The organism is Curtobacterium flaccumfaciens (assembly GCF_013359815.1).
Taxonomy (GTDB): domain Bacteria; phylum Actinomycetota; class Actinomycetes; order Actinomycetales; family Microbacteriaceae; genus Curtobacterium; species Curtobacterium flaccumfaciens.
This window is the reverse complement of sequence record NZ_JABMCF010000036.1, coordinates 1-230686: the sequence shown is the minus strand read 5'-3', so window position 1 is coordinate 230686 and position 230686 is coordinate 1. Positions and strand designations below refer to the sequence as shown.

Below are 230686 nucleotides of genomic sequence, written 5' to 3'. Positions count from 1 at the left end.
GAGCAGGGTGCCACCGTCGGCATCGTCGCGAAGGTCGGCACCGTCGACGAGGACGGCCGGCCGGAGCGCATCGACCTCACCGTGACCGCCGCCGGGCAGACCGTGCTCGGCAAGGCGCAGGTCACGGTGGTGTTCCGCTGACCGTGTCCGAGCCGGTGCTGGCCGACCTGACGACGCTCCGCGTCGGCGGGGCCGCCACCCGGCTGCTCACGGCGGAGACGACCGACGAGCTCGTCGCCCACGCGCTCGACGCCTTCGACGACCACGAGTGGCTCGTCCTCGGCGGCGGCAGCAACCTGCTGGTCGCCGACCAGGGCTTCGACGGCACCGTCGTGCTGGTCCGGACGACGGGCGTCGACGCCGACCGCGACGCCGACGGCGTCACCGTCCGCGTCGCCGCGGGGGAACCGTGGGACCCGTTCGTCGCCACGACCGTCGCGAACGGCTGGACCGGCCTGGAGGCCCTCAGCGGCATCCCGGGCACCGTCGGTGCGTCCCCGGTGCAGAACATCGGCGCCTACGGGGTCGAGCTCGCCGACGTGCTCACCCGCGTCGAGTTCCTCGATGCGGCCACGGGGGAGCGCGCGTGGGTCCCCGCAGCCGAGCTGGCGCTCGGCTACCGAACGTCGACCCTCAAGCACGGTCGGCGCGGTGTCGTGCTGACGGTCGAGTTCCGACTCGGGCTCGCGGGGGAGCGCGGTGTGCCCGTGCGGTACGCGCAGCTCGCCGGTTCGCTCGGGGTCGAGCTCGGTGCGCTCGTGCCGCCCACGACCGTCCGCGACGAGGTCCTGCGGCTGCGCGGCTCGAAGGGCATGGTGCTCGACGGGGACGACCACGACACCTGGAGCGCCGGGTCGTTCTTCACGAACCCGATCGTCTCGCCGGCGTTCGCCGAGACCCTGCCGACGGATGCGCCCCGCTGGCCCGCGGGTGACGACGTCAAGCTCAGTGCCGCGTGGCTCATCGAGCACGCCGGCGTGCACCGCGGGTACGCGGTGCCGGGCTCCCGCGCCGCGATCTCGTCCAAGCACACCCTCGCGCTCACGAACCGCGGTGGGGCGACGGCGGCGCAGGTGGCCGAGCTCGCACGGTTCGTGCAGGTGACCGTCCTGAACCGTTTCGGTGTCTCGCTCGTCCCGGAACCCGTCGTGGTGGGGGACCTGCTCGGCTGATCGTCCGCGCGACGGGACGGACGAGCACGACGCACCACGGGCCTCCCGGAACGCAGGACGGGCCACCTCGACGAGGTGGCCCGTTCTGCGTTCTGCGGGGTGTCGTGGGCGCAGCGTCTACGCGAAGAACGCCGCGAGCCGGGCGACGCCCTCGGCGATGTCCTCGTCGCCCAGGGCGTACGACAGGCGCAGGTAGCCGGAGGGGCCGAAGGCCTCGCCGGGCACGACCGCGACCTCGGCGTGCTCGAGGATCAGGTCGGCCAGCTCGAGGGTGGTCGTCGGGGTGGTGCCGGCCCACTCGCGACCGAGCAGTGCGGTGACGTCCGGGTAGACGTAGAAGGCGCCCTGCGGGGTCGGCGTGCGGAAGCCCGGGATCGCGTTGAGGCCGTCCACGATGGTCTTCCGACGGCGGTCGAAGGCCTCGCGCATGGCGGCGACGGGCTCCTGCGGACCGGTGAGGGCGGCGATCGCGGCGCGCTGCGACACGTTCGAGACGTTCGACGACAGGTGCGACTGCAGGTTCGACGCGGCCTTGACGGCGTCGGCCGGGCCGATGAACCACCCGACGCGCCAGCCGGTCATCGCGTAGGTCTTCGCGACGCCGTTCACCAGGATCGTGGTGTCGGCGAGGGCGGGGACCTCGGCCAGGATGCCGGCGAAACGGACCCCGTCGTAGACCAGGTCCTGATAGATCTCGTCGCTGATCACCCAGATGCCGTGCTCGAGCGCCCACTCGCCGATGGCCCGGGTCTGCTCGGCGGAGTACACGGCGCCCGTGGGGTTCGACGGCGAGCAGAACAGCAGCGCCTTGGTCGCCGGGGTGCGGGCGGCCTCGAGCTGCTCGACCGTCACCAGGTAGTCCTGGTCGCTGCCGGCGAAGACCTCGACGGGCTCGCCGCCGGCCAGCCGGATGGCCTCGGGGTAGGTGGTCCAGTACGGCGCGGGCAGCAGGACCTCGTCACCGGCGTCGACGATGGTCTGGAACGCCTGGTAGACCGCCTGCTTGCCACCGTTCGTGACGATGACCTGCGACGGCTCGACGGTGACGCCGGACACCCGGGCGGTCTTGTCGGCGATGGCCTGCTTGAGTTCGGGCAGGCCGGTCGCGGGCGTGTAGCGGTGGTTCTTCGGGTCCTGCGCGGCAGCGACGGCCGCGTCGACCACGTGCTGCGGGGTCGCGAAGTCCGGCTCGCCGGCGGCGAACGAGATCACCGGACGGCCGGCGGCCTTGAGTGCCTTGGCCTTCGCGTCGACCTTGAGCGTCGCGGACTCGGCGATGGCCGCGATGCGGGATGCGATGCGCGGACGATCGGCCGACGCGGTGGCGAGGGTGTCGACGGACACGTGGGCGGTGGACTCGGGGCCTGGGGCTGCGGTGCTCACGGGCCCAGCCTACCGGCGCGGCACGCCGTGGAAGGGGCCAAGTGGACACCGTGTGACGGACTCCCGTAGACTCGTCCACCGGAACGCGGATCGGTGACGAACCGTGTCCGAAGGGCGGTGGCTCAATTGGTAGAGCAGCGGTCTCCAAAACCGCAGGTTGCAGGTTCGAGTCCTGTCCGCCCTGCAACTCTGGAAGGGTAGAAGTTGGCGAGCAAAGACATGGAGACGACGGCGGACGACGTCGTCGCCAAGGCGAAGCAGGACCGGGCCGAGCGCCGCGGGCCCATCGCTGCCATCGTGCTCTTCATCCGCCAGGTGATCGGCGAACTGCGCAAGGTCATGACGCCGACCCGCAAGGAACTCTTCAGCTACACGGGCGTCGTGCTCGTGTTCGTCGTCGTCATGATGATCCTGGTGTCGATCCTCGACTTCGTGTTCGGTCTCGGCGTCGGGTACGTCTTCGGCAACGGGCCCACGGCCTGACCCCGACGTCGACTGCCGTGTGCGGTCGTTCCGAGGAGTACGGTCGCCCGAGACGGCGTCGATCGTGACGGCGTCGCTCGTGACCATGAACGAACGCCACCCCGACCCGAACCACCGAACGGAAAGAATCGACTGTGTCTGACAACTCCCGCGATGACATCGACCTCGCGACGGCTGCCGAGCAGTCCTCCGAGGTCGAGGAGAACCAGGAAGGCGACGTCGAGACCGGCGAAGGACGCTCCGTCGAGTCCGCTGAAGAGCGTGCGATCTCGATCGAGGGCGACGACGACGAGTCCCTCGGCCTCAGCTCCGAGCCCGACGACGGCACCGTCGACGCCGGCCTCGACGAAGCACTGACGGCCCTGCAGGAAGCCCGTGACCCCGAGGCCGACGCCGTCGTGGACGACGCCCTCGAGATCGACTCCACCGACGAGGCCGAGGCCGCCGTCGAGGCAGTCGAGGACGAGGAAGAAGTCGAGCTCGAGTCCGAGACCGCCGCCGAGGCGAACGAGACGCTCGCCGCGGACGAGGCACTCGACGCCGAGGACGAGGACGACGAGCCCGCCGAGGTCGACCCGTACGAGGCCTTCAAGGCCGAGCTGCGGATGAAGCCGGGCAAGTGGTACGTCATCCACTCCTACGCGGGCTTCGAGCGCCGCGTGAAGTCGAACATCGAGAACCGCATGGTCTCGATGTCGATGGAGGACTACATCTACCAGGTCGAGGTCCCGATGGAGGACGTCGTCGAGATCAAGAACGGGCAGCGCAAGCTGGTCACCCGCGTCCGGATCCCCTCGTACGTGCTCGTCCGCATGGACCTCAACGAGGACTCGTGGTCCGTCGTCCGGCACACCCCGGGCGTCACCGGCTTCGTCGGCAACGCGCACAACCCGACGCCGCTCCGTTTCGACGAGGCGTTCGGCATGCTCAAGTCCCTGGTCCAGGTCGCCGAGGCTGCCCCGACCAAGGGTGGCGCGAAGGGCAGCGGCCTGCAGGCACAGCCCGCAGCCGAGGTCGACTTCGAGATCGGCGAGACGATCACCATCAAGGAAGGCTCGTTCGCGGGCCTGCCGGGTTCGATCTCCGAGATCAAGCCGGAGAGCGGCAAGCTCACGGTCCTCGTCTCGCTGTTCGAGCGCGAGACCCCGGTCGAGCTCAGCTTCGACCAGGTCACCAAGCTCTAACGACCACCCAGCTGTAGCGATCACCGAGATCGACTACACTGAACGGGTTTGGGCCCGCGCGCCTCGTGCGAGCGGGCCTTCACCGCTGTCCGGAACGGCCGGACCAGCGGGAGAGTGCACGGATCCCCGTGTGTTCGATTCCAGGAGGAAGACAAGTCATGGCACCGAAGAAGAAGGTCACGGGCCTGATCAAGCTGCAGATCAACGCGGGAGCCGCCAACCCGGCCCCCCCGATCGGTCCGGCGCTCGGTCAGCACGGCGTCAACATCATGGAGTTCTGCAAGGCGTACAACGCGGCGACCGAGTCGCAGCGTGGCAACGTCGTGCCGGTCGAGATCACCGTCTACGAGGACCGTTCGTTCACGTTCGTCCTGAAGACCCCGCCGGCCGCCGAGCTCATCAAGAAGGCTGCTGGTGTGCAGAAGGGGTCCTCGACCCCGCACACGGTCAAGGTCGCGAAGATCTCGATGGACCAGGTCCGTCAGATCGCCGAGACCAAGCAGGCCGACCTGAACGCCAACGACATCGAGCAGGCCGCGAAGATCATCGCCGGCACCGCACGCTCGATGGGCATCACGGTCGAGGCCTAAGCACCGATCGGGCTCCGGCCCACCACCAGACACCTTTCCGTGGGAGAGCCTCGCCGGCTCGCCAACCACGTATCTCGCAAGGAGACCACCATGGCGAAGAAGTCCAAGGCCTACCAGGCCGCGGCCGCGAAGATCGAGGCCGACAAGTTCTACACCCCGACCGAGGCCGTCGCCCTGGCCAAGGAGACCGGTTCCTCGAAGACCGACTCCACGGTCGAGGTCGCGCTGAAGCTCGGCGTGGACCCCCGCAAGGCCGACCAGATGGTCCGTGGCACGGTCATCCTGCCGCACGGCACGGGCAAGACCGCCCGCGTCATCGTCTTCGCGACGGGTGCGGCTGCTGAGGCCGCCATCGCCGCCGGTGCCGACGAGGTCGGTGGCGACGAGCTCATCGCGAAGGTCGCCGAGGGCTACACCTCGTTCGACTCCGCCGTCTCGACCCCGGAGCTCATGGGCAAGGTCGGTCGTCTCGGTAAGGTGCTCGGCCCGCGTGGCCTCATGCCGAACCCGAAGACCGGCACCGTGACCCCGAACGTGGCGCAGGCCGTCAACGACATCAAGGGCGGCAAGATCGAGTTCCGCGTCGACAAGCACGCCAACGTGCACTTCGTCGTCGGCAAGGCCTCGTTCACGCCGGAGCAGCTCGACGAGAACATCTCGACCGCGCTCGAGGAGATCAACCGCCTCAAGCCGTCGTCCTCGAAGGGCCGTTACGTCATGAAGGGCGCCGTCTCGACGACCTTCGGCCCCGGCATCCCGCTGGACGTCAACAGCATCTGAGTCCACTGACTCACGGGTCTTCCGACCCATGGAAGGACCCGCACCGGCAACGGTGCGGGTCCTTTCCGCATGTGGGGCGTGTCCCGATAACGTGGAGCCGTGCGCACCCTCGTGAACTCGCTCCGACTGATCGCCGTCATCGCCATCGTCGTCGCGGTCGTGGCGCAGTGGCTCGAGAGCTCGCAGACCCCGACCTACTCGTTCTGGAACTTCTTCGGCTACTTCACGATCCAGTCGAACCTGATCATCGCCGTGGCCCTCGCGGTGACGCTCGTCGCCGCGGCACGTCGCAAGCGGGCGGACCTCGCCGTCTCGGTGCTCCGTGGCGCCGCGACGGTGTACATCGCGACGACCGGCATCGTCTACAACACGCTGCTCACGGGCGCCAACGTGTCGGCCTCGGTGCCGTGGTCGAACGACATCGTGCACAAGATCATCCCGGTGTACGCGGTGCTCGACTGGTTGCTGTTCTCGGACCGGGCACGGCTGCTGCTCCGCCACGTGTGGTGGTTCCTGCTCTACCCGGCGGTCTGGACCACCGTGGTGCTCGTCCGCGGCGCGACCGACGGGTGGGTGCCGTACCCGTTCCTCGATCCGGCGCAGGGCTACGGCGTCGTCGCGATCTACGTGGTCGGGATCGCGGTCTCGATCACCCTGCTCGGCATCCTCGTCGTGGGGATGAGCCGACTGCGGCTGGTGAAGGTCTAGCCGGTGGCGGTCCGGCAGACGCTCTAGGAGCGGAAACCGCGGAGCTTGTCGAGCACCAGGTCGGCGAGCTGCACCAGCCCGCGGATCTGGTCGTCGTCGCGGTCGACCCAGCGGCACTCGGGTTCGTCGGCGACCGGCACGAACCCGTCGTGGCGTTCCCAGACGAACAGGGTGCGGTCGGCACCGAGCACGTACTGCTGCCACCAGATCTGCCGGAGGTAGTGCCGGGGGATGCTCCGCCACGCCTTGCCGGTGGTCTTGATCTCGGCGAGCACCACGCGGGACGACTCGTCGACCCCGACACCGTCCGGGGTGGCGAGGTGGGCGCGGTTCGCAGCGGCGTGGAAGAGGTGTGCCGAGGGCTGGATGCCGTGGGTGGCGGCCACCCAGGCGGCGATGACCGGTTCGCGGTCCTTGCCGTGCTCGGTGAACGCGTTGCCGGAGAACCGGGAGCCGTAGCGCTTCTCGGTGACGACGGCCTCGACGGCGTGCAGTGAGGCGAGCCGGGCGACATCGGTGGCGGTGATGCCCATGGCGCGGGCGCGGAGCCAGGCGACGCGGTCCGAGGAGTGCGCGACGATGCGCTCGGTGTGGCCACGCAGGGCGGTGAACGCATCACGCGCAGCCGGGACCGGCGTACCGGGGGCGGGATCCGCCTCCAGACCGGGGTCCAGGTCGCCCCACAGGGTGGGCTGCACGATCGTCACCCGACGATTGTCCCCCCGACCACCGGCAAGACCGAAACCGACGCGCTCACGCGACCGCGGGTGTGCGTCAGGAGACGAGTTCGCGGCCCTCGGCGAAGGCGACCAGCTCGTCGACCCCGGCGGGGGAGAGGGCGTAGCCGATGGCGAGGGCCGCGGCGCCCTGCAGTGCGGCGAGGGACCCGGCGCGGGACTGCACGATGACGAGGTGCTCACTGGCCAGGGGCATCGAGCGGGAGTAGACGACCTCGCGGACGCCGGCGAGCAGGTGCTCACCGGCCTGCGTGATCGATCCGCCGAGTGCGATGACGGACGGGTTGATGAGCGAGATGCAGGTCGCCAGGACCTCGCCGATGTCCCGACCGGCCTGTCGCACGGCGTAGATCGCGTCGAGGTCCGACCGGTTCACCAGGTCGATCACGTCCGCACCGGTGTGCGCGTCGTGCCCCTTCGCGCGGAGGGCCCGGGCGATCGCCGGACCGGACGCCACGGCCTCCAGGCAGCCGGTGTTGCCGCAGTGGCAGGGGACGTCGCCGGCGCGGGAGACCCGCACGTGGCCGATGTCACCCGCGGTGCCCTGGGCGCCGCGCTGCAGCCGGCCCTCGGAGACGATGCCGGACCCGATGCCGGTGGCGACCTTCACGAACAGCAGGTGGTCGACGTCCGGCCAGCCGTGCTCCCGCTCACCGAGGGCCGCGATGTTGACGTCGTTGTCGAGCAGGACGTGTGCGGCGATGTGCTGACGGAGCCACGAGGGCACGTCGAAGCCGTCCCAGCCGGGCATGATCGGCGGGTTGGCCGGGCGGCCCGTGGAGAACTCGACCGGTCCGGGGACGCCGATGCCGATCGCGATGACGTCCTGTCGGCTGCGCCCGACCTCGGCGAGCAGGTCGTCGATCGTCTCGACGAGCCAGGACAGCGTCGGCACCGGACCGGCGGCGATGTCGATCCGGGCCTCGCGGGTGGCGAGTGGTGCCGCGACCAGGTCGGTGACGGCGACACGGCCGTGCGAGGCGCCGAGGTCGGCGGCGATGACGAGCCGGGCGCGGGGCTTCAGCGCCACCTGTGCGGGCGGACGGCCGCCGGTGGAGACGGCGGTGTCCACGGCGCCGACCAGCCCGATGTCGATCAGGGAGTCGAGGCGCACGCCGATGGTGGAGCGTGCGAGTCCTGTCAGTGCGGCGAGCTCGGCCCTGGTGCGCGGCACGCCGTCGCGGAGGATCTGGAAGAGCTCGCTCGTCCCGACCGGAGGCGACGCTGCCGTCCGGTTCAAGTCGACCATGTGGGGAGTGAAGCACACATCGTTCGCGCCACGCAATGAAGTCCGTCGACATTCCTCGGACTTCTGCTTGACCGCCGACAAAAGTGCTCGTAGTGTGACGATCGGTCAGTGACGACCGCACCATCTCGACGAGGAGAACCCCTGGTGACCCAACCGCTCTCGGTCCAGCTCTACACGGTCCGCGATGCCCTCAGTGCCGATCTGCCCGGCACCCTGCAGCGCATCGCCGACATCGGCTACACGAACGTCGAGGCCTTCGGCTTCGTCGACAACGCCGACGAACTCGCCGCCGCCCTCCGCGACGCCGGCCTCGCCGCCCCGAGCGGCCACGCCCGTCTGCTGGACGCCGGCGAGCAGGACCTCGAGCGCATCTTCCACGCCTCCACCACCCTCGGCTTCGGGACCCTCATCGACCCGCACATCGACGAGTCCCGCTGGACCACCCGTGAGGACGTCGAGGCGATCGCCCGCGAACTCAGCGCCCTCGCCCCGCGTGCCGCCGACCACGGTCTGGTGCTCGGTTACCACAACCACGCGTTCGAGTTCTCGAACCGCATCGACGGCGTCAGCGCCTACGAGGTCTTCGCCGACGCCCTGTCCGACGACGTCGTGCTCGAGCTCGACACCTACTGGGTGCAGGTCGGCGGGGACGACCCGGTCGCGGTCATTGGCAAGTACGGCGACAAGGTCCAGTTCCTGCACGTCAAGGACGGCGACGGCTCGCACGACGACAAGCAGCAGGTCGCCGTCGGCAACGGCATCATGCCGATCCGCGACATCATCGCCGCGGCGCCCGACGCACTGCACGTCGTCGAGCTCGACGACCACGAGGGTGACGTCTTCCAGGCCGTCGCCGACTCCTACACGTTCCTCGCGGGGGCCCGCGCATGACCGACACCACGACCGCCGCTGCGACGGCGACCGACAGCACCACCCGCACCGGCCCGGTCGGCGTCGGTGTCATCGGCGCCGGGGTCATCTCGGACCAGTACCTGTCGAACCTCACCGTCTTCCCCGACGTGACCGTCCGCTTCATCGCCGACATCGACCTGCCGCGCGCCGCCGCCCAGGCCGAGAAATGGGGCGTCCCCGGATCAGGCACCGTCGAGGAGCTCCTGGCCGACGACGACATCGAGATCGTCGTGAACCTGACGATCCCGGCCGCCCACGTCGAGGTCGCGCTGCAGGCGCTGGCCGCCGGCAAGCACGTCTGGGGCGAGAAGCCCTACGCCCTCGACCGCGCCAGCGCCGCGGAGCTCCGCGACGCCGCGGCCGCCGCGGGCAAGACCGTCAGCGTCGCCCCGGACACGTTCCTCGGCGCCGGCCTGCAGACCGCGCTCCGCACCATCCGCGACGGCCGCATCGGGACGCCCCTGAACGGCCTGACGCTCTTCCAGAGCCCCGGCCCCGAGTCGTGGCACCCGAGCCCCGAGTTCCTCTTCGCGTACGGTGCCGGTCCGCTGTTCGACATCGGCCCGTACTACATCACCACCCTCGTCCAGGCGTTCGGACCGGTGAAGAAGGTCACGGCGACGGCGTCGAAGTCCCGCGCCACCCGCACCATCGGCTCCGGGCCGAAGGCCGGCACCGAGTTCCCGGTGGACGTCCCGACGAACCACTCCGCGCTGATCGAGTTCGAGAACGGCGGGAGCGCGCAGAGCGTCTTCTCGTTCGAGTCCGACCGCGGCCGCACCGGCTTCGTCGAGATCGCGGGGGAGACCGGCACCGTCGTGTTCCCCGACCCGAACAACTTCGACGGCGACACCGAGCTGTACGTCCTCGGTTCCGAGGAGCCCGAGACGATCCCCGCGGTCGGCTCCACCTACTCGCGTGGCACCGGCGTGGTCGACCTGGCCCGCTCGCTGCGGGCCGGCGACGACAACCGCGTCCCCGGTGCGCTCGCCTTCCACGTCCTCGACGTGATGGTCTCCATCGCCGAGGCGGCAGAACGTGGCGAGGCGGTGCTCGTCGAGAGCACCGTGTCGCCCTCCCCGACCCTCCCCGAGGGCTGGGACCCCGCGGAACGCACCCTGGCCTGACCGCCGGGGCGCTGCCCGCAACCCACAGCAGCACCCGACCAGCACCATCCGCAGCACCAGCTCCACCTCTGCACCATCCCCTGCACCATCTCAACGACGAGAAAGTAGAGAGTCATGCGCACTGCCATCCGCGCACTGGCCATCACCGCGGCCGCCGCACTCACCGTGTCCGGCCTCGCAGCCTGCTCCTCCGGATCGTCCGGCGACTCCGGCGACTCCAAGACGCTCACCTACTGGGCGTCCAACCAGGGCACGTCCCTGCAGAACGACAAGGAGGTGCTGACCCCCGTCCTCAAGAAGTTCACCAAGGAGACCGGGATCAAGGTCGACCTCCAGGTCATCGGCTGGAACGACCTGCAGAACAAGATCCAGACCGCCGTCACCTCGGGCCAGGGCCCGGACGTCGTCAACATCGGCAACACCTGGGCGACCTCGCTCCAGGCCACCGGCGCCTTCCAGGAGTTCGGTGACGCCGAGATGAAGGCGATCGGCGGCGAGGACAAGTTCGGCAAGGTCGCCCTGTCCACCGGTGGCGCGCCCGACAAGACGGTCACGAGCGTCCCGCTCTACGGCCTCGCGTACGGCCTGTACTACAACAAGAAGATGCTGTCGGACGCCGGCATCACCCCGCCCACCACGTGGGAGGAGATGGTCTCGGCCGCCGAGAAGCTGACCAAGGGTGACACCTACGGCTTCAGCCTCGCGGGCGGTTCGTACACCGAGAACTCGCACTTCGCGTTCATCAACTCGGCGCAGAACGGTGGCGAGTGGTTCGACAAGGACGGCAAGCCGACCTTCACCTCGAAGGCCAACGTCGACGGCATCAAGCGCTACCTCGACCTCATGCAGGACTCCAAGGTCGCCAACCTGTCGAACGCGCAGTACGACAACGCGACGCAGTCGACCACGGACTTCGCGAAGAAGAAGGCCGCGTTCATCCTCAACCAGAACAACGCGAACGCGACCATCGAATCGCTCGGCATGAAGTCGTCCGAGTACGGCGTCGTGGCGCTGCCCGCCCCGAGCGGTGGCGAGCAGATCGCGTCGTTCCCGGCCGGCATCAACCTGTCGGTCTTCAAGAACACGAAGAACAAGGACGGCGCGCTCAAGTTCGTCAAGTACATGACGAGCATGGACACGCAGACGACGCTGGACAAGCCGTACTCGGCCCTGCCGGTGCTCGCCGAGGCTGCTGACTCCGTCACGGACGAGCAGACGAAGACGTTCCTCGACATCTACAACAACAAGGCGAAGCCGCTCCCGCTGGTGCCCGCCGAGGACCAGTTCGAGTCCACGGTCGGCAAGGCGATGAACGACATGTTCGCCAAGATCGCGACCGGTTCCAAGGTCTCCGAGGCCGACATCAAGTCGGCCCTGCAGACCGCCCAGGACCAGGTGTCCCAGGCCGCCGGTTGATCCACCCTGGAGGCCCGGGTCGCGTCCGACGGACGCGCCCGGGCCTCCACCCCTGACGTTCCAGGGCCGACCACACGTCGGCCGTGAGGCGGACGCCCCGGAGCCGACCACGCGTCGGCCGTGAGGCGCACGCCCCACGCACCCCGCGCCTCCCGGCCGCTGCCACGGCCGCGCGGACCGCACCTGCACGCCCCTCCTGCCGAAAGGCCCCACCAGATGTCCACGACGGTCCTGCCCGACTCGGAGCGCATCGACCTGACGCACACGAAGGCCCCGACGATGTCGGGCCGTCCGCCAGGTCGCAAGCGCAAGACCCACTGGCTGCCCTACGCGCTCGTCGCGCCGGCCATCCTGTTCGAGCTGCTCATCCACATCGTCCCGATGCTCACCGGCATCTGGATCTCGTTCATCCAGCTCACCAAGTACTTCATCGCGAACTGGGGTGCCGCGCCCTTCGCCGGGTTCCGGAACTACCAGGTCGTCGTCGACTTCGACCAGGCGATCGGCCGCGGAGTCCTCAATTCGTTCCTCATCACGTGTGCCTTCACGGTCCTCGTGGTCGGGCTCTCCTGGACCTTCGGCATGGCCGCAGCCGTCGCGCTGCAGAAGCCGTTCGCCGGACGCGGGCTCTTCCGCACCCTGTTCCTCGTGCCCTACGCGCTGCCGATGTACGCCGGCGTCATCACCTGGAAGTTCATGTTCCAGCGTGACTCGGGGGCCCTGAACCACCTGCTCGTCGACCAACTCGGGCTGTTCGGCGGCAACGCCCCGTTCTGGCTCATCGGCAACAACGCCTTCGTGGCCGTCGTCGTCGTGGCGATCTGGAAGACCTGGCCGTTCGCGTTCCTGATGCTCATGGCCGGCCTGCAGTCCGTCCCGAACGACGTGTACGAGGCTGCCTCGGTCGACGGTGCCAAGCCGTTCCGCCAGTGGCGCTCGATCACGCTGCCGATGGTCCGCCCCGTCAACGTGACGCTCGTGCTCGTGATGTTCCTGTGGACGTTCAACGACTTCAACACGCCGTTCGTGCTGTTCGGCTCGACCGCGCAGCCACCCGCCGCGGACCTGCTGAGCTTCCACATCTACAACGCGTCGTTCATCACCTGGAACTTCGGTTCCGGTGCCGCGATGAGCGTCCTGCTCCTGCTCTTCCTGCTCGTCGTCACCGGCATCTACCTCGCCGTGACCAACCGGAGGTCCGTCCGTGCGTGAGACAACTGGCGCCAAGTCCTTCAAGATCATCACCCTGGTCGTCCTGACGCTGTTCACGGTCGTGCCGCTCTACGTGATGATCACCACGGCCATCAAGCCCCTCGGCGACGTGCAGGACAACTTCACGTGGATCCCGTCGCGGATCACCTTCCAGCCGTTCATCGACATGTGGTCGACGGTGCCGCTCGGTCGGTACTTCATCAACTCGCTCGTGGTCTGCACGGTGGCGACGGTGTTCTCGCTGATCATCGCGACGTTCGCCGCCTACGGTGTCTCGCGCTGGAACTTCAAGGGCAAGAGCACCTTCACCACCGCGGTGCTCTCCACGCAGATGTTCCCCGGCGTGCTGTTCCTGCTGCCGCTGTTCCTGATCTTCACGAACCTCGGCAACACCCTGGGCATCCAGCTCGTCGGGTCGTGGCTCGGTCTGATCATCACGTACCTGACGTTCACGCTCCCGTTCTCGATCTGGATGCTGGCCGGGTACTTCGAGACCATCCCGCGCGAACTCGACGAGGCCGCGATGGTCGACGGTTCGGGCCCGATGGGCGCGCTGTTCCGGGTCATCCTGCCGTCGGCCCGTCCGGGTCTGGTGGCGGTCGGGATCTACTCGTTCATGACGGCCTGGGGTGAGGTCCTCTTCGCCTCGGTCATGACGAACGGCCTCGGTTCGACCCTGGCGGTCGGTCTGCAGCAGTACTCGACGCAGACGAACGTGTACTGGAACCAGGTCATGGCGGCGTCGCTCGTCGTGTCGATCCCGGTCGTGGCCGCGTTCCTCGTGGTCCAGCGCCAGTTCGTCGCCGGCCTGACCGCCGGTGCCGTGAAGTAGGCGGAGGCCCCCTCCCGCACGACCCCTTCCGCAAGACACCGGTGTTCACGCTCGACGCCCCCGCATGACGGGGTGCGCAGCGTGGACACCGGTGTTTTGCCGTTCCCCACCCGACGACCCACCGACCCCGACCACCCGACGACCGACAGGATGGAACCATGAGCGACGAGACCCGCGGGCGGCAGCTGCTGCCCGGACAGACCAGCCGCGTGCACGTGTACGACGTCGAGTCCCGCACCTCGCGGCTCGTGTTCGAGTCGGCCACGGTGCTCGTCGAGGCGCCGAACGTCTTGGACGCCGAGACCCTGGTGCTCAACGGCGACGGCGACCTCTGGCTGCTACGGCTGCCGTCGGGCGACAGCGGCACCGGCACCGTGCTCGACGAGTCGGCGCTCGTGCCGGTGCCGATGGACGGCGTCGACGAGATCAACAACGACCACGTGCTCGACCCGTCCGGCAGCTCCGTCGTGGTGAGCGCCCGCGACGGCGAGCTCTACCGCATCCCGCTGCCCGAGGGTGGTCCCGCGACCCGGATCACCGACGTCGCAGCGGCCCTGCCCACCAAGCGGAAGTTCTACCTGCACGGCATCGCCCCCGACGGCAGCGCGCTCGCCGCCATCGTGGGGGAACTGTCCGAGGACGGCGTCTGGACGACCGACGTCGCGATGGTCGACCCGGAGACCGGCGAGCCGACGTTCGTCACCCGGGACGAGCACCCCGACGACGGCTGCACCATCAGTCCGGCCGGCGGGATCCTGCTCTGGAACACCGAGCGGTTCACCCCCGGCACCGCGCAGCTGGCCGTGCGCTGGCCCGGGCACGACAGCCCCGTCCGCCTGACGAACGACGACCGGGTGAACTGGTTCCCGCACCTGTCCCCGGATGCCGCACACCTGCTCTACCTGTCGTACGAACCTGGCGTGCAGGGCCACCCAGCCGACCACCGCGTCGAGCTCCGGCTGCTGCCGGGGTCGCTCGTCCGCGGCGCTAGGATCGCGGTCCAGCCGGAGACCCTGGTGGCCCTCGACGGCGGACAGGGGACGGTCAACGTGCCGCCGTGGGCCCCGGACTCGACGTGGTTCGCGTACTGCGACTACCCGGTGGCGGGGTAGCGGCAGCGGCGGCGGGTCGGCGGCGTCTTCACGCGCTGAGCGACAACCCACGCGCCGCCAGAGGCGTGGACTGTCGCTGAGCGCGAAACGCGATCGGACGCCCGGCGCCTGCCCGCGCGCCTGCCCGCGCCTGACCCCGCCCCGCTAGACCTCGCGCACCTGCCCCTGCTTGATGTGCAGGCGCCGCTCGGCACGCTTCGCGACCCACGAGTCGTGCGTGACGATGACGACGGTCAGCCCGCGCTCCCGCCACTGCTTCTCGATGAGCGCCATGATCTCGTCGCGGGTCGACTCGTCGAGCGCACCCGTCGGCTCGTCGGCGAGCAGCACGCTCGGGTTCTTCACCAGCGCCCGGGCGATCGCCACGCGCTGCTGCTGACCGCCGGACAGCTCGGCCGGCAGGTGCTCCATCCGCTCACCCAGTCCGACCTCGCGGAGCGCGGCGACCGCACGCTCGCGGACCTCGCTCCGCGACCGGTTCGCGAGCGACCCCGCGAACGCCGTCTCGACGTTCTCGAGCGCCGTCAGCGTCGGGATCAGGTTGAAGCTCTGGAACACGAAGCCGATCTCGGTCGCCCGCAGGTCGGTCAGCGCGCCGTCGCCGAGCTTCGCCACGTCGCGGTCGCCACCGAGGTGGATCGACCCGGCACTCGGCCGGTCGAGCGCTCCGAGCATCTGCAGCAGCGTCGACTTGCCGCCGCCGGTCGGCCCCTGCACGGCCACGAGCTGCCCCTGCGGGATCGTCAGGTGGACGTTCGTCAGGGCGGTGACGGTCCGGTTCTTCTGCTGGTAGGTCTTGCTGACGTTCGTCAGCCGGTACATCGGACTGGAGGCGCGGCTCGCCTCCGCCTCGCCGGTCGCGGTGTCGGTGCTGGTCACGGTTGCTCCTGTCGTCGGTTCGGTCGTGTCGGTGCGGCCGGGCATCAGGCCACGCTCCGGAGCGCCTCGGCCGGACGGAGCCGGCTCGCACGCCAGCCGCCGAGCGCGCCGGCGATGAGGCCACCGAGGATCGCGAGGCCGATCGCCAGCAGGATGATCTCGACGGTCACCGGGGCGTGCAGGACCACGTCGGTCGTCGACGCGGTGCTCGCGCCGCCGCCGAAGCCTCCTGCCGGTGCACCGCCCGTCGTGCCGCTGCCCGCGGCCGCGGTCGCTGCGCCGCCGGGCATGCCACCACCGCCACCGGCATCCCCGCCGGTCGTGCTCGAGGCGCTCGCCGAGATCGTCGGACTGATGACGTTCACGACGAGGATGCCGATCAGGCCGGCCGCGGCGCCGAGCACGCCGCCGATCAGGCCCTGCACCAGGGACTCGCCGGCCACCTGTCGGGTGATGCGGCCGTTCGACCAGCCGATCGCCTTGAGGGTCCCGAACTCGCGGGTGCGGCGGGTCACGCCGGAGATCGTGAAGAGGATCGCGATGAGGAACGCCGCGGCGAGTACCACGATCGACAGCCACTTGCCGAGGTTCGAGACCAGGCTCGATGCGGTGCTGAGCGACCCGGACACGCTCGAGGCCAGGTCGGCCTCGGTGGAGACGGTGGCGCTCGTCAGCTTCGCCTGCAGTGCGGACTTGATCGTGCTGACGTCGGACGAGGACTCGGCCGACACGTAGATGGAGGTGACCTTGCCGTCGAGGTCGGCCAGCGCCTGCGCGGTGTCGAGCGGGATGTAGGTGTTCGAGCCCGTGGTCGAGGCCGAGCCGGTGGAGCTCACGATGCCGATGACGGTGAAGTCCGTGCCGCCGATGTCGACCGTGTCGCCGACCGCCTTCGACTCGCTCTTCGCGTACGACGCATCGAGCACGACGACGTCCTTGCCCGCGTCCTTCGCGGCGAAGGTGCGCCCCTTCGTGAGCTCGGTGCTCGTGAGCGGACCGACCGTCGCGCCGGACACCGGGATGCCGGTCACCGTGAACGAGTCGACGCTGAACGACCCACCGCCGAACCCGCCGCCACCGCCGGTGTCCCCGCTCGGCGGGCCCTGCTGGGTGGTGCTGTCGCTGCTGGAGTCGCTGCTGCTGTCCGTGCTGCTGTCGTCGGTCGACTGCTGCTGGACCTGGCCGGAGAACGTGCTGTTCTCGAGGGTCAGCACACCGGTCGCGGCCTTGACGCCGTCGGTGCTCGTGATCGTGGACAGGTTCGCGGCGTTCAGGGTGCTCGTGCCGCGGGCGACCGCGAGCCGCGACTGCGACAGGTCGGTCGAGCCGCCGTCGTCGGCGTTGTCGCCCTGGCTGCCGAAGTCGAAGCTCGGACGCCCGCCGTTCGTCGACGCCGTCGCGGTCTTGGTGACGGTGATGTCGGTGCCGACGCCGTAGACGGACTGCAGGACGCTCGACTGCGCTGCCTGCACGCCACCCGAGATCGACGACACGATCACCACGAGGGCGATGGCCAGGGCCATCCCGATCGCGATGATGACCGTCTGCTTCTTGCGGTTCGTGAGCTCGCGCCTGAGGTAGGTCAGGAACATGGTTCTCCTCGGTGGTGGCCGGCTGGGGTCACCGGCCGCGCAGAGCACGCGGCGGGGCCGACGGAGGAGAAGCTAGGCACGCTGCCGATGACCGACCCATCGCCCACCTATGAGGCGACTAAGGCCGGGTCAGCCGACGTCGCCGTACCGCTGGCGCAGGTGCTCCGCGTAGCCGCCGGGGGTCCGGCCGGCGAAACGCCCGCTCGTCACCACGGGCAGGTCGACGGTGGCATGCACCCGGAAGCCGAGCGCCCGCGCCCGGGCCACCAGCCGCGCGTCCTCGTGCTCGGGCACGGGATCGAACCCGCCGAGGCTGACGTACGCCGCGGCGAGCACCCCGAGGTTCGCGCCGTGCACGTGGCCGAGGGCAGCACCGGGCGGGTGCGCCCGCGTCCAGCGGTCGAGCACCGCGGGCGCCAGGTCGTCCGGGTCGGGGACGACGGCACCGACGAGCACCTGCGCACCGGAGGCGAGGGCGTCGGACTGCTGGACGAGCCACCGTTCGTGCACGCGCGAATCGGCGTCGGTGTGGGCGAGCCACCGGGCAGCCGGATCGCCGTCGTGGGCACGGAGCGCGTGCGTCGCCCCGATCGTGCGTGCCCGACCGACCCCGACACGGTCCGTCGTCAGGACGTCGACGGGGTACCGATCAACCACCGAAGCGGTGCCGTCCGTGCAACCGTCGAGCACCACCGTGACGGCGGCGTCGAATCCGGGTCGCTCCGCGGCGAGCCGGTCGACGGCCACCAGGAGCGCGTCGAGGCACGCGGCGATCCGGTCCGCCTCGTCGTGCGCGGGGACGACGACGTCGATGCGTGCACGCGGTTCCGGTCGGGTCACCGGATGATCCCCTCGGCCCGGGCCACCGAGGTGACCGCCGGGCCGGGCAGGACGCTCAGGACGAAGTCCTCCTCCACGTGTCGGAGCAGAGCGGGACGCGGCCACCGTTCGGTCAGCCGTGCGTCCACCGCGTCACCGCTCGACACGGCTTCGTCGTCGGGGTGCCGCCAGTGACAGGCAACGAGCACGCCGTCGTCGTCGAGTGACCCGAGCACACGGTCGATCGTCGCGTCGAGGTCGGCTGGTGACAGGTAGTACCCGACCTCGGACATCACCACCAGGTCCCAGCGCCCGTCCGGCCACTCCGCCGGAAGGGCAGCCTGCACGAACCGCGCGGTCGGGGCGCGGCGGGCAGCGCGCTCCAGCGGCGCCGCCGAGATGTCGGTGCCGAGGACGTCGTCCGCGCGGTCGGCGAGGGCAGCGGTCAGGACCCCGGTCGCGCAGCCGAGCTCGAGCGCCGACCGGAACCGCGGGCGGGGGAGCGCGGCCAGCGTCACGGCACGTTTGCGCTGCTCGTACCAGGACCCGTCGAAGTCCCACCCCTCGGGCTTCCGGTCGTAGTGGGCGTCGAACGACTCGCGCGACCGCGACGCGGCGGACCCCGGCGCGAAGAACCACTCCGTCGTCCGCAGGTGGTGGGCGGCGTGCCGGTCGTCGACGATCGCCTCGTCTCCCGGTGCAGGCGACAGGGGCCGGGTCTGCGACGGGTAGGCATCGAGGGCGGCACGCTTCCGGGTGACGAGATCGTCGGGCAGCGAGAGGGCCCGGACGTCGTCCCACGGGGCGACGGAGTGGTCCGGGTCGTCCCAGTGCCAGGCCCAGATCGGGTACGCGAGCAGGTCGACGTCGGGGGCGCTCGCCGCGGCGGCCTCGGAGACCTCGCCCACGATGCGGTGGTCACGGTGCCCGTCCCCGCGCCACGGCGCGACGAGCAGCACGGGGCGGGCGGCGTCGGCGAGCACGGTGTCGAGGCTGTCGACGACACGGTCTCGGTGTTCGCGGGTCGCGCCGTCCGGGATCCCCACAGAGGTTGACGTCACGTCGGGGTGCAGGGTGCGCAGGGCCGCCACGAACTCGTCGTCACGGGCGGCGGCGAGCGCTTCCGGGGTCGTCGTGGGGGAGTCCGGGTGGGAGCGCTCGCCGCGGGTGAGGAGCAGCACGTGCACGGGGACGCCGACCGCTGCAGCGGCCGCGATCAGCCCACCGGCGCCGAGGGTCTCGTCGTCGGGGTGGGGCGCGACGACCACCACCGACCCGGTACCGGCCAGGTCGATCGCCGGTGCGTCCAGGCCGTCGAGGAACCCCGTCCACGCCGCCGGGTCGGTGCCCGGCTCGCGGTGGTCGAAGCTCACCACGCGACACCGCCCCGCTCGAGCACCATCCGGCCGATGCGGGCGAGGTCCCGCGCGCCGTGGTCCTGCAGGACGTAGAGCTCGAGGTCGGCGACCCGCGCGGCGACTGCGGGGTCGGCGGTCAGTGGAGCCGGGCCGATCGTCGAGACCACCCGCTCGCGCACGGCGTCGACCGAACGGCGCACCCGCGACCGGACGGTCTGGGCGAGCAACCGCCAGTCGGTGTCGTCGGAGGCCGGGTCGGAGTCGTCGATCCGGGCGGCGGCGTCGGCGAGGGCGTCCTCCGCGTCGGCGAGGTCGGCCACGGTGGCGCCGAGGGCGGCCTGCAGCAGCTCGGACTCCGGGTGCGCCGACGCGGTGTCACGGAGCACGCGGGCGAGCCCGACTGCACCGCCCCACCAGCAGGCCGCGACGCCGATGCCGCCCCAGGCGAAGCCCGGGCGTCGCAGGTACCAGCCGGGCGCCCCGACGGGTCGTGCCCGGACGCCGTCGAAGTCGACCGGACCGCTCGGCACGTCCGGCATGCCTCGTGCGGCCCAGGCCTCGTCGTGCGCGGTGACCCCGGGCTGTCGCAGGTCCACGGCGACGAGGACCCGCTCGTCGCCCAGGTGCGCGGTGACCAGGGCGTGCGAGAGCGTCGAGGCGAGCGAGCACCACGGCTTCGTGCCGCGCAGCAGGACCGTGCCATCGTGCTGTGGTGCGGCGTCGAGTCGGAGGCCCGGCCCCTCGGCCGCGAAGACGCCCCAGGTCGAGCCGTCCGGGGCGTCGACCCCGGCCTGCGCGAGGATCCCGAGCGCGTCCAGGTGCGGTTCGACGGTGCGGGCGGTGGCGACGTCCGCCGCGGCGACCGCGGCGAGCGTGCCGAAGAACCCGCCGGCCGTACCGGCGGACAGGGGTGGGGTGGTGGCGGCGACCGTCCGCGCGACCGCGAGGCGGTCCGTCGGTGGCGAGCCGGCCCTCCCGGTCGTCCGTTCGATCCGCGCGGTGTCCAGGTGCCGGGCCGACGGGGGCCAGGCTGCAGATCGCAACATGCTCCCAACGTACGGAGCGGCAGACGTGGACGTGTCCTCGATCCACAGAACGCACTGGGCCGCGCCACAGACGACTCATAGGAACTTCTCGATACTCGAAGACGTGACCATCTCCCAGCCCGCAGCAGCCCCGCGCCTCACGCGTGCCGACGGAACCCCGTTGCGCATCCTGGTCGTCGACGACGAAGCCAGCCTCACCGACCTGTTGTCCATGGCGCTCCGCTACGAGGGCTGGGACGTCAAGAGCGCGAACGGCGGGCAGGACGCCCTGACGACCGCGCGGGAGTTCAAGCCCGACGCGATGGTGCTCGACGTGATGATGCCGGACCTCGACGGGTTGCAGGTGCTGAGCCGGCTGCGGCAGAACAACGACGACACCCCGGTGCTGTTCCTCACCGCGAAGGACTCCGTCGAGGACCGCGTGACCGGGCTCACCGCGGGCGGCGACGACTACGTCACCAAGCCGTTCTCCCTCGAGGAGGTCGTGGCGCGTCTGCGTGGGCTCATCCGCCGCTCGCAGATCTCGATCTCCGAGGCCGGCGACTCCCGCATCGTCGTCGGCGACCTGGTGCTCGACGAGGAGTCGTACGAGGTGCACCGCGCCGGCCGCCCGATCGAACTGACCGCCACCGAGTTCGAGCTGCTCCGCTTCCTGATGCGGAACCCCCGTCGCGTGCTCTCGAAGGCGCAGATCCTGGACCGCGTGTGGTCGTACGACTTCGGCGGCAAGTCGTCGGTCGTCGAGATCTACATCTCCTACCTGCGCAAGAAGATCGACGCCGGTGAGACCCCGATGATCCACACGGTGCGCGGCGTCGGGTACGTCATCAAGCCGACCTCGTGACCCTGCGGCGCCGGCTCGTCCTGAGCATCGTCGCCCTCGTCGTCGCCGTCAGCGCGGTGATCGGGGCGGCCAGCATCATCGCGCTCTTCTCGATCCAGACCAGCGCGATCGACAAGCAGATCACGAGCGCCACCCACCGGGCGCAGCGGTACCTGCAGCAGAACCAGTCGGGGCAGCCGAGCATCGACCTGTCCCGGCCGTCCGGGCAGGCCGCCGGCACCCTGACGGCGTACTTCGTCGACGGGCAGGTCATCATCGCGAACGTGCTCGACGACTACGGCCGTCCGAGCGGGATCCCGCAGGCCAGCGCCGAGGCACTGGGGTCCGTCCGCGTGGACGCCGACCCGGAGACGATCGACCTCGGCTCGGACGTCGGGCGGTACCGCCTCGCCGCCGTCAACGTCGGCCCGGCCGTCCTGGTCGTGGGGCTCCCGATGGCACCCGTGTACGACAGCGTCTGGAAGCTCTTCGGGGTCGTCCTCTCCGTCGTGGCGACCGCACTGGTCGCCGGTTCGGTCGTCGCCGCGTTCGTGGTCCGACAGTCGCTCCGGCCGCTCGAGCGCGTCGCCGAGACCGCGTCGACCGTGGCACGCATGCCGCTCGACCGCAGCGACGCCCTCGACGGTGTCCGCGTTCCCGACACCGACCCCCGCACCGAGGTCGGCCGGGTCGGCAGCGCGTTCAACCGCATGCTGGGGCACATCGGCAGTGCGATGCAGGCGCGGGAACGCTCGGAGCAGAAGGTGCGGCAGTTCGTCGCCGACGCCTCGCACGAGCTCCGGACCCCGCTCGCCTCGGTGCGCGGGTACGCCGAGCTCACCCGGCGCATGGGCGGCGACCTGCCGAAGGACGTCGTCTACGCCATGAGCCGCATCGAGTCCGAGTCCATCCGCATGACCTCGATGGTGGAGGACCTGCTGCTCCTCGCCCGGCTCGACGAAGGCCGCGAGATCCAGTTCGCCGAGGTCGACCTGACCGGCCTGGTGCTCGACGCGGTGAACGACGCCCACGCCGCCTCGCCCGAACACCCCATCGAGGTCGACGTCCCGCCGGAGCCGGTCACCATCACGGGCGACGCCGCACGCCTGCACCAGGTCATCGTGAACCTCGTCACGAACGCCCGGACCCACACGCCCGAGGGCACCCGCATCACGGTGGGCCTCGCCCCGGTTGACGGCGGCGTGGACCTGACCGTGCGCGACACCGGCCAGGGGATCGACCCGGAGTTCCTGCCGAAGCTGTTCGAGCGCTTCGCCCGGGCGGACAGTTCGCGCTCCCGCACGGTCGGGTCGACCGGCCTGGGGCTCGCCATCGTGGACGCGGTCGTGCAGGCGCACGGCGGCCGGGTCGAGGTCACGAGCGAGCCGGGGGACACCGTGTTCACGGTGCACCTGCCCCGCGACCCGGCTGCGGCTGCCGCCGCGGCAGGGGCTGTCGCCGGGGCCGGGGCCGGGGCCGGGGCTGTCGCGTCGTCGTCGGCTGACCCTGCCGGGTCCGCGGACTGGTCGGCGACACCCGCTGCGGTGGACCGCACCCACTGACGGACGGGAGGCGCGGTGCGGGCCCGCCCCGCGCCTCCCGATCGCTGTTTGGTGACGCCCACGGCGTCTGGTACAGTTCTCGAAGCCAAAGACCGCCGGATGTCGTGCTGCTCGCAACGTGTTTGTGAACATCGTGACCGAAGGTCCTCACTCGTGAGGCATCCCGCGCAGGTGTTCCGAACCACTCCCACCATCTGGTGAGAGCAGCTCCGAGCCTCTGCGCCGGAGCTTTTTTCGTTCGTGGACCTGGGGCTGCCGGCAAGACCCCCAAGGAGAACCATGGCGAACAAGGAAGCTGCGGTCGCCGAGCTCACGGAGTCCTTCCGTAGCTCGAACGCCGTTCTGCTCACCGAGTACCGCGGTCTCACGGTCGCGCAGCTCAAGGAGCTCCGCAACTCGATCCGTGAGCACGCCACGTACGCCGTGGTGAAGAACACGCTGACCAAGATCGCGGCGAACAACGCCGGCATCTCGTCGTTCGACGACGAGCTCGCCGGTCCGTCCGCTCTCGCCTTCGTCCACGGTGACACCGTCGCCGTCGCGAAGTCGCTGCGTGCATTCGCCAAGGCGAACCCCGAGCTCGTGGTGAAGGGTGGTTACTTCGACGGTAACCCGCTCACCGCGACCGAGGTGGACAAGCTCGCCGACCTCGAGTCCCGTGAAGTGCTGCTCGGCAAGCTCGCCGGCGCACTCAAGGCCTCGCTGTTCGGTGCTGCGTACCTGTTCCAGGCACCCCTCTCGCAGGCCGTCCGCACCGTGGACGCCCTTCGCGAGAAGCAGGAGTCCGCGGCCTGATCAGGCTCGCGTTCATCAACCACACGTACTAGCTAGTAGTAGGAGAAAATCATGGCGAAGCTTTCGCAGGACGAGCTCATCGAGGCCTTCAAGGAGCTCACGCTCATCGAGCTCTCGGACTTCGTGAAGAAGTTCGAAGAGGTCTTCGAGGTCACCGCGGCCGCCCCGGTCGCCGCTGCCGCCCCCGCCGGCGCAGCTGCTCCGGCCGAGGCCGCTGAGGAGAAGACCGAGTTCGACGTCATCCTCAAGTCCGCTGGTGACAAGAAGATCCAGGTCATCAAGGAGGTCCGTGGCCTGACGTCGCTCGGCCTCGGTGAGGCCAAGGCGCTCGTCGAGACCGCCGACGCCAAGATCCTCGAGGGTGCGAACAAGGAGACCGCCGACAAGGCGAAGGCGACCCTCGAGGCCGCTGGCGCCACGATCGAGCTCGCGTAGTCTCGACCGTTCCGGTCACGAAGGCCGCTGCCCCTCGGGGCGGCGGCCTTCGTCGTGTGCGGGGGGCGTGCGGGGCTGGCGGCGGCGCGCGGCGACGTTTCGCGCTGACCGACACTTCACGCGCGCACCAGTCCGTGAAGTGTCTGCCAGCGCGTGAGCTCGTACAGCTCAGATGAGGACGCCATGCGAACGGAAGAGCGCAACGAGGCGGTCGGGCTCGATGAGGTGCCACCACGTCACACGGATGACGGCCCGCACTGCCGGGAGCGCGCGGAGCCGATCCTCACGACGTTTCTCCGCCCAGAGGACGTCCGCGGGATCGCGCCCCTGCAGCATCGACGGGTCGACGTACTTCTGCCGGCCGTCGAACTCGACGACGACGCCGAGCGACGGGAACCAGAAGTCGACGCGGTCGACCGTGCCGTCAAGGTGTCGGAACTCGACCTGCGGCTCACACGAAGGGAGCCCGACCTGCACGAACCGGATCGCAGCGAACGATTCGCCGACGGACTCGTGCCGTGCATCGAGCGCCGAGAGGACCATCTCGGCGTGCACTGAGCCGCGTGCAGGACGGACGGGGACCACGCCGCGGAGGTCGTCCAGCGCCAGCACCCCCTGACGGATGCCAGCATCGACGGCCACGGCGGCGACGTGGGGCGACCCTGTCGTGATGAGCGCCGTCGCGGTGTCCAGGGGAGCCGTGACCGGTACGCCGTCGAAGGCCGTGGTAGCGGTCCGCGGCGTCGGACCGCTCGGATGTCGGACGAGACCGGCTCGGTGCTGGATGACCGGGACAGCCGGGTCGATCACGTGGACCCGATCGGGTGCGTCCCCGACCAGTGGCCAGCCGTGGATCAGCGCAGCGGTGACGTGGGAGAACACCGAGCCACGACGCAGCCGTGGCGCGATCGCCCGTGCACGGGCGAGGTGCTGGCCGACGGAGCTCAGCGCGTCCCACTCCTCGGTCCCGATGTACACGCCCGCGAGCAGGCGGACCATCGCCCCAGAGGCGTGCCGACGTTGCAGGAGTCGCGCGTTGGTCGGGTCCTGTGCCGTGGCACGGAGCAGGCGCGGACGGTGGGTGCTCTCGTTCATGCCGTGATGTTCGTCGTCGTCCGCCGCCGACGGTGTCGCGACGGGACATCTGTGGACGACGTGGTCTCGACGTGGCAGCTGTGGACGAGGAACCGCGTCGCGAGTACACGCGCTCAGCGACTGTTCACGGGGGACGGCGCGCGTGAAGTGTCGGTGAGCGCGCGAGGTCGGCGCGGCGCGGGCGCGGCGCGGCGCGCGCGTCAGCGCAGGGTGCTGTGGCGGCGTCCGTAGGCCAGGTAGAGCAGGGCGCCGGCGACCATCCAGATGCCGAAGGCGATCCAGGTGGTGGCGCCGAGGAACACCGCGAGCAGCACGCAGCTCAGGGTGCCGAGGATCGGCACGACGGGGAACAGCGGCACCCGGTACGAGCGCTCCAGGTCGGGCTGCGAACGGCGGAGCACGATGACGGACACGTTCACCAGGGCGAAGGCGACGAGGGTGCCGATGCTCGTGGCGTCGGCGAGCTCCCCGAGGGGCACGAGCGCGGCGACGATCGTCACGGCGATGCCGATGATGAGCGTGTTCGCGATCGGGGTGCCGGTTCGGCGGGAGACCCGCCCGAAGACCTTCGGTACCAGGCCGTCGCGGGACATCGTGAGCAGGATGCGTGTCTGGCCGTACAGGACGGTGAGCACGACGCTGGCGATGGCGACGACCGCGCCGATCGAGAACACGAGGGCGACGAGCGGCTGCCCCGTGACGTCGACGACGATGCGGACGAGCGACGCCTCGGACGACGAGAACGCGGTCCACGAGCGGGCACCGATGGCAGCGATCGCGACGAGGATGTACAGCGCGGTGATGAGCGCGATGGAGCCGATGATCGCCCGGGGCAGGTCGCGGCGGGGGTTCTTCGCCTCTTCACCTGCGGTCGAAGCGGCGTCGAAGCCGATGTACGAGAAGAACAACCGTGACGCGGCGGCGGTGACCCCGGCGGCACCCATCGGGGCCAGCGGTTCGAAGTTCTGCGCCCGGAAGGCCGTGAACGCCACGACGACGAAGAAGACGAGCAGGGCGATCTTCACGATCACCATGACCGTGTTCACCCAGGCGCTCTCGCGGGCGCCGGGCAGCAGCACGACGGTGGCGAGCAGGACCAGGACCGCCGCGGGCAGGTTGACCACGCCGCCGTCGACCGGGGGAGCGGAGAGTGCGGTGGGCAGGTGCAGGCCGAACACGCGGAGGGTCTCGTCGACGTACTCGCTGGCACCCACGGCGACCGCGGCCACCGAGACGGCGTACTCGAGCACGAGGCACCAGCCGCAGATCCAGGCGATGCCCTCGCCCATCGTGGCGTAGGTGTACGAGTAGCTGGACCCCGAGGTCGGGACGGCGCCCGCCATCTCGGCGTACGACAGCGCGGACAGCAGCGCGGCGATCCCCGCGACGACGAACGAGATCCAGACGGCGGGACCGGCGAGCGGGACCGCGGTGCCGAGGACGACCAGGATGCCGGTGCCGAGCGTGGCCCCGACGCTGATCATCGTGAGCTGCCAGACCCCGAGCGACCGACGGAGCGGTTCCCCGTTCACACCGCGGGAGGCTTCGGCCTGCAGCTGCTCGATCGGCTTGCGGCGGGCGAGCTGCGCCCCCAGGGACGTGGGACGTGACGGCGCGGACGACATGGGACCTCGGTGGTGCGGGGACGGGGACGGCACATGCTCGCACGCCCCCTGAACGGGGTCAAATACTGCGGTGCTGTGGACAGGGCGGTCGATGTCCGAGCGCGGGGCTACGGTGGCTCCATGAGCATGGGACACGGCGGGCGAGGCGGCGGTCCGCGCGGGGGTGGGCGCATCTCGAGCGGCGACTTCCGCGCGCAGAAGGCCGCCAACGCCGAGGCGCCGAGGATCCCCCACCTGGTCCGGCGCATCGCCGCGCTGTTCGAGCCGCACCGTCGGGCGATCGTGCTCACGGTCGTCCTCGTGCTGGTCGGCGCGGCCATCTCGGTCGTGCCGCCACTGCTCACCCAACAGGCGTTCGACCGTGGGTTGTTCCCGCCGTCGGGTCGCCCCGACGTCCCGGTGCTGGTCGAGCTCGTGTCCGCGATGGTCCTGCTCTGGATCGCGAGCGCCGGGGTCGGCGTCTGGCAGACGTACCTGACCGCGACGGTCGGCAACAAGGTCATGGGTGCGATGCGGATGCGCCTGTTCGCGCACCTGCAGCGGATGGAGCTCGCGTTCTTCACCCGCACCAAGACCGGCGTCATCCAGTCGCGCCTGCAGAACGACGTCGGTGGCGTGGCGAGTGTGCTGAACAACACGATCTCGTCGGTGCTCGGCAACACCGTGACCGTGATCGCCGCCGTGGTCGCGATGCTCCTGCTGAGCTGGCAGATGACGCTGGTCGCCGTGGTCCTGCTGCCGCTCCTCGTGATCGCGCAGCGCCGCGTCGGCCAGGTCCGGGCACGCATCGCCGCGCAGACGCAGGAGTCGCTGTCCGACATGACGGCCATCACGCAAGAGGCGCTGAGCGTCTCGGGCATCCTGCTCGCGAAGAGCTTCAACCAGCAGGCCAGCGAGACCCGCCGCTACGGGGACGAGAACCGCAACCAGATCACCCTGCAGGTCCGCCAGCAGATGTCCGGGCAGTGGTTCTTCGCGATCGTGCAGATCTTCCTGTCGATCATCCCGGCGATCATCTACGTCGTCGCCGCGTACCTGATCATCGGGGACGTCCCGATCACGGCCGGCACGATCGTCGCGTTCACGACGGTGCAGTCCCGGCTGCTGTTCCCGACGGTCGGGCTGCTGCGCGTGGTCCTCGACCTGCAGACCTCCGGTGCGCTCTTCGCCCGCATCTTCGAGTACTTCGACCTCAAGCCGGCCATCACGGACTCGCCGACCGCCCGGCCCGTGGACGAGTCGAAGGTCGGCCACGTCGCCTTCGACGACGTCGTCTTCACCTACCCCGACGGCGAAGCCGACAAGCCGACCCTGCGCGGGGTGTCGTTCGAGCTGCGCCCCGGGCAGTTCGCGGCCTTCGTCGGCCCCTCCGGCGCGGGCAAGACGACGGTGTCCTACCTGGTGCCCCGGCTGTACGAGGCGACCGAGGGATCGGTGCGGTTCGCCGGGCAGGACGTCCGCGACCTGGTGCACGAGGACCTGATGCGGCACGTCGGCATCGTCAGCCAGGAAACGTACCTGTTCCACGCCACGATCGGCGAGAACCTGCGGTACGCCAAGCCCGACGCCACCGACGACGAGCTCGAGCGTGCGGCTCGTGCGGCGAACATCCACGACACGATCGCGTCGTTCCCGGACGGCTACGACACCGTCGTGGGGGAGCGCGGCTACCGCCTGTCCGGTGGCGAGAAGCAGCGCATCGCCATCGCGCGGGTCATGCTGAAGGACCCGCCGGTGCTCGTCCTCGACGAGGCCACCAGTGCACTCGACTCCATCTCGGAACACGTCGTGCAGACGGCGCTCGACACTGCGGCGGCCGGTCGGACCACCATCTCGATCGCGCACCGGTTGTCGACGATCCGCGACGCCGACGTCATCTTCGTCCTGGACCACGGGCAGATCGTCGAGCAGGGCACGCACGACGAACTCCTCGCCCTCGACGGCACGTACAGCCAGCTGCACCGGCAGCAGAACACGTCGGCGGACGTCGTCCGGCCCTGACCGGTCGTGGTCGCGACCGGGCGCCGGACAGGAGGCCCGTGGCGGCGTCCGCACGGGCCTCCCGTCCGGCGCGCAGCGCGACCAGGGCCCGCCGCCCGCCGCGGGATCCCCGTGCGTTGTCCGCGCACGACACATCCCAGCGGGACGCGGGGACCGCGTCCTAGACTCGACGCCGTGCGTTACGCGAACTCCGTCGTCGACCTCGTCGGCGACACCCCGCTCGTCAAGCTCAACCGGGTGACCGAGGGGGTGCGGGCGACCATCCTGGTGAAGGTCGAGTACCTGAACCCCGGTGGGTCGTCCAAGGACCGCATCGCCACCCGGATCATCGACGCGGCCGAGGCCTCCGGCGACCTGCGCCCCGGCGGCACCATCGTCGAACCGACCTCCGGCAACACCGGCGTCGGCCTGGCCCTGGTCGCACAGCAGCGCGGCTACCGGTGCGTCTTCGTGCTGCCCGACAAGGTCGGCGAGGACAAGCGCAACGTGCTGACGGCGTACGGCGCCGAGATCGTCGTGACCCCGACCGCGGTCGCGCCGGAGCACCCCGAGTCCTACTACTCGGTGTCGGACCGGCTCGTGCAGGAGATCCCCGGCGCCTACAAGCCGAACCAGTACGCGAACCCGAACGGTCCCCGCAGCCACTACGAGACCACCGGTCCGGAGATCTGGCGCGACACCGAGGGGCAGATCACCCACTTCGTCGCGGGCGTCGGCACCGGCGGCACGATCTCGGGCACCGGACGGTACCTGAAGGAGGCGTCCGACGGCGGCGTCCGCATCGTCGGGGCCGACCCCGAGGGCTCCGTGTACTCCGGCGGCACCGGTCGCCCGTACCTGGTCGAGGGTGTCGGCGAGGACTTCTGGCCGAGCGCGTACGACGCCGGCGTGCCGGACGAGATCATCGCCGTGTCGGACGCCGACTCCTTCGCGATGACCCGGCGCCTGGCGCGCGAAGAAGGACTGCTCGTCGGCGGTTCGAGCGGCATGGCCGTCGTCGCGGCGCTCCGCGCGGCCCGTGACCTGACCGAGGACGACGTCGTCGTCGTGCTGCTGCCGGACGGCGGCCGCGGCTACCTCGGCAAGATCTTCAACGACCGGTGGATGCGCTCCTACGGCTTCGCCGAGACCGACGACGAGCGCACCGTCGGCTCGCTCATCGCCGGCAAGGACGGCCGCCTGCCCGACCTCGTGCACGCGCACCCGGCGGACACCGTGCGCGACGTCGTCGACATCATGACCAAGTACGGCGTCTCTCAGATGCCCGTGCTCAGCGCGGAGCCGCCCGTCGTCATCGGCGAGGTCGTCGGCGCCGTCGAGGAGAAGGCGCTGCTCGAGCAGGTCTTCACCGGCACCGCGAAGATGTCGGACGCGCTCACCGGCTTCGTCGGGGACCCGCTGCCGCTCATCGGCGTCGGCGAGTCGGTCTCCGCGGCGCGTCGCGCGCTCGAGTCGGCCGACGCGCTCCTCGTCGTCGCGGACGGCAAGCCCGTCACCGTGCTGACCCGGCACGACCTCCTCACCTACCTCTCCGAGTAAGGAACCACCGAGCATGACCGAGTTCAGCACCCGGGCCGTCCACGCCGGCCAGGAGCCCGACGAGACCACCGGCGCCGTCATCCCGCCGATCCACCTGACGTCGACGTACGTGCAGGACGGCGTCGGCGGCATGCGCAAGGGCTACGAGTACTCGCGCGCCGGCAACCCGACGCGCGACTCGCTGCAGGTGCTCCTGGCCGACCTCGACGGCGGCGTCGCGGCGTCGTCGTTCGCGTCCGGGCTCGCCGCCGAGGATGCCCTGCTCCGTGCCGCGCTGGTCCCCGGTGGCCGCGTCGTGATGGGCAACGACGTGTACGGCGGCACCCACCGCCTGGTGAGTCGGTTGCACGTGCCGTGGGGCGTCGAGCTCGTCGTCGTCGACATGAGCGACCTCGACCAGGTCCGCGCGGCACTGCAGGGGGCTCCGGCCACCACGGTGCTGTGGGTCGAGACGCCGACGAACCCGCTCATGAAGATCGCCGACATCGCCGCCCTCGCGACCCTCGGGCACGAGTCGGGCGCCCTGGTGGTCGTCGACAACACGTTCGCGTCGCCGTACCTGCAGCAGCCGCTGTCGCTCGGCGCCGACGTCGTCGTGTACTCGACCACGAAGTACCTCGGCGGACACTCCGACGTCGTCGGCGGAGCCGTCGTGCTGGCGGACGAGGAGCTCGCGGCGAAGGTGCAGTTCCTGCAGTTCGGCGCGGGTGCGATCTCGTCGCCGTTCGACGCCTACCTGACCACCCGCGGCATCAAGACGCTCGCGGTGCGGATGGAGCGGCACTCGCGGAACGCGCAGGCCGTCGCCGAGGCGCTCGTCGTCGCGCCCGGTGTCGAGCGTGTCTACTACCCGGGCCTGCCCGACCACCCGGGGCACGACGTCGCCGCACGCCAGATGCGCGGCTTCGGCGGGATGCTCTCGGTCGCGCTGTCCGGCGGCGCCGAGGCGGCGAAGCGGTTCGCGGAGTCGACGGAGCTGTTCGCCCTGGCCGAGTCGCTCGGCGGTGTGGAGTCGCTCATCGGGTACCCGAGCGAGATGACCCACGCGTCGGTGAAGGGCACCGAGCTGGCCGTGCCGGAGAACGTCGTCCGGCTGTCGGTGGGCATCGAGGACGCCGGCGACCTGGTGGCGGACCTGGAGCAGGCGCTGGCGCGCTGACGCAACACCGCTGACACGGGCCCTGCTGCCGCGCCAACGCGGGACGCGGGACTCGGGACGCGCCACCGTGTCGTCGGCGCCCGCCCCTACGATGATCGGGTGAGCACAACGGCGTCGCGGACCAGCCTGCTGAGCGGGCCGTACGCCCTCGCGACGATCGGCATGGTCGCGATCGTCGGCGTCGCGGCGTTCCAGAACCTGGCGATGACGACGATCATGCCGGTGATCAGCCGCGACCTCGACGGCGAGACCCTGTACGCCCTCGCCTTCGCCGCCCCGCTCGCCGCCGGGGTGCCCGGCATGGTCCTCGCCGGCAACTGGGCTGACCGCGCTGGCGGACGGATCGTGGCATGGGTGTCGGCGGTGTTCTTCGCCGTGGGGACCGCCGTGGTGATGCTCGCGCCGACCATGGAGGTGTTCCTGGCGGGGCGGCTCATCGAGGGGTTCGGCGCCGGGGCGATCGACGTGGTGCTGTACGTGCTGGTCGCCCGGATCTTCCCCGCCGAGCTGCACGGACCGGTGTTCGCCGGGTTCGCCGCAGCCTGGGTCGTCCCCGCGCTGATCGGTCCCGCCCTGGCCGGCATCGTCACCGACACCTGGAACTGGCACTGGGTCTTCGCCGGGGCCCTGGTGATCGCGCTGGCCGCGTTCGTCCTGCTCGTGCCGACCCTCGGCCGGTTGCACGCCCCGGCCGCATCACTCCGCCCGCCGTGGCAGCGGGTCCGGATCGGGTGGTCGGTGGCGGCGGCCGTGTCGATCCTGCTGCTCAACGTGGCGCCGGACCTGACCCCGTGGGGCATGGTCGCGGCCGTCGTCATCGGGCTGGTCGGCACCTGGTTCGCCCTGCGGCCGCTGCTGCCCACCGGGACGTTCCGTGCTGCGGCCGGGCTGCCGTCGGTCGTGCTGCTGCGCGGGCTCGTCGCCGCGTCGTTCTTCGGGAGCGAGGCGTACGTGCCGTTCCTGCTGCAGGCCGAACACGGGTTGTCGCCGTCGGCCGCGGGGCTCGCCCTGACGGTGGCGGCACTCAGCTGGGCCGCGTCGAGCTGGGCACACGGCCGTCTGGGGGAGCGGCGGCTCACTGCCCGGCGCACCTTCGGGGTGGGGCTCACGCTGGTGCTCGTCAGCCTGGTGACCGCGCTCGCGGTCGCGACGTTCGACCTGTCGTGGTGGGTGCTGGTCGCCGGCTGGTTCGTCGGCGGTGCGGGCATGGGCGCGATCTACCCGCGCGCCTCGATGCTGACGCTACGGTTCTCCGGCGAGGGCGACGACGGGTTCGCGAGCTCGGCCCTGACGATCGCTGATGCCGCGGGCAGCGTGATCGGCCTGGCGGTGACCGGCCTGCTCTTCACCGCGACCGGTGGAGCCGACGGCACCGTGTCGTTCCCCCTGGTGTTCGCGGCGATGATCGGGTTCGCCGCACTGGCGATCGCGGCCGTCCGACGGCTCGGCCCCGTGCCCGCGCCTGCGACGACGGTGTCGGCAGGCCCGGGCGGATCCGTCCCGTCGCGGACTCCGTCGTCGCACGGCCCGACCGCCGGGTAGCGTGGCAGACCGGACCGAAGAGGAGACCACCGTGCTGCGCATCGTCGCCGTGACCGTCGCCCTGGCGGCGGCCCTGACCCTGGCCGGGTGCCAGGGCACGACGTCGGCTGCCCCCACACCCGTGCAGAGCACCGACCTGACGAGCTCCGACGGCGGCTTCGACCAGCAGGCCGTGATCGGTGTCGTCCTGGTGCACGACGACGCCGCCCTCGCCGACCGGCTCCGCACCGACCTGACCGACGCCGGGTTCCGGCCGGACGTCCGGGTCGCTCCGGCGTCGGGGGCAGCGGCGTCCCAGCGGACCGCGGTCGCCCAGCTCGTGCGGAAGGGCGCCAAGGCCCTGCTCGTGCACGCCGCCCGGCCGTCCGCACTGACCGGCGTGATCCAGACCGCCCACGACGCCGGGGTCGTCGTGGTGTCCCTCGGTGATCCGCTGCCCGCGACCGGCACCGGTGGCGACGGGGTGTCCGCCGACTACCGCGTGCCGTCGGAGGGCGACGACGCCGACACCGCGGCGACGGCGGTCGACGTCGTGCAGTCCCTGCAGCGTGGCGAGAAGCCGGAGACCGACCCGACGGACGGCGACACGACGGACGCCGAGTAGAGCGGTCCGCTCAGCTCCACCACGCCGGGAACGACAGCGTGATCGTCTCGACCAGCGCCTTCCGCGACCGACGGGGCCCGGCGAGCCAGGCCTCGATCGCCCCGACGAAGCCCTGCGCCACGAACCCCGCGGCGACGTCGTCGAGCAGGTCGGGCCGGTGTGCGGGGTCGAGCTCGCGGATGTGCAGAGCGCTCGACACCGTGAAGTGCTCGACGAGCAGCCGGTGCAGCGAGGCGTCGTTCGGGTCCGGCAGCGCCTTGCCGTAGATGTCGCGGTGCGTCGTCACGTGCTCGACGACGGCGTTGATGCCGCGCCGGGTGATGGCCACGAGCTCGTCGGCTCCGGCGCCCCGGTCGGCGGCGGCCCGGCGCTCGTCGGCGTCGTCCTGCCGGATGCGGTCGAGTTCCGGCGTCAGGACGTCGGCGAGCAGCGACCCGGGGGAGACGGCGTGCGAGTAGAACGTGGCCCGGTTGATGCCGGCGGCACGCGTGACGTCGGCGACGGTGATCTCCGAGACCGGTCGGTCCGCGGCGAGTCGCAGGATCGCCTCGCGCAGCGCTGCAGTGGTGTGCAGGATCCGGGCATCCACCATGACGCCCACCCCCTTCTGATCCGCTTCACCCGGAAGGCCCCCGAGCAACCCGACGCTACCGCATGGTCCGCGCCGGGCCGAGGGGCAGCACGAGCCGCTTCACGCGGGCGGCCGGCACCGGCGGCGCCGAGCACGCACCGGCGACCGTAGGATGGTTCCGCGGACGAATCGATTCGATCGACCCGCGATCACCCTCCGCCCCCTCATCGTCGAAGGACTCCTGTCTCGTGACCGCGCCCGCCACCACCGGTTCGCTCCGGGTCGTCCTGCACCCGGGAGACTCGCTCTCCCGCGGGCAGCGACTCGTCTACGTCTTCGTCCTGGGCGCCCTCACGGCGCTCGGGCCGTTCACGATCGACCTGTACCTGCCGGCGTTCCCGGCGATCAAGGACCAGTTCAGCGTCACCGACGGCGCGGTCCAGCTGACGCTCACCGCGACGACGCTCGGCTTCGCCATCGGGCAGCTCCTGGTCGGCCCGTGGAGTGACAAGGTGGGCCGTCGACTGCCGCTGATCATCGCGACGACGGTGCACATCGCCGCGTCGATCGGTGCCGCGACCGCGCCGGACATCGAGCTGCTCGCGGTGTTCCGCGTGCTGCAGGGCATGGGCGCCGCAGCCGGCGGTGTCGTCGCGATGGCGACGGTGCGTGACCTGTTCGGCGGCAAGCCGCTGGTGCGCATGTTGTCCCGCCTGGCGATGGTGAACGGCCTCGCACCGATCCTCGCGCCGCTCATCGGTTCGCAGATGCTGCAGTTCACCAGCTGGCGCGGCATCTTCGTCTTCCTCGCCTGCTACGGCCTGGCGGTGGTCATCGCCTCGATCCTGCTCATCGTCGAGACCCTGCCCCCGGCCCGCCGGCACGAGGCCGGGCACTCCACCATCGGCCAGCGCTACAAGGCGCTGTTCTCCGACCGGATCTTCGTCGGCGTCGCGCTCATCGGCGCCATGGTGTTCAGCGGGCTGTTCTCGTACCTCAGCGCGTCACCGTTCCTGTTCCAGCAGGTCTACGGGCTCGACGCGCAGCAGTACGGGCTGCTCTTCGCCGTCAACTCCGTCGGGGTCGTCCTCGGCGTGCAGATCTCGTCGCGGCTCGCCCAGCGGGTCGGTCCGCAGTGGATCCTGGCGTGCTCGACCGCGACCCTGCTGCTGGCGTCGCTCGCGATCATCGTCCTCGACCAGCTCGGGGCCGGTCTGGTCGGCGTGCTCGTCCCGCTGTGGTTCTTCATCGCCGCGTGCGGGTTCTCGTTCCCGCTCGTGCAGGTCATCGGTCTCGCCGCCCACGGGAAAGAGGCGGGAACAGCCGCCTCGGTGCTCGGCGCCCTGAACTTCGGCGTCGCCGGGCTCATCTCGCCGGTGGTCGGCTGGCTCGGCATCACGACGGCCACCCCGATGGCGATGGTGATGGCGTCGACCGCCGCCGTCGCAATCCTGATGCTCTGGTTCGTGGTCCGCCCGCGGACGGTCCCCGCGCTGACGCACTGACGACCCGGGCCGCCGCGGGCTCGGGTCCCTAGGCTGTGCCCATGAGCGACGCGACGGAGCGGGCACGGGCGGCTGCCGAGGCTGCGAGACAGGCCGCCGACGAGGCACGTCGGCTCGCCGACGAAGCGGCGCGGCGAGCCGAGGAGCTCGCCGCCGCACTGGCGGCGGAGGAGCAGGCGGTCCTCACCGCGGACGCGGAACCCGCGGTCGTCGGGTCCCCGCCACCCACCGGCCTGGAGGCGCGGCTCACGCCCGACGCGGAGCCCGCCCCTGCAGCCGCACCGGCTCCGACCACCCCTGCCGCGGCGGTCGACGCGACCGTCCCGGATCCGGTGGCGACGGCGGCGACCGGCACCGTGCCTCCCGTCCGTGCCGAAGCCGGCCCGCTCGGACCGGACGCGGTCGCGGCGATCCGTGACGGCTACGCCGTCGACGGCGGCGCGATCGAACTCGGTGCCCTGGTCAACGGCGCAGCGGTGCCCGACGTGCAGGTCCGGATCCCGCTCGCGATGCTGAACCGGCACGGACTGGTGGCCGGGGCGACCGGCACCGGCAAGACCCGCACGCTGCAGGTGCTCGCCGAGCAGATCGCGGCGAACGGGGTGCCGGTGTTCGCCGCCGACATCAAGGGCGACCTGTCGGGTCTCGCCGTCGCGGGGCAGGCGGACGACAAGCTGCTCGACCGCACCGCGGGCATCGGCCAGCAGTGGCAGGGGATTGCGAGCCAGGCCGAGCTGTTCTCGTTGGGCGGGCAGGGCACCGGCGTGCCGATCCGCGCCACCGTCTCCGGGTTCGGGCCGCTGCTGCTGTCGAAGGTGCTCGGGCTGAACGACACGCAGGAGTCCTCGCTCGGTCTGGTGTTCCACTACGCCACGCAGCAGGGGCTCGCGCTGGTGGACCTCGACGACCTGCGGAGCGTGCTGACGTTCCTGGTGAGCGATCAGGGCAAGGGCGAACTCGCCGAGCTCGGGGGCCTGTCGAAGCAGACCGCCGGGGTGATCCTGCGGGAGCTCGTCACCTTCGCCGACCAGGGTGCCGACCAGTTCTTCGGCGAGCCCGAGATCGACACGCAGGTGTTCCTGCGGACGGCGGCGGACGGGCGCGGGATCGTCAGTCTGCTCGAGGTGCCCGGGGTGCAGGACCGCCCGGAGGTCTTCTCGACGTTCCTGATGTGGTTGCTGGCGGACCTGTTCAACGAGCTGCCGGAGGTCGGCGACCAGGACGAGCCGAAGCTGGTGTTCTTCCTGGACGAGGCGCACCTGCTGTTTACCGGGGCGTCGAAGGACTTCACCGAGCAGATCGTGCGGACCGTGCGGCTCATCCGGTCGAAGGGTGTCGGGGTCTTCTTCGTGACGCAGACCCCGAAGGACGTGCCGAACGACGTGCTGGCGCAGCTCGGGTCGCGCATCCAGCACCAGCTCCGCGCCCACACCCCGGACGACGCGAAGGCGCTCCGGGCGACGGTGTCGACCTACCCGACGAGCGACTACGACCTGGGCGAGGTCCTCACGTCGCTCGCGACCGGCGAGGCGATCGTCACGGTGATGAACGAGCGGGGCGCACCGAGCCCCGTCGCGTGGACCCGGCTGCGCGCACCCCAGGGGTCGATGGACCCGATGCTGGCCGACGAGATGGCCGCACGGGTGCAGGCCTCACCGCTCCTGGCGACCTACGGCACCCGCGTCGATCCGGACTCGGCCCGCGAGGTGCTCGCGCGCCGGATGGAGGCGGCGGCCGCTGCGGCCGACGCCGCCGCTGCAGCCGACGAGGCCGCTGCTGCCGCGGCGGACGCGTCGGCGGATGCCGAGCGGGAGTACGAGCGGCAGCAGCGGGAGTTCGAGCGGGCCGAGCGAGCGTCGGAGGCGCGGCGTTCCGGTCGGTCCGGTCGGTCCGGTCGGTCCGGCGGCTCCGGTCGGTCGGGCGGGACGCAGCGGTCCGGGACGCAGCGGTCCGGGACGCGGCGAACCGCGGGGGACCCGCTGTCGGACCTGCTCGGCTCCGGGCTGGGCGGGACCATCGCAAAGGAAGTGGTGCGCGGGATCTTCTCGACGCTGCGGCGTCGGCGCTGACCGGCCAGCCGGTGGGTCAGCGGGCGTCGAGGCCGGCGAACTCGACGGCGAGCAGCCCGCCGACGACCAGTACGACGAGGCCGCCGACGAGCAGGAACGCCGACCGCTGCTCGTACCAGGCGCGGCTCGTCGGGTAGCGCTTCGCGAAGGTGCGGGCGGAGACCGGTCGAGCATCCTCGACGACCTGCACGCCGAGCGCGTCGACGACCCGGTCGAGCCCGTCGTCCCCCCACACGTCGGCACGGAGCCGGAAGAGGTGGGTGCCGGTCCGGTCGAAGGCGACGAGTTCCCGGACGGTCCGGTCCACCGACGAGCCGAAGGTCGTGGCGAGCACCAGGCTGTGCACGCGCTCGCGGGGGATCCGCCGGTGCGCCGTGAGGACCCCGCGGATCGTCAGGCCGTCGTCGTCGATCCCGATGAACGCGGTGTGCAGTCGGACGAACACGATGCCGACGGCCGCGGCCATCGCGACGACGATGCCGGCGAACACGGCCCACGTGCGGAACGGGAACGAGACCCAGACCAGGGCGACGGCGAGCGGTACGGCAGAGAAGGCGATGCTCAGCGCGGTGGAACGGACGAGGGACCGGCGCGGACGGAGGACCGTGTCGAAGACGGCGGGCCGCACGGGCACTGCGGGCACGGTGGTGTCCCCCATGGCGCGTCTCCTCGTCCCCTCGGGTGTTCCGGGCACGCTGATCAGCACGCCCTCCGAGCGACGCCCCTGCCGCTCGATGCACCGCGGTCGGCTCGTCCCGGAGCCGTTCGCTCGGCCAGCATAGGCGACCGACGGGTACCGGGGACAGCCCGTTCCACCCCTGGTCGGCGTTTCCCGGCCAACCGAGGGGGAACAGGGCACGCGCTCGTCCGCAGGGTGGGGGACCACGGCGCCTTCATGAGCACAACCACGAAGGACCCGCACCGATCGGTGCGGGTCCTTCGTGGTTGTTCGGCCTTGCTCGCTGCGGAGAATGGGGGATTCGAACCCCCGAGGGCTTGCACCCAACACGCTTTCCAAGCGTGCGCCATAGGCCACTAGGCGAATTCTCCTGACACCGTCTCGCGACGGCGACACCCAATGGTACAGGTTCTGCGCGGTGCTCACGACCGCGTGTCGTCGGCGCCGGTGCTCCCAGATGTCGTGACATGTCCGGCGACTACCCTGGGCCTCGTGTCGACCCGCATCTACATCACGTCAGCAGAAGGGCACACGGGCAAGAGCACCGTCGCCCTCGGTGTCCTCGAGACCCTCGCCCGGTCCGTCGGCCGCGTCGGCGTGTTCCGGCCAGTCGCCAGATCGGTCGTCGAACCCGACTACGTGCTCGAGCTGCTGCTGCAGCACACGGCCGTCGGCATCTCGTACGACGACGCGGTCGGGGTCACCTACGACGACGTGCACGCCGACCCCGAGGCGGCCCTCGGCACCATCGTCACCCGGTTCGCCCAGGTCGAGCGGCAGTGCGACGCCGTCGTGGTGCTCGGGTCCGACTACACCGACGTGGGCAGCCCCACCGAGCTGTCCTTCAACGCGAAGGTCGCCGCGAACCTCGGCGCTCCGGTGCTCCTCGTGCTGGGTGGCCGCGACGCCGCCGAACGTGCGGCCCGCACCCCCGAGGGCATGGCGCAGGTGGCGGACGTCACGACCAGCGAGCTGCGGGCGGCACACGCGCAGCTGTTCGGCGTCGTGGTGAACCGTGCCGACCCGGACGCCCTCGCCGCCATCGTGACGAGCGTCGAGCAGGCCGTGCACGACGACCACCCCGACGTGCCGGTGTGGGCGATCCCCGAGGACCGCGTGCTCGTCGCCCCGACGGTCCGCGCCCTGCTGCAGGCCACCGGCGCCACCCTGGTCCGCGGTGACGACGCCCTGCTCGACCGCGAGGCCCTCGGTACCGTCGTCGCGGGCATGAGCATGGAGAACGTGCTGCCCCGGCTGATCGAGGGCGGCATCGTCGTCGTCCCCGGTGACCGGAGCGACGTCCTCATCGCCACACTGCTCGCCAACCAGTCCGAGACGTTCCCGAGCCTGGCCGGCGTCATCCTGAACGGCGGGTTCGAGATCGCCCCGCAGGTGTCGCGGCTGCTCGAGGGCCTGTCGAGCTCGCTGCCGATCGCGCAGAACGACCTCGGCACGTACGACACCGCCCTCCGGATCACCCAGACCCGTGGCCGCCTGGCCGCCGACTCGCCCCGGAAGGCCGACCTCGCGCTCGCCCTGTTCGAGCAGCACGTCGACGCCGAGGCCCTGCGCGACCGCCTGCAGCTCGCCCCGTCCGGGGTCGTCACCCCGCTCATGTTCGAGCACGGCCTGCTCGACCGGGCGCGCAGCTACGGCAAGCGCATCGTCCTGCCCGAGGGCGAGGACGACCGCATCCTCCGTGCCGCCTCCACCCTGCTGCAGCGCCAGGTCTGCGAGCTGACGATCCTCGGCGACCCCGCAGCGATCCGGACGCGGGCGACCGAGCTCGGCCTCGACCTCGAGGCCGCGCAGCTCGTCTCGCCGTTCGACCCCGAGCTGCGTGAGCGCTTCGCCGAGGAGTACACCCGGCTCCGCGCCCACAAGGGGATGTCGATCGAGCTCGCCCGCGACACCGTCACCGACGTCTCGTACTTCGGCACGATGATGGTGCAGCTCGGGCTCGCCGACGGCATGGTCTCCGGCGCGAAGCACACCACGGCGCACACCATCCGGCCGTCGTTCGAGATCATCAAGACCCGTCCGGACACATCGATCGTGTCGAGCGTGTTCCTGATGGCGCTCGCCGACCGCGTGCTCGTCTACGGCGACTGCGCGGTGATCCCGGACCCGACGAGCGAGCAGCTCGCCGACATCGCGATCTCGTCCGCCGAGACCGCGACCCAGTTCGGCATCGACCCCCGCGTCGCGATGCTCAGCTACTCCACCGGCGACAGCGGCTCCGGCGCCGACGTCGACAAGGTGCGCGCCGGCACCGCGTTCGTGCGGGAACGCCGACCCGACCTGCTCGTCGAGGGCCCGATCCAGTACGACGCTGCAGCCGACCCCACGGTCGCGTCGACCAAGATGCCGGACTCGCCGGTCGCGGGTCGGGCGACGGTGTTCATCTTCCCGGACCTCAACACCGGCAACAACACGTACAAGGCCGTCCAGCGCTCGGCCGGCGCCGTGGCGATCGGCCCGGTCCTGCAGGGCCTGCGCAAGCCGATCAACGACCTGTCGCGGGGCGCCCTGGTGGGCGACATCGTGAACACCGTCGCGATCACCGCGATCCAGGCCGGCACCGCGACCGACGCGGCCTGACCGCCCGACCCGCACCGCGCCTCCAGGCCCGACAGAAAGTGACCACCCCGTGACCGCAGCCCTCGTCGTCAACTCCGGCTCGAGTTCGTTCAAGTACCAGCTCATCGAACTCGAGGACGAGCGCACGCTCGCCTCCGGGCTCGTCGAGCGCATCGGCGAGTCCGCCGGGGCCTGGAAGCACACCAACGCGCTGACGGGGGAGTCCTCGTCGAACGACGCCGCGTCGGTGCCCGACCACGCGGCCGGGTTCCAGGCGATGATCGACGCGTTCGCGAAGGTCGGCCCGTCGTTCGACGAGCACCCGCCCGCCGTCGTCGGCCACCGCGTCGTGCACGGCGGCACCACCTTCGACCGTGCGACGGTCGTCACGGACCAGGTCGAGCAGCAGATCGAGGACCTCAACAGCCTCGCCCCGCTGCACAACCCCGCGAACCTCGAGGGGATCCGGGCCGCGAAGCAGGTCTTCTCGGACGTCCCGCACGTCGCCGTGTTCGACACCGCGTTCCACCAGACGATGCCGCCGCACGCGTACACGTACGCGATCCCAGCCGACCTGGCCGCCGAGTACGGGATCCGCCGCTACGGCATGCACGGCACCAGCCACAAGTACGTCTCCGAGCAGGCCGCGGAGTTCCTCGACCGGCCGCTCGGCGAGCTCAAGACGATCGTGCTGCACCTGGGCAACGGCGCCTCGGTCGCGGCGATCGACGGCGGCAAGTCCATCGAGACCTCGATGGGCCTCACCCCGCTCGAGGGGCTCGTCATGGGCACCCGCTCCGGTGACCTCGACCCCGCGGTGCTCATCCACCTGCACCGCGAGGCCGGGATGACCTTCGACGAGCTCGACACCATGCTCAACAAGCGGTCCGGTCTGCTCGGCCTGACCGGCAACGGCGACATGCGCGACGTGCAGGACGCCGCCACCAAGGGCGACGAGCAGGCGGAGGCGGCGCTCGCCGTGTACCGCCACCGCATCCGTCGCTACGTGGGCGCCTACACGGCGCAGCTCGGTGGGCTCGACGCGGTCGTGTTCACCGCGGGGGTCGGCGAGAACAACGCGCTGCTGCGGCGACGCGTGCTCGCGGGGCTCGAACACCTGGGCATCGAGATCGATCCGGACCGCAACGAGCTGGCGTCGCGGGACGCCCGCCGCATCTCCACCGACGGCTCCCGGGTCGCGGTGCTCGTGATCCCGACGAACGAGGAGCTCGAGATCGCCCGGCAGTCGGCTGCGGTCGCGCTCTGACGCGTGCCGTCGCGGTGCGGCGCGGCGTCGGGGCGTTGCGGCGGCACGGTGCGGTGTTCGTGGGCAGGTGCGGGGTTGCCTGGTGGGTGCGCGCTTGCAGCGCGGCACGGGGCGCGGAAGTCCGCACGGGGTGAGTAGGTGCGCACGGTGCGGACGGGAGGCGCGGGGCAGGCTGGCTCCGTGCCTCCCGTCCGTCCGTGGGTCGCGTCCGGCGCATGGTGCGGTGTTCGTGGGCTGGTGCGGGGTTGCCTGTTGGGTGCGCGCTTGCAGCGCGGCACGGGGCGCGGAAGTGCGCACGGGGTGAGCAGGTGCGCACGGTGCGGACGGGAGGCGCGGGGCGGGCTGGTTCCGGGCCTCCCGTCCGTCCGTGGGTCGCGTCCGGCGCATGGTGCGGGGTTGCCTGTTGGGTGCGCGCTTGTGGCGCGGCACGGGGCGTGGAAGTCCGCACGGCGTGAGCAGGTGCGCACGGTGCGCGGCCCGGCACCTTCGGCGAGGAGCTCGCACGGTGTGACGAAGCGCGCACGGTGCGGGCGGCACCGACGGGTCAGGTGAGCGCGTTCAGCGCCGCCGGTATCGGGGTGTCGCCGCTGGTGACCTCGAACTGCACGCCGACCGCGGCGTCGTCGAGCAGTGCGTGCAGGACGACGGTCGCGACGTCCGCGCGGGGGATCGAGCCGCGCGGCACCGTCCGGCCGACGTGGACCGTGCCCTGCGGCGGCGTGTCGAGCAGGCCGCCGGGACGCACGATCGTCCAGCGGAGGCGTCGGGCCCGCAAGTTCGCGTCCGCCTCGGCCTTCGCCCGCAGGTAGACCTGGAACACCGCGGCGTCGTCCTGCGCGGGCACGACGGCGAGCTCGGGGTCGTAGGTGTCGGCCGCCATCGCGGAGATCATCACGTAGCGCTCGATGCCGGCACGCTCGGCGGCGTCGGCGAGCAGGATCGCACCGTCACGGTCGACGGTGAGCTTCCGTTCGGCGCCGCTGTTCGGCCCGGCACCGGCGGCGAACACCACGGCATCGACACCGCGCAGGCGGAGCGCGAGGTCGTCGTCGCCGAGCTGCTCCAGGTCGGCGACGATCGCACGCGCGCCCTGTTGCTCGACGTCGGCCACGTGCGCGGGGTTGCGGACGATCGCGACGGCGTCGTGGCCGGCGTCGGTGATCTGGCGGGCGAGGAGCAGGGCGATCTGGCCGTGTCCTCCGGCGATGGCGATCTTCATGTGTTCGAGTCTGCCCGTTGCGTCCGGTAGACTTCTCGGCGGCTCCTCACGTGACGCCATCCAGGCCAACTCCCCCAGGGCGGAAACGCAGCAAGGGTAACCAGGCTCTGGCGGGTGCGTGAGGAGTCTTCTTCGTTCCGGGTCGAGTCGGCTCCCCGGTGTCCGCCCCCGTTCGGGAGGTCTCGCGTCCTTTTTCGTCGATGCTTGCGGACAGCTTCCTGATCATGTGTAAAGATCTGCCTCAGGAATCCCCAACCAGGATTCCAACCCTCCACCGCCTCACCAGCGGAGGAGCCTCCGCCGCCTCACCAGCGGTGGATTCCGAGGATCAGGTGGCGGGCGCGCCCGCCAGGAAAAGAGACACGCATGCGCAGGCACGCGTCGCTGCCCGGTACCCCCGTACCCTCCGCAGCGGACGAACGGACACGACGGATCACCCGCGCCGACGGCCGAGCTCGAGGACGAGCGACGGACGGTCGGCGGTTCCTCCTGCGCGGCGGCGTCGTCGCCACGGTGACGGCGCTCATCGCCGCCACCGTGGCGATCCAACCCGCTGCGGCCGCCCAGAACGACGTCGCCGAGGCCGAGGGGCTGCTGCTCAGCGGCTCGGGCATCGTCGACGCCGATGCGGTTGCCCAGCTCGGCGGCGCGTACTCCGCGCGGGGGGCGACCTCGGGCGGCGGCACCACGAACCAGCCACTCAACCTGACGGCGCTCAACGCCGTCGGGGTGGACCTCGGCAACGACGTCGACCTGCTCGGCCCGAACGGCATCCTGACCCTCGGCGTCGACGGTCAGTACGCCACGACCTCGGCCACGGGCGCGACCGCGTCGTCGGGGCTCCTGACGAACGACGGCGGCATCGGGGTCGGCACGGGGTCGGGCACCGGCGCCGCGACGCTCGACCTCAACCCGCTGTTCTCGCGCGTCGGCGCCGACACCACGGTGCTGTCGAACGCGCAGCTGGAGATCGGTGCCCTGGCTTCCCGGATCCAGGCGACGCGCGGCACCGCGGTCGAGACGACGACCGACTACCGCATCGCCGGTGCGGAGCTGGACCTGACGAGCCCCGCGGTCGCCGGACTCAGCACCGCGCTCCGGAACGACCTGCGCACCTTCTCGGGCACGGTGAACTCCGCGGTCGGCGCGGACGGGGCCCTCTCCGGCACCACGACCGCCCTGACCGCCGACATCCAGCGGCTGCTCCGTGGCACGAGCCTCGGCCTGGTGAACGTCAACGGCACGAACGTCACCGCGGCCGTGGACCTGAACCTCGACGACACCCTGACCCGGGTCCTGCAGGAACCCCTGACCGACGGCGCCGTGACGATCACACCGGCGACGGGCGCGATCACGGTCGACCTCGACCAGCTGACCACGCTGAACGGCCAGCCGGCGAACACGCCGGTGCTGACCGAGGCGGCCGTGGCCTCGATCAACCGGAGCATCACGACGATCCTCGGCACCCAGCTGCCGACCGCACTGCAGACGGCGGTCGTCAACACGATCAACTCGACCGCCGTGCGGGTGAACGTCACCGCGAACGTCAACCTCGCGGGCATCCCGCTCACCGCACTGGCCCTCCGCGCGGACACCACGCTCGGCGCCCTCGCCGGCACGTCACCCGCCACCGCCACGGTGACGGCGACCGGTGGACCCCTGGGGCTGAACGTGCTCGGCACCCTGCTCGCCCCGGCGGTCAACACCGTCGTCATCCCGGCACTGCAGACCATCGTGCGTCCCCTGGTGACGGGGACGGCCCTGACGAACCTCGGCACGACGCTCACGGCCACGACCTCGGCCGTCTCCACGCTGCTGAGCCCCGTCGTGCTGCTGCTCCGTCAGGTCGTCGACCTCACCGTGAACGCGCAGGACACCTCCGGCTTCCGCGACCCCCGCGGGTACGACACCGGATCGCGGAGCGTGCACGCCCTGCGGCTCTCCGTGCTCCCCGGGGCGAACGTCGCCACCGTGGACCTCGCCACCTCGACCGTGCGCGCCACGGCGTTCGCGGCTCCGACCATCACGGCACCCACGGCCGGACAGCAGTTCACCGTGCCGTCGGCGAACTCGACCCGCAGCGTCGTCGTGAGCGGAGCCGGCGAGCCCGGTGCCGCCGTGGCCGTCAGCCTCGGCGGGGACCTGACCGGCACCGCGACCGTCGCTGCCGACGGGACCTGGACGACGACCATCGCGGACGTCCCCACCGGTGCGTACACCGCGACCGCGACCCAGACGGTCGGCGGCACCGCAGCAGGCAGCGCGACGCAGGAGTTCTCCGTCGTCGCCCAGCGCGCACTGACGATCACCACCCCGACGGCCGGTCAGACCTTCATCACCACGGGGGAGACCGCCCCGGTCACCCTGACGGGCACCGCGACGGCGAACGCGCGCATCGACCTCGACCTCGGCGGCGGCGTGACCGCGACGGGCACGGCGGACGACGCCGGCGCCTGGAGCATCACCGTTCCCGAGGTCCCGGTCGGCGAGCAGACGGCGAGCGTCACGCAGACCGTCGGCGACACGACCTCGGCACCCGTGACTCGGTCCTTCCGGGTCGTGGCCGCAGCCGGCCTGACCGTCGACACCCCCACGGCTGACCAGGACTTCCCGCTCGCCGGCGACACCCGGTCCGTCCCGTTCTCCGGCAGCGCACAGGCCGGTGCCCGCGTCGACGTCGACCTCGGTGACGGCCTGACCGCCACCACCCGCGCGAACGCCGACGGCACCTGGTCGACGAGCGTCACGGACGTCCCGGCCGGGGAGTACTCGGCCGAGGTCACCCAGACCGTCGGCGGCACCACGAGCGCCGCGGTCACCCGGGACTTCACCGTGACGGCGGCCCCCGCGCTCACCATCGACGAGCCGGCCGACGGCAGCACCATCACCGTCGCCGACGACAGCTCGACCACCCCGGTGACGGTGTCCGGCTCGGCGGCCCCGAACGCCCGGGTCACCGTCGGCATCGGTGGTTCCTTCACCGCCGCGGTCACCGCGGACGAGGACGGCGCCTGGACGACGACCTTCGCCGACGTCCCGGTCGGGGAGCGCACCGCCACGGCGCGTCAGAGCGTCGACGGCACCACGTCCGGCCCGGTGGAGACCACCTTCACCGTCGAGGCGGGCGACCCGCTCGCGATCACCGCGCCCGCGGACGGCGACGTGGTCACGGTCCTCGACGCCGACACCACCACCGACCTCGACCTGGCCGGCACGGCCGAGGCCGGCGCCGAGGTGCGGGTCTCGCTCGGCGACGGACTGACCGCCACCACGACGGCCGACGACGACGGCACCTGGACGCTGACCGTCACCGACGTCCCGGTCGGTCGGTACACGATCTCGGCGACGCAGACCGTCGGCGGGACCACCTCGCCGGCCGTCCGCCAGGTCGTCACGGTGCAGGCGGGCGCCCCGCTCGCCGTCACCGCTCCGGCGCAGGACGCCACCGTCACGGTCGCGACCGACGACTCCGTCGTCGACGTCACCGTGCGGGGCACCGCGCAGCCCGGTGCCCGCATCGAGGTCGTCCTGGACGACGGCGACGCGGTGTCCACCACCGCGAACCCGCAGGGCGCCTGGTCGGTGGTCCTCACCGACGTCGGCACCGGCGACCACACCGCGACGGTCACCCAGACCGTCCACGGCGCGACCTCGGCACCGGTCGACCGTGACTTCGCGGTCGAGGCCGGCGACGAGCTCGTCATCGTGGCACCGGGTGACGCCCAGCAGGTGCCCGCCGGCACCGGTGGGCAGGCCAACGTGGTCGTCCGCGGCACCGCGGAGCCCGGCGCGACCGTCGCCGTCACGATCGACGAGGGCGACCCCGTCGAGGTCGTCACGGACACGGCCGGCAACTGGGAGCTCCCGACCACGCAGCTCGGCATCGGCGAGCACACCGTCGAGGCCGTGCAGACCGTGAACGGCACCGACGGCCCGGTGGTCACGCGTGACTTCACCGTGGTCCCCGGCAACGCCATCGTCATCGACACCCCGGCGAGCGGCGCACGCTTCGTCGTGGTCGACGCCGACGCCACCGCGACCGTCCGGATCACCGGCACGGCCGAGCCCGGCGCCGCGGTGACCGTCTCGGTCGGCCCCGGCACCCGGTTCACCACCACGGCTGACGACGACGGGCGGTGGGCGGTCGACGCCACCGGTCTCGCCCCGACCGGCGTGTACACGGCGTCCGCCAGCCAGGAGGTCGAGGACGTCGTGACGAGCGCCGTCCCGATCACCTTCGAGGTCGTCACGGCCAACGCGCTGACGATCACCGGTCCGGCCACGGACCCGATCACGGTCGCCGGTCCGGACGTCGAGCGCGACGTCACGGTCACCGGCACCGGCCAGCCCGGCGCCGCCGTCACGGCGACCCTCGCCGGCTCCGAGGACCAGGAGACGACGGTCGGTGCCGACGGCACGTGGTCGGTCACGTTCCCCGACCTCGGCGTCGACGAGCACCAGGTCGCGGTCACCCAGACCCTGGCCGGCGCCGTCTCCGACCCGCGCACCTCCGACCCGGTCGAGCGCACGGTCACGATCGAGGCCGCCGACGCCGTCACGATCACCGCACCGGGGACCGACGCGGTCCTGCTCGTGCCGGACGCGGACGCGACGCGCGACGTCGTCGTCACGGGTTCGGCGGAGCCGGGCGCGCCGGTGACGGTGCGACTCGGCGACGACGAGGCGACCACCACCGCGGACGCGGACGGCGACTGGACGGTCACGTTCGGTGGGGTCGGTGTCGGGACCCCGACGCTCACCGCCAGCCAGACGGTCGGCGGGACCACCGCCTCCAGTCCGGACCAGACCGTCACGGTGCGGGCCGGGACCGCGCTCGCCATCGTGACCCCGGAGGACGGCGACGTCCTGACGGTCGCCGACACGTCCGGCACCGCCGACGTCGAGGTGACCGGTCGGGCGCAGCCCGACGCCGAGGTGACGGTCCGGGTCTCGACCGGCGAGACCGAGACGGTGACCGCGGACGAGGACGGCCGGTGGGAGACCACCTTCCAGGACGTCCCGGTCGGTGACCACCGCGTCACCGCGACGCAGGTCGTCGGCGGGCAGACCTCGACGCCGGTGACTGCGGCGGTGTCGGTCCGTGCCGGAGCCCCGCTCGTCGTGTCCACCCCGCGCGGTGCCACCACCGTCACGGTGGCGGACGACGACGCCACCACCGGGGTCGACTTCGCGGGCACCGGTGAGCCGGGCGCGACCGTCACGGTCGACCTCGGCGACGGCGGGACCGCCACGGCGACCGTGGACGAGGACGGCCGCTGGGCGACCACGGTCGAGGACGTGCCGACCGGTTCGTTCACGGCCTCGGTCACGCAGGCCCTGAACGGCACCACGAGCGCGGCGGTCGAACGACCGGTGTCCGTGGTCGCCGCCGCGGACCTCACCATCCGTGAGCCCGGCGACGACCCGGTCACGGTGGCCGACGGCGACGCGACGACGACCGTGACGGTCGCCGGTGACGCCCAGCCCGGCGCCACGGTGACGGTCACCGTCGACGACCGCGACCCCGTCGAGGTCACCGCCGGTGACGACGGCTCGTGGAGCGTCGACGTGCCGGACCTCGGTGTCGGCGAGCACACCGTCGAGGTGACGCAGACCGTGGACGGCTCGACCTCGACCACGCCGGTCGAGACGACCTTCGAGATCGAGGCGGGCGCGCCCGTCGTCATCACCGAGCCGACGGCCGACCAGGAGTACACGGTCGCCGACGGGGACGGCACGACGACGGTCGACGTCGCCGGCACCGCCGAGCCGGGCGCGACCATCGTGGTCGACCTGGGCGACGGTCGCACCGAGTCGACCACCGCGGACGACGACGGCGCGTGGAGCGTCTCGGTCCCCGGTGTGCCGGCCGGCACGACGACCGTGAGCGTCACGCAGCGCATCGACGGCACCGAGTCCGCGCCGGTGACGGTGGACGTCCGCGTCCTCGTCGCCGACCCGATCACGATCGCCACCCCGGCGGACGGCACCACGATCCGGGTCGCCCAGCGTGACTCCGTCGCGACCCTCACCGCCGCGGGGGCTGCCGAGCCCGGTGCCGAGGTCCGTGTCACGATCGACGGCGGCGACGCCCGGACCGTGACCGCGACCGACGCCGGTACCTGGAGCGTCGACCTGCCGGACACCACCGTCGGCGAGCACACGATCCGGGCGACCCAGACGGTCGACGGCTCGACGTCCGCGGCGGTGCGCAGCACCTTCACCGTGGCACCCGGTGCCGCGCTGACGGTCACCGCACCGGCCGACGACACCACGTTCACCGTGCCGAGCACCGACCCCACCGCGACCGTCCCGGTCGGCGGCGAGGGCCAGCCCGGCGCGTCGGTCCGCGTCGTCCTCGACGACGCCGACCCGGTCGTGGTCCGTGTCGGCACCGACGGACGGTGGGAGACCACGCTGGCCGACGTGCCGGCGGGGGACCACACGCTCGTCGTCACCCAGGTCGTGAACGGCACGACGTCCGATGCGATCGAGCGCGACGTGACCGTCGTGGTCGCCGCCGCGGACGCGATCGTCGTGACCAGCCCAGCCGACGGCACCGACTACCGGGTGCTCGGCGGTTCGACCGACGTGCGGGTGACCGGTACCTCCGCACCGAACGCCGCTGTCTCGGTCCGCATCGACGACGGCACCGCGGTCGCCACGACCGCGGACGACGACGGTACGTGGTCCGTGACGGTGCGGGACGTCGCCGAGGGATCCCACACGGTCGCCGCCAGCCAGACGGTCGACGGTGCCAACACCGACGCTCCGCAGGTCGGCTTCACCGTGACGGCCGCGACGCCGGTCGTCATCTCGAGCCCGACCGACGGCCAGGCATTCCCGACCACGGGGTCGACGACGTCGGTCCCGGTGAGCGGCACCGCCGAGCCCGGCGCGACCGTCACGGTCGACGTCGACGGCCGGACCGCCACGACGACCGCCGGCGACGACGGTTCGTGGACGGTCACGATCGGTGGCGTCCCCCTCGGGGACCACACGGTGTCGGTGACGCAGACGGTCGGCGGTCGGACCTCCGACCCGGTGACCGCCGACGTCACGGTCGTGGCTGCGCAGGAGACGGGCATCGTCATCACGAGCCCCGACGCCGGGCAGCTCATCCAGGCGGACGGCTTCGGTGACACCGGCTCGTTCACGGTGACCGGTCAGGCCACCCCTGGCGCCGCGGTGACGGTGTCCCTGTCCACCGGGCAGGTCCGCACCACCACCGCCGACGACGAGGGGGCGTGGAGCGTTGTGTTCGAGCGCGTCCCCGAGGGGGAGTGGACGATCAGCGCCACGCAGTCGGTGAACGGCACGACCTCCGCGGCGCCCCAGGTGCCGATCGTGGTCGACACCCTGGAGCCGCTCGCGGTCACCTCGCCGACACCGGGTTCGCAGTACATGGCGGACGAGGACGGCGACCACGACCTGATGGTCACGGGCACCGCCGAGCCCGGCGCGACCGTCACCGTGCAGCCGATGGGCCGCGATGCGGTCGCCACGACGGCTGACGAGGACGGCGAGTGGTGGGTCATGGTGGGGCTGCCGGTCGGCGGCCACATGCTGCGCGTCACCCAGTCGGTCGGCGGGTTCACCTCGCAGGCGCAGATGCTCCGCGTCATGGTCATGGACGATGCCGTCGACCCGGAGGAGCCGGGCACGCCCGGCACGCCGGGGACGCCCGGAACGCCCGGGACGCCCGGAACGCCCGGGACGCCCGGGGCCCCCGGAACGCCGGGTGCGCCCGGTCTGCCCGGGACGCCGGGGACCGGCGGCGGCTCCGGCACCGGGACCGGAAACGGCTCCGGGAACGGCTCCGGCATCGGCGGTGGCTCCGGGAACGGCTCCGGCACCGGGATCGGTGGCTCCGGCAACGGCACCGGTACCCTCGCCTGGACCGGCGCGGACGTCGTCCCGATCGCCGGCACCGCGGCGGGCCTGGTGGCCCTCGGGTTCCTGCTGCTGGGGCTCTCCCGCCTCGCCGGCAGGCTCCGTCGCCGCACCCGCGGCTGAGTCCGCACCAGCGTCACACACCGCGCCTCCCGCCCGTCGACCAGACGGACGGGAGGCGCGGTGCCGTCCGGGCGCTCGGCCCACCGCCGACGGGTGGTCCGGCCCGGCAGGACGACCTGTGGACGGGCACGCGGGTTGTCGGTCGTGACGGCTACCCTTGTCGCGTGGTCACCGCCCTGTATCGCCGTTACCGGCCCGAGAACTTCGCCGAGCTGATCGGGCAGTCGCAGGTCACCGACCCGCTCCGCACGGCGCTCCGCACGAACCGCGTCAACCACGCCTACCTGTTCAGCGGGCCCCGTGGCTGCGGCAAGACGACGTCGGCCCGCATCCTGGCGCGCTGCCTGAACTGCGCCGAGGGCCCGACCGACACCCCGTGCGGCGTCTGCCCGAGCTGCGTGGAACTCGCCCGCGACGGCAGCGGTTCGCTCGACGTCATCGAGATCGACGCCGCGAGCCACAACGGCGTCGACGACGCGCGTGACCTGCGCGACCGTGCCGTGTTCGCGCCGGCTCGCGACCGCTACAAGATCTTCATCCTCGACGAAGCGCACATGGTGACGCCGCAGGGCTTCAACGCACTGCTCAAGCTGGTCGAGGAACCGCCGGAGCACGTCAAGTTCATCTTCGCGACGACCGAGCCCGAGAAGGTCATCGGCACCATCCGGTCGCGCACCCACCACTACCCGTTCCGGCTCGTCCCGCCCGCGGTGATGCTCGAGTACATCGAGCAGCTCTGCACGCAGGAGTCCGTGTCGGTGGCCCCCGGCGTCCTGCCCCTGGTGGTGCGTGCCGGCGGTGGATCCGTCCGTGACACCCTGTCGCTGCTCGACCAGCTGATGGCCGGCAGCGAAGACGGTGCGATCGCCTACGAGCGTGCCGTGGCCCTGCTCGGCTACACCGACGCCGCCCTGCTCGACGACGTCGTCGACGCCCTGGCCGTCGCCGACCCGGCGTCCGCGTTCGCCGCGATCGACCGCGTCGTGCAGACCGGACAGGACCCCCGCCGCTTCGTCGAGGACCTGCTCGAGCGCCTGCGTGACCTGATCGTCGTCGCGGCGACGAACGAGAGCGCCGCCGCCGTCCTGCGCGGGGTCTCACCGGAAGAACTCGACACCATGAGCCGCCAGGCCGGGGTCTTCGGCGCGACCGGGCTCTCCCGCTCCGCCGACATCGCGAACCGTGCCCTCACCGAGATGACCGGCGCGACCTCGCCCCGGTTGCACCTCGAGCTCATGACGGCCCGCATGCTCGTGCCCGAGGCCGACGACACCCAGCGCGGAGCCCTCGCCCGGGTCGAGCGCCTGGAACGTCGTGTCGGGGTGGGCGACGTCGGTGGACACGACGCCGGTGGACACCAGGTCGGCGCCGGCGAGCAGTCCGCTCCCGCCGTCGCCGCTGCACCGCGTCGTGAGCAGCCGGCAGCCGCGGCTCCCGCAGCGGCTGCTCCCTCCCTCGCCCCGACGCCCGCTCCGGCAGCGGCTCGTGCGACGCCCGAGCGTCCCGTCGAGCAGCCCGCCGCGCCGCAGGCCGACTCCGGAGCCGTGGCCCGCGACGCCGCAGCGTCGTGGGCAGCGGTCGCTCCGAGCACTCCTGGAGCGCCCGGACAGACCTCGGCCGAGCCCGCGAAGTCCGAGCCCTCGAAGCCGGATCCCTCGAAGTCCGAGCCCTCGAAGCCCGCGGCCGAGCCGGTCAGCCCGTCGTCCACCGGTCAGGGCACGACGATCGGTGACGAGCCCGCCGTCCGGACCGTCGGTGCCGTCGGCTTCCAGCAGATGCGCGACTCCTGGCCGCAGATCGTCGAGCACGTGCAGCACGCCAAGCGTTCGGCGTGGTCGGTGGTCGTCACGGCGCAGGTCACCGCGCTCCGCGACGACGTGCTGACGCTGACGTTCCCGAGCCAGCAGGACGTCGCCTCGTTCAAGGAGATGTCCGACCCGTCGGCCAGCGTCAGCGAACTGCTGCGCGCCGCCATCGTGGACGTCCTCGGGCTCCGGGTGAAGTTCGTCGCCCGCGGGCCCGGACAGCAGCAGCGTCCCCAGCAGCAGCAGCAGCAGTCGGCTCCGGCACCGCAGGCCGCCGCACCGGCCCAGCGTCCGGCGCCCGCTGCCCAGGCGCCCGCCGCCGCGACCCCGGCCCCGGCCCCGGCCCCGGCGCCGGCGCCGGCGCCCGCAGCACCGGAGTCCCCGGCGCCGGCTTCCGCTGGTGAGCCCACGCCGACGGCTGCCCCTGCCGCCGAGCCGAAGGCCGCGTCGGCAGCACCCGAGTCGACGGCACCTCCTGCGCCGACGGCAGCGCCCGCGCCGAAGTCCGCGCCGGCGCCGAAGTCCTCGCCGGAGCCGAAGGCAGCGCCGACCGCGTCCGCCCCGCAGCGCGACCAGGCACCGGCCGAACCGGCCCCCGCTCCATCCGGTGCGCCGGTGACGGACTGGGCGGTCGCGACGATCCCCGCCAGCGACCCCACCGCTGACGCCGTCCCGGAGTCCGTCGAGCCCAGCTGGGCAGCACCCTTCGGCACCGTGCCGGCGTCCGCGCCGGTCGCCCCCGCCGAGACGAGCACGCCCCAGCCGACCGAGCCGACACCGTCGGCCGCACCCGCGCGACGGGGCGCTGCCACGGCCGGGCAGCCCGACGGCCCGACCACCCCGGGGCCGCAGGCGGCGTCCGGAGCGGGAGCCGTGCCTCCCGGCGGTCCCGTCGTGCCGGGCGTCCCGGTCGACGACTACCCACTCGACGACGAACCGTACGACGACGGTGCCCCGTTCCCCGACCCGGGGATCGGACGCGGCGCAGCGCCCGCAGCCGCCGGGCCGGCAGCCGCGGCGCAGGCAGCCCCGGCGCAGCAGCCCGCACCGCAGCGCGCGGCCCAGCCGACCGCCGCACCCGCGCGCACCGCACCGCCCGCACGCCGCGCCCCGGTCGCCGGCCGGTACGGCGAGGCCGTCGTGCGTGAGATCCTCAACGCCCAGTTCATCGAGGAGACCGCTCTCCACCAGGACGGTGCCTGATGTACGACGGGATCGTCCAGGACCTCATCGACGAGTTCGGTCGCCTGCCCGGCATCGGCCCGAAGTCGGCGCAGCGCATCGCCTTCCACATCCTGCAGACCGAGTCGTTCGACCCGAGCCGGCTGTCCGAGCTGCTCGCCGACGTCAAGGAGCGGGTCCGCTTCTGCGAGATCTGCGGCAACGTCACCGAGAACGTCCAGTGCAGCATCTGCCGCGACCCGCGCCGCTCGCCGGCCACGATCTGCGTCGTGGAAGAGGCGAAGGACGTCGCGGCGATCGAGCGCACCCGCGAGTTCCGCGGGCTGTACCACGTGCTCGGTGGGGCGATCAGCCCGATCGACGGCATCGGACCGGACGACCTCCGCATCCAGCAGCTCATGACACGTCTGGCCGACGGCACCGTGGCCGAGGTCATCATCGCGACCGATCCCAACCTCGAGGGCGAGGCGACGGCGACCTACCTCAGCCGGCTGCTCGTCCCGATGGGCATCCGCACCACGCGGCTCGCGTCGGGGCTGCCCGTCGGCGGCGACCTGGAGTACGCCGACGAGGTCACGCTCGGTCGTGCCTTCGAAGGGCGCCGCGTCGTCGGCGGCTGACCGCCACGCAGGATCCTTGCGTCGGGGCCCGCTCGCACGCAACATCCCCGAAACACCGACTACCATTGTGAGACCGCGTGACCTCGCGGTGTCGCCGTCTCCGGGAGTACCAGCCAGTGGCCTTGATCGTGCAGAAGTTCGGTGGTTCATCCGTCGCGGACGCCGAGAGCATCAAGCGCGTGGCGAAGCGGATCGTCGAGACGAAGAAGGCCGGCAACGACGTGGTCGTGGCAGTGTCGGCGATGGGCGACACCACCGACGAACTCGTCGACCTGGCGCACTCCGTCACGCCGATCCCCGCCGGGCGTGAGCTCGACATGCTCCTGACCGCGGGGGAGCGCATCTCGATGGCGCTGCTCGCGATGGCGATCAAGAGCCTCGGGGTCGAAGCGTCGTCTTACACCGGCAGCCAGGCCGGCATGCTCACCGACGCCCAGCACGGCAAGGCGCGCATCGTCGACGTCACCCCGAAGCGCGTGCGCGAGGCGCTCGACTCCGGCCACGTCGCGATCGTCGCCGGGTTCCAGGGCTTCAACCGCACCACGGGCGAGATCACCACGCTCGGCCGCGGCGGCTCGGACACCACCGCCGTCGCCCTCGCCGCAGCACTCGACGCCGACGTCTGCGAGATCTACACCGACGTCGACGGCATCTTCACCGCCGACCCCCGCGTCGTGCCGAAGGCCCGCAAGGTCGACCGCGTCACCAGCGAGGAGATGCTCGAGCTCGCAGCCTCGGGTGCCAAGGTCCTGTACATCCGCGCCGTCGAGTACGCCCGGCGGCACGGCGTCACCCTGCACGTCCGGTCCTCGTTCAACAACAACGAGGGCACCATCGTCTACAACCCTGCCGAGGGGGAAACCGTGGAAGAACCGATCATCACCGGGATCGCCGGAGACCTCTCCGAGGGCAAGATCACCGTCGTGGGGGTCCCGGACCAGCCGGGCAAGGCCGCCGAGATCTTCACCAACGTGGCACGCGCCGGGGCGAACATCGACATGATCGTCCAGAACGTGTCGGCGGCGTCGACCGGGCGGACGGACATCTCGTTCACCCTGCCGAAGGACCAGGGCCAGACCGTGCTGACGGCGCTCGAGGTCGCGAAGGCCGACATCGGCTACGAGAGCATCCAGTACGACGACCAGATCGGCAAGCTCGCCCTGGTCGGCGCCGGCATGCGCACGAACGCCGGCGTCTCGGCGCAGCTGTTCCGCGCCCTGCACGACGCGTCGATCAACATCGAGATGATCTCCACGTCCGAGATCCGCATCTCGGTCGTCACCCGCGCCGACACCCTGAACGAGGCGATGCGCGTCGTGCACAGCGCGTTCGGCCTCGACGCCGACGCCGAGGCCGTCGTCTACGCCGGCACCGGCCGCTGACGCCCGCCGAACCGTCGATCCGCTGAACCACCAGGAGCACCGCATGAGCACCCTCACCGTCGCCGTCGTCGGCGCCACCGGCCAGGTCGGCGCCGTGATGCGTCGCCTGCTCGAAGAGCGCGCGTTCCCGGCCGACCGGGTCCGCTTCTTCGCGAGCGCCCGTTCCGCCGGCACGACGCTGCCGTTCCGGGGCGAGCAGATCGTGGTCGAGGACTCCGAGCTCGCCGACCCGTCCGGCATCGACATCGCGCTGTTCTCCGCCGGGGCCACCGCCTCGCGGGCCCTCGCGCCGAAGTTCGCCGCCGCCGGGGCACTCGTCGTCGACAACTCGAGCGCCTGGCGCATGGACCCCGACGTCCCGCTCGTCGTGAGCGAGGTGAACCCGCACGCCATCGACCAGGCGCCGAAGGGGATCATCGCGAACCCGAACTGCACGACCATGGCGATCATGCCGGTGCTCAAGGTGCTCGACACCGAGTCCGGGCTCCGCCGCCTGGTCGCGACGACCTACCAGGCGGTCTCGGGTTCCGGGCTCGCCGGGGTCGAGGAACTCCTGGGCCAGGCGAAGGCCGCGCTCGAGCAGGACACCGCTGCGCTGACGCACGACGGATCCGCCGTGACGTTCCCCGAGCCCGTCAAGTACGTCCGTCCGATCGCCTTCGACGTCGTGCCGCTCGCCGGCAGCATCGTCGAGGACGGCCTGGGTGAGACCGACGAGGAGAAGAAGCTCCGCAACGAGAGCCGGAAGATCCTCGAGCTGCCCGACCTGCTCGTCGCCGGCACCTGCGTGCGCGTCCCCGTGTTCACCGGGCACTCCATCTCGGTGCACGCCGAGTTCGAGCGTCCGCTGTCGCCCGAGCGTGCGACCGAGATCCTGTCGAGCGCGCCCGGTGTCGAGCTCTCCGACGTCCCGACCCCGCTGCAGGCCGCCGGCCAGGACCCGGCGTTCGTCGGCCGCATCCGCGCCGACCAGTCCGCGCCCGAGGGCCGCGGCCTCGTGCTGTTCGTCAGCAACGACAACCTGCGGAAGGGCGCCGCGCTCAACGCGGTGCAGATCGCCGAGACGATCGTCGCGCGCCGCTCCGTCGACGCGTAGCGCGCCCCGAGCGCGACCAGCAGACGGACAGGAGGCCCGTGGCGACACCGCCACGGGCCTCCTGTCCGTCTGTCGGATGCCGCCGGTAGGATCGACGGGTGGCAGAGCAGCAGGTGGACCCCATCGACGTCGTCCTGATCGGCGGAGGCATCATGAGTGCCACGCTCGGGGCCATCATCCACAAGCTCGAGCCGAGCTGGAAGATCCGCGTGTACGAGCGGCTCGGCACGGTGGCGCAGGAGTCCTCGAACCCGTGGAACAACGCGGGCACCGGCCACTCGGCACTGTGCGAGCTGAACTACACGCCGGAACTGCCGGACGGCCGCGTCGACATCGCGAAGGCCGTCACGGTCAACGAGCAGTTCCAGGTCTCGCGGCAGTTCTGGGCGCACCTGGTCGAGACCGGCGTGCTGCCGGAGCCCACGAACTTCATCAACCCCACGCCGCACATCTCCTTCGTGTGGGGCGAGGCCAACGTCGCCTACATGCGCGCCCGGTACGAGGCCATGCGGGACCACCCGCTCTTCGCGGGCATCGAGTTCTCGGACGACCCGGCGCAGATCCGGAAGTGGGCGCCGGCGCTCATCCCCGGCCGCAAGAAGGACCAGCCGATCGCGGCGACCTACTCGGCAGCCGGCTCGGACGTCGACTTCGGGTCGCTCACCCGCCAGCTCTTCGACCAGCTCGAGATCGACGGTGTCGAGTTCGAGCCCTCGCACCAGGTCACCAACCTGACCCGCTCGAAGGTGTCCGAGGGCTGGGTGCTCAACGTGCGCAACGAGATCGGCCGGTCGACGCAGCGCATCGCCGCGAAGTTCGTCTTCGTCGGCGCCGGTGGCGGAGCCCTGCACCTGCTGCAGAAGTCCGGCATCCCGGAGATCCGCGGCTACGGCGGCTTCCCGGTGTCGGGCGAGTTCCTGCGCACCGACGACCCCGAGGTGGTGCAGAAGCACTCCGCCAAGGTCTACGGCAAGGCCAGCGTCGGTGCCCCGCCGATGTCGGTGCCGCACCTCGACACCCGCATCGTCGACGGTGGGTCGTCGCTGATGTTCGGGCCGTACGCGGGGTTCAGCCCGAAGTTCCTGAAGCAGGGCTCGGTCCTCGACCTGTTCCGCTCGATCCGACCGCACAACCTCCGCCCGATGCTGAGCGTCGCGTTCTCGAACTTCGACCTGGTCCGCTACCTGGTCGGCCAGCTCCTCGCGTCGAAGCACACCAAGTTCGAGGCGCTCCGCGACTTCATGCCGAGCGCCGAGCCCGAGAACTGGCACCGCATCACCGCGGGGCAGCGTGTCCAGGTGATCAAGCCCGACAAGGACAAGGGCGGTGTGCTGCAGTTCGGCACCGAGGTCATCACCGCCGCCGACGGCTCGATCGCCGGCCTGCTCGGGGCGTCGCCGGGTGCCTCGACCGCCGTGCCGATCATGCTCACGATGCTGCGCCGGTGCTTCCCGGACCGGTGGGACGGCTGGCAGGACGACGTCCGCGCGATGGTGCCGACCTACGGGCAGGACCTCGGGGACGACCCGGCTCTGGCCGACGCCACGCTCAAGCGCACGGCGAAGGTGCTCGGCCTGCACCACTGAGGCCGGTCGTTGTCCGCGCCGGTTTGCGGTCTGTTCGAACGTGTGTTCGAATGACGGCATGCGGTGGAGTGGACAGGCGATCGACGCCGAGCAGAGCGACGCGCTGCCCGGGATGGAATCGAACAGCGGGTTCGTCCGGAGTGTGACGACGCCCGAGTTCGCCGGGGTGACCTTCCACGAGGTCCTGGCGAAGAGCGCTCTGAACCGGGTGCCGAGCGCGGACGGGTCGGGCACGTACGGCTGGACGATCAACCCGTACCGCGGGTGCAGCCACGCCTGCGTGTACTGCTTCGCCCGCCCGACCCACACGTACCTGGAGTTCGACGGCGGCGCCGACTTCGACCAGCAGATCGTGGTGAAGACGAACGTCGCCGACGTGCTGCGTCGTGAGCTCGGCAAGCCCTCGTGGGACCGCCACCCGGTGGCGCTCGGCACGAACACCGACCCGTACCAGCGTGCCGAGGGGCGGTACCGGTTGATGCCCGGGGTGATCGAGGCGCTGGCGGAGTCGCGCACCCCGTTCAGCATCCTCACGAAGGGCACACTGCTGCGCCGCGACCTGCCGCTGCTGGCCGAGGCGGCGAAGGTGGTGCCGGTCGACCTCGCGATGTCGATCGCCGTGTACGACGACTCGCTGCAGCAGTCGGTCGAGTCCGGCACCCCGACGACGTCGGCCCGGCTGGCGACCGTGCGGGCCATCCGCGACGCGGGGCTCGACTGCGCCGTGTTCCTGATGCCGGTGCTGCCGTACATCACCGACACCCGGGCGCACCTCGACGACGCCATCGGTCGGGCGACCGCGGCCGGCGCGACGAGCATCATGTACTCGGCGCTGCACCTGCGGCCGGGCGTCAAGCCGTGGTGGTTCGAGTGGCTCGGCCGCGAGCGACCCGACCTGGTGCAGCGGTACCGAGCGATGTACCTCGACAACACCTACGCGCCGAAGGACTACCGACGGTGGCTGTCGGAGCGCATCCGCCCGATCCTGGCGGCGCACGGGGTCGGACTGGGGCGCGTGGACCCGGCGACGGGGTCGATGGGCTTCTCGGAACCGCGAACGCTGCAGCCGGGGATGCCGCAGGGGCTGGGCACGGGCGGGCCGCAGGCGCTGCCGCAGGAGCAGTCGGTGCCGACGGTGTCGCCGCTGAAGCGCGCCGACCCCGGGTTCGACCAGCGGCTGCTCCGGCCGGCTGCGGCGCAGACGCTGTTCTGAGGGGCGTCCGTCCGGGCCGTGTCCGGTCCACGTTCGGGGGACAGCAAGACCCCGGTCCGGGCCGCTATCATCGTGCGGGTCGCCGCACGGCCCCGGATTCGGGGTACACGGCCGCTGCTCCGGTGGTTGGATCGTGGACGGCGCCCTCGCCACCCGGAAGGATCCACCTCGTGCTCGGCATCCCCACGCACCTCGCACCGCGAGTGAACGCGTGGTCGACCGTGCGCGCATTCCACGCCGGCGCCATCGGCTCGCTGTTGGCCGCGGCCATCACGCTGGTGCTCTACGGCCTGTCCGAGCCCGGGGTGCGGGTCGTCGGCACGGCGCTGGCTGTCGTCCCGATGCTCGCCATGATCGGCGTGCACGTGCAGTTCGGCACCCGGGTCTCCGCGATCGCGTTCCTGGCTGTCGGTGGCGTCTGCGCCTGGTGGTTCGCCGTCGGGGTCCAGCAGCAGGTGCCGACCGGGTGGGTGACCTCGTACCTGATGTCCCTCGTCGTGATCCCGCTCATCCTGGTCGGGGGAGCCGGCGCCGTGCCGAGCCGCGTCGTGCTGTGGTCCTTCGTGGGCTTCCTGACCGGACGAATCGCGACCTGGATCGCCATCGTGCAGGCCGACCAGTCGCCCCGTCCGCTCATCCTGGCCTGGGTCACCCTGGGCTTCGTTGTCGCGCTCGTGCTCTTCACGACCCGCAGCACGGGGCGGAGCGAACGGGTGCAGCCCGAGCTCCTGCGCTCGGCGCGCGAAGAACACGTGTCCGCCTACCGCGCCGGGGTCGAGGCCGAGGCGTCCGCGATCCTGCACGACACCGTGCTCAACCACCTCGGCGCGATCGCCCTCGCGCCGGACGGCCCGATGGACCCGCACCTCGCCGAGACGGTCGACGCCGACGTCGCGGTGCTCACCGGCAAGGGGTGGCTCGCGCCGGCCGCCCGCCCGCGTCCCGGGGCCGCGGCCGAGGCGTTCGGCACCATGGTCGACGAGCACCGGACGCTCGGACTCGACGTGACCGTCTCGGGTGACACCTCCGCGCTCGAGCGCCTGGACCAGCGTGCGCTGTCGGCGGTCGTCCGGGCCGTCGGCCAGTGCCTGGCCAACGTGCGGAAGCACGCGGGGACCGACGCCGCAGAGGTCAGCGTGTTCGACGACAGCGCGTCCTGCACCGTCATGGTCGTCGACGACGGTCGTGGGTTCGACGAGGACGCCACCGGAGCCGACCGGATGGGCCTCCGCGGTTCGGTGCGAGAGCGGATCGGCCGGGTCGGCGGTGACGTCCAGATCTGGTCGTCGCCCGGTTCCGGCACGAGCGTGATGATGACCGTGCCGTACGGACCGGTCACCGGCGCGGTCACCGTGCCGGCGGTCAGCGACGGCCGGGGGACCGAGCGATGAACGCGATCCGGCAGCGGCTCGGGTCCGGTCCGGGGCCCCGCCGCACCGCGCAGCAGTACGACCCGCTCGGCGCGATGGGGTCGCGACCCCTGGCCGTCGTGCTCGGGGCCGGCAGCGTCGTCTGGGCCCTGCTCGTGTCGATCTTCGACCGCGACGTCGTGGGCAGCCCCACGCTCAGCGCCCTCACCGTGCTGCTCGTCGCGGCCTCGGCGGTGGTGGTGCTCGCTGCCTCGAGCCCGTTCCGTGCGCCGTTCCCGCGGTCGGCGTTCGTCGCGCACGTCGGGTTGCTCGGCCTGGCGTCGGTGACGAGCGTCGCCGCGCAGTGGGGACCGGACCGCAGCGCCCTGAACGACTTCATGTCCCTGATCACGGCGACCGGCATCGTCATGGTCGCGCCGTACCGTCCGTGGACCGACCTGACGATCGGCGGGCTCGTGCTGGCCGCGGTGAACGCCGTGACCTGGGGCGCCGGTGCTGCGGAGTTCCCGCACGAGGTGCCGGTCGCCGTCGCGGCGTTCCTGGCCTCGGCGCCGACGCTCGTGCTGACCGCCGCGTCCGCGGTGTTCGCCTGGACCTTCGCGGGGCTCGCCGAACGGGTGCAGATCCGCGCCGGGTCGTACTCCGTCGCACGCGCCGAGCGGGACGGCATCGCGGCGAGCGTGCAGCAGGACCGCTCGACGATCCTGTCCCGCGACGTCGCCCCGTTCTTCGCCGAGCTCCGCACACGCGACGTCATCACCGACGCCGACCGTGCCCGTGCCCGTGCGATCGCCGACGGCATCCGCGCGTCCATGGTCGCCGACGCCGACCGCACCTGGTTCGAGCACGCCGTCCGGGTCGACGGCGGCCAGGCGCCGGTGGTCGACGATCCCGACGGCCTGATCGCGACGCTCGACACCGACCAGCGGGCGGTCGTCCGCACGTTCGTCCGTGCGGCCCTCCGAGCCTCGACCGTCGACCCGGCCGGCTTCCGCGCGACGGTGCGACGAGCGGACACCCTGGCGGACCCGGCGCCCGGGGCCCGCCCGGCGGACCACGCGGGCCCCGCTGCCCCGGCGGCCGCCGCGGCTCGGGCAGCCCCGGCGGCCCGGCCCGCGCAGGCACCCGCACCCGCTCGTGTGTCCGTCGACCTGGAGCTCGCCGTCGCGGACTCCGACATCGGCATCCACCGCACCTTCGACCCCTACTTCGCCGTCCTCCGCGTGACGTTCCCCGACCTCGACGTCGCGGTCCGCCCTTCCGCCCTCGCACTAAGGTTCTCCTATGACCAGCACTGACCCGAACAGGCTCTCGGAGGGGTCGCCGTCCCTCCCGAACCCGGGAGCACGACGTGTGCGGCTGGCCATCCTCGACGACCACGAGGTGCTGCTGGACAGCCTGTCGAGCTGGATCGCGGTGAACGCGTTCGACTTCGACCTGGCCCTGACCGCGCACACCTGGCTCGAGATGGTCCACAGCGACAGCTTCCCGACCGACCTGGTGTTCCTGGACTTCCAGCTCAAGGAACCGGTCTCGATCGAGGCCCGCGTCCGCACCTGCCGTGCCGCCGGAGCGAAGGTCATTGTGCTCTCGAGCGTCGACAGCCGTGAGTCCCGCGACCGCGCCCTGGCCGCCGGCGCCGCGGCGTTCCTGTCGAAGTCGCTGCCGATGCGCGAGGTCATGGACGTCGCCCGCGAGATCATGGGCGTCGCCCGCGAGACCCCGCAGCCCCGTGAGTGGCGTCCGCTGCCGACGGGTGCCGCCGCGCACCAGCGGCCGAAGCTCAGCGCCGGTGAGGAAGAGGCGCTGCGGCTCTACGTGTCCGGCTACTCGACGAACGAGGTCGCCGCGCAGATGAACGTGCAGTACGAGACCGCCAAGACCTACCTGCGTCGCGTGCGCGAGAAGTACAGCAAGGTGGGCCGCCCCGCCTCGAAGAAGTCCGACCTCATCCGTCGGGCCGCCGAGGACGGGTTCCTCGCGTAGTGGCGAAGCTCTACTTCCGCTACGGCGCGATGAACAGCGGCAAGAGCACGGGCTTGCTGCAGGCCGCCTACAACTACGAGGAGCGCGGGCACCGGGTGCTGCTCGCCAAGCCCGCGGTGGACACCAAGGGCGACCGTGAGATCGTCTCCCGCCTCGGCGTCACCCGGACCGTCGACATCGTGTTCTCGCCGGACGCCGACGTGCGCCAGGCCGTCTCCGCCGCAGGCGCCGTCGACCCCGAGTCGGACCGCTTGGACGGCATGGTGCGGCCCGTCAGCTGCGTGCTCGTCGACGAGGCGCAGTTCCTCACCCCGCGTCAGGTCGACGACCTGCTGCGCATCGCGGTGCTCGACGAGATCCCGGTCATCACCTACGGCATCCGCACGGACTTCCGCACCGAGGCGTTCCCCGGCAGCGCCCGCCTGCTCGAGGTCGCGCACTCCCTCGAAGAGCTGAAGACCATCTGCCGCTGCGGCCGCAAGGCGGTCTTCAACGCCCGCACGGTCGACGGCCGGTTCGTCTTCGACGGCTCCCAGGTCGCGATCGACGGCGTCGACGTCGCCTACGAGTCGCTCTGCGCCAACTGCTACCTGACGGAGTCCGGCGGCCGCCTCGACGGCGCCTGACCGCTCGTGCCGGCGTGCGTCCGGTCCGCACCCAGCAGACGGACTGGAGGCTCGTGGCGGCGCCGCCACGGGCCTCCAGTCCGTCGCGTGCACAGGAATGCACGTGCGTCGACGCGCGTTGGTGACCACATGACCGACGACACCCTGCACCTGTCCGTCCTCGACCTGGCCACCCGCGAGTACGGCCAGTCCAACACCGAGGCCCTGCAGGGGTCCATCGACATGGCCGTGCACGCCGAGCAGCTCGGGTACGAGCGGTTCTGGGTCGCCGAGCACCACGGGATGCCGGGCATCACCTCCTCGGCCCCGGCGGTGCTGCTGAGCGCCGTGGGCGCGGCCACCTCGACCATCCGCATCGGATCCGGTGGGGTCATGCTGCCCAACCACGCGCCCCTCGTCGTCGCCGAGCAGTTCGGCACCCTCCGTGCGCTGTACGGCGACCGGGTCGACCTCGGGCTGGGGCGCGCTCCCGGCACCGACGGCGCGACGGCGATGGCCCTCCGCCGCACCGACCGACTCGACGTCGACGACTTCCCGGACCGCCTGGCCGACCTGATCGGGTTCTTCACCGGCATGGGCGCGGAGAACCCGCTCGCCGGCATCCGCGCCGTTCCGGGCTACGGCGACGTGCCGGAGTTCTGGCTGCTCGGGTCCTCCGGCTACAGCGCCCAGGTCGCCGGTGCGCTCGGCATCTCGTTCGCCTTCGCCCACCACTTCGCGTCGGACAACACCGAGGCGGCACTCGCCCTGTACCGCGATTCGTTCCGTCCGTCGCGCTTCCGCCAGACGCCGAACGCGCTGATCGGTGTGCAGGTCGTCACCGACGAGGACCCCGCCGTCATCGACGAGCAGAGCGCACCGGGCATGATCTCCTTCATCCGGATGCGCTCGGGCCGGAAGCCCGAGCCGGTGTCGATGGACGAGGCGCGCGCGTACGAGTTCAACGACCTCGAGCGTCGGTTCATCGCGGCCCGCACCGAGCGTCAGGCCTACGGCAACGCCGAGCAGGTCGCGGAGAAGATCAACGCACTCGTGGCGTCGACCGGGGCGAACGGCGTGATCGTCTCGCCCGGTGCCGCGCAGGCACGGTACCGGCACCAGGCGCTCGACGTCGTGGCCGGGCTGCACGCGGCCGGCAAGCTCGTGCCCGCGGGTGCGTCGGTCTCCGTCTAGGTCGCTTCGTGAGCAGGAATGGTCGGGTGTCCACTGGGCACCCGACCATTGCTGCTCACGAAGTTCCGTGGCGCTTCAGCTGAGCAGGCCCAGGCGCGTGGCTGCAGCGACCGCCCCGACGCGGGAACCGACGTCCAGCTTGCGGAAGACGTTGTAGACGTGCCGCTTGACGGTGCCGATCGCGAGCTGCAGGTCGGCGGCGATCTCGGCGTTGGTGCGCGCGGCGGCGAGGAGTCGCAGGACCTCGAGCTCGCGGTCGCTCAACGGTGAGCCTGCTCGGGCCTCGGTCACCAGGTCGACGGGGAACGTGACGGGTGCCGCATCGGCGTGGGCTGCCCGGGCGATCCGGTCGACGAGTTCGCGGCTCGGGGTGTCCTTCGTGACGAAGTCGACCGCGCCGGCATCGAGCAGGGTCCGGCGGAGGACGGCATCCCGGTGCATCGTGAGCACCACCACCCGGATGTCCGGGCGGGTCCGGCGGACCGTGGCGATCGTCGTCCGTGCCGGCGGGCCGTCCAGCTCCACGTCGAGCAGCAGGACGTCGATCGCGGCGGCCTCGGGGGAGTCGAGCACCTCCGACGGTCGTTCGCCGTGCGCCACGACGCGGATCGTGGGGACCGCGGCCAGGATCGTGGCGAGTCCTTCGCGGAAGAGCCGGTGGTCGTCGACGATGGCGACGTGGGTGACGGTCACAGGGTGCCCCTCGGGATGGTCAGTCGGACGGTCGTGCCGGAACCGGGTGCACTCTCTACCTCAAACCGTGCTCCGATAACGCCTGCCCGCTCGCGCATGGTCTGCTGGCCGAGTCGGCCGTCGGCGTCGCTCTGCACGTCGAACCCCGGTCCGTCATCGGCGACCGTCACCACCAGTGCTGCGGGTGACCAGAGGAAGCGCACCGAAGCCGTCGAACCGGGAGCGTGCTTGCTGCGGTTCGTGAGCGCTTCGAGCAGGATCGTCAGCGCTTCCTCGGCCTGCCAGTTCGGCAGGGGACCGGCCACACCCGTCGACTCGATGGACAGGAGGTCGTCGTCGGGGAACAGATCGCGCACGTGCCGTCGGAGCGCGTCGTCGAGCAGGGCGTCCCCGACCCGGGCGTGCAGGCTCACTGCGAGGTCCTGGACGTCGCCGAGTGCGCTCCGGAGCAACCGCGCTGCGTCGTCGAGCTGACAGGCTCGTTCGTCCGCCGGTGGATCCGTCAGCAGGACGAGGTCGAGGCGCTGCAGCCCGGCGAGGATGCCGTGGGCGACGCGGTCGTGGAGGTCACGCGCGATCTGCGTCCGGGAGTCCAGGTGCGCCGTGGTGAGGCGTTGGCGTAGTGCCTCCGTGTACGCGACCGCCCCGGCCGGGAACCGGCTCCAGATGCCGGCGTGCAGGGCCCTGGTGGCGCGCAGGACCTCGGCGGTGGACGCCGCGCCGACCTCGTCGACGAAGACCGGCAGGTAGGCGTCGAACAGCATCTCCGCCGCGAGCATGGCGCCGGCCGGGTGCTGGGCGTGCTCGGCGTGCAGACTGCCGGTCGCCAGGTGCTCGGGGTCGAGGAACGCGTGGCTCACGACGCTGCCGTCGGTCCCTGCGGCGTAGCGCTCGTGGGCCTCGGCGATCATCGACGAGACGTTCTCGGTCAGGCTCTGCGCCAGGGCCGGGTCGTCCGCGATGTCGGGGAACTCGGCGGCGATCGCGACGAGCACGGCGGCGAGGGGATGGTCGTTCTGCATGGCGCTTGCGAGCGTAGCGGGAGGGGCTGCTCGCGATGGGGCGGGGACCGGCTGACTGGGTCGTGCGACCCATCGGGCGGCCGAGATGCACCCGGGGAAAGCAGAAGGCCCTGGTTCCGGAGAACCAGGGCCTTCTTCGTACTGTCTCAACACAGTGTCGGGGTGACAGGATTTGAACCTGCGACCTCCTCGTCCCGAACGAGGCGCGCTACCAAGCTGCGCCACACCCCGTGGTGTGATCACTCCGTACCGGAGCAACCAGACAATACTATCCGATGATCGGGGATGCTCACGACCATCCGGTGAACTCCCGGGCGCGTCGGCTCAGGAAGCCCGTGCGGTCAGGGTGACCACGACGGCCTCGGGCCGGCAGGCGAACCGGACGGGCGCGTAGATCGAGGTGCCGAGACCGGCCGAGACCTCGAGCCACGACCAGTGGTTGCGGTGCTCCCACTTGTGCAACCCGCTCGCGTACCGGCGGGGGAGGTCGCTGTTCGTGACGAGCGCGCCGACCCCGGGGACCGCCACCTGACCGCCGTGGGTGTGCCCGGCGAAGATGATGTCGGCACCCTGGGTCACGAAGGCATCGAGCACGCGACGGTACGGCGCGTGCGTGACACCGATCGCGACCGGAGCGGGGCCGTCCTCGTCCTCGGACCACGGCACGTCGCTGCGCATCTCGTCGACGTTGGTGGGGAGCAGGTCGAGGCGGTCCCAGTCGCGATGCGCGTCCGAGGTGCCGAACAGCTCGAACCGGGAGCCGCGGAGTTCGATCGCGTGCGCCTGGTCGTTGAGGTCGAGCCAGCCGAGCGACTCGAAGAACGCCGTCTGCCGGTCGATGTCGAGACCGACGGGCTCCGCAGCCTTGTGCATCCGGCTCGGCCCCGAGAAGTACTTGAGCGGGTTGCGCGGGGAGGGCCCGAAGAAGTCGTTCGACCCGTAGGCGAACACACCGGGCACCCCGCGGAACGGCTCGAGCGCGTACTCAACAGCAGCGTTCGCGGTCGCGTGGCCGAGGTTGTCCCCGGTGTTCACGATGAAGTCCGGTTCGACCAGGCTCAGGTCGCGCAGCCACTGCTGCTTGTCGGCCTGCCACGGGGCCATGTGGATGTCGGAGAGGTGCAGGACGGTGACGTCACGGGATCCCGGCGGGAGCACCGGGACAGTCTCCCACCGGATCCTGAAGCGACGACGCTCGACGAGCGAGCCCCACGCTGCCGAAGCAGCTCCGATGGCCGCGCCGGCAGCGAGGACACCGAGTGCGGTGCGACCGCGGGTCACTTGCAGTCCTTGGGCGCCTTGCCGTTCTTGTCGCCGTAGAGCTGGATCGTCACGTTGTCGTTCTTGTTCGCCGTGGCGTTGATCGCCGGCTCGACCGCGGCGACCTTGCAGGTCTTGCCACCGCCGCCCTTGGCGTAGCTGTCGGCGAGGTTGACGCTCGTGAACCCGGCATCGTTCAGGGCCGAGCGGGCGTCCCCGAGGGAGTCGCCGCCGATCTCCGGAACGGTCGCCTGCGTGCCGTCTGACGTGTAGACGGTGACGCTCGAGCCCGAGGACAGGAGCGCACCCGCCGCCGGGGATGTCGAGGTCACGGAGCCGGGGTTGCCCGGGCCGGGGCGCGCCCCACCGTCGACGTAGGTGAACCCGGCGCCCGAGATCGCCGCGCGGGCTTCGTCAGCCGTCTTGCCCTGCAGGTTCGGCAGTGCCTTGGCGTTGCCGCGGAGCGCCGAGCTGTTCGGGTCGGTGAACGGACCGGCGGGGTAGATCGCGTTGACCGGCGTCTGCGCCTGCCGCCACACGTCCGCACGGCTGGCGGCGTACGTGCCGCTCACCCCGTTGCTGAAGTTGCGGAGGTTGGTGAGCTTGCCGTCGGTGTTGCCCTGCCAGTAGGCGGTGGCGACGCGCGAGCTCGAGCCGACCAGCCAGATCTGGTTGCCGTCGTCGGTCGTACCCGTCTTGCCGAAGAGCTGCATGCCGTCCGGGGTCTGCGCGCCGCGAGCGGTGCCGCCAGCGATCGTGCCCTTCATGGCGTAGACGGCAGCGTGGGCGACCTCGGGATCGATCGCCTGCTTGCAGTCCTTGGTCTGGCCGCCGAGCTTCTTGCCGGAGGGCGAGGTGATCTGGTCGATGGCGATCGGCTTGCAGTAGATGCCGTTGTTCGCGACGGCGGCGTACGCGGCGGCCATCGTCATGGGCGCGATCTCGTTGATACCGAGGACCGACGACGGGTTGGAGAGGAGCTCCCCGCCGTCCGCACGGTGGACGCCGAGGGATTCGGCGACCTTCTTGATGTCGCAGAGGTCGAGCTTCTGCGCCATGTTGAGGAACGCCAGGTTGATGGACTGCGCCGTCGCCGCGGCGACGGTGTAGTTGCCGCTCTCGCCGGGACTGTCGTTCTTCGGCCGGTATCCGCCTCCGACGTAGTACGGCTGGCCGCACTGGGTCCACCCCGTCGACATGTCACGCGGCGCGCCACTGACGACCTCGTTCAGCCCGTGCCCGGCCTGCAGCCACGCGAGCAGGGTGAAGAGCTTGTACGTCGAGCCGGTCTGGAACCCCTTGGCGCTGCCGTACTTCTCGTCGACGCTGTAGTTCAGGGACGTCGATGTCGGCGCGGACTTCAACGACTCGTCGAAGTCCTTGTTCTGTGCCATCGTGACGATGCGGCCGGAGCCTGCCTCGATCGAGTTCAGCGTTGCGCCCAGGGCCAGGTTCGTCTCGGCCTTGTTGTCGTACGTGTTGACGAGACGCTTCTGCTCGGCGTTCAGGTCGATGTTCAGCGTCGTCTGGATCTTGTAGCCGCCGTTCCGCCACGCGGTGTCGCGAGCCTTCTGCGACGAGCCGAGCTGCGACATCTCGAGCACGACCTTCTTGGCGTAGTCGCAGAAGAACTGCGACCCGTCGCCGACCGAGGCGCGGCAGCCCTGCGACGGCTGCGTCAGGTGCACGTAGTCCGCCGGCTTCGACTGGCGAGCCGTTCGGTACTCGGCCTCGGTGAGGTTCTTCTGGTCGTACATCGAACGGAGCACGACGTTGCGTCGGGCGACGTTGGCGTCGTACTTCTTCGGGCTCGACAGGTTGCGCGCCTCGGGGTACTGCACGATCGCGATGAGCGACGCGGCCTCGGCCGGGGTCAGGTCGGTCGCGCTCTTGTTGTAGTAGTGCTGCGCCGCGGCCTGCACGCCGTAGGTCTGGTCGCCGAAGTAGGCGATGTTCAGGTAGGCGGTGAGGATCTCCTTCTTGGAGTACTTCTTCGCCAGCCCGATCGCGAGCTTCATCTCCTCCAGCTTGCGGGGGATGGTCTGTTCGACGGCCTCGTTGTAGGCCTTCTCCTGCTCCTTCTTGGTGGGGAGGTTCAGGGCTTCGTTCATCTTGATGTTGCGGACGAGCTGCATGGTCAGCGTCGAGCCACCGCCCGAGTCGCCGAGGCCGCCCGCGATGCTGCCCACACCGGCGCGGATGAGCGACGTCATGTCGACGCCGCCGTGGTCGTAGAAGCGCTTGTCCTCGCCGTCGATCGCCGCGTTCTTCAGCTGGTCGCTGATCTGGTCGAACTTCAGCTCTTGGCGGTTCTGGTCGTACAGGGTGGCGAAGTGCACTGACTTGCCGCCCGAGTACGCGTACAGCTCGTTGCGCTGCGGCAGGTCCCCGATCTCGATGTACTCCGGCAGGGACTCGAACACGCCGATGGTGGACGTCGTGGTGACACCGGCGACGGCGATGGCCGGGGTGACCCCGATCGTGACGAGCAGGCCGGCGAGGGCACTGAACCCGACGAATCCGATGAAGGCGCCGACTGCTGAGACGGGCTTGGTCCGCGATGCAGACGTCTTCTGGGCAGACATAGGATGCAGCCTAAACGACACCCCCGACTGAAAGGCTGGCAAGGAACCGCATGACTCGCTGGGAGTACTTCACCACGCCACTGATGATCCACAACACCACCGCGATCCTCAACAACTACGGGGACGAGGGCTGGGAGCTGGTCCAGATCGTCACCGGGCCCGAGGGCGGTCTCGTCGCCTACCTGAAGCGCCCCAAGGCCGACGCATGAGCGTCTCCGACCGGCTCGCCGAACTCGGCCTGACGATCCCCGCGGTCGCCGCGCCCGTCGCCGCCTACGTGCCCGCCGTCGTGACGGGCCAGTACGTCTACACGGCGGGGCAGCTGCCGTTCGTCGACGGCTCCCTTCCCGTGACCGGCAAGGTCGGCACCGACGTCGACGCCGAGACCGCCGCCGCGCAGGCTCGCGTGGCCGCGCTGAACGCCCTGGCCGCCGTGCAGTCGGTCGCCGGTTCGCTCGACCGCGTGGCCCGTGTCGTCAAGGTCACGGTCTTCGTCGCGTCGGACCCGTCGTTCACCGGGCAGCCCGGCGTCGCGAACGGGGCATCGACCCTGGTCGGCGAGGTCTTCGGTGACGCCGGCGTCCACGCGCGGAGCGCGGTGGGCGTCGCGGTGCTCCCGCTGGACGCACCGGTCGAGGTCGAGCTGGTGGTGGAGCTCACCGCCTGACGGACCGTCAGCCGAACGCAGAACGCGAGCAGGGCCTCCAGTCCGGATCTGACTGGAGGCCCTGCTTCCGTCTGGCGGGACTACATGAGTTCCGCGATGGTCGCCATGATCGTCGGGTCGGCGAGCGTCGTCGTGTCGCCGATGCGGCGGCCCTCGGCCGCGTCGCGGAGCAGCCGCCGCATGATCTTGCCGGAGCGTGTCTTCGGCAGCTCCGGCACGATGATGACCTGGCGCGGCTTCGCGATCGCGCCGATCCGCTTGCCGACCCAGTTGCGGAGCTCCGCGGAGGCGGTCTCGCGGTCGACGTCTGCGGCGGCCTCGGCTGTCAGGATGACGAAGGCGACGACGGCCTGCCCGGTGGTCTCGTCGGCGGCGCCGACCACGGCTGCCTCGGCGACGCCCTCGTGGCCGACCAGGGCGGACTCGATCTCGGCCGTCGACAGGCGGTGTCCCGAGACGTTCATGACGTCGTCGACGCGCCCCTGCACCCAGATGTCGCCCTGCCCGTCGAGCCGCGCGCCGTCGCCGGCGAAGTAGCGGCCGGGGAACCGCGACCAGTACGTCTCGACGAACCGGTCCGGGTCGTTCCATATTCCGCGGGCCATCGACGGCCACGGCTCGGTGATCGTGAGGTAGCCGCTCTCGCCGGGGTCGGCACGGTTGCCGTCGTCGTCGACGATCTCGGCGACGATGCCCGGCAGGGGCGTCTGCGCGGCGCCGGGCTTGAGCTTCGTGACGCCGGGCAGCGCGGAGATCATGATCGCGCCGGTCTCGGTCTGCCACCACGTGTCGACGATCGGCGTGCGGTCGTGGCCGATGACCTGGCGGTACCACTGCCACGCCTCGGGGTTGATCGGTTCGCCGACGCTGCCGAGCAAGCGGAGGGTCTCGAGGCTGCGCGCCTCCGGGATCTCGCGGCCGGCCTTCATCGCCGCACGGACCGCCGTGGGTGCGGTGTAGAGGACGGTGACGCCGTACGCGTCGACGAGGTCCCACCAGCGGCCGGGCTTCGGCTCGTCGGGGGTGCCCTCGTAGAGCACCTGGGTGACGCCGTTGGCGAGCGGGCCGTAGACGACGTAGGAGTGGCCGGTGATCCAGCCGATGTCGGCGGTGCACCAGTAGACGTCCTTCTCCGGGTGCATGTCGAACACGTTCTTGTGCGTGTACGCCGCCTGGGTCAGGTAGCCGCCGGAGGTGTGCACGATGCCCTTCGGCTTCCCGGTCGTGCCCGAGGTGTACAGGATGAACAGCGGGGTCTCGGCGGGGAACGCCTGGGCCTCGTGGGTCGGCGCCGCCTTCGCCAGCTCGTCGTGCCACCAGACGTCGCGGTCGTTCCAGGCGATGTCGTTGCCGCCGCGCTTGACGACCAGGACGTGCTCGACCGTGTCGGTGCCCTCGCCGGTCAGTGCTTCGTCGACTGCGGGCTTGAGCGGTGAGACGGCACCGCGCCGCCACCCGCCGTCCGCGGTGACGACGAGCTTCGCGCCGGCGTCCTCGATGCGGGCACGGAGGCTCTCCCCGCTGAACCCGCCGAAGACGACCGAGTGCACGGCGCCGATGCGGGCGACGGCGAGCATCGTCACGACGGCCTCGGGGATGAGTGGCAGGTACACGACCACCCGGTCGCCCTGGCCCACGCCGAGGTCGGTGAGCATGTTCGCGGCGCGCTGCACCTCGGCGGTCAGCTCGGCGTAGGTGATCCGGCGCGTGTCGCCGGGAGCGCCCTCGAAGTGGATCGCGACCCGGTCGCCGTTGCCCGCGCGGACGTGTCGGTCGAGGCAGTTCTCGGCGACGTTGAGCGTGCCGTCGGCGAACCACTTCGCGAACGGGGCGCCTGACCAGTCCAGGGTCTGCGTGAACGGGGTGCGCCAGTCGAGCAGGGAGCGGGACTGCTCGGCCCAGAACGCCTCGCGGTCGGCCGCTGCTGCGTGGTGGAGGTCCTCGCCGGCGACCGCGTCGGCCACGAACTCGGGCGGCGGTGCGAAGGTCGCTCCGTCGTCGCCTCGGGGGTCGGTCTGGGTCGGAGTGGACATCGATGTCCTTTCGCGTCGTTGCGGCCTCTGGTGGCATCCGTCGTGGATGCATGCGTGCGTCCGCCGTGGATGCGTGGGTGCATCCGCGGCGGGAGCGTGCGAGCATCCGTCGCCGGTGCCTGCGTGCATCCGGAGACTACCCCTCGGTCGGGTCGGGGCGCGGCACGCCCGGAGGTCGTGTCCGGGGTTGCCCTGGAGGGCCGATCGTGGGGTACAGTAGTTCCCGCTGGACTCGTTTCCGGCGGCATCGAATCGGATTCCCCCCAATCCCTCGATGTCAAGGCGGCACCTGTTCCCCCCAACCGGTGCCGCCTCTTCTGTTTCCCGGGGTCCGACTCGAGCGATGGTGGCTCGTCGGGCTCCGCCGTGTGCCCCGATCCGCGCAGGGACGCCGGTCGCGTGGACAGACCGGTCCATGCTCGTGCATGCATTCTGCATGTTCTTGCGTAGCAGGTGCTACGCACAGTCCGGCCGGGGGAAGCGGGGGTGGTGGGCGACCCTGAGCGCGTCGGTGTCGCATCATCGACCGGGGTACGGCTTTCCGTTTCGGGGGACAAACCGGTCCGTTGGTGGGGCACTCCGACGTTGTCCACAGAAGTGGGGACCATCCCGGCTGAGGGCTGACGTGCTCCCTACCGTCGGCGGTATGCCCCTGCACCGTGCTCCACTGCTTCCCCGCGCGTCGGCGCCTTCCGCGTCGACATCGCCTGCGTTCTCGGCACCGGCACCGGCACCGGCACCGGCACCGGCACCGGCACCGGCACCGGCACCGGCACCGGCACCGGCACCGGCACCGGCGCGGGCGCATGCTCCGTCGGCGCCGTTCCTGCCCGGGGCAGCGCCGCCGGCTCGTCGTCGGGCGTCCGTGGTCGTCGAGTTCGAGGAACTCGCCGCCCTGGTGGCCGATGCCACCGTGACGGACGTCCTGGTGGTCGGTGGCGTGGGCACGTGGGTCGACCGCGGCACCGGCCTCGAAGCCGTCCAGCCGCGACTGACCGAGGCGCGTGCCCGCGAACTCGCGACCCGACTCGTCGCGCTCGGCGGGCGCCACGTCGACGAGACCACCCCGTGCGCGGACGTCCGGCACGGGGACGGCGTCCGGGTCCACGTCGTCCTCGCCCCGGTGTCCGTCGGGGGCACCGCCGTGTCGATCCGACTGCCACAGGTCCATCGACCCTCTCTCGCCACCCTCGAACGCGGCGGGACCTTCGCGTTCGTCCCGCGGTCGGTCGTCGAGGACGCCGTCGCTGCACGCCGGAACGTCCTGGTCACCGGCGCGACCGGCAGCGGCAAGACCACCCTGCTCGCGGCGATGCTCGGGAACGTCCCCGTCGACGAGCGCATCGTGACGGTGGAGGACGTCGCCGAGCTCCGGATCGCTCATCCGCACGTCGTCGCGCTCGAGGCGCGGCAGGCGAACGCCGAGGGGGTCGGCGCGCTCGGCCTCGACCGGCTCGTGCGCGAGGCGCTGCGGATGCGCCCCGACCGGATCGTCGTGGGGGAGTGCCGCGGCGCCGAGGTCCGCGAACTCCTCTCCGCCCTGAACACCGGGCACGACGGGGGAGCCGGCACCGTGCACGCCAACGGCATCGCCGACGTGGCCGCGCGCCTCGAAGCGCTCGGGGCACTCGCCGGCCTCGGTGCCGAGGCGCTCGCCCGGCAGGCCGTCAGCGCCTTCGACCTGGTCCTGCACGTGGAGCGACGAGCAGGCCAGCGACGGCTCGGTGGTGTGGGCACGTTGTGCGTCGGCCCGGACGGGAGGCTCGAGGTGCGCCCGGTGGACGGGCTGCGGTGAGACGACCCACACCCGACGGCCCGGCGCGGGTGGCCGGGGTGCTCGACCGGGTGGCGACGCTGGTCTCGGCAGGCGTCCCGCCGCCCCGGGCCTGGCGGCTCGTCGGCGGTCTGCCCGGGGTCGGAGGACCCGCCCAGCAGGACATCGTCGTCGTCCTCCGCGTGGCGGACCGGACGGGAGCGCCCGTCGCGGAGACCCTCCGCGGGCTCGCCGGTGCGCTCCGGCGGGCCGCAGCATCGGACCGGGCGATCCGGGTCGCCCTGGCGGGACCGCGGACGAGCGCCCGGGTCGTGCTCGCGCTGCCGCTCTTCGGGTTGGGGCTCGGTGCGGCCTGGGGTGCGGGTGCCGTCGAGGTCCTGGTCGGCTCACCGGCCGGTTGGGCGTGCTCGTGCACCGCGGCGGCCCTCGTGCTGGCCGGGCGACGGTGGACCGCCCGGCTGGTCCGTTCCGCGACCCCCGACGGCCGAGTCCCCGGGGTGCTCCTCGACGCCTGGGCCGTGGCGGTCGCCGGAGGCGGGTCGTGGAGCACCGCCGGGCAGGCAGTCGCCGAGGCGTCCGCGGGAGCCGCCCCGCCCGCCGGGGACGTGCACCGGCTGCGGGAGGTACTCGACCTCACCCGGCGCGCCGGGGTGCCCGCCGCGGGGTTGCTCCGCCGCGCCGCCGAGGACGTGCGCGACGAGGCCGCTGCCGACGGGCTCGTGGCTGCGGAACGACTGGCGGTTCGACTGGTGCTGCCGCTCGGGGTCTGCGTCCTGCCGGCGTTCGTGCTCGTGGGGGTGGTGCCCGTGGTGGTCGGGGTCCTCTCCTCCACGGTGGGCGGGGCCGCGTGACCTCTCCACAGATGGCGCCGAGGCCTCGTCGGCGACACCCCGGCCAGGACACGCTGGTCCCACCGAACAGAAAGGACGGACTCCATGAGCACCACGTCATCCCCCGACCGCCGCACCCGTCGGGCCATCCGCCACCACCGTCGCCCGCGTCGCCTCGTCGCCCGGTGGTCGTCCCGGCTGCGGGACGACCGGGGATCGGCCACCGCCGAGTACGCGGTCGTCATCCTCGCCGCCGTGGCGTTCGCCGGTGTGCTCGTCGCGGTCATGCGCTCCGGCGAGGTCCAGACCATCCTCACCGACCTCGTCCGTGGCGCGCTCTCGCTGTGAGCGCGGCTCGGTGACCGTCGAGTTCGCGGTGGCGCTCCCCGTGGTGGCGATCGTGTTGACCGCCCTCGTCGCGGCCGTCCTCGTCGTTGACGCGCAGGGCCGTCTGCAACTCGCCGCAGCCACCGCCGCCCGGGCGATCGGGCGTGACGACGAGCACCAGGGCCGGTCCGCGGCCGACCGGATCGCCCCGGGGGTCTCGGTCGTCGTCCGGTCGGACGGCGACCTGGTCTGCGTCGACGCCACGCGCGGCGGGACCGGTCCCTTCGCGGCGCTCCCGCTGACCGCGACGGCGTGCGCCGCGGCCCGAGGGGGGTGACGTGACGATCCCCGACGGCCAACGCGGCTCGGCGACCGTGCTGCTCGTGGCGGTCCTCGGCGTGGGGGTCCTCGTCGGGTCGACGGCGCTCGCCGCCGCCGGTCACCGCACGCAGGCCCTCCGCGCCCAGGGCGCCGCCGACGCCGCCGCCGTGGGCACCGCGGCGGCCGCCACCGGGCTGGTACCGGGGGAGCCGTGTGCGGTCGCGACCCGGATCGCCACGGCGAACGGGGCCGCCCTCGACGCCTGCGAACTCGTCGCCACCACGGCCCGCGTCCGCGTGGTCGTGGGCACCGGACCGTTCGTCGTCGGCGCACTCGCGGTGGCCGGTCCGGCAGGCGACCCGCCCGAACACTATGTGTATGGTGTGCCTGTCGGCCCGCGGTCACCGATGTCCCGGTCGACCCGGACACGCTCGTGGCCAGGGCCGATCAGCACCATCGATCAAGGAGACACGTGCCAGGCACGAAGAAGCTCGTGATCGTCGAGAGCCCTGCGAAGGCGAAGACGATCGCGCAATACCTCGGTGACGGATACGAAGTCCAGGCCTCGGTCGGACACATCCGCGACCTCGTCGAGCCGAAGAACCTGCCGCCCGAGCTCAAGAAGGGCTCCCTCGGCAAGTTCTCGGTGGACGTCGACAACGGCTTCGAGCCGTACTACGTCGTGTCCGACGCCAAGAAGAAGACCGTCTCCGAGCTGAAACGCGCCCTCAAGGACGCCGACGAGCTCTACCTCGCAACAGATGAAGACCGCGAGGGTGAAGCGATCGCGTGGCACCTGCTGCAGGTCCTGAAGCCGAAGGTCCCCGTCAAGCGGATGGTCTTCCACGAGATCACGAAGGAGGCGATCCAGCGCGCGCAGGAAGCCACCCGTGAGCTCGACACCGCCCTCGTCGACGCGCAGGAAACCCGCCGCATCCTCGACCGTCTGTACGGGTACGAGGTCTCCCCGGTCCTGTGGCGCAAGGTCGCCCCCGGTCTGTCCGCCGGCCGTGTGCAGTCCGCCGCCACCCGTCTCGTCGTCGACCGCGAGCGCGAGCGCCTGGCCTTCGTGTCCGCCAACTACTGGGACCTCTCCGCCCGGTTCGAGAAGGCCGGCGAGTCCTCCTTCTCGGCGCGACTCGCCCGGATCCACGGCACCCGCGTCGCCTCCGGCCGTGACTTCGACGACCGCGGCACGCTCAGCGGTGACGTCGTCCGGCTCGACGAGGCCGCTGCCGCGTCGCTGACGACGGTCCTCGAGCGCGCCGGTGACGCCACCGTCCGCAGCGTCGACTCGAAGCCGTACACGCGACGCCCCGCCGCGCCGTTCACCACGTCGACGCTCCAGCAGGAAGCCGCGCGAAAGCTCCGTCTGTCCCCGCGACAGACGGCTCGCGCTGCGCAGACCCTGTACGAGAACGGCTACATCACCTACATCCGTACCGACTCGGTCTCGCTCTCGAAGCAGGCCATCGACGCGGCCCGCAAGCAGGCAGCGGACCTGTACGGCTCGGCCACCGTGCCCGACAAGCCCCGCCTGTACGCGAGCAAGAGCAAGAACGCGCAAGAGGCGCACGAGGCGATCCGTCCCGCCGGCGACTCCTTCCGCACCCCGCAGGACCTGCAGGGCACCCTCACCGGTGTCGAGTGGCGCCTCTACGACCTCATCTGGAAGCGCACCATCGCGTCCCAGATGGCGGACGCGAAGGGTTCGACCGCATCGATCGTGCTCGGCATCTCCTCCACCGAGTCGGTCGAGGGCATCGCCTCGACCGCGAACGGTACGGATGCCGAGTTCACCGCATCCGGCACCGTCATCACGTTCCGCGGCTTCCTCAGCGCCTACGAAGAAGGCCGTGACGAGGACCGCCACGAGTCGTCCGAGCGTGCGGGCCAGGACGTCGCCCTGCCGAACGTGGCCCAGGGCGAGCACCTCGCGGTCACCGACGTCGAGGCGAAGGGGCACGACACCACCCCGCCGCCGCGCTTCACCGAGGCGAGCCTCATCAAGACGCTGGAAGAGCTGGGGATCGGGCGTCCGTCGACCTACCCCACGATCAGCCCGACGATCATCGACCGCGGCTACGTCTCGCTCCGCGGCACGCAGCTGGTGCCGAACTGGATCGCGTTCAGCGTGGTGCGCCTGCTCGAGGAGTACTTCGGCGAGCTCGTGGAGTACGACTTCACCGCCGAGATGGAAGAAGACCTCGACCGCATCGCTCGCGGCGACGCCGACCGGGTGGACTGGCTCAAGGGCTTCTACTTCGGTGGCGGCGACGACGACCAGCGCGGCCTGCGGACGGTCATCGACAACCTCGGTGAGATCGACGCCCGCGAGATCAACTCGGTCGAGCTCGCTCCGGGCCTCACGCTCCGGATCGGACGGTACGGCCCCTACATCGAGGTGCCGAGCGACGACCCCGAGAAGCCACGGCGCGTCAACGTGCCCGAGGACCTCGCTCCCGACGAACTGACCGTCGAGAAGGCGAAGGAACTCGTCGACGCCCCGGTGATCGGCGACCGTGTCGTCGGGATCAACCCGGAGACCGGCAAGGAGGTCCTGGCGAAGGACGGCCGCTTCGGCCCCTACGTCACGGAGCGCACCCCGGAGCCCGAACCCACCGTGGACCCGAAGACCGGCGAGGTCGTCGAAGCGCCCGCAGCGGCAGAGGCCCCCGTGGCCGACGCGGCTGCTGCGACCGCGACGAGCGAGACGGCGTCGGCGACCGCGAAGAAGGCCCCCGCCAAGAAGGCGCCTGCGAAGAAGACGACGAAGAAGGCCGCGGCGCCGAAGGAACGCACCGCTTCGCTCTTCAAGTCGATGGACCCGCAGACCGTCGACCTCGAGACCGCGCTGAAGCTCCTCGACCTGCCCCGCGTCGTCGGCCAGGACCCGGAGACGGGCAACGACATCACGGCGCAGAACGGCCGGTACGGGCCGTACCTGAAGAAGGGGACCGACACCCGGACCCTGCCCGGCGAGGACGCGATCTTCGACATCGACCTGCCCGGCGCACTCGAGCTGTTCGCGCAGCCGAAGTACGGCGGCAACCGCATCGCGAGCGCCGCGCTCAAGGAGTTCGACGCTGACCCGGTGTCCGGCAAGCCGATCAAGATGAAGGACGGCCGGTTCGGCCCGTACGTCACCGACGGCGAGACGAACGCGACCATCCCGAAGGGCGAGGACGTCGAGGCCGTCGACCACGCCCGCGCGGTCCAGCTCATCGCCGACAAGCGTGCCAAGGGGCCGGTCAAGAAGAAGACCCCGGCTCGTCGGACGGCGGCCAAGAAGAAGTGACCGGTTGCTTCATCACGCTCGAGGGCGGCGACGGCGCGGGCAAGACGACCCAGGCGGAGCAGCTCTCGGCGTGGCTCGGTGCGCACGGTCGGACCGTGGTCCGCACCCGCGAGCCCGGCGGCACCGACCTCGGCGTCCAGATCCGGCAGATGGTCCTGCACGAGCGGGGCCACGTCGCGCCCCGGGCCGAGGCGCTGCTGTACGCGGCCGACCGAGCCCAGCACGTCGAGACGGTCGTCCGTCCGGCGATCGCACGCGGTGAGGTCGTCCTGCAGGACCGCTACATCGACTCGTCCGTCGCCTACCAGGGCGTCGCGCGCGGCCTCGGTCCCGAGCAGGTCCGGTCCGTCTCGGAGTGGGCAGCGGACGGTCTGGCACCGGACCTCACCATCCTGCTCGACCTCGACGTCACCGTCGGACGCGCCCGGGTGGCCGCGGCGCGGGGCGACACCTTCGACCGTCTCGAGTCCGAGGCTGCGGCGTTCCACGAGTCCGTCCGTCAGGCCTTCCTCGCGATGGCCGAGGCCGAGCCGGCGCGCTTCCTGGTGGTCGACGCCTCAGCCCCGACCGACACCGTGCAGGACGCGGTCCGTCGAGCGGTCGCCCCGCTCGTCGGGATCGACCCGGCATGACGGTGGTCACTGACAGGATGGTCCCGTGAGCGTGTGGGACGGCCTGACCGGGCAGGAAGAAGCGGTCGCGTCGCTGCGCAACGCAGCCGAGTCCACCGACGGCACCGGCGGAATGACGCACTCGTGGCTCATCACCGGCCCGCCCGGATCGGGTCGGTCGAACGTGGCGACCGCCTTCGCCGCGGCGCTCGTGGGCAACGGCCCCGACGACGACCACACCCTGCGGCAGATCACCGCGAAGACCCACCCCGACGTCTCGGTGCTCACGACCCAACGCGTGATCATCACGATCGACGAGATCCGGCAGCTCGTCACGTCGTCGTACTACTCGCCATCGGTCGGGCGGTACCGCGTCGTCATCATCGAAGACGCCGACCGCATGACCGAGCGCACCTCGAACCTGCTGCTCAAGGCGCTCGAGGAACCCCCGGAGCGCACGGTGTGGATCCTCTGTGCTCCGAGTGAGGCCGACCTGCTGCCGACGATCCGGTCGCGCGTCCGCTCTGTCCGCCTGCGCGTGCCCGGCATCGAGTCCGTCGCCGACCTGCTCGTCGCCCGGACCGGTGTCGACCGTGCCCTCGCGATGGATGCTGCTCGCCAGGCGCAGAGCCACATCGGCATGGCGCAGCGTCTCGCCACGAGCGAGCCGGCCCGTGACCGTCGCCGCCGGACCCTGACGACCGTGCTCGGTGTGCGGAGCGTTGGTGACGCCGTCATGGCGGCCGCCGAGCTCCTCGCCGTCGCCGACGAAGACGCGAAGTCCATCACCGAGCAGCGCGACTCCGAAGAGCGCGACGCGGCCCTGCGCTCGCTCGGGGTCGAACCCGGCGGGACGATCCCGCCGGCGCTCCGGTCGCAGCTCCGCGCCCTCGAGGACGACCAGAAGCGCCGGGCGACCCGGAGCCTGCGCGACGGGCTCGACCGGATCCTGGTCGACGTCTCGTCCCTGTACCGCGACCTGCTCCTGCTGGGGCTCGGAGCCCCCGCGGAACCGGTCAACCTGGCCATGCAGGACCAGCTCGAACACGCGCTGCCGACGACACCGCCCGCTGCCGCGCTCGAGGTCCTCGACGCCGTGGCCCTGGCGCGCCAGCGCATCGCGGCGAACGTGGCGGCACTCCTGGCGCTCGAAGCACTGCTCGTCACCATCGCCCGCGCCCGCCGCTGAGGCACGGCGTGCGACAATCACGGCATGCCCGACGCTGAACCCGGCCTGCGCGAACGGAAGCGCCGCGCCACCCGGCGCGCCATCCAGCAGGCTGCGCTCCGGATCGCCATCGAGGACGGCCTCGGCGCGGTCACGGTGGACGAGATCTCCCGGCGGGCCGACGTCTCGCCCCGGACGTTCTTCAACTACTTCCCGAGCAAGGAGCAGGCGATCCTCGGGGACGACCCGCAGCTGCCCGACGACGCCGCGTTGCAGGCGTTCGTCGACGGTGGTCCGAGCGGAGACCTGCTCGCCGACATCGGCACGCTGCTCGTGCACTCCACGCGGGAACTGATCGAGGAGCGCGGGCTCATCGAGGAGCGGCAGCAGGTGCTCCGCGCGAACCCGGAGTTGTTCAGCCGTCGCATGGCGTCGATGAAGGAGTTCCAGTCGGAGCTGCAGGCGGCCGTCGCGCGCCGGCTCGAACACGCCGACCCGGAGCTCGCCGCCGACGCCGAGGCGCTCCGCCGGCGCGCGGGTCTCGCGGCCATCGTCGCCCTCGCCGCCCTGCGCCACGCGTGGTGGGAGTGGTCGGGTTCCGAGGCCGGAACACACCTGGTCGACGAGCTCGAACGGTCCTTCTCCGAGCTCGGCGTGCTGGTTTCGCGTTCACTCGTCTGAACCTGTATAGTCATTGCTCGTGCCACTCCGGACATGGAGTGTGCGCCGCCTTAGCTCAGTCGGTAGAGCGATTCACTCGTAATGAATAGGTCGTCGGTTCGATTCCGACAGGCGGCTCCGTGAACACCCCGGTCAGGCCCACTCGAAGTGGCTCTGACCGGGGTTTTCGTATTCCGGACGAAACCCGTGTCCCTCGCCCGAGGGACAGACGTCGGGCGCGTCCGCGGGCTAGCCTTGTCCGCGATACGGGGGACACGATGACCGACCACCAGCCCAGCGCTCCACCGGCGGTGACGCCGTGCTGAAGCGTGTCCTGGTCATCGTCGTGGTCGCTGCCACCGCCGGGGCCCTCGCGGTCACCGCGGCAGCCGTGCCCGAGTCCCGGGCCACGTCCGCATCGACCTCGTCGCCGAGCACCGGTCCGTCCGCGACCCCGACGGCGTCCGCGACCGGTCCCGCGTACCTCGCGGACCGCGAGCTGACCTTCTCCGAGGACTTCGACACCCCCGCCGCAGCGGGCGGCCCCTTCGCCGAGACGTACCGGAACTCGTGGCAGCCGTACCCCGACGGTACGGGCGGCAAGTACTACTCGGACAAGCTCATCAGCGCCCACGACGGCTACCTCGACGTCGCGATGGACGGAGAGCACGGCGCTGCCGGAACGTTCGGCACGCCCACCGGCGCCTGGTCACACGTCGGCGGCACCTTCAGCATCCGTGCGCGGGCGACCGGTGGCGACGGCAACGGGATCGCGGTCATGCTCTGGCCGACGTCGAACGCCTGGGCGGACGGCGAGCTGAACTACCCGGAGGGGCAGTTCAACGGCTCACCGCGCGTCTTCCACCACTCGATGCTCCAGGGGCTCGAGAAGCGGACCGAGCACTACAACACCCGGGTGTCCTGGAACGACTGGCACACCTACACGACCGAGTGGGTGCCGGGGAAGATCATCCGGTACTACCTCGACGGCAAGCTCGTGTTCACGGTGCCGCGCAACGTGCCCACCACGCCGCATCGCTACATGTTCCAGATCGGCAACTGGGGCGACCCGGGGCACGTGCAGATCGACTGGGTCCGCACCTACGACACGGAGTGACCAAACCCCCCGGACGGGGGCTCCGAATCAGTCCGGTCGTACGACCCGACACCCGTGTGCTCGCGTCGATGACCCGAACCTCGACGCGGGTGCGCGGGCGGGAACGATCCCCGTTCTGGGGATTCCCCTGCCGGGCCACTCGGACAACGATGGGACACGAACCCGTTCCGTCGTCACCGAGAGGTCGTCATGCTGCTGTCCCTGGTCTACATGAGCGCAGCGAACGAGGTGTTCGACCAGGAGCGGCTCGACGCACTGCTCGAGCACGCACGGGTCCGCAACACCGCGTCCGGCCTGTCCGGTCTGCTCGTCTACAAGGACGGCCGGTTCATGCAGCTGCTCGAGGGCCCCGAGGCGGCCGTGCTCGAGACGTACCAGCGCATCATCGACGACCCGCGGCACACCGACGTCGGCCTGCTCGTCGAGGAGCGCATCCACACCCGGCGTTTCGGCGAGTGGAAGATGGCGTTCCACCGGGAGGCCGAAGCCGACCTGCCCGACGGCTTCGACTCGTTCCTCGCCGAGGGCGATGCGAGCGCCGACACGAGCCGTGCCCGTGAGCTCCTGCGCTGGTTCCGGAACCACCCGATGGCCGCCCCGGACGCCGCGCTCGGCAAGCACCGCCGCTGACGACCCGAAGCGGGCACCGCCGCTGACCGCCCGACGCGGACCCCGCTGACGACCGCGGCGGGCCGCGCCACACCCCACCCCACGCTGGTAGACAGGACCCATGACGGTTCGCTGGGGAGTCATCGGCACAGGCGGCATCGCACGGTCCTTCGTGGGTGACTGCACCGCGGCCGGCATCGTGTTCACGGCCGTGGGCAGCCGCACCCGGGAACACGCCGAGGCCTTCGCCGCCGAGTTCGGCATCGAGCGGGCCCACGGTTCCTACGAGGACCTGGTGGCGGACGACGACGTCGACGCGGTCTACGTCGCGACCCCGCACGTCCGGCACGCCGAGGACGCCCTGCTCGCGATCCGGGCGGGCAAGCACGTCCTGGTCGAGAAGGCCTTCACGATGACCGCGGCCGAGGCCAGGACGGTCGTCGACGCGGCTCGGCAGGCGGGCGTCGCGGTGATGGAGGCGATGTGGACCCGGTTCCTGCCCCAGATGGCGATGATCCGCGAGATCGTCGCCGAGGGACGGATCGGCCGCCCGATGGTGGTCGAGGCGACCCACCACCAGGCCCTCCCGACGGACCCCGGCCACCGGTTGCGCGACCCGGCACTCGGCGGGGGAGCGATGCTCGACCTCGGGATCTACCCGGTGTCCTTCGCGGTGGACGTGCTCGGGGTGCCGACCGCGCTGGTCGCAGCCGGGACGCTGAGCGAGCAGGGCGTCGACGAGCAGATGGGCCTGGTGATGACGCACGAGGGCGGTGCGCAGTCGATGATCCACTTCGGGATGGACCTGCGGAGCCCGAACACCGCGTCGATCATCGGCGAGACCGGCCGCATCGACCTCGACTCCACCTGGTACACGCCGACCACCTGGCGGATCCGCGATCGCGACGGAGCCGTCGTCGAGGAGTTCGACGGCCGCGAGGAGCTCGCCGGGTACGCGCACGAGGCCCGCGCCTTCGAGACGATGATCACGTCGGGCCGCCACGACGGCGGCCCGATGGACCCGGACGAGACCGTCGCGATCATGGCGGTGCTGGACGAGGCACGACGCCAGGTCGGGGTCCGGTACCCGGCCGACGGTCCCGTCACGGCTCCCTGATCCGGCTCCCGTCCGCCACGGATCCCGGATCCGGCCTGGAGGCTCCTGCCGCAGTTCCGTAGGATCGGTCGCGATGTCCGAGCAGCAGCCCACCCCGCGTTCCGTCCCGGAGCGGTTCCACGCCGCCGTCACCGCGGTGCGCGCCTCCGCCGCGCGACGCCCGGTCCCGTGGATCGCCGGTGGTCTCGCGGCGCTGCTCGTGGTCGGTTCCGGTGGGGCCGTCGCCGTTGCGGCGGCCACGACCCCGGACTCCCGGACCGCTGCGGCGCCGAGCCCGACCCGGACCGCGTCCTCGGCTCCGGACCGGACGACCACCACGAAGCGCCCGACCACGAAGCCGTCCCCCACCCCGACCCCCGAAGCCCGCGCGGTGCCGGACGACCTCGCCGGTCCGTCCGCGCTCCGGGCCTGCTCGATCGCGACGGCTGCGTCGGCGAGCGGCCTCGGCGACTTCGAGGGGTACGTGATGGACGCGAAGACGGGCAAGGTCCTGTTCTCGAAGCACGGCGAGCGGGCCGCCCAGACCGGCAGCGTCATGAAGACCCTGACCTCGGCGACCGCGCTGTCGGTGCTCGGGGGCGACCACCGCATCCCGACGACCGTCGCACGGGAGTCCGCGAACACCGTCGCCCTGGTCGGCCACGGCGACGCGACACTGTCCGCCGGCGGCGGCACGGTGTACCCGGGCGCCCCGACCCTCGCCCAGCTCGCGCAGCAGGTGAAGGCGAAGGTCGGCGACACCCCGGTCACCACGATCGTCACCGACGACTCGTACTGGAGCGACGCCGACGCCTGGGACCCTACGTGGCCGGTGTCCGAACGCACCATCGGGTACCAGCCGAAGGTCACGGCGCTCATGGTCGACGGTGACCGGGCGAACCCCGCAGCGGCGACCTCGCCCCGGTCCGAGGACCCGGTCGGACGCGCCGGCATCGCCTTCCGGACGGCACTGGCGAACGCTGGTGTCGCCGGCGCCGGGTCCGCGCAGATCGTCAAGCGGGCGACCACCGGCACCGAGACGATCGCCACGGTGTCGTCGCAGCCGGTGTCGACGCTCATCGGGCAGATGATCCCGAACTCGGACAACACCCTGGCCGAGATGCTCGCCCGGGTGTCCTCGAAGGAGTCAGGCTCGAACGGTTCGGCGGCGTCGCTGTCGTCCGTGTACCAGTCGGCACTGCGCTCCTACGGCCTCGACCCGGCCGGCATCGTGATCAAGGACGGCTCGGGCGAGAGCGCCTCGAACGCCGTGTCGCCGGAGTTCGTCGCACACCTCATGGTGCAGGTCGCCTCCGGCGCGAAGGGCCTCGGCACGCTCGCGAACGCCCTGCCGGTGTCCGGCCAGTCCGGCACCCTGGCCAGCCGGTTCACCGGCGCGAACGCGGTCGCTCGCGGCAAGGTGCACGCCAAGACGGGCTGGATCGACAGCGCCAACACCCTCGGCGGCTACATCGACGCCGCCGACGGGTCGCGGCTGACCTTCGCCTTCTACGCCATCGGATCGCCGCGTACAGCGGCACTGCCGGCACTCGACGCGGTGACCGCCGCGACCTACTCGTGCGGGAGCAAGCTCACCGGCTCCTGAGCCGACGGGTGTTGGATGGACCCATGGCAAGAGCACTGCTCGTCGTGGACGTCCAGAACGACTTCGCCGAGGGCGGTGCGCTCGCGGTCACCGGGGGAGCGGCGCTCGCGAAGCGCATCACCGCGTTCCTCGGTCGGCACGGGGACGAGTACGACCTGATCGTGGCGTCCCGCGACTGGCACCACGGCGACGACGACAACGGCGGACACTTCGCCGGACCCGACGGACCCGACTTCGTCGACACGTGGCCGGTGCACTGCGTCGCCGGCACGCCCGGCGCCGATTACCACCCCGATCTCGACACCGCACTGATCGACGTCGACGTCCGCAAGGGGCAGGGCACGCCGGACTACTCGGCGTTCCAGGCCCGGACCGAGGCGGGCGTCCCGCTGGCCGAGGTGCTCGCCGAGCGCCGCGTGCACACGATCGACGTCGTCGGCATCGCCACCGACCACTGCGTCCGTGCCTCGGCGCTCGACGCCCGTGCCGCGGGCCTCGACGTCGCCGTGTACGAGGACCTGGTGGCCGGCGTCGACGTCGAGCGCAGCGCCCGGGCGCTCGACGAGATCCGGGCGGCCGGCGGACACGTCGACCGCAGCGACATGGACGAGGGCCTCGCGAACCCAGGAGGAGCACGACTGTGACCGACACCACCACGAACGAAACCACCACCACCACCACCGTCGCCGACGAGCACGTCCGCGTCGAGAACGTCCCCACCGGACTCTTCATCGGCGGCACCTGGCGCGCCTCGTCGAGCGGGTCCACCTTCGCCGTGCACGACCCGTCGACCGGTGCCGTCCTGGCCGAGGTCGCCGACGCCACCCCCGAGGACGGCATCGCCGCCCTCGACGCAGCCGCCGCGGCGCAGGAGTCGTGGGCAGCGACGGCCCCGCGCACGCGCTCGGACATCCTGCGCCGGGCCTTCGACCTGGTGCACGAGCACGCCGACGACCTCGCTGCCCTGATGTCGCTCGAGATGGGCAAGCCCCTGGTCGAGGCCCGCGGTGAGGTCGTCTACGGCGGCGAGTTCCTGCGGTGGTTCTCGGAGGAAGCGGTCCGCATCACCGGCGACTACCGCACGAACCCCGAGGGCACCGGCCGCGCGATCGTGCTGAAGCGTCCGGTCGGCCCCGTGTACGCGATCACCCCGTGGAACTTCCCGCTCGCGATGGCGACGCGGAAGATCGGCCCGGCCCTGGCCGCCGGCTGCACGGTGGTCGCGAAGCCGGCCGACCTCACCCCGCTGACGACCCTGTTCCTGGTCGAGCTGTTCCGCCGTGCCGGGCTGCCGGACGGCGTGCTCAACGTGATCCCGTCGAGTGACGCCAAGGGACTGTCGGAGCCGATCATCGCCGACCCGCGCCTGCGCAAGCTGACGTTCACCGGTTCGACCCCGGTCGGTTCGGCGCTCCTCAAGCAGGCGGCGGACAACGTGCTCAAGACGAGCATGGAGCTCGGCGGCAACGCTCCGCTGCTCGTGTTCGACGACGCCGATCTCGACGAGGCGGTGGACGCGGCGATGCTCGCGAAGTTCCGCAACACGGGCGAGGCCTGCACCGCCGCGAACCGGTTCTTCGTGCAGGACGGCATCGCCGACGCGTTCGTCGCGGCCCTCACCGCGAAGGTGGACGCCCTGCGCGTCGGCCGGGGCACCGAGGACGGCACGACGCTCGGACCGCTCATCGACGACCGCGCCGTGGACAAGGCCGCCTCGCTCGTCGACGACGCCCTCGGCCGCGGTGCCCGGCTCGTCACCGGCGGCCACCGGATCGACCGCCCGGGCACCTTCTACGAGGCGACCGTGATCGACGACGTGCAACCCGGCTCGGAGATCATGACGACGGAGATCTTCGGACCGGTCGCCTCGGTCACGCGCTTCAACACCGAGGACGAGGGGATCCGGCTCGCCAACGACACCGAGTACGGGCTCATCGCCTACGCCTTCACGACCGACTTCCGGCGTGGTCAGCGGCTCGCCGAGCGCCTGGAGACGGGCATGCTCGGGCTGAACACGGGCGTCGTCTCGAACGCGGCGTTCCCGTTCGGCGGGGTGAAGTCCTCGGGCCTCGGCCGCGAGGGGTCGCACGAGGGCATCGAGGAGTACCTCGAGACCGTCTACGTGCTGACGCCGGACCCCTTCGCCGCCTGAGCCAGAGCCAGAGCCAGAGCCTGACCCCGAGCCCGGATCGACGGTACGGCCGCGGTACTCGCGGCCGTACCGGCACTCACACCAGCAGCTGGTGCTTCGCCAGGTCGCGGTAGAGCGGCGTCGACTCGACGAGCTCGGAGTGCGTGCCGCTGCCGACGACGCGGCCGTGCTCGAGCACGACGATCACGTCGGAGTCGACCACCGTCGACAACCGGTGGGCGATCACGAGCAGGGTGCGGTCCTCGGCGACGGCGTCGATCGCGAGCCGCATCTTCTGCTCGTTGACCCCGTCGAGTGACGACGTCGACTCGTCGAGCAGCAGGATCGGGGGAGCGGCGAGCAGCGCGCGGGCGATGGCCAGGCGCTGCCGTTCCCCACCGGAGAGCATCACGCCGTCCTCACCGACCTGCGCGTCGAGACCGCGGGGATCGCGGTGCAGGACCTCGCCGAGGTTGACCGCCTCGAGCACCCGGACGCAGTCGTCCTCGGTGGCGTTCGGCGACCCGAGCAGCAGGTTGGCGCGGATCGTGCCGGCGAGCACCGGCGCGTCCTGCTCGACGTAGCCGATCTGGGCACGGAGCTCGTCGCGGTCCATGCCGCGGACGTCGATGCCACCCAGGCGGATGACGCCGTCGGTGGGGTCGTAGAACCGCTCGATGAGCGCCAGGGTCGTCGACTTGCCGGCTCCGGACGGACCCACGAGTGCGACGCGCGACCCACGCGGCACCCGGAACGACACGTCGTGGAGCACCACGTCGTCAGCTGGGCGCTCGTCGTCGACGCGATCCGGGCCTCCTGGGCGGTCCGCGGGGTCGGACGCGACCGCACCGTCGGCACCCGAGGCGTCCGCCTGGGCGCGGTACCGGAACGAGACGTGCTCGAACGCGATGGCGTCGTCGGTGGCGACCGCTGCGGCGGGCCGGACCGACTCGTCGTCCTGGGACTCGGTCGGCAGGTGCAGGATCTCCTCGATCCGGCCGAGCGCGCCGAGCGCCTGGGCGACCGCCACGGCCGCGCCCATCGCCTGGCCGAGCGGCATGATCATCATGAAGAGCAGCAGGATGAACGTGATGAGCGTCGCGATGGTGATGGTGCCGGCCGCGACCTGTGCCCCGCCGACGCCCAGGACGGCGATGAACGCGACCTGCATGACGATGCTCGCGACGGGGACGACGAACGCGGACATCTTGGCGATGTCGAGGCCCCGCTTGTAGGCCTCGGTCGCGTGGCCGTCGACCTCGCGCACCTCGCGTGCGGTGGCGCCGGCCGCACGGATCGTGCGGACCGCACCGATGCCGCGTTCGACCGCGGCGGTGAGGTCTCCGACCTTCTCCTGCGCACGCTTCGAGGCGACCCGGATGCGACGGCTCAGCCCGCCGACGACGACGATCGCGATCAGGACGATCACGATCACGATGCCGAGCAGCAGCGGGTCGATGATCGCCATCGCGATGATGGCGCCGATGAACGTGAGCGCGCCGCCGATCGACTCGATCAGCCCCTGGGTCAGGACGGCCCGCAGGAGCGTGGTGTCGCTGCCGACGCGGGACACCAGGTCGCCGGTGCGCCGCGTGTCGAACTCCGAGATCGGCAGGTTGAGGATGCGGGCGATGAGCTTGCGGCGGGTGGAGAGCACGACGCCCTCGCCCGCACGCTGCAGCAGGAAGTGCTGCACGCCGTTCAGCACCCCCGCGACGATGACGAGCCCGACCAGCAGCCACACGAGCGTGCTGAGGGTGTTGCCCTGCTGCACCGCGGTGATGACCTGGTTGACCAGGAGCGGCTGCGCGAGCGAGGCCCCCGCCCCGAGGACGCTCAGCACGATGATCACGACCATCGCGGGCTTGTTCTCGAACAGGTAGGACAGCAGGCGACCGAACGTGGCGCGGGGGCCGTCGGAGGTCTTCGGGCGTGCGAAGGGGAAGCTCATCGTGTTCCTAGTTTCTGCCGTACTTCTTGTGCACTGCCTGTCGGCTGACACCGAGCAGCGTCGCGATCTCCTGCCACGAGGCGCCGGCGGTGCGGGCACGCCGCGCGGCGAGCTCTTCGGTCCGGTCGAGCTCACGGCGCAGCTCCCGCACGTTGGCGAGGGCGGAGAACGGGTCGTCCCCTGACGCTCCGGCCGCGAGGCTCGTGATGGTCGGTCGGTCCATGCCTGTCAACCTACATTGACGCACCGACATCCGTCAACCTGCGTTGACGTCGTCTCGCCGCGCTGCATCGGGTGCGCAGACGCCGGCGTCCTCGTTCGACGCCGCCACGCGCGCGAGACGCCGCCGAATTCGGCGGAGTCTCGGCGGCCAGGCGGCGTCCCGCTGACACGACGGCGTGTTGCGCGGGGAGCGAGGCGCGCGCACGACGAACGGGAGGCCCGGTGCCAGCTGGCACCGGGCCTCCCGTCCGTCAGGTGGTCGCCGATCAGGCGTCGGCGATGTCCTTCGACTTCGTCTCGCGCACGAAGAGCAGCGCGACCAGCGTCACGACCGCGGCGATCGTCAGGTACAGGCCGACCAGGAAGATGTCGCCGTCCGGCTTCCAGAGCGCCAGCGCGATGGTCGGGGCGAGTGACGCACCGAGGATCGACGCGACGTTGTACGCGATGGCCGAGCCGGTGTACCGGACGTTCGTCGGGAACAGCTCGGGCAGCAGCGCCCCCATCGGACCGAACGTCAGCCCCATCAGCGAGAGCCCGACGATGAGGAACGTCACCACCGTGATCGGGCCGCTCGACGCCGCGAACCAGAACTGGAACGTCAGACCGAACAGCGCGATGCCGATCGTGGTCGGGATGAGGGTCTTTCGGCGACCGAACTTGTCGGCGAGCAGCCCCGCGATCGGCGTGAAGATGCCGAAGAACACGACGCCGATCATGAGCAGGGTCAGGAACTCGCCACGGGTGTAGCCGAGGCCGACCTTCGGGACGAGTGCGCTGGCCTCGGAGCCGGTCGTGCCGTACGACAGGGTGAACGTCGTCATGAAGTAGAAGAGCACGTACGTGGCGACCATGCCGAACGTGCCGACGATGACGGCCCGCCACGAGGTGCGGAACACGCGACCGAGCGGGACCTTCGCGACCGTGCCCGACTCCTGCACGCCGCGGAACACCGGCGACTCGACGAGCTTGAAGCGCACGTACAGACCGATGATGACGAGCACGGCGGAGAGCAGGAACGGGATGCGCCAGCCCCACGCCTGGAAGTCGGCGTTCGGGGTGCCGTCGGCGCCGGCGGGCATCGCCGCGTTGATCGCGATGAACAGGCCGTTGGCGAGCAGGAAGCCGATCGGGGCACCGAGCTGCGGCATCGAGCCGAACACGCCGCGCTTGCCCTTCGGCGCGTTCTCGGTCGCGAGCAGGGCGGCACCGGACCACTCGCCGCCGAGCCCGACGCCCTGGGCGAAGCGCATCACGGCGAGCAGGACCGGGGCCCAGACCCCGATGGTGTCGAACGTCGGCAGGCAGCCGATCAGGAACGTGGCGGTGCCCATCACGAGCAGCGACGCGACGAGGGTGGTCTTGCGGCCGATCCGGTCACCGAAGTGCCCGAAGATGATCGACCCGACCGGCCGGGCGAAGAACGCCAGGGCGAAGGTGACGAAGGACGACAGCTGCGAGGCCGTCGGGTCCTCGTTCGGGAAGAACAGCGTCGGGAAGACGAGCACCGCAGCGGTCGCGTAGACGTAGAAGTCGTAGAACTCGATCGACGTGCCGACGAGGCTCGCGATGACGACGCGGGAGCGCGGGTTGCCGGCGGGTGCCGGAGCGGAGGTGGGGGTTGCGGGTGCCGGGGCGGCGGTCATGACAGGGCGAGGTCTTCCGTGCTGCGTGCTCCCGGCGGAGAGCACGAGGATCCGAAACGGCGGACACCGATCGGTTCGCGCGGGGTGGCGCGGGCACCGATCGGGTGCGTTCGGTTGAGGGGGGACCGCTTGTGACGGAAGCCCGATCATACGACAGATGTCGTCTGCCTGCGAATCAGCCCAGAGTCAGCTGGCCGCAGCGTCCGTCTCCTGCGCGCGCTCAGGCGCCCGCGCCGGCACCCGCTTCGAGGTGCTCGGGCAGCTGGTGGCCCATCCGGTCGCGCTTGGTGTCGAGGTACCCGGCGTTCTGCGCCGAGATGCCGACGACGAGCGGCACGAGGGAGTCGACGGTGATGCCGTGCTCCTCGAGCTGGCGGCGCTTCTCCGGGTTGTTCGACAGCAGCCGGACCCGGGTGATGCCGAGGTCGGCGAGGATGCCCGCGGCGCCGCCGTAGGCACGGGAGTCGGCGGGCAGGCCGAGCGCGAGGTTGGCGTCGAGGGTGTCGAGACCGTCCTCCTGCAGGCGGTAGGCCTTGAGCTTGTTGATGAGGCCGATGCCGCGGCCCTCTTGCCCGCGCAGGTAGATGACCACGCCGCCCTCGGCCGCGATCGTGTCGAGCGCGGCGTCGAGCTGGGGGCCGCACTCGCACTTCAGCGAGCCGAAGGCCTCACCGGTCAGGCACTCGGAGTGCACCCGGACGAGTGCGCCGTCGGTGGGCATCGAGCCGTCGGGCAGGGTGCCGATGATCGCGACGTGCTCCGCGCTCGTCACGAGGTCGCGGTAGGCGCGCATCTGGAAGGTGCCGTGCGTGGTCGGCACGTTCGTCGACACCTCGAACTTGACCGGGCTCCCCGGCGTGGGGGAGGTCAGCGCATCGGTCATGGGGTGCTCCGGTCGTTCGTGGGCCCGTCGTTCCCGAGCCCGGGTGTCGCGTCGTGCTGCTGCTGGCGGTCGTGCTGGTGCTGGTTCTGGTGATGCGGATGCTGCGGTCGGGCTCGGACCAGCAGGTCGGGGCCGAGGCTGGTGGTCGATAGTACGTCCAACCGCCGACGGTCGGAGATGCTTCCCACCCCCAGGTCGTCGAGGGCGACACGGGGGCCGCCGAGCAGCACCGGGGCGATGTACACCAGGTACTCGTCGACGAGTCCGGCGGCGATGAGCGCCGAGGCGACCGTGGGGCCACCCTCGACGAACACCGAGTGCACCCCGTGCCCGCGCAGGGCACCGAGCGAGGTGGCCAGGTCGTGTCCGGGCAGGGTGACGAGCCCCCGCGGGTGCCGCCGGACGGCGGCGTCGGCCGGCACCGGGCGGTCGCCGAGCACCACGGCGAGCGGCTGGTCGGCGAGCAGTTCGCCGGCGTCCCCGCGCGCGGTCAGGCTCGGGTCGTCGGCCAGGACGGTGCCGGTGCCGACGAGGATCGCGTCGTGGGCTGCGCGCTGTTCGTGCACGTGCTGGCGTGCGGCGGCGCCCGTGATCCACTTGCTCGTGCCGTCGGCAGCGGCGGCGCGCCCGTCGAGGCTGGACGCCCACTTCACGGTGACCCACGGTCGGCCGAGCCGGACCGAGAGCAGCCACCGTTCGAGGAACGCCTCGGCCTGGTCGGCCAGGACCCCGGAGACGACCTGGACCCCGGCGGCACGGAGTCGATCGGCGCCGCCGTGCACGTCGGCTCCGGGGTCGTCGATCGCGTACACGACCCGGGCGATCCCGGCGTCGAGCAGGGCCACGGCGCACGGCCCCGTGCGGCCGACGTGGTTGCAGGGTTCGAGGGTGACGACCGCCGTCGCGCCGCGCAGCAGTGCCGGGTCGACCTTGGCCATCGCGTCGACCTCGGCGTGCGGGGTGCCGGCGCCCTTGTGCCACCCCTCGGCGAGGACCTCGCCGGTGGGGGAGAGGATCACGGCGCCGACGCGGGCGTGGTCGCCGACGACGGGCCCGAGGGCCGCGAGTTCGAGCCCGCGGCGCATCGCCCGGACCTCGGTGGGTCGTGCCGTGTCGCTCACGGGCCGAGCCTACCGGCGGTGGTTGGGTGACACGTCACCACGGTTGTGAACGCGTTCAGGCGACGGGCCAGGGGAGCTCGGAGGCTGGGGTGCCGTCGGCGCGTCGCAGTGCGGTCCACGCCGCGGTCGGGCCGCCGTCCCGGTCCGGCACCCGGGCTGCGCCGAGGCCCGTGAACGAGAACCCGGCCGCACGGGCGACCGCTGCCGACGCTGCGTTGCCCTCGTAGCACTCCCAGTAGACGTCCGGCGCGCCCTGCTCGAACGCCCAGTCGACCACGAGCCGGACGGCGTCGTGCATGAGTCCGGCACCGCGCGCGGACGGTGCGAGCCAGAACCCGAGGTCACGACCGGCGGTGCGGTAGCTGATGATGCCCGCGAGCCACGTCGAACCGGCCGGTCGGATCGCCCACGTGTACTCGCGGTCCGATGCCCACCCCGGTCCGACCAGGGCGTCGACGAAGGTCCGGGCGTCCTGCTCGCGGTACGGCGTCGGCACCGTCGTCCACCGGACGATCTCCGGGTCCTGGCAGGCCTCGGTGATCGCCGCGGTGTCGGCGCGCGTGGGCAGGTCGAGCCGGACCCGCGCGGACTCGAGCGTGACGGGCTGCACGGTCAGCCGCGCGACCGCGGGACGAACCCGATGCGGTCGTAGACACGGGCCAGGGTCTCCTGCGCGATCGACTCGGCGCGGTCGGCACCGACGGCGAGCAGCCGGTCGAGCTCCGCCGGGTCGTCGAGCAGTTCGAGCGTGCGGGCGCGGACCGGTTCGAGCTCGGCCACGACGGCGTCGGCGACCTCGCCCTTCAGGTCGCCGTAGCCCTTGCCAGCGAACGACTCCTCGAGCGCGGCGATCGAGGTGCCGGTGAACGCCGACAGGATCGACAGCAGGTTCGTCACGCCGGGCTTCGTCTGGCGGTCGGCCCGGATCTCGCGCTCGGCGTCGGTGACGGCCGACTTGATCTTCTTCGCGGTGCGCTTCGGGTCGTCGAGCAGGCGGATGAGGCCGTTGTCCGACGCTGCGGACTTGCTCATCTTGCTGGTCGGGTCCTGCAGGTCGTAGATGCGCGCGGTCTCGGTCAGGATGCGTGCCTCGGGCGTGACGAAGGTGTCACCGAACCGCGAGTTGAAGCGTCCGGCCAGGTCGCGCGTGAGTTCGACGTGCTGGCGCTGGTCGTCCCCGACCGGCACGACCTTCGTGTCGTAGAGCAGGATGTCCGCGGCCATCAGGATCGGGTAGGTGAAGAGCCCGACCGACGCAGCCTCGGCGCCCTGGCGTGCCGACTTGTCCTTGAACTGGGTCATCCGGCTCGCCTCGCCGAAGCCGGTCAGGGTGTTCAGTACCCAGGCGAGTTCAGCGTGCGCGGGCACGTGCGACTGCACGAACAGCGTCGCCTTGGACGGGTCGATGCCCGACGCGATGTACTGCGCAGCGGTGGCCCGGGTGTTCGCGCGGAGTTCGGCCGGGTCCTGGGGCGAGGTGATGGCGTGCATGTCGACGACGCAGTAGATGGCGTCGTAGTCGTCGAGCAGGGTCCTCCACTGCATGAGCGCCCCGACGTAGTTGCCGAGGTGCAGCGATCCGGCGGACGGCTGGATGCCCGAGAAGATGCGGGTCTTGGTCATGGTGGTGCTCCGGTGCGTCAGGTGAAGCGAGAGAAGAGGGGTCAGAGTTCGTAGTCGACGACCACGGGGGCGTGGTCGGACCATCGCTGGTCGTACGCCGCGGCGCGGTCGACCGTGTACTCCGTGACCTTGGCAGCCAGGTCGGGCGTCGCCATCTGGTAGTCGATGCGCCAACCGGTGTCGTTGTCGAACGCCTGCCCGCGCCACGACCACCACGTGAACGGGCCGTCGACGTCGCCGGCCTGGGCGCGACCCACGTCGACCCATCCGAGGCCGGGGCCCGTGGAGCCGTCGGCACCCTGGACCGGTTCGCCGTCGGCGCCGAAGAACCGCGAGAAGTAGGCGCGCTCGCGCGGCAGGAAGCCGGCTCGCTTGACGTTGCCCTTCCAGTTCTTGATGTCGCGCTCGTCGTGCCCGACGTTCAGGTCACCGACGACGACCGCGAGCGGGTTGTGCGCCCGGAGTGCCGGCAGCCGCTCGGTCATGGCGTCGAGGAACTTCCACTTCTCGTCCTGCTTCGGGGTGTCGACCTCGCCCGAGTGCACGTAGGTGGAGACGACGGTGACGGTCGTGCCACCGATCTCGTAGTCGGCCTCGAGCCAGCGGCCTGCCGAGTCGAAGTCGTCCGGGCCGAGCGCGACGCGGTGGATCTGAGCGGAGTGTCGGGATGCGATCGCGACACCGGCCCGGCCCTTCGCGGTCGCCGGGTCGTGCACGATGTCCCACTCGTCGCCGAGCAGCGCCGCCAGGTCGTCGCTCGACGCGCGCACCTCCTGCAGGGCCAGCACGTCGACGTCGCGGGTGGCGAGCCAGTCGCCCATGCCCTTGCGGAAGGCGGCGCGGACGCCGTTCACGTTGACGGATGCGAGGCGCAGGCGTGTCATGCAGAACACCTTATCGGCGGGCGCCGACAGCCCCCGGCCGTACGATCTGCCCATGACCGTCGTGATGACCGTCGGCGAGCTGCTCGCCGCGTTCCGACCCGTGGCAGCGCAGATGCTCCGTCCGGACGAGTTCCGCTCAGCCCGCTTCTGGGTGAGCCCGCACGGGGACTGGGAACTCGACCACGAGGAGGACGAACTCATCGACGGCTCGATGAGCGTCGTCTGGGAGATCGGGGGCGAGACCCAGGGGACGAGGAGCCTCGTCGAGGACGTCGACGACCTGCCCGGACTCCTCCAGGACCTCGCCGACGACCTGCAGGACTTCATCGCCGAGAGCTCCTTCGCCTGGGGCGAGCTGCGCGCGATCCCGCCCATCGCGCCGTAGCGGCGACCGGACGACGCACGGGAGGCACGGTGCCAGCTGGCACCGTGCCTCCCGTCCGTCTGGTGGTCGCGTGCAGGACGCGACCTGCGCGATCAGGCCGCGTCGTGGTCCGTCTTCAGGAACTCGACCAGGCTGTCCGCGGTGGTCTCGGCGTCGTCGCCCGAGACGGTGAGGGTGACCTCGTCGCCGTTCTCGATGCCGAGCCCGAGCAGGGCGAGGATGCTGCCGGCGTTCCCGGACTTGTCGCCCTTGGCGATCGTGACCTGGTGCCCCGACGCCGTCACGGTCTGGACGAAGAGGGATGCGGGGCGAGCGTGCAGGCCGGATGCGCTGGCGACGGTCACGGTGCGGGTGGCTTCGGACATCGATGTACTCCTGTCGATGGGTGGTTGGCTCATGCTAGCGAGCACTGGGTGGGCGGGGACGGGGCGCGGTCAGGGTCGGCCGGGCCAGAAGACCTCGGTGCCGGCGGCCTCGACCTCGCGGACCAGGTCGAGGTTGACGGCGGGGTCGGTGATGATCGTGTCGATCGCGGCGAGCGGGGCGACGCGACCGAACTCCTCACGGCCGAACTTGGTGTGGTCGGCGAGCAGGATGCTCCGTCGTGCGGACTTGATCATCGCGCTCTTCACGGCGGCCTCGGCCATGTTGTGGGTCGTCAGGCCGCGCTCCGGCGTGATGCCGTTGATGCTGATGAAGGCGACGTCGACGCTGACCATGCCGATGAGCTGGTGCGTCCAGGTGCCGACGCCGGCCAGGGAGTCGCTGCGGATGTTGCCGCCGAGCAGGTGCAGGTCGATGCCCGGGCGGTTCGCGACGGCGGTGGCGACGGGGAGCGAGTGCGTGACGACGGTCAGCCCGCGGTCGGTCGGCAGCAGCTCGGCCAGGCAGATGGTCGAGGTGCCGGCGTCGATCATGATCGAGCCGTTCTCGGGTAGTTCGGCCAGGGCGGCCTCGGCGATGACCATCTTCTCGGTCTGGTTGATGCCGCCACGGTCGCCGACGCCGGGGTGCAGGGTGATGCGCTCGACGGGGATCGCACCGCCGTGCGCGCGACGGACGAGACCGCGGCGTTCCAGGCTCGTCAGGTCGCGGCGGATGGTCTCGGGCGTGACGGCGAGCGACTCGGCCAGGTCCTTGACGTCCACCCGGCCCTGCGCGCGCGCCTGCTCGACGATGCGCTGGTGGCGTTCTGGTGCGTACATCGGACCTCGTCGTCTCGGGTCGGAACGGAACGGACATGCTCGGGCACGACATCCGCGATGTCGTCCCGTGCGTTCGATCCGCCAGACGCAAACGGGCATCTGTTTCTGCATTTTTATCCCCGGATGTGTTTGTTTGTCAACGCGAAGCGGGGTAGTGTGCTGATCAGCCGCACGGGCGTGGTCTGTTCCCGTGTCGTGTGCACCGAACGATCCACCCCACCGCAAGCGCGTGTGAGATGAAGGAGTCTCGAATGTCCGAACTGCTCGGCACCGGCGTCGGCCGTGGCGTTGCCCACGGCCCCGTGCTCCGGATGGCTGACCCGCTCGGCGAACCGTCGAAGGACGCCCTGGTGGGCTCGGCGGACGACGCGAAGCAGGCCGTGCACGACGCACTGGCCGCCGTGGCGGACGACCTCAACAAGCGCGGACAGCTCGCCGGTGGCGACGCCCAGGCCGTGCTCGAGGCCCAGGCGCTCATGGCGCAGGACCCGACGCTCCTCGACGACGTGCACACCCGCATCGACGGCGGCACCAACGCCGAGCGTGCCGTGTACGAGGCGTTCGCCCAGTTCCGCGACCTGCTCGTCGGCATGGGCGGCTACATGGGGGAGCGCGCGGCCGACCTCGACGACGTCGCCCAGCGCATCATCGCCAAGCTCCGCGGCGTGCACGCCCCCGGCGTCCCCGAGTCGGACACCCCCTTCGTCCTCGTCGCCCGCGACCTCGCCCCGGCGGACACCGCGTTGCTCGACCTCGAGAAGGTCCTGGCGCTCGTCACCCGTGACGGCGGCCCGACCTCGCACACCGCGATCCTCGCCCGTGCCAAGGGCATCACCGCCATCGTCGGCGTGACCGGTGCCGACGACCTGGCCGACGGTCAGTCCGTCGTCGTGGACGCCATCGCCGGCACGGTCGTCACCGACCCCGACGCCGCACTGGTCGCGGACGTCGAGCGCCGCATCGCCGAGCGTCTCGCCGCCGCAGCGGCACCGCTCACCGCCGGTGCCCTCGCCGACGGCCACGTCGTGCCCCTGCTCGCGAACCTCGGCAGCCCCGCCGACGCCGCCGGCGCCGTTGCTCTCGGTGCGGAGGGCGTGGGGCTCTTCCGCACCGAGTTCCTCTTCCTCGACTCGCCGAAGGCCCCCACGGTCGACGAGCAGACCGAGTCGTACCGCCAGCTGCTCGCCGCGTTCCCCGGCAAGAAGGTCGTCGTGCGCGCGCTCGACGCCGGCGCCGACAAGCCCCTGCCGTTCCTCACCGACAAGGACGAGGAGAACCCGGCCCTCGGGCGCCGCGGCCTGCGTGCCCTGCGGAACCACCCCGAGGTCCTGCGCGACCAGCTGACCGCGCTCGCCCAGGCCGACGCCGCGACCGAGGCCGACCTGTGGGTCATGGCCCCGATGGTCGCCGACGCCGAGGAGACCGAGTACTTCGTCACCCTGGCCCGCGAACTCGGCATCCGCACCGCGGGTGTCATGGCCGAGGTGCCGTCGCTCGCGCTGATGGCCGAGCAGGTGTTCCAGAACGCCGACTTCGTGTCGATCGGCACGAACGACCTGACCCAGTACACGATGGCCGCCGACCGCATGCTCGGCACCGTCGCGTCGTACCAGGACCCGTGGCACCCCGCCGTCCTGCGCCTCGTCGCGCAGCTCGGCACCGCCGGAGCCACGGCCGGCAAGGCCGTCGGGATCTGCGGCGAGGCAGCAGCCGACCCGCTGCTCGCCGTCGTCCTGGTCGGCCTCGGCGCCACGACCCTCTCCATGACCCCCGCGGCCCTGGCCGACGTGCGCGCCGAACTCGGTCGCTACACGCTCGAACAGGCCCGCGAGATGGCGACGGCGGCACTCGCCGCGAGCACGGCGGCGGCCGCGAAGTCCGCTGCCGCGTCCGCGGTGCACGCCGCCTGACCCACCACCCCCAGCACCACCCCTCCCAGCACCACGCAGCAGCTCCACCACACAGAAAGTCACCGCACATGACAACGTCGTCCGTTGCAGCGCCCGACGCACCCGCGAAGTCGCGGGGCGGCGGACGCGTCGCCGTTCAGAAGTTCGGCACGTTCCTCTCCGGCATGGTCATGCCCAACATCGCGATCTTCATCGCGTGGGGCATCATCACCGCCTTCTTCATCGAGACCGGCTGGACGCCCGTCGGCGTCCTCGGCGGGTTCGGTGAGACGGCCGGCGTCGCCAACCCCGGCCTCGTCGGCCCGATCCTGACCTACCTGATCCCGCTCGCGATCGCCATCCAGGGCGGCCGGATGGTCTACGACACCCGCGGTGCGGTCGTCGGTTCGATCATGACCATGGGCGTCATCATCGGCGCCAACGGCACCACGATGATCCTCGGCGCGATGATCTGCGGGCCGCTCGGTGCCTACCTGATCAAGCAGATCGACAAGATCTGGGACGGCAAGATCAAGCCCGGCTTCGAGATGCTCGTCAACAACTACGCGGCCGGGATCCTGGGCTTCGCCCTCGCGATGGTCGGCTTCTTCTGGCTCGCGCCGCTGTTCAAGCTCATCGCCGAAGGCCTCGGCGACATGGTGGACTTCCTCGTGCAGCACTCGCTCCTGCCGATCGCCAGTGTCATCATCGAGCCGGCCAAGGTGTTCTTCCTGAACAACGCCATCAACCACGGTGTGCTCGACCAGCTCGGGGCCGACCAGGTGAAGGAGTCGGGCAAGAGCATCCTCTTCCTGCTCGAGGCGAACCCCGGCCCCGGCCTCGGTCTGCTGCTCGCCTTCACCTTCTTCGGTGTCGGCATCGCCCGCTCGACCGCTCCCGGCGCGATCATCATCCAGTTCTTCGGTGGCATCCACGAGATCTACTTCCCGTACGTGCTGCAGAAGCCGGTCCTGTTCATCGCCGTCATCCTCGGTGGTGCCACGGGTGTCGCCACGAACGTCGCGTTCCAGTCCGGCCTCGTCGCCCCGGCGTCGCCCGGCTCGATCTTCGCGGTGCTCGGCGCCACGGAGCGCAACAGCTTCCTCGGCGTGATCCTGTCGGTCATCCTGTCCGCCGCGGTGTCGTTCGCGGTCTCGTCCTTCTTCCTCCTCGCCAGCCGCAAGCGCGACCTGGCGAACGGTGGCGGTGACATGAGCGCCGCCATGGCGAAGCTCCAGGCGAACAAGGGCCGCGACGTCAACTCGGCGACCGCCGGCCTGCTCGGCAACAACTCCCCGGCCAACGAGGAAGAGGCCGAGGCCTCCCTCGGCGGCGTCGGCTCGGCGAGCACGGCGACGGCGACGAAGGTCCAGAACCTGGTCTTCGCCTGCGACGCCGGCATGGGCTCGAGTGCGATGGGCGCCAGCGTCCTGCGCAACAAGATCAAGAAGGCGGGCATCGAAGGGGTCACGGTCTCCAACAAGGCGATCGCGAACCTGTCCGGTGACGAGGACCTGATCATCACGCAGGAAGAACTGACGGACCGCGCGAAGCAGAAGAACCCGAACGCGCAGCACGTGTCGGTCGGCAACTTCATGAACGCTCCGCAGTACGACCAGGTCGTCGAGCAGCTGAAGAACCAGTAACGCCACAACCAGTAACGAAGTGCAGTATCGGAGGGGACGGGGCTGACCCGTCCCCTCCATCTCGTCCTCAACACAAGGAGAACCCCCGATGCCCGTCCTGCAGGAGAGCCAGATCCGCATCCACACCGAGGACACCGCGCCGACCAAGTCGGAAGCGATGAAGGAGGCGGCCGAGATCCTCGAGGCTGCGGGCGCGGTCACGGCCGACTACTACCCGGCCATGCTCGAGCGTGAGAAGAGCGTGTCCACCTACATGGGCAACTTCCTCGCCATCCCGCACGGCACCAACGACGCGAAGGACGCGATCAAGTCGTCCGCCCTGTCGTTCATCCGCTACGCCAGCCCGATCGACTGGGACGGCAACCCCGTGCGCTTCGTCGTCGGCATCGCCGGCGTGAACAACGAGCACCTCGACATCCTGTCGAAGATCGCGATCGTGTTCTCCGACGAGGACGAGGTCCAGAAGCTCACCGACGCGGCCGACACCGCTGCGATCCTCTCGATCCTCGGCGAGGTCAACGAGTGAGCACCAGCACCGCCGTCCACTTCGGCGCCGGCAACATCGGCCGTGGCTTCGTCGGGCTCCTGCTCCACGAGGCCGGGTACGAGGTCGTCTTCGCCGACGTCGCCGCACCGCTCATCGACGCCCTGGCCGCAGCCGACTCGTACACCGTGCACGAGGTCGGGGCAGGCGCCCAGGACCACGAGGTCACGAACTTCCGCGCGCTGAACAGCGCCCAGGACGAGGACGGCGTGGTCGCCGAGATCGCGAAGGCCGCGATCGTCACGTGCGCCGTCGGCCCGAACGTCCTGAAGTTCATCGCCCCGGTCATCGCCCGTGCGCTCGTCGCCCGCGACGCGGACGCCGCACCGATCGCCGTCATGGCGTGCGAGAACGCCCTCAACGCCACCGACCGCCTGCGCGAGTTCATCGTCGCGGCCCTGCCCGAGGACGGCCGCGACGCAGCCCTGGCCAAGGCCGTCTTCGCGAACACCGCCGTCGACCGCATCGTGCCCGCGCAGCCCGAGGGCGGCGGACTCGACGTGACCGTCGAGACCTACTTCGAGTGGGCCATCGACCGCACGCCGTTCGGTGGGAACGAGCCGGAGATCCCCGGCGCGCACTACGTCGACGGCCTCGCGGCGTCGATCGAGCGCAAGCTCTTCACCGTCAACACCGGGCACGCCACCGTCGCGTACCACGGCTTCGTCGCCGGGGCCGACAAGATCTCGGACGCCATCGCCATCCCCGCCGTGCGCTCCGAGCTCGAGTCCGTGCTCGCCGAGACGAGCGACCTGCTCATCCGCCGGCACGAGCTCGACCCCGAGGTGCACCGCGCGTACGTGCAGGCGATCATCGGCCGGTTCGAGAACCCGCACCTGCCCGACACGGTGACCCGCGTCGGCCGTCAGCCGCTCCGCAAGCTGTCGCGCGACGAGCGGTTTGTCTCGCCCGCCGCCGCACTGGCCGAGGACGGCACCGAGCCGACCGCGCTCCTCGACGCGATGGCCGCGGCGCTCCGCTTCGACGTCGCGGACGACGAGCAGAGCGTCGAGCTGCAGGCGCTGTTGGCATCGGACGCGTCCGACGCGGACGTGGCCACGCAGATCACCGGTCTCGCCGCGGAGCACCCGCTCCACGCCGCGTTCACCGAGCGGATCCGGTCCGCGCGCGCCTGAGGACGTCCGCAAGGACGGCTTGACGACGTCCGCACGGACGAACGGGAGGCCCGTCACCAGCTGGTGACGGGCCTCCCGTCCGTTCCGGGGTCGCGACGCGTACCGTCGCCCGCATGACGAAGCACTGGGTGGCCCCACGGTTCGGCGGCAGCGAAGTCCTGGAGTACGTCGACACCGAGGTGCCGGCACCCAGCACCGGCGAGGTCACGATCGCCGTCCGCGCCGCCGGCATGAACCCCGCAGACACCAAGCACACCCGCCAGGGCGACGCCGCGGACCTGCCGATCGCCGTCGGGTACGAGGTCGCCGGCTTCCTGTCCGCCGTCGGCCCCGACACCGAGATCGCGTCCGGTGGGGGAGCGGTCGGCGACGAGGTCCTCGCCTTCCGCGTCAGCGGCGGCTGGGCCGAGTCGGTCACGGTGCCCGCGGCCGACGTCTTCGCGAAGCCCGCTTCGCTCGGCTTCCCGGAGGCCGCCAACCTGCTCCTCGCCGGCTCGACCGCCGCCGACATGCTCCGCGTCACCCGCGCCGAGGGGCGTGACACCGTCCTGGTGCACGGCGCCTCGGGCGCGGTCGGCGTCAGCCTGCTCCAGCAGCTGCGGCTGCTCGGCACCCGCGTCATCGGCACCGCGTCGGAGCGTGGTGCGGACGTCGTGCGACGCTTCGGTGGCGAGTGGGTCGCGTACGGCGACGGCCTGGAGGCGCGTGTCCGTGATCTCGCACCCTCCGGCATCGACGTGGCACTGGACTGCGTCGGTACCGACGAGGCCGTCGACGTCTCGCTCGCGTTGGTCGCGGACCGGTCACGGATCGTGACGATCGCCGCGCAGGCGCGGGCCGCATCGGACGGGATCGCCGCGGTGGGCGGCGCGCAGCCGGCCAGCAAGGCGTTCCGGGACTCGGTGCGGCAGCGGCTCATCGACCTCGCCGGTGCCGGACAGCTCGAGGTCCCGGTGGCGCGGACCTTCCCGCTGGCCGAGGCGAAGGCGGCGGCGGAGCTGCTGGAGTCCGGGCACCCCGGGGGCAAGCTCGCGCTCCTGCCCTGACAGCATCGTCGGGCCAGGTCCTCGGTCGGGTCAGGTGTCGTCCGGGCGGATGACGCTCACCGGGGCGGGGGAGTGCCACACTCTGTGTGGACCGACAGCCGCGCCGGAAGGAACCCACCGATGAGCGACCAGTACCCGCCCCGTGACCCGTACGGCCAGCAGCAGGGCCCGTACGGACAGCAACCGTGGGGGCAGCAGCCTCCGGGGCAGTACGGGCAGCCCGGTCCGGGTCGAGCGAGTGGTGGGAGGTCCGAGCCACCGCTCTGGGCACCCTGGTACGGCATCCCCTTCCCCCAGGCGTTCTTGCGCTTCTGGAAGAAGTACGTGCGCTTCGACGGTCGGGCCAGTCAGTCGGAGTACTGGTTCTGGGCGCTCTGGTACCTGATCGGTTCGGCTGCCGCCGGCATCATCGGGAGCGGGTTCGACGTGCTGCCGTTCGTCGACGACGGTTCGGACGGACTCGGCAGCCTCTGGAGCCTGGCCTGCGCGCTCGGCTTCATCGCGCTGACCGTGCGACGGCTGCACGACGTCAACCTCAGTGGCCTGCTCGCCCTGTTGTTCATCATCCCGCCGATCGGCATCCTGTTCTCGCTGATCATCGGCCTGATGTCGTCGAACCCGCAGGGGCAGCAGTACGACCGTCCGCTGCAGGGGTGACGCGCGGTACCGGTCCTGACCGCCGTTCGGCAGTTCTGGTTGACTCAGACGCGACCATCAGCCAACACTCGAGGGGGACCACGTGAGCGACCAGTACCCGCAGGATCCGAACAACCAGCCGAACGCCCAGTTCGGTGGCGCACCGCAGTACGGCGGCGCACCGCAGTACGGCCAGCAGCCGCCGACCGGACCGAACGGTGAACCGCCGCTCTGGGCGCCGTGGTACGGGATCTCGTTCGGCAAGGCCGTCGGCCGCTTCTTCAAGAAGTACGCCACGTTCAGCGGTCGTGCCAGCCGGAGCGAGTTCTGGTGGTGGTACCTCGCCAACGCGATCGTGGTCATCGTCCTCAGCATCCTGTACGGCATCGGTATCGGCACCTCGGAGCGCTCGACCGTGTCGATGTCGACCGCGACGTCCACCAGCGTCCAGTCGACCGTCACCGAGCCGTCGGCGCTGTTCGTCATCTCGGGCATCCTGTTCCTGCTCTGGGGCCTCGCGATCATCGTTCCGACGCTCGCCCTCGGCTGGCGCCGGCTGCACGATGCGAACCTCCCCGGTGCGCTGTGGATCATCGCCCTCTTCGTCGGCATCGTCGGAATCGTCTTCGGCCTGCTGCCCTCGAACCCGCAGGGCGCGCGGTACGACCGCCCCGTCTCGAGCCGATGAGCAACGACGGGACGCCCCAGTGGGGCCAGCCCGGCGGCGATCAGCAGCAGGGACAGCCGGGGGACGGCGCGCAGCCCGGGTACGGGCAGCAGCCTGGGTACGGGCAGCAGCCTGGGTACGGGCAGCAGCCTGGGTACGGGCAGCAGCCTGGGTACGGGCAGCAGCCTGGGTACGGACAGCAGCCCGGGTACGGACAGCAGCCCGGCTACGGGCAGCAGCCCGGCTACGGGCAGCAGCCCGGCTACGGGCAGCAGCCGTACCAGCAGTACGCCCAGCCGTACGTTCGTGGGTACCCGCAGCTGGCGGAGCCGATACCGGTCGGCCCGGACGGCGTTCCGCCGCTGTGGGCCCCCTGGTACGGCATCGGGTTCCTCGACGCCTTCCTCCGGTTCTTCAAGAAGTACGCCCGCTTCGACGGCCGTGCCGGTCGCAGTGAGTACTGGTACTGGTTCCTGGCCAACGCCATCGTCACGATCGTGCTCTACGGGGGCTTCATCGCCCTGCTGATCGCCACCAGCCCGTCGACCACCGTCGTGGACGACTACGGGTACTCGCGCGACGTGTCGGGGGCGCCTTCGCCGTTCGCCTTCGTGCTGCTCGGGCTCTTCGGGCTGTGGTGTCTCGCCACCCTCGTGCCGAACCTGGCACTCGCGTGGCGCCGGCTCCACGACGCGAACCTGCCGGGCCCGCTCTGGCTCGTGTCGCTCATCGCGAGCCCCGCAGCCATCGTGTTCGGCTGCCTGCCGTCGAACCCGGCCGGTGCGCGGTACGACCGCCCCGACCTGCGGTAGCTCCACGAACGAGAACAGCCCGCCCCACGCGTCGAGCGCGGGGCGGGCTGTTCGTGTATCGGTGCGCTCAGACGACCCGGAGGCGGACGAGCGCGCCGTCGACCACCAGGTCACGCACGGTGGCCGACGGGTCGGCGATCTGGAAGCGCAGGGCGCCGCCCGGCTGCTCGAACCACGGCTGGACGAAGCGGACGTTCACCAGGAACGGCCGGTCAACGACGTACCGGTGGGTTTCCGGCGAGGAGGTCACGTGCGGGGGCAGTGACCGGCTGGGCAGTGGGGTGTCGAGCGGGTGCAGCAGGTAGCCGTCCGGGCCACCGATGCGGTCGACGGGGACACCGGCCGGGATCTGGATGGTCAGCCCCTGCTCGCCGGCCTGCGCGACCTGCTGCGCGAGCTGCGGGTAGGTCGACGCCGCGCGGTCGCGGAGCCCCTCGAGCTCGTGGCGGGGGATGTCGCGCGGCTCCGGGAACGGACGGTTCAGGAACCGGCGCAGCATCTCGACCGCGTCGTCCTCGCCTGTGGCCTGCGCGAGACGACGAGCCGTGCCGTAGTCGACGACCTCGAGCGCGTAGCCGGAAGCGTCGGTCTGGACGATGCGGAGCGCCCCCTCGACCGGCGGTTCGTGCAGGGTCTCGCCGGGGAGCTGCACGTACCGGGTCGTGTAGCCGAGCTGGTCGAGGATGGGGCGGGTGTCCGCGAACGTCATGGTCGGGAGCCTATCGGTCGACGTGGTGCTGGGCCTTGGACGGAGCCGGGACTACGCCCGGCCGCGCATGATCGCCTGTTTGACCTCGGAGATCGCCTTCGTCACCTGGATGCCGCGGGGGCACGCGTCGGTGCAGTTGAAGGTCGTGCGGCAGCGCCAGACGCCTTCCTTGTCGTTGAGGATGTCGAGACGGACGTTCGCGGCGTCGTCGCGGGAGTCGAAGATGAAGCGGTGTGCGTTCACGATCGCGGCGGGGCCGAAGTACTGCCCGTCGGTCCAGAACACCGGGCAGGACGACGTGCACGCGGCGCAGAGGATGCACTTCGTGGTGTCGTCGAAGCGGGCGCGGTCGGCGACGGACTGCACACGCTCCTTGCCGGGCGTCGGGGCTGACGAGGACTGCAGGAACGGCTGCACCTCGCGGTAGCTCTGGAAGAAGGGCTCCATGTCGACGACGAGGTCCTTCTCGAGCGGCAGGCCCTTGATCGCCTCGACGTAGATCGGCTTCGAGACGTCGAGGTCCTTGATCAGGGTCTTGCACGCCAGGCGGTTGCGACCGTTGATGCGCATGGCGTCGGACCCGCAGACGCCGTGTGCGCACGAGCGGCGGAAGGTCAGGGACCCGTCCTGCTCCCACTTGATCTTGTGCAGGGCGTCGAGGATGCGGTCGGTCGGCAGCATCATGACGTCGAAGTCCTGCCAGCGCGGCTCGTCGTCGACGTCGGGGTCGAAGCGACGGACGATGACCGTGACGGAGAAGGATCCGGGAGGGGCGTCCTGCACGGTGTCGGTGCGGGGTGCCTCGGAGACCAGGGTGTCGGTCATCTCAGTACTTCCTCTCCATCGGCTGGTACCGCGTGATGACGACGGGCTTCCAGTCGAGCGTGATGTGGTCGTCGGCGAGTGACGAGTGCGGGTCGCCCGTCAGGTACGCCATGGTGTGCTGCATGTAGTTCTCGTCGTCGCGCTTCGGGTAGTCGTCGCGCATGTGGCCGCCGCGGCTCTCCTTGCGGTTGCGCGCGGAGTAGACGACGACCTCGGCCAGGTCGAGCAGGAACCCGAGCTCGACGGCCTCGAGCAGGTCGGTGTTGAACCGCTTGCCCTTGTCCTGCACGGAGACCTGCATGAAGCGGTTGCGGAGCGTGTGCAGGGTCTCGGTGACACGGGCGAGCGACTCGTCCGTGCGGAACACCTGCGCGTTCTTGTCCATCTCCTCCTGCAGTTCCTTGCGGAGGGCGGAGACGCGCTCGGTGCCGGTCGAGGCACGGAGCTGGTCGAGCATGCCGCGGACGCCGGCCGCCGGGTCTTCCGGCAGGGGGAGGAACTCGGCGGTCTGGACCCACTCGGCGGCGTTGTTGCCCGAGCGCTTGCCGAAGACGTTGATGTCGAGCAGCGAGTTGGTGCCGAGGCGGTTGGAGCCGTGCACGGAGACGCAGGCGCACTCGCCGGCGGCGTACAGGCCGGGGACGACGGTGGTGTTGTCGTACAGGACCTCGGCCTTGACGTTCGTCGGGATCCCGCCCATCGCGTAGTGCGCGGTCGGCATGACGGGCACCGGCTCGACGACCGGGTCGACGCCGAGGTACGTGCGGGCGAACTCGGTGATGTCCGGCAGCTTCGTCTCGAGGACCTCGGCCCCCAGGTGCGTGCAGTCGAGCAGCACGTAGTCCTTGTTCGGTCCGGCACCCCGACCCTCGGCCACTTCCTGCACCATGCAGCGCGCGACGATGTCACGCGGTGCGAGGTCCTTGATGGTGGGGGCGTACCGCTCCATGAAGCGCTCGCCCGAGGCGTTCCGGAGGATCGCGCCCTCGCCACGGGCACCCTCGGTCAGCAGGATGCCGAGCCCGGCGAGTCCGGTCGGGTGGAACTGGAAGAACTCCATGTCCTCGAGCGGCAGGCCCTTGCGCCACACGATGCCGACGCCGTCGCCGGTCAGGGTGTGCGCGTTCGAGGTGGTCTTGTACATCTTGCCGAAGCCGCCGGTCGCGAAGATCATCGCCTTGGCGTGGAAGACGTGCAGCTCACCGGTCGCGAGCTCGAACGCGACGACGCCGGCCGGCTGCTGGCGGGTGACACCGTCGTCACCGACGACGTCGACCATGATGAGGTCGAGCGCGTAGAACTCGTTGTAGAACTCGACGCCGAGCTTCACGCAGTTCTGGAACAGCGTCTGCAGGATCATGTGCCCGGTGCGGTCGGCGGCGTAGCAGGCCCGGCGGACCGGGGACTTGCCGTGGTCGCGGGTGTGCCCACCGAAACGGCGCTGGTCGATCTTGCCCTCGGGCGTGCGGTTGAACGGCAGGCCCATGTTCTCGAGGTCGATGACGGCGTCGATCGCCTCTTTCGCGAGGATCTCGGCGGCGTCCTGGTCGACCAGGTAGTCGCCGCCCTTGATCGTGTCGAAGGTGTGCCACTCCCACGAGTCCTCTTCGACGTTCGCGAGGGCCGCGGCCATCCCGCCCTGCGCCGCACCGGTGTGCGACCGGGTGGGGTAGAGCTTCGAGATGACGGCCGTCTTCGCCTTCGGGCCGGCTTCGATCGCGGCTCGCATACCCGCGCCTCCGGCGCCGATGATGACGATGTCGAACTGGTGGTGGTGGACGGTGGTCTCGGTCACAGGGGTCTTTCCGTAGACGGTGGGAACGCGGGCAGCAACGGTGGTGGTGCTACTGCGCCGGGCAGAAGGACGGCAGGTCGGCGGCAGCGGCGCCGGCGGGGCACGGGTCGAACGTCCAGCAGACGAGGAGCCCGAGGACGATCAGCACGACGCAGGCGGCCAGGATCGCGACGAGGAGCGTCTTGCGGATGCCGGGCTTCGACACGTAGTCGTTGACGATCGTGCGCATGCCGTTCGAGCCGTGGATGAGGGCGAGGACCAGCATGAGCGAGTCCCAGACCTGCCAGAAGGGGTTGGCCCACTTGCCGGCGACGAAGGCGAAGTCGATCTGCTTGACGCCCTCGCCGGCCACCATGTTGACGAAGAGGTGGCCGAAGATCAGCACGACGAGCAGCACGCCCGAGGCGCGCATGTAGATCCAGCCCCACTTCTCCCAGTTGGTGGTGCTGCGGGCGGCTGCGGCCGAGCGGGGAGGTTCGACGATCTGCGTGGTCATGTTCGTGCCCCTCAGTTGAAGTCCGCGACGAGGTTCATGAGCTGGCGGGGCAGGAAGCCCGCGATCGCCACCGCCCACAGGACCATGACGATCCAGAACATGGCCCGCTGGTACTTCGGGCCCTTCGACCAGAAGTCGATCAGGATGATCCGCAGGCCGTTGAAGGCGTGGAACACGATGGCCATGACGAGGGCGATTTCGCCGAGGTTCATGATCGGGGTCTTGTACGTGCCGATGACCGCGTTGTACGCCTCTGGGGAGAGCCGCACGAGCGCCGTGTCGAGGATGTGCACGAGCAGGAAGAAGTAGATCGCGACGCCGGTGATGCGGTGGAGGACCCACGACCACATCCCGATCGAACCGCGGTAGAGCGTGCCCTGTGGCGTCCGAGAAGCCCGCGGGGCTTCGATCGAGACGTCGGGCACCGCGGTCGCCGTACCCCCGCCGGTGTGCTCAGCCATGAGCTCGTCCTTCCATAGGACGGGCTCGCCCGATCGGCGAGCCCTTGCCGTTCGTGTTCGTGTGGAACACGACCCATCCTATGCGCGGGCGCTGACCTTCTCGTCCCGACCTGCCCGGAGGCCCCGTCCGACGGGCGGCGCGCCGATGGTGCGGGCCGTGTCGTGGTGGTCGAGGAGCTGGTCACCGACGGCCTCCCAGGTGGTGCCCTCGACGCGGAGCCGACCGGCGGAACCCATCCGCTCCGCCAGCGCGCGGTCGTGGTGCAGTCGCAGGACCGCGTGCCGCAGGGCCTGCGGGGCATCGGCGTCGTAGAGCTCGCCGTCGAGCCCCGGGGCGACCAGGTCGAGCGGGCCGCCTGAAGCCGGTGCGATCACCGGCAGGCCGGAGGCGTGGGCCTCCTGCAGGGTCTGCCCGAAGGTCTCGGCCGGACCGGTGTGCACGAACAGGTCGAGCGACGCGTACGCGTCGGCGAGTGCGTCGCCGCGCAGGGGGCCCGTGAAGGTGACGTCGAGGTGCCGGAGCCGCCGTTCGAGCATGGCCCGCGACGGACCCCCTCCGGCCACGACGACCCGGATGCCGGGGACGCCGCCGAGTTCGGCGAGCCGCTCGACCTCCTTCTCCGGGGCCAGGCGTCCGACGTACCCGACGATGGTCTCGCCGTTCGGGGCCAGGCGGCGGCGGAGTGCCCGCACGTGCCCGGTCGACCGGCGCGCGGGGTGGAACAGCTCGGTGTCGACGCCGCGACCCCAGCGGGCGACGCGGGGCACGCCCTCCTCGGCGAGCATCGTGGTCGTCGCGCTCGACGGGGCGAGCGTCAGCGAGGCGCCGGCGTGGATGCGTCCGAGGATCTTCCGCACCAACGGGACGGTCGCGGTCAGGCCGTTGCGGCGGGCGAACCCGGCCACGTCGGTCTGGAAGACGGCGACGGAGGGGATGCCGAGCCTCCCGGCTGCCGTGATCGCGCGCCCACCCAGCAGGAACGGACTGGCGGCGTGGAGCACGTCGGCGCCGGAGGCGGCGAGGATCGTGTCGAGCACCGGGTGGGGGAGTGCCACCGGGAACTGGCGGTAGGCGACGGCGGGGATGCGGTGGACGTCGAAGGAGCGGTAGCGCTCGACGGCGCTGCGCGACCGGAACTGCGCCAGGCCGGGGGTGTCCGGGGCGATCACGACCGCGCGGTGACCCCGTCGTTCCAGGTGGTCGAGGACCGCCAGGACACTGGTGGTCACGCCGTTGAGGGTGGGCAGGAAGCTCTCGGTCACGACGGCGACGGTCCGGGGGGACGTGCCGCGCTCCACGCTGCGTGCGCTCATGGTGCTGCCCATGCTCCGGGCGTGACGTGACCCGGCGGGGCCGACGACGTGAACGGGACGCGCGCGCCGGGTGAACAACGCGACGCCCTCCGGTGCGGACGCCGGACGGAGCCCTGCGGGAGGCCGCATGCGGGAATCGTGCGGAGACCACCCAGGATCCGCCCGGCGGGGGCGGTACGGTGAGCGCGTGGCTGACGCTCTCGAAGACTTCTACGCGATCATCCCCGCAGGGGGCATCGGATCGCGCCTGTGGCCGTTGTCGCGCGCGGACGCACCCAAGTTCCTGCACGACCTGACGGGATCCGGCACCTCGCTGCTGCGGCAGACCTGGGACCGTCTGGCGCCGCTCGCCGGCGACCAGCGGATCATGGTCGTCACCGGCCGTGCGCACCGGGTCGCGGTGGAGTCGCAGCTGCCCGGCGTCGAGGACCACAACGTGGTGCTCGAGAGCGAGCCGAAGGACTCCACGGCGGCCATCGGCCTGGCCGCGGCGATCCTGGTGCGCCGCGAGCCCGACGTCGTCATCGGCTCGTTCGCCGCCGACCACGTCATCGGTGACGCCCGCGGCTTCCGTCGTTCGGTGCGCGAGGCCGTCGCCGTCGCCCGTGCCGGCTACGTCACCACCATCGGCATCACCCCGACGGAACCCGCGATCGGCTTCGGGTACATCAACGCCGACACCGCGGCGCTCGACATCGAGGGTGCCCCGACCGCACACGCGGTGAAGTCCTTCGTCGAGAAGCCGGACCTCGACACCGCCCGCTCGTACGTCGAGCAGGGCAACTACCTCTGGAACGCCGGCATGTTCATCGCGCGCGCCGACGTGCTGCTCGCCGAGATCGGCCGGACGAAGCCCGAGCTGCTGGCGGGCATCAACGAACTCGCCGACGCCTGGGACACCTCGGCGCGCGGCGCCGTCGTCGACGCCGTGTGGCCGATGCTCGAGAAGATCGCCATCGACTACACGGTCGCCGAGCCGGCTGCAGCCGCCGGACGCATGGCGGTCGTCCCCGGCGACTTCGACTGGGACGACGTGGGCGACTTCGCCTCGCTCGCCAAGCTGCAGTCCGGCGGCCGGCCGAACAACCTCGCGGTGCTCGGGGACGGTGCGCGCATCCTGGCGGACTCGTCGAGCGGCATCGTGATCTCGCACAGCCAGCGGCTCATCTCGCTCATCGGCGTCGAGGACATCGTCGTCGTGGACACCCCGGACGCGCTGCTCGTCACCACGAGCGCGAACGCACAGCGGGTCAAGGGCGTCGTGGATGCCCTGAAGATCAGCGGCCGCGGCGACGTCCTGTAGCGCTCCACCGACAAACCCCTCGAACTGGGGGTGAGCGGGCGGCCCCGCGTTACGGGCGCGTTTCGGCGGGGTCGCGATCCCGTAACCGATCCGCAGGACCCCCGCAACGGGTCCTGTACCGACCCGACGGTCGTGTACTGTCGCCACGATCGCCCGGAACGCACGTGGTCCGGGCACGCTCCCCGGAGGAACCAACCCGTGACATCTCGTACCCGACAGGTCGTCCTCAGCGGCCTCGCGCTCGCCGGCACCGTCGCCGTCCTGGCCGGCTGCGCCTCGGCGCCGTCCACCACCGACACGGCGAAGAAGACCGACTTCCGCCCCTGCATGGTCTCCGACGCCGGTGGGTTCGACGACAAGTCGTTCAACCAGCTCGGCTACGAGGGCATGAAGGACGCCGCCAAGGAACTCGGCGCCACCTACAAGGAGGCCGAGTCGAAGGACGCCACCGTCTACGACTCGAACATCGAGCAGCTCATCGGCCAGAACTGCAACCTCGTCGTGACCGTCGGCTTCAACCTGGCCGACGCCACGAAGAAGCAGGCCGCTGCGAACCCCGACACCGACTTCGCGATCATCGACGACAACTCGATCGACGCGAAGAACGTCAAGCCGATCACGTTCGACACCTCGCAGGCGGCGTTCCTCGCCGGCTACGCGGCGGCGTCCTACTCGAAGACCGGCGTCGTCGGCACCTTCGGTGGCATGCAGATCCCGACCGTCACCATCTTCATGGACGGCTTCGCGGACGGCGTGAAGTACTACAACGAGCAGAAGGACAAGGACGTCAAGGTCGTCGGCTGGAACGTCGACACCGGCAAGGGCTCCTTCACCGGTGGCTTCGAGGCCGGCACGCAGGCCAAGTCGGTCGCGCAGACGCTCCTCGACCAGGACGCCGACGTGATCCTCCCCGTCGGTGGCCCGATCTACCAGTCCGCTGCCGAGGCCATCAAGGACGCCGACAACGGCTCCGTCCTGATCGGTGCGGACAGCGACCTCTACGAGGCCGACCCCCGCTACAAGGACATCGCCTTCACCTCGGTCGAGAAGGGCATGCGCCCGGCCGTGAAGGACGTCGTCGAGCAGGCGGCTGACGACAAGTTCTCGAAGGACCCGTACGTGGGCACCCTCGAGAACGACGGCGTCGGCATCGCGCCGTTCCACGACTTCGAGTCCAAGGTCGACAAGGGCCTGCAGGGCGAGCTCGACGACGTGAAGGCCGGCATCATCGACGGCTCGATCAAGGTCAAGACCCAGTCCTGACCCGGTGAACGCGGGCGGGGGAGCATCCCTCGCCCGCGTTCTCGTGCGCCCGGGTGGCGCACACCACATCGTGCGCCCGGCGGCGCACACCACATCGTGCATCCGCGGGCTGCACGCGACACCGTGCGCCCGTGTGGCGCGCGCGAGACAGAAATAGACTCCCGAACATGAAGCTCGAACTCCGCGGCATCACCAAGCGGTTCGGCGCCCTGGTCGCCAACGACCACATCTCGCTCACCGTCGAGCCGGGTGAGGTCCACTGCCTCCTGGGTGAGAACGGCGCCGGCAAGTCCACCCTGATGAACGTCCTGTACGGCCTGTACGACGCCGACGAGGGCGAGATCCTGCTCGACGACGTGGTGCAGGACTTCGACGGCCCCGGTGACGCCATGCGCGCCGGGATCGGCATGGTGCACCAGCACTTCATGCTCGTGCCCGTGTTCACCGTCGCCGAGAACGTCATGCTGGGGCAGGAGCAGACCACCTTCGGCGGGCGGCTCGACCTGGCCGGTGCCCGCAAGCGCGTGCAGGAGATCTCCGACCGCTTCGGGTTCGACGTCGACCCCGACGCCAAGGTCGAGGACCTGCCCGTCGGTGTGCAGCAGCGCGTCGAGATCATCAAGGCGCTGTCCCGCGACGCCTCCGTGCTGGTGTTCGACGAGCCGACGGCCGTCCTCACCCCGCAGGAGACCGACGAGCTGATGGGCATCATGCGCCAGCTCCGCGAGGCCGGCACCGCGATCGTCTTCATCACCCACAAGCTCCGCGAGGTGCGCGAGGTCGCCGACCGCATCACGGTCATCCGTCTCGGCAAGGTCGTCGGCGAGGCATCGCCGACCGCCACGAACAACGAGCTGGCCGCGCTGATGGTCGGCCGTGCCGTCTCGCTCGTGGTCGACAAGGCTCCTGCGTCCGGTGGCGCCGACGCCCTGGTCGTCGAGAACCTGACCGTGACCGACCCGTCCGGCATCGTGCTCGTCGACGACGTCTCCTTCACGGTGCGCCGCGGCGAGGTCCTGGCGATCGCCGGGGTGCAGGGCAACGGGCAGACCGAGCTCACCGAGGCGATCATCGGCCTCGAGCCCGCCCACGCCGGCCGCATCACCCTCGACGGCAAGGAACTCACCGGGCGGAGCGTCAAGCAGGTGCTCGACGCCGGCGTCGGCTTCGTCCCCGAGGACCGCAAGGAGGACGGCCTGGTCGGCGAGTTCACCATCGCCGAGAACCTGATGCTCGATCGGGCCGACCACGCCGAGTTCGTCCGCGCCGGCACGATCCGCTCGGCCGAGCGCGACGCCTTCGCCGACGAGAAGATCGCCGAGTTCGACATCCGGACGCCGGGTCGCACCACCGCGGCCGGTCGGCTCTCCGGTGGCAACCAGCAGAAAATCGTCCTGGCGCGCGAACTGAGCCGTGAGCTGCGGCTCTTCGTCGCCGCGCAGCCCACCCGTGGCATCGACGTCGGCTCGATCGAGTTCGTCCACAAGCGCATCGTCGCCACCCGCGACACCGGTGTGCCGGTCATCGTCGTCTCCACCGAGCTCGACGAGGTCGTGGCCCTGGCCGACCGGATCGCCGTGATGTACCGCGGCGGCATCGTCGGCATCGTCCCCGCGACCACCCCCCGTGACGTCCTCGGCCTCATGATGGCCGGGGAACTCCCTGAAGGAACGGAGCTGGCCGCGTGACCGCGCAGGAACCAGACAACACGCAGCAGCCGACCCCGGCTGCGCACGGCACCGCGGACGCCCCGCTCACCGACGACCGTCTGCAGGAGGTCGAGGCGACCCCGCACCTGATGACGGACTCGGCAGAGGACACCGAGCGCCGCAACGGCGCCGGTGGCGACCGCTGGCAGGCCGCCCTGCAGGGGATCCTGAACGGCTCCGTGCTCGTCACGGTGCTCGCCGTCGTCCTCGCGCTGGTCGCGTGCGGCATCCTCATCGCGGTGACGGACGAGAACGTCCGGGCCACAGCCGGCTACTTCTTCGCCCGCCCGACCGACATGCTCCAGGCGATCGGCACCGCGGTCGGCGGCGCCTACGCCTCGCTGTTCCAGGGCTCGGTGTTCAACTTCGGCGCGGACTCGTTCCAGCAGGCGATCGGGCCGCTCACGCGCTCCGTCGACTACTCGGTGCCGCTCATCGCCGCCGGGCTCGGGATCGCGCTGTCCTTCCGCGCCGGACTGTTCAACATCGGCGGCCAGGGGCAGATCCTGATGGGCGCCGCTGCCGCCGGCTGGGTCGGGTTCTCGTTCGACGGGCCCGCCGCGATCCACATCCCGCTCACGATCCTCGCCGGCATCGTCGGCGGCGCGGTCTGGGGCGGCATCGTCGGGGTGCTCAAGGCCCGGACGGGTGCGAACGAGGTGGTCGTCACGATCATGCTCAACTACGTCGCGCTCTACCTGGTCAGCTACCTGCTCCGCACCCCGGGCCTGCTGCAGGCCCCGGGCAGCAGCAACCCGATCTCGCCCGCCACGAAGGACAGCGCGCTCCTGCCGCAGCTCTTCGGTGTGCGGTACGGCGTGGACCTCGGGTTCATCGTCGCGATCATCGCGGTCGTCGTCGTCTGGTGGCTCGTCAACAAGTCGTCGCTCGGCTTCCGGTTCCGCACCATCGGTGAGAACCCCCGTGCCGCCCGTGTGGCCGGCATGAGCGTCCCGGCGCTGACCATCTGGGTGATGCTGATCTCCGGTGCCCTGGTCGGCATCGCCGGCGCCTACCAGGTGCAGGGTGCCGTCACCTCGGGCTTCACCTCGGGCATCGACGCCGGTATCGGCTTCGACGCCATCACCGTGGCCCTGCTCGGCCGCTCCAAGCCGTGGGGCGTCTTCTGGGCGGCCATCCTGTTCGGCGTGCTGAAGAACGGTGGCTACGCCATGCAGGCCGCCAACGGCATCCCGATCGACATCGTCGGGGTCATCCAGGCCCTCATCGTCCTCTTCATCGCGGCGCCGCCGCTCGTCCGCGCGATCTTCCGGATCCCGCAGCCGGGTGCACGCAAGCGCACGAAGACGAGCAAGACCAGCAAGAAGGCGGTCGCCGCATGAGCACCATCAGCCCCACCGCGGCCCCCGCGTCGCCGCTCGCGGACCGTCCGGTCGAGACCACCAGGAGCTGGAAGCTCCCGATCGGGTACGGCGTGTTCACGCTCATCGCGATCGTGCTGTTCGGCCTGCTGCCGCGCTCCGGCACCACCACGTTCCGCCTCGCGAACGCCGGTGACTTCTTCGCGCTGCCGAACGTCCCGCTGCCCGCGCTCGGGACGGGCATCGTCGTCATCGTCCTGCTCGCGATCCTGACCGTGTACGCGTTCATCGAGACGCGGGCACTCCGCCGGGTCCCGCTGTGGGTCACGTCGGTGTTCGCGGTCGTCTTCGTCATCGGGTTCCTGACCTGGGCCGCGGCCGGTTCGTCCCTGCCGATCCCCGGCCTGCTGCTCGGCGCGCTGAGCCTGAGCGTCCCGCTCGTGTTCGGTGCCCTCGGCGGCGTCATCTCCGAGCGGGTCGGCGTGGTGAACATCGCGATCGAGGGCCAGTTCCTCGCCGGTGCGTTCAGCTCCGCGATGGTCGCGTCGATCACCGGGTCGCCCTGGGTCGGCCTCGTCGCCGCGCTCGTCGCCGGCATGCTCGTGTCGTTCGTCCTCGCGGCGTTCAGCATCAAGTACCTGGTCGACCAGGTCATCGTCGGTGTCGTCATCAACGCGTTCATCTCCGGCCTGACCGGCTTCCTGTACTCGCAGGTGCTCTCCCCGAACGAGGAGACCCTGAACATCGGCATCCGGTTCCCGAAGGTCGAGATCCCGCTGCTGCACCAGATCCCGGTCATCGGTCCGGTGTTCTTCGAGCAGACGGTCGTCGTCTACCTGGCCTACATCGCCGTGGCGGTCGTCACCTTCGGCCTGTTCAAGACCCGCTGGGGCCTGCGCCTCCGCGCGGTCGGTGAGCACCCGCAGGCCGCCGACACGGTGGGCATCAACGTCACGAGCACCCGGTTCTGGAACGTCTCCCTCGCCGGTGCGATCGCCGGTCTCGGTGGGGCGTACTTCACGCTCGACGCGGTCGGGCCCTTCACGAAGGACATGACCGCGGGCGCCGGCTACATCGCGCTGGCCGCCGTCATCTTCGGCCGGTGGGACCCCATCAAGGCGACGCTCGCGGCGCTGCTGTTCGGCTTCGCGTCGAACCTGCAGAACACGCTCGGAGCGATCGACTCACCCGTGCCCAGCGAGTTCCTGCTGATGCTGCCGTACGTGGTGACGATCTTCGCCGTGGCCGGCCTGGTCGGGCAGTCGCGCGGCCCCGCCGCGTCCGGCAAGCCCTACATCAAGAGCTGACGGCCTGGAGGCACGACACATGACCGACACGCAGCAACCAGGTGACCAGGCGGTCACCGCCACCGACCCGGCGGACGCCGCCACGGGCCTCCCGGTCGACGACGTGGACTGGGGCGTCCTGCGGGACGCCGCCACGGCCGCGATGCGGCGCGCCTACGCGCCGTACTCGTCGTTCCCGGTGGGTGCCGCGGCGCTCACCGACGACGGCCGGATCGTCTCCGGCTGCAACATCGAGAACGCGAGCTACGGGGTGACGCTCTGCGCGGAGTGCTCGCTCGTGTCGCAGCTGCACATGACCGGCGGCGGCAAGCTCGTCGCGTTCACGTGCGTCGACGGCGACGGGGCGACCCTGATGCCGTGCGGCCGCTGCCGCCAGCTGCTGTTCGAGCACTCGACCGAGGGCATGCTCCTCGAGACGCTCTCCGGCATCCGCACCATCGACGAGGTCCTGCCGGACGCCTTCGGGCCGCGCACCCTCGCCACCTACCAGCAGGAGCACTGATCCACATGGCCGTCGAGCCGTTCGACACCGTCGACCTCATCCGTACGAAGCGCTCCGGCGGGGCCCTGAGCACCGCCGAGGTGGACTGGCTCGTCGACGCGTACACCCGCGGCTACGTCGAGGACCCGCAGATGGCCGCGATGGCGATGGCGATCTTCCTGAACGGGATGGAGCGGCGTGAGATCAAGGACCTCACGCTCGCGATGATCGCGTCGGGGGAGCGGATGTCGTTCTCGTCGCTCGGCAAGACGACGGTCGACAAGCACTCCACGGGCGGGGTCGGCGACAAGATCACCCTGCCGCTGGCACCCCTGGTGGCGTCGTTCGGCGTCGCGGTGCCTCAGCTGTCCGGTCGCGGACTCGGGCACACCGGCGGCACGCTCGACAAGCTCGAGTCGATTCCCGGGTGGCAGGCGTCCATCTCGAACGACCGCATGATGCAGGTGCTGCAGGACGTCGGCGCGGTCATCTGCGCCGCCGGGTCCGGCCTGGCACCCGCGGACAAGAAGCTCTACGCGCTCCGCGACATCACCGGCACCGTCGAGTGCATCCCGCTCATCGCGTCGAGCATCATGTCGAAGAAGATCGCCGAGGGCACCGGGGCGCTCGTGCTCGACGTCAAGTTCGGGTCCGGCGCGTTCATGCCGACGTACGAGGCGTCCCGGGAGCTCGCGCAGACCATGGTCGACCTCGGCAACGACGCCGGGGTCGCGACCTCGGCGCTGCTGACCGACATGGAGGTCCCGCTCGGGCTGACGATCGGCAACGCGCTCGAGGTGCGGGAGTCGGTCGAGGTGCTCGCCGGCGGCGGCCCCGCCGACGTCGTCGAGTTGACGGTTGCGCTCGCGACCGAGATGCTCACGCTGGCCGGACTGCCCGACGCCGACCCGGCCGCGGCGCTCGCGGACGGCCGCGCCATGGACACCTGGCGTCGGATGATCGAGGCGCAGGGCGGGGACCCGTCCGCCGCGTTGCCCGTGGCCCGCGAACAGCACGTCGTCACCGCTCCGACGTCGGGGGTCCTCACGCAGCAGGACGCGCTGCCGTTCGGCGTCTCGGCCTGGCGGCTCGGGGCCGGTCGTGCCCGCGCGCAGGACCCGGTGCAGGCCGGTGCGGGCATCGAGCTCCACGTCAAGCCGGGGGACACCGTGACCGAGGGCCAGCCGCTATGGACGCTGCACTCCGACGACGCGTCGCGGATCCCGCGTGCGCTGGAGTCGCTCGAGGGCGCGTGGACCATCGGCCCGGCGGGCTCCGCTGCCGCGGCACGTGGGTCGATCGTGCGCGAGCGCATCGGGTCCTGAACCCGGCCACCCGACGAACCGGAGGCTCCCTGCACACCTGTGGGGAGCCTCCAGTGTCTTCCGTCGTGGGTTGTGCACAGCTGCCTGCGCGGCGGCGGTGACCACCGATAGCCTGGGGGCATGAGCGCCGACGCCCCGACCTACCGCCTGCCCGACGCCGGGGCGGTCATCAACGACCTGCCGAAGGTCTCGCTGCACGACCACCTCGACGGCGGCCTGCGTCCCGCGACCATCATCGAGCTCGCGGCCTCGGCGGGTGTGTCGCTCCCCACCACCGACCCGGCCGAGCTCGGGCAGTGGTTCGCCGACCAGTCGAACTCCGGCTCCCTGGTCGAGTACCTGAAGACGTTCGACGTCACCACGTCGGTGATGCAGACCGCACCGCAGCTCACCCGGATCGCCCGCGAGTTCGTCGAGGACCTGGTCGCCGACGGCGTCGTCTACGGCGAGGTCCGCTGGGCGCCGGAGCAGCACCTGCAGGGCGGGCTGACCCTCGACCAGACGGTGGAGGCCGTGCAGGCCGGCATCGAGGAAGCCGTCGACGCCGCCGGTGGGCGCATCCGCGTCGGCCAGCTCGTCACCGCGATGCGGCACGCCGACCGGTCGCTCGAGATCGCGGAGCTCGCCGTCCGACATCGTGACGCCGGAGTCGTCGGCTTCGACATCGCCGGTGCCGAAGCCGGGTTCCCCGCCTCGAACCACCGCGCCGCCTTCGACTACCTGGCGTCCGAACTGTTCCCCGTCACCGTCCACGCGGGCGAGGCCGACGGGCTCGCCTCCATCCGGTCAGCCCTCGTCGACGGCCGGGCGCTCCGCCTCGGGCACGGCGTCCGCATCTTCGAGGACGTCGCCCTGTCCGACGCCGGGGACGGCTCGACGCTGGCCTCCCTGGGCGAGGTCGCCTCGTGGGTCCGCGACCGCGAGATCCCGCTCGAGGTCTCGCCGTCGTCCAACCTGCAGACCGGGGCGATCGCCGCGTGGGGCGACGAGCTCGCCGACCACCCGTTCGACGTGCTCTACCAGCTCGGCTTCCGCGTCACGGTGAACACCGACAACCGCCTGATGAGCGGGACCTCGCTGTCGAAGGAGCTCGCACTGCTCGCCGGCACGTTCGGGTACGACCTCGACGACCTGGCGGCGTTCCAGATCAACGCCGCGCTCGGGTCGTTCCTGCCGCTCGAGGACCGCGAGGAGATCATCGCCACCATCACGGCCGGGTACCAGGAGGCCTGACGCATGGGACTGCCACCGCTGCCGGACACCGCCGTCCTCCTCGGTGCGGACGCGCCCGCGTGGCGTGACGCGATGCGCCTGGTCGGCGGTGCGCTCGTCGCCTCGGGCGCCACCACCGACGAGTACACCGACGCCATGATCGGCATGGTCGAGGAGCACGGTCCGTACATCGTCATCTCGCCGGGGCTCGCGTTCGCGCACGCCCGGCCGGGTGGTGCCGTCGTGCGGGACGGACTCGCGATCGTGACGCTCGCGACGCCGGTGGCGTTCGGCCACCCGCACAACGACCCCGTCCGCGTGGTGCTCGGGCTCGCGGTGGCCGAGGTCGGCACCCACCTGGAGTCGATCGGTGAGATCGCGAACCTGTTCAACGACGCCACCGTGACCGGGCGGATCGCGGCGGCGACCACCGCGGACGAGGTCCGCACGATCATGGGGGTCTCCGCGTGAAGATCGTGACCATCTGCGGCGCCGGCATCGGCTCGAGCGGCATCCTCAAGGTGAACGCCGAGAAGGCGCTCGACGCCCTCGGGCTGTCGGCGTCGGTCGTCGCGGCGGACGTCGCGTCCGTGCGGGACGTCTCCGACGACGCCAACGTGATCCTGACGAGTCAGGAGTTCGTCGAGGCGATCGGCGACACCTACGCCGAGGTCATCGTCATCGCGAACCACTTCGACCAGGGTGAGATCACGGCAGCGGTGGACCGGGCGCTCGGCGAGCACTGAGGCGGGTGCAGCGGCGGCCGCTGCGGCGGCCGCTGCGGCGGCCGCTGCGGCGGGCGTCCGCCCTTTAGAGTTGGGGCATGAGCACCGAGAACCCGCTGAACGACCCCGCTGCCGACCCGTTCGAGGTCGCGCGGGCCGCCGCAGTCGCCATCGCCGAACAGTCCGGCATCGAGCGGCACGACATCGCCCTGACCCTCGGGTCGGGCTGGGGCAAGGCCGCCGACATCATCGGTGAGACCGTGTCCGAGATCCCGGCCGAGCAGGTCCCCGGGTTCAGCGCCTCGGCCGTCCCCGGACACTCCGGCACGATCCGGTCGATCCGCCTCGCCGACGGCCGCCACGCGCTCGTCATCGGTGCCCGCACCCACTACTACGAGGGTCACGGGGTCCGTCGGGTCGTGCACAGCGTCCGCACGGCGGCTGCGACCGGTGCCTCGATCATGGTGCTGACCAACGGCGCCGGCGGCATCAAGGAGCACTGGACCCCGGGCACCCCGGTGCTCATCAGCGACCACATCAACCTGACCGCGGACAGCCCGCTCGAGGGCGCGACGTTCATCGACCTGACCGACCTGTATTCGGCGCGTCTGCGCGAGCTGGCCCGGACGGTCGACCCGTCGCTCGACGAGGGCGTGTACACGCAGTTCCGCGGCCCGCACTACGAGACCCCGGCCGAGGTCCAGATGGCGAAGACCATCGGCGGACACATCGTCGGCATGTCGACCGCGCTCGAGGCCATCGCGGCCCGTCAGGCCGGCATGGAGGTCCTCGGGTTCTCGCTCATCACGAACCTCGCCGCGGGCATCCAGAAGACCCCGTTGTCGCACACCGAGGTGCTCGAGGCCGGCAAGCAGGCCGAGCCGGTGATCGCCGACCTGCTCGCACGCGTGGTCGCCGCACTCGGGCAGCCGGCGTCGTGAAGCTCGACCTCGACCAGGTGCTCGGCACCGCGCGGGCGTGGCTGGCGCAGGACCCCGACCCCGAGACCCGCGACGAGCTGGCCGCGGCGATCGACGCGGCGGCCGACGGTGACGGTCCCGCTGTCCGGGCGCTCGCCGAGCGGTTCGACGGCCGGCTCCAGTTCGGCACCGCCGGCCTTCGTGCCGAGCTCGGCTGGGGCCCGCTGCGGATGAACCGGGTCGTCGTGACCCAGGCCGCTGCAGGGCTCGCACGGTTCCTCATCGACACCGGGCGCTCGCGCAGCGTCGTGATCGGGTACGACGGCCGGGTGAACTCGGACGTCTTCGCACGTGACTCGGCCGAGGTCATGCGCGGCCTCGGGCTCGAGGTCACCCTGCTGCCCTCGGCCCTGCCGACGCCGGTGCTCGCGTTCGCCGTCCGGCACCTCGACGTCGGCGCCGGCGTCATGGTCACCGCGAGCCACAACCCGCCGCGGGACAACGGGTACAAGGTCTACCTCGGTCAGGACGACGACGGCTCGCAGATCGTGCCGCCCGTCGACGGCGAGATCGCGGACGCCATCGACGCCGTCGCCGCGGGGTCCGTCACCGACCTGCCGCGTGGCACGGACTACACCGTCGCGACGTCGGCTCTGGTCGACGCCTACGTGGCCGCCACGGCCGCGATCGTGCCCGCTCCGGTACTCGGGGTCGACGAGCAGCCGAAGGTCGTCTACACGGCCATGCACGGCGTCGGGTGGGAGACCGCTCGCGCGGTGTTCGTCGCCGCCGGGTTCGCGTCACCGACCGTGGTGCCGGAGCAGATCGAGCCGGACGGAGCATTCCCGACGGTCTCCTTCCCGAACCCGGAAGAGCCCGGCGCGATGGACCTGGCGATCGCCCGTGGTCTCGCCGTCGGCGCCGACCTGGTGATCGCGAACGACCCCGACGCCGACCGGCTCGCACTCGCGATCCCGACGGCCGCGGACGCCGGTGCGCCGTCCTACCGCCGGCTGTCGGGCAACGAGGTCGGCTGGCTGCTCGGGTGGCGTGCCGCTGCACGGGCGTCCGAGTCGGGCGCGACCGGCACGCTCGCCGCGTCGATCGTCTCGTCGCCGGCGTTGGCCCGGGTGGCTGCGCGCCACGGGCTGGAGTACCGCGACACCCTGACCGGCTTCAAGTGGGTCTCGCGGGTGCCCGAGCTGCTGTTCGGCTACGAAGAGGCCCTGGGCTACCTGGTCGACCCGTCGGTCGTGCGCGACAAGGACGGCATCTCGGCTGCGCTCGAACTGCTGTCCCTCGCCGACGAGCTCGCCGCGTCCGGCTCGACCATCGCCGATCACCTCGAGGCCTTCGCCGCCGAGTTCGGCGCGTTCGCGTCGGGGCAGGTGGCGACCCGCGTCGACGACCTGTCACGCATCGGCGAGATCATGGCGTCGCTCCGGTCCACGCCGCCGTCGACGCTCGGCGGGCTCGACGTGCACACGGTGACGGACTACGCCGACGGGGTGGCGGGCTTCCCGCCCTCGGACATCCTGCGCTACGACCTGTCCGGCGACGCCCGGGTGATCGTCCGCCCGAGCGGGACCGAGCCCAAGGTGAAGGTCTACATCGACACCGTCGCGGACACCCCCGCCGAGGCCCAGCGCCTGGTCGACGCCCTCGCCGAGTCGGTGCGCCCCTTGGTGTCGTAGGGCGCGGTCCGCAAAACACCGGTGTTCGCGCTCTGGACACCCGCACAACGCGGTGCAGAGCGCGAACACCGGTGTTTTGCTGTTCCTCCACAGGGGGTGGGGGAGCGAGGGCTCCTCACAAGGAGCGTGTTGCCGTCGTGTGGGCCGCGCGGGAGCCGTGACCGTTGGGCCATGGCTCACATCACGGTGTTCGGCGCGGCTCCGGGCGATCCCGATCCGAGAGCGCACCGACGGCTCGCGGATGCCGCTCGCCGCGGGACCCTCATCCGCCTGACGGCGGGTCGGTACGTCGAACGTGGCGCGTTCGAAGCAGCGAGCGCAGCGGAGCGCCATCGAGCACGGGTCGAAGCGGTCGCGCCGAACATCCACACCGCCCTCGTGATCTCCCACGAGTCGGCTGTGGCGATGCTCGGACTCCCGTGGCTCGGGGAGTTCCCCGAGCACGTCGTCGCCACCGATCCGCGTCGAGCCACCGGGCAACGTCGCGCACACCTGCAGAAGGTCGGAGGGGCGGGTCGCACCATCGCCTGTGCGAGCGTCGGCGGCCTGCCCGTCACGACCCTCGTGGTCACCGGGGTCGACGTCGCGCTCCGAGCATCGTTCCGCACGGCGGTGGTCGTGTTGGACGCGGTGCTGGCCCGAGGAGTGTCGCAGGACGCGCTGCTCGCCGAACTGCGCAGCCGGGAGCCGCGTCCGCGCGCGTCCACCCGCGCGCGACGGGCGATCGAGTTCGCGGACGCGGCTGCTGACTCGCCGGGTGAGTCAGTGGCGCGGCTGTGCTGGGCAGAAGCGGGGTTCCCGGCGCCGGTGCTGCAGCAGGAGTTCCGTGATGCGGCAGGCCTGATCGGCCGGGTGGACTTCTGGTTCGAGGACGCCGGCGTCGTGGTGGAGTTCGACGGGCTGGTCAAGTACCGCGACCGGACGACGCGCGCTGGTCGCTCGCCCGAGCGCGTCGTCATCGACGAGAAGCTCCGGGAGGACCGGCTCCGTGCCCACCGCCACGTCCGGAGGGTCGTCCGCGTGACGTGGCCGGACGTGCAGCCGGGCGGCAACGGCCCCTTGGCACTCGAGGCGGCCGGAGTGCGCCGTGTTCGATGAAGCAAAACACCGGTGTTCACGAGTCGAACCGCGGGTTGCGCGTGTTCAACCGGCGAACACCGGTGTTTTGCGAGACGGAACCTCCGCGCTACGCGAGCTCGAGCAGCACGTGACCGGACGAGACCGTCTGGCCGACCGGGGCGTTCAGCCCGGTGACGACGCCGTCCTTGTGGGCCTGCACGGGCTGCTCCATCTTCATGGCCTCGAGCACGACGAGCAGGTCGCCCTTCACCACGGTGTCGCCCTCGGCGACCGCGAGCTTCACCACGGTGGCCTGCATCGGCGACGCGACGGACGACCCGGACTTCGCCAGACCCCCGCGGACGGCCGACGAGCGGCGCTTCGGGGGAGCGGTGGGGCCGGCCGGACGACGACCGGCGACACCACCGGCAGCACCGCCACCGACGATCGACGGCATGGTGACCTCGATGCGCTTGCCCTGCACCTCGACCACGACGCTGTCGCGCGCAGCCGGGGCCGGCAGTTCCTCGGGGGAGCCGCTCCACGCCGGGATGTCGTTCACGAAGTCGGTCTCGATCCACTGCGTGTAGATGCTGAACGGCTCGTCGTCGGCCGTCGCGAACGCCGGGTCGGACACCACGGCACGGTGGAAGGGGAGCACGGTCGGCAGGCCGGTGACCTCGAACTCGGCGAGTGCACGACGCGAACGCTCCAGCGCCTCGGCACGGGTGGCGCCGGTGACGATCAGCTTCGCGAGCATCGAGTCGAACGAGCCGGACACGACGTCACCGGAGACGACACCCGAGTCGACACGGACGCCGGGGCCGGACGGTGCGTTGAAGGCGTGCACCGGGCCGGGCGCGGGGAAGAAGTTGCGACCCGGGTCCTCGCCGTTGATCCGGAACTCGAACGAGTGTCCCCGCGGCGTGGGGTCCGAGTAGTCGAGCACGCCACCCTCGGCGATGCGGAACTGCTCGCGCACCAGGTCGATGCCGGTGACCTCTTCGGAGACGCAGTGCTCGACCTGCAGGCGGGTGTTGACCTCGAGGAACGACACGGTGCCGTCGGCGCCGATGAGGAACTCGCAGGTGCCGGCGCCGACGTAGCCGACCTCGCGCAGGATCGCCTTCGACGACTCGTACAGTGCGGTCTGCTGCTCGGGCGTCAGGTAGGGCGCCGGGGCTTCCTCGACGAGCTTCTGGTGGCGTCGCTGCAGCGAGCAGTCGCGGGTGGAGACCACGACGACGTTGCCGTGCTCGTCCGCCAGGCACTGGGTCTCGACGTGGCGCGGCTTGTCCAGGTACTTCTCGACGAAGCACTCGCCCCGACCGAACGCGGCGATCGCCTCACGCGTGGCGGACTCGAAGAGCTCCTCGACCGAGGCACGGTCGCGGACGACCTTCAGACCACGACCGCCACCGCCGAACGCCGCCTTGATCGCGACGGGCAGACCGACCTGGTCGACGAAGTCGAAGACCTCGGAGACGTCCTGCACGGGCTCGATGGTGCCGGGGGCGAGCGGCGCGCCCACCTTCTCGGCGACGTGGCGCGCGGAGACCTTGTCGCCGAGGCGCTCGATCGACTCCGGCGACGGGCCGATCCAGACGAGCCCGGCATCGATGACGGCGCGGGCGAAGTCGGCGTTCTCGGCGAGGAACCCGTAGCCCGGGTGCACGGCGTCCGCACCGGAACGGCGGGCGACCGAGATGATCTTGTCGATGACGAGGTACGTGTCGGCGCTCGTGGTGCCGTTCAGCGCGTAGGCCTCGTCGGCGAGGCGGGCGTGCAGGGCATCGCGGTCCTGGTCGGCGTAGACCGCGACCGATGCCTTGCCCGCGTCGCGGGCCGCGCGGATGATGCGGACGGCGATCTCGCCGCGGTTCGCGATGAGGACCTTGCTGATACGGGGCATGACACAGCAGCGTATTCGTGCGGCGGGAGTGCGTTTTGACTGGCACCCACAAAGAACCACCCGGAACAGGTGCGGATGTCTACAGTGCCCACAGGTCGTGCCAGGCGATGCCGAAGCCCCGGAGGAGCATCGACCGCAGCACCGGCAGCGACATCCCGATCACGGCGGACGGTGCCCCGTCGATCCGCGTGATGTACGCCGCGGCCCGACCGTCGATGGTGAAGGCACCCGCCACCTCGAGCGGCTCGCCCGTCGCGACGTACGCGTCGATCTCGTCGACGGACACGTCGTCGGCGAAGGTCAGCACCGCGCTGTCGACCGCGACCACGCGGTCGCCGGCGGCGGCCAGCGCCGACCCGCCGGGCGCGACGTCACCGAGCTGCGGGACGCCGGCGGTGGACGTGACCAGGGACCGGACGGGAGGCACGGTGCGGGCCGGTGCCGCGCCTCCAGGCCGTCCCGTGGCCGGTTCCGGGTCCCGGTGCCGGTCGTCGCGCCGTCGATCGATCACGCAGTGTCCGCTCCACAGGGTCCCGCCGCCGGCGGCGAGCATCTGCCGCCAGCGCTCCCGGGCGACCGCGGGGTCGTGCGGCTTGCCGTACAGCTGTCCGTCGACCTCGAACGCGGAGTCGCCGCCGAACACCACCCCGTCGACCGGTGACCCGGCGACCGCGGAGTCGGCGACCGCGGACGCCTTGGCGACGGCGAGGAGCGAGACGAGCTCCGGACCGGTCAGGTCACGGCCGAGCGATGCCGCGGCGGCGGCGCCGACGGCGTCCTCGTCGACCCCGGGGGACACGAGCACGGGTTCGATCCCGGACTGGGCGAGCAGTGCTCGGCGGGCGGGGGATGTACTCGCGAGGTACAGACGCATGGGACCATCTCACCATGGGTGAATCCGTCGGCACGCTGCTCGAACTCGACGTCACCGGGATCGCCCACGGCGGCATCTCGGTGGCACGGCACGAAGGACGGGTGGTCTTCGTCTCGGACGCGATCCCCGGGGAGCGCGTCGTCGCCCGGGTGACCGAGGACCGCAAGAAGTCGTTCTGGCGCGCCGACACGGTGAGCGTCATCACGCCGAGCGAGCACCGCGTCGACCACGTCTGGCCCGAGGCCGCGCTCGAGCGTGACCCCGAGACGCGCCCGGGTGGTGCCGAGTTCGGTCACATCGCCCTCGCACACCAGCGCACGCTCAAGCACGACGTCCTCGTCGACTCGTTCGCACGGTTCGCACGGATGGACCTCGCCGAGGTGCTCGGCCACGACGTCGTCGTCGAGGCAGCGCCCGGTGACGACGCGGCGAACGGCCTCGGCTGGCGCACCCGCGTCCGGCTGCACGTCGACGAGCAGGGCACCGCAGGCCCGTTCGCGGCGCGCTCCCACTCCGTCATCCCGGTGACCGGCCTGCCGCTCGCGACCGCCGTCGTGCAGCAGAGCGCCCCGCTCGGCCGTGGTGCGCTGCCGGGCTCGTCGGTCATCGACGTCCTCGCACCGAGCGGCTCCGAGGGCGCGCGGCTCGTCATCGACGACCAGAAGCCCACCGTGGTGACCGAGGTCGTGGGGGAGCGCACGTTCCAGGTCGACGACAACGGGTTCTGGCAGGTGCACCGCGCCGCGGCGACCGTGCTCACCGAGGCCGTCCAGGACCTGGTCGACCGCGACCGCCTCGACCCCGAGGGCACCCACCTGGACCTGTACGGCGGCGTCGGCCTGCTCGCCGCCGCCCTCGGCGACCTGGTCGGCCCGAAGGCGCGCATCACGAGCGTCGAGAGTGCCGCCCGTGCCACCGAGCACGCGCAGGAGAACCTGTCCGAGTGGCTCGGCGCCCGCGCCGAGACCGGCCGCGTCGACCGCTGGCTGACGAACACGGTGGCGAACGCCTCGCGCGCCGAGAAGGACCGCTTCCGCGCCGGCACGATCGTGCTCGACCCGCCCCGCGCCGGTGCCGGTCGTGACGTGGTCGTGCAGATCGCCGCGCTCCAGCCGGAGCAGGTCGTCTACGTGGCGTGCGACCCGGTGGCGCTGGCCCGCGACGTCGCGACGTTCGCCGACCTCGGCTACCGACTCGAAGCACTGCGGGCCTTCGACCTGTTCCCGCACACCCACCACCTGGAAGCCGTCGCACGCCTGGTCCCCGCGCGCTGAGGTCCGGGGGTCGCTCGACCGCGGGTCCTTGCGTGTCGGGGTGTCCACCAATCGGCGGACCGGCCAGCGTGGCGCAGCGGAGAAGCCCCGCACCTGAGTCCGGGCTGGGTATCCTGGGTCGTTGATGGCACTCCGGTTTCAGGGGCCGGCGTCGCGCATCGGAACGAGAGGCCACTGTGGCAGCAGGAACGACAACCACCAGCACCGAGACGTCAGGGGCGGCCACCAGGCCGGTCCGGGTCGCGATCGTCGACGACCACGAGTCCGTCCGACTCGGGATCCAGGCGGCGTGCCAGAACGAGGGGTTCGAGGTGGTGCTCACCGCCGCCAGCGTCCCCGAGTACGTCCAGAACCTCGACGGGCGAGAGGTCGACGTCGTCGTCCTCGACCTGTCCCTCGGTGACGGTTCGACCGTGACCGAGAACGTCAAGGGCGTGCAGGGGACGGGATCGGCGGTGCTCGTGCACTCCATCGCGGACCGTGTCGCCAACGTGCGTGAGGCGCTCGCAGCAGGGGCTGCCGGCGTCATCCCGAAGTCCTCGGCCACCAAGACGGTGATGGCCGCGGTCGCCACCGTCGCACGCGGTGACGTGCTCAACAACCTCGAGTGGGCGAGCGCCATCGACGCCGACCGTGACTTCGCGAAGGCGCAGCTCGGCCGCCGCGAGCGCGAGATCCTGCACCTCTACGCCTCGGGTCTCCCGCTCAAGCTCGCCGCCCAGCAGCTCGGCATCGGGTACTCGACGGCCCGTGAGTACCTCGACCGGATCCGTGTGAAGTACGTCGAGGTCGGTCGCCCGGCCCCGACGAAGGTCGACCTGCTGCGTCGAGCCGTCGAGGACGGGATCCTCCCTGGGCTCGACTCGGGCATCGACCCCGACGGCGACGGTCGCTGACACGGATGGCGACCGCGGCTGAGTCGGCGCGGACGGTCGTCGAACCGGCGCCCTTCGGCGCCGATCCGGCGCGCAGCGTCCGCGCCTCGATCACGCAGGCGTCGGTGGAGCGCGCGTTCGCGATCCTCCTCGCGATGGCGGCGATCGGCCTCGGCATCGTCGACGCGCCCGCGGTCCTGCAGCAGCTGCCGTACCTCGACCCGTTCTGGGGTCCGACGCTGATGCTCGCCCTCGCGGCGTCGTTCGTGTTCATCGGTGTCTCGGCCTTCGTGCAGCGGGTCGCCCAGCTGGCGCAGATCGTCTGCGCGCTGCTGTTCCTCGTCGTGCTCGTGACGTGGACGGCCACTGTGCAGGAGCCCATCCCGTCGGCGCAGCAGCCGTGGCCGTGGTGGTTCTGCACGGTCGGCTGCACGGCGGCGGCGATGGGTTTCGCCACGTGGCGTGCGACGGTCTACACGGCGCTCGTGCCGGCGGTGTACGTCGTCATCCGGCTCAGCCCGCTCGGCGGCGACGTCGGGGTCCTCGCGGTCCTGCTCGACGGCGTGTACACGGCGCTGCTCAGCGGTGCGGTGCTCGTCATCGCCGTGGTGCTGCGGCGTGCGGCCACGTCGGTCGACACGGCGCAGTCCACGGCCGTGCGGCGGTACTCGCTCGCCATCCGGGAACACGCGACCGAGGTCGAACGGGTGCAGGTGGACGCCATCGTGCACGACAGCGTGCTCACGACGCTGCTCTCCGCCGCACGTGCCGACACGCTCGAGGCCAAGACCCTCGCCGCGCGGATGGCCCGGAACGCGATCGACCACCTCGAGGCCGCCGCCACCGACGGTCCCGGTGACGTCGCGCCGGTCGCCCTCGGGGAACTCCGGGCGCGCATCCGCGAGGGGGTCGGTGCGTTGCCCGCTCCGGTCCGCCTCGTCCCGACGCCGACCGGGTCGGTCCGCCTGCCCGCGTCGGTCGCCGATGCGCTGGCCTCGGCGGCGCTGCAGGCCGCGGTGAACAGCGTGCAGCACGCCGGCGACGGCGACGTCTCCCGCTGGGTCCGCGTCGAGCAGCAGGGCCAGGGGGTGCTCGTCGAGGTCGGTGACGAGGGCCGCGGGTTCGACGTCGCGGCCATCCCCGCCGAACGGCTCGGTGTCCGCCGCTCCATCGTCGAGCGCGTCGCGACCGTCGACGGCCGCGCCGAGGTGCACACCGCCCCGGGCGAGGGCACCCGCATCGTGCTGACGTGGTCGCCGGCCGCGAGGACGACCGCATGAAGGTCTCCCTGCCGGCGAGCATCGCCCTCGGACTCGCGTCGCTGTTCTCCCTGTACCACCTGGTCCTCGCCGCGGCCACACTCCCGCGCGTCGACCAGGTCGCCCCGATCATCGCCTGCATGGTCCTGTACGCCGCGGCAACCGGCCTCGCACTGTTCGTCCCCGGCAGGGTCCTGCCGGTCTGGACGGCCTGCTTCTCCCTCGCCACCGCGATCGTGATGCCGGTGATCGCCGCCCCCGTCCTCGTCGATGGTCGTGGTCCCGGCTCCGCCACCTGGTGGATCGCGGCCATCGGCACGCTCATGGTGGTGCTCGTCGTGCGCGGCCGGGGCCCCTTCGCGTGGGCTGGCGTGCTGTTCCTGACCGTGTACACCGTCGCCTGGGCCGGTCTCGGCTCGCTCGGTGGGCTCGGCGTGGTCGGCAGCGTCGCCTGGGTCGCGATCGCCACGGTCTTCGCCGCCGCGATGAGCCGCGCCATCCGGAACACCCGTGAGCTCGTCCTCGCCGAGCAGGAGACCGCCGATTGGCAGGCCGCGCAGGACGCCCACGTGTTCGAGCGGCAGTTCCGGCTGAGCCAGACCACCCGGATGGCCCTGCCGATGCTGCAGCGCATCATCGACTCCTGCGGCGACCTCGACGACGCCGACCGCGCCGAGTGCCTGCACCTCGAGCAGGCCATCCGCGACGAGATCCGCGGCCGGTCCCTGTTGTCCGACGACGTCCGCGACGAGGTGATGCGCCTGCGCCGCCGCGGAGCGACCGTCCAGCTGCACGACGACGGCGGGCTCGACGACCTGGACGCCCCGGACATCCGGCGCATCCACGCCCGTGTCGCCGAGGCGCTCCGGCAGGCCCGTGATGCCGACAACGTCATCGTGCGGACGGTCGGCGAGGGCTCCGACTCCGCGGTGACCGTCGTCGGACTCCGCCTCGACGGCGCGGCCAGTGAGTCCGCGGCGCTCGGAGCGGGGATGGACGACGACGACGGGGACGAGGACGACTCCGTCGCACTCTGGCTGGAGATCCCGCGGCACGAGCCCGCGTAGCGCGCGGCGCGCGCGGTACAGCGCGCGGCACGCGTGTTGCGACGATGCGCCACGTGATCGACGCGTGGATCGTCGCGGACGTGGTGCGGACGGCGCTGCGGACGCGCGTGGTGCGCCGGGCGTGCGGGCGGCGGTGGACGCGATGGGGGACAGCCGGGAGGCCCGTGGCGGCCCCGCCACGGGCCTCCCGGCAGTCACGTGGGTGCGCCGGGCTGGCGCGCGCACGGAAGCGACCATGTCGCTGTCGTACGACGTCGACGGTGTCGTTCCGGATCGGCCTCGCCAGCCGCCCCGCCAACCGCACCGACGCCCGCCCGCACCCGCAACAGACCCCCGGAAACGGGGAACGGGCCGGTCGGATACCGACCGGCCCGTTCACGACCCGAGGCTGAGCGACAACCCGAATGTCGCCCTGCCTCGCAGCGGGCGGTGGCTTCGTACCCTAGTCGGCCACCGTCCTGCGATGTCTTTCGTTGAAGGACACCGAACACCAACTACTATGCCCACGCACGAGCCGCATGTCAGTCGTCATTATGGGGGACAATTCCGGCATTTCCGGTCCGTATCCGCTGAACGTGTCCCCCGAGTGAGGGGATACCGACCGGGAAGTGCGCCCTGCAACCGTTCCGGTCGCCAGCGCACCAGGGGTACATCAGCGGAGCGATCGGCCCCAGGCGCCCGGTCCGTGGTCGAGCGGGCGGCGGAGTCCGCGGGCCGCGGCGTCCCACCCGGTGCGGGGTTCGACGACCACGGCGGCGCGTCCGGCGGCAGCGGCTTCATCGGCCTGGCGCTGCAGGACGGCCACGACGGCGGCGAGTTCCTCGGGCGTGGGGTCGCCGGAGACCACCCGGACGTCCGCCACCGAGGCGGGTTCGTCCGAGGGCACGGCTGCTGCGTGGCGACCCATCAGAGGGGGATGTTCCCGTGCTTCTTCGGGGGCAGCGTGGCGCGCTTGCCCCGCAGCGACCGGAGGGCCTTGATGACCGACACGCGCGTGGCGTGCGGCTGGATGATGCCGTCGAGCTCACCGCGCTCGGCCGCCAGGTACGGCGACGCGACGTTGTACGTGTACTCGTTCGCGAGCTTCGTGCGGACAGCGGCGACGTCCTCGCCGGACTCCTCGGCGCGCTTGATCTCGGCGCGGTACAGGATGTTCACGGCGCCCTGACCGCCCATGACGGCGATCTCGGCGGTCGGCCACGCCAGGTTGATGTCGGCACCGAGCTGCTTCGAGCCCATCACGATGTACGCGCCGCCGTAGGCCTTGCGGGTGATGACGGTGACGAGCGGGACGGTGGCCTCGGCGTAGGCGTACAGCAGCTTCGCGCCGCGGCGGATGACGCCGGTCCACTCCTGGTCGGTGCCGGGCAGGTAGCCGGGCACGTCCACCAGGGTCAGGATCGGGATGCCGAACGCGTCGCAGAACCGCACGAAGCGGGCGGCCTTCTCGCCGGCGTCGATGTTGAGCGTGCCGGCCATCGCCTGCGGCTGGTTCGCGATGATGCCGACCGTGCGGCCCTCGACCCGGCCGAAGCCGATCAGGATGTTCGGCGCGAAGAGCGGCTGGACCTCGAGGAACTCACCGTCGTCGACGATGTGCTCGATGATCGTGGTGACGTCGTACGGCTGGTTCGTCGAGTCCGGGATCACGAGGTCGAGCTCGTGGTCGGCGTCGGTGGTCTCGAGCTCCGGGGCGACGTCGTAGGCCGGCGGGTCGGACAGGTTGTTGTCCGGCAGGAACCCGATGAGCGAGCGCGCGTAGTCGAGCGCGTCGGTCTCGTCCTCGGCCAGGTAGTGGGCCACGCCGGAGACCGCGTTGTGCGTCTGGGCGCCGCCGAGCTCCTCGAAGCCGACGTCCTCGCCCGTGACGGTCTTGATGACGTCGGGGCCGGTGACGAACATGTGGCTGGTCTTGTCGACCATGATGACGAAGTCGGTCAGGGCGGGGGAGTACACCGCACCGCCGGCCGCCGGACCCATCACGATCGACAGCTGCGGGATGACGCCCGAGGCCTGGGTGTTCAGGCGGAAGATCTCGCCGTACTTGCCGAGCGCGACGACGCCTTCCTGGATGCGGGCGCCGCCGGAGTCGAGGATGCCGATGATCGGCACGCCCGTCTTGAGCGCGTGCTGCATGACCTTGATGATCTTCTCGCCGGCGACCTCGCCGAGCGACCCGCCGAAGACCGTGAAGTCCTGCGCGTAGACGGCGACGTTGCGGCCGTGGATCGTGCCGACGCCGGTGACGACCGCGTCACCGTAGGGGCGCTTGGCGTCCATGCCGAACGACGTGGTGCGGTGCCGCACGAACTCGTCGAACTCCACGAAGGAGTTCTCGTCGAGCAGCTGCTCGATGCGTTCGCGCGCGGTGCCCTTGCCCTTCGCGTGCTGCTTGGCGATGGCGGATTCGCCCGCGGCGGTCACGGCCTCGTGGTACCGGTCGCGGAGGTCGGCCAGTCGGCCGGCCGTCGTCGACAGATCGGGGGTGTCTCCTGAAGTCACCCGCTCACCCTACCGGCGGGTGCCACGCTGCCGGTTGGAGGACCCCCACGGTTCCTGCCCGTACATTTGCGTGCATGTCCACATCCCCGTCGCCGTCGTTCCCCGCCACCAGCGAGGCTGTCCGGTCGGCGGGCGCGACGATCACCACTCCCGCCGAGACCGGGTCCACCAACGCGGACCTGCTCGCCGCCGCCCCCGGGCAGCAGCACGGCAGCGTCGTCGCGACCCTGCACCAGACCGCGGGTCGGGGCCGGCTCGACCGGACCTGGACCGCTCCGGCCGGTGAGACGCTCGCCGCCAGCGTGCTCGTCCGTGCGGACCTGGACGACCATGACCGCGGCTGGTTGCCGCTGGTCGCCGGGGCGGCGATGCGCGATGCGATCGCATCGGTGCTCCCCGCCGGCGCGGACGTCGTCGTGAAGTGGCCGAACGACGTGCAGGTCGCCGGGGACAAGGTGTGCGGGATCCTCTGCCAGGTCGCCGCCGACGGCAGCGTCGTGGTCGGGGCCGGCGTGAACCTGACGATCCCGGCTGATCGGCTGCCCACCCCGACGTCCACCTCGCTCCTGCTCGCCGGCGCGGTCGACGACGCACCCGCCCTGGCCGACGCGGTCCTGTCCGCCTTCGTACGGTCCGTCCTGGAGGCGGTGGCCGGCCTGGTGACGGGGGGTCCCGCCGCCGAGACGGTCCGGTCCCACGTCCGCGCCGCGTGCGGCACGATCGGTCGCCGCATCCGCCTCGAACTGCCGGACGGCACCGTCGAGGAGGCCGACGCGACGGGCATCGACGACGCCGGCCGCATCACGATCCGGGACCAGGCGGGCGTCACCAGGGGCGTCGCGGTGGGGGACGTCACCCACCTGCGGTATGCATGACGGCATGACCGCCGAGCCCCCGCCCGAACGTGTCGTCGCACGCCTGCGACCACACGCCCGTCGGCTGGTGCGCCCGGCGGTGTTCGTCGTGCTCGTCACCGCGGCCGGGGGGTTCGGCTTCGGCGTGTTCCAGGCGCAGCTGGCGTGGCTGAACGCCGTCGTCGCGCTCGTCGTCGTGGTGCTCGTCGTGTTCGGCGGCGCCGTCCCGCTGTTCCGCTGGATGTCGGAGCGGTACGTCGTCACCACGCGTCGCCTGGTCGTGGTCAACGGACTCGGCACCCGGACCCGACGGGAACTCCTGCACTCCCGCGGCTACGACGTGACCGTACGGCGCCGCGGGCTGCAGGGGCTGTTCCGCTCCGGCGACGTGCTCGTGTTCCCCGGCGACGACCCCGCGGTGGTCCTCGCCGACGTGCCGCACGCCGACCTCGTCGTCGCCGTCCTGCACGACCTGGTGGAGGCCTACGAGGCCAGACGCCGGCACCGTGAGCCGGACTGGGACGAGATCGTCGGCGGTCCGGACCGTCCGCCGTGGGGCGACGTGCGGGCCTGACCCGGCCGCTGCGAGCCTCGCCGCGGGCGCCGTGATGAGACTTCGGCGAGAAACCGGTACCTTCTTCGACGTGCGTATCTCTGTGATCGGCTGCGGCTACCTCGGTGCCGTGCACGCCGCCTCCATGGCCAAACTCGGACACGAGGTCGTCGCCGTGGACGTCGACCCCACCAAGATCGAGCGGCTCGCCGCGGGCGAGGCCCCCTTCTTCGAGCCCGGCCTGCCCGAGATCCTGACCGAGGCCCTCGAGTCCGGTCGGATCCGCTTCACCACCGACATGGCCGAGGTGGCCGGTGCCCGCGTGCACTTCCTCGCCGTCGGCACCCCGCAGGGGCCCACCGGTGCCGCGGACCTGACCTACGTCAACGCCGCCGTCGCCGCGCTCACCCCGCACCTGTCCGCCGGCGAGTTCGTCGTCGGCAAGTCGACCGTGCCCGTCGGCACCGCCGCACGGCTGGCCGCCGAGGTCAGCGAGGCCGTGCCCGGTGCCACGCTCGTCTGGAACCCCGAGTTCCTGCGTGAGGGCTTCGCCGTGCAGGACACCATCGCGCCGGACCGCTTCGTCTACGGCGTGCCGGACGGCGAGGCCGGCGAGCAGGCCGTCGCCGCCCTCGACGAGGTCTACGCCGAGGCGCTGTCCACGGGCACGCCCCGACTCGTCGTCAACCTCCCCACCGCCGAGCTCGTGAAGATCAGCGCGAACGCGTTCCTCGCCACGAAGATCTCGTTCATCAACTCGATGGCCGAGATCGCCGAGGTCGCCGGTGCCGACGTCACGGCGCTCGCCGACGCGATCGGCCACGACGCCCGCATCGGCCGGAAGTTCCTGAACGCCGGCCTCGGCTTCGGTGGCGGGTGCCTGCCGAAGGACATCCGTGCGTTCCAGGCGCGGGCGAACGAGCTGGGTGTCGGGGAGTCCCTGGCGTTCCTGGCCGACGTCGACGCCACGAACCTGCGCCGTCGCGCGCACGTCGTCGAGCTGGCGCAGGAGCTGCTCGGCGGGGTCGTCAGCGGCAAGCGCGTCGCGGTGCTCGGCCTGGCGTTCAAGCCGAACTCCGACGACGTGCGCGACTCGCCGGCCCTCGACATCGCAGCCCGCCTGCAGGAACTCGGCGCCGTCGTCTCGGCGTACGACCCCGAGGCCGTCGTCACCGCGCGCCGCGTGCACCCCGAGCTCGACTACGTCGAGAGCGCCGCCGAGGCGCTGGGCGGGGCGGAGCTCGTGCTCGTGCTGACCGAGTGGACCGAGTTCCGGGAGCTCGACGCGACCGCCGCCGCCGCACTCGTGGCGTCGCCGGTCGTCATCGACGGCCGCAACTGCCTCGATCGCGATGCCTGGACCGCCGCCGGCTTCACGTACCGCGGCATGGGACGCTAGCGCGACCGACAGGAGGCCCGGTGCCGGTCCGTGGGACCGGCACCGGGCCTCCGGTGTGTTCGCCGCGTCGTCAGCCGATGGCTGCGCGCAGCACCGCCCGGTAGCGCTCGCCGATCCGTTCGGTGGAGAACTCCGCTGCCGAGACGACGGCCTGCTCCTGGTAGCGCGAGCGCGCTGCGTCGTCGGTGAGCACGCGCTGCAGTGCTGCGCGGAGCGCCGGGACCTCGCCCGGGGGCACGAGCACGCCGGACACGTCGTCCTGCACGACGTCCCGGATGCCCGGCAGGTCGCTCGCCACGATCGCGGCCCCGACCGCCGCGGCCTCGAGCAGGGTGACCGGCAGGCCCTCCTGGTCGCCGTTCGCCGCGGGGATCGACGGCACCGCGACGACGGTGGCCGACGCGAGGGTCTCGAGCACCTCGGTGCGGCCCCGCTGGCCCAGGAACGTCACCGGCAGACCCGCCGCCTGCTGCCCGAGCTGGGCGCGGTAGGGCCCGTCGCCGACGACGGTGAGCCGCCATGGCACGTCGTCGCCCAGGCCGCGGAGTGCCTCGATCAGGTTGCCGAAGCCCTTCTTCTCGACCAGACGACCGACCGCGACCACGTGGTGCTCCTGCGGCGCGACGCGGGCACGGGTGTCGCGCGCCGGGCCGAGGTCGACGCCCATCGGGATCACGGTCGAGCGCGACTCGGGGACGCCCCACTCGGTCAGGCGCTCGCGCATCTCGGAGTTCACCGTGGTGACGTGCGCCGACCGTCCGAAGATCCAGCGCTTGAGCCGGACCAGGGGAGCCGCACGGAGCGCGTAGATGTCCCCGCCGTGGGTCGTGACGACGACGGGCACACCCGGGGCGGCCAGCGTCGCGACGAGGGCCTGCGGGATGGCCCAGTGCGCGTGGATGACGTCGGGCCGCGCGGAGCGCACCACGCGCCGCACGGCCAGGTACTGCGCGAGCACCAGTGCGGGCACCTGCACGATGCGGGAGCGCCGCTCCTTGAGGTTGTCGAGGATCGCGCCGTCGGCCAGGTCCTCGAAGCGACGCGGGAAGTACGGGTAGCGGCGCACCGCAACGTCGCCGATGCGCTCCTTCGCGGCACCACCCGGCACGCGGGGGGTGAGCACGAGGGTGTCGAACTCGGTGGCCTCCTGGTGGGCGAGGTCGAGCACGAACGCCGGCACGCCGTCGTCCGGACGGGCCGGGAACGTCGAGCCCAGGACGAGCAGGCGGGGGCGGTCCTGGCGGGAGCGGGCGGAGCGAGTGGTGCGGGACATCGTGCCTTTCCGGGGCTGGCGGGGGACGGTCCGGTAGGCTCTCACCCCGTGCGCGTACTGATCCACAATAGCGATTCGCCCCACAACCGCGGCGACCGGGCGATCCTCGCCGGCAACGTCGAGCTCGTCCGTCGCCGGTGGCCGGACGCCGAGATCGTGTCCCTGTCCCAGTACCCCGAGCGGGACGCCGCGTGGTTCGGGATCCGGTTCCTGCCGGTCTCCCCGTACAGCACCGGCATCGGCGACCTGTTCGCGCTGCTCCGTGCCGCCCGCGGCGCCGACGTGGTGCTCTGGGGTGGCGGTGAGATCCTGAAGGACTACACGAACAAGCTCGGCCTCGTGTACTGGTTCGGCAAGATGCTGCTCGTCCGTGCGGTCAACAAGAAACTCGTCGGGGCGTTCCAGGGCATCGGCCCGACCACCGCCGGGGTCAGCAAGCGCCTGATCCGCGCCACCGTCGACCTGTGCAGCGCCTTCGCCGTCCGCGACGACGAGTCCCGCGAGAAGCTCCTGTCCTGGGGCGTGAAGACGCCGATCGTCTCGTCCTTCGACCCCGCGGTCGTCGGGACGGTCACCCCGCCCGACGCCGAGGTGCTCGAGCGGCTCGAGCGCACCACCGGCCTGACCGCCGAGCAGCTCGAGGGCTCGATCGGCTTCGGCGTCCGTCGCTGGTTCCACTACAAGCGCAGCGGCTGGATCCCGTTCCGGTTCCTGCCGAAGCGCTTCCGCCAGACCGGTGTCGACAGCGACAAGCTCGTGACCTACCGGCAGGCCGTCGCCGATCTCGCCGACCGTGTGATCGACCGCTGGGACGCCGACGTCGTGTTCTACCCGATGCACATGGAGGCGTCCGAGGGTGACGCCGCCTTCGCCCGCGAGGTCATCGCGCTGATGCGGCACGCCGACCGCACCCACGTGGTCGAGGCCGACGAGTTCTCGCCGTCCGAGTACGCCGGGCTGATGTCGCGCAGCCGCCTGTTCCTGGCGAGCCGCCTGCACTCGGCGATCGTCGCGACCATCGCCGGGGTCCCCGCCGCGGTGCTCTACTACGTCGACAAGGGCCGGCTGTTCTTCGAGCAGATGGGCCAGCAGGCCTACTCGAAGCCGATCGAGGCCGCACTCGAGCCCACGTTCGTCGACGACGTCACGGCGCAGCTCGAGGCGCTCGACGCGGACCGCGACGCGGTCCGCGCGCAGCTCGCGCAGGGCGTGGCACGCATGGCGACCGCCCTCGACGCCGACTTCGCCGAGGCGACGCGCGACGTCCGCTGACACCGTGCGCTGACACGGCGGGTGCGAACGCGCGCCCGCGACGGACAGGAGGCCCGTGGCGACACCGCCACGGGCCTCCTGTCCGTTCGTGGTGGCCGAGCGCCGGGGGCGCGCGCCCCTAGGCTGACGACATGACCGAGCGTCGATCCCTCACCGTCGCCGGCGGCGTCACCGCCGCCATCGGCGGAGCCGTCTCCGGAACCGGGGCGCTGATCCTCACCGTGTCCGCCGCGACCGGCGGGAGCTTCCCGTTCGGTGCGGCGTTCCTCGTCTTCGCGGGTGGGCCGTTCCTGCTCGTCGGCGCGGTGCTGTTCGCCGTCGGCTGGTGGCAGGGCCGTCGATCGCAGCGACGTCCCTGACGGGCGTCAGCTCGTCCGGGACGCGAAGCGCTTCAGGTACGTGATGTCGTTGCGGTAGACGTCCTGGTCGCCGGGGAGCGTGCCGCTGGCCGCCCACTGCCAGAAGGTCCACTTCGACCAGCTGCGTCCGAGGGTGCCGGGGGTGGTGAAGTTCTTGACCGGGTAGATCGCGACGAACAGCGGGTTCTTCGAGAACTGGTTGCTGTTGTTCGTGCAGCGCTTCCACCAGTCGGTCGTGGTGTAGATCGCGGGGTACCGACCCGTCTTGGCGACGACGGTCCGGTTGAAGTCCTTGATCCAGGTGCGCATCGCGCCCCACGACTTGCCGTAGCAGGTGCCCTGGGAGGCGCTGCCGTACTCGATGTCGAGCAGCGGCGGCAGGGTCTTGCCGTCCTTGCTCCACTGGCCGCCGTGGGCGAAGAAGTAGTTCGCGGTCGCGGCGCCGCTCGCCTGGCTCGGCTGTGCGTAGACGTAGCCGCCGCGGTACAGGTTGCGCTGCTTGGCGGTGGCGTACTGCTGCTTGTAGGTGGAGCTGACGTACGAGGTGCCCTCGGTCGCCTTCACGTACACGAACCGGGCGCCGTTGCGGTACGCCTGCAGGAAGTTGACGCTCGGCTGCCACGCGCTGATGTCGAAGCCCTGCACCCGGCCGGGGGGAGGCCCGCCGGCGGTGGCGGCAGCGGCCGACGAGCTGAGGGACTGTGCGCTCACGCCGCCGCCCGAGGTCGCGTCGGGGGATGTCGTCACGTGGGTCTCACCGGCGTGGGCGGCGATGCCGGCACCCATGGTGTGGTTGCCGGTGCGGTCCATCTCGGCGATGGAGAGCTGCTGACCGGTGTCGGTGCCGGCGGGTTCGGTGGCGGTCGCGCCGACCGCCGGGCCACTGCCGAAGGTGATGACCCCGGCGACGGCGGCAGCGGTGCCGAGCCCGAGGATCCTGCTGATGGGTGCGCGCATGTGGTCTCGTCTTCCCTGTCGAGATGCCGTGGGCCTGATCTCCCACGCCGCGGTCCGAGCGATGCTACCCGGACTCTGCGACACCTGTCCGTGAGGCGCACACGGGCGGCGTCCGCTGCAGCGTCAGATGCGGTGTCCGCTGCCGGGGCTAGCGGACGGTGCGGGTGCCCTCGTCGTCCGTCTCGACCTCGGGCAGGCGCCCGCGCGAGGAGACCTCGCGGGTGGCGTGCTTCTGCCGGCGGTTCAGGAAGTTGCGCTCCACGAGCCACCACATCCCGACGCAGATCGCCAGGGTGATCGGGATCACCACGAAGACCATCATCAGGAACTGCCACTTCGGGTACAGGCCCATCGGCAGGAGCAGCAGGTTGCCGAGTCCGAGCAACGGGCTGTGGAAGAGGTAGACCGTGTACGACACGAGGCCGGCGAGCACGAACGGCTTCCACGCGAAGAACCGTGCGAGCCAGGTGTGCTGCCCGGTGACCGCCTTGCGGCCCATCCAGGTCAGCAGGATGCCGGCGAAGATGCCGAGGACGACCTCGGACGGCCAGGTCTGGTGCTGCCAGTAGTCGCGGTTTCGGAAGAAGACGAGGAGCATGCCCACGAACATCGCGGCCACGAACGTGCCGCTCTGCCACCGCGGCCCGCCGAGCTTCGAGGTGTTCAGCTTGCCGGTCAGGTGCTCGTCACGGGCCTTCACGGTGAGCTCGGCGGCGAGCATGCCGACCGCGAAGAGGCCGACGAACCACGGGTGCATCCACGAGTAGCGGCTCTCGGCGCCCATCCACATGCCGATGAGGACGAGCGAGGACGCGGTCGCCCACCCGCCGAAGACCTTCCAGAGCGGCAGGATCAGCAGCGGCATGAGGAAGTAGATCTGCCACTCGACGGCGACCGTCCACATCGGGCCGTTGATCTTGCCGATGTACTGCGGGAAGAAGTCGTGCACCAGGAAGAAGTGCGTGAGGAACGTGCCCCAGCCCATCGGCAGCTTCGTGTCCCACTGGGTGCCGCCGGGCTGCCCCATCACCGGGACGAACAGGATGATGAGCGCGAAGACGACGAGCGACGCCCAGTACGGCGGGATGATCCGTCGGGCGCGGCGCCAGATGAACTTCCAGAAGCCGCCGGGCAACCGGTAGCGGTCGAACCGGGTCACGACGGGCAGCATCAGCACGTAGCCGGACAGGACGATGAACAGCGGGACGCCGAGGTAGCCCCAGCCGATGAACGGTCGGAGCCACGGCAGTTCGGTCGGCCCGGTGCCGGTCGTCCCGGTGAAGAGGTACGCGTGGTAGAACACCACGGCCAGGGCGGCGAGACCGCGGAGCCCGTCCAGGTACGGGAACTCGAGCCGGCCCCCTGCGCGGGGAGCGGCCGCCGTCGGTTCGGCTGCGGATTCGGCTGCGCGGGTTTCGGTGGCCAACGAACGTCCTCGAGGTGGTCGGAGCGGGGTCCCCGGCAGTCTCCCACACGCCGAGCGGGGCCCGCGATCCGCCTCGGTGCGGTCCGGCAAGCGAACGGATGTCATGATGAAGCACGTGACCGTGACGACGACCGCAGCACCGCAGAGCACCCACGAGCCCGCACGACGGCGTTCGGGGGCGGGTGCGCGACGGTACCGGCACGTCGTCGCACCCCTGATCCTGGGCGTCCTCGTGGTGATCGGGGTCGCCCTGAGCGCCGCCGTGGCGTACCACAACCGCCTCGGCGTGACGAACGTCGACGGCATCTCCTACATGGGCATCGCGCGCGAGTACGCGAACGGCTGGCTGCCCGACGCGATCAACGCGTACTGGTCGCCGCTGGTCTCGTGGATGATGGCGCCGTTCATCGCCCTCGGGCTCGGCATGCAGACGGCCTTCGCGATCGTGAACTGCTTCGCCGTGGCCGTCGTGCTCGGCATCGGCGGGTGGCTGGTCTGGTCGCAGAACCACCGCATCGTCCCGGCCGTGCTCTTCATGGTCACCGCGATCCCCGCCCTGATGAGCGCCGTGTCGGTGCAGACCCCGGACCTGCTCGTCGTCGCGTGGATCGTCGGGTTCCTCTGGGCGCTCCGGTGGGCCGACCAGGCGCTGCACGGTTCGACGCGTGCGCGGGTCGCCTCGGGCGCGGTGCTCGGCGTCGTGGCCGCGCTCGGGTACTTCACCAAGCTCTTCCTGCTGCCCGTGGCCGTCGGTGCGGTGATCCTCTGGCTGCTGCTGCGCGTCTGGTCCGCCCGTCGCCGCCGCGAGCCCGTCCGGCACTGGTGGACGGCCCCGGTCGCCACGATCGTCGTGTTCGCCGTCGTCATCGCCCCGTGGGTCGGCGCACTGACCCTCAAGTACGGCACGGTGACGCTCGGGTCGTCGCTGTCGGTCAACATCGGTTCGAAGTTCGACGACGGCGGCCGTGCCACGGACTGGCCGTTCCTGCCGGTCCCGCCCAACGACCACGCCTTCTCGCCCAACGAGGACTTCACCCCGTCGGTCTACAAGCAGGGCCCGATGGACAACCCGGACCCCGCCGTGGTGCCGCCGCCCACGCAGTCGACCACCGAGGACACCGCGCCGAAGGTCACGAAGGAGTCCGGCATCGCGGCCCGTGCCGGGTACTACCTGCACGAGCGCATGCTCGCCCTGCCGTACTACCTGCAGAAGATCAGCACCTTCGCCCCGTTCGCGGCGCCGATCGCCCTGCTCTTCGCGGCGGCACTCGTCATCGGTGTCGTGCGGTTCCGCCGCTACGCGTTCACCTGCATCGTCGCGGCGACGACCCTGGTGTACTTCGTCGGCTACGGCATGATCACGTCGTCGTCGAGCGGCGGCGGCAACGCCCGGTACTACTGGCCGCTGTTCTACCTGACGGCGATGATCGGGGCGCTCATGCTGCCGGCGGTCTGGCGGCTGGTGCGCCGTCGGGGTGTGGTCCGGACGATCGTGGCGTGCGTCGCGATCGCGGTCGTGCCGGTCGCCTCGTACACGCAGAACTGGTTCGGGTCCCCGGCGCCGTTCTACCCGTCGGTCAACCGCACCGAGGCGCTGCGGGTGTTCGGGCCGACGGACGTGCCGGAGATCGTCCGGCTCGCCGACCAGATCCGGGCGAGCGGCGCGCTGCCCGAGGACGCCACCGTCATCGGCTCGAACTACCGCTCGCTCTCCTCGCTCGCGTTCCTGACCGACACGCGTGTGTACGGTCGCTCAGGTCAGGGCTACACGTACCACTCGGACGCGATGCGCAAGCTGTTCATCGACGAGGGCGTGCAGTACTTCGTGCAGTTCGACCCGGCGACCGCCCCGGCCCGCGACTACTCGGTGGCCGGCAAGCTGGTCGGCACGTACAACGCGACGATCTCGTGCAGCGCCGACCGCTCCACCGACCCGGAGATCCCCTGCCGCGTGCAGATCGTCAAGCTCGCCCGGTGACGCTCGATCGTTGACGTCCCCGGTACCCGCTCCCTGCGGCAGCACCGCAGGGAGCGGCCCGCCCCAGCGTCTACCATGACCTGAGCCCGTGACCTGAGCAGGAGACCCGTTTGTCCGCAAGCACCAGCGACACCCCCGCGCCCGAGGGGAAGCGTCCGTCGAAGCGACGACGGTTCCTCGGCAAGGCGATCCCCATCGCCTTCTACGTCCTGCTCGCGGTGTTCCTCGTGCTGTACGTCCGGAGCGTCGACTGGGGACAGCTCGCCGGGCTCGACTGGCAGTGGTCGTGGGTGATCCTCGCGACGGTGATCAGCCTCGGCTTCCGGTACTGGGGCGTCGGCATCTGGTTCTACCTGCTGCGACGGCTCGGCGCGACCGGGCTCAAGGGCAGCGGCGTCACCCTGACCTACGTGTACGCGAAGTCCTGGATGGGCCGCTACATCCCCGGTGCCGCGACCTGGATCATCGGCAAGGTCTACTTCGCCTCGAAGCACGGCGTCTCGAAGGCCCGCCTCGGCGTCAGCGGCCTGCTGGAAGGTGCGCTGCAGATCGCCGCCACCCTGGCCCTGGCGCTCGTGCTGCTGCTCATCGACCCGCGGACGCACAACCTCGACCCGTGGCTCATCGTCCTGATGATCGCGGCGTTCGTGGGCTGCGTCGTCTGCCTGATCCCGCGCGTGTTCGTGTTCCTGATCGGGATCGCGCTGAAGATCCTGCGTCGCAAGCCGCTCGAGGCCGACGTCCGTCCGAACCTCGGCACGGTCCTCGGCGGAGCCGGGCTCTACGTCGCGGGTGCGGTGCTGTCCGGCACGGCGTACTACTTCATCACCCTCGGCGTGTACCCGTCGCTGAAGCTCACCGACGCGGCGTTCGTGATCGGTGCCGCGAGCATGGCCTCGGCGATCAGCATGCTGGCCGTCTTCGCCCCCGGCGGGCTCGGCGTCCGCGAGGGCGTGCAGGCCCTCCTGCTCGCGCTCGTCATGCCGGCGCCCATCGCACTGGTCGTGGTCGTCGTCACCCGTGTCTGGAGCCTCGCGGTCGACGGACTCTTCCTGCTCTGCGCCGCGGCCCCGACGTGGTTCCGGCGCAACCGCCCGACCGACGACCCCTCCGCGGTCGAGGGCGGCGTCCCCGCCGCCTGACGCGCGTCGCGCGCGTCGCTTCGTGAGCAGCAATGGTCGGGTCCGGATGACGGACCCGACCATTCCTGCTCACGGAGTGGGGCACCGGTCGCGCGTGACGACGGACGGGAGGCCCGTGCCAGCTGGCACCGGGCCTCCCGTCCGTCTGTGGGTGCGCCCACCGCCCACCGCGCGCCGTCCGCCGAGGGGTCACGAAGTGTCGCCTGCGGCCGCGCCTGCCGACAGTTCGCGACCCCTCGGCGCCGGGCCTGCGGCACGTCGTGCCACCGCGGCGCTCCGCGGCCGGGCGTGTCAGCGGACGGGAACCGTCGTCGGCAGGGCGCGACGGTCGGCGCGCGCGACCTGCACGACCGACGCGACGAGCCCCACCGCGACCAGGGCCACGACGACCACGAGCACCGCGGGTGGCACCGGCCCGATCTCGGAGTACCGCAGCAGCCCGCGGCCGGTCACCGGGAACAGCGCCGCGTTCCAGAACCAGGCCGACGCCACCGCGAAGCCGTACACGCCCACCGCGGGCAGCACGACGGCCAGCGCCACCGCGGCCCAGGTGCGTGCCCGGCCGGCCGGCACCAGGCGTCGCCACGCGAGCGCGCTCAGCACGATCAGGCAGACGATCGCGGGGAAGTAGTACCGGCCCTGGGTGGCGGCGACCTCGGTGGTGGTGAGGTACGAGTGCGCGCTCGTGCGGTTCTGGATGCCGATCAGGAGCGCCGGGAACACCGCGAGGCACAGGGCCACCCGCAGGTCCGGGCCGCGGCGGAACGCCCAGCCGACCAGCACCACGAGGGCGACGAGGGTCAGGACGGCGGTGAGCAGGTCGCCGATGGTCACCTGGGCGCGACCGCCGAAGCTGCCCCAGAACGTGCGCGACAGGGTGCCCCAGCTGACGTCGAGGAAGTGTCCGAGCGTGGGGCTCTCGCCCGGCGGGAAGTCCTTCGGGGGCCGCATCGCCGTGTAGCCGTTCGGCTGGATCCGGCCGTACGACACGAGGTTGTGCAGCCACCACCAGGCACCGATGCCGCCGGAGACCGCCATCGTGACGACCGTGCGGACGATCCGTTGCCGCAGGGAGAGCACCCCCGCACCGGCGAACAGCACCACCACCGCGACGAACGGCACCGCCGGCAACCCGGTGCCCTTGATCCAGACCAGGGCCCCGAGGGCCACCGCCAGTGCGATCGTGGTGCGCCAGCGGGTGTCACCGGTGAGCAGACGGGTGGCGAGCCAGACGACGATCCCGGCGACGAGCAGCACCGGGGCGTCGTTCGAGAACGACGAGCCGATGGACGCGAGCTCGGGCGTCGCGAACACGGCGAGGGCCCCGATCAACGCGGCACGGGGGCTGCGGGTCACCCGGCGGACCGACGCCCAGGCGAGCAGCGGGAGCGCGGTGACGGCCAGCACGTCGGCCAGCCGGAGAGCGACGAACGCGTGGTCCCAGCGGAGCTCGCCGAAGTCGACGGCCCGGAGCACGGCGGCTCCGGCCAGGTAGGCGGTCGGCGGGTGCTGGGTCATCTGGTTGACCGTCGCCGAGGGTCCTGGTGCGTTCTGCAGCAGCTCGCTCACCGTCGACCACTCGTCGGACGGCTTCGTCGCCTGTTCGACCTTCGCGGCCTGCACGGCGTTGGTGACGTGCAGCTCGCCGGGGGCCGCCCAGGCGTCACCGAGGGCGACGTGCACGGCGGCGTCGATGTGCGCGGTCTCGTCGGGGGCCTCGAACACCGGGACGAGCAACGCCCACGCCACCAGCCAGAGCCCGAAGGTCGCCGTGATCACCGCGATCGCGACACGTTCCCAGCGCGCGGTGCGGGGTGGGGCGGGGGTGGTGGTCGTCTCGGCCGTCACCCCACCGATCCTAGGTCAGACGTCGTGGGGGACCCGCGGGCCGTCGGACACCGACTCGTCCGCGGCGGCCGGCTGCGTGGCCGTGCGCTCGGGGTGGTAGACCCAGACCTTGTAGAGCCAGAACCGGAAGACCGTGCCGAGCACGAGCCCGATGATGTTCGCGACGTTGTCGGCGAGCACCGAGGTGAGCCCCATCGCGTAGTGGGACACCCCGAGGCAGGCGAGTGCGATGACCATGCCGCCGAGCGACACGACGACGAACTCGATGCCCTCGCGGGTGGCCACGGCGCGACGCTGCTCGCGGAACGTCCAGTACCGGTTGCCCATCCAGTTCACGAAGATCGCCACGACGGTGGAGATGACCTTCGCCCAGAACGGCCCCGAGTGGACGTCCTCGGGGTTCAGGACGGTGATGCGCAGCACGTTGAACACCGTGGTGTCCACGACGAAGCCGACGGCACCGACGACGCCGAAGCGTGCCAGCTGGGCGATGAGGCGCCGCACGAGCCCTCCAGGATCCGTAGAGTTGTGACCGGTCGTGCAGAGCGCGACCCGAACAGCGATTGTAGACAACGCGTTCCCACCGCACGGTGGGAGCGCCGGAAGGATCACACAGCATGGCGTTGCGCGTCGGGGTCATCGGTGGGGGACAGCTGGCACGGATGATGGTGCCGGCCGCGGTCGAACTGGGGATCGACATCCGGGTGCTCGCCGAGGGGCCGGGCATGTCCGCCGCGATCGCCGCCACCGCCGAGGGCGACTACCACGACGCCGCCACGGTGCTCGAGTTCGCCCGACAGGTCGACGTCGTGACCTTCGACCACGAGCACGTGCCGCAGGACGTCCTGCGCAGCCTGGTCGACGCGGGCGTGTCGGTCCACCCCGGACCGGACGCGCTGGCCGTCGCCCAGGACAAGATCACCATGCGTCGCCGGCTGAGCGAACTCGGGCTGCCGGTGCCCGACTGGGCGGCCGTGCAGGGGCACGACGACCTCCGAGCGTTCCTGGCGGACCACGGTGGCCGTGCCGTCGTCAAGACGCCGCGGGGCGGGTACGACGGCAAGGGCGTCCGGGTCGTCTCCGACGCGTCCGACGTCGACGACTGGTTCATCGCCGTGGCCGAGGCCGGCGGCGACCAGGCGCTCCTGGTCGAGGAGCTCGTCCCCTTCACCCGCGAGCTCGCGCAGTCCGTGGCACGCCGTCCCTCCGGGCAGGTCGTCGCCTGGCCGCTCGTCGAGACCGTGCAGCGCGACGGGGTCTGCGCCGAGGTCATCGCACCGGCCCCGGACAGCGCCGGCCGGATCGCCGACCTGACCGAGTCGATCGCCGTCCGCATCGCGGAGGAACTCGGTGTGACCGGTGTGCTGGCGGTCGAGCTGTTCCAGACCGACGACGAGCGCATCCTCATCAACGAGCTCGCGATGCGTCCGCACAACACCGGGCACTGGACCATCGACGGCGCCACCACGAGCCAGTTCGAACAGCACCTGCGCGCCGTCCTCGACCTGCCGCTCGGGGCCACCGGCTCGTTCGCCCCCGCGTCCGTCATGGTCAACGTGCTCGGCGGACCCGCGGACGGCGACCTCGCCGCCCGGTACCCCGCAGCGCTCGAGGCCTTCCCCGAGGCGAAGTACCACTTCTACGGCAAGGCGCCCCGGCCCGGCCGGAAGATCGGGCACGTCACGGTGCTCGGCGACGACGTCGACGACGTCGTCTACCGTGCCCGCGCGGCCGCGGCGCACTTCGACGACTGAGACGGTGTCCGCGACACCGGGTCGCGTCCTCGACGTGACCGGCTGACGGACGGGAGGCCCGTGGCGACGCCGCCACGGGCCTCCCGTCCGTCACGGGTGCGGGACACACTTGTCGGTCGCTCTGCGGACACCCCCTCGGGTGGCACCCGCTCGGGAGGCTGGCGGGGGCCGGGAGCGCATGTTCCCCTGGTACAGTCCGTGCCCACCGTCCAGGGAGTCCCCATGCGCCGCCGTCCGCGTCGTGCCGCCGTCTGCGGCGCAGCCATCGCCCTCGTCGCAGCCGTCGCCGGCCTGCTGCCGACCGCGACCGCGTCCGCAGCGACCTCGGCCTCGACCATCCGCTCGGCCACGTCCGCGTCGCTCTACGGCGCCGGGCCGTACCGGTCGCCGACGAGCGAGGCCGCGAAGGCGCAGGCCGCCCTGGCCGCCACCGACCCGGCCGGGGCCGCTGCGGCGGCGAAGATCGCCGGGTACCCCGTCGCGACCTGGCTCGGCGACTGGAGCCAGGGGACGCAGCTGACCAAGACCATCAGCACCGCCCTCACCCGTGCCGAACAGTCCGGCACCACCCCCGTGTTCGTGCTCTACGCGATCCCCGACCGTGACTGCGGCGGGTACTCCGCCGGCGGCTTCGACGAGGGGTCCTACGACGCCTGGGTCGACCAGGTCACCGCGGCGCTCGCCGGGCACCGTGCAGCCGTCATCGTCGAACCGGACTCGCTCGCGATGCTCAGCAACGCCAAGTGCAGCACCGCGCTCGACGAGCAGCGCTACCGGATCCTGTCCCGCACCGTCGCCGGGCTGACCGCCGCCGGGGTCCCCGCCTACCTGGACGCCGGCAACTCGAACTGGGTGCAGCCCGCGCTGATGGCGTCGCGGCTGAACAGCGCGGGCGTGCAGCAGGCCCGCGGGTTCTTCACGAACGTCGCGAACTACTACCCGACCGCCCAGGAGCAGGCGTACGCGCAGAAGGTGTCCGCCGCCACCGGGGGCTCGCACTACGTCATCGACACCTCGCGCAACGGGCAGGGCTGGCGTGGCACCTGGTGCAACGGGCCGGGGGCCGGGCTCGGCACCTCGCCCCGGGTGGTCTCCGACGGCACGGCGCTCGACGCCCTGCTGTGGGTCAAGACCCCCGGCGCGAGCGACGGCACCTGCAACGGGGCCCCGGCCGCCGGCAAGTGGTTCTCGACGTACGCGCAGGCCCTCGTCGCGAACGCTCGCCTGGGTGTGCCCGCCGCCGACCTGACCCCCCGTGGCACGCTCGAGGCCGTCGCCGGAGCCGGCGGCGGCGTCCGCGTGTCCGGGTGGGCCTACGACGAGGACGACCCCACGCAGCCCGTGCGGGTCCGTGCCACCGTCGACGGCGTCTCGGCCGGCGTCACCACCGCCGGGCTCGACCGGCCGGACGTCGACGCGCGCTTCGGGGTCGGCGCGACCCACGGCTTCGACGTCGTGGTGCCCACCGCGGCCGGCGCTCGCCGCGTCTGCGTCACCGCGGTGAACATCGGCGCGGGGTCGGACACCCCGCTCGGCTGCTCGACCGTCCGCGCCTACCGGCACGACCCGTACGCCGAACTGGAGTCCGCCAAGGCCGCGACCCGGGGCATCGCGGTGCGTGGCTGGGCGTTCGACGGCGACGCGGTGGCCTCGGTGAGCCGGGTGGCGATCACCGTCGACGGCAAGCGGGTGACGTCGCTGGACGCCGGTCGGAAGCGCGCCGACGTGGACGCGACCTGGGGCTCCGGTGGCTCGCACGGCTTCGCGGGCACCGTCCGGGCTGCGGCCGGCAAGCACACCGTCTGCGCGATCGTCCACAACACCGGGAGCGGAGCGGACCGCAGGGCGTCGCCGTGCCGGACGGTGACCGTGCGCTGAGGGGGCGTCCGCCGCGCGGCGTTCTCCGTGCGGCGTCCGTCGCACGGTGCGCGGCGTGCGAGAGGATGGGCGCATGCAGCGTGATCTCGTCCGCCGGGCCGCCGGACGCCTGCGCCGCGCCGTCGCGGGTGCCCCGCCACAGCCGGCGCCCCTGCCCGTCCTCGGGTACGTCGTCGCGGGCGGTGGCGGCGCCCACCCGGCCTCGGCACACGTCCGTGTCGTCCGCCGCACCGAGCACCTGGCTGCGAGCGGCACCGCCGAGGTACGCCAGGTGGATCCGGCGGCGTTCGTCGACGGCTCCGACCAGGCGCCCTACGCCGCACTCCTGGTGCAGCGGGACATCCTTCCCCGTGCCGACGTGCAGCCCTTCCTGGCAGCAGCCGCCTCCCGGGGCATCCGCGTCGTGGCCGAGGTCGACGACGACTTCTTCACCGAGTCCGGACGCGCCCGCTTGGCCCGCGCCGAGTACGACCCCGACCGGCTCGCCTCGATCGACGCCCTGGTGCGCGGTGCCGACACCGTCGTCGTGAGCACGCCCGAACTCGCCGACGTGGTCCGTCCGGTGGCGCGGGACGTCGTCGTCGTGCCGAACGCCCTCGACCCGACGATCTGGACTGCCGGCCCCACCGCGGACGACGACGAACGGCCCGCGGGGGAGCACCGCGTGCTGTACATGGGCACGCTCACCCACGCCGCGGACCTCGAGCTCCTGCGTGACGTCTTCGCCGACCTCACCACCGCCGACGGCACCCCGATCCGGCTCGAGGTCATCGGGGTGACCGACGAGGGCGGTGCCGACTGGTTCCGCCGGGTCGAGGTCCCTGACGGGCACTATCCGGCGTTCTCCCGATGGCTCGTGGCGCACCGGGAGCGCTGGCGGGCGGGCGTCGCACCGCTCCGTGACGAGGAGTTCAACCGCGCGAAGAGCGACCTGAAGTTCCTCGAGTACACCGCGCTCGGGCTGCCCGCCGTGGTGTCCGACCGTCCCTCCTACGCCGTCGCACGGGCCCACGGGGCCGTGGCCGTGCCGGACGACGTCCATGCGTGGCGGGACGCCGTCCGGACCGCCGTCGACCGTGGCCGGGCGGACGAGGGGGCGGCCCGCTGGGTCGCCGAGGACCGCACGATCGGCCGAGACGGCGACACCTGGCGACGCGTGCTGCTCGGCTAGGCTCGTCGCGTGACCGACACCGCCGCACCCGCACAGCCGCTCGTCTCGATCATCATGGGGTCGGACTCCGACTGGCCGACCATGCGGGCCGCGGCGGACATCCTCACCGAACTCGGCATCCCGTTCGAGGCGGACGTCGTGTCGGCGCACCGCACGCCGGACAAGATGACCCGTTTCGCCCGCGGCGCCGCAGCTCGTGGCATCCGGGTCGTCATCGCCGGGGCCGGCGGAGCGGCACACCTGCCGGGCATGGTGGCCTCGATGACGACGCTCCCGGTGATCGGTGTCCCGGTGCAGCTCGCGCGTCTCGACGGCCTCGACTCGCTGCTCTCGATCGTGCAGATGCCGGCGGGGATCCCGGTCGCGACGATGGCGATCAACGGTGCTGCCAACGCCGGTCTGCTGGCCGCGCGCATCATCGGTTCCTCGGAGCCGGCCGTCGCCGCTCGCCTGACCGAGTACGCCGACGGGCTCGAGCGCCTGGTCGAGGAGAAGGCGGCGCGCCTCCGCGACTCGCTCTGAGGCCGCCGCTGCGGGGTCCGAGCCGCGCTACGGTAGCGGGATGCGCCATGCCGTCCTCGTCCTCGTCCTCTCCGCGGTCGCCGTGGTCGCCGCGGTGGTCTGCGTGGTCGCTGCGGGCGCGGCCGGTCCGGTGAACCCCGTGGCGGGGTGGTTCCGCGGCGCGGGCCCGGACGTCGTGGCGACGAAGTCGCAGTTCGATGCGTGGTTCGCGGCGCTCCACGTCGCCGAGGCCGCAGCGGTCGTCGCCGTCCTCGCCGTGGTGGCCGCCGTCGTGGTCGCCGTCGTCGCTCGACGCCGTCGCGCACGGCCCTGACCCCACCACCCGACGTCGGCGCGCAGCTGATCCGACCGATGCCGACGCCACGCCACGCGCACTGACCAGGACTTCTTGCCCGACGGCTGATCCTCGCGCAAGCCCCGTGTACTGGGGGTGCGCTGAAGTGTCAACCCCCAGGCGCAGATTGTGGACAGCAACTACCGTGAACGCCGGGCAGTCGAGATCCGATGGCCCGGCACCCACGGGAACGGGTGCGAACAGTCACGTCAGGGAGTGACCGACCTCATGCAGAAGCGCACCACCAGGAGGGCCGCACTCGCCGTCGTGCTCCTCGGAGCAGCACTCGTCGCCGGACCGCTCGGTCAGGGGACCGCAGCGACCGCCAGCTCGGCACCGCTCGGCGACGTCGGGAACTTCAAGCAGACCTTCCGCGAGCAGTTCAGCACCGCGGCCAGTGCGAAGGGCGCCTTCGCCAAGAAGTACGCCAACTCGTGGCAGCCGTACCCGGACGGGACCGGCGGCATGTACTACTCGGGTTCGCAGATCAGCTCGCACAACGGGTACATGGACGTCAAGCTCGACGGCAAGCACGGCGCCGCCGGCACCTTCGGCACGCCGACGGGAGCCTGGGGCCACAAGGGCGGCAAGTTCATCGTCCGCGCCAAGGCCACGGGCGGTGCCGGCAACGGCGCGGCCTTCATGCTCTGGCCGTCGTCCGACCGCTGGGCCGACGGGGAGATCGACTACCCCGAGGCCAACTTCGACCAGCAGCCGATGCTGCACCACCACTCGATGATCGCGGGCCAGGAGGCCAACGCGACGAGCCTGAGCACCGGCGTCTCGTGGCGCTCGTGGCACACGTACTCGATCGAGTGGATCCCCGGGAAGTCCGTGCGCTACCGCCTCGACGGCAAGGTGATCAAGACGATCACCTACGACGTGCCGAAGACCGCGCACCGCTACATGTTCCAGGTGGGCGACTGGGGCGACGCGGGGCACCTGTACATCGACTGGGTCAGCACCTACACGTACAAGGGCTGACGCGCTCCGACCGTCAGAGGTCGGCGTGCAGCTGCCAGGTCTCCGCGGCGGAGTCGGACCAGTCGTACATGCGTGCGCGGTCCGGCCCCGCCACGGCCAGCCGGCTGGACAGCTGCGGGTCGTTCACGACCTGGTAGACGGCCTGTGCGAGCCGTGCGGGGTAGGACTCCCGCGGTGACCGGGCGACGGTGACGCCGGCGTCCGACGCGACCTCCGCCACGGCGGGGTCGTCGGAGTGGATCACCGGGGTGCCGAAGCTCATCGCTTCGATCACGGGCAGGCCGAAGCCCTCGGCGAGGCTGGGGAACACGAACACCGTCGCACGGTCGTAGACCACCGCGAGGTCCGCGTCGTCGATGCGGCCGAGGACCTTCACCCGGTCGCGCGACAGTCCCGCGCGCTCCGCGGTGCCGTACACGTCGACGTCGCCCCAGCCGTCCGGACCGGAGATGACGAGGGGCACGTCGCTGGGGGCGTCCGGGTGGGCCATCGCCTCGATCAGGGACGCGAGGGCCTTGCGCGGCTCGAGCGTGCCGACCGCGAGCACGTAGCGGTCCGGCAGGCCGAGGCGCTCGGCGCGCAGGTCGGCGTCGACGGGCAGGCGGAGGCGTCCGCTCGGGGCGCCGCCGATCACGCGGAGCCGGTCGTCGAACCGGTGGATCTCGTTCAGCGCGCCCGCCACGGCGTGGGTCGGCACCACGACGGCGTCGGCGTGCTTCCACGCCCGCTTCACCATCGCCTTGTGGAAGTGGACGCCGCGCGGCGTGAGGGTCTCGGGGTTGGTCCACGGCACCACGTCGTGCACGGTCACCACGGTCTGCCGGCCCGGGTCCTGGAAACGGTCGTGCTTGACCAGTGGTGCGAGCACGCTCGGCGCGTGCACCATGCCCTTCGCGATGCCGCCCACGAACCCGCCCTGCCAGGCGAGCGACAGCTCACGACGTGGCAGCGGCAGTCGCTGCAGGTCGGACAGTCCGGGCAGGAGCGTGCGCAGGTGCGCCATCTCGTCGGACCCGACGGCGGAGACCACACCCGCGACCTCGCAGCCGCTCGGCGCGTGCTCGACGAGGTGTCGCGCGAGCTCCTCGGCGTAGCGCCCGATGCCGCCCGGCACGGGCGCGACGATCTGGTCGACGATGACGTGGAGGGTGGTCATGGTGCTGTGCTCCTCGTCGTGGTTCGTGGACCCGTGGTCAGGGGGCCGAGGGCCGGCCCCGCGCTCGGCTGCCCGACACTACCAGGGTGGTCCCGGTGCCCCCTGGGCGCGGTCGGTGGTCGGACAGGAGGCGCGGGTCGGGTCCGCGGTGTGCGGAACCCGACCCGCGCCTCCCGGTCGAGAGCCGTGCCTACGCGGTCAGCGCACCCGCCGCGACCGCAGCGTGCAACGCGTCCCGCCAGTCGCGCATCGGCGCGAGTCCGGCACGCGACCAGCCGTCGTGGCCGAGCACGCTGTACGCCGGGCGCGGCGCCGGCCGGACGAAGGCGGCGCTGTCGGTGGGCAGCACGCGCTCCGGGTCGAGCCCGAGTTCGCGGTAGATGGCCTGCGTGAAGTCGAACCAGGAACCCTGGCCGGCGTTCGTCCCGTGGTAGATGCCCGCGGGGGCGTCCCCGTCGACGAGCTCGACGATCCGCGCGGCGAGGTCGCCCGTCCACGTCGGCTGGCCGACCTGGTCGGTGACGACGCTGACGGTGTCGTGCGATCCCGCGAGCCGGAGCATCGTCGCGGCGAAGTTCGGCCCGTGCGCGCCGTAGATCCACGCGGTGCGGACGACGTACGAGGTGTCCGGGGCGATCGCGCGCACGAACGCTTCGCCGGCGGCCTTGGTGCGGCCGTAGGCGTTGATCGGGTCGGTCGGGGCGTCCTCGGCGTAGGGCGCGGTGCCGTTGCCGTCGAAGACGTAGTCGGTCGACACGGTGACGAGCTTCGCGCCGTGGCGGACCGCGGCCTCGGCCAGGAGCTTCGGCCCCGTCGCGTTGACCGCGTGGGCGTCGTCCTCGTGGTCTTCCGCGTCGTCGACCTTCGTGTAGGCGGCGGAGTTGATCACGACGTCGTGCCCGGCGACGGCGGCGTCCACCGCGGCCGGGTCGGTGATGTCGAGGTCCGCCCGCGACAGCGCGGTGACGTCGCGGCCGGCGAGTGCGGCCTGGAGGTCCTGGCCGAGCATGCCGGCGGCGCCGGTGATGAGGTACCTGGTCACGGTGTGCCGGTTCAGCTCAGGGCCGCACGCTGCTTGAGCGGCTCCCACCAGGCGCGGTTGTCGCGGTACCACTGCACGACGTCGGCCAGACCCTGCTCGAACGGCACGAGTGGCTCGTAGCCGAGCTCGGCCTGGATCTTCGAGATGTCGACCGAGTAGCGCAGGTCGTGGCCGAGACGGTCGGCGACGCGGTCGACGTACGACCAGTCCTTGCCGGTCGCGTCGAGCAGCAGCTGCGTGAGCTCCTTGTTGGTCAGCTCGGTGCCGCCGCCGATGTTGTAGATCTCGCCGGCGCGGCCACGGGTCAGGACCATCGCGATGCCACGGGTGTGGTCGTCGACGTGCAGCCAGTCGCGGATGTTGTTGCCCTCGCCGTACAGCGGCACGTGCACGTCGTCGATGAGGTTGGTGACGAAGAGCGGGATGACCTTCTCGGGGAAGTGGTACGGCCCGTAGTTGTTCGAGCAGCGCGTGATCGAGAGGTTCAGCCCGTGCGTGCGGTGGTAGCTGCGGGCGAGCAGGTCGCTGCCGGCCTTCGACGCCGAGTACGGCGAGTTCGGCTCGAGCGGGCGCTCCTCGTCCCACGAGCCCTCGCTGATGGAGCCGTAGACCTCGTCGGTGGAGACGTGCACGAAGCGCTCGGTGCCGTGGCGGAGGGCGGCGTCGAGCAGACGCTGGGTGCCCACGACGTTGGTCTCGACGAAGATGCCGGAGTCACGGACCGAGCGGTCGACGTGGGACTCGGCGGCGAAGTGCACGATGGCGTCGACGGTCGGGACGACCTCGTCGAGCTTCGCGGCGTCGCGGATGTCGCCGTGCACGAAGGTGTAGCGGGGGGAGTCGGCGACCGGGGCGAGGTTCGCTTCGTTGCCGGAGTAGGTCAGTGCGTCGTAGACGACGACCTCGGCGCCCTCGAGGCCGGGGTACGCGTCCTCCAGCGTGCGGCGGACGAAGTTCGAGCCGATGAAGCCGGCTCCTCCGGTGACGAGGATCTTCACGAGTTCTCTTTCCTGACGGTCGGTTCGTGGGTCGGCGGCGATTCTAGCGGGCCGCTGGTGGGGTCGGCGGGCTCGGCGGCGTCGGCGTCGGCGGGCTCGGCGGTGGTGGCGGGTGCTCCCGGCTCGGCGACGGTGCGCCACACCAGGACGACGGTCGCGACGGCGGCGGCCGCGAACACGATGGCGACCAGCAGGATCGCGAACGGCCCGGTGACCGCGCCGCCGGCCATCGCGGAGATGCCGCCGGGCGTGATGCGGAACTGCGTGTTCTCCCACCCGCCGCGGTAGGTCAGGCCGATGCCGTACGCGCCGATCGCGAGCGAACCGACGACCGCCAGCCGGGCCAGGCGTCGGCGGAGCTCCGGACGGACGACGAGGGCGTGCCACGCGACCGCCTGTGCGAGCACGAGCGCGACGACCGCGACGAACAGGAACCGGCCCTGCAGCCCGTTGCCCTGGTGCGTGCCGAGGTAGTTCCGCCAGTTGTAGGCGAGGGTGGCGACGAGGACGACCGTCGGCCAGACGAGCAGGATCGTGGTCACCCGGCGACCCGGAGCCCGGCGGGCGTACGACCACGCGATGACGGCCAGTCCGACGACGGCGAGCGTGTCGATGACCATCGCCGGCAACGGCCACTGGTTCGCACCGAGTGCGCCGAAGAACGAGGCGGTCAGTCCGTCCCACTGGCGCCCGGCGAACGCCCCGGGGTTCGCACCGCCCGCCGGGTACGGCTGCACGGTCGTGACGGCGCGCAGGGCGTCGGGCAGGAGCGTCCCGCTCACGAGCAGCGTCCGCACCCACCACCAGCCGGACACGGCGACGGCAGCGAGGACGACCACGCCGGCGTGCAGGCCCCGGCGGCCCCACGTCCGGCCCGGTGCCAGGGCGGACACGAGGACGACGAACGGGATCGCCAGGAGCCCCAGCGCGCTCAGGGCCGCCAGTCCGGTGACGGCGACGGCGAGCCCGGCGGTGGTCCACCACGAACGGTCGCCGGTCAGCACGCGTGCGCTCAGCCAGACGAGCACGGCGCCGAGCAGGACGACCGGTGCCCACACCGTGACGCCGGAGGTGACCTGCGCCAGCTGCGGGACGGCGAAGAGCAGGACCGGGGCGACGAGTGCCGTGCGGGGCGAGCGGGTCACCCGACGGACCGTCGCCCAGACCAGGACCGGCAGCGCGGTGACGAGCAGCACGTCGAACACGCGGAGCACGAGCACCGACGTCGCCCAGTCGTGGGAGCCGAACCGGATGACGCGCAGGATCCCGGCGGCCACCAACCAGTACGTCGGCGGGTTCTGGGACATCGGGTCGATCGCGGGGGAGTCCCCGGGCACGGCCGCCAGCAGCGCGTCGACCGTGGGGCGGTCGACGGCCGGCGCCGGGTGCTCGACGATCTGGCGCACGGCGGCGAGGTAGTGCATCTCGCCGCCGTGCGGCCAGCCGAGTCCGAGCGCGAGGCGGAACGCGGCGTCGACGTGCGCGGGCTCGTCGGGTGTCCCGAAGGCCGGGGTGACCAGGGCGAAGGTCAGCAGGAACGCGAGCCAGGCCAGCGTCACGGTGCCGAGCAGGACCCACTCGTGCCGGCCGACGAGCGGTCGCGGGGCGCTCACGCGGGCACCTCCGGACGGCGCATGAACCGGACGAGCAGCACGGCGGTGACGGTCAGTGCGACCGCGGCGACGGCGACGAGGGTGAAGTTCGTGCCGGCGGGGACCATGCCGTAGCGGTCGAACCGGCCGACCGCGAACTCGTCGACCCAGAAGGCGGCGTCGCGCCCGAAGGCCCGCAGCGCGTAGACGACGCCGTACAGCGCGATGGCCATCGCCGCGATCGACATCCCGACGGCGAGCCGGGTGGTGCCGGCTGCCGTCACGGTGACCCGGCGCCAGGCGAGGGCGCTCAGGGCGATCAGGGCGATGAGCGTCGGGTAGTAGTAGCGCCCCTGGGTGCCGGCGACGATGGTGCTCCGGACGTACCCGCCCCACCCGCTCTGCAGGTGCAGGGCGATGAGGATCACGGGGAACGACGCCAGCACGATCGCCGGGCGGAGCGACGGACCGCGGCGGAAGCCCCAGACGACGATGCCGACGAGCGACGCGATGGTCAGCCCGTCGATCAGGACCTGGGCGAGCTGGAACTGGGTGAGACCACCGACGCTGCCCCAGAAGGTCCGGGTGACGCCGTTCCAGTAGTCGCGGAGGAACACCTCGGGGCTGGCCGCGGTGCCGGCCGGGAACGGCATCGGCGGACGTGCGCCGGCCATGCCGTCCGGCTGGATGTCGCGGTACACGAGGATGTTCCGGAGCCACCACCAGCCGCCGACGACGGCGGCGAGCCCCAGGGTCCACAGCGTCCGGAGCGCGTTCCGCCAGACGGTCGCCCGGGTGCAGCCGGCGGCCATCACGGCGATGCCCACGAACGGGATCGCGGGGAGCGCGGTGCCCTTGACGAGCAGCATCGCGCCGAGCAGCAGCCCGATCCAGATGGTCGTGCGGACCCGCAGGTCGCCGGTGAGCAGTCGCACCACGAAGTACACGAGCGCCCCGGCCAAGGGCAGCATGAGCGCGTCGTTCGTGACCGAGGTGCCGATCGAGGCGACCTCGGGCAGGGCGAACACCGCGGCACCGCCGACCAGGGCGGCCCGTGGTGACCGCGTCAGCCGACGCACGGTCGCCCACGCCAGGAACGGCAGCGGCAGGACGAGCAGGGCGTCGAACAGTCGCAGCACCATGACGGCGAGGTCCCAGCGGAGGTCCTCGAAGTGCACCAGCTGCAGGACCCCGGCGGCCAGGGCGTAGTACGTGGCGGGATGCTGCGACATCTGGTCGATGCTCGTCGGGTGCACGCCCGGGAACTCGCGGAGCAGCTCGCCCCACGTCTGGTTCACGTCGGTCGACTGCCGCATGTTGCTGATCTGGGTGTCGTGCACCGCGTTGAGGTAGTGCATCGCGCCGGGCGCTGGCCAGCCGTCACCGATCGCCAGGTGCAGCACGGCGTCGACGTGGGTCGGCTCGTCCGGGGCCTTGTACGTCGTGGTGACGACGGCCCAGACCGCGAGGACGGCGGCGAAGGCCACCGTCAATGCGATCACGAGGATGCGCTCGCGCCGCCCGACCGTGGGTCGGACGTCGGAGCGCGACACGGCCGGGGCCGTCTCAGTCGCCATACCGCTGCAGTTTCTGCAGGTCGAGCTGCTCCTCGGCCAGCGTGCGGTTGAGGCGGGTGAGGTCGGCCACGACGCCGATGACTATGGAGAGGAGCGCCGTGATGAGCAGGACGACACCGAGGATGATCGACTGCAGGTGGTTGCCGCCGGTCTGCATCGCCAGGAGCACCAGGTAGCGGATGAGCGGCCAGAGTCCGAGCGCACCGAGCACCGCGGCGACCCAGAGGAACAGGGCCATCGGCCGGTACATCAGGTAGACGCGGGCGATCGCCGAGCCGGACTCGAACATGTGCTGGAAGATGTTGTTGAAGAGCCGCGACTCGCGGGTCTTCGGGTTCGTCGTGATCGGCACCGACGCGATCGCCAGGCGCTTGTAGCCGGCCTGCACGATGGTCTCCATGCAGTAGCTGAAGCGCGTCACGATGTTCAGGCGGATGAGCGAGTACTTCGAGTACGCGCGGAACCCGCTGGCCGCGTCGGGCAGGTCGAGCCCGGCAGCGCGGCTGGCGACCCACGAGCCGAAGCGCTGCATGACCTTCTTGAAGCCGGAGAAGTGCTCGATGGTGCGCGTCTGCCGGTCGCCGATGACGATCTCGGCTTCCTTCCGGAGGATCGGCTGCACGAGCTCGGCGATCTGTGCCTGCGGGTACTGGTTGTCCCCGTCGGTGTTCACGACGATGTCCGCACCGTGCAGCAGCGCGTAGTCGACGCCGTCACGGAACGAGCGGGCGAGGCCCATGTTCGTCGTGTGGTGCACGAAGTGCTTGACGCCGTGCTCCTTGGCGACCTCGACGGTGCGGTCGGTGCTGCCGTCGTTGATCACCAGGATCTCGATCTCGTCGATGCCGTCGATCTCCCGCGGGATGGAGTCGATGACGCTGGCGAGGGTGTTCTCCTCGTTGAGGCAGGGGATCTGGACGAATAGCTTCACGGGCTCGCTTGGTCTCGTTTCGGGAGTCGCAGCGCGCGGGGCGCGGGGCACAGAACCAGGACAGCCTATGCGAACTCACGGCTTGCTAGGCTTCCCCGGTGCAGATCCGCGAACTGAAGATCCCTGGCGCGTGGGAGTTCACGCCCGTCCAGCACGGCGACGCACGAGGAGCATTCCTCGAGGCGTACCGCGCCGACGTGGTCGAGGAGACCGTCGGTCACCCGCTCGACCTCCGCCAGGTGAACATGTCGATCTCCGCGGCCGGTGTCGCCCGCGGGATCCACTACGCCCTCGTGGCACCGAGCCAGGCCAAGTACGTCACCGCCGTGCGCGGGGCGTTCATCGACTACATCGTCGACATCCGCGTCGGGTCCCCGACGTTCGGCCAGTGGGACTCCGTCCGGATCGACGACGTCGACCGCAAGGCCGTCTACCTGTCCGAGGGGCTCGGCCACGCGATCGTCGCGCTCGAGGACCAGTCGACCGTGAACTACCTGGTCAGCGCGCACTACAACCCCGAGCGCGAGAAGGGGATCACGATCCTCGACCCGACGGTCGGGCTCGACCTGCCCGAGGGCCTCGGCGAGCTGGTGCTCTCCGAGAAGGACACCAGCGCCCCCACCCTCGAGGAAGCCGCGGCACAGGGCCTGCTGCCGACGTACGAGGAGTGCGTCGCGTACACCGAGTCGCTCCGGACGAAGAAGTAAGGGACGGGACACCGATGAAGGGCATCATCCTCGCCGGCGGTTCCGGCACGCGCCTCTGGCCGATCACCAAGGGCATCAGCAAGCAGCTCATGCCGATCTACGACAAGCCGATGGTCTACTACCCCCTGTCGACCCTGATGATGGCGGGCGTCCGCGAGGTCCTCGTCATCACGACGCCGGAGTACAACGACCAGTTCCGGGCCCTGCTCGGTGACGGCTCGGCGCTCGGCATGGAGATCCAGTACGCCGTGCAGCCGTCCCCGGACGGTCTGGCGCAGGCCTTCGTCATCGGCGAGGAGTTCATCGGCGACGACAGCGTCGCCCTCGTCCTCGGCGACAACATCTTCCACGGCACCGGCCTCGGCACGAACCTCCGGAAGAACACCGACGTCCAGGGTGCGACGATCTTCGCGTACCACGTGGCCGACCCGAAGGCGTACGGCGTCGTGGAGTTCGACGACGACTTCACCGCCGTCTCCATCGAGGAGAAGCCGGCCGAGCCGAAGTCGAACTACGCCGTCCCCGGCCTGTACTTCTACGACAACAAGGTCATCGAGATCGCGAAGACGATCGAGCCGAGCGCCCGTGGCGAGCTCGAGATCTCCACGGTCAACGAGCGCTACCTCGAGGCCGGCGAGCTCGGCGTCCAGGTCCTCGACCGCGGCACCGCGTGGCTCGACACCGGCACGTTCGAGTCGATGATGCAGGCGTCGGAGTACGTGAAGGTCATCGAGGACCGTCAGGGCTTCAAGATCGGCTGCATCGAGGAGATCGCCTGGCGGAACGGCTGGATCGACGACGCGCAGCTCGCCGAGCTCGCCGCGCCGCTGGTCAAGGGCGGCTACGGCGTCTACCTGCAGCGACTCCTCGGCGTCTAGCTCCGCACGTGACCCCCACCCCCGGTTGGTTCGGTCGACGCCGCCGTCCGGATGCGACGGCCTCCGGCCACCCCGGCCAGGAGGCCCGTCCCGCGTCCGCGACGGCGGCGTCCGTCGTTCCCGTGACCGGGTTCCCGGACCCGCTGCCGTGGCTTGACCACGACGTCACGGTGCTCGTCACGACCCGTTCGGACCGGCACGCCGAGGTCGCCCGACTCCTGTCGGTCGCCCGTGACGCCTTCGGCCGCGGGGTCGACGTCCGCGCCGTGAGCTACGTCGCGGATGCCTCGCCGGTCGACCCGTTCGGCCGTCGCCTGCCGTGGGTCCGACCGGAACCCGTCGACGGCCTCGGCTCGGCGATCAACGCCGGTGTCGCAGCTGGTGTGGGCCGGACGCTCGTGGTGGTCGACACCTCGGTGTCGGTCGACGTGCCGGCGCTGCATGCCCTCGCAGCGGCGGGCTCGGTCGCGCAGGCCCGGGTCCGGATGCCGGACGGCACGCTCCGCTCCGGTGCCCGGCTGCTGCGCCCCGGCGCCCTGCCGTGGTCGGACGACCGCGCCGACACCGTGACCAGCGTCGACACCGTCTTCGCGGCGGACCAGCCGGTGCTCTCGGTGCCGGGGGCGGCGCTGGTGCCGGCACCGTGCCTCCCGGACGAACGCATGACCCTGACGGCCTGGAGCCGCGCAGTCGCCGATGCCCACGGCGGACCGGTGCGCGTCGTCGGCGAGGCGACCCGCTCGGTCGAGGCCGGCCGCACGGTCGACGCCGCGACCGTCGACGCGTTCGCCACCTGGCGCGACCGCGCGTCCGACGGTGACGGTGTCGTCGCCGGACCGCCGCTGCCGCCCTGGGGTGCCCGGCCGGTGGCCCCGGCCGCGCGGGTGACCGGCGGTGACGCCGAACACCTCGTCTGGTCGCTCAAGATCGCTGCGCCCGCCGGGCCGGAGGGCGACGGCTGGGGCGACGTGCACTTCGCCGCCGAGCTCGCCGGGGCACTCGAGCGGCTGGGGCAGCGCGTCCGCGTCGACCGACGCGACGCCCACGTGCGGGACGACGATGCCTCGGACGACGTCACGCTGGTGATCCGGGGCCTCGACCGGGTGCCGCCGAACCCGGCGTCGGTGAACCTGCTCTGGGTGATCAGCCACCCCGACGACGTCGCCGACACCGAACTGCGGTCGTTCGACGCGGCCTTCGCGGCCGGACCGGTGTGGGCAGCCGCAGCCGCTGCGCGTGCGGGCGTGCCGGTCCGGACCCTGCTGCAGGCGACCGAGCCGGCGGTGTTCCGCCCGGGCGCGCGCACGGCGACGAGCCCCGATGCCGACCGCGTGGTGTTCGTCGGCTCGACTCGCGGTGCCGCGCGACCCATCGTGTCCGACGCGGTCGCGCTCGGTGCCGATCTGCGCGTGCACGGTCCGGGCTGGGACGAGGTCGTCCCCGCGGAGTCGCTCGGCGAACCTTCGCTGACCCGGGCCGAGGTCGCGGCGGCCTACGCCTCGGCGCGTGTGGTGCTCAACGACCACTGGCCCGACATGGCCGCCGGGGGCTTCGTGTCGAACCGGGTGTTCGACGTGCTGGCGTCCGGGGGAGTCGTCGTGACCGACCCGGTGGCCGGGCTGTCCGACGTGCTGGACGTCCCAACGCTCGCGGTCGCGGGCTCCCGTGACGGGCTGGCCGACCTGCTCGAACAGGCGCACGCGTGGCCGTCGGCTGCCGAGCGGGCCGCCGTGGCCGAGCGCATCGCCGCCGAGCACTCCTTCGACGCCCGCGCTGCCGTGCTGCTGGCGGCGGCCCGCGCCGAGCGCACGCGCCGACGCCGCCGGAACCAGGTTTCGGACACCGCACCGTGAAGATCCGTGGTGCTGTGTCCGGAACCTGGTTCCCGCGAGCGGGAGCTACTTCCGCGTGACCCAGCGTGCGCGGAGCGAGAGGCCCGCGTGCAGCACGACGCGCAGGGGCCAGAGCCACCACGCCCGGTACTTCCGCGACAGGAACCGGTAGGCGCTCCGGTGGTGCTCGATCTCCATCCGGCGCCGGTTGGACGACGTCGAGTGGGCTCCGGTGTGGGTGACGACCGCCGAGGGGACGTACACGTTCGCCCGACCCGACCGACCGACGCGCTGCCCGAGGTCGACGTCCTCGAAGTACATGAAGTACGACTCGTCGAACCCGTCGAGTTCGCGGAAGAGCGACGTCCGGATGAGGAAGCACGCGCCGGAGAGCCAGCCGGCCTCGCGCTCGACGACCTTCGTGGTGGACCAGTACCGCTGGCTCCACGGGTTCGCCGGCCAGAACCGCGAGAACGCCGCGTGGCCGAGGCCGGTCCGGAGCGAGGGGAGCTGCCGGGCGGACGGGTAGGTCTCGCCCTGGTCGTCGAGGATCCGGGGCCCGAACGACCCACCGGACGGCAACCGGTCCGCGGCGGCCACGAGTTCGTCGATCGAGCCCTCACCGAGCACGACGTCGGGGTTCGTGACGAGCAGGAACTCCGGGCGGACGTCCGGCAGCACGTCGTCGAGGGCGCTCAGGGCCGCGTCGATCCCACCGCCGTAGCCGCGGTTGCCGCCGGAGGACACCACGACGGCGCCGTAGGACTCACCGATCGCCCGGAGTGCGTCGATGTCGGCCGAACCGTTGTCCGCGATGATGACGGCGACCGGGTCCTTCGAGGCACCGGCGACGCTCGCCAGGAACGGCCGGATGGTCTCGCCGGTGTTGTAGGTGACCGTCAGCACCGCGACCCGGATCACCGGGCACCTCCGGCGACGGACTCGTAGGCCTCGACGTGCACGGCGGCGGTGGCGTCCCAGGTGAACGCGGAGGCCCGCGTCAGCGCCGCCGCACGGTGCGAGGCCACGAGCGCGGGATCGTCCAGCAGTGCCGTCATCGCGGACGCCAGCGCGGTCGCGTCGGGCTCGCTGTAGACGGCCGCGTCACCGCCGACCTCGGGCAGCGACAGCCGCCGGGTGGTCAGGACGCACGCGCCGGAGGCCATGGCCTCGACCACGGGCAGCCCGAAGCCCTCGCCGAGGGACGGGTAGACGACGAACTCGGCACCGCCGAGGAACCCGGCGAGGTCCTCGAGCGGCAGGTAGCCGGCCTCGATGACGTGGTCGGTGGGCTGCAGGGCGTCGAGCCGCGCGACGGCCGACTCGTCCCAGCCGCGGGCCCCGGACAGCACGAGCCACGGGGTCTCCGCACCCGGGTGACCGTCCGACCCGGCAACCGCACGCGCGGCGCGCACCGAGGCGTACGCGTCGAGCAGCGCCGTGACGTTCTTCCGCGGTTCGATGGTGCCGAGGAACGCGATCCACGGGGCGCCCTCGGGCAGGGTGGCGGCGATCCGGGCGTCCTCGACCGCGGCGACGTCGGGCTCGTGGAACACCGTGCGGTCGACGCCGAGCGGTGCGACCCGGACGTCAGCGCGGATGCCCCGCACGACCCGGGCGGCCTCGGTCGCGGTCGCGGCGCTCGGCACGATGACGACGGGTCGGGTGCGCAGGGACCGGCGGCTCCACCAGGTGAAGAAGGTGCGCTTCAGGCGCGAGTGCCACTCGGGGTTCGAGAAGAACGTGGCGTCGTGCAGCGTGACGACGGACCCGCCGCGCCAGCCGAACGGGAACGTGTAGTGCGGGGAGTGCAGCACCTGCGCCCCGAGCCGACGGCCGAGCGCCGGCAGCCCGGTCTGCTCCCACAGGAACCGCAGCGGCACCGAGTCGGTCCAGCCCGGCGCGGTGTGCACGGTCGCGTGCGGCGCGACGGCGGCGAAGTGCGGAGCGTGCACGGGGCGGACGACCAGGTGGACGTCGAGCGACGGGTCGGTCAGGTGCGACACGACCCCCTCGACGTAGCGTCCGACGCCGCCGAGCGCCTGCGGTACCGCGGTCCCGTCGACGAGGACGGTGAGCTGCGGCACGCGTGGTTCCTTCCGGGCGGGGACGTCGTGGCCGGGGCCGTCGACGGGGGAGTGTCCAGGATAGCCCGCTGCACTCATGCGCCCGGGTCCACGCTGCGGCGCGGGACGGACGCGCGCCGGGTCTCGCGCAGCCGGCGCGCGAGGTGGACCGGCAGGGTCCCCGCGACGTCCGCGAACGCCGTCAGGACGAGCCGCGCCTCCCGGCGGGTGCGACCGGAGGCCAGCCCGCGCAGGCCGCGCACCAGGGTGCGGACGCTCGCCCGCACGACGGTCGGCCACGGGGCGTGCCAGAGCGCGACGACGATGCGGTTGCGCGCGTTCCGGAAGACGAACAGGTCGCTCTGCACGCCGGACGACGCCGAGTGGTCGTGCTCGACGACCGCGTCCGCCGCGTGCTCGACGCGCCATCCGCGGCGGCGCAGCCGCCAGGCGAGCTCGGTGTCCTCGTAGTACATGAACAGGGACTCGTCGAGCAGGCCGACGTCGTCCAGCGCCGATCGGCGGAGCGCGGACGCGCCGCCGGAGAACCCGAAGACGTCGACGTCGGCGACCCGGTCGACGGGCGCGAACCAGTCGCGGTCCATCCCGTTGCCGTCGCGGTCGACACGGACGCCGGTCGAGTTGAGCCGGACCTCGCCGTCCGCCGACGGCGTCCAGCGACGGCCGTCGTGGTCGCGCAGCACGCGCTGGCCGGGGGCGGGCTCCACCCCGGCCGGGAGGCCCGTCCAGCGTCCGGCGAGCACGATCCGGCCCGTCACGGCGGCGACCTCGGGCCCGGCGTGCGCCAGGTGGTCGCGGAGCGCCGCGACGAAGCCCGGTGCGGGCACGGCGTCGTTGTTCAGGAGCACGACGACGTCGGCGTCCGTGTGCCGGATGCCGGTGTTGGCACCGGCCGCGAAGCCGCCGTTGTCGTCGCGTGCGATGACGGTGGCGTCCGGCAGGGCACGGCGGAGCACCGCGACGGAGTCGTCGGACGACCCGTTGTCGACGACGATGACGTCGTCGGCCGTGCCCTCGTCGAGCACGGCGCGGACGGCCGCGGTGGTCAGGTCGGCGCGGTTCCAGTTGACGACGACGACCGCGGTGCGGAGCGTGCCGTCGGTCCGGGGCGCGGAGTCACCACGGGGCATGCCGTCGGCGCGGGTCCCGGTGTCGCCGTCGTCCGGGGTCAGTCGAGCTCCTCGATCGAGGGTTCGGCGTAGACCGTGCCCACGGCGTGCTCGAACCCGGGGACCTCGAACGAGTCGCACTCCGGCATGTCGTGCAGGTGGCGCCCGGCCGAGTCCATCATCGACACGTTGATGAAGTACTTGCCGGTGCCGAACGCGGTGTCGGCGATCCGCAGGCGGAGCTTCCGGCGACCGTGCAGCGGCTGCAGTTCGAGGCCCATGATGCCGGTGGTGGTGCCGTAGACGACCTGGCCACCGGCGTTGTTGATCTGGACCGCGGCCTCCCAGTCGGCGATGCCGTCCAGGTGCTCGAACTCCATGTCCACGACGAGGTCGTCGCCCGGCATGACGTCCGCGCGGGGCTCCTTGCCGTCGACGCGCACGCTCGCGCCGATGACCTTGCCCCGGCCGACGGCGACGTCGGTGCTGAGCTCGCCCTGCCGGCGTTCCTCGAGCACCTCGCGGAACATGCTCACGGCCTGGACGGGGTCACCGTCGTGCAGCACCTTGCCCTTGTTGAGCAGGACGACGCGGTCGCACATCTCCTGCACCTGGCTGAGGGAGTGCGTGACGATGATGATCGTCTTGCCGGCCTCCTGGAAGGTGCGGATGCGGTCGAGGCACTTGCGCTGGAAGGCCTCGTCACCGACGGCCAGCACCTCGTCGACGAGCAGGACGTCGGGGTCGGTGTGCACGGCGACGGCGAACGCGAGCCGCACGTACATGCCCGATGAGTAGAACTTCACCTGGGTGTCGATGAAGTCCCCGATGCCCGAGAACGCCAGGATGTCGTCGAACTTCTCGTCGGTCTGCTTGCGGCTGAGGCCGAGCAGGCTCGCGTTGAGGTAGACGTTCTCGCGGCCGGACAGGTCGGGGTGGAACCCCGCGCCGAGCTCGAGCAGGGCGGCGAGGCGACCGCGGCGGGACACCGTGCCGGAGGTCGGCTGGATGATGCCGCCGATGGCCTTGAGCAGGGTCGACTTGCCGGAGCCGTTCTGGCCGATGAGCCCGACGGTCGAGCCGGCCTGGATCGACACCGTGACGTCGTCGAGGGCCCAGAAGTCCTGGCGGTGCTTCCGCCCGGCGCGGCCGAGGGTGACGATGCGCTCGCGCAGGGTGTTGTCCTTGCGGACCGTGAAGCGCTTGCGGACGTGGTCGATGACGATGACGTCGGGACGCTCGGCGGTCTCGCCGGCGGTCGTCGGGGCGACGGGGGTGCTGATGGCCATGGTCTAGAGCTCCTGCGCGAAGTTGCCCTGCAGGCGGGAGAAGATCCGCTGCGCACCGATGAGGCAGAGGAGACCGATCACGAACGCGATCCCCAGCCGCAGCATCAGGTGGTCGGGGTACGTGACGTCGGCCGGGTCGTGCAGCCAGATCGCGTTCTGCAGGCCGAGCACCGACAGGGTCAGCGGGTTGTTCGTGTAGAGGGTGAGGAGCCAGTCGGCGTTCACGGTGGCGACCACCCGCGAGTACGAGTAGACGATCGGCGAGGCCCAGAGCAGGACCATCAGGCCGACGTCGATGACGAACTGCACGTCGCGCAGGTACACGTTGAGCGCGGACAGCACCAGGCCGATGGCGGCGCCGTAGACCAGGATCACCGCGAGCGAGGGGATCAGGTAGACCAGACCCTCGTGCCACGGGAAGACGCCGATGACGACCGTCGCGGCCAGCAGGATCGCGAACTGGATGGTGAAGTTCACCAGGGCCGCGCCCACGCTGGCGAGCGGGAAGACCTCGCGCGGGACGTAGACCTTCTTGATCAGCCCGGAGTTGCCGACGATCGAGCCGGTCGACCCGGCGACGATCTCGCTGAAGAGCGTGTAGGCGGTCAGGCCGGTGAAGACGTAGATCGCGAAGTTGTCGATGCCGTTGGCGGCGCCGAGGACCTTGCCGATGACGAAGTAGTAGATGAGCAGCTGTGTCAGCGGGCGCACGAGCGTCCACACGAACCCGAGTGCCGAGTCCTTGTACCGGGCCTTCAGGTCACGTCGGACGAGCATGCCGAGCATCTCGCGCTGCCGGAAGACGTCGCGCAGCTCACGGAAGGTCCCGCGGAAGGCGCTCGTCGGAGCGCCGATCACGACGAGGGGTTCCTTCGCGAGCGCGGTCATGCGGGCTTGGTCGACCATACGTCTCTTCGTTCGTGGGGGCAGGACCGGAACAGCATACTCACCGGGCCCGCGGGACGGGGTTGGGCGACGGTCGTCGTGCACCCCGAGTGGGGGTGATTCCGGCCGATCCAACCCTCAACCTTCACTTTCGAGTTACCGTTGTTGCAACCCGGACCCTTGTCAACATCCACAGGACGGCCCGTCAGCATGCTCCTCGCATCCAGGCCGATCGCTGCGTTCGCGGTGGTCGGTGCACTCAGTCTCCTCTTGGCCGGTTGTTCCGGTGGTGGCGACGACGCCACCCCGTCGCCGTCCGCGTCCGTCTCGCGCACCCCGAGTGCGACCCCGACCGACGACGACTCGGCGACCTCGGCCCCCACCGACGCGGCCTCGACGCCGACCGACGGTGGGTCCGACGACGGTGACGGCGACGATGTCGGCGCCTCCGACGACGACACCCCCGGTGCGTTCCCGGGCAGCGGCGCGACGAACCAGCCGGACACCGACCCGTCGGAGTACCCGGCCACGTCCGTCGTCACGTTCGCCGGCTGGGACACCGGCTCGAAGACCCTCCAGGCCGGTGGCTTGGTCTCCGGTACGACCGACACGAGCGGGAAGTGCACCTTCACCGCGACGAAGGACGGCGTCACGCGCACCGCCACGAGCACCGCGCAGGCGAGTGCCTCGTCGGTGAACTGCGCGCAGGTGTCGTTCCCCGCGGCGAAGGTGTCGAGCGGCACCTGGTCCGTCACCCTGACCTACGCCGTCGGCTCCGCGTCGACGACGTCCGACCCCCTGACCGCCGAGGTCCCGTGATGCGCACCCCCCGCACCCCCCGCACCCCCCGCACCACCCGTTCCGCCCGAGCAGCCCGCTCCCGTCGTTCCCTCCGGAGCTCCCTCGCCCTGGTGGCGGCCTTCGCCGTCGCGGTGAGCGGCCTGACCTTCGGCACGGTGCTCGCGGAGCAGACCACGACCCAGTCGGCCTCGGCCGCGGTCGCCTCGGACTTCGACCCGGGCAACATCATCAGCGACGCGAACTTCTACAACGGCTCGGCGATGAACGCCGCCGCCGTGCAGTCGTTCCTGACGAGCGTCGCGCCGAACTGCCGGAAGTCGTCGAGCGGCCCCGCCTGCCTCAAGGACTTCTCGCAGAAGATGAGCTCGATCGGCGCCGTCTCCGGCCGGTGCGCGGCCATCGCGGGTGGCACCAAGTCGGCCGCGACGATGATCGCCCAGGTCGGTGCCGCGTGCGGCATCAGCCAGAAGGTGCTCCTCGTGCTCCTGCAGAAGGAGCAGGGCATCGTCACGACGTCCTCGCCGACGTCCTACATGTACCTGCACGCCACCGGCTTCGCGTGCCCGGACACCGCCCCGTGCGACCCGGCGTACTTCGGCTTCGGCCAGCAGGTCTACGCAGCGGCCCTGCAGTTCAAGCGGTACCAGGCGTCGCCGACCTCGTGGGCGTACCAGGCGGGCCGGACGAACTCGATCCTGCTCAACCCGAACGCGGCCTGCGGTCGGAAGTCCGTCTACATCCAGAACCAGGCCACCGCGAGCCTGTACATCTACACCCCGTACACCCCGAACGCCGCGGCCATGTCGAACCTCTACGGTTCCGGTGACAGCTGCTCCGCCTACGGCAACCGCAACTTCTGGCGCATGTACACCGACTGGTTCGGTGCTGCGGCCGGCGGCGGCAACCCCTACGGCGACGTCGACTCCGTGACCGCGACCTCCACCTCGTCGATCACGGTCACCGGCTGGGCGGCCGACCCGGACACCACCAACGCCCTGCGCGTCGCGTTCTACGTCGACGGCACCGGCGCGAAGACCGTCACGGCGGACACGACCCGGAGCGACCTCGCCGGCACCCTCGGCGCGAACAACACCCGGCACGGGTTCTCGGCCGAACTGACCGGGCTGAGCCTCGGCAAGCACTCCGTCTGCAGCTACGCCATCAACCAGGGTCGCGGGGCGAACACCCTGCTCGGCTGCTACACCCGCACCATCACGAGCGCGGCGCCCAAGGGCGTCCTCGACTCGGTGACCGGCGGCGTCGGCACGATCTCGGCCACCGGGTGGGTCCTCGACCCCGACTCGTCCAAGCCCGGCTCGTGGAAGATCCTCGTCGACGGCGTGAGCAAGGCGACCGGCACGGCGGACAAGACCCGCACCGACGTGGCGAAGGTCTACCCGGGCGTCGGCAGCACCCTCGGCTTCTCGAAGACGATCGGCGGCATCAGCGCGGGCTCGCGCGCGGTGACGCTGTACGTGATGGACAAGCCCGGCACGAAGTACGTGAAGGTCGCGTCGAAGTCGGTCGTCGTGGACGCCCCGACCACCGGCAAGACCGGCAAGACCGGTGCCGTGCGCGGGTCGTACGACTCCGTCACCGGCGGCGTCGGCACGGCCACCGTGCGCGGCTGGGCGATCGACCCGGACGTGTGGGACCCGGTCAAGTACAAGATCCACGTCGACGGCGTGAGCACGAACAGCGGGGTCGCGGACGCCACCCGCACCGACGTCGAGGCGACGCACCCCACGTGGGGCTCCGACGTCGGCCTGACGCTCCGGCTCACCGGCCTGAAGGCGGGCAAGCACACCGTGCGCGTCTACTTCCAGGACCTGCAGGGCGGCAAGTACGTCAGCTTCGGCACCAAGTCCGTGACCGTGACCGCCGCGTCGACCGCCGAACCCGATGCGTCGGGGACGACCGGCAAGACGGGCAAGACCGGCTCGGTCAAGGGTGCGTTCGAGTCCGTGGTCGGTGGCGTGAACAGCGCCACGGTGCGCGGCTGGGCGATCGACCCCGACGTCTGGGACCCCGTCGCCTACAAGATCCACGTCGACGGTGTCGCCATCGCCCCCGGGACCGCGAACGCGAAGCGGACCGACGTCGAGGCCGTGCACCCCGCGTGGGGCTCCGACGTCGGCCTCTCGCTGAAGATCCCCGGGCTGACCGCCGGCACGCACACCGTGCGCGTGTACTTCCGGGAGCTGCCGAGCGGCACGTACAAGAGCTTCGGCACGAAGAGCGTGACGGTCACCGACCCGCCGACCACCGGCAAGACGGGCAAGACCGGCTCGGTCAAGGGCCTGTACGAGTCCGTCACCGGCGGCACGGGCACCATCACCGTGGCCGGCTGGGCGATCGACCCGGACGTCTGGGACCCGGTCAAGTACAAGATCCACCTGGACGGCGTCGCCGTCTCGCCGGGCACCGTCAACGCGACCCGCACCGACGTGCAGGCCGTGCACCCGGACTGGGGTCCGGACGTCGGGCTGTCGCGGAAGCTCACCGGGGTGAAGAAGGGCACGCACACCGTGCGCGTCTACTTCCAGGACCTGCCGAGCGGCACCTACAAGAGCTTCGGCACGAAGACCGTCACCGTGCAGTAGACGGTCACCGTGCAGTAGACGGTCACCACACGACGGACGGGAGGCCCGGTACCAGCTGGTACCGGGCCTCCCGTCCGTCGTGGGTCGCGTCGACCGCCGTCAGCGGCGCGCGCGCCGCGCCATCAGGCCCACGCCGTGCAGCAGCCGGTACTCGGGGGAGCGCGTGAGGCCCTCGAAGCGGGCCGCGATCTGGTCGCGCTCCGCCTCGGCCAGGCGGCGGGCGGTGTCGTACGCGCCGACCTTCTGCTCCGACGCGACCAGGCGAGCGTTGATGTCGTGCACGCCGGCCAGGTGCACGTCGCGGTCGTGCTCGGTCTGCCGGAGCGTCTCGCGCTGGGCGGTGGCCCACCGCAGGAACGCGCCACGCTCGCCGCTCCGGCCCGAGGCGGCGGCGACGGCGGCGTCGAGCGACGGACCGACCTGTTCGGCGCGGCTGCGGAACGAGTGCCGCTCGACCACGACGGCGCGGAGCCGGGCGACCAGGGCGGTGCGCTCGTCGCGGGGCATCGCGAGCACGCGCTCGAGCGAGTCGGCGTCGTCGAACACCGGCACGTCGGACAGGCCGAGCTCGTCGAGCCCGAGCGCGCAGTCGGTGACGGGCAGTGCACCGGACGCGAGCGACTCGTACAGGCGGGAGTTCAGGGTGCCGTACTCGGCGGCCGGCTCGATGACGTCGTCGACCACGAAACCGGCGGCGCGGTAGACCTCGGGCAGGGCGAAGTAGGACACGGCCGGGCGGAGCTCGACGCCCGCGGAGGCCTCGACGTGGTCGACGTTCGCGGCGAACCAGACGATCGGTTCGGCCGGGGCGACCTCGGCGAGGACGTCCTGCACCCGGCGGCGGACGCCCCAGAAGTTGACGGTGGTCACGGCGCGGTCCGTGCGCTCGCGCGGTGCGGGGGCGTCGGTCGTGAACAGCTCGGTGTCGACGCCGATCGGCACCACCTCGACGGGGCCGGAGTAGGCCGCGGCGATCGCGTCGCGGGCGGTCCCGGACGAGGTCCAGACCGCGTCGAACTCGTCGAGGTACGGCAGGGCGGCCCACTTGGCGGTCCAGTTCCGCACCCACGCCACCAGGGCGGTGCCGGCGGGGACGTACCCGGGCACGAAGGACTCGATCATGCTGACCACGACGGCGGTGTCGGCGGGGAGCTCCTCGCCCCAGCGCTCGAGCGGCCACATCGCGACGCCCCAGCCCTCGGCCCGGAGCGCCCGCGCCAGCCCGAGCGCGACGAACAGGTCGCCCTTGCCCTCGGACGGATCGGCGGTCGACACCGCGAAGCGGATCGTGCCGCGGGGGCCCTCGGCGTGCTCGTCAGCCGCGAGGGCCGCGTAGTCCTCGCGGAGGGGAGAGGACATGGGGGTGCTCGGGATCACTGCGGTCACGCACGCCATTCTGCACGAATCCGCAGCGGCAGCAGGGAGTCCCTGGGCGCGCCTTGTAGGGTGTCATCGGCCCGCGGCACCCCGTCGGCCGACCCATCGACCCGCGCCCGGTGCGCGGCAGCTGCTGGAGGAACTCGCGTGACAGAGCGCAAGCCGGGAGTCGTGTCCGTCATCCTCGTGAACTACAAGGGCACGGACGACACCCTGACGAGCATCGCGGAACTCCGCAAGCAGGACTGGCCGCAGGACAAGCTCGAGGTGATCGTCGTCGAGAACGGTTCGGGCCCCGAGCACCTCGGGCGTCTCAAGGCCTCGAGCCTCGACTTCACCCTGATCGACGCGGGCGCGAACCTCGGGTTCACCGGTGGGTGCAACCTCGGCGTCGAGAAGTCCTCCGGCGAGGTCGTGGCGTTCCTCAACAACGACGCCCGCCCGGACACCGGCTGGGTGCGCGAGGCGATGGCCACCTTCGCCTCCGGTGCCGACATCGGCGCCGTCGCCTCGAAGGTCCTCGACTGGGAAGGCGTCAACGTCGACTTCACCGAGGCCGCGATGACCTGGTACGGCATGGGCTACAAGCCCTTCGCCGGGTCGCCGGACACCGGCCGGTGGGAGAGCGAGACCGACGTCCTGTTCGGCACCGGCGCCGCGATGTTCATCCGCGCCGAGCTCTTCGAGCAGCTCGACGGCTTCGACGACCGCTACTTCATGTTCTACGAGGACGTCGACCTCGGCTGGCGGCTCAACCTGCTCGGCTGGCGCTTCCGGTACCAGCCGAAGTCGGTCGCGTTCCACAAGCACCACGCGTCGATGAACAAGTTCGGCGACTTCCGCGAGACCTACCTGCTCGAGCGGAACGCACTGTTCACGCTCTACAAGAACCTCGGTGACGAGCAGCTCGCCGCGGCACTGCCCGGTTCCCTGGCACTCGCCGTCCGCCGTGCCGTGGGCCGCGGGGAGCTCGACTCCACCGAGCTCGACCTGCGCAACCCCGGCGACGACAGCGTCCCGACGATCCCGGTGCCGAAGACGAGCATGGCGGGCATCTACGGCGTCGACCAGTTCGTCGAGCAGCTGCCGTCGATGACCGAGTCCCGCCGCCAGATCCAGGCGACCCGCGTCCGGTCGGACCGTGAACTCCTCCGCCTGTTCGGCAACCGCGACGAGCCCGCGTACCCGATCGAGAACTACCTGGCCGGCTACGACAAGATCGTGCACTCCCTCGGCGTGCTCGAGGTCGGTACCCGTCGCCGCGTCCTCATCATCACGGGCGACTCGATCGGCGCCAAGATGGCCGGTCCGGCGATCCGTGCCACGCAGATGGCCAAGCAGCTGGCGTCCGAGCACGACGTCCGCGTGGTCAGCCTGACCCGCTCGTCGCCGATCGACCCGTCGTACGAGGTCGTCACGGTCCCGCACCGGCACCCGCGCCAGATGGTCGAGCACGAGGGCTGGGCCGACGTCATCATCGTGCAGGGTCACGCGCTCCGGCTGTTCCCGGTGCTCGAGTCGACCAGCAAGATCCTGGTCGTCGACGTCTACGACCCGCTGCACCTCGAGCAGCTGGAACAGGGCCGCAGCGACGACGTCGACAAGTGGAACCGCCAGATCCTCGACGCCTCGGACACGCTGAACCACCAGCTCGAGCTCGGTGACTACTTCATCTGCGCCTCCGAGCGCCAGCGGATGTTCTGGCTCGGGCAGCTCGCCGGCTCCGGCCGCGTGAACGCCCGCACCTACTCGCGCGACGCCGACCTGCGCTCGCTCATCGGCGTCGTGCCGTTCGGCCTGTCCTCGACGCCGCCGGTCCACGACCAGCAGCGCGTCAAGGGCGTCGTGCCGGGCATCGGCAAGACCGACAAGCTCGTCGTCTGGGGTGGTGGGATCTACGACTGGTTCGACCCGATCACCCTGGTCCGCTCGATCGCCCAGCTCGCCGAGCGCCGCCCGTCGGTGAAGCTCTTCTTCATGGGCGTGCAGCACCCGAACCCCGACGTCCCCGAGATGGACATCGTCGCGAAGGTCCGCGCTGAGGCCGACGCCCTCGGTCTCACCGGCAAGCACGTGTTCTTCAACGACCAGTGGATCCCGTACGAGGAGCGCGGCGCCTACCTGCTCGAGGCCGACGCCGGCGTCTCGACGCACTACGAGCACCTCGAGACCACCTTCTCGTTCCGGACCCGCATCCTCGACTACCTGTGGGCACGCCTGCCGATCGTCACGACGGCCGGCGACTCGTTCGGTGACCTCGTCGCAGAAGAGAAGCTCGGCATCGCGGTGCACGAGCAGGACATCGACGGCCTGGCCACCGCGCTCGAGACGGCGCTCTTCGACAAGAAGGCCCGCACGGAGTTCATCGGCAACGTCGACCGCGTGCGCGAGCAGTTCACGTGGGAGAACGTCCTCGCCCCGCTCGTCGAGTTCTGCCGGAACCCGATCCGCGCTGCGGACAAGTCGGTGCGCGACACCGCGTCATCGATCGAGCCGCACAAGATGCGCGTCCGCGTCCCGGAGCGCAAGAAGCTCTCCGGCGTCCGCTACGACCTCGGCCGTGCCGTGCACTACCTGCGCACCGAGGGCCCCCGGAGCGTCGCCGGCAAGGTGAAGCGGCGCCTGAACCGGTGACCCCGGGGGAGACCACCGCCCTCGTCATCGTCCCGACGTACGACGAGGCGGAGAACATCCGTGCGATCACCGCCGCCGTGCTGGCGGCGGTGCCCGGTGCCCACGTGCTCGTCGTCGACGACGGCAGCCCGGACGGCACCGGGGACATCGTGCGGTCCCTGGCGGCCGCGGACGACCGTGTGCACCTGCTGCAGCGCTCCGGCAAGCTCGGGCTCGGCACGGCGTACGTCGCCGGGTTCCGGTGGGGTCTGGAGCGCGGGTACCCGCTGCTGGTCGAGATGGACGCCGACGGCTCGCACCCGGCCGACCGGTTGCCGGCCCTGGTCGACGCCGTGACCGCGTCCGACGACGTCCTGCTCGCCATCGGGTCCCGCTGGGTCCCCGGTGGGTCGGTCGTCGACTGGCCGCTCCGGCGCCAGGCGCTCAGCCGCGGGGCCAACACCTACGCCCGCCTGGTGCTCGGGCTCGACGTGCGGGACATCACCGCCGGCTACCGCGTGTACCGCTCGTCGGCGATCGCGCGGATGGACCTCGGGTCGGTGGACTCGAAGGGGTACTGCTTCCAGGTGGACATGACGCTGCGCGTGGACGCCCTCGGCGGCCGCATCGTCGAGGTGCCCATCCGCTTCCGTGACCGCGTGCACGGCGTCTCCAAGATGAGCCGGTCCATCGTCCTCGAGGCGATGCTCCGCGTCACCCAGTGGGGCGTGCAGCGCCGCCTCGGTCGCCGCACGCGCCCGTAGGGCGCTCGCTCGCTCGCTTCGTGAGCAGCAACGGTCGGGTCGCCTCCGCGGAGGCGACCGTTCCTGCTCACGAAGCGCGCGCCCGGAACGCTGGGCGCGACGGCCTGGAGGCGCGGTGCGGGGCCGCCACGGGCCTCCCGTCCGGAGGCGGGTCGCGCCGTACCGCCGCTTCGTGAGCAGCAACGGTCGGGTCGCCTCCGCGGAGGCGACCATTCCTGCTCACGAAGCGCCACGGCGCACGGCGCGAAACGCCCGCGCTACACGCGCGGCAGGTGTCGGCGCCACGAGCGGCGCCGCGCGGCGATCACGAGGACCGTCACGAAGAACATCAGCCCCGCGCCGTGCAGCAGGTAGCTCTCCGCCGTGCTGGTGACGGCGAGCAGCACGAGCACGGCGGCCGGCCACACGTACGCCACCCCGGGGAACGTCGTCGCCGTCACCCAGGCGCGCGCGAAGGCGAGCAACGCGGTGATGCCGAGGATGAGCGTGCCCGCGAACCCGATCTGCAGCCAGGCGTCCACGAAGGCGTTCAGGCCCGAGGTGAACCGGACGCCGGCAGGGTCGATGAGCGTGACGTAGGGCACGACGGGCTCGGTCGGCCACGTGCCCACCCAGCCCCAGCCCTGGATCGGGTAGCGCTCCACCAGGACCCGGATCTGCGACCACAGGTCCGTCCGGGTGGCCGTGCCGCCGGCCGCCCCGATCTCGGCGAGCAGACGGTGCCGGGCGAGCACCCCGACGGCGAGCGTCAGCAGGACGACCGCGCCGAGGACGCCGTTGACCACCGGTCTGGTCGCCGGTCGTGCGTGCCGGAGTGACCAGAGCGCCAGTGCGGTGACGGCGAGCGCGATCATCGCGAGCCCGGTGATGGGGGACTGCACGAGCATCAGGGCGATCACGGCGAGTGAGGTCGAGGCGATCGCGCGCCAGACCGTGACCGACCGGGTGAGGAACTCGACCACGAAGGTGACCAGGGCCATCGCGGCGATGAAGCCCATGAAGTTGCGGGTGCCGCCGATGCCCTGGATCGGGCCGCCGTACGCGATGTCGCCGCGGATGCCGAACGCCGGGAACGGGACGTCGAGGACCAGGCCGGACAGGACCTCGAGTCCGAGGGCCGTCACGAGCAGGATCCGGAAGGCGTCGCCCGAGGCCCGGATCACCTGCACCAGGTCGCGGCCGAGGGCCAGGTACAGCCCGAGGCCGATGAAGCACACGGTCTGCACCAGTCCGCGGAGCGCCACCCAGGAGTACTCGCTCCAGAGCACGCTCAACGCGCAGTAGCCGACGAAGGCCAGCAGCGAGAGGGGGAGGACCCCGTGCCACTCGATCCGGTAGCGCTGGCCGAGCAGGCTCAGCCCCGCGAGCACGAACAGCGTCACGAGCACCGCCCAGGTCCCCGCCCGGCCGACCAGGGCCTCGACGGTGGGCTGGCCGAACCCGAACAGCACGATGACCGTCGCGAGCGCCTGGCTGAACCGTCCACCGGCCGAGAAGCCGATCCAGGCGGAGAGGTACCGGCGCCCGAGCACCTGTCTGCTCACCCGGCCGTCCGTCACGCGTCCATCTTGGCGCACGACCTTGTGACGAGCACACCGCATCGCGGTGTGGCTGTATCGACGATGCGTGATGACCGAACTATCCTCACCGGATGGACCTCGCGCGCAGGGTCGCCGGCGTCCCCCTCGTCGCGGTCGTCGTCGGCCTGCTCACGACCGCCCTGGCCTGGTACCGGCTCGGCCCGGTGCCGCGGAACACCGTCTGGGCCGAGGACGGCGGCGTGTTCCTGCGCGAACGGATCGCGATGGGTCCCGTCGACACCCTGCTGCACCCCTACGCCGGGTACGTGCACCTGCTGCCGCGCCTCATCGTCGACCTCGGGTACGCGCTGCCGCCCGAGCGGTACGCGCAGGTGGTGGCGCTCGCCGCGTGCACGGCCGTCGGCGGGGTCTGCGCCCTGGTGTTCGTGCTGTCCCGTGACGTCGTCCGCCCCTGGCCGTTGCGGCTGGTGCTCGCCGCCGTCCCCGTCGTCCTGCCGCTCGCCCCGTACGAGATCAGCGGCAACGCGGCGAACCTGCACTGGTTCCTGCTCGTCCTGGTGCCGTGGGTCTTCGCGTGGCGTGCTCGGTCGTGGTGGGCGGCCGGAGCACTCGCCGTGGTCGCGGGTGCAGCGGTCCTCACCGAACCGCTCACCGCCCTGTTCGCGCCCCTGCTGCTCCTCGCCTGGACGCCGCGTGGCCGTGCGCCCGGACCGGCCGGCCGGTGGACCGCGCTGCCGGTCACGCTCGTCGTGGTCGTCGCCCTGGCGGTGCAGGGCATCACGACCCTGACGAGCCCGCGGGCCCTCGCCACGGGGTCGCCAGCGGTGCGCGACGTGCTCGCGGGGTACCTGCTGCGTCCCGTGGCGGGCGCCTGGGACCCGGACCTCGGCGCGGTCCTGACGGCGGTGGTCGAGCACGGCTGGGCGGTGGTCGTGGTGCCCGCAGCCCTGCTGCTCGTCGTCCTGGTGGCGGCCGTCGTGGTCGGGCCGGCGCGCACCCGGTGGATGGTCGCAGCCCTCGCCGTCGGCTCCGTCGCGGTGTGGTGGGTGGCCCTGCTCGCCAACGGCGGCGACGGCATCCACTGGTCGGCGCCGGTCGCCGCGATGGCCGCCGTGCCGCCGCAGCGCTACGCCGCGGCCGCCGGCCTGCTGCTGGTGAGCGCCGCGGTGGTCGCCGCCGCCACGCTCGTGGACGCCCGCAGCTGGTCGCGTGCTGCCGGACGGACGGGAGGCCCTGGTCGCCTCGTCGGCGCGCTGGCCGGTTGGTGCGTGGTCACCGCCGTCGTCGCGTCGGCGGTCCTGCACGTCGCGCCGACCGACACGCGGCGGAGCGGCGGCCCGGTGTGGGCAGGGCAGCTGCCGGCGGCGGTGGCGGCGTGCGACGCGGACCCGACGCTCGAGGTCGCCCGGGTGAAGTCGAACCCGTGGTCGTCCCCGGTGTCGTGCTCGTGGCTGTCGCGCTGAGGGAGCGTCGGGTCAGCGCGTGCCCGCCCACCGGAACTCGCGCTTGGCGGGGGGCGTGCGCGGGCCGTCGCCGGTCGAGACCGGTTCCTCGCCGGTCAGCACGATGCGCGTCTTGATCGCGAGCAGGGCGAAGAGCACCCAGTTCCCCTGGTAGAGCAGGCGGGACTCGGCGACGGACTGCACGAGCAGGGCGACGACGACCAGGAGCGGCAGGAGCGACACCGGGTCGAAGGCCCGCGGACGCAGCGCGGCGTCGTACCCGATGCGGGTCGCGCACGCCCACGAGCGGGACAGCGTCGTGACCACGTAGATCGCGAAGAGCACCAGGCCGATGATGCCGGTCTGCATCCAGACGTCCAGGTAGGCGTCGTGGGCCTGCAGGTACGTGACGCCCTTGCGCTGCGCCAGGTCGGCGAGCGTCGGGATGCCCGGCCACCAGTACCCGATCCAGCCCCAGCCTCCCACGGGGTGCTGGTCGATCAGGCCGAGGACCTTGGCCCAGATCTCCCCGCGTCCGGTGGCGTCCGAGCCCTTGCCGAGCAGTTCGGACACCGGGCCGCGCAGCACGAACGCGGCGACGGCGACCACGACGGCACCCACCGCCAGCAGCAGGTAGCGCGGGGTGCGGCGCTCGGTCGGGACACGGCGCATCCAGACGGCGGCCAGTGCGACCACGGCGACCACGAGTGCGGCGGCGATGACCGTCGACGAGCGGGTGAGGACGAAGCCGAGTGCCGCGACGACGAGCCAGCCGATCGCCTGGTTCCGGCGGATCCGGCCCTCGGCGAACTGCACGGCGACCACGATCGCGACCAGCAGGGCCACCATCGCGAGCAGGTTGGCGTTGCCGGGCAGCCCCTGGATCCGACCCCCGGTGAAGAGCTCGGCGCGCGAGAAGTAGAAGGCGTCGGGGACGTCGCGGTCGCCGTAGTCCGTCCAGATCGGGGCGATCGGGTGCCGGACGAACACCGCGACGGCGGCCTCGAACAGGAGCGAGAGCATGAGGACCCAGCGGAGCGCGAGGCTCAGGGCATCGGTGATCCGGCGCCACGTCAGGGTCGAGGCGATCGTGAACGCCACGGCCGCGCAGATCACCTGCACGGTCAGGCTCGAGATCGTCGCGAAGCGCCAGTGCGACCAGACGAGGGTCACCAGGCACCAGCCGAGGAACGCCCAGAGCGCCCAGGGGGTGCGGACGAGCGGTGGCTTCGCCCGGACCAGGATCGTGATGCCCCACGCCGCGACGAGGGCCCAGAGGACACCGGCCCCGACCCAGGTCAGGGTGTTCGGCACGGCGTCGCCCGCGAACAGCACGAACAGGGTCGTCGCCCCGAAGGCGAACGCCTCGCGCTCCGGTACGGTCCCGCGCGCCAGCGGCCAGGTGTTCGTCACGACGCCAGGCTACCGGCCGGTCGCCGTCCGCAGGACTCCACCGGCAGCGCCGGTAGGCTCTGGCCCATGTTCCTCGGCATCACGAACACCCCCCGCGACTACGCCTGGGGCTCGGTCACCGCGATCCCGGAGCTCCTCGGCCGCACCGTCACGGGTGCCCCGCAGGCGGAGCTCTGGCTCGGCGCCCACGCCGGCAGCCCCAGTGTCGTCGTCAACCCGGCCATGGTCGGCGGGGCCGACACGCTCCGCGACTGGATCGCCGACGAGCCGGAGACCGCACTCGGTCCGGACCGCACCGGCCTGCCCTTCCTGCTCAAGGTGCTCGCGGCGGCGGCACCGCTCTCGCTGCAGGCGCACCCGACCCCGGAGCAGGCAGAAGAGGGTTTCGCCCGCGAGGAGCGCGAGGGGATCCCGCTCGACGACCCGGCCCGCAACTACAAGGACCCGTTCCCGAAGCCCGAGCTCGTCGTCGCGCTGAGCGAGCGGTTCGAGGCGCTGAGCGGCTTCCGCCCGGTCGAGGAGACCCTGGCCGAGGTCCGCGTGCTCGACGCCGGCACCGGACGCCTCGGTCCGCTCGAGGTACACCTGCTGCACGGGCTCGAGGACACCGTCCGCTGGCTCGAGACCGCCGACGAGTCCGCGCTCGCCGTGGTGCAGGCCGCGAGCGACCTGGCCGTCTCGCTCGACGACGACCTGCTCACCCCGAACACCGCGACCGTCCGCGACCTGGCGACCAGCTGGCCCGCTGACCCCGGCATCGTCGTCTCCCTGCTCATGCACCGGGTGACGCTCACCGCGGGGCAGGCCATGTACCTGCCCGCCGGCAACATCCACGCGTACCTGGACGGGCTCGGCATCGAGCTGATGGCGCCGTCGGACAACGTGCTGCGCGGCGGGCTCACGCCGAAGCACGTCGACGTGCCGGAGCTCCTGCGGGTGCTCGACTTCACCGCGTACCCGGCACCGGTCCTCGAGCCCGAGCGCATCGCCCAGGGCGTCGACCGGTTCGCGCCGGACGGCGTCGGCTTCGCGCTGCTGCGGGTGGACGGTGACGGTCGCCCGGTGGGACTGAGCACCGGCGGGGTCGCCCCGCTCGTGGGGCCGTCGATCGCGATCTGCACCGAGGGCGTCGTCACGCTCGTCGGCGCGCAGTCGGCGACCCTGCTCCGCAAGGGCGAGTCGTGCTTCATCACCCCGGACGAGGGCGACGTGACGGTCGAGGCGGACTCCTCCGACGGCATCACGTCGACCGTGTTCATCGCCACCGGCGCCTAGGGGCGCGGACCGGCACCGGGACCGGCGCGGGGCCGCACGCCGTGGCGTGGACCCGCACACCGCCACCGGGGCGTCGCCGACGTCCGCTAGCGTGGCGAGCATGAGTTGGCTGGTCACCGGCGGTGCCGGGTACATCGGGTCCCACGTCGTCCGAGCGCTGCGCTCGGCCGGCATCGACACGGTCGCGTTCGACGATCTGTCGAGCGGCTTCCGCGCGTTCGTCCCGGACGACGTGCCGTTCGTCGAGGGCACGATCCTCGACGGCGAGCTCGTCGCACGCACGCTGCGCGAGCACGCGGTCACCGGCGTGGTCCACGTCGCGGGGTTCAAGTACGCCGGCGTCTCGGTCGAGCGCCCGCTGCACACCTACGAGCAGAACGTCACCGGCATGGCGACCCTGCTGCGCGCGATGGCGGAGACCGGCGTCACCAAGGCGGTCTTCTCGTCCAGCGCGGCGGTCTACGGCACTCCGGACGTCGAGACCGTGGTCGAGTCCACCCCGAAGAACCCGGAGTCGCCGTACGGCGAGTCGAAGCTCATCGGCGAGTGGCTGCTGCGCGACATGGAGGTCGCCGCGGGCTTCACCACCACGTCGCTCCGGTACTTCAACGTCGTCGGTTCGGGGGAGCCCGACCTGTACGACGCCAGCCCGCACAACCTGTTCCCGCTGGTCTTCGACGCGCTGCTCGCCGGCCGGACCCCGCGGATCAACGGCGACGACTACGCCACCCCGGACGGCACCTGCGTCCGCGACTACGTGCACGTGGCCGACCTGGCGCACTCGCACGCGGTGGCCGCGCGGAAGCTCGAGGCGGGGGAGCCGCTCGAGCGTGCCTACAACCTCGGCAGCGGCGACGGTGTGAGCGTCCGGCAGATCATGGACGCGATGGCGGCGGGCACCGGGATCGCCTTCGACCCCGAGATCGCACCGCGGCGCCCCGGTGACCCGGCCCGCATCGTCGCGACCGGCGAAGCCGCCGCCCGTGACCTCGAGTGGGCCATGCGGCACTCCCTGGACGAGATGGTGTCGAGCGCCTGGGAGGCCCGTCGCAGCGCCTCCTGAGCGCCTGAGGACGAGTCAGTTGTCCCCCGGAAGGCCCACCCGAGGGGTGCGACACGCCCAAACGGGGGACATGACACGCTGGAGCGGTCAGTGCCTTCTATGATCCGCGACTTGACTCAGGCGAATGACACCGCTGTAATTACAGGCAACGGCCGCAAGAGTTGGGGTTCGTTGTCGAGGCGGCAGGGGTGATCAGGGTGAACGGTTCCGAGTTCCACGCCGGAGTTCCGGAGGACTGGCACGTCGATCCCGTGGCGCTCGGCGTCCCGGGTGTCCGACGTCCGGAGACCGACGACGAGGAGAACCCGCTCGCCTGGCAGGTCGACTCGCTCTGCGCGCAGACCGACCCCGAGGCGTTCTTCCCCGAGAAGGGCGGCTCCACGCGCGAGGCGAAGAAGATCTGCACCTCGTGCGAGGTCCGGGCGCAGTGCCTCGAGTACGCGCTCGAGAACGACGAACGCTTCGGCATCTGGGGTGGCCTCTCCGAGCGTGAACGCCGCAAGTTGCGGAAAAGGGCGTAGGAGCGTTCACGGCGCGCCAGCGCCGTGCGACTGCGCCCCTGAGGAGCCTGCGACGAAGGCGCCGGAAGGCGACCACCTCCGCCCGCCCCGCACCGTGCAGTGAGCGCATCCAAAGGTTCACGGCGCGCCGCCGTCCGCAGCCGACACCGCGCCTCCAGACCGTAGAGTGACGCCCGTCATGCAGCCCAGAGTCACCGCGATCCTCGTCGCCGCCAACGGGGCGGCCCACCTCGACCGGACCCTGGACGCGCTCGCCGCCCAGACCCGCCACCCCGAGAACCTGGTGGTCGTCGACGTCGGCACGACCGACGGATCGACCGCCGAACTGTCCTTCGGCGGGTCCGCGCAGCTCGTCCGGCTGCCCGCCGGCACCGCGTTCGGTGACGCCGTCCGCCAGGGCGAGCGCAGCGCGCCGCCCGTGGCGACCGACGAGCCGGTCGACGAGTGGCTGTGGGTCCTCGGCCACGACAACGCGCCGGCACCGACCGCGCTCGCCGACCTGCTGTCCGCCGTCGAGATCGCGCCCTCGGTCGTCGTCGCCGGTCCGAAGCTCGTCGCCGACGACGACCCCTCGCTCATCCGCGCCTTCGGCGAGAGCATGACCCGCTTCGGCCGGTCGATCGTGCTGGTGCAGGACGAGCTCGACCAGGGCCAGCACGACCGCAACACCGACGTGCTCGGTGTCGCCGCGGGCGGCATGCTCGTGCGCCGCTCGGTCTGGAACGAACTCGGCGGCTTCGACCCGGCGCTGCCGGACGTCGACGCGGCCCTCGACTTCTCGGTGCGGGTCCGTCTCGCCGGGCACCGCGTCGCCCTCGTGCCGGAGGCCAAGGTCACCAGCGCCGGACCGATCGAGGAATTCGGCCGCAAGCGCGTGTCCGAGGCGCGGCGCGTCCGGATGCACCGGCAGGCGCAGCTGCACCGCCGGATGACGTACGCGCCCGCCGCGCTGGTCTGGCTGCACTGGCTCACGCTCGTGCCGTTCGCGATCGGCCGCGCGCTCGGTCACCTGGTCGCGAAGCACCCCGCCGCCGTGGTCCCCGAGCTCTCCGCCGCGTTCGCCGTCGCGTTCGGCGGCGGCACGGGACGTGCGCGCAAGAACCTCGCCCGCACGAAGAAGCTCGGCTGGGCCGCCGTCGAACCGCTCCGCGTGAGCTGGCGTCGGGTGCACGAGCACCGCACCACCTCGCGGGACGTCGAACTCGCCCGGGCCGAGGACGCCCCGATCGCCCGGGCGTCGTTCCTCAGTGACGGCGGCATCTGGGTGGTCCTGGCCGCGGCGGTCCTCAGCGTCGTGACGCTCTACCCCCTGCTCGGGTCGCCGGCCCTGACCGGCGGGGGACTCCTACCCCTCTCCGCGACGCCCGGACAGCTCTGGCAGAACGTCGGGTACGGCTTCCACTCGCTCGGCACGGGCTTCACCGGCCCGTCGGACCCCTTCGCCGCGGTGCTCGCCGTGCTCGGCTCGATCGTGTTCTGGTCGCCGTCCACCGCGGTCGTGCTCGTCATGCTCGTCGCGTTCCCGCTGTCCGCGCTCGGCGCCTGGTTCGCGGTCCGCAAGGTCACGACCCGCACCTGGGTGCCGGTCATCGGTGCGTCGCTCTACGCGATCGCCCCGTCGCTCGTCGGAGCCGTGACGACCGGTCACCTCGGCGCCGTGATCGCGCACCTGGTGCTGCCGTGGCTGTTCGTCGCCGTGCTCGAGGCGCACCGCTCGTGGGCCTGGGCCTCGGGAGCGTCGCTCCTGTTCGCCGTCGTCGCCGCCTCGGCGCCGTCGCTGCTGCCGGTCCTGCTGGTCGGCTGGCTCGTGGCGCTCCTGGTCGGCTGGCGCCGGGCCCACCGTCGTCTGTTCATCCCGGTGCCGACCGCGGTGCTCTTCCTGCCGCTGATCCTGGCGCAGGCCGCACGCGGCAACCTGCTCGCGGTGTTCGCCGACCCGGGTGCGCCGTCCGCGACCCGGGCGCCGTCCGCACTCCAGCTGGCCATCGGACAGCCCCTGCCCGACTGGAGCGGCTGGCTCCCCGCGACCTCCGGACTCGCACTGGTCGCCACGGTCCTGCCGATCGTGATGGCCGTCCTCGCGCTCCCCGTGGCCGTCGCCGCGATCGGGGCGATGCTCGGCCACCGCTGGGCGGTCGCGGGCTCGGCGCTCGTCATCGCGCTCCTCGGCTTCGCCACGGCCTTCGCCGCCACCCACGTCACGGTCACCGGTGTCGGTTCGACCACCACCATCGTCTGGCCCGGCAGCGGTCTGTCCGTGTACTGGCTCGCCCTCGTGGTCGCGGCCTGCATCGGCATCGACGTGCTGCCGAAGGCCGCCCCGGTCACCGGGCTCGTCGCGACCGTGCTCGCCGGTGTGGCCGTGGCTCCGGCCTTCGCGGCGTTCTACCTCGGCACCGCCACGATCGAGCCGACCACCGGCCGGGTGCTCAGCGCGTACGTGAACGCCGAGGCCCAGGCGAACCCGGACGTCGGCACGCTCGTGGTCGTCCCGCAGGACGACGGTTCGCTCGCCGTCACGCTCGAGCGCGGGCAGGGTTCCACCCTCGACGACCAGTCGACGCTCGACGCCACCGCGCTCCGGCTGAGCGAGTCCGGCGCACGGCTGACGACGCTCGCCGGCAACCTGGCGAGCCGCAGCGGGTACGACCCCCGGCCGGCGCTCCGCGAGCTCGGCGTGAGCTTCGTGCTCATCGACGACGCCGGTGACGACCCCGAGGCGCAGACGGTGCACGACCGGGCCGCCGGTGCGATCGGTCAGAACGCGCTCTTCACGAGCATCGGCGAGACCACGAACGGCCAGCTGTTCCACTACGAGGGCGAGGTCGACCGCACCCGCTCCGGCTCCGCGGCGACCCAGGCCACCCACGTGCTGTACCTCGTCGTGCTCGGCGTGGTCTTCGGCGCCGCAGCACTCCTCGCGGTCCCGACGGCCCCGCGCCGCCGCCGCGCCACCTCGAACGTCATCGAGGCCGAGGAACCCGCCACCACCTTCGACGAGGAGCGCGACGAATGAGCACCAACCCCTCCTCGGTCCGGCGCTGGATCGTCCGCGGCACCGCCACGGCCGTCGCCGTCGTCGTCGCCGCGGGTGCCGTCACCGCGGCCCACGCCATCGGCACCGAGTCCGAACCCGGTCGACCGGCCGGGCGCACCGTCACGCCGGTCCCCGCTGCGGCCGAGCGTGTCTGCGCCGGCAGTGCGCTGCGACTGTCCGACGACGCCGGCAACGACGCGACGCAGGCGAGCACCGTCGGCACCGCGACCGTCGCGACGGCGACGACCGGTTCGACGGTCGAGCGGTCCTCGCTCGACTCCTCGACCACCGGCGGCAGCGACCCCCGGCTCCTGACGGCCCCCGCTGGCGAGACGACGCCGCAGGTCGCGGGCAGCAGCTTCCAGAGCGTCTCGAGCGGCGACCTGGTGGGCGCTGGCGCTGCCTCGTGCGACGACCCGACCCAGTCCACGTGGCTCGTCGGCGGCTCGACGGAGACCGGTCGGACGAGCCTCGTCACGCTCTCGAACCCGACCGACGTGAACGCCACGGTCGACCTGTCGATCTTCGACGGCTCGGGGACGGTCAGCGCGCCCGGGACCACCGGCATCGTCGTCGCGCCGAACACGCAGAAGGTCGTCCCGCTGTCGGGCTTCGTGTCCGACGCCGCCTCGACCGTCGTGCACGTCACGTCGTCCGGCGGCCAGATCGTCGCGCACATGCAGGAGTCCGTCGTCCGCACCCTCACCCCGGGCGGCTACGACATCGTCTCCGGTGGGGCCGCGCCGTCACGCTCGCAGGTCATCCCCGCCGTCGCCCTCGCCGACGCGCAGGCCGCCCAGCGCGGCGACGACACGGCCGACGCGGCGCCGATCGTCCGGCTGTTCGTCCCCGGCACGAAGTCGGCCCGCGTCACCCTCGGCATCAGCACGGCCGACGGCGGCGGCACGACCGTCAACGCCACCGCCGAGCCCGGGGTCGTCACCGACGTCGCGCTCGACGACTTCCCGGACGGCCGGTACTCGTTCACCGTCACCTCGACCGAGCCGGTCGTCACCGGTGCACGCACCACGACGCCGACCGACGGTGCCAGCAGCGGCACCGACCTCGGGTGGTTCGCCTCGGCCGAGCCGCTGGGCGACCGGACGATCACCGCCATCGCCCCGGGCGAGGGGGTGCGGCTGAACTTCGTGAACCCCACCCGCCAGGACCGCTCCGTCACGGTGCGGTCGGGCGACGAGCGGCGCACGCTGAAGATCCTGTCCGGTGCGACCGTGACGCTCCCGGTGCAGACCGCGAAGCAGCTCACGCTGACCGGGACGGAGGGCATCGTCGCGGGCGTGACCTACCGCGGGGCCGACGGCATCGCCGGGTTCCCGGTGCGTCCGGCGACCGACGTCTCCACCCCGGTCCGCGTCTACCCCTGACGCCCGGCGCGGTCCGCCCGGCTCACCAGTGTCGGTAACGGTCCGGTGCCAGGTCCCAGGGGTCCTTGCCGATCAGCTCGCCGACCGCGCGGAACACCGCGGTCTCGATGATGATGCGGCGGTCCGAGTCGTCCTTCTCGGGACTCCGGTTCACCCGCTCGACGGGGATCCGGAAGACGGTCACGCGGCGGGTGTCGCGGTCGATCCGCCAGCGCGGCATCTCGTCCGGCAGGGTCGTGTCGCTCGGCATGTCCGCCACCTGGAACACGACGCCGGAGAGCTCCTCGGGCCAGAGACCGAGCAGGTAGTGCGCGCTGTCGCCGACGATCCGGTCGAACGCCTCGGCGCGGGTGATGATCGGCGCGAGCTCGGGCCCGGCGACGCTCGAGCGCCCACCGCGGCCGTGCCGGGAGCGCCCTCGACCGCGGTCGACCGGGGTGACGAGGCGAGGCTTCCGACGCATCCCCACATCGTACGCGGGGACGGGTGCGCGCCGGACGCTCCGCTAGGCTCCCTGTCGAGATGGACGTGCGGATCTGCAGCAAGGTGGCGTGTGCCAACAGCGCTTCGTCGACCCTGACGTACGACTACGGCGACTCCATGGTGGTCGTCGGTCCGCTGTCGACCCGGGTCGAGCCGCACGGCTACGACCTCTGCGCCCGGCACGCTGCCTCCCTGCGCGTCCCGCGCGGCTGGCAGGTGGTGCGGCGCGAGCCGCTCCCGCGCGACGCCGACTGACGGCTCACGTCCGCGACGTGGGTGCGGGGGTCGATCTGGAGGCCCGGGGAACGTGACCGGGATCGGCTGGTGATCCGCGCCTCCCGGCATGGAAGACTGGTGGGCATGCCCACCGAAACCCGCACCGCTGCTGCGTTCCGCGTCGCCGACCTGTCCCTCGCCGAGGCCGGCCGGCACCAGATCCGCCTCGCCGAGAACGAGATGCCGGGCCTGATGTCCCTGCGTGACGAGTTCGCCGCGGCGCAGCCGCTCGCCGGCGCGCGCATCGCCGGGTCCCTGCACATGACGGTGCAGACCGCGGTGCTCATCGAGACGCTCGTCGCCCTCGGCGCGCAGGTGCGCTGGGCCAGCTGCAACATCTTCTCCACCCAGGACGAAGCCGCGGCCGCCGTCGCCGTCGGACCCACCGGCACCCCGGACGCCCCCGCCGGCGTCCCGGTGTTCGCGTGGAAGGGCGAGACGCTCGAGGAGTACTGGTGGTGCACCAGCCGCATCTTCGACTGGAGCGACGAGGCCGCCGCGGCGGGTGCCGACTGGACCGGGCCGAACCTGATCCTCGACGACGGCGGCGACGCCACGATGCTCGTGCACACCGGCGCGGACGCCGAGGCGGCCGGTGCCGCTCCGGTCGCCGAGCCGGACGCGAGCACCGAGTGGAAGATCGTGCTCGACACCGTCGCGCGGTCGCTCGAGACGTCGTCGGACCGCTGGACCCGCATCGCGGCCGACATCCAGGGCGTCACCGAGGAGACCACCACGGGCGTGCACCGCCTGTACGAGCTGTTCCGGAACGGCGAGCTGAAGTTCCCGGCGATCAACGTCAACGACTCGGTGACGAAGTCGAAGTTCGACAACAAGTACGGCATCCGGCACTCGCTGCCCGACGGCCTGAACCGGGCCACCGACGTGCTCATCGGCGGCAAGGTCGCCTTCGTCGTCGGCTACGGCGACGTCGGCAAGGGTGCGGCCGAGGCGCTCCGCGGGCAGGGTGCCCGTGTCATCGTCAGCGAGGTCGACCCGATCTGCGCGCTGCAGGCGGCGATGGACGGCTACCAGGTCGCGCGCCTGGCGGAGGTCGTCGACACCGTCGACATGGTCATCACGTGCACCGGCAACCTGGGCGTCGTCGGGGTCGACGAGATGCTCGGGCTGAAGCACCTGGCGATCGTGGCGAACGTGGGGCACTTCGACAACGAGATCGACATGGCGGGGCTCGAGGCGCTGCCCGGCGTCTCGAAGGTCGAGATCAAGCCGCAGGTGCACGAGTGGCGGCTGCCGACCGGGCGGTCGATCCTGGTGCTGTCCGAGGGACGGCTCATGAACCTCGGCAACGCGACCGGGCACCCGTCGTTCGTGATGAGCAACTCGTTCACGAACCAGGTGCTCGCGCAGATCGAGCTGCACACCCGGCGCGAGGAGTACCCGACCGGCGTGTACGTGCTGCCGAAGCACCTGGACGAGAAGGTCGCGCGCCTGCACCTCGACGCACTCGGGGTGCAGCTGACGTCGCTGCGTCCGGAGCAGGCGGCGTACATCGGTGTCCCCGTCGAGGGGCCCTTCAAGCCGGACCACTACCGCTACTGAGCGCGGCGGAGCGGCCTGGGGCCCGCGGAACCTGGTTCCGGACACAGCACCGTGGATCTCCGCGGTGCTGTGTCCGTTCCGCGGTGTTGCGCGGGGGCAGTCAGCGCCGCTCCGCGCGTCAGCGCGGGAAGCCCGGCGGGGGCGCGGCCGCCGTCGCCCCCGCGGCGGTCAGCAGCTCCGCGCGGGCACTCAGCGCCCGGACGTCCCGACGACGCCGCAGCACGACGACCCCGGCCAGGAAGACCTCGGGCGGGACCGACGGCACCGGGTGTGCGAACGCGGACACCTCGGCCGCCAGGGTCTGCGCCGCCGCCTCGCGCAGTTCGGGGCGCATCAGTGCGGCCCCGCGGAAGAACGCACCGAGGCGGTTCTCCAACCGCTGCGGCAGCGCCGAGACGTCCGCGACGCCGGCCCAGGCCGTCAGCTCCGGGGGCAGCAGCACCTCGGGGTCCCGCTGCTTCGGCAGTCGCTCGTGCTGCACGATCGTGCCCGCCAGCAGGTCCCCGAGGCGCCGCGGCCGACTGCCGAACAGCGCGACGAGCAGGGCGACCGAGCCGAACGTCATCCAGAGCTCGAACAGGCCGACGAGCGACCGGGTGAAGGCGTGCCGGAACCCGATCGCGCCGCCGTCGAGCCGGACGACGCGGGTGCCGGTGGCGAACCGTCCGACGCTCCGCCCCTTCGTCACGGTCTCGACCGCCGCGGGCACCAGCACGAGCACGACGACGAGCAGCACGATGTTGAGGGCAGCACCCCAGGCCGGCTCGAGCCCCCTCGGCCAGAGCCGCCAGACGCCGAACAGCGCCAGCACGAACAGGACGAGGACGCACAGGCCGTCCAGCAGCGCGGCCGCGAGTCGCAGCACGAGTCCGGCGGGCTGGACGTCGAGCGCGACGCCCTCGCCCACCACCAGCTCGTCGGCGGTCTCGTCGAGGTCGCGCGAGAACCGGGCGTCGGCGAGGTCACGCGGCGTGCGGGGCTTCGGCATGGGATCATTCTGTCGGAGATCGCGCGACCTGAGGGGGAACACGTGGACCTGGATGCCTACACCGAGGTGCACCGTGACCGGTGGCAGGAGCTCGACCGTCTGGCGCGTGCCCGGCACCGGTCCGGTGCGGACGTCGACCGGCTCGTCGCCGGCTACCAGGAGGCCGCGACCGACCTCGCCCGCATCCGGGGCGCAGCACCGCGCACCGTGACCGGCGACCGGCTCTCGCTCACGCTGTTCCGCGCCCGCCTGCGCTTCACCGGCACGCCCGTCGACCCGTTGACCGCCGTCGCCCTGTTCTTCACGCGGCAGCTGCCCGCGGCGCTCTACCGGATCCGCTGGGTGACGATCTGGGTCGCGCTCGCGACGGTGGCGATCGGGGCGATCGTCGCCGTCTGGATCACCACCACCCCGGGTGCGACGGCGACGTTCGGCAGCGACGAGGCCCTGCGCCGGTACGCCACGCAGGACTTCGTCGACTACTACTCCGACCGTGGCCTCGGGGCCTTCACCGCGCAGGTCTGGACGAACAACGCCTACATCGCCGCGACGATGGTGGCGTTCGGCATCACCGGGGTCTTCGTGCCGTTCTCGATCATGCAGAACGCCGTCAGCCTCGGGGTCTCCGCGGCGATCATGCACTCCCAGGGGCGCCTGGCCGACTTCTTCCTCTACATCTCCCCGCACGGGCAGCTCGAGCTCTACTCGGTGTTCCTCGCTGGCGGTGCGGGGCTGATGATCTTCTGGTCGTGGGTGGCACCGGGGCCCGGACGCACGCGCGCCCAGGCCCTCGCCGAGGACGGCCGCGCACTCATCACCATCGCGATCGGCCTGACCCTGACCCTGCTGCTGTCCGGCATCGTCGAGGGCGTGGTGACGCGGCAGGACTGGCCGTGGCCGATCAAGATCGGCATCGGCACCCTCGCCCTGGTCGCGGTGCTCGCCTACCAGTGGGTGCTCGGCGGCCGCGCGTACCGAGCGGGGGAGCGCGGCGACCTCGAGGAGTTCGAGCGCGGCTCCACCGCCCTGGTGGCCGGCTAGCGTCCGTCCCGGTTCAGAGCCGGCCGGTGGCCTTCGCCCGGATGTAGGCGTCCGCGACGAGCGGCGGGACGTCCGCCGCTGCGCCGCGCACGACCTCGGCGCCGGAGCGCCGTGCGACGTCGGCCGCACCGTCCGCGTCGAGCAGGGTGCGTTCGGCGGCCGCGCGTCGGTAGACGTCGCGCTCCGCGCCGGTCGGGAGGCCCGGCACCTTTCCGCCCCGCGCCGTGCGGATTGCCGTGGTCGGGTCCACCCCGCCGCGCGCCATCCGCTGGACGGCCGGGTCCTCGATGCTCGTCACGACGACGGCGTGCCGTCGGGACAGCCGGGGGAGCACGGCGAGCAGGTCGCCCGAGGCGCCGACGGAGTCGAGGCTCGAGGCGAGGACGACCATGGCGCGCGAGGTCGTGATCGAGTCGACGAGTGCGGGCACGGATGCCCAGTCGGTCGCGGCGAGCCCGGCTTCGGCCATCGCGAGTGCCTCGCCGAAGCGCTGCACGACGTCGGTGCGGGTGGCGCCGTGCACGCGGTCGTGTGCCGTGTCGTCGAGGACCACCAGGTCGACGCGGTCACCGGCGGCTGCCGCGAGGGCACCGAGGAGCAGCGCCGACTCGATGAACGTGTCGAGTCGGGGTTCGTCGGCGACGCGGCCGGCACCCGCCCGGCCCGCGTCGACCACGACGACCACGCGTCGGTCGCGTTCCGGACGCCAGGTGCGGACGACGAGGTCCTGCCGCCGCGCGGTGGCACGCCAGTCGATCGACCGCACGTCGTCGCCGCGCACGTAGTCGCGCAGCGAGTCGAACTCGGTGCCGTGCCCGCGGAGCTGCAGCGTGGTCTCGCCGTCGAGCTCGCGGAGCCGTGCCAACCGTGACGGCAGGTGCCGCCGGGAGCGGAACGGCGGCGTCACGACGAGTTCGCCCGGTGCCGCGACGACCCGCTGCCGTGCGGCGAGGCCCAGGGGACCGAAGGACCGCACGGCGACCCCGGTGGTGCGGCGTCGACCACGACGGAACGGTGTGAAGCGCATCCGGGCCGTCCGTCGCTCCCCGGCGGGGACCGTCATCCGGATCCGACGGGGACGGTGGCCGGCCGACGGCTCCCACATGTCACGGACCACACCGCGGACCGTCCGGGAGCCGTCGTTGGCGAGCACGAGGGTGCCGTCCGCGGTGCTGTCGCGTCGAGCGAGCCTGGGCATCCGCCGCTCCACGCGGACCCGTCGCAGGTCGGCGGCGAGCACGACGTCGAGCGCCGCGGCGAGCAGCACCACCCCGACCCACGCCAGACCGGCCCACCCGCTGCCGAGCAGCACGGTGGGCACGAGGGCGACGGCGAGGAGCGCGACGAACCGGCCGGAGACCGCCACTAGATCGGCACCCGCACCTGCTCGAGCACCTGCTGGAGCACGCCGTCGGCGCCGACGCCCTCGAGCTCGGCGTCCGCGGCGACCCGCAGGCGGTGCCGCCAGACCGGCAGGGCCATGGCCTGCACGTGGTCCGGGGTGATCGCGTCGTAGCCGGTGAGCCAGGCCCAGGCCTTGGCGGCCGCGAGCAGTGCCGTCGCTCCGCGGGGGCTCACCCCGACGCGGACGGACGGTGCCTGCCGGGTGGCCCGGGCGAGGTCGACGATGTACGCGAGCACGTCGTCGCGGGCCCCGACGCCGCGGACGGCACGCTGCGCACGGACGACCTCGTCGACGCCGACCACCGGGGTGATGCCGGCCGACCGGACGTCGCGCGGGACGAACCCGTCGGCGTGGCGCCGGAGCACCTGCCACTCGACGTCGCGCGGCGGGATGTCGAGCGTCAGCTTCATCAGGAACCGGTCGAGCTGCGCCTCGGGCAGCGTGTACGTGCCCTCGAACTCGATCGGGTTCATCGTCGCGGCGACGAAGAAGGGGTCCGGCAGCGCCCGGGCGTCGCCGTCGACGCTCACCTGGCGTTCCTCCATCGCCTCGAGCAGGGCCGACTGGGTCTTCGGCGGCGTGCGGTTGACCTCGTCGGCGAGCAGGACGTTCGTGAAGACGGGGCCCTCGCGGAACGGGAACGTGCCGGTCGAGGCGTCGTAGACGAGCGACCCGGTGACGTCGCCGGGCATCAGGTCCGGTGTGAACTGGATGCGCTTCGTGTCGAGCGTCATCGCGGCGGCGAGGCTGCGGACGAGCAGGGTCTTCGCGACACCGGGGACACCCTCGAGCAGCACGTGCCCCTGTGCGAGGAGTCCGACGATCATGCCGGAGACCGCGCCCTCCTGGCCGACGACGGCCTTGGCGACCTCGGTGCGGACCCGGCCGAACGCGTCGCGCAGGTCGGTGCCGGCCGCGATCGTCGGGTCGTGCTCCGGTGCGGTGTGCTCGGTGGTGGCAGGGGGCAGGTCGGTCACGGTCGTGCTCCTGGTCGGTCGGGGTCGGAGGTCGGTCTGTCACCGGAGGTCGCCCGGCGGACGGCGCGTTCGAGGTCGTCGAGCGCGGCGGTGCCGTCGACGAGCGCACGGTCGTCGTCGGTGGTCCCACCGACGAGCACGGCGCCGACACGGGTGTGCGGGATGCCGGTGGCCTGGGCCGCGGTCCGGACGACCTCGTCGACGTGTGCCGATCGGGGAAGTCCGAGCATCCGGCCGATGCGGCGGACGGCGGCGACGCGCAGGGTGTCGAGGGCGTGGGTGCGGTCACGGGTGCGGGCGTACATCCGGGCGCGCCCCTCGGTGGTCTCCGCAGCACGGACGACGACGGGCAACCGCTCGACGACGAGCGGGCCGAGCCGTCGGCCGCGCCAGACGCCGGCCGCGACGGCGACGAGGGCGAGCAGTGCGAGGGCGCTCGGGACCCACGGCGGTGCGAGCTCGCCGAGGGTCGGTGCGGCGTCGGGGGTGCCGACGGCCGGGGTGTACCAGACGAGTCGCTCGTCGGCGCCGAGCAGCCCGAGGGCGAGCGCGGCGTTCCCGGCGGTGGCGATCGTGTCGTTCCGGAACGCCGAGGTCGTGCCGAGCAGGGTGACGTCACCGCCCGGGGTCGTGGTGCGCACGAGGCCCCAGACCCGGGAGGCGCCCTCGCCGGTCGGCGCACACCGCTCGGCGGTCGCGTCCTGCACGGTGTACCCGGAGCCGGCGGTCGTCACCCGCGCTGCCGAGGCCGCCGCCGGGATCCCGCACGAGGCCGTCGAGACGGTGGCGTCACCGTCGATCTCGGCGGGCGGGTCGACCGGGAACCCGAGCAGCGCGTCGAGGCCTGCGCCGCTCGTCCCGACGACCACGACGTGCCGGGCCGTGCGGGCGATGCGTTCCGCGACAGCGGGGTCGAGCGCCCCGTCGGAGTCGTCGATGAACACCGTGCCGCCGTCGATCCCGCCGACGCCGTCGACGGTGTCGGTGACGGCGACCGCGGTGCCCCGCTGCTCGAGCACCCGGACGAGCGCGGCCGAACCACTGGCCGTCGTCGAGGTCGGGTCGAGTGCGCGCGGTGCGTCCGGGTCGGTGCCCTGCACGACGGCGGTCAGCGCGGCGAGCAGGACGCCGACCAGGACGATCGCGACCCAGAACCCGATGCGGAACCGGCGTCCCTCGGCCGGAGCAGGAGCCGGAGCCCGAGCAGGAGTCGGTCCGGCGCTCGTCCGTGTGGCGGTGTCGGTCGTCATGCCGGCACCACCGGTCCCTCGGCCCGGGCGGGCCGGGCCTGCCGGACGGTCCGCTCGGTGTCGAGCACGCGCAGGGCCGCGGCTTCGTCGGCCTCGGCACCGAGGTACCGGACCGCGTCGAAGGTGGTCGCTGCCGCGTCGAGTGCTCCGGCCGACGCGGGGAACGGCACGGCACCCCGCGTGGCGATCGTCCGCGCGGTGGCTCCGGGCACGTCGGGCACCAGGTCGCGTTCGCCGAGCCCCCTGGCGATCGCGCGGAACCCGTCGAGCACCGCTGCCGACCAGTCGGCGCGACGGACGGCGGCCTGGGCCGCTTCGAGGAGTTCCCGGGCGGAGCGCAGGTCGTCGGCGTCGAACACCCCGCCGGTGTCACCGTCACCGGCCCGGGCGCGCCGACGGGGGAGTCCCCGGGCGACGACGACGAGCACGACGACCGCGACGAGCACCACGATCGCGATCACCAGCGCGATGCGGGCCGCAGCGGGGGAGTCGATGCCGTCGGCGCGGAGCGACCCGAGCCAGTCGAGGAAGGAGCGCGAGGCACGGTCCCACCACGTCGGCCGGGCACCGTCGTAGGCGGACCGTTCGAGCTCGCGCTCGAGCAGGCGACGTGCCTCGTCCGGGTCGACCGCCGTCACGCGGAGCCGTTCGGCGGCGCCTGGCCCGGACCCTGCTGCCACGGTTGCTGCTGCGGCTGTTGCTGCTGGCCGGGCTGCCACGGTTGCTGCTGCGGCTGTTGCTGCTGGCCGGGCTGCCACGGTTGCTGCTGCTGACCGGGCTGCCACTGCTGCTGCCCCGGCCACTGCTGCTGCTGCTGCGCCTGCCACTGCTGGCCACCCCACTGCTGCTGCGGCGGCCACGGCGGGCGTGCGACGGGCTCGGACGGGGCGAACGGGTCGGTCGGCTGCCCGGAGTCCAGGTGCGACGCGATCCGCTGGTCGAGGGCCTCGGTGCGGATCCGCCGGTCGATGGCGAGGAACGTGGTGATCGAGGCGCTCAGCACGTCGGTGATGCACTGCACCGCGATCGCGAGCAGGCTGCCGACGACGATGGCGATGACCGCACCGGTGCCGGCTCCTGACGTGCCACCCGTCTGCCCGAGCGGGTCGAACGTGCCCCCGACGAGCACGGCGCCGATGGTGAGCGGGATCGACGCGATGGACGCCGCGAACCCGAACATGAGCTGGACGAGCAGCAGGATGCCGAAGGTCCGCCAGAAGGCCCCGCGGGTCAGGCGCCACGACTGTGCGGCTGCGGCGAAGACCGGCCGGCCCTCGAGCGCGATGGTCGGGACGGTGAGCACGAAGCGCGTGGCGAGCCACACGACGACGACACCGATGCCGAGCACGAACAGCACGAGCACCAGCACGAACCACCCGGTGCCGGAGTCGGCGGCGCCCATGGCCGCGAACACCCCGAAGAACACGAGTCCGGCCAGGATCGCGAGGACCACGCCGGCCCCGATCTGCACGAGCATCCACGCGACGACGGACCACCGGCGGCCGGCGAGCAGCGCCCACAGCCCCCGGAACGTGGCGCGACGGCCGAGCACCCGCTGCCCGGTGTCCGCGGCGACCGGCGCCACCAGGAACCCGCGACCGAGGTAGGCGAGGAACGGCAGCACGACCGAGAGCAGTGCCGTGAGCGTCAGCGTGCCCGCGACCACCGAGTCGGCACCGCTGCCGCCGTCGAGGGCCGAGAACATCCGCGACTGCAACGCCTGCTGCCCGAAGGTGCTGGCAAGCGTCGAGAGCAGGCCGAGCACACCGCTCAGCAGCACGCTCCAGAGCAGCAGCACGCGGGCGTTCCGGCGGAAGACCGTGAACGCCCCGGCCAGGATGTCACCGAGACCGAGCGGGCGCAGCGGGATCACCGGACGTGAGCCACCGGACGGACCGCCCGGTCGCCCCGGACCCGGCCCCGGGGCGGGCTGCGGCGGCACGGAGAAGCGGGACGGGCCTCCAGGCCGGGGTCCTGGTCCCTGCGCCGGTCCGGACGCCGGCGGCGTCGGCGTCGGCGCACCCTGCTGCCCACCGCCCGGTGTGTGCCAATCGGACATGACTCCAGCCCCCTCGTCGTGTCGGACCGAGCCAGCGATGCACGGTCCACCCCCATCCTGGCGGAAAACCCGGCGCGGCGGGGCCTCGGCTATCGTGTGGGGACACGTGCCGACCACGGCACCCGCACGCCACCCGGAGTCCAGATCACATGACACCGCGCATCCTCGTCGTCGACGACGACCAGGCCCTCTCCGAGATGATCGGCATCGTGCTCCGCTCCGAGGGGTACGAACCCGAGTTCAGCGCCGACGGCAACGACGCCGTCGACGCGTTCCACGCCACCAAGCCGGACCTCGTCCTGCTCGACGTCATGCTGCCCGGCATCGACGGCATCGAGGTGTGCAAGCGCATCCGTGCCGAGAGCGGCACGCCGATCATCATGCTCACGGCGAAGAGCGACACCGCCGACGTCGTCCTCGGGCTCGAGAACGGTGCCGACGACTACGTCGTGAAGCCCTTCAACCCGAAGGAGCTCGTCGCGCGCATCCGGACCCGCCTGCGGCCGAGCGCGTCCGACGCCACCGTGCTGCACGTCGGCGACGTCACGGTCGACGTCGCCGGGCACGAGGTGCGCCGCGGTGACACCGTGATCGCGCTCACGCCGCTCGAGTTCGACCTGCTCCGGGCGCTCGCCGAGAAGCCGAACCAGGTGTTCACCCGCGAGATGCTGCTCGAGCAGGTCTGGGGCTACCACTACAAGGCGGACACCCGCCTGGTGAACGTGCACGTGCAGCGGCTCCGCGCGAAGATCGAGCACGACCCGGACAACCCGAAGACCGTCACCACGGTCCGCGGCGTCGGGTACCGCGCCGGAGGAGCCTGAGCACCGTGCCGCCCTCGACGCGCCCGCCGGGCTCGGCACGCTCCGGCCGGGTCGGCGGCGCCGGCCGGGCCACCGGCGCCGGTGCCGGTGGGTCCGACAGCACCACCGTCTCGATCGGCGTCGTCGACCGCAGCCGTCGCCGGATGCGGCGCTGGCTCCGACGCGCCTGGCGTCCGATCGCCTACCTGTGGCGGCGCTCGCTCATGTTCCGCTCGGTCGCCATCACCGTGATGACGACCGGGCTCGCGGTGGGGATCATCGGCACCGCGGTCATGGTGAGCATCTCGACGAACGTCTACTCGCAGCGCCGCGACCAGATCGAGTCCGAGTCCGCACGGGCCACCATCGTCGCCCAGGGGATCTTCGACGCGGCGACGGCGGCCGAGGACAACAACCAGTCCGAGCTCGAGACCCTGCAGAACGAGGCGCAGCAGGCGATCCTGTCGAACACGACGAGTCCGGGCGGCACGAGCATCGCCATCGAGCGGAGCCCGGACCAGTCCACCCCGCAGACGCTGCAGACCATCGCCAGCCAGGACTTCCCGGACGCGGTGATCACCGACGCCCTGCGCAAGGAGGTCGCGCAGAACACCGGTCGGCTCAGCCTGCAGCCCGTCGAACTCGACGACGACGGGCGCCGGGTGCCGGGCCTCGCCGTCGGCTCCACGCTGCAGATCCCGAGCGCCGGCCAGTACGAGCTGTACCTGGTCTACGACCTCTCCGACGCGCAGCAGACCCTGGACTTCGTCTCCCAGACACTCTCGATCGGCGGTGTGGCGCTCATGGTGCTCATCGCCCTGGTCACCTCGCTCGTCGTCCGGCTCGTCGTCGTGCCGATCCGCGGTGCCGCCGAGACGAGCCGGAAGATCGCCGCGGGTCGCCTCGACGAGCGCATCCCGGTGCGCGGCCAGGACGACCTGGCGACCCTGGCACGGAGCTTCAACGGGATGGCCGAGGCGGTCAGCCGCCAGATCACCCAGCTCGCCGAGCTCTCCCGCGTGCAGCAGCGGTTCGTCTCCGACGTGTCGCACGAGCTCCGGACCCCGCTCACCACGATCCGGCTCGCCGGCGACATGCTCTACGACTCCCGGCACGCGTTCGAACCGTCGGTCGGCCGGTCCGCCGAGCTCCTGCACGCCCAGGTGGAGCGCTTCGAGATGCTCCTCGCCGACCTGCTCGAGATCTCCCGGTACGACGCCCAGGCCGTGCAGCTCGACACCGCACCCGTCGTGCCGGCCTCCCTCGCCGCGGACATCGTCGAGGAGTTCCGCCCGCTGGCCGAACGCGCCGGCATCGACCTGCAGCTCGCGACCCCCGGCGGCCACACCACGATGCGGCTCGACGCCAAGCGGGTCCGACGGATCCTGCGCAACCTCGTCGGCAACGCCATCGAGCACGGCGACGCGAAGCCCGTGCAGGTCGTCGTCGACAGCGACGCACGCACCGTCGCCATCGCCGTCCGCGACCAGGGCGTCGGCATGCCGCCGGAGGACGCCGCACGGGTGTTCGACCGCTTCTGGCGGGCCGACCCGAGCCGCAAGCGCACCATCGGCGGCACCGGCCTCGGCCTCGCGATCAGCCTCGGCGACGCGAAGCTCCACGGCGGGCGCATCGACGTGTGGTCCCGACCGGGCGCGGGATCGACGTTCGTGCTCACCCTGCCCCGCAACGAGCAGGGCACCACCGCCACCTCGGCCATCCCGCTGCCCGAGCTCGACGAGTCGTACGACGGCCCCCGCGCCGTGCGAGAGGAGTCCTGATGCGCCACCGGATCCGCCACGTCCTCGCCGTCGCGCTCGCCGCGGTCAGCCTGCTCGCGGTCACCGCCTGCGCGGCCATCCCGACCGACGGTGCCGTGCGCACCGGGCAGACGATCAAGGACGAGTCGCTCTCGGGCGTCGACTTCCGGCCGGACAAGCCGATCACCGGGTCCGACCAGACGGCGATCCTCCGTGGGTTCATCGCCGCCGCCACCGGCGCCCAGGACAACTACGCGATCGCCCGGCAGTTCCTGGCCGCCGACTTCGCCCAGCGGTGGAACCCCCGGCAGGGCGTCACGATCCGGGACGGCAGCGGCACCGTCGAGCGCGCCGACGACCGCGAGCTCACCTACACGATGACGGCCAGTGCCACGGTCGACTCCGACGGGGAGTACACCCAGGCGGTCCGCCCGACCTCGTCGACGCTGACGTTCCAGTTCGTCCGCGAAGACGGCGAGTGGCGCATCGCCTACGCCCCGGACGGCATCATCCTGTCGCCGGTCAGCTTCGAGTCGGTGTTCCAGGCGCACGCCCTGTACTTCTACGACCCGACCTACCGCTTCCTGGTGCCCGACCAGCGCTGGTTCCTCGCTCGGTCCTCCACCAGCACCCGCATCGCCAGCGCCCTGCTCGCCGGCCCCGCCGACTGGTTGAAGGGCGCCGTCGTCTCGTCGTTCCCGGAGGGCACACAGCTGTCCCTCAACGCGGTGACGATCGACAGCGGCACCGCCCTGGTCGACCTGTCGAGCGACGCCCTGCGTGCGAGCACGGTCGACAAGGTCCGGATGCGCGAACAGCTCAGCAAGTCCCTCGCCTCGGTCGCCACCATCTCGTCGGTGTCGATGACGATCGAGGGCGCGACGCTGTCGGTGCCGGACTCCGGGGGAGCGGACGCCCAGCAGAACCCCGACGTCGACCCCCGACCCCTGGTCGACGAGGACGGCGTCGTCGGCTACGCCGCCTCGGGCACCGGCAAGGTCGCCGAACTCGGCAGCGGCGTCGGGGCCGCGATCGCCGGCCTCGACCCGACCTCGATCGCCCTGTCGGCGTCCGGCACCACCGCCGCCGTCGGCAACCGGGACGGCGTCGTCGTCGTGCGTGGTAAGGACCGCCTGCGCGTCGACGCCCGCGAGGGCCTCGTCGCCCCCGCCGTCGACGACCTCGGCTTCGTCTGGGTGGGGCAGCAGTCCGACACCCGTCACATCACCGCGTACGGCCTCGGCGGCGACCCCCACCAGGTGCGCACCACCCTGCCGCGCGGCGACCTCGTGTCGTTCCAGGTGTCCCGCGACTCCACCAGGGCCCTCGCGCTCATCGAGACCGCGGACGGCCCCGGCCTGTACGTGATGGCGATCATCCGCGGTTCCGACCGGTCACCGACCTCGTTCGGTGCCCCGGTCCGGGTGCAGGCCGCCAGCGGCACCGCGGTCGACGCCACGTGGGTGAACGACACCGACGTCGCCTCGGTCGGGCAGACGCCGACCGGTCCGAACATCGTCCGCACCACCATCGGCGGCAAGTCGAGCACCCTGCCGAAGCCCGACGGGCGCGCCACCGCGATCAGCGGCGGCAGCGGCGGCGCGCTGCTGCTCCGGATGTCGAGCGGCGACGTCCTGCAGTCCACCGGGGGCGGCTGGGACTCGACGGGCGTCACCGCCGACGTGCTCGGCGTCCAGCGCTGACGCCACTGTCCTCCACACCCCAGCCGGCCTGGAGGCCCGTCCACCGTCCGGCACACCGGCCCACCGCCGTCGTCCGGTCACCACCACAGTCGTGGGCATGCCCCCTGACGACGCCCCCACCCCGTGGCGTGACGCCCTGCTCGCCGTGCTCGGGATCTTCCTGCCCGTCGCCTGCCTGGGTTGCGGCCGCCCGGACCGCGCGCTCTGCCCACCGTGCCGCGCGGCGCTCGACGCACGGCCCCGGCGGGTCCGGCTGGTCGCCGGCGTCCGGCTCGACGCGGCCTTCGAGTACGAGGGGCTGGTCCGCACCCTGGTGCTCGAACTCAAGCTCCGGGGCCGGGTCGACGTCGCCCCTCCGCTCGGCGTCCGCTTCGGTGCCCTCGTCCGCGCGGCGCTCGCCGCGGCCCCGGACGGCACCGTGGTGCTCCGGGTGCCGCCGTCCCGCGCGGGTGCCCGACGCCGTGGGTTCGACCCGGTGGTGCTGCTGCTCGCCCGCGGCGGTGTCCGGTACGCGGGGTGCCTCGGTCGGACCCCTGCCGGACGACGGCGATCCGGACCGGGGCAGAAGGAGCGGTCGGCGGTGGAACGCGTCGCCGCGACCGTCGGGACCCTGCGGGCGACCGGTGTCGACGGCCGCGACGTCGTGCTCGTCGACGACGTCGTGACGACGGGCGTCACGATGGCCGAGGGCGTGCGCGCGGTGCGGGCGGCGGGCGGCCGGGTGGTGCGCTGCGTCGCTGTGGCGAGCGTCGACGACTGATGATCGGTGAACACCCGGTGGCCGCTGTGTGTCCGGTGAGTGTCCGACGGACTCGCCGCCTCCCCGTGACGCCGAGGGTGCGCCGGGTCTAGCCTCGCGACAAGGCGTTCGGGTCGCCGGACGGAGGCGACGCGCCGACACTGGATGGGAGCCGCCACATGGACGTGACGATCACGGGCCGGAACGTCGGGGTCACCGACCGTTTCCGCACCTACGTCGAACAGAAGTCCGAGAAGATCGACGTGCTCGCCGACCGCGCCCTCGCCTTCGAGGTGCGCATCAGCCGCCACCACGAGAAGTCGAGCGGCAGCCAGGGCGAGGACCGCGTGGAGCTCACGCTGATCGGACCGGGGCCGCTCGTACGGGCCGAGTCCGCGGCGTCGGACAAGTACGCCGCCTTCGACCTCGCCTTCGCGCGGATCATGGAACGCCTCCGTCGGGCGCGTGACCGCCGCAAGGTGCACCACGGCCGGCACCGACCCACCTCGGTCGCCGAGGCCGCCGGCAGCGGGTTCGACGGCATGGGCGTCGTCCCGGCCGACGGCAAGCTCATCGAGGACGTCGCGACCGGTGCCGTCCCGGTCGTCGACCAAGAGGCCGCCGAGGACGAGAACGAGGTCTACAGCCCGGTCGTCATCCGGCACAAGGTCTTCGAGGCCGCCCCGATGACGGTCGACGACGCCCTGTACTACATGGAACTCGTCGGGCACGACTTCTACCTGTTCCTCGACGCCGAGACCCGCCGTCCGAGTGTCGTGTACCGACGCAAGGGCTGGGACTACGGCGTGATCGGCATCGACGAGGTGCCCGCAGGCCAGGCGCCGGCCGCGGTCGACACCGACGCCGAAGCGGAGCGCGCAGCCGCGATCGCCTGATCCGACTCGGGACCTCCGGTCCCGCACCGTGTGCGCGGTCCGTTCGCGGGCCGCGCACACCCGTGTCCGCGACAGCCGCGCCGCTCACAGCGCCGTGCGTTCGCGGGTTGCTAGCATGACTGGTCGATCGGGCGTGCAGGTCGCGCGCGACGACCTCGTAAGGAGTTCACGTGGCAAACGTGCTGGAGAAGGTCCTCCGCATCGGCGAAGGACGAACCCTCCGCCGGCTGAAGGCGTACGCCTCGGCAATCAACGACCTCGAGGACGACTTCTCGAGCCTCACCGACGAGGAACTCCACGACGAGACCAAGGAGCTGCGCGAGCGGTACGCCAACGGCGAGACCCTCGACGACCTCCTGCCCGAGGCGTTCGCCGCCGTGCGTGAAGCCGCGAAGCGGACCCTGGGCATGCGGCACTTCGACGTGCAGCTCATGGGTGGCGCGGCACTGCACCTCGGCAACATCGCCGAGATGAAGACCGGTGAGGGCAAGACCCTCGTCGCGACGACCGCCGCGTACCTCAACGCGATCCCGTCGCGCGGCGTGCACGTCATCACGGTCAACGACTACCTGGCGTCGTACCAGTCCGAGATCATGGGCCGCGTCTTCCGCGCGCTGGGCATGACCACCGGCTGCATCATCGCGAACCAGACCCCGGCCGAGCGCCGCGAGCAGTACGCCGCCGACATCACGTACGGCACGAACAACGAGTTCGGCTTCGACTACCTGCGCGACAACATGGCGTGGCAGGCCTCCGACATGGTGCAGCGCGGCCACTTCTTCGCCGTCGTGGACGAGGTCGACTCGATCCTCATCGACGAGGCCCGCACGCCGCTCATCATCTCCGGTCCGTCCTCGGGCGAGGCCAACCGCTGGTTCACCGAGTTCGCCTCGATCGCCAAGCGCCTCACCCCGGGCGAGGACTACGAGGTCGACGAGAAGAAGCGCACCGTCGGTGTCCTCGAGCCCGGCATCGAGAAGGTCGAGGACTACCTCGGCATCGAGAACCTGTACGAGTCGGCGAACACCCCGCTCATCTCGTTCCTCAACAACTCCATCAAGGCCGTCGCCCTGTTCAAGAAGGACAAGGACTACGTCGTGATGAACGGCGAGGTGCTCATCGTCGACGAGCACACCGGCCGCATCCTGATGGGCCGCCGCTACAACGAGGGCATCCACCAGGCGATCGAGGCGAAGGAAGGTGTGGAGGTCAAGGCCGAGAACCAGACCCTCGCCACCGTCACGCTGCAGAACTACTTCCGCCTCTACCAGAAGCTCTCCGGCATGACCGGTACCGCCGAGACCGAGGCGGCCGAGTTCATGTCGACCTACAAGCTCGGCGTCGTCCCCATCCCGACGAACAAGCCGATGCAGCGCATCGACCAGACCGACCTCGTCTACAAGAACGAGAAGGCGAAGTTCGAGCAGGTCGCCGAGGACATCGCGGAGCGCCACGAGAAGGGCCAGCCCGTCCTCGTCGGCACCACGAGCGTCGAGAAGTCCGAGTACCTGTCGAAGCTCCTCGCCAAGCAGGGCGTCAAGCACGAGGTCCTCAACGCGAAGAACCACGCCCGTGAAGCCGCGATCGTCGCTCAGGCCGGTCGCTTCGGCGCCGTGACCGTCGCGACGAACATGGCCGGTCGTGGTACCGACATCATGCTCGGCGGCAACGCGGAGTTCCTCGCCGTGCAGGAGATGCACGCCAAGGGCCTGTCGCCGACCGAGACCCCCGACGAGTACGAGGCCGAGTGGGACGACGTGTTCGCCCGCGTCAAGGCCGAGGTCGAGGAAGAGGGCGACAAGGTCCGCGCCGTCGGCGGCCTGTACGTGCTCGGCACCGAGCGCCACGAGTCGCGCCGCATCGACAACCAGCTGCGTGGTCGTTCCGGCCGCCAGGGTGACCCGGGCGAGAGCCGCTTCTACCTGTCGCTGACCGACGACCTGATGCGCCTGTTCAACTCCGGTGCCGCCGAGAGCCTGATGGGCCGCTCGAACGTGCCGGACGACCTGGCGATCGAGAACAAGCTCGTCGGCCGTGCGATCCGGTCCGCCCAGGCGCAGGTCGAGGGCCGCAACGCCGAGATCCGCAAGAACGTCCTGAAGTACGACGACGTCCTGAACCGCCAGCGCGAGGCGATCTACAGCGACCGCCGCCACATCCTCGAGGGCGACGATCTGCACGACCGCGCGCAGTCGTTCCTCAAGGCCGTCATCGACGACGTGATCGACAGCCACACCGGCGAAGGCTCCCCGGACGACTGGGACCTCGACGCCATGTGGACCGAGCTCGGCACGCTCTACCCGATCTCGATCTCCATCGACGAGGTGATCACCGAGGCCGGCTCGAAGGGCAAGGCGTCGCGTGACTTCCTGGCCCGCGAGATCCTCTCCGACGCCAAGCTGGCCTACCAGCAGCGCGAGGAGCTCCTCGGCGACGAGGCGATGCGTGAGCTCGAGCGTCGCGTGGTGCTCTCGGTGATCGACCGCCGCTGGCGCGACCACCTGTACGAGATGGACTACCTGAAGGACGGCATCGGCCTCCGCGCGATGGCGCAGCGCGACCCGCTGGTCGAGTACCAGCGCGAGGGCTACGCCCTGTTCCAGACGATGATGGGGCAGATCCGCGAAGAGTCCGTGGGCTACCTGTTCAACCTCGAGGTCCAGGTGCAGTCCGACGGCGAGAACGCGGTGATCGAGGCCAAGGGTCTCGGCGAGGACGAGGTCTCCGGCCTCGAGTACTCGGCACCGTCGATCGACGGCGAGGTCGAGGTCCGCGACGAGAAGGGTCGCCTCGAGCAGGCCGCGACCGCTCGTGCGCAGCGCGCCCAGGCCGAGGCCGAAGCGGCCGCCGAGCCGGAGCAGGGTTCCGCGTTCGGCAACGCGGCCACCGCCTCCGGTCAGGCCGCGGCGAGCAACCGCGCCGAGCGTCGCCAGGCGGCCAAGAAGAACTAGCGTCCGCGCGCGAGCGCATCGTGAGCAGGAATGGTCGGGTCCCACGTCGGGACCCGACCATTCCTGCTCACCATGCGTGACCGCCGACGGACGGGAGGCCCGGTGCCAGCTGGCACCGGGCCTCCCGTCCGTCGGCCACCCGGCTACAGGACGCCGATCGCGGTCGCCTGCCACCGTCCGTGTCGCTCTTCGAGCCGCATGGCGACCGCTCGCGCATGACTGCGCGTGTGCACGACCACCGTCGCCTCGGCGACGCCCGCCGCGGGGCGGCAGACGAGGACGCTACCGACCCGGAGCACCGGTCGTCCGCGTGCCCGCCGACCGGAGCCCCGGGCGTGCGCGGCCACCGCGGCCCGCTGCTGCAGGTGGCGCTGCACGTCGTCGCTGATCCACCGGGCGATGCTGTCGACCTCCCGCGCGCCGGTGAGCACCTCGGCGACGCAGAGCCCGAGCGCCCGTGCGGTCGTCGCCGGGTCCGGGGGACCGGTCGCCACGGAGGGCTCCGGTGCCGGTTCGACGATCCGCAGCGGCGGCGGGTGCGCCGTCGTCGTCTCGTGATCGATGCGGCGTGCCTGCTCTGCCACCCCTGCCCCTTCCGTCGTTGGAGCGAGCGTATGGGGCGTGCGACATACGAAATACACACCGGTCTGCCCTGTGGAGAGGGCGACGTTCTCCACAAGGCAGCGGACCTAGACTGGCTGGGTGTCGACCCTCAGTGACCTCGTCCTCGCGCAAGGCCGTTCCTCGGAAGCAGACGTGGAGTGGCTCCACCTGCTCGTGGGGGACTGGCAGCTCCTCGCCGACCTGTCCTTCGCCGACATGGTGCTCTGGGTCCCGACCGCCGAGGACGGCTCGTTCGTGGCCGTCGCACACGCCCGGCCGAGCTCCGCGGCGACGCTGTTCTACCGCGACATCGTCGGGCAGGAGATCCGCGAGGAGTGGCGCGGCCAGGTGACCGAGAGCTTCGCCGGGTCACGGGTCGTCGACTCCGCCGAGCCGGACTGGTACGAGGACACCCCGACCCGTGTCCGCGCGATCCCGGTGCTCCGCCGCCTGAGCGCGAAGAGCGCCGAGACGACCGAGCGACCGATCGCCGTCGTCACCCGGCACTCCAACCAGGACGAGATGCGGACCCCGAGCCGCCAGGAGCTCAACTTCACCGCGAGCGCGAACGACCTGTTCGGCATGATCGCCACCGGTGACTTCCCCGACCTCGGCGCACCGGCGGGCCCCCGTCGTGGTGCGCCCCGTGCCAGCGACGGCCTGCTGCGCCTCGACACCGCCGGCATCGTCACGTTCGCGAGCCCGAACGGCCTGAGCGCGTTCAACCGCATGGGCTTCGAGGGGGAACTCGAGCGGAAGTCCCTCGCCGAGGTCACCACCGAGCTCATCGGCGCCCAGCTCGACGTCGACGAGTCCCTGCCGCTCGTCGTCACCGGCCGTGCACCGTGGCGGGCTGACATCGAGTCGAAGGGCGTCACGGTGTCGCTCCGCTCGATCCCGCTCCGCGACCACGGTGAGCGCATCGGTGCCATCGTGCTCTGCCGCGACGTGTCCGAGCTGCGGCACCAGGAGCGTGAGCTCATCACCAAGGACGCCACGATCCGCGAGATCCACCACCGCGTGAAGAACAACCTGCAGACGGTGGCGTCCCTGCTGCGGATCCAGGCGCGTCGCACGCACTCGGACGAGGCGCGGACCTCGCTCCAGAACGCCATGCGCCGTGTCGCGGCCATCGCCGTCGTGCACGACACCCTGTCGAGCGGGCTCAGTCAGACCGTGGACTTCGACGAGGTGTTCGACTCGGTGCTCAAGCTCGTGACCGAGGTCGCCGCGTCGCACAACACCACCGTGCACCCGAAGAAGACCGGCGAGTTCGGCGTGCTGCCGTCGGAGGCCGCGACGCCCCTCGCCCTCGGCCTCACCGAACTCGTGACGAACGCCGTCGAGCACGGGCTGGACGGCCGTGACGGCGAGGTCGAGATCGTCGCCCGCCGCTTCGACGACCACCTGGAGATCGAGGTCCGCGACAACGGCGTGGGGCTCCCCGAGGGCAAGGTCGGCTCGGGCCTCGGCACCCAGATCGTCCGAACGCTCATCCAGGGCGAGCTCGGCGGCACCATCGACTGGCACACCCTGACGGGCAGCGGCACCGAGGTGACGATCACCATCCCGTTCCGCTGGCTGACCGCCCCCGCCGCCTAGTCTCTGCACCGCCGGAACCAGGTTCCGGACACAGCACCACGGAGATCCACGGTGTCGTGTCCGGAACCTGGTTCCTCCGGTCGCTGCCGCACCGCGCGCACGACGACGCCCGCCGCCCCCGAGGGGACGACGGGCGTCGTGGTGTCAGACGACCGGGGTCAGGACGCGCGGCGAGCGCGGGCGGCGCGACGCTTCAGCGCACGACGCTCGTCCTCGCTGAGACCACCCCAGACACCCGAGTCCTGGTTGTTCTCGAGTGCGTACTGCAGGCACATCTCGGTGACCGTGCAACGCGCACAGACCGACTTGGCCTTCTCGATCTGGTCGACGGCGGGCCCGGTGTTCCCGACGGGGAAGAAGAGCTCGGGGTCTGCGGTGAGGCAGGCAGCCTTGTCACGCCAGTCCATGTGTGGTGCTCCTTGATGTCGATGCTCGAACGGCAGGCCGGGGCCGTGGCTCGGGGGATCGGACCGCTGACCATGCATGCGGCATGGAGGGGACAACTGTGGGGAGGAGTCCGCAGGAAGCGTGTCTGACGCCCGCGAGACGCTCGGGGGAGGAGCGATGAACCACGGGAGACGCACACCACATCGTGCCGTCCAAACGACCTCCAATATCGTTCCATACTGGTAGGGCCAAATCAAGGGTTCCGATGCTGGAGGATCACTGTGCACGACGACACCCCGAACGACACCGAACCCTCCGCACCCGTCGCGCGCCGGTCGCCGGCGATGCTGGGGCTGCTCGCCGTGGTCGGCCTCGAGTTCCTCGCGCTGGTGGTCGTCACCGTCGTCCTGGTCGTCGAACTGCTCGTCGCCCCGGCCACGAGCATCGCCTCCGGCATCGCCCTCACCGTCCTCGTCGCCATCGCTGCGCTCTGGCTCGGTGCGCTGCTGAACGGCCTGTGGCAGGGCCGGGCGTGGGTGCGCTCCGGCATCATCGTCTGGCAGGTCCTGCAGGGTGCCATCGCGATCGGGGCGTTCCAGGGCGTCTTCCGCGTCGCCGCGGTCGGCTGGGTGCTGCTCGTCCCGGCCCTGCTCGGCATCACGCTGGTGCTGTCGCGGTCGGTGACCGCCGCGCTCGCGCGTCCGGCCGAGTAGGCGGTCTGGTCCGCCACGCACTGGAGGCCCGGTGCCGGTTCTCGGAACCGGCACCGGGCCTCCAGTGCGTGGCCGGCCCTCAGACCAGGCCGAGCTTCTTCCGCAGGCTCGCCACGTGCCCGGTGGCCTTGACGTTGTAGAGCGGCAGCTGCACGGCGCCGTCCTCGTCGACCACGATCGTGGACCGGATCGTGCCGGTGACGATCTTGCCGTAGTTGTTCTTCTCACCCCAGGCCGCGTAGGCCTTGTGCACGGCGAGGTCGGGGTCGCTCAGCAGCGGGAAGGTCAGCGCCTGCTCGTGCTGGAACGTCTTGAGCTTCGCCTGCTCGTCCTTCGAGACGCCGAGGACCTCGTAGCCGGCGGCCTGCAGCGAGGACATGTTGTCGCGGAAGTCGCAGGCCTCGGTGGTGCAGCCCGGGGTGGACGCCGCCGGGTAGAAGTACACGATGACCTTCTTGCCACGGAGGGCAGCGAGGGAGTGCTCGACGCCGTCCTGGTCGGGCAGCGTGAAGTCGGGGGCGGTGTCGCCGGGGACGAGACGGTCGGTCATGGTGCTCCTGTTCGCGTCGTGCGCCCGCGAGTGGTCGTTGGCGCGCGAAACCCATGCTATTGTTGATTCCCGTTGCGGCACGGAAGCCGGAACATGCACCTCTAGCTCAATTGGCAGAGCAACTGACTCTTAATCAGTGGGTTCTCGGTTCAAGTCCGAGGGGGTGCACCGCGGGACGAACGCCCCGGCTCATCGAGTCGGGGCGTTCGTGCGTTCCCGGCGGGTTTCCACGCCGATGCCGAGACACGCCCGAGGTGTGCAGGAACCGCGAATTCAGTCGGCGCGGACGTCGACGATCCGCTCCTCGCCGATGACGGGTTCGAGCGAACCGGCCGAGGCGGCGGCGAGGTCGGCGGTCAGGGCGCCGAGCGCCTCGTGGGGGACCCACACCTCGAAGGTCGCCGCCTGCCCGTACTCGGTCGGACCGAGCGTCGCGTGGTGGTGCCGCACCCAGTCGCGCAGCACGTTGTCGAGCCGCCCGGCGTCGGCGTGGTCGACGTCGAAGCGCACCTGCGTCAGGGCCTCGCGACGGACGAGGACCGCCGTGTCGAGCGCCTCGGACACCGAGGTCGAGTAGGCCCGGACCAGTCCGCCGGCACCGAGCTTGACCCCGCCGAAGTACCGCGTGACGACCGCGACGACGTCGGTCAGCCCGCGGCGTCGCAGGACCTCGAGCATCGGGACGCCCGCGGTGCCGGAGGGCTCCCCGTCGTCCGAGGAACGGGCCTGGTCGCCGAGCACGCCGGTGACCATCGCCGTGCAGTTGTGCCGGGCGTCCCAGTACCGCCGGCGGACCTCGGCGATCACGCGGTCGGCGTCCTCGACCCCGGTAACCGGCGCGACGGTCGTGATGAACCGCGACTTCGTGATGACGATCTCGTGCTCGACCGGTGCCGCGACGGTGGCGGGGAAGCGGCGGGGCATGCCCACGAGGGTAGCGGCGCGAGTGCCGGGCACCCGCGCTAGCATGGCGTCCACGCGCCGGACCCACAGGTCGCGCGGACACGGCTGGGGAGGAGTCCGAGATGGACACGGGTGATCTGAAGGGCGGGGCGCTCGACGCCGCCGAGCTCGCGCGCCGCCTCAACCTGCTCCTCGACTTCGAGGAGTCGCAGCGTGGCGCCCCGGTGCCGTTCTCCTCGATCGAGGAGTACGTCGCGGCGCACGGCGGCTCGCTGTCGCGGGCGAAGTGGACCTACATGCTCTCCGGCGACGGCCGCCGCAACCGCGACACCGAGCTCCTGCGCCTGCTGGCCGGGTACTTCGAGGTCGACGAACGCTTCCTGCTCGAGGACAGCGAGGTACCGGAACGGATCGGTGCCCAGCTCGCACTCGTCCGGTCCCTGCGGTCCGCCCGGGTGAGCGGCTTCGCGGCCCGGACCTTCCCCGGTGAGCTCTCACCCGACGCGCTGCGGCGCATCGCCGAGGTGCTCGAGGAGGAATCGCAGCGGGGGAGCGTCGCATGACCGACGCCCTCGTCGAGGCGTTCTGGGCTCGTGGTGCCGCCGAGGGGTGGTCGGACGTCGACCAGGCCGTCGCCGCCGCCGCTGACGTCGTCGGCAAGCCGATCGTGGTGCGCGAGGAGTCGTTCCTGGCCGCCGAACCCGTGTGCGGCTTCGTGGCCACCCTCGAGCACGCGCACCTCGTGATGATCTCCCCGACGACCTCGCCGACGTTCCGCTCGTTCGTGATCGGGCACGAGCTCGGACACGTCCTGCACCGGCACCAGGAGCACGCCCCGCAGAGCGCCTACATCCGTGACGTCATCCCCGACCTGCCCGAGTACAAGGTCGAGCGGGCACTCGCCCGTGGGCTGTTCTCGAACACCTACGAGCACGAGGCCGAGGTCTTCGCCGACCGCCTGGCCACCGTGATCCGCCAGCACCGCGGCCGCCCGAGCGCCTTCCGCGGGGTCTTCGGGTGATCATCGCCGTCGTCCAGGCGGTGCTGCTCATCGTCGGGACGATCGTGCTGTTGGTCCTGCAGCGCGGGCAGGACCGCACCCTGGCGTTCACGTTCCTGCTCTTCGCCGCCACCATCGTGACGAACGTCGACCCGCTGTACCGGTGGCTCGACCCGCTGCTCGGCGGGTTCAACGTCGTCACCGTCATCAGCGACTGCCTCATGGTGGCCGGCACGAGCACGCTGCTGTGGGGCGTGGCGAAGGCGGTCGGCGCGGCGCGGCCCTGGCTCCGGAACGCGGTCGTGGTGTCGTTCGTCGTGGTCGTCGTGGTGGTCGTCGTCGCGTTCACCGTGCTCGAGAAGCCCGCGACGACGACGACCTTCATGCTCGACGCCGGCTCGCACCCGGCTGCCACCGTCTACTCGATCGCGCAGACCGTGTACCTCGGAGTGGCCCTCGGCGCCACGGGGTTCATCTGCGTGCTCCGGCTGCGCGAAGCCCGGACGACCACCGACCTGGTGGGGCTGTGGGTCCTGGTCCTCGGCGGGGTGCTCGGGGTCGTCCGCATGGTCGTGGTCGTCGTGATGGACGTCGCCCACGTCGCCGGCGACCTGGACGTCACGCACGCGCTCTCGCTACCCTACGACGTCACCACGCCGGGAGCCGTGCTGTGCGTGGCGTCCGGCATGCTCCTGCTCGTCGTCGGGCACCGGATCTCCCGCCGCCGCCGTGCCCGCCGTGTGGACGATGCGCTCCGCCGCCTGGCGCCGCTGCACGAACGGATCGGCGTGGACAACGCCTACCCGCCGACCGACGACCCCGCGACCCGGCTCAGCCGCCGCATCGTCGAGATCAACGACGGCGTCCGGGGAGCACGGGCGTCCCTGACCGACGCCGAGCGTGCCGCCCTCGCCGACGCCGAGGCCGCGCTCGAGACGGCGTAGTCCCTCGACGCTGCCGAACAGGCCGTGTACAGTCTGTAGCAAGTGCTACAGATCCTGTGGCCTGCCGGGTCGGGACTCGGCCGCGTTGGGGGCGGCCGAGCACCACCCGCCCGGCGTCGACGTACCGGCATCGTCGCCGCGAACGTTCACTAGGATCGTCCCGTGCTCGTCTTCGCCGCAGTCGTCCTGTTCATCGGCGCCGTCTTCAACGTCGTCACCTGGCCGCGCTTCTTCCAGCGCGTCGCGAAGGACTCGCGTGCCCGCGACGCCGCCGGGAAGCCGACGACGTTCTACACGGTGCACCTCGTGCTCCTGCTCATCGCGCTCGCGATCGCCGTCGCGTCCGTGATCGCCGGGATCCTGCTGCTGGTCTGAGCCCGCCGGGTCGGCGCGGCCCTGGTCCGGACCACCGCCGGACGGGAGGCCCGTGGCGGCGCCGCCACGGGCCTCCCGTCCGCCCCGGGCACCGTCGCGAGCCGCGCTGGCGGGCCGCTTCAGCCCTGCTTCAGCGGGGCACGGCAGGATCGACCCCATGCGGGTGCTGGTGGTCGACGACGAGGTCCGGCTCGCCGACGGCGTGCGCCGCGGCCTCGAGGCCGAGGGGTGCGCGGTCGACGTCGCGAACGACGGCGTGGACGGTCTGTGGCACGCGCGTGAGTTCCGCTACGACGCGATCGTGCTCGACCTGATGATGCCCGGCCTGAGCGGCTGGGCCGTGTGCGCGCAGCTCCGCGCCGACGGTGACTGGACCCCCGTGCTCATGCTGACGGCCAAGGACGGCGAGTGGGACCAGGTCGAGGCGCTCGACGCGGGGGCCGACGACTACGTCACCAAGCCGTTCTCGCACCCGGTGCTCGTCGCACGGCTGCGGGCGCTCGTCCGACGGGGTGCCCGTGAGCGCCCCACCGTGCTGACCCTCGGCGACCTGGTGGTCGACCCCGCTGCGCGCACCGTGGCCCGCGGCGAGACCCCCGTCGAACTGACCAGCCGAGAGTTCGCCGTGCTCGAGTACCTCGCACGGCACCCGGGACAGGTCCGGTCGAAGCGCGACGTCATCGAGAACGTCTGGGACGTCGACTTCGAGGGCGACCCGAACATCGTCGAGGTGTACGTCGGGCACCTGCGCCGGAAGCTCGACCGACCGTTCGGGCGCGCCGCGATCGAGACGGTCCGTGGTGCCGGGTACCGCTTGGCGGCGGACGGTGGCTGAGCGGCCGAAGCCCGGTGCGAGCGGAGTCGCACCGGCCCGGCCACGGCGCGCCCGGTCGGTCCGGGCCCGCACCACGCTCGGCGCCGGTGCCGTCGTCCTCGCGGCACTGGTGATCGGTGCTGTCGCGTTCGTCGTCGTGCTGCGGCTCGTGCTGCTCGACGGCGTGCGGACCTCGGCCGAGGCCGGTCTCGAGCAGGTGTCCTCCCGGGTCGAGGCGGACGGTGCGGCCGCGGTGACCGGCTACGAGGACGTCCTGGTCCAGGTGATCGGCGACGGCGGAGTGGTCCTGGCGCACGGCGAGGACGCCGACGGGGACGCCCTCCCGACCGCCGACGAGTCCCGGTGGACCCACGACGGCGAACGCTGGCTGCTCCTGGCGGACGACGTGGACCTGCCCGGCGGCGGCGAGGCGACGCTCGTCTACGGCGCCACGCTCGACCAGGCCGACACCGCGGTCCGCACCGCCGTCGTGCTCCTCGCCGTGGGGGTGCCCGTGCTGGTGCTCCTGCTGGTCGCGGTCACCTGGGCCGTCACCGGGCGCTCGCTGCGGCCGGTGGAACGGATGCGCACCGAGGTCGAGACGATCCGGGCGGCCCGTCCCGACGCCCGGGTGGAGGTCCCGGACACCGGCGACGAGGTCGCCCGGCTCGCGAGCACCATGAACGCCATGCTCGACCGCCTCGAACGGTCCGCCGAGAGCCAGCGGCGCTTCGTGTCCGATGCCTCCCACGAACTCCGGTCGCCGATCGCGTCGATCCGGCAGCACGCCGAGGTCGCCGTCGCGCACCCGGAACGGACCGAGGTGGCGGACCTCGCTGACGTCGTCCGGTCCGAGGCGGTGCGCCTGCAGGACCTGGTGACCGGGCTGCTCGAGCTCTCCCGCCTCGACGAGGGCGGGATCCGCACGCGGCGCCCCGTCGACCTCGACGACCTGGCGCTCGACGCGGTGGCTCGGGCTCGGGCGCGGTCGACGGCCGGTGTCGCGCCGGCGCGGGACGGCGACGCCTCGACGGTGCGGGTGGACGGCTCGGCGATCTCGGCAGCGCGCGTCCTCGGTGACGAGCGCGTGCTGGCGGGGGTGGTCCGGAACCTCGTCGACAACGCCGTCCGGCACGCGAGCACACGCGTCGCCGTGTCGCTCACCGAGCACGACGGGTCCGCGGTGCTCACGGTCGACGACGACGGCACCGGCGTCCCCGAGGACGAGCGCGAGCGCGTCTTCGAGCGGTTCGTCCGTCTCGACGAGGCCCGCAGCCGGGACGCCGGCGGCGCGGGGCTCGGCCTCGCCATCGTCCGCGACGCCGTGCGGGCTCACGGCGGCGAGACGACGGTGGTCGCGTCCCCGCTCGGTGGCGCACGGTTCGTCGTCCGCATCGCACTCGGCGGCTGAACAGGCGGCTTCAGGGCTGCTTCAGCACCCCGACGCGATGCTCGTCCACATGAACTCCCGTACCCAGCACCAGAAGCCCTCCGCCCGCCGCATCGCCGCGTTCGCCGCCCTGCCGATCGTCGCGGCGCTCGCACTCACCGGGTGCGCCAGCGACGACTCCGACGACGACACCGGCTCGGCCGGCTCCGGCTCGGTCGGCTCGTCGGCGACGGACTCGGCCGGCACCGGCACCGGCACCGGCACCGGCACCGGCTCGTCGTCGTCCGGCTCGGCGTCCTCCGGCTCGAACAAGGCCCTGCTCGCCGCCGTCGCCACCGCACGCGGCGAGGTCGGCTCGGGCACCGTCATCTCGGTCGAGCAGGAGCAGGGTGCTTCCGCCTACGAGGTCCTCGTCGTCACGAAGGACGGCACCGAGCACGAGGTGCACACGGACGCCGACGGTTCCGCGGTCGCCGGCACCCCGCAGACCGAGGCCGCCGACGCGGACGACAAGGCCGAGCACGAGCGCTTCGTCGCCGCCGCCGACCTGAGCGTCAAGCAGGCCGTCGACGCCTTCCAGGACCTGCACGCGGGGACCGTGACCGAGCTCGGACTCGACGACCACGTCGGCACGGTCGTCTGGGAGGGCGACGTGCTCGACTCGTCCGGCACGAAGCACAGCGTGCGCATCGACGCCGGCTCGGGGGACGTCGTCACCGACCGCGTCGACACCGACGACTGAGCCGGCCCCCGGGCAACGGGGCCCCGGGCAACGGGGCTGCGGGCCCCGGGCCCCGGCACCGGCGTCCTCAGGACTCCAGCGGCGGGCCGAGCACCTTCCGGATCGCCAGCGCAGCGAGCTGCTCGTCCGGGGTGTCGAGCAGCACCCGGTAGGTGTCCTGCCCGGCGATGAACTCGACGCAGACGGCGTCCTCGTCGCACGGTCCGAGGCGCCACCCCTGCACCGCGTCCATCGGCACCACGGTGCGGGTCTCGCGCTGGTAGTCGGTCTCGGCCTCGAGACGATCCGCGAACACCCGGAGGCGTCCGTAGGCACCTCGCCAGCTGAGCTGCAGGTCGAGGGTGGGAGAAGGAGAGCGGTCCGGCACCCGCTGATGGTAGCGACGGGTGCCGGACCGCTCGTGTTCGGCGCTGGGGCCTTGCGTTCCGGGGACAAGCGGAGCGCTAGCTCCCGTCGCCGTCGCGTCGCACCGAGGCGGCGGGGTCGCGGACGCCGATCGGGTAGGGGCCCGTGACGCCCTCACGCAGGGCGGCGATGCGCAGGATGCGGTCACGCTGCAGGAACCAGCCGACGACGAGCAGCGGGATGATGATGACGAGCGACGCGATCGTGTACGTGCCGACGGGGTAGTCGATCGCCATCAGGACGATGACCGAGGCGAGGAACGCCAGGGTCAGCCAGGCGGTGACCGGCGCCCCGGGGAGCTTGAACGAGGGTTCCTTCGCGAGCCCCTGCTTGGCCCACTGGCGCAGTCGCATCTGGCACAGGATGATCGTGCCCCACGCGGTGATGATGCCGAGGCTGGCGATGTTCAGCGCGATCTCGAACGCCTGCTTCGGGACGAAGTAGTTCAGCACGACGCCCGCGACGGTGAACGCCGCGGTGAGCAGGATGCCGGCGTAGGGGACGCCGCCCTTCGACATCTTCGTGGTCCACTTCGGCGCTGAACCGTTCATGCCCATCGAGTGGAGCGCGCGTCCGGTGGAGTACAGGCCGGCGTTCAGCGACGACAACGCGGCGGTGAGCACGACGAAGTTCATGATGCCGCCGACGATCGCACCGACGTGCGGGTTGCCGAGCGACGAGAAGAACGTCACGAAGGGGCTCTCGCCCTCCTTGTAGGCCGTGTACGGCAGCAGCAGGGAGAGCAGGACGATCGACCCGACGTAGAAGACCGCGATGCGGAAGACGACGGAGTTGATCGCGCGCGGGATGACCTTCTCGGCGTTCTGCGTCTCACCAGATGCCGTGCCGACGAGCTCGATCGCGGCGTAGGCGAAGACGACACCCTGGATCACGATGACCGCGGGGAGCAGCCCGTTCGGGAACAGCCCGCCGTTGTCGCCCCAGATCGAGAAGCCGGTGCGCACGGCCTCGCCACCGGCCTCGACGGGGAACGCGAAGACGAGCCAGATGATCGCGACGACGAGGAACGCCACCAGTGCGGCGACCTTGATCAGGGCGAACCAGAACTCGAGCTCGCCGAACACCTTCACGGCGACCATGTTCGCCGCGAGGACGACGATCAGGGCGATCAGCGCCAGCAGCCACTGCGGCGCCGCGGTGAAGGCCGACCAGTACTGCAGGTAGATCGCGACCGCGGTGGTGTCGACGATCGAGGTCATCGCCCAGTTCAGGAAGTACATCCAGCCGGCGGCGTACGCGAACTTCTCGCCGTAGAACTCGCGGGCGTACGAGATGAACGACCCCGAGGACGGGCGGTGCAGCACCAGCTCGCCCAGGGCCCGCAGGATGAAGAAGGCGAAGATCCCGGCGACCAGGTAGGTCAGCGCGAGCGCGGGGCCCGCGGTGTGCAGGCGTCCACCGGCACCGAGGAAGAGGCCGGTGCCGATCGCGCCGCCGATCGCGATCATCTGCAGTTGCCGGGGCTTCAGACCGTGCTGGTAGCCCTCCTGCTCGTGCGAGAAGTCGTTCGCCGGCGCTCGGTTGCCACCCGTGTCGTTCTGCGCTGTCATGCGAGAGAACCTACATGCGCACCGGACCGGGGCGTCACGCAAAACCCGGTTCGGTCGAACCGCAGCGACTGAACGTCCGCACAGCCGACGGCTGCCCGAACCTGAACGACGACCGTCGTCCGTTGCTTGCATGGAGGGATGGACATCCTCCTCCGACTCCTCGTCGCGATCGGGTTCGCCCTGCTCGTCACCGCCGTCGTCGCCCTCGTCCTGCACCTGGTCCTCCGGGCGATCGCGCGCAGGGAACGCTGGGCCGGCGTGCTCTCGCGACGGACGAAGCACCCCTTCCGCACCGTGCTGCTGGTCGTCCTGCTCTGGATCGCGTTCACGTCGAGCATCCCGCGGAACCCCGACGACTACCCGTGGCGCGACGAGGTCGCGCACGCCTTCCTGATCGTCACGATCGCGACCGGTTGCTGGCTCGCGTGCCAGGTCGCGATCTTCCTCGAGGACCTCGGGCTCCACCGCTTCCGCATCGACGTGCCCGACAACCGGCAGGCGCGTCGCATCCGCACCCAGGTGCTCATCATCCGGCGGCTCACCGTCGCCGTGCTCGTCATCATCGCGGTCGGCGCGATCCTGCTGACCTTCGACGGGGTCGAGGCCGCGGGCGCGAGCGTGCTCGCCAGCGCCGGCCTCATCTCCGTGGTCGCGGGCCTCGCCGCGCAGTCCACGCTCGGCAACGTGTTCGCCGGCATGCAGCTGGCGTTCTCCGGGTCGATCCGCGTCGACGACGTCGTCGTGGTCGAGCAGCAGTGGGGACGGATCGAGGAGATCACCCTGACCTACGTCGTCGTGCACCTGTGGGACGACCGTCGGTTCGTGCTGCCGTCGACGTACTTCACGAGCACGCCGTTCGAGAACTGGACCCGGACCGGCAGCGAACTGCTCGGTGCCGTCGAGTTCGACCTCGACTGGCGGGTGAGCCCGGCGGACATGCGGGCGGAGCTCGACCGGATCCTCGACACCTCGACGATCTGGGACCGCCGGGTCAAGGTGCTCCAGGTCACGGACGCCGTCGGGGGACTGGTCCGGGTCCGCATCCTCGTGACGGCACCCGACGCCGGAGGCCTGTTCGACCTCCGCTGCTACGTCCGCGAGGAGATGGTCGAGTGGATCCAGCGCACCCACCCGGACGCCCTGCCGGTCCAGCGGGTGCAGCTCACCGAGCCGGGTGCGGCGGCACCGCGCCGACGCGGACGCCCGGCAGAGGGGGACTCGCAGCTGTTCGGTGACGACGAGCGCGGCGCGCTCTTCACCGGACCGATCCAGACCTCCGGCATCCCGGAGTCCGAGCGTTGACCCGGTGACGTGACCGCGTGCCGTGCACGGGACGGACGACGGACGGGAGGCCCGGTGCCAGCTGGCACCGGGCCTCCCGTCCGTCAGTCCGGTCGCGTCCGCGACCCCCTGCCGCGTCTCGAGCTACTGGCGCGCCTTGACCGCGCGGTCGTCCTCGACGACCGTGCCGATCGCCACGATCGTCGTGGCGAGCCACGCGACCCAGGTCAGCGCGAGCCGCCAGTCACGCGGTCCCTGGCGGGTGGTCTGCAGCACGCTGTAGCCGCTGATGAGCGAACTCCACACCGCACCGTTGAACATGAACTTGCGCACAGAGGCCTCCTGTCGTCGTGCTGACAACGCTACCGGCCCGTACATTGGAGCGCCGCCGGTCACCCTGCCGCGGTGTCTGCCGGAGGAGTGTTCGTGCGTCAAGCGGTCATCGGAGCGGCCCTGCTCGTGGTCGGCGCGGTCTGCGTCGTGTTCGGGCTGCTGCCCCTCGACGACCTCGCCGTCCTCGCCGACCGGGTCCTGCCGGTCCTCGGGTTCGTGCTCGGGCTGACCGTCGTCGCCGAGCTCGCCGCGGACGCCGGGGTGTTCGACCGCCTCGCCGACGTCGCCGCCCGGGTCGGTGGCGGGCGCACCATCGGCCTCTGGGGCGCGGTCGTGGTGCTCGCCGTGCTCTGCACCGTCTTCCTGTCGATCGACACCACCGCGGTGCTCCTCACCCCCATCGTGATCTCGCTCGCACGGCGCGTGGGACTGCCCCCGATGCCGTTCGCCCTGACCACGGTCTGGCTCGCGAACACGGCCTCGCTGCTGCTGCCGGTGTCGAACCTGACGAACCTGCTCGCCGTCGACCGGATGGGGCTCGGCGGCCCGCTGCCGTTCGCCGGGCTGATGGCCTGGCCCGCGGTCGCCGGGGTGGTCGTGCCGTGCGTCGTCCTGCTCGTGGTGTTCCGCGGCAAGCTGTTCGGCCGCTACTCGCCGGTGTCCGTCCGCACGCCGAAGGACCCGGTGTTCTTCTGGGCGGCCTCCGCGGTGCTCGTCGCGCTCGTCGTCGCCCTGACGGCCGGGGTGACCGTGTGGATCGCCGCGGTCCTGGCCGCCGCGGTGCTCGTCGTGGTCGCGGCGTTCCGGTCCCCGTCCGAACTCCGGGTGTCCCGCGTGCCGTGGTCGACCCTGCTGTTCGCCGCCGGGCTCTTCGTGGTGGTCGAGGCGCTGCACACGACGGGCATCACCGACCCGATCGTGCACGCGCTGCAGGGCGGCACCGGGACCGGCCCGCTGCTGCTGCTCGGCGGAGCGGGCGCGGTCGCCGCGAACGGCATCGACAACCTGCCGGCCTACCTGGTGCTCGAACCGGCCGCCGGGCACGAGGCCGTCCGGTACGCGGCGCTGCTCATCGGCGTCAACGCCGGCTGCCTCATCACACCGTGGGCCTCGCTCGCGACGCTGTTGTGGCACGCACGGCTGTCGGCCGAGGGCGTGCACCTGTCCTGGGGCCGGTACATGGCGCTCGGGTGCGTCGTCGCGCCGCTCACCGTCGTCGCCGGGGTCCTGGCGCTCGCGCTCTGACGCCGGCGGAGCCTGGTGCCGAGGCGGTGCCGGTGCCGGTGCCGGTGCCGTGCGCGGTCAGAGCCAGTCGCGGGTCTTGAAGACGCGGTAGAGCACGAGCGACGACGCGGTGATGATCGCGAGCGAGGCCCAGAGACCACTCCAGGCGCCCTCGCCCGGGAACTTCACGTTCTGCCCGAAGAAGCTCGTCACACCGGTGGGGATCGCGATGATCGCCGCCCAGCTCGTGACCTTCTTCATGACGGTGTTCTGCCGGTTCGACGCCAGGTTCAGCGTCGTGTCGAGCACGCTCGACACGGCGTCACGGAGCTGTTCGACGGAGTCGGCGATCGAAACGAGGTGGTCCTCGACGTCGCGGAAGTACGGCCGGATGCCGTTCGAGATCGTCTCCGCGTCACCGTGCAGCAACGAGGCGACGCTGTCCCGCGTCGGGACGACCAGCCGTCGGAGCACCCCGAGGGTCTTGCGGAGCCGGAACGACCGCCGCTGGATCTGCTGCTCGCGGGGGTCGCCCGGTTCGAACAGGTCGTCCTCGAGCGCATCGATCTGCCGCTCGAGGTCCTCGACGGTGTCGGTGGCCCGGTCGACGACCGCGTCGAGCAGCGCCCAGACGAGCCAGGGCACGCCGTGTTCGGCGATGTCGGAGTTCGCCGTGAGCCGGTGTTCCATCGGGGTGGTGTCGACGTCGGACCCGTGGATGGTGACGAGCGCCCGTTCGGTGACGAAGGCCTTGACCTCGTGCGTGATCAGGTCACCTTCGTCGTCCGTGCCGCCCACGTCGTAGACGACCAGGAACAGGCTGTCCCGGTACCGGTCGAGCTTCGGCCGCTGTCCGTGCTCGACGGCGTCCTCGACGGCGAGCGCGTGGATGCCGAGCTCCTCCTCGATCTGCTCGAGGTCCGCCGACGTCGGGTCGGTGTAGTCGATCCAGACGAAGGTGTCCGGGTCGGCGACGAGGTCGGAGATCCGGTCGACGGGGAAGTCCCGTTCGACCGTGTCGCCCTTGCACCACGCCCGTGTCCTGACCATGCTCGTCAGCCTACTGAGACGGCCGACCCGGGAGATCCGGGTCGGCCGTCGTGGTGCTGCGGAGCCGCTCGGTCGGCTCCTGCTCAGTAGGCGGAGACGAGCTTGCCGTCCTCCACCTTCAGGTACTGGTTCACATCGAACGAGTCCTCGCCGCGCTTCTTGTCACCGAGGTACGAGGTGTAGCCGTACGAGACGCTCCCGTCCTTCGTGCTCGTCACCATCACGGTGCCGGCGCGGGACGCCTCGACCTCCAGCTCGGGCATCGACGTGACGTCGTACTGCACGCCGCCGTCGGCGTCGTAGGGCCCGTACCAGGGGCAGCCGCTCAGGGCCCGGAGTTCGGTCTTCTCGGCGCAGTCGTCGATGAGGTCGGTCACGTACTGCTCGGCGTCCTGCTCGAGTGCCTTGGTCGCCTTCGGCGCGAAGTCGACGTAGCCGGACGTGACCGCGCCCACGGCGACCTTCTCGGTGCCGCCGGTGAAGTACTTCGTCCCGCCGACCGAGACCTGGTAGGTGCCGGGGTAGGCGAGGGACGTGAACTTGCCGTCGCTGATCTTCCCGATCTCCTTGCCGCCGACGGTCACCGGAGCGCCCTCGAGGACGTCGGAGGCCGTCAGGGTGACCTGCTGCGCCAGCGGCTGCGTGACACGCCACTCGTCCTTCACCAGGAACGAGGTGCCCGTGCGCCGCAGCGACACCTGGCCGGAGCGGTTCTTGCCGTCCTGGGTGTAGCTCAGGGTGGCGATGGCGGTGTCACCGGTCCGGGCGACCCGGCCGACGCGGATGTCCGACGGGCGGTCCTTCGCGCTCCCGAGCACCTTCGAGTCGAGCATCGCCGCGTCGTCGGGGATCTCGCTCAGGTCGGCGGCGGTGTCGGCGTCACCGCTGGCGATGGCCTGCACGTAGGACTTCACGGTCGGCGCTGGACCCCAGACGTTGGTGCGGAGGACACTCGTCGTGACCGCACCGGCGATGACGACGACGATCACGGCGCCACCGGCGATGAGCGAACGGACCAGGATCTTCTTGGCCCGCGGGGACATCGGTGCCGGAGCCGGGGCACCACCGCCGATGAACGGCTGCGACCCGTAGGCCGGTTCTGCGCCGTACGGGGGCTGCGTGCCGTAGGGCGGCTGCGACCCGGCAGCCGGCTGCGCGCCGGAGATCGACTGCACGCCGTACGCGGGCTCCTGGGTAGGCCCGGCCGGCGGGTACGGCACGTGCTGGTCAGCGGCCGGGGGAGTGTTCCACGCGGCGGCAGCCGGTGCGTCGGCGGCACCAGGCGCGCCGGGCGCAACGGGAGCGCCGGGCGCACCGGGCGCGGCCGGGTCGACGGTCGCGGTGGGCGCGACGGGAGCACCCTGGTCGGCAGCGGGCCCGGCCGGGAACGCCGGCGGCACGACTGGGCGGGGGTCCGCTCCGACCAGGCGGGACGTCCGGAGCACCACGGCTCCGCCGAGGCGGGGCAGGAGCACCGGGGCGAGGTACCGGGCGACGACCTCGATCGCGCCGCCCCACAAGGCGAAGACGATCGGCGTCCACGGCGCGATGCCGATCGACCCCGACCCGTCCACGGAGCTCGTGCTGCTCACCTGGTACGAGACGACGCCGGTGCCGAGGACGAAGCAGAGCAGACCGAGTGCGAACCACACCAGCGGCGTGACGACCCAGTCGAGCGTGGTGCGGATCCGGTCGTTGCGGCGGACGGCGAGGGCGAGCCCGGCCGCGACCGAGGTGACGACGACGAACAGCACGACGAGCCAGATCCAGCCACCGGCTCCACCGAACACCGAGGCGGTGTCGCTGGCGGACCCGAAGCCAGACGTCCCCACACCACCGAAGAACCCGAGCGCGGTCAGTCCGATCGCGACGTTGCCGAGCAGGAGCGGCAACGCGGAGCCGTAGGACGGCTGGGCGATCAGGGCGACGACGATGACGACGAGGGCGACCAGCACCACGAGGACCGTGAGCTGCGACGCCGCGACCCGGAGCGTGCCGAGCAGACGGGCGGCGAAGACGTTGCGCCCGGCGAGGACGGAGGGCCGGGCGAGGAGTGCCGCCAGGGCCCCGATGACGAACGCGCCGATGATGCTGCCGGCGCCGACGGCGTGCACCGGCTCGATGACCGCACCGGACACCGACGGGAACCGGATCGCGAAGAGGCCGGCGGCGACGTTCGTGAGCACGGTGGTGACGAGGCCGGAGACCACCGCGGTGACGAGCACCTGCGTGCGGCCGAGGCCACGCGTGCGGATCCGGCGGGTGAGCACGACGGCCAGGACGACCTGCGCGGCGAGCACCAGCGCGGGCACCACGGCGAGCGAGCCCGAGCCGGAACCGAGGAACCCGATCGACCCGGACAGGTGCAGTCGGCCGAGGTCGGCGAGGGCCACGAGCTGCGCCGGCGCGCCGAGCAGGACGCTCACGCCGGAGAGCAGGGACTCCACGTCGGGGGCCGAGCCCGCGCCGAGGTCGGTGCCGGACCCGGTGGACGGAGCGGCCGACCCGCTGCCGCCCGACGCGAGCAGTCCGACGGTGATGAGCAGCGAGAGCCCGGCGACGACGTACGCCGCGACCCAGCCGCCGACTGCGGCGAGCACGGCCGCGAGCCAGTCGCGGCCGGACACGGACCGCAGGAAGCGACCGAACGCATCGGACGGCTGCGCGGCGGGGGCGGGCTGACCCGACCACTGCTGCGGGCCTCCAGGCTGCTGCTGCCAGGCGGGCTGGCCGTTCCAGGCGGGCTGGCCGGAAGCGGGCTGGCCCGATCCGGGCTGGCC

At 71.6% G+C, this 230686-nt stretch carries 198 protein-coding genes, 5 tRNA genes, 1 other RNA gene and 2 pseudogenes (1 of these 206 cut by a window edge); 131 read left to right on the top strand and 75 right to left on the bottom strand.

The features are described 5' to 3' along the window. Both HP445_RS09180 and HP445_RS09175 read left to right on the top strand, forming a co-directional pair. A protein-coding gene (locus tag HP445_RS09180; RefSeq protein WP_128780990.1) for a MaoC/PaaZ C-terminal domain-containing protein crosses the window boundary here: on the top strand, window positions 1–141 show its final stretch. It extends 285 nt beyond the left edge of the window; only the last 141 of its 426 coding nucleotides appear in the window; its start codon lies beyond the left edge, outside the window; it ends in the stop codon at window positions 139–141. Between the two features lie 2 nt (window positions 142–143). Continuing rightward, window positions 144–1172, top strand: coding sequence for a UDP-N-acetylmuramate dehydrogenase (locus HP445_RS09175; RefSeq protein ID WP_128780991.1), 1029 nt, complete (start codon window positions 144–146; stop codon window positions 1170–1172). Window positions 1173–1289: 117 nt separating this feature from the next. On the opposite strand, the gene HP445_RS09170 is transcribed toward HP445_RS09175, so the two are convergent. Next, complete coding sequence (locus HP445_RS09170) at window positions 1290–2516, bottom strand: pyridoxal phosphate-dependent aminotransferase (protein WP_128781095.1); 1227 nt, start codon at window positions 2514–2516, stop codon at window positions 1290–1292. 150 nt (window positions 2517–2666) lie between these two features. Between HP445_RS09170 and HP445_RS09165 the strand changes: the two genes are divergently transcribed. The 6 genes from HP445_RS09165 (at window position 2667) to HP445_RS09140 (ending at window position 6300) form a co-directional block, all read left to right on the top strand. Continuing rightward, window positions 2667–2739: transfer RNA gene (locus HP445_RS09165), tRNA-Trp, on the top strand. A 35-nt stretch (window positions 2740–2774) separates the two neighbouring features. Further along, window positions 2775–3038: a preprotein translocase subunit SecE gene (gene secE / locus HP445_RS09160; RefSeq protein WP_206647626.1), complete on the top strand. Its 264-nt coding sequence runs from the start codon at window positions 2775–2777 to the stop codon at window positions 3036–3038. Between the two features lie 134 nt (window positions 3039–3172). Further along, complete coding sequence (gene nusG, locus HP445_RS09155) at window positions 3173–4222, top strand: transcription termination/antitermination protein NusG (protein ID WP_071406319.1); 1050 nt, start codon at window positions 3173–3175, stop codon at window positions 4220–4222. A gap of 158 nt (window positions 4223–4380) precedes the next feature. After that, window positions 4381–4812: a 50S ribosomal protein L11 gene (rplK, locus tag HP445_RS09150; RefSeq protein ID WP_017888638.1), complete on the top strand. Its 432-nt coding sequence runs from the start codon at window positions 4381–4383 to the stop codon at window positions 4810–4812. A gap of 90 nt (window positions 4813–4902) precedes the next feature. Beyond that, the gene (gene rplA, locus HP445_RS09145) at window positions 4903–5592 is read left to right on the top strand and encodes a 50S ribosomal protein L1 (RefSeq protein ID WP_017888639.1); all 690 of its coding nucleotides are present in this window, start codon (window positions 4903–4905) and stop codon (window positions 5590–5592) included. Window positions 5593–5691: 99 nt separating this feature from the next. Then, on the top strand, window positions 5692–6300 hold the full coding sequence (locus HP445_RS09140; RefSeq protein ID WP_071406320.1) for a Pr6Pr family membrane protein: 609 nt from the start codon (window positions 5692–5694) through the stop codon (window positions 6298–6300). A gap of 23 nt (window positions 6301–6323) precedes the next feature. On the opposite strand, the gene HP445_RS09135 is transcribed toward HP445_RS09140, so the two are convergent. Together HP445_RS09135 and HP445_RS09130 are read right to left on the bottom strand one after the other, a co-directional pair. After that, the gene (locus HP445_RS09135) at window positions 6324–7007 is read right to left on the bottom strand and encodes a YqaJ viral recombinase family protein (protein WP_128780993.1); all 684 of its coding nucleotides are present in this window, start codon (window positions 7005–7007) and stop codon (window positions 6324–6326) included. 67 nt (window positions 7008–7074) lie between these two features. After that, entirely contained in the window at window positions 7075–8286 is a 1212-nt protein-coding gene (locus tag HP445_RS09130) for an ROK family transcriptional regulator (protein WP_027466368.1), read from the bottom strand. Between the two features lie 144 nt (window positions 8287–8430). Here HP445_RS09130 and HP445_RS09125 point away from each other — a divergent pair, with 144 nt between their 5' ends. From HP445_RS09125 to HP445_RS09100, 6 genes are all read left to right on the top strand, one after another. After that, window positions 8431–9177 carry a sugar phosphate isomerase/epimerase family protein gene (locus tag HP445_RS09125; protein WP_128780994.1) on the top strand — a complete coding sequence of 249 codons (747 nt, stop codon included), beginning with the start codon at window positions 8431–8433 and terminating at the stop codon, window positions 9175–9177. After that, window positions 9174–10325: a Gfo/Idh/MocA family protein gene (locus HP445_RS09120; RefSeq protein ID WP_128780995.1), complete on the top strand. Its 1152-nt coding sequence runs from the start codon at window positions 9174–9176 to the stop codon at window positions 10323–10325. The genes HP445_RS09125 and HP445_RS09120 overlap by 4 nt, the downstream gene beginning before the upstream one ends. A 114-nt stretch (window positions 10326–10439) precedes the next feature. Next, window positions 10440–11741: an ABC transporter substrate-binding protein gene (locus HP445_RS09115; protein ID WP_128780996.1), complete on the top strand. Its 1302-nt coding sequence runs from the start codon at window positions 10440–10442 to the stop codon at window positions 11739–11741. A 216-nt stretch (window positions 11742–11957) separates the two neighbouring features. Next, window positions 11958–12953: a carbohydrate ABC transporter permease gene (locus HP445_RS09110; RefSeq protein ID WP_017888646.1), complete on the top strand. Its 996-nt coding sequence runs from the start codon at window positions 11958–11960 to the stop codon at window positions 12951–12953. After that, window positions 12946–13785, top strand: a complete 840-nt coding sequence (locus HP445_RS09105) for a carbohydrate ABC transporter permease (RefSeq protein ID WP_017888647.1) — start codon at window positions 12946–12948, stop codon at window positions 13783–13785. Before HP445_RS09110 ends, HP445_RS09105 begins: the two co-directional genes overlap by 8 nt. Window positions 13786–13943: 158 nt before the next feature. After that, window positions 13944–14897, top strand: a complete 954-nt coding sequence (locus HP445_RS09100) for a TolB family protein (RefSeq protein WP_128780997.1) — start codon at window positions 13944–13946, stop codon at window positions 14895–14897. A gap of 144 nt (window positions 14898–15041) precedes the next feature. Here the strand turns inward: HP445_RS09100 and HP445_RS09095 are convergent, their stop codons facing one another. The 5 genes from HP445_RS09095 to HP445_RS09075 all read right to left on the bottom strand — a co-directional run bounded on the left by HP445_RS09095 (window position 15042) and on the right by HP445_RS09075 (window position 20591). Further along, the gene (locus HP445_RS09095) at window positions 15042–15719 is read right to left on the bottom strand and encodes an ABC transporter ATP-binding protein (RefSeq protein ID WP_071406345.1); all 678 of its coding nucleotides are present in this window, start codon (window positions 15717–15719) and stop codon (window positions 15042–15044) included. Window positions 15720–15820: 101 nt separating this feature from the next. Next, complete coding sequence (locus HP445_RS09090) at window positions 15821–17368, bottom strand: ABC transporter permease (RefSeq protein ID WP_128780998.1); 1548 nt, start codon at window positions 17366–17368, stop codon at window positions 15821–15823. Window positions 17369–17497: 129 nt separating this feature from the next. Continuing rightward, a complete protein-coding gene (locus HP445_RS09085) occupies window positions 17498–18208 on the bottom strand; it encodes a glycosyltransferase family 2 protein (protein ID WP_164941209.1) in 711 nt (236 codons plus the stop codon). Beyond that, entirely contained in the window at window positions 18205–19560 is a 1356-nt protein-coding gene (locus HP445_RS09080) for a bifunctional PIG-L family deacetylase/class I SAM-dependent methyltransferase (protein WP_241660439.1), read from the bottom strand. Before HP445_RS09080 ends, HP445_RS09085 begins: the two co-directional genes overlap by 4 nt. After that, on the bottom strand, window positions 19557–20591 hold the full coding sequence (locus HP445_RS09075; protein WP_128781001.1) for an acyl-CoA/acyl-ACP dehydrogenase: 1035 nt from the start codon (window positions 20589–20591) through the stop codon (window positions 19557–19559). The genes HP445_RS09080 and HP445_RS09075 overlap by 4 nt, the downstream gene beginning before the upstream one ends. A 103-nt stretch (window positions 20592–20694) precedes the next feature. Here HP445_RS09075 and HP445_RS09070 point away from each other — a divergent pair, with 103 nt between their 5' ends. From HP445_RS09070 to rplL, 4 genes are all read left to right on the top strand, one after another. Then, window positions 20695–21435 (top strand): response regulator transcription factor, encoded by a 741-nt coding sequence (locus HP445_RS09070; protein ID WP_017888661.1) that lies wholly within the window; start codon window positions 20695–20697, stop codon window positions 21433–21435. Beyond that, the gene (locus tag HP445_RS09065; RefSeq protein WP_128781002.1) at window positions 21432–22976 is read left to right on the top strand and encodes a sensor histidine kinase; all 1545 of its coding nucleotides are present in this window, start codon (window positions 21432–21434) and stop codon (window positions 22974–22976) included. The genes HP445_RS09070 and HP445_RS09065 overlap by 4 nt, the downstream gene beginning before the upstream one ends. Window positions 22977–23255: 279 nt before the next feature. Beyond that, complete coding sequence (gene rplJ, locus HP445_RS09060) at window positions 23256–23771, top strand: 50S ribosomal protein L10 (protein WP_017888663.1); 516 nt, start codon at window positions 23256–23258, stop codon at window positions 23769–23771. Window positions 23772–23822: 51 nt separating this feature from the next. Beyond that, window positions 23823–24206, top strand: a complete 384-nt coding sequence (rplL, locus tag HP445_RS09055) for a 50S ribosomal protein L7/L12 (protein ID WP_027466380.1) — start codon at window positions 23823–23825, stop codon at window positions 24204–24206. A gap of 168 nt (window positions 24207–24374) precedes the next feature. On the opposite strand, the gene HP445_RS09050 is transcribed toward rplL, so the two are convergent. Further along, complete coding sequence (locus tag HP445_RS09050) at window positions 24375–25301, bottom strand: hypothetical protein (RefSeq protein ID WP_128781003.1); 927 nt, start codon at window positions 25299–25301, stop codon at window positions 24375–24377. A gap of 200 nt (window positions 25302–25501) precedes the next feature. Continuing rightward, window positions 25502–26926, bottom strand: a complete 1425-nt coding sequence (locus HP445_RS09045) for an amino acid permease (protein ID WP_128781004.1) — start codon at window positions 26924–26926, stop codon at window positions 25502–25504. Between the two features lie 126 nt (window positions 26927–27052). Between HP445_RS09045 and HP445_RS09040 the strand changes: the two genes are divergently transcribed. From HP445_RS09040 to HP445_RS19160, 5 genes are all read left to right on the top strand, one after another. After that, on the top strand, window positions 27053–28927 hold the full coding sequence (locus HP445_RS09040; protein ID WP_128781096.1) for an ABC transporter ATP-binding protein: 1875 nt from the start codon (window positions 27053–27055) through the stop codon (window positions 28925–28927). A 174-nt stretch (window positions 28928–29101) separates the two neighbouring features. Beyond that, a complete protein-coding gene (locus HP445_RS09035) occupies window positions 29102–30466 on the top strand; it encodes a cystathionine beta-synthase (RefSeq protein WP_110863383.1) in 1365 nt (454 codons plus the stop codon). A 13-nt stretch (window positions 30467–30479) separates the two neighbouring features. Next, on the top strand, window positions 30480–31625 hold the full coding sequence (locus HP445_RS09030) for a cystathionine gamma-synthase (RefSeq protein WP_128781005.1): 1146 nt from the start codon (window positions 30480–30482) through the stop codon (window positions 31623–31625). 99 nt (window positions 31626–31724) lie between these two features. Beyond that, on the top strand, window positions 31725–33167 hold the full coding sequence (locus HP445_RS09025; RefSeq protein ID WP_128781006.1) for an MFS transporter: 1443 nt from the start codon (window positions 31725–31727) through the stop codon (window positions 33165–33167). A 1-nt stretch (window position 33168) separates the two neighbouring features. After that, complete coding sequence (locus HP445_RS19160; protein WP_111022264.1) at window positions 33169–33771, top strand: substrate-binding domain-containing protein; 603 nt, start codon at window positions 33169–33171, stop codon at window positions 33769–33771. A 10-nt stretch (window positions 33772–33781) separates the two neighbouring features. Here the strand turns inward: HP445_RS19160 and HP445_RS09015 are convergent, their stop codons facing one another. Next, window positions 33782–34363, bottom strand: a complete 582-nt coding sequence (locus HP445_RS09015) for a TetR/AcrR family transcriptional regulator (protein ID WP_128781007.1) — start codon at window positions 34361–34363, stop codon at window positions 33782–33784. A 227-nt stretch (window positions 34364–34590) separates the two neighbouring features. Here HP445_RS09015 and HP445_RS09010 point away from each other — a divergent pair, with 227 nt between their 5' ends. Both HP445_RS09010 and HP445_RS09005 read left to right on the top strand, forming a co-directional pair. After that, window positions 34591–35847 (top strand): multidrug effflux MFS transporter, encoded by a 1257-nt coding sequence (locus HP445_RS09010; protein WP_051596893.1) that lies wholly within the window; start codon window positions 34591–34593, stop codon window positions 35845–35847. 41 nt (window positions 35848–35888) lie between these two features. Further along, entirely contained in the window at window positions 35889–37916 is a 2028-nt protein-coding gene (locus HP445_RS09005) for a helicase HerA-like domain-containing protein (protein WP_128781008.1), read from the top strand. A 16-nt stretch (window positions 37917–37932) separates the two neighbouring features. On the opposite strand, the gene HP445_RS09000 is transcribed toward HP445_RS09005, so the two are convergent. Together HP445_RS09000 and HP445_RS08995 are read right to left on the bottom strand one after the other, a co-directional pair. Next, complete coding sequence (locus HP445_RS09000; RefSeq protein ID WP_111031974.1) at window positions 37933–38574, bottom strand: YdbT family protein; 642 nt, start codon at window positions 38572–38574, stop codon at window positions 37933–37935. Window positions 38575–38881: 307 nt separating this feature from the next. Continuing rightward, window positions 38882–38966: transfer RNA gene (locus HP445_RS08995), tRNA-Ser, on the bottom strand. Between the two features lie 121 nt (window positions 38967–39087). Between HP445_RS08995 and pta the strand changes: the two genes are divergently transcribed. Further along, the gene (pta, locus tag HP445_RS08990) at window positions 39088–41196 is read left to right on the top strand and encodes a phosphate acetyltransferase (RefSeq protein ID WP_071405020.1); all 2109 of its coding nucleotides are present in this window, start codon (window positions 39088–39090) and stop codon (window positions 41194–41196) included. A gap of 49 nt (window positions 41197–41245) precedes the next feature. Then, window positions 41246–42442: an acetate/propionate family kinase gene (locus tag HP445_RS08985; protein ID WP_128781009.1), complete on the top strand. Its 1197-nt coding sequence runs from the start codon at window positions 41246–41248 to the stop codon at window positions 42440–42442. Between the two features lie 544 nt (window positions 42443–42986). On the opposite strand, the gene HP445_RS08980 is transcribed toward HP445_RS08985, so the two are convergent. Next, window positions 42987–43661, bottom strand: coding sequence for an SDR family oxidoreductase (locus HP445_RS08980; protein WP_071405018.1), 675 nt, complete (start codon window positions 43659–43661; stop codon window positions 42987–42989). A gap of 37 nt (window positions 43662–43698) precedes the next feature. Between HP445_RS08980 and ffs the strand changes: the two genes are divergently transcribed. From ffs to HP445_RS08915, 13 genes are all read left to right on the top strand, one after another. Continuing rightward, an RNA gene (gene ffs / locus HP445_RS08975) (signal recognition particle sRNA small type) lies at window positions 43699–43795 on the top strand. 232 nt (window positions 43796–44027) lie between these two features. Beyond that, window positions 44028–51677, top strand: coding sequence for a choice-of-anchor G family protein (locus HP445_RS08970; protein WP_128781010.1), 7650 nt, complete (start codon window positions 44028–44030; stop codon window positions 51675–51677). A gap of 164 nt (window positions 51678–51841) precedes the next feature. Continuing rightward, on the top strand, window positions 51842–54685 hold the full coding sequence (locus HP445_RS08965) for a DNA polymerase III subunit gamma and tau (protein ID WP_128781011.1): 2844 nt from the start codon (window positions 51842–51844) through the stop codon (window positions 54683–54685). Beyond that, complete coding sequence (gene recR, locus HP445_RS08960) at window positions 54685–55284, top strand: recombination mediator RecR (RefSeq protein ID WP_017888680.1); 600 nt, start codon at window positions 54685–54687, stop codon at window positions 55282–55284. The genes HP445_RS08965 and recR overlap by 1 nt, the downstream gene beginning before the upstream one ends. 116 nt (window positions 55285–55400) lie before the next feature. Then, window positions 55401–56666, top strand: coding sequence for an aspartate kinase (locus HP445_RS08955; protein WP_017888681.1), 1266 nt, complete (start codon window positions 55401–55403; stop codon window positions 56664–56666). Between the two features lie 43 nt (window positions 56667–56709). Beyond that, a complete protein-coding gene (locus HP445_RS08950) occupies window positions 56710–57762 on the top strand; it encodes an aspartate-semialdehyde dehydrogenase (RefSeq protein WP_071405015.1) in 1053 nt (350 codons plus the stop codon). A gap of 98 nt (window positions 57763–57860) precedes the next feature. After that, window positions 57861–59348 carry a malate:quinone oxidoreductase gene (locus HP445_RS08945; RefSeq protein WP_128781012.1) on the top strand — a complete coding sequence of 496 codons (1488 nt, stop codon included), beginning with the start codon at window positions 57861–57863 and terminating at the stop codon, window positions 59346–59348. A gap of 58 nt (window positions 59349–59406) precedes the next feature. Beyond that, window positions 59407–60561, top strand: a complete 1155-nt coding sequence (locus HP445_RS08940) for an Rv2578c family radical SAM protein (protein WP_111110237.1) — start codon at window positions 59407–59409, stop codon at window positions 60559–60561. 170 nt (window positions 60562–60731) lie between these two features. After that, on the top strand, window positions 60732–61952 hold the full coding sequence (locus tag HP445_RS08935) for a sensor histidine kinase (protein WP_128781013.1): 1221 nt from the start codon (window positions 60732–60734) through the stop codon (window positions 61950–61952). Next, window positions 61949–63229 (top strand): hypothetical protein, encoded by a 1281-nt coding sequence (locus HP445_RS08930; protein ID WP_128781014.1) that lies wholly within the window; start codon window positions 61949–61951, stop codon window positions 63227–63229. Before HP445_RS08935 ends, HP445_RS08930 begins: the two co-directional genes overlap by 4 nt. Next, window positions 63216–63917, top strand: a complete 702-nt coding sequence (locus tag HP445_RS08925) for a response regulator transcription factor (protein ID WP_035808846.1) — start codon at window positions 63216–63218, stop codon at window positions 63915–63917. The genes HP445_RS08930 and HP445_RS08925 overlap by 14 nt, the downstream gene beginning before the upstream one ends. After that, the gene (locus HP445_RS08920) at window positions 63917–64543 is read left to right on the top strand and encodes a thymidine kinase (RefSeq protein WP_111022274.1); all 627 of its coding nucleotides are present in this window, start codon (window positions 63917–63919) and stop codon (window positions 64541–64543) included. Before HP445_RS08925 ends, HP445_RS08920 begins: the two co-directional genes overlap by 1 nt. 129 nt (window positions 64544–64672) lie before the next feature. Continuing rightward, complete coding sequence (locus tag HP445_RS08915; RefSeq protein WP_111022275.1) at window positions 64673–65716, top strand: LLM class flavin-dependent oxidoreductase; 1044 nt, start codon at window positions 64673–64675, stop codon at window positions 65714–65716. Window positions 65717–65791: 75 nt separating this feature from the next. Here HP445_RS08915 and HP445_RS19155 read toward each other — a convergent pair whose 3' ends face one another. From HP445_RS19155 to HP445_RS08890, 5 genes are all read right to left on the bottom strand, one after another. Next, complete coding sequence (locus HP445_RS19155; protein ID WP_111046814.1) at window positions 65792–66409, bottom strand: response regulator transcription factor; 618 nt, start codon at window positions 66407–66409, stop codon at window positions 65792–65794. Then, a complete protein-coding gene (locus HP445_RS08905; protein ID WP_128781015.1) occupies window positions 66406–67431 on the bottom strand; it encodes a sensor histidine kinase in 1026 nt (341 codons plus the stop codon). The genes HP445_RS19155 and HP445_RS08905 overlap by 4 nt, the downstream gene beginning before the upstream one ends. A gap of 157 nt (window positions 67432–67588) precedes the next feature. Then, window positions 67589–67662 (bottom strand) — tRNA-Pro (locus HP445_RS08900). 93 nt (window positions 67663–67755) lie between these two features. Beyond that, the gene (locus HP445_RS08895; protein WP_128781016.1) at window positions 67756–68712 is read right to left on the bottom strand and encodes a metallophosphoesterase; all 957 of its coding nucleotides are present in this window, start codon (window positions 68710–68712) and stop codon (window positions 67756–67758) included. Next, window positions 68709–71276 (bottom strand): transglycosylase domain-containing protein, encoded by a 2568-nt coding sequence (locus HP445_RS08890; protein ID WP_128781017.1) that lies wholly within the window; start codon window positions 71274–71276, stop codon window positions 68709–68711. Before HP445_RS08890 ends, HP445_RS08895 begins: the two co-directional genes overlap by 4 nt. Before the next feature lie 50 nt (window positions 71277–71326). On the opposite strand from HP445_RS08890, the gene sp36 reads away from it, so the two are divergent. Continuing rightward, window positions 71327–71485, top strand: a complete 159-nt coding sequence (gene sp36, locus HP445_RS08885) for a Sp36 family protein (RefSeq protein WP_017888699.1) — start codon at window positions 71327–71329, stop codon at window positions 71483–71485. After that, on the top strand, window positions 71482–71943 hold the full coding sequence (locus HP445_RS08880; RefSeq protein WP_111235575.1) for a RidA family protein: 462 nt from the start codon (window positions 71482–71484) through the stop codon (window positions 71941–71943). The genes sp36 and HP445_RS08880 overlap by 4 nt, the downstream gene beginning before the upstream one ends. An 80-nt stretch (window positions 71944–72023) precedes the next feature. Here the strand turns inward: HP445_RS08880 and acs are convergent, their stop codons facing one another. Continuing rightward, window positions 72024–73976 carry an acetate--CoA ligase gene (gene acs, locus HP445_RS08875; RefSeq protein ID WP_128781019.1) on the bottom strand — a complete coding sequence of 651 codons (1953 nt, stop codon included), beginning with the start codon at window positions 73974–73976 and terminating at the stop codon, window positions 72024–72026. Between the two features lie 865 nt (window positions 73977–74841). Here acs and HP445_RS08870 point away from each other — a divergent pair. The 16 genes from HP445_RS08870 to HP445_RS08795 all read left to right on the top strand — a co-directional run bounded on the left by HP445_RS08870 (window position 74842) and on the right by HP445_RS08795 (window position 89545). Then, window positions 74842–75771 carry a TadA family conjugal transfer-associated ATPase gene (locus tag HP445_RS08870; RefSeq protein WP_110863365.1) on the top strand — a complete coding sequence of 310 codons (930 nt, stop codon included), beginning with the start codon at window positions 74842–74844 and terminating at the stop codon, window positions 75769–75771. Then, on the top strand, window positions 75768–76601 hold the full coding sequence (locus HP445_RS08865; protein ID WP_164941210.1) for a type II secretion system F family protein: 834 nt from the start codon (window positions 75768–75770) through the stop codon (window positions 76599–76601). Before HP445_RS08870 ends, HP445_RS08865 begins: the two co-directional genes overlap by 4 nt. 84 nt (window positions 76602–76685) lie before the next feature. Continuing rightward, on the top strand, window positions 76686–76928 hold the full coding sequence (locus HP445_RS08860) for a DUF4244 domain-containing protein (protein ID WP_175330804.1): 243 nt from the start codon (window positions 76686–76688) through the stop codon (window positions 76926–76928). 10 nt (window positions 76929–76938) lie between these two features. Then, entirely contained in the window at window positions 76939–77244 is a 306-nt protein-coding gene (locus HP445_RS08855) for a TadE family type IV pilus minor pilin (RefSeq protein ID WP_164941211.1), read from the top strand. Between the two features lies 1 nt (window position 77245). After that, entirely contained in the window at window positions 77246–77725 is a 480-nt protein-coding gene (locus HP445_RS08850) for a hypothetical protein (protein WP_110863361.1), read from the top strand. After that, complete coding sequence (topA, locus tag HP445_RS08845) at window positions 77701–80526, top strand: type I DNA topoisomerase (protein WP_128781021.1); 2826 nt, start codon at window positions 77701–77703, stop codon at window positions 80524–80526. The genes HP445_RS08850 and topA overlap by 25 nt, the downstream gene beginning before the upstream one ends. Then, complete coding sequence (gene tmk / locus HP445_RS08840) at window positions 80523–81158, top strand: dTMP kinase (RefSeq protein WP_128781022.1); 636 nt, start codon at window positions 80523–80525, stop codon at window positions 81156–81158. The genes topA and tmk overlap by 4 nt, the downstream gene beginning before the upstream one ends. Window positions 81159–81183: 25 nt before the next feature. Continuing rightward, window positions 81184–82326: a DNA polymerase III subunit delta' gene (locus HP445_RS08835; protein WP_071404998.1), complete on the top strand. Its 1143-nt coding sequence runs from the start codon at window positions 81184–81186 to the stop codon at window positions 82324–82326. Window positions 82327–82350: 24 nt separating this feature from the next. Continuing rightward, entirely contained in the window at window positions 82351–82986 is a 636-nt protein-coding gene (locus HP445_RS08830; protein ID WP_128781023.1) for a TetR/AcrR family transcriptional regulator, read from the top strand. Between the two features lie 44 nt (window positions 82987–83030). Beyond that, window positions 83031–83103, top strand: a tRNA-Thr gene (locus HP445_RS08825). Between the two features lie 181 nt (window positions 83104–83284). Beyond that, window positions 83285–84082 (top strand): glycoside hydrolase family 16 protein, encoded by a 798-nt coding sequence (locus HP445_RS08820; RefSeq protein ID WP_128781024.1) that lies wholly within the window; start codon window positions 83285–83287, stop codon window positions 84080–84082. Window positions 84083–84271: 189 nt separating this feature from the next. Next, window positions 84272–84712, top strand: a complete 441-nt coding sequence (locus tag HP445_RS08815) for a BLUF domain-containing protein (protein WP_071404995.1) — start codon at window positions 84272–84274, stop codon at window positions 84710–84712. Between the two features lie 100 nt (window positions 84713–84812). Next, window positions 84813–85808 carry a Gfo/Idh/MocA family protein gene (locus tag HP445_RS08810; RefSeq protein ID WP_128781025.1) on the top strand — a complete coding sequence of 332 codons (996 nt, stop codon included), beginning with the start codon at window positions 84813–84815 and terminating at the stop codon, window positions 85806–85808. A gap of 73 nt (window positions 85809–85881) precedes the next feature. Beyond that, window positions 85882–87393: a D-alanyl-D-alanine carboxypeptidase/D-alanyl-D-alanine endopeptidase gene (gene dacB, locus HP445_RS08805; RefSeq protein WP_128781026.1), complete on the top strand. Its 1512-nt coding sequence runs from the start codon at window positions 85882–85884 to the stop codon at window positions 87391–87393. 23 nt (window positions 87394–87416) lie between these two features. Then, a complete protein-coding gene (locus HP445_RS08800) occupies window positions 87417–88037 on the top strand; it encodes an isochorismatase family protein (RefSeq protein WP_164941212.1) in 621 nt (206 codons plus the stop codon). Next, a complete protein-coding gene (locus tag HP445_RS08795; protein ID WP_372496362.1) occupies window positions 88034–89545 on the top strand; it encodes an NAD-dependent succinate-semialdehyde dehydrogenase in 1512 nt (503 codons plus the stop codon). The genes HP445_RS08800 and HP445_RS08795 overlap by 4 nt, the downstream gene beginning before the upstream one ends. 76 nt (window positions 89546–89621) lie before the next feature. Here the strand turns inward: HP445_RS08795 and HP445_RS08790 are convergent, their stop codons facing one another. From HP445_RS08790 to HP445_RS08755, 8 genes and pseudogenes are all read right to left on the bottom strand, one after another. After that, window positions 89622–91475, bottom strand: coding sequence for an ABC transporter ATP-binding protein (locus tag HP445_RS08790; RefSeq protein WP_128781027.1), 1854 nt, complete (start codon window positions 91473–91475; stop codon window positions 89622–89624). Between the two features lie 7 nt (window positions 91476–91482). Beyond that, complete coding sequence (locus tag HP445_RS08785; RefSeq protein ID WP_027466417.1) at window positions 91483–91698, bottom strand: hypothetical protein; 216 nt, start codon at window positions 91696–91698, stop codon at window positions 91483–91485. A 265-nt stretch (window positions 91699–91963) separates the two neighbouring features. After that, on the bottom strand, window positions 91964–93343 hold the full coding sequence (locus HP445_RS08780) for an MFS transporter (protein ID WP_110863353.1): 1380 nt from the start codon (window positions 93341–93343) through the stop codon (window positions 91964–91966). A gap of 220 nt (window positions 93344–93563) precedes the next feature. Beyond that, a pseudogene (gene ribA, locus HP445_RS08775) lies at window positions 93564–94193 on the bottom strand (GTP cyclohydrolase II); the annotation flags it as partial. Window positions 94194–94222: 29 nt separating this feature from the next. Then, a complete protein-coding gene (ribD, locus tag HP445_RS08770; protein ID WP_217499835.1) occupies window positions 94223–95311 on the bottom strand; it encodes a bifunctional diaminohydroxyphosphoribosylaminopyrimidine deaminase/5-amino-6-(5-phosphoribosylamino)uracil reductase RibD in 1089 nt (362 codons plus the stop codon). 91 nt (window positions 95312–95402) lie between these two features. Continuing rightward, a complete protein-coding gene (locus tag HP445_RS08765; RefSeq protein ID WP_071406390.1) occupies window positions 95403–95957 on the bottom strand; it encodes a GNAT family N-acetyltransferase in 555 nt (184 codons plus the stop codon). A 2-nt stretch (window positions 95958–95959) separates the two neighbouring features. Then, the gene (trpS, locus tag HP445_RS08760; RefSeq protein ID WP_111029433.1) at window positions 95960–96970 is read right to left on the bottom strand and encodes a tryptophan--tRNA ligase; all 1011 of its coding nucleotides are present in this window, start codon (window positions 96968–96970) and stop codon (window positions 95960–95962) included. A 41-nt stretch (window positions 96971–97011) separates the two neighbouring features. Next, window positions 97012–97854 carry an exodeoxyribonuclease III gene (locus tag HP445_RS08755; protein ID WP_128781029.1) on the bottom strand — a complete coding sequence of 281 codons (843 nt, stop codon included), beginning with the start codon at window positions 97852–97854 and terminating at the stop codon, window positions 97012–97014. 52 nt (window positions 97855–97906) lie between these two features. Between HP445_RS08755 and HP445_RS08750 the strand changes: the two genes are divergently transcribed. Continuing rightward, the gene (locus HP445_RS08750; RefSeq protein ID WP_111054456.1) at window positions 97907–98239 is read left to right on the top strand and encodes a hypothetical protein; all 333 of its coding nucleotides are present in this window, start codon (window positions 97907–97909) and stop codon (window positions 98237–98239) included. Between the two features lie 92 nt (window positions 98240–98331). Here HP445_RS08750 and HP445_RS08745 read toward each other — a convergent pair whose 3' ends face one another. Then, complete coding sequence (locus HP445_RS08745; protein ID WP_022905912.1) at window positions 98332–98604, bottom strand: HPr family phosphocarrier protein; 273 nt, start codon at window positions 98602–98604, stop codon at window positions 98332–98334. 69 nt (window positions 98605–98673) lie between these two features. After that, window positions 98674–99444, bottom strand: a complete 771-nt coding sequence (locus tag HP445_RS08740; RefSeq protein ID WP_071406394.1) for a DeoR/GlpR family DNA-binding transcription regulator — start codon at window positions 99442–99444, stop codon at window positions 98674–98676. Between the two features lie 251 nt (window positions 99445–99695). Between HP445_RS08740 and ptsP the strand changes: the two genes are divergently transcribed. The 8 genes from ptsP (at window position 99696) to HP445_RS08700 (ending at window position 107820) form a co-directional block, all read left to right on the top strand. Beyond that, window positions 99696–101354, top strand: coding sequence for a phosphoenolpyruvate--protein phosphotransferase (gene ptsP, locus HP445_RS08735; RefSeq protein ID WP_128781030.1), 1659 nt, complete (start codon window positions 99696–99698; stop codon window positions 101352–101354). A gap of 68 nt (window positions 101355–101422) precedes the next feature. Continuing rightward, window positions 101423–102979, top strand: coding sequence for a PTS mannitol transporter subunit IIBC (locus tag HP445_RS08730; RefSeq protein ID WP_163342633.1), 1557 nt, complete (start codon window positions 101423–101425; stop codon window positions 102977–102979). A gap of 88 nt (window positions 102980–103067) precedes the next feature. Continuing rightward, window positions 103068–103505, top strand: coding sequence for a PTS mannitol transporter subunit IIA (locus HP445_RS08725; RefSeq protein WP_071244331.1), 438 nt, complete (start codon window positions 103068–103070; stop codon window positions 103503–103505). Further along, on the top strand, window positions 103502–104659 hold the full coding sequence (locus HP445_RS08720; RefSeq protein WP_111031944.1) for a mannitol-1-phosphate 5-dehydrogenase: 1158 nt from the start codon (window positions 103502–103504) through the stop codon (window positions 104657–104659). Before HP445_RS08725 ends, HP445_RS08720 begins: the two co-directional genes overlap by 4 nt. A 113-nt stretch (window positions 104660–104772) precedes the next feature. Continuing rightward, complete coding sequence (locus HP445_RS08715; RefSeq protein ID WP_128781031.1) at window positions 104773–105705, top strand: NADP-dependent oxidoreductase; 933 nt, start codon at window positions 104773–104775, stop codon at window positions 105703–105705. A 120-nt stretch (window positions 105706–105825) separates the two neighbouring features. Next, complete coding sequence (locus HP445_RS08710) at window positions 105826–106362, top strand: DUF805 domain-containing protein (protein WP_128781032.1); 537 nt, start codon at window positions 105826–105828, stop codon at window positions 106360–106362. An 82-nt stretch (window positions 106363–106444) separates the two neighbouring features. Next, window positions 106445–107029 (top strand): DUF805 domain-containing protein, encoded by a 585-nt coding sequence (locus HP445_RS08705; RefSeq protein ID WP_111225109.1) that lies wholly within the window; start codon window positions 106445–106447, stop codon window positions 107027–107029. Continuing rightward, on the top strand, window positions 107026–107820 hold the full coding sequence (locus HP445_RS08700) for a DUF805 domain-containing protein (protein WP_175330803.1): 795 nt from the start codon (window positions 107026–107028) through the stop codon (window positions 107818–107820). The genes HP445_RS08705 and HP445_RS08700 overlap by 4 nt, the downstream gene beginning before the upstream one ends. A 67-nt stretch (window positions 107821–107887) precedes the next feature. Here HP445_RS08700 and HP445_RS08695 read toward each other — a convergent pair whose 3' ends face one another. From HP445_RS08695 to HP445_RS08670, 6 genes are all read right to left on the bottom strand, one after another. Next, window positions 107888–108529: a TNT domain-containing protein gene (locus tag HP445_RS08695; RefSeq protein ID WP_071244287.1), complete on the bottom strand. Its 642-nt coding sequence runs from the start codon at window positions 108527–108529 to the stop codon at window positions 107888–107890. A 51-nt stretch (window positions 108530–108580) separates the two neighbouring features. Further along, window positions 108581–109354: a succinate dehydrogenase iron-sulfur subunit gene (locus tag HP445_RS08690; protein WP_017888736.1), complete on the bottom strand. Its 774-nt coding sequence runs from the start codon at window positions 109352–109354 to the stop codon at window positions 108581–108583. A 1-nt stretch (window position 109355) separates the two neighbouring features. After that, entirely contained in the window at window positions 109356–111149 is a 1794-nt protein-coding gene (gene sdhA, locus HP445_RS08685; RefSeq protein ID WP_027466445.1) for a succinate dehydrogenase flavoprotein subunit, read from the bottom strand. Window positions 111150–111198: 49 nt separating this feature from the next. After that, the gene (gene sdhD / locus HP445_RS08680; RefSeq protein ID WP_027466446.1) at window positions 111199–111645 is read right to left on the bottom strand and encodes a succinate dehydrogenase, hydrophobic membrane anchor protein; all 447 of its coding nucleotides are present in this window, start codon (window positions 111643–111645) and stop codon (window positions 111199–111201) included. An 11-nt stretch (window positions 111646–111656) separates the two neighbouring features. Continuing rightward, on the bottom strand, window positions 111657–112106 hold the full coding sequence (gene sdhC, locus HP445_RS08675; protein ID WP_017888739.1) for a succinate dehydrogenase, cytochrome b556 subunit: 450 nt from the start codon (window positions 112104–112106) through the stop codon (window positions 111657–111659). Window positions 112107–112184: 78 nt separating this feature from the next. Then, on the bottom strand, window positions 112185–113420 hold the full coding sequence (locus HP445_RS08670) for a glycosyltransferase family 4 protein (protein WP_241660440.1): 1236 nt from the start codon (window positions 113418–113420) through the stop codon (window positions 112185–112187). 187 nt (window positions 113421–113607) lie between these two features. On the opposite strand from HP445_RS08670, the gene HP445_RS08665 reads away from it, so the two are divergent. The 13 genes from HP445_RS08665 (at window position 113608) to HP445_RS08605 (ending at window position 127779) form a co-directional block, all read left to right on the top strand. Continuing rightward, a complete protein-coding gene (locus HP445_RS08665; RefSeq protein ID WP_071244281.1) occupies window positions 113608–114723 on the top strand; it encodes a mannose-1-phosphate guanylyltransferase in 1116 nt (371 codons plus the stop codon). Between the two features lie 198 nt (window positions 114724–114921). Next, window positions 114922–115986: a BMP family lipoprotein gene (locus tag HP445_RS08660; RefSeq protein WP_111022309.1), complete on the top strand. Its 1065-nt coding sequence runs from the start codon at window positions 114922–114924 to the stop codon at window positions 115984–115986. 167 nt (window positions 115987–116153) lie between these two features. Then, window positions 116154–117674 carry an ABC transporter ATP-binding protein gene (locus HP445_RS08655; RefSeq protein ID WP_128781034.1) on the top strand — a complete coding sequence of 507 codons (1521 nt, stop codon included), beginning with the start codon at window positions 116154–116156 and terminating at the stop codon, window positions 117672–117674. Then, window positions 117671–119038, top strand: a complete 1368-nt coding sequence (locus HP445_RS08650) for an ABC transporter permease (protein ID WP_175330802.1) — start codon at window positions 117671–117673, stop codon at window positions 119036–119038. The genes HP445_RS08655 and HP445_RS08650 overlap by 4 nt, the downstream gene beginning before the upstream one ends. Continuing rightward, window positions 119035–120324 carry an ABC transporter permease gene (locus HP445_RS08645; protein ID WP_111056109.1) on the top strand — a complete coding sequence of 430 codons (1290 nt, stop codon included), beginning with the start codon at window positions 119035–119037 and terminating at the stop codon, window positions 120322–120324. Before HP445_RS08650 ends, HP445_RS08645 begins: the two co-directional genes overlap by 4 nt. A 19-nt stretch (window positions 120325–120343) precedes the next feature. Beyond that, the gene (locus HP445_RS08640; RefSeq protein WP_128781035.1) at window positions 120344–120826 is read left to right on the top strand and encodes a cytidine deaminase; all 483 of its coding nucleotides are present in this window, start codon (window positions 120344–120346) and stop codon (window positions 120824–120826) included. A 5-nt stretch (window positions 120827–120831) separates the two neighbouring features. Next, complete coding sequence (locus HP445_RS08635) at window positions 120832–122130, top strand: thymidine phosphorylase (protein ID WP_128781036.1); 1299 nt, start codon at window positions 120832–120834, stop codon at window positions 122128–122130. Window positions 122131–122250: 120 nt separating this feature from the next. Next, a complete protein-coding gene (locus HP445_RS08630; protein WP_128781037.1) occupies window positions 122251–123363 on the top strand; it encodes an adenosine deaminase in 1113 nt (370 codons plus the stop codon). A gap of 3 nt (window positions 123364–123366) precedes the next feature. After that, on the top strand, window positions 123367–123813 hold the full coding sequence (locus HP445_RS08625; RefSeq protein WP_071406407.1) for a PTS sugar transporter subunit IIA: 447 nt from the start codon (window positions 123367–123369) through the stop codon (window positions 123811–123813). Beyond that, window positions 123810–124088 (top strand): PTS sugar transporter subunit IIB, encoded by a 279-nt coding sequence (locus HP445_RS08620; protein ID WP_027466460.1) that lies wholly within the window; start codon window positions 123810–123812, stop codon window positions 124086–124088. The genes HP445_RS08625 and HP445_RS08620 overlap by 4 nt, the downstream gene beginning before the upstream one ends. A gap of 77 nt (window positions 124089–124165) precedes the next feature. Beyond that, window positions 124166–125008, top strand: coding sequence for a purine-nucleoside phosphorylase (locus HP445_RS08615; RefSeq protein ID WP_128781038.1), 843 nt, complete (start codon window positions 124166–124168; stop codon window positions 125006–125008). Beyond that, window positions 125005–126681: a phospho-sugar mutase gene (locus HP445_RS08610; RefSeq protein WP_128781039.1), complete on the top strand. Its 1677-nt coding sequence runs from the start codon at window positions 125005–125007 to the stop codon at window positions 126679–126681. The genes HP445_RS08615 and HP445_RS08610 overlap by 4 nt, the downstream gene beginning before the upstream one ends. 171 nt (window positions 126682–126852) lie before the next feature. Beyond that, a complete protein-coding gene (locus HP445_RS08605) occupies window positions 126853–127779 on the top strand; it encodes a hypothetical protein (protein ID WP_128781040.1) in 927 nt (308 codons plus the stop codon). A gap of 88 nt (window positions 127780–127867) precedes the next feature. Here HP445_RS08605 and HP445_RS08600 read toward each other — a convergent pair whose 3' ends face one another. Together HP445_RS08600 and HP445_RS08595 are read right to left on the bottom strand one after the other, a co-directional pair. Beyond that, window positions 127868–129652, bottom strand: a complete 1785-nt coding sequence (locus HP445_RS08600) for an acetyl/propionyl/methylcrotonyl-CoA carboxylase subunit alpha (RefSeq protein WP_071406410.1) — start codon at window positions 129650–129652, stop codon at window positions 127868–127870. A 79-nt stretch (window positions 129653–129731) separates the two neighbouring features. Then, on the bottom strand, window positions 129732–130526 hold the full coding sequence (locus HP445_RS08595; RefSeq protein ID WP_128781041.1) for a Maf family protein: 795 nt from the start codon (window positions 130524–130526) through the stop codon (window positions 129732–129734). A 14-nt stretch (window positions 130527–130540) separates the two neighbouring features. Here HP445_RS08595 and HP445_RS08590 point away from each other — a divergent pair, with 14 nt between their 5' ends. From HP445_RS08590 to HP445_RS08575, 4 genes are all read left to right on the top strand, one after another. Continuing rightward, on the top strand, window positions 130541–131800 hold the full coding sequence (locus tag HP445_RS08590; protein WP_027466465.1) for a class I SAM-dependent RNA methyltransferase: 1260 nt from the start codon (window positions 130541–130543) through the stop codon (window positions 131798–131800). Between the two features lie 176 nt (window positions 131801–131976). Next, window positions 131977–132696: a response regulator transcription factor gene (locus HP445_RS08585; protein ID WP_017888757.1), complete on the top strand. Its 720-nt coding sequence runs from the start codon at window positions 131977–131979 to the stop codon at window positions 132694–132696. A gap of 5 nt (window positions 132697–132701) precedes the next feature. After that, window positions 132702–133955, top strand: coding sequence for a sensor histidine kinase (locus HP445_RS08580; RefSeq protein WP_111054470.1), 1254 nt, complete (start codon window positions 132702–132704; stop codon window positions 133953–133955). After that, window positions 133952–135001, top strand: a complete 1050-nt coding sequence (locus HP445_RS08575) for a hypothetical protein (protein ID WP_071406459.1) — start codon at window positions 133952–133954, stop codon at window positions 134999–135001. The genes HP445_RS08580 and HP445_RS08575 overlap by 4 nt, the downstream gene beginning before the upstream one ends. Before the next feature lie 652 nt (window positions 135002–135653). Here HP445_RS08575 and HP445_RS08570 read toward each other — a convergent pair. Together HP445_RS08570 and HP445_RS08565 are read right to left on the bottom strand one after the other, a co-directional pair. Beyond that, on the bottom strand, window positions 135654–135887 hold the full coding sequence (locus HP445_RS08570; RefSeq protein ID WP_027466468.1) for an acyl-CoA carboxylase subunit epsilon: 234 nt from the start codon (window positions 135885–135887) through the stop codon (window positions 135654–135656). 20 nt (window positions 135888–135907) lie between these two features. Then, window positions 135908–137503 carry an acyl-CoA carboxylase subunit beta gene (locus HP445_RS08565; protein WP_071406413.1) on the bottom strand — a complete coding sequence of 532 codons (1596 nt, stop codon included), beginning with the start codon at window positions 137501–137503 and terminating at the stop codon, window positions 135908–135910. 74 nt (window positions 137504–137577) lie between these two features. On the opposite strand from HP445_RS08565, the gene HP445_RS08560 reads away from it, so the two are divergent. The 3 genes from HP445_RS08560 to HP445_RS08550 all read left to right on the top strand — a co-directional run bounded on the left by HP445_RS08560 (window position 137578) and on the right by HP445_RS08550 (window position 140309). Further along, a complete protein-coding gene (locus tag HP445_RS08560) occupies window positions 137578–138378 on the top strand; it encodes a biotin--[acetyl-CoA-carboxylase] ligase (RefSeq protein WP_128781042.1) in 801 nt (266 codons plus the stop codon). Window positions 138379–138382: 4 nt separating this feature from the next. Beyond that, window positions 138383–138931, top strand: coding sequence for a PH domain-containing protein (locus HP445_RS08555; protein WP_071244247.1), 549 nt, complete (start codon window positions 138383–138385; stop codon window positions 138929–138931). A gap of 70 nt (window positions 138932–139001) precedes the next feature. Then, window positions 139002–140309, top strand: coding sequence for a UDP-glucose dehydrogenase family protein (locus HP445_RS08550; RefSeq protein WP_071406414.1), 1308 nt, complete (start codon window positions 139002–139004; stop codon window positions 140307–140309). A 70-nt stretch (window positions 140310–140379) separates the two neighbouring features. Here the strand turns inward: HP445_RS08550 and HP445_RS08545 are convergent, their stop codons facing one another. Continuing rightward, window positions 140380–141582 (bottom strand): glycosyltransferase, encoded by a 1203-nt coding sequence (locus HP445_RS08545; protein ID WP_128781043.1) that lies wholly within the window; start codon window positions 141580–141582, stop codon window positions 140380–140382. A 48-nt stretch (window positions 141583–141630) separates the two neighbouring features. On the opposite strand from HP445_RS08545, the gene HP445_RS08540 reads away from it, so the two are divergent. Both HP445_RS08540 and HP445_RS08535 read left to right on the top strand, forming a co-directional pair. Continuing rightward, complete coding sequence (locus HP445_RS08540) at window positions 141631–142854, top strand: polysaccharide pyruvyl transferase family protein (RefSeq protein WP_164941213.1); 1224 nt, start codon at window positions 141631–141633, stop codon at window positions 142852–142854. 131 nt (window positions 142855–142985) lie between these two features. Then, on the top strand, window positions 142986–143213 hold the full coding sequence (locus tag HP445_RS08535; protein WP_128781045.1) for a hypothetical protein: 228 nt from the start codon (window positions 142986–142988) through the stop codon (window positions 143211–143213). A gap of 6 nt (window positions 143214–143219) precedes the next feature. Here HP445_RS08535 and HP445_RS08530 read toward each other — a convergent pair whose 3' ends face one another. Both HP445_RS08530 and HP445_RS08525 read right to left on the bottom strand, forming a co-directional pair. Next, window positions 143220–144170 (bottom strand): GH25 family lysozyme, encoded by a 951-nt coding sequence (locus HP445_RS08530; RefSeq protein ID WP_128781046.1) that lies wholly within the window; start codon window positions 144168–144170, stop codon window positions 143220–143222. Between the two features lie 148 nt (window positions 144171–144318). Then, window positions 144319–145596 carry an acyltransferase family protein gene (locus HP445_RS08525; RefSeq protein ID WP_164941214.1) on the bottom strand — a complete coding sequence of 426 codons (1278 nt, stop codon included), beginning with the start codon at window positions 145594–145596 and terminating at the stop codon, window positions 144319–144321. A 106-nt stretch (window positions 145597–145702) separates the two neighbouring features. Between HP445_RS08525 and HP445_RS08520 the strand changes: the two genes are divergently transcribed. Continuing rightward, window positions 145703–147574 carry an ArnT family glycosyltransferase gene (locus tag HP445_RS08520; protein ID WP_164941215.1) on the top strand — a complete coding sequence of 624 codons (1872 nt, stop codon included), beginning with the start codon at window positions 145703–145705 and terminating at the stop codon, window positions 147572–147574. Between the two features lie 110 nt (window positions 147575–147684). Then, window positions 147685–148716 carry a lysylphosphatidylglycerol synthase domain-containing protein gene (locus HP445_RS08515; RefSeq protein WP_111029461.1) on the top strand — a complete coding sequence of 344 codons (1032 nt, stop codon included), beginning with the start codon at window positions 147685–147687 and terminating at the stop codon, window positions 148714–148716. Between the two features lie 291 nt (window positions 148717–149007). Here HP445_RS08515 and HP445_RS08510 read toward each other — a convergent pair whose 3' ends face one another. After that, window positions 149008–150564, bottom strand: coding sequence for a DUF2142 domain-containing protein (locus tag HP445_RS08510; RefSeq protein ID WP_128781049.1), 1557 nt, complete (start codon window positions 150562–150564; stop codon window positions 149008–149010). A 15-nt stretch (window positions 150565–150579) separates the two neighbouring features. Continuing rightward, a complete protein-coding gene (locus HP445_RS08505) occupies window positions 150580–151068 on the bottom strand; it encodes a GtrA family protein (RefSeq protein ID WP_071406423.1) in 489 nt (162 codons plus the stop codon). A 113-nt stretch (window positions 151069–151181) separates the two neighbouring features. On the opposite strand from HP445_RS08505, the gene HP445_RS08500 reads away from it, so the two are divergent. The 6 genes from HP445_RS08500 to HP445_RS08475 all read left to right on the top strand — a co-directional run bounded on the left by HP445_RS08500 (window position 151182) and on the right by HP445_RS08475 (window position 157207). Continuing rightward, entirely contained in the window at window positions 151182–152318 is a 1137-nt protein-coding gene (locus HP445_RS08500; protein WP_128781050.1) for a 5-(carboxyamino)imidazole ribonucleotide synthase, read from the top strand. A 222-nt stretch (window positions 152319–152540) separates the two neighbouring features. Beyond that, complete coding sequence (locus HP445_RS08495) at window positions 152541–154196, top strand: glycoside hydrolase family 6 protein (protein WP_128781051.1); 1656 nt, start codon at window positions 152541–152543, stop codon at window positions 154194–154196. 73 nt (window positions 154197–154269) lie between these two features. Next, window positions 154270–155367: a glycosyltransferase gene (locus HP445_RS08490; RefSeq protein ID WP_128781052.1), complete on the top strand. Its 1098-nt coding sequence runs from the start codon at window positions 154270–154272 to the stop codon at window positions 155365–155367. 9 nt (window positions 155368–155376) lie between these two features. Next, window positions 155377–155889: a 5-(carboxyamino)imidazole ribonucleotide mutase gene (gene purE, locus HP445_RS08485; protein WP_206647624.1), complete on the top strand. Its 513-nt coding sequence runs from the start codon at window positions 155377–155379 to the stop codon at window positions 155887–155889. Between the two features lie 40 nt (window positions 155890–155929). Next, complete coding sequence (locus HP445_RS08480; protein ID WP_128781053.1) at window positions 155930–156202, top strand: hypothetical protein; 273 nt, start codon at window positions 155930–155932, stop codon at window positions 156200–156202. A gap of 237 nt (window positions 156203–156439) precedes the next feature. Then, entirely contained in the window at window positions 156440–157207 is a 768-nt protein-coding gene (locus HP445_RS08475; protein ID WP_111029466.1) for a family 16 glycosylhydrolase, read from the top strand. Between the two features lie 13 nt (window positions 157208–157220). On the opposite strand, the gene HP445_RS08470 is transcribed toward HP445_RS08475, so the two are convergent. The 6 genes from HP445_RS08470 to HP445_RS08445 all read right to left on the bottom strand — a co-directional run bounded on the left by HP445_RS08470 (window position 157221) and on the right by HP445_RS08445 (window position 164503). Beyond that, window positions 157221–158363: a glycosyltransferase family 4 protein gene (locus HP445_RS08470; protein WP_110863315.1), complete on the bottom strand. Its 1143-nt coding sequence runs from the start codon at window positions 158361–158363 to the stop codon at window positions 157221–157223. A gap of 190 nt (window positions 158364–158553) precedes the next feature. Further along, window positions 158554–159405 (bottom strand): dTDP-4-dehydrorhamnose reductase, encoded by an 852-nt coding sequence (gene rfbD / locus HP445_RS08465; protein ID WP_111088169.1) that lies wholly within the window; start codon window positions 159403–159405, stop codon window positions 158554–158556. 11 nt (window positions 159406–159416) lie between these two features. Beyond that, entirely contained in the window at window positions 159417–160403 is a 987-nt protein-coding gene (gene rfbB, locus HP445_RS08460) for a dTDP-glucose 4,6-dehydratase (RefSeq protein WP_071406432.1), read from the bottom strand. After that, window positions 160400–162016 (bottom strand): glycosyltransferase family 39 protein, encoded by a 1617-nt coding sequence (locus HP445_RS08455; RefSeq protein ID WP_128780641.1) that lies wholly within the window; start codon window positions 162014–162016, stop codon window positions 160400–160402. The genes rfbB and HP445_RS08455 overlap by 4 nt, the downstream gene beginning before the upstream one ends. Continuing rightward, on the bottom strand, window positions 162013–163572 hold the full coding sequence (locus HP445_RS08450) for an ArnT family glycosyltransferase (RefSeq protein ID WP_128780642.1): 1560 nt from the start codon (window positions 163570–163572) through the stop codon (window positions 162013–162015). The genes HP445_RS08455 and HP445_RS08450 overlap by 4 nt, the downstream gene beginning before the upstream one ends. Then, entirely contained in the window at window positions 163562–164503 is a 942-nt protein-coding gene (locus HP445_RS08445) for a glycosyltransferase family 2 protein (protein WP_071406435.1), read from the bottom strand. The genes HP445_RS08450 and HP445_RS08445 overlap by 11 nt, the downstream gene beginning before the upstream one ends. Before the next feature lie 98 nt (window positions 164504–164601). Here HP445_RS08445 and HP445_RS08440 point away from each other — a divergent pair, with 98 nt between their 5' ends. The 3 genes from HP445_RS08440 to HP445_RS19150 all read left to right on the top strand — a co-directional run bounded on the left by HP445_RS08440 (window position 164602) and on the right by HP445_RS19150 (window position 167941). Then, window positions 164602–165210 (top strand): dTDP-4-dehydrorhamnose 3,5-epimerase family protein, encoded by a 609-nt coding sequence (locus tag HP445_RS08440; RefSeq protein ID WP_128780643.1) that lies wholly within the window; start codon window positions 164602–164604, stop codon window positions 165208–165210. A gap of 14 nt (window positions 165211–165224) precedes the next feature. Then, window positions 165225–166088, top strand: a complete 864-nt coding sequence (rfbA, locus tag HP445_RS08435) for a glucose-1-phosphate thymidylyltransferase RfbA (protein ID WP_111029470.1) — start codon at window positions 165225–165227, stop codon at window positions 166086–166088. A 122-nt stretch (window positions 166089–166210) separates the two neighbouring features. Beyond that, window positions 166211–167941 carry a glycosyltransferase gene (locus tag HP445_RS19150; RefSeq protein WP_128780644.1) on the top strand — a complete coding sequence of 577 codons (1731 nt, stop codon included), beginning with the start codon at window positions 166211–166213 and terminating at the stop codon, window positions 167939–167941. Window positions 167942–167986: 45 nt separating this feature from the next. Here the strand turns inward: HP445_RS19150 and HP445_RS08425 are convergent, their stop codons facing one another. The 5 genes from HP445_RS08425 to HP445_RS08405 form a co-directional block, all read right to left on the bottom strand. Further along, the gene (locus HP445_RS08425) at window positions 167987–168841 is read right to left on the bottom strand and encodes a glycosyltransferase family 2 protein (protein ID WP_128780645.1); all 855 of its coding nucleotides are present in this window, start codon (window positions 168839–168841) and stop codon (window positions 167987–167989) included. Next, the gene (locus HP445_RS08420) at window positions 168838–170007 is read right to left on the bottom strand and encodes a glycosyltransferase family 4 protein (RefSeq protein ID WP_241660413.1); all 1170 of its coding nucleotides are present in this window, start codon (window positions 170005–170007) and stop codon (window positions 168838–168840) included. Before HP445_RS08420 ends, HP445_RS08425 begins: the two co-directional genes overlap by 4 nt. Window positions 170008–170081: 74 nt before the next feature. Next, entirely contained in the window at window positions 170082–171137 is a 1056-nt protein-coding gene (locus HP445_RS08415) for a glycosyltransferase family 2 protein (RefSeq protein WP_128780647.1), read from the bottom strand. 38 nt (window positions 171138–171175) lie between these two features. Continuing rightward, the gene (locus tag HP445_RS08410; RefSeq protein WP_128780648.1) at window positions 171176–172405 is read right to left on the bottom strand and encodes an ABC transporter ATP-binding protein; all 1230 of its coding nucleotides are present in this window, start codon (window positions 172403–172405) and stop codon (window positions 171176–171178) included. 3 nt (window positions 172406–172408) lie between these two features. Continuing rightward, a complete protein-coding gene (locus HP445_RS08405) occupies window positions 172409–173311 on the bottom strand; it encodes an ABC transporter permease (protein WP_111022341.1) in 903 nt (300 codons plus the stop codon). A 189-nt stretch (window positions 173312–173500) separates the two neighbouring features. Between HP445_RS08405 and HP445_RS08400 the strand changes: the two genes are divergently transcribed. Together HP445_RS08400 and HP445_RS08395 are read left to right on the top strand one after the other, a co-directional pair. Beyond that, window positions 173501–174109: a hypothetical protein gene (locus HP445_RS08400; protein ID WP_128780649.1), complete on the top strand. Its 609-nt coding sequence runs from the start codon at window positions 173501–173503 to the stop codon at window positions 174107–174109. Then, complete coding sequence (locus HP445_RS08395; RefSeq protein ID WP_128780650.1) at window positions 174109–176694, top strand: hypothetical protein; 2586 nt, start codon at window positions 174109–174111, stop codon at window positions 176692–176694. The genes HP445_RS08400 and HP445_RS08395 overlap by 1 nt, the downstream gene beginning before the upstream one ends. Window positions 176695–176793: 99 nt before the next feature. On the opposite strand, the gene HP445_RS08390 is transcribed toward HP445_RS08395, so the two are convergent. Then, window positions 176794–178080, bottom strand: coding sequence for a glycosyltransferase family protein (locus tag HP445_RS08390; protein WP_128780651.1), 1287 nt, complete (start codon window positions 178078–178080; stop codon window positions 176794–176796). Window positions 178081–178218: 138 nt separating this feature from the next. Here HP445_RS08390 and HP445_RS08385 point away from each other — a divergent pair, with 138 nt between their 5' ends. Both HP445_RS08385 and HP445_RS08380 read left to right on the top strand, forming a co-directional pair. After that, window positions 178219–180705, top strand: a complete 2487-nt coding sequence (locus tag HP445_RS08385; RefSeq protein ID WP_128780652.1) for a glycosyltransferase — start codon at window positions 178219–178221, stop codon at window positions 180703–180705. Further along, window positions 180702–181448: a polyprenol monophosphomannose synthase gene (locus HP445_RS08380; protein ID WP_111031898.1), complete on the top strand. Its 747-nt coding sequence runs from the start codon at window positions 180702–180704 to the stop codon at window positions 181446–181448. The genes HP445_RS08385 and HP445_RS08380 overlap by 4 nt, the downstream gene beginning before the upstream one ends. 257 nt (window positions 181449–181705) lie before the next feature. Here the strand turns inward: HP445_RS08380 and HP445_RS08375 are convergent, their stop codons facing one another. Continuing rightward, the gene (locus HP445_RS08375; protein ID WP_128780653.1) at window positions 181706–182992 is read right to left on the bottom strand and encodes an O-antigen ligase family protein; all 1287 of its coding nucleotides are present in this window, start codon (window positions 182990–182992) and stop codon (window positions 181706–181708) included. Window positions 182993–183099: 107 nt separating this feature from the next. Here HP445_RS08375 and HP445_RS08370 point away from each other — a divergent pair, with 107 nt between their 5' ends. After that, complete coding sequence (locus HP445_RS08370; protein ID WP_128780654.1) at window positions 183100–184452, top strand: hypothetical protein; 1353 nt, start codon at window positions 183100–183102, stop codon at window positions 184450–184452. Window positions 184453–184464: 12 nt separating this feature from the next. On the opposite strand, the gene HP445_RS19145 is transcribed toward HP445_RS08370, so the two are convergent. After that, the gene (locus HP445_RS19145) at window positions 184465–185844 is read right to left on the bottom strand and encodes an O-antigen ligase family protein (RefSeq protein WP_128780655.1); all 1380 of its coding nucleotides are present in this window, start codon (window positions 185842–185844) and stop codon (window positions 184465–184467) included. A 66-nt stretch (window positions 185845–185910) separates the two neighbouring features. Between HP445_RS19145 and manA the strand changes: the two genes are divergently transcribed. The 5 genes from manA (at window position 185911) to HP445_RS08340 (ending at window position 193125) form a co-directional block, all read left to right on the top strand. Then, complete coding sequence (manA, locus tag HP445_RS08360) at window positions 185911–187119, top strand: mannose-6-phosphate isomerase, class I (RefSeq protein WP_128780656.1); 1209 nt, start codon at window positions 185911–185913, stop codon at window positions 187117–187119. 100 nt (window positions 187120–187219) lie between these two features. Continuing rightward, entirely contained in the window at window positions 187220–188182 is a 963-nt protein-coding gene (galE, locus tag HP445_RS08355; protein ID WP_128780657.1) for a UDP-glucose 4-epimerase GalE, read from the top strand. Between the two features lie 188 nt (window positions 188183–188370). Next, window positions 188371–188703 (top strand): WhiB family transcriptional regulator, encoded by a 333-nt coding sequence (locus HP445_RS18915; RefSeq protein ID WP_081827389.1) that lies wholly within the window; start codon window positions 188371–188373, stop codon window positions 188701–188703. Window positions 188704–188881: 178 nt separating this feature from the next. Continuing rightward, window positions 188882–191719: a glycosyltransferase gene (locus HP445_RS08345; RefSeq protein ID WP_128780658.1), complete on the top strand. Its 2838-nt coding sequence runs from the start codon at window positions 188882–188884 to the stop codon at window positions 191717–191719. Continuing rightward, on the top strand, window positions 191716–193125 hold the full coding sequence (locus tag HP445_RS08340) for a DUF5719 family protein (RefSeq protein WP_128780659.1): 1410 nt from the start codon (window positions 191716–191718) through the stop codon (window positions 193123–193125). The genes HP445_RS08345 and HP445_RS08340 overlap by 4 nt, the downstream gene beginning before the upstream one ends. Before the next feature lie 22 nt (window positions 193126–193147). Here the strand turns inward: HP445_RS08340 and HP445_RS08335 are convergent, their stop codons facing one another. After that, the gene (locus tag HP445_RS08335; RefSeq protein ID WP_128780660.1) at window positions 193148–193588 is read right to left on the bottom strand and encodes a metallopeptidase family protein; all 441 of its coding nucleotides are present in this window, start codon (window positions 193586–193588) and stop codon (window positions 193148–193150) included. A gap of 59 nt (window positions 193589–193647) precedes the next feature. Between HP445_RS08335 and HP445_RS08330 the strand changes: the two genes are divergently transcribed. Together HP445_RS08330 and ahcY are read left to right on the top strand one after the other, a co-directional pair. Beyond that, window positions 193648–193863 (top strand): DUF3499 family protein, encoded by a 216-nt coding sequence (locus tag HP445_RS08330; protein WP_111024354.1) that lies wholly within the window; start codon window positions 193648–193650, stop codon window positions 193861–193863. A gap of 105 nt (window positions 193864–193968) precedes the next feature. Further along, window positions 193969–195447 (top strand): adenosylhomocysteinase, encoded by a 1479-nt coding sequence (ahcY, locus tag HP445_RS08325; protein ID WP_128780661.1) that lies wholly within the window; start codon window positions 193969–193971, stop codon window positions 195445–195447. 118 nt (window positions 195448–195565) lie between these two features. Here ahcY and HP445_RS08320 read toward each other — a convergent pair whose 3' ends face one another. Continuing rightward, entirely contained in the window at window positions 195566–196435 is an 870-nt protein-coding gene (locus HP445_RS08320) for an RDD family protein (RefSeq protein ID WP_128780662.1), read from the bottom strand. Window positions 196436–196477: 42 nt separating this feature from the next. Between HP445_RS08320 and HP445_RS08315 the strand changes: the two genes are divergently transcribed. Next, window positions 196478–197476: a stage II sporulation protein M gene (locus HP445_RS08315; protein WP_111024356.1), complete on the top strand. Its 999-nt coding sequence runs from the start codon at window positions 196478–196480 to the stop codon at window positions 197474–197476. A 13-nt stretch (window positions 197477–197489) separates the two neighbouring features. On the opposite strand, the gene HP445_RS08310 is transcribed toward HP445_RS08315, so the two are convergent. From HP445_RS08310 to HP445_RS08290, 5 genes are read right to left on the bottom strand one after another with little or no spacing between them, the layout of a single operon-like run. Continuing rightward, entirely contained in the window at window positions 197490–198842 is a 1353-nt protein-coding gene (locus HP445_RS08310) for a DUF58 domain-containing protein (RefSeq protein WP_128780663.1), read from the bottom strand. After that, window positions 198842–199801, bottom strand: a complete 960-nt coding sequence (locus HP445_RS08305) for an AAA family ATPase (protein WP_128781054.1) — start codon at window positions 199799–199801, stop codon at window positions 198842–198844. The genes HP445_RS08310 and HP445_RS08305 overlap by 1 nt, the downstream gene beginning before the upstream one ends. A 53-nt stretch (window positions 199802–199854) precedes the next feature. Further along, entirely contained in the window at window positions 199855–201108 is a 1254-nt protein-coding gene (locus HP445_RS08300) for a DUF4350 domain-containing protein (protein WP_128780664.1), read from the bottom strand. Continuing rightward, window positions 201105–201788 carry a DUF4129 domain-containing protein gene (locus HP445_RS08295; protein ID WP_128780665.1) on the bottom strand — a complete coding sequence of 228 codons (684 nt, stop codon included), beginning with the start codon at window positions 201786–201788 and terminating at the stop codon, window positions 201105–201107. The genes HP445_RS08300 and HP445_RS08295 overlap by 4 nt, the downstream gene beginning before the upstream one ends. Further along, a complete protein-coding gene (locus HP445_RS08290) occupies window positions 201743–202981 on the bottom strand; it encodes a glycerophosphoryl diester phosphodiesterase membrane domain-containing protein (protein ID WP_164941185.1) in 1239 nt (412 codons plus the stop codon). Before HP445_RS08290 ends, HP445_RS08295 begins: the two co-directional genes overlap by 46 nt. A gap of 335 nt (window positions 202982–203316) precedes the next feature. Between HP445_RS08290 and mtrA the strand changes: the two genes are divergently transcribed. The 6 genes from mtrA (at window position 203317) to secA (ending at window position 212019) form a co-directional block, all read left to right on the top strand. Beyond that, window positions 203317–203991 (top strand): MtrAB system response regulator MtrA, encoded by a 675-nt coding sequence (mtrA, locus tag HP445_RS08285; RefSeq protein ID WP_017888813.1) that lies wholly within the window; start codon window positions 203317–203319, stop codon window positions 203989–203991. A 5-nt stretch (window positions 203992–203996) separates the two neighbouring features. Next, a complete protein-coding gene (gene mtrB, locus HP445_RS08280; RefSeq protein WP_241660414.1) occupies window positions 203997–205751 on the top strand; it encodes an MtrAB system histidine kinase MtrB in 1755 nt (584 codons plus the stop codon). Further along, a complete protein-coding gene (locus HP445_RS08275) occupies window positions 205751–207433 on the top strand; it encodes an LpqB family beta-propeller domain-containing protein (protein WP_128780667.1) in 1683 nt (560 codons plus the stop codon). Before mtrB ends, HP445_RS08275 begins: the two co-directional genes overlap by 1 nt. Window positions 207434–207530: 97 nt before the next feature. Further along, a complete protein-coding gene (locus HP445_RS08270; protein ID WP_128780668.1) occupies window positions 207531–208193 on the top strand; it encodes a ComF family protein in 663 nt (220 codons plus the stop codon). A 158-nt stretch (window positions 208194–208351) separates the two neighbouring features. Continuing rightward, window positions 208352–209068 carry a ribosome hibernation-promoting factor, HPF/YfiA family gene (gene hpf / locus HP445_RS08265; protein ID WP_128780669.1) on the top strand — a complete coding sequence of 239 codons (717 nt, stop codon included), beginning with the start codon at window positions 208352–208354 and terminating at the stop codon, window positions 209066–209068. Window positions 209069–209238: 170 nt separating this feature from the next. Beyond that, the gene (secA, locus tag HP445_RS08260; protein ID WP_111024364.1) at window positions 209239–212019 is read left to right on the top strand and encodes a preprotein translocase subunit SecA; all 2781 of its coding nucleotides are present in this window, start codon (window positions 209239–209241) and stop codon (window positions 212017–212019) included. 143 nt (window positions 212020–212162) lie between these two features. Here secA and HP445_RS08255 read toward each other — a convergent pair whose 3' ends face one another. Continuing rightward, the gene (locus HP445_RS08255) at window positions 212163–212603 is read right to left on the bottom strand and encodes an Rv3235 family protein (RefSeq protein WP_128780670.1); all 441 of its coding nucleotides are present in this window, start codon (window positions 212601–212603) and stop codon (window positions 212163–212165) included. A gap of 118 nt (window positions 212604–212721) precedes the next feature. Here HP445_RS08255 and HP445_RS08250 point away from each other — a divergent pair, with 118 nt between their 5' ends. Next, window positions 212722–214224 carry a sensor histidine kinase gene (locus HP445_RS08250; protein WP_110865382.1) on the top strand — a complete coding sequence of 501 codons (1503 nt, stop codon included), beginning with the start codon at window positions 212722–212724 and terminating at the stop codon, window positions 214222–214224. Between the two features lie 158 nt (window positions 214225–214382). Here HP445_RS08250 and HP445_RS08245 read toward each other — a convergent pair whose 3' ends face one another. Then, a complete protein-coding gene (locus HP445_RS08245; protein ID WP_017888820.1) occupies window positions 214383–214631 on the bottom strand; it encodes a WhiB family transcriptional regulator in 249 nt (82 codons plus the stop codon). A 261-nt stretch (window positions 214632–214892) separates the two neighbouring features. Between HP445_RS08245 and HP445_RS08240 the strand changes: the two genes are divergently transcribed. After that, the gene (locus tag HP445_RS08240; protein ID WP_128780671.1) at window positions 214893–215324 is read left to right on the top strand and encodes a hypothetical protein; all 432 of its coding nucleotides are present in this window, start codon (window positions 214893–214895) and stop codon (window positions 215322–215324) included. A gap of 79 nt (window positions 215325–215403) precedes the next feature. Here the strand turns inward: HP445_RS08240 and bcp are convergent, their stop codons facing one another. Next, complete coding sequence (bcp, locus tag HP445_RS08235) at window positions 215404–215874, bottom strand: thioredoxin-dependent thiol peroxidase (RefSeq protein ID WP_111029495.1); 471 nt, start codon at window positions 215872–215874, stop codon at window positions 215404–215406. A gap of 95 nt (window positions 215875–215969) precedes the next feature. Here bcp and HP445_RS08230 point away from each other — a divergent pair. Next, window positions 215970–216042 (top strand) — tRNA-Lys (locus HP445_RS08230). A gap of 105 nt (window positions 216043–216147) precedes the next feature. Here HP445_RS08230 and HP445_RS08225 read toward each other — a convergent pair. Continuing rightward, window positions 216148–216798 carry a YigZ family protein gene (locus tag HP445_RS08225; RefSeq protein ID WP_217499814.1) on the bottom strand — a complete coding sequence of 217 codons (651 nt, stop codon included), beginning with the start codon at window positions 216796–216798 and terminating at the stop codon, window positions 216148–216150. A 101-nt stretch (window positions 216799–216899) separates the two neighbouring features. Here HP445_RS08225 and HP445_RS08220 point away from each other — a divergent pair, with 101 nt between their 5' ends. From HP445_RS08220 to HP445_RS08190, 7 genes are all read left to right on the top strand, one after another. Further along, on the top strand, window positions 216900–217340 hold the full coding sequence (locus HP445_RS08220) for a hypothetical protein (RefSeq protein WP_051596928.1): 441 nt from the start codon (window positions 216900–216902) through the stop codon (window positions 217338–217340). Beyond that, a complete protein-coding gene (locus HP445_RS08215) occupies window positions 217337–217798 on the top strand; it encodes an ImmA/IrrE family metallo-endopeptidase (protein WP_111024367.1) in 462 nt (153 codons plus the stop codon). The genes HP445_RS08220 and HP445_RS08215 overlap by 4 nt, the downstream gene beginning before the upstream one ends. After that, window positions 217795–218721, top strand: a complete 927-nt coding sequence (locus HP445_RS08210; protein ID WP_128780672.1) for a hypothetical protein — start codon at window positions 217795–217797, stop codon at window positions 218719–218721. Before HP445_RS08215 ends, HP445_RS08210 begins: the two co-directional genes overlap by 4 nt. Window positions 218722–218883: 162 nt before the next feature. After that, a complete protein-coding gene (locus HP445_RS08205; protein ID WP_027466517.1) occupies window positions 218884–219096 on the top strand; it encodes an SCO4848 family membrane protein in 213 nt (70 codons plus the stop codon). Window positions 219097–219253: 157 nt separating this feature from the next. Then, window positions 219254–219931, top strand: coding sequence for a response regulator transcription factor (locus HP445_RS08200; RefSeq protein WP_128780673.1), 678 nt, complete (start codon window positions 219254–219256; stop codon window positions 219929–219931). Further along, window positions 219924–221321, top strand: a complete 1398-nt coding sequence (locus tag HP445_RS08195; protein ID WP_128780674.1) for a sensor histidine kinase — start codon at window positions 219924–219926, stop codon at window positions 221319–221321. Before HP445_RS08200 ends, HP445_RS08195 begins: the two co-directional genes overlap by 8 nt. Window positions 221322–221370: 49 nt before the next feature. Continuing rightward, complete coding sequence (locus HP445_RS08190; RefSeq protein ID WP_128780675.1) at window positions 221371–222042, top strand: PepSY domain-containing protein; 672 nt, start codon at window positions 221371–221373, stop codon at window positions 222040–222042. A 67-nt stretch (window positions 222043–222109) separates the two neighbouring features. Here HP445_RS08190 and HP445_RS08185 read toward each other — a convergent pair whose 3' ends face one another. Together HP445_RS08185 and HP445_RS08180 are read right to left on the bottom strand one after the other, a co-directional pair. Continuing rightward, a complete protein-coding gene (locus HP445_RS08185; protein ID WP_128780676.1) occupies window positions 222110–222409 on the bottom strand; it encodes a hypothetical protein in 300 nt (99 codons plus the stop codon). 76 nt (window positions 222410–222485) lie between these two features. After that, on the bottom strand, window positions 222486–224018 hold the full coding sequence (locus tag HP445_RS08180) for an amino acid permease (protein WP_111031878.1): 1533 nt from the start codon (window positions 224016–224018) through the stop codon (window positions 222486–222488). Window positions 224019–224156: 138 nt separating this feature from the next. On the opposite strand from HP445_RS08180, the gene HP445_RS08175 reads away from it, so the two are divergent. Next, window positions 224157–225320: a mechanosensitive ion channel family protein gene (locus HP445_RS08175; protein WP_111095550.1), complete on the top strand. Its 1164-nt coding sequence runs from the start codon at window positions 224157–224159 to the stop codon at window positions 225318–225320. Between the two features lie 123 nt (window positions 225321–225443). Here the strand turns inward: HP445_RS08175 and HP445_RS08170 are convergent, their stop codons facing one another. Further along, window positions 225444–225632 (bottom strand): hypothetical protein, encoded by a 189-nt coding sequence (locus HP445_RS08170; RefSeq protein WP_027466522.1) that lies wholly within the window; start codon window positions 225630–225632, stop codon window positions 225444–225446. A gap of 93 nt (window positions 225633–225725) precedes the next feature. On the opposite strand from HP445_RS08170, the gene HP445_RS08165 reads away from it, so the two are divergent. After that, a complete protein-coding gene (locus tag HP445_RS08165) occupies window positions 225726–226877 on the top strand; it encodes an SLC13 family permease (RefSeq protein WP_128780677.1) in 1152 nt (383 codons plus the stop codon). A 57-nt stretch (window positions 226878–226934) separates the two neighbouring features. Here HP445_RS08165 and HP445_RS08160 read toward each other — a convergent pair whose 3' ends face one another. Beyond that, window positions 226935–227906, bottom strand: coding sequence for a magnesium transporter CorA family protein (locus HP445_RS08160; protein WP_111089174.1), 972 nt, complete (start codon window positions 227904–227906; stop codon window positions 226935–226937). Window positions 227907–227989: 83 nt separating this feature from the next. Continuing rightward, window positions 227990–230686 (bottom strand): annotated as a pseudogene (locus HP445_RS08155) (hypothetical protein); the annotation flags it as partial.

Excerpts from the sequence above, each read along its gene's own strand:
- HP445_RS08500 (WP_128781050.1), top strand. The coding sequence starts at position 151,182 with ATGGCGTTGCGCGTCGGGGTCATCGGTGGGGGACAGCTGGCACGGATG.
- recR (WP_017888680.1), top strand. The coding sequence starts at position 54,685 with ATGTACGACGGGATCGTCCAGGACCTCATCGACGAGTTCGGTCGCCTG.
- HP445_RS08495 (WP_128781051.1), top strand. The coding sequence starts at position 152,541 with ATGCGCCGCCGTCCGCGTCGTGCCGCCGTCTGCGGCGCAGCCATCGCC.
- HP445_RS08715 (WP_128781031.1), top strand. The coding sequence starts at position 104,773 with ATGACGAAGCACTGGGTGGCCCCACGGTTCGGCGGCAGCGAAGTCCTG.
- HP445_RS08200 (WP_128780673.1), top strand. The coding sequence starts at position 219,254 with ATGCGGGTGCTGGTGGTCGACGACGAGGTCCGGCTCGCCGACGGCGTG.
- HP445_RS08225 (WP_217499814.1), bottom strand. The coding sequence starts at position 216,798 with ATGCCCCGCCGCTTCCCCGCCACCGTCGCGGCACCGGTCGAGCACGAG.
- HP445_RS08245 (WP_017888820.1), bottom strand. The coding sequence starts at position 214,631 with ATGGACTGGCGTGACAAGGCTGCCTGCCTCACCGCAGACCCCGAGCTC.
- HP445_RS08370 (WP_128780654.1), top strand. The coding sequence starts at position 183,100 with ATGGACCTCGCGCGCAGGGTCGCCGGCGTCCCCCTCGTCGCGGTCGTC.
- HP445_RS08330 (WP_111024354.1), top strand. The coding sequence starts at position 193,648 with ATGGACGTGCGGATCTGCAGCAAGGTGGCGTGTGCCAACAGCGCTTCG.
- HP445_RS08520 (WP_164941215.1), top strand. The coding sequence starts at position 145,703 with ATGAAGCACGTGACCGTGACGACGACCGCAGCACCGCAGAGCACCCAC.
- HP445_RS08605 (WP_128781040.1), top strand. The coding sequence starts at position 126,853 with ATGGCTCACATCACGGTGTTCGGCGCGGCTCCGGGCGATCCCGATCCG.
- HP445_RS08590 (WP_027466465.1), top strand. The coding sequence starts at position 130,541 with ATGGGTGAATCCGTCGGCACGCTGCTCGAACTCGACGTCACCGGGATC.
- HP445_RS08300 (WP_128780664.1), bottom strand. The coding sequence starts at position 201,108 with ATGACGACCGACACCGCCACACGGACGAGCGCCGGACCGACTCCTGCT.
- HP445_RS08635 (WP_128781036.1), top strand. The coding sequence starts at position 120,832 with ATGGCCGTCGAGCCGTTCGACACCGTCGACCTCATCCGTACGAAGCGC.
- HP445_RS08160 (WP_111089174.1), bottom strand. The coding sequence starts at position 227,906 with ATGGTCAGGACACGGGCGTGGTGCAAGGGCGACACGGTCGAACGGGAC.
- HP445_RS09015 (WP_128781007.1), bottom strand. The coding sequence starts at position 34,363 with ATGGTGGATGCCCGGATCCTGCACACCACTGCAGCGCTGCGCGAGGCG.
- bcp (WP_111029495.1), bottom strand. The coding sequence starts at position 215,874 with ATGACCGACCGTCTCGTCCCCGGCGACACCGCCCCCGACTTCACGCTG.
- HP445_RS08815 (WP_071404995.1), top strand. The coding sequence starts at position 84,272 with ATGCTGCTGTCCCTGGTCTACATGAGCGCAGCGAACGAGGTGTTCGAC.
- HP445_RS09050 (WP_128781003.1), bottom strand. The coding sequence starts at position 25,301 with ATGAACGAGAGCACCCACCGTCCGCGCCTGCTCCGTGCCACGGCACAG.
- HP445_RS09095 (WP_071406345.1), bottom strand. The coding sequence starts at position 15,719 with ATGTACCGGCTGACGAACGTCAGCAAGACCTACCAGCAGAAGAACCGG.
- HP445_RS08750 (WP_111054456.1), top strand. The coding sequence starts at position 97,907 with ATGACCGTCGTGATGACCGTCGGCGAGCTGCTCGCCGCGTTCCGACCC.
- HP445_RS08175 (WP_111095550.1), top strand. The coding sequence starts at position 224,157 with ATGGACATCCTCCTCCGACTCCTCGTCGCGATCGGGTTCGCCCTGCTC.
- sdhD (WP_027466446.1), bottom strand. The coding sequence starts at position 111,645 with ATGACCACGCAGATCGTCGAACCTCCCCGCTCGGCCGCAGCCGCCCGC.
- HP445_RS08555 (WP_071244247.1), top strand. The coding sequence starts at position 138,383 with ATGACCGCCGAGCCCCCGCCCGAACGTGTCGTCGCACGCCTGCGACCA.
- HP445_RS08940 (WP_111110237.1), top strand. The coding sequence starts at position 59,407 with ATGCGGTGGAGTGGACAGGCGATCGACGCCGAGCAGAGCGACGCGCTG.
- HP445_RS08915 (WP_111022275.1), top strand. The coding sequence starts at position 64,673 with ATGACCGACGACACCCTGCACCTGTCCGTCCTCGACCTGGCCACCCGC.
- HP445_RS08545 (WP_128781043.1), bottom strand. The coding sequence starts at position 141,582 with ATGTCCCGCACCACTCGCTCCGCCCGCTCCCGCCAGGACCGCCCCCGC.
- rfbA (WP_111029470.1), top strand. The coding sequence starts at position 165,225 with ATGAAGGGCATCATCCTCGCCGGCGGTTCCGGCACGCGCCTCTGGCCG.
- HP445_RS08630 (WP_128781037.1), top strand. The coding sequence starts at position 122,251 with ATGAGCGCCGACGCCCCGACCTACCGCCTGCCCGACGCCGGGGCGGTC.
- HP445_RS08270 (WP_128780668.1), top strand. The coding sequence starts at position 207,531 with ATGCCCCCTGACGACGCCCCCACCCCGTGGCGTGACGCCCTGCTCGCC.
- HP445_RS08575 (WP_071406459.1), top strand. The coding sequence starts at position 133,952 with ATGAAGGTCTCCCTGCCGGCGAGCATCGCCCTCGGACTCGCGTCGCTG.
- HP445_RS08470 (WP_110863315.1), bottom strand. The coding sequence starts at position 158,363 with ATGACCACCCTCCACGTCATCGTCGACCAGATCGTCGCGCCCGTGCCG.
- HP445_RS08320 (WP_128780662.1), bottom strand. The coding sequence starts at position 196,435 with ATGCCGAAGCCCCGCACGCCGCGTGACCTCGCCGACGCCCGGTTCTCG.
- HP445_RS08340 (WP_128780659.1), top strand. The coding sequence starts at position 191,716 with ATGAGCACCAACCCCTCCTCGGTCCGGCGCTGGATCGTCCGCGGCACC.
- HP445_RS08490 (WP_128781052.1), top strand. The coding sequence starts at position 154,270 with ATGCAGCGTGATCTCGTCCGCCGGGCCGCCGGACGCCTGCGCCGCGCC.
- ahcY (WP_128780661.1), top strand. The coding sequence starts at position 193,969 with ATGCCCACCGAAACCCGCACCGCTGCTGCGTTCCGCGTCGCCGACCTG.
- HP445_RS09130 (WP_027466368.1), bottom strand. The coding sequence starts at position 8,286 with ATGGTCGACTTGAACCGGACGGCAGCGTCGCCTCCGGTCGGGACGAGC.
- HP445_RS09120 (WP_128780995.1), top strand. The coding sequence starts at position 9,174 with ATGACCGACACCACGACCGCCGCTGCGACGGCGACCGACAGCACCACC.
- HP445_RS08450 (WP_128780642.1), bottom strand. The coding sequence starts at position 163,572 with ATGGCGACTGAGACGGCCCCGGCCGTGTCGCGCTCCGACGTCCGACCC.
- acs (WP_128781019.1), bottom strand. The coding sequence starts at position 73,976 with ATGTCCACTCCGACCCAGACCGACCCCCGAGGCGACGACGGAGCGACC.
- HP445_RS08645 (WP_111056109.1), top strand. The coding sequence starts at position 119,035 with ATGAGCACCATCAGCCCCACCGCGGCCCCCGCGTCGCCGCTCGCGGAC.
- HP445_RS08600 (WP_071406410.1), bottom strand. The coding sequence starts at position 129,652 with ATGCCCCGTATCAGCAAGGTCCTCATCGCGAACCGCGGCGAGATCGCC.
- HP445_RS08880 (WP_111235575.1), top strand. The coding sequence starts at position 71,482 with ATGAGCGTCTCCGACCGGCTCGCCGAACTCGGCCTGACGATCCCCGCG.
- HP445_RS09005 (WP_128781008.1), top strand. The coding sequence starts at position 35,889 with ATGAGCGACGCGACGGAGCGGGCACGGGCGGCTGCCGAGGCTGCGAGA.
- HP445_RS08190 (WP_128780675.1), top strand. The coding sequence starts at position 221,371 with ATGAACTCCCGTACCCAGCACCAGAAGCCCTCCGCCCGCCGCATCGCC.
- HP445_RS08740 (WP_071406394.1), bottom strand. The coding sequence starts at position 99,444 with ATGTACGCACCAGAACGCCACCAGCGCATCGTCGAGCAGGCGCGCGCG.
- HP445_RS09075 (WP_128781001.1), bottom strand. The coding sequence starts at position 20,591 with ATGTTGCGATCTGCAGCCTGGCCCCCGTCGGCCCGGCACCTGGACACC.
- HP445_RS08710 (WP_128781032.1), top strand. The coding sequence starts at position 105,826 with ATGAGCGACCAGTACCCGCCCCGTGACCCGTACGGCCAGCAGCAGGGC.
- HP445_RS09115 (WP_128780996.1), top strand. The coding sequence starts at position 10,440 with ATGCGCACTGCCATCCGCGCACTGGCCATCACCGCGGCCGCCGCACTC.
- rplA (WP_017888639.1), top strand. The coding sequence starts at position 4,903 with ATGGCGAAGAAGTCCAAGGCCTACCAGGCCGCGGCCGCGAAGATCGAG.
- HP445_RS08655 (WP_128781034.1), top strand. The coding sequence starts at position 116,154 with ATGAAGCTCGAACTCCGCGGCATCACCAAGCGGTTCGGCGCCCTGGTC.
- mtrA (WP_017888813.1), top strand. The coding sequence starts at position 203,317 with ATGACACCGCGCATCCTCGTCGTCGACGACGACCAGGCCCTCTCCGAG.
- HP445_RS08925 (WP_035808846.1), top strand. The coding sequence starts at position 63,216 with ATGACCAGCACTGACCCGAACAGGCTCTCGGAGGGGTCGCCGTCCCTC.
- HP445_RS08950 (WP_071405015.1), top strand. The coding sequence starts at position 56,710 with ATGAGCACCCTCACCGTCGCCGTCGTCGGCGCCACCGGCCAGGTCGGC.
- rplL (WP_027466380.1), top strand. The coding sequence starts at position 23,823 with ATGGCGAAGCTTTCGCAGGACGAGCTCATCGAGGCCTTCAAGGAGCTC.
- HP445_RS08980 (WP_071405018.1), bottom strand. The coding sequence starts at position 43,661 with ATGAAGATCGCCATCGCCGGAGGACACGGCCAGATCGCCCTGCTCCTC.
- HP445_RS08640 (WP_128781035.1), top strand. The coding sequence starts at position 120,344 with ATGACCGACACGCAGCAACCAGGTGACCAGGCGGTCACCGCCACCGAC.
- secE (WP_206647626.1), top strand. The coding sequence starts at position 2,775 with ATGGAGACGACGGCGGACGACGTCGTCGCCAAGGCGAAGCAGGACCGG.
- trpS (WP_111029433.1), bottom strand. The coding sequence starts at position 96,970 with ATGACCAAGACCCGCATCTTCTCGGGCATCCAGCCGTCCGCCGGATCG.
- HP445_RS08690 (WP_017888736.1), bottom strand. The coding sequence starts at position 109,354 with ATGACCGACACCCTGGTCTCCGAGGCACCCCGCACCGACACCGTGCAG.
- HP445_RS08180 (WP_111031878.1), bottom strand. The coding sequence starts at position 224,018 with ATGACAGCGCAGAACGACACGGGTGGCAACCGAGCGCCGGCGAACGAC.
- HP445_RS08415 (WP_128780647.1), bottom strand. The coding sequence starts at position 171,137 with ATGCCCCGTGGTGACTCCGCGCCCCGGACCGACGGCACGCTCCGCACC.
- manA (WP_128780656.1), top strand. The coding sequence starts at position 185,911 with ATGTTCCTCGGCATCACGAACACCCCCCGCGACTACGCCTGGGGCTCG.
- HP445_RS08800 (WP_164941212.1), top strand. The coding sequence starts at position 87,417 with ATGGCAAGAGCACTGCTCGTCGTGGACGTCCAGAACGACTTCGCCGAG.
- HP445_RS09090 (WP_128780998.1), bottom strand. The coding sequence starts at position 17,368 with ATGTTCCTGACCTACCTCAGGCGCGAGCTCACGAACCGCAAGAAGCAG.
- HP445_RS08560 (WP_128781042.1), top strand. The coding sequence starts at position 137,578 with ATGTCCACATCCCCGTCGCCGTCGTTCCCCGCCACCAGCGAGGCTGTC.
- HP445_RS09045 (WP_128781004.1), bottom strand. The coding sequence starts at position 26,926 with ATGTCGTCCGCGCCGTCACGTCCCACGTCCCTGGGGGCGCAGCTCGCC.
- HP445_RS08695 (WP_071244287.1), bottom strand. The coding sequence starts at position 108,529 with ATGACGTTCGCGGACACCCGCCCCATCCTCGACCAGCTCGGCTACACG.
- rplK (WP_017888638.1), top strand. The coding sequence starts at position 4,381 with ATGGCACCGAAGAAGAAGGTCACGGGCCTGATCAAGCTGCAGATCAAC.
- HP445_RS08535 (WP_128781045.1), top strand. The coding sequence starts at position 142,986 with ATGACCGAGCGTCGATCCCTCACCGTCGCCGGCGGCGTCACCGCCGCC.
- HP445_RS08860 (WP_175330804.1), top strand. The coding sequence starts at position 76,686 with ATGAGCACCACGTCATCCCCCGACCGCCGCACCCGTCGGGCCATCCGC.
- HP445_RS08275 (WP_128780667.1), top strand. The coding sequence starts at position 205,751 with ATGCGCCACCGGATCCGCCACGTCCTCGCCGTCGCGCTCGCCGCGGTC.
- HP445_RS08785 (WP_027466417.1), bottom strand. The coding sequence starts at position 91,698 with ATGGACCGACCGACCATCACGAGCCTCGCGGCCGGAGCGTCAGGGGAC.
- sp36 (WP_017888699.1), top strand. The coding sequence starts at position 71,327 with ATGACTCGCTGGGAGTACTTCACCACGCCACTGATGATCCACAACACC.
- dacB (WP_128781026.1), top strand. The coding sequence starts at position 85,882 with ATGTCCGAGCAGCAGCCCACCCCGCGTTCCGTCCCGGAGCGGTTCCAC.
- HP445_RS08725 (WP_071244331.1), top strand. The coding sequence starts at position 103,068 with ATGCCCGTCCTGCAGGAGAGCCAGATCCGCATCCACACCGAGGACACC.
- HP445_RS08700 (WP_175330803.1), top strand. The coding sequence starts at position 107,026 with ATGAGCAACGACGGGACGCCCCAGTGGGGCCAGCCCGGCGGCGATCAG.
- HP445_RS08830 (WP_128781023.1), top strand. The coding sequence starts at position 82,351 with ATGCCCGACGCTGAACCCGGCCTGCGCGAACGGAAGCGCCGCGCCACC.
- HP445_RS08730 (WP_163342633.1), top strand. The coding sequence starts at position 101,423 with ATGACAACGTCGTCCGTTGCAGCGCCCGACGCACCCGCGAAGTCGCGG.
- HP445_RS08220 (WP_051596928.1), top strand. The coding sequence starts at position 216,900 with ATGGACACGGGTGATCTGAAGGGCGGGGCGCTCGACGCCGCCGAGCTC.
- hpf (WP_128780669.1), top strand. The coding sequence starts at position 208,352 with ATGGACGTGACGATCACGGGCCGGAACGTCGGGGTCACCGACCGTTTC.
- rplJ (WP_017888663.1), top strand. The coding sequence starts at position 23,256 with ATGGCGAACAAGGAAGCTGCGGTCGCCGAGCTCACGGAGTCCTTCCGT.
- HP445_RS08595 (WP_128781041.1), bottom strand. The coding sequence starts at position 130,526 with ATGCGTCTGTACCTCGCGAGTACATCCCCCGCCCGCCGAGCACTGCTC.
- HP445_RS09100 (WP_128780997.1), top strand. The coding sequence starts at position 13,944 with ATGAGCGACGAGACCCGCGGGCGGCAGCTGCTGCCCGGACAGACCAGC.
- HP445_RS09040 (WP_128781096.1), top strand. The coding sequence starts at position 27,053 with ATGGGACACGGCGGGCGAGGCGGCGGTCCGCGCGGGGGTGGGCGCATC.
- HP445_RS09030 (WP_128781005.1), top strand. The coding sequence starts at position 30,480 with ATGACCGAGTTCAGCACCCGGGCCGTCCACGCCGGCCAGGAGCCCGAC.
- HP445_RS08395 (WP_128780650.1), top strand. The coding sequence starts at position 174,109 with ATGCGCACCCCCCGCACCCCCCGCACCCCCCGCACCACCCGTTCCGCC.
- HP445_RS08615 (WP_128781038.1), top strand. The coding sequence starts at position 124,166 with ATGAGCACCGAGAACCCGCTGAACGACCCCGCTGCCGACCCGTTCGAG.
- HP445_RS08580 (WP_111054470.1), top strand. The coding sequence starts at position 132,702 with ATGGCGACCGCGGCTGAGTCGGCGCGGACGGTCGTCGAACCGGCGCCC.
- HP445_RS08400 (WP_128780649.1), top strand. The coding sequence starts at position 173,501 with ATGCTCCTCGCATCCAGGCCGATCGCTGCGTTCGCGGTGGTCGGTGCA.
- HP445_RS08790 (WP_128781027.1), bottom strand. The coding sequence starts at position 91,475 with ATGAGCTTCCCCTTCGCACGCCCGAAGACCTCCGACGGCCCCCGCGCC.
- HP445_RS08215 (WP_111024367.1), top strand. The coding sequence starts at position 217,337 with ATGACCGACGCCCTCGTCGAGGCGTTCTGGGCTCGTGGTGCCGCCGAG.
- HP445_RS08530 (WP_128781046.1), bottom strand. The coding sequence starts at position 144,170 with ATGCGCGCACCCATCAGCAGGATCCTCGGGCTCGGCACCGCTGCCGCC.
- ptsP (WP_128781030.1), top strand. The coding sequence starts at position 99,696 with ATGTCCGAACTGCTCGGCACCGGCGTCGGCCGTGGCGTTGCCCACGGC.
- HP445_RS09000 (WP_111031974.1), bottom strand. The coding sequence starts at position 38,574 with ATGGGGGACACCACCGTGCCCGCAGTGCCCGTGCGGCCCGCCGTCTTC.
- HP445_RS08335 (WP_128780660.1), bottom strand. The coding sequence starts at position 193,588 with ATGCGTCGGAAGCCTCGCCTCGTCACCCCGGTCGACCGCGGTCGAGGG.
- HP445_RS08810 (WP_128781025.1), top strand. The coding sequence starts at position 84,813 with ATGACGGTTCGCTGGGGAGTCATCGGCACAGGCGGCATCGCACGGTCC.
- HP445_RS08345 (WP_128780658.1), top strand. The coding sequence starts at position 188,882 with ATGCAGCCCAGAGTCACCGCGATCCTCGTCGCCGCCAACGGGGCGGCC.
- HP445_RS08480 (WP_128781053.1), top strand. The coding sequence starts at position 155,930 with ATGCGCCATGCCGTCCTCGTCCTCGTCCTCTCCGCGGTCGCCGTGGTC.
- sdhC (WP_017888739.1), bottom strand. The coding sequence starts at position 112,106 with ATGGCTGAGCACACCGGCGGGGGTACGGCGACCGCGGTGCCCGACGTC.
- HP445_RS09110 (WP_017888646.1), top strand. The coding sequence starts at position 11,958 with ATGTCCACGACGGTCCTGCCCGACTCGGAGCGCATCGACCTGACGCAC.
- ribD (WP_217499835.1), bottom strand. The coding sequence starts at position 95,311 with ATGCGCCGCGGGCTCGAACTCGCGGCCCTCGGGCCCGTCGTCGGCGAC.
- HP445_RS08755 (WP_128781029.1), bottom strand. The coding sequence starts at position 97,854 with ATGACACGCCTGCGCCTCGCATCCGTCAACGTGAACGGCGTCCGCGCC.
- HP445_RS08780 (WP_110863353.1), bottom strand. The coding sequence starts at position 93,343 with ATGACCGCCGCCCCGGCACCCGCAACCCCCACCTCCGCTCCGGCACCC.
- HP445_RS08890 (WP_128781017.1), bottom strand. The coding sequence starts at position 71,276 with ATGTCTGCCCAGAAGACGTCTGCATCGCGGACCAAGCCCGTCTCAGCA.
- HP445_RS08410 (WP_128780648.1), bottom strand. The coding sequence starts at position 172,405 with ATGGCCATCAGCACCCCCGTCGCCCCGACGACCGCCGGCGAGACCGCC.
- HP445_RS08905 (WP_128781015.1), bottom strand. The coding sequence starts at position 67,431 with ATGCAGAACGACCATCCCCTCGCCGCCGTGCTCGTCGCGATCGCCGCC.
- HP445_RS08970 (WP_128781010.1), top strand. The coding sequence starts at position 44,028 with ATGCGCAGGCACGCGTCGCTGCCCGGTACCCCCGTACCCTCCGCAGCG.
- HP445_RS08405 (WP_111022341.1), bottom strand. The coding sequence starts at position 173,311 with ATGGTCGACCAAGCCCGCATGACCGCGCTCGCGAAGGAACCCCTCGTC.
- HP445_RS08625 (WP_071406407.1), top strand. The coding sequence starts at position 123,367 with ATGGGACTGCCACCGCTGCCGGACACCGCCGTCCTCCTCGGTGCGGAC.
- HP445_RS08745 (WP_022905912.1), bottom strand. The coding sequence starts at position 98,604 with ATGTCCGAAGCCACCCGCACCGTGACCGTCGCCAGCGCATCCGGCCTG.
- HP445_RS08930 (WP_128781014.1), top strand. The coding sequence starts at position 61,949 with ATGAACGCGATCCGGCAGCGGCTCGGGTCCGGTCCGGGGCCCCGCCGC.
- galE (WP_128780657.1), top strand. The coding sequence starts at position 187,220 with ATGAGTTGGCTGGTCACCGGCGGTGCCGGGTACATCGGGTCCCACGTC.
- HP445_RS08670 (WP_241660440.1), bottom strand. The coding sequence starts at position 113,420 with ATGAGCGCACGCAGCGTGGAGCGCGGCACGTCCCCCCGGACCGTCGCC.